This window comes from Pseudomonas sp. AN-B15 (genome assembly GCF_019056475.1).
Classification (GTDB): Bacteria; Pseudomonadota; Gammaproteobacteria; order Pseudomonadales; family Pseudomonadaceae; genus Aquipseudomonas; species Aquipseudomonas parakoreensis.
This window is the reverse complement of sequence record NZ_CP049737.1, coordinates 743813-974498: the sequence shown is the minus strand read 5'-3', so window position 1 is coordinate 974498 and position 230686 is coordinate 743813. Positions and strand designations below refer to the sequence as shown.

Genomic DNA, 230686 nt, shown 5'->3' with positions numbered 1-230686 from the left:
GCTTGGACGATTGCATGTAGATGTACTCCCACTGATTATTTTTATGCGCGGGTGAATCTTTCTTTGGTCTGGCTTTTGTGGGAGCTGGCTTGCCAGCGATGGCATCACCGCGGTACGACGAACTATCGCATCGTCCGCATCGCTGGCAAGCCAGCTCCCACAGGTATTGCGTGTATCAGGAGCCGATGTAGCTGGTCTTCACGACCGTGTAGAACTCTTGCGCATAGCGGCCTTGCTCACGTGAGCCATAGGATGAACCCTTACGGCCCCCGAACGGAACGTGGTAATCGACACCGGCGGTCGGCAGGTTGACCATCACCATCCCGGCCTGCGAATGGCGCTTGAAGTGGTTGGCGTACTTCAGCGACGTGGTGGCGATACCGGCGGACAAACCGAACTCGGTGTCGTTGGCCATCGCCAGCGCCGCCTCGTAATCGGCCACGCGAACGATGTTGGCCACCGGGCCAAAGATTTCTTCACGGCTGATGCGCATCGACGCTTCGCTGTCGGCAAACAGCGTTGGCGCGAGGAAGTAGCCTTCGGTGTCGCAGGTCACCAGACCACCGCCGCTGACCAGACGTGCACCTTCGGACTGGCCGATGTCGATGTACTTCATGTCCTGTTCCAGCTGCGCCTGGGAAACCACCGGACCGATGTCGGTGCCGGATTTCAGCGCGTGGCCGACCTTGATCGACTGCATGCGCTCGGCCATGGCTTCGACGAACTTGTCATGAATCCCGGCAGTGACGATCAAACGACTCGACGCCGTGCAACGCTGGCCGGTGGAGTAGAACGCGCTCTGCACCGAGAGCTCGACCGCTTGCTTGAGGTCGGCATCGTCGAGAATGATCTGCGGGTTCTTGCCGCCCATTTCCAGCTGAACCTTGGCCTGGCGCGACACGCAGTTGACCGCGATCTGCCGACCGACGCCGACCGAACCGGTGAAACTGATGCCGTCGACTTTCGGGCTGTTGACCAGCGCGTCGCCGACCACCCGACCGCTGCCCATCACCAGGTTGAACACACCGGCCGGGAAGCCTGCGCGGGAGATGATTTCCGCCAGCGCCCAGGCACAACCTGGCACCAGATCGGCAGGTTTGAGCACCACGCAGTTGCCGTAGGCCAGCGCCGGAGCAATCTTCCATGCCGGGATCGCAATCGGGAAGTTCCACGGGGTGATCAGACCGACCACGCCGAGAGCTTCCCGGGTGACTTCGACATTGACGCCCGGGCGCACCGACGGCACATAGTCGCCGGACAGACGCAGGCATTCACCGGCGAAAAACTTGAAGATGTTGCCGGCGCGGGTCACTTCGCCGATGGCTTCGGGCAGGGTCTTGCCCTCTTCGCGAGCCAGCAGGGTGCCGAGTTCTTCGCGACGGGCGAGGATCTCCGTGCCGACTTTATCCAGCGCATCGTGACGGGCCTGAATGCCCGAAACCGACCAGGTCGGGAACGCGGCGCGGGCCGCATCGATGGCGGCGTGAACCTGCGTCAGGTCAGCCTTGGCGTAGTCGCCGATGATGTCGCTCAGTTCGGACGGGTTGATGTTCGCCGAGTAGTCGGCACCGGCGACCCATTCACCGTTGATGTAGTTGTCGTAGCGTTTTGCAGTTGTCACAGGGCAGCCCTCAAATCTCAAAGCCTTTACGCAAAAAGCCGCTGATTACTCAGCGGCCGCGTTTTTGTCGGGTGTTACTGCGCACCTTGCTTGTCGATCAGCGCAGCCAGCATTTCGTACTCTTCGCCGGTCAGGTCGGTCAGCGGTGCCCGCACCGGGCCTGCGTCATAGCCGGCGATTTTCGCGCCTGCCTTGACGATGCTCACGGCGTAGCCAGCCTTGCGGTTGCGGATGTCGAGGTACGGCAGGAAGAAGTCGTCGATGATCTTGCCGACGGTGGCGTGATCGTCGCGGGCAATCGCGTGGTAGAAGTCCATCGCGGTTTTCGGGATGAAGTTGAACACCGCCGACGAGTAAACCGGCACGCCCAGTGCCTTGTAGGCAGCGGCGTAGACTTCCGCGGTCGGCAGGCCGCCGAGGTAGCTGAAGCGATCACCGAGGCGGCGACGGATCGACACCATCAACTCGATATCGCCCAGACCGTCCTTGTAGCCGATCAGGTTCGGGCAGCGCTCGGCCAGACGTTCCAGCAGTGGCGCGGTCAGGCGGCAGACGTTGCGGTTGTAGACCACCACCCCGATGTTCACCGATTTGCACACGGCTTCAACGTGGGCGGCGACGCCGTCCTGACTGGCTTCGGTCAGATAGTGCGGCAGCAGCAACAGGCCTTTGGCGCCCAGGCGCTCGGCTTCCTGGGCGTACTCGATGGCCTGACGGGTCGAACCGCCGACACCGGCCAGAATCGGTACGCTGCTGGCGCAGGTGTCGACGGCAGTCTTGATGATTTCCGAGTATTCGCTGGCGGCCAAGGAGAAGAACTCACCGGTGCCGCCAGCGGCGAACAAGGCTGAAGCGCCATACGGAGCCAGCCATTCCAGACGCTTGATGTAGCCGGCGCGGTTGAAATCGCCCTGCGCGTTGAAATCGGTTACCGGGAACGACAGCAGGCCGGCAGAGAGGATGGACTTCAGTTCTTGTGGATTCATTATTCGAACACCCTGGGTAGCAACGTTTTTTGTGAGTTTTATGATTCAGCCAACGCTGAAGTTGTAGGTCATCGTACAACTTAAAAGACAACCGTCAACTGCATTTCATCGTTGCCCCGCACTTTTTGTCGGACAAGATTCCTTCTTGACGTAGGAAAAATCTGGTCTAGGCTCGACTCAACTGTATATACATACAGTTAAAAATAAATTCACCGACGACATATCAAGGAGCCAGAAATGTCCGGACTGCATGCAAAGCCACAGGAACGACCCAACCCGGTCGTCGCTCGACTCGATGATCTTTTCACTGTAAAAGGCATCCACTTCAACGCCGACAATCCGCATCTGCTGCTGCACATCGCCGACGCCCACAGCGATGTCGCACCGGCCACCGCCCTCCCCGGCAACGCCTTGAACATTCGACCGCCACTGCGCTTCGAAGGCGCTGAACACACAGCCATCGGTGACAATACCTTGCTGCGCTTCAGCGAAAATGCCGAACCGATCCGCGCGCAAAACAAGCCCTTGCACTTGCCCAATGGCCTTGCGCTGACCTACGGCCAGGTGGTGGCGCTGGCTGGAGATTTCTACGGTGTGGTCGATCGACCGATCAACGAAGGCGCGACCCCGGCTGATCGCCTGAACCGCTTCCATGCTGCATTTGATTCTCTCGCCGTGCTGCCGGCCTCCCGGGCCGAGGCCACGCAGATTCTCGCGGTCATGCAAAAGGAGATCGACGCGGTCAAACAGGCGATCAAGGACGGCAAAGCACCGCACGAAGCCTACGACGCGCTCGGAGATACGTTGTCCGAAGAGTGGAACAAGCTCACCGGCGGCGGCAGTTTCGTCTCCGCACTGTTTCCGCTTGGGCGCTATCTGAAACTGGCGGCGAACAACACCGACCACTTCGGCGAATGGGCCAGACTGGCCTACATCGCCGGGCACACGGGCGCCTTGCAAACCGCAGTCGCAGCCCGCACCAATCAGGATGAGCAGCAACTGGAACGGGCTTACGCGATGAACGCGTTTGCCGACCACTTCCTCACCGACCTGTTCTCCGCCGGCCACCTGCGAGTGCCACGCAAAGAGATGGCGGCGGTGGTCACGCCGAGCGATCTCGGTTCGCTGGTCACCCGTTTCATGCACGACGAGGACAGCAAATTCGGCCTCAAGGTACGCAACGCTCATGGCGAGCAATGGCGCGCTTACGGCGACAAACGCTACTTCGACGCCAGCGACGCGGACAACCGCACCCAGGTCAATCTGGCGGTGCAGGCCTCGGCGGATGAAATCTTCGCCGCCTACCTCAGCGGCAACGTGCCCGCCCCTTCAACGTTTGCCGCGCTGCAACGCCTGCCGGATCTGACGGCGGTGCTGAATCTTTCGAATAACTTCGCGCCACTGTTCCGCGTCGAAGGCGGCAAGGTGCTGCGGCGCAAAGATGTGAACAACCTCAACGACACCGCCACCATCGATGACTGGTGGGGCTGGAGCACATACTTGCTGCTCAAGGACTACCACCCGACGGGCAACGTCAATCAGGGAGAATGAGCAATGACGATCACATTGAAACTGGAACTGGCGTCGGGGCAGTCGCTGCAGGGCGCACCGCTGGAGCTGCTGGCGGACGGCAAGCCGATTGCGCGAGGGATTGTGGATGAGGACGGTTTGGTGGCGTTTACTGCCAGGCCGCGCAAAGCAAAACTGGCGGTGAGGGTGGATCGCTCGATATTGCCGCGCTGAATTCACCGGCCTCATCGCTGGCAAACCAGCTCCCACAGTGACGGATGTCGTACGCGAAAGCCGCTTCAACACTTCAACTTGGGGGAGCTGGCTTGCCAGCGATGGCGGTATGTCAGGCGCACATAAACCGCCAGACACTCAGCCGCGCTGCGCCTGCGCCTCTTCATGGGCCTGGCGCAGCCTTTCACGGCTGTTGGTCAAATGCAGGCGCATCGCCGCCCGCGCCGCATCGGCATCCTGGCGGGCAATCGCCTCGTAGATTTCCTCGTGCTCACGGCTCAGGCGGTTCATGTAGTGCTGCTGATCATCGTGGGCCAGGCGCGCCGAATTCAACCGCGTACGCGGAATGATGCTGGTGCCCAGGTGGGTCATGATGTCGGTGAAGTAGCGGTTGCCGGTGGACAGAGCGATTTCCAGGTGGAAGGCGAAGTCCGACGCTACCGCATCGCTGGCGTGGGCCACGCTGTCGTTCAGTGCATCGAGGGCGGCGCGCATGGTCGCCAGTTGTTCGGGACTGCGACGTTGCGCGGCGAGGCCGGCAGATTCGACTTCCAGGCTGATGCGCAATTCGAGAATCGCCAGCACATCACGCAGGGTGACCACCGTGGCCGGATCGATACGGAAACCGCTCGGGCTTGGCGTGTCGAGCACAAAAGTGCCAATGCCGTGGCGGGTTTCAACTTGACCGGCCGCCTGCAAACGGGAAATGGCCTCGCGCACCACGGTGCGGCTGACGCCATGGGCTTCCATGATCGCCGACTCGGTGGGCAGTTTGTCACCGCGCTTGAGCAGGCCATCGCGGATCTGCTCGCTCAGCACCGTCACCAGTTCCTGGGCCAGGCTGCGGCGCTTGCGCGGGAGGCGAGGGGTGTCGATCGGGTTTTCCATGGTCAACGTCTGGTCTCGAAAATTCGGCTTGGTGAGCATCATAGCGCACGCGGGTTGTACGATCACTGTCGAGTCGAAACACCGCCCCTGTAGGGGCTGCCGCAGGCTGCGATCTCTTGATCTTGAAAACAACATCAAAAGATCGCAGCCTGCGGCAGCTCCTACAGGGGTGTGGTGTTCAAGCGGTCACGGCCTGTTCCACCAGATGCCCGCTGTCGATCCGCACATGCCGTGGGTGGAAGCGCTTGAGGCTGCTGCGGTGACCGACGCTGACGATGCTCAGGCCCGGCAGCTGATCAATCAGTGCCTGATACAGCGTCGCTTCATCCTCTTCATCCATCGCCGACGTCGCTTCGTCCATGTACAGCCATTGCGGTGCGTAAAGCATGGCGCGGGCGAAGGCCAGGCGTTGCTGCTCACCCGGCGACAGCATGCGCTGCCAGTGATTGGCTTCGTCCAGACGTGCGACCAGATGCGGCAGACGGCAAGTTTCCAGCACCTGCGCGTAACGCTCTGGCGCGTAGGTGTCGCCCGGTTGTGGATAACTCAAGGCTTCGCGCAGGGTACCGATCGGCAGATACGGCTTCTGCGGCAAAAACAGATAACGCGCCGCCGGCAGGCGAATATTGCCGTGGCCCGCGGGCCACAAGTGCCCCATCGCCCGCAGCAACGTCGACTTGCCGCTGCCGGATCGGCCGCTGAGCATCACCCGCTCGCCCGGCTCCACCGTCATGTCGGCATTGGTCAGCAGGTGACGACCATCGGCCAGGTCCAGGCCGAGGTTGTGCACGTGCAATTGGCTGCCTTGGTTTTGCACGTCGATGGCCGGGGTGCGGTCTTCGTTATCGGTCATGGCCTGACGGAAACTCAGCAGACGATCACAAGTAGCACGCCACGCGGCGAGTTCCGAATACGCACTGATGAACCAACTGAAGTTCTCCTGCACATTGCCGAATGCCGAGTTGATCTGCATCAGCTCGCCCAGTTCGATCTTGCCCGAGAGGTAGCGCGGCGCAGCCACGATAAAAGGGAAAATGATCGCGATCTGGCCATAACCGGAGGTGAAGAACGTCAGGCGCTTGGACACGCGCATGATGTCCCAAAAGTTGTGCCAGACCAGGCCAAAACGGCTGCTCAAGCGGCGATTCTCGTTCGGTTCGCCGTTGTACAAGGCAATGCTTTCGGCGTTCTCACGCACGCGAACCATGGAGAACCGCAGGTCGGCTTCGAAGCGTTGTTGTTGGTTGTTCAGGCCAATCAGGCGCTTGCCGATCAGGTGCGTCAGCCAGCTGCCGACCGCTGCGTAAATCAGTGCACACCAGAACATGTAACCGGGAATCTCGATGCCGAACACCTCGATGCTGCCCGATACGCCCCACAAAATGATCGAGAACGACACCAGGCTGACCACCGTGCGCACCAGCCCCAGCCCGAGGCTCAGCGTGTTGGCGGTGAAGGTATTGAGGTCTTCGGAAATCCGTTGGTCCGGGTTATCGGTGTAACCGCCCTGCTCCAGCTGATAGTAGTTTTTGTTGCTCAGCCAGCGCTTGAAGTGGTTCTCGGTGAGCCACGCCCGCCAGCGGATGGTCAGCATCTGCGTCAGGTACAGGCGATACACCGCCCCGAGAATCGCCACCGTGGCGATGCCGCAGAAATACAGGATCAGTTGCCAGAACGCGGCCTCATCCTTCTTCTGCAGGGCGTTGTAGAAATCCTTGTACCAACTGTTGATCCACACCGAGATCGCCACGCTGAACAGCGACAGCGCAATCACGGCAATCAGCAACGTCCAGGCCTTGCCCTTCTCTTCGCTGCGCCAGTAAGGCGTGGTCATCGCCCACACTTTGCGAAAAAACTGCCCGCGCACAGCATCGTTGACCGCGGAATATTCAGCGTTCTGATTCATGAAAAAGGCTCGATAAAGAAAAGAACAGACACGCACCGATCATAGTTGATCGGTGCGTGCGATCGCGAGGGCTGGCGATGGCCGTTCAGCGCAGGTTCAGCGACGCACCGGGCGCTTCTGCAGTTTGCGCTGCAGGGTGCGGCGGTGCATGCCCAGGGCGCGGGCAGTGGCGGAGATGTTGCCTTCGTGTTCGGTCAGCACACGCTGGATGTGCTCCCATTGCAGACGGTCCACCGACATCGGGTTTTCCGGTACCAGGCTGTCGAGGTCGGCGTGTTCGGAGAGCAACGCAGCCAGCACGTCGTCGGCGTCAGCCGGTTTGCACAGGTAGTTGCAGGCGCCGCGCTTGATCGCTTCGACCGCTGTGGCAATGCTCGAATAACCGGTGAGGATCACCACGCGCATTTCCGGGTCCAGTTCCAGCAGCTTGGGCAGCAGCACAAGGCCGGAATCGCCGTCCATTTTCAGGTCCAGCGCGGCGTAGTCCGGCAGGTCGGCCTGGGCGATGGTCAGGCCTTCTTCGGCAGAGCCTGCGGTACTCACGCGAAAGCCGCGGCGGGCCATGGCACGGGCCATCACTCGGGTGAAGGTCGCGTCGTCGTCGACCAGCAGCAGATGCGGCAGTTCTTCGCCTTCGACTTGGATTTCGTCACTCATGTTGGTCTCCTCGGGCGCCGTGGGGCAGGCGCAGCTCGGTGAGCGTGCCGCCTTCCTCATGACTATAGAGTTTCACTGAGCCGCCGGCGCGTGTCACGCTGGCCTTGCTCAAAAACAGGCCCAGGCCGAAACCTTTGCCCTTGGTGGTAAAAAACGGTTTGCCGATCTGCTCGGCAATGGCCAGCGGCACACCGGCACCGTGGTCACGAATGCTGATGGTCACGGTTTCCGCGTCCCAGTCCAGCGTCACCTGAAGATTTTCCGGGCAGGCGTCGGCGGCATTGTTCAGCAGATTGAGCAGCGCCTGGGTCAGATCCGGCGGCGGTGCCATGCGCGGGACTGTGCCCTGGCCGAGACGCTGAAAGCGATAACTGGCTTCCGGACGCATCAGGTGCCAACGGTTCAGCGCTTCGTCGAGCCATTGGGTGACGTCCTGCATCTCCACGGCCATACGGCGGTTGGCCTCGGCGGCGCGCACCAGTTGTTGCAACGTTTCTTTGCACAGCTTGACCTGATCCTGCAGCACCTTCAGGTCGTCCTGCAACATCGCGTCGGGGTGGTCCTGCTGCATTTCCTTGAGCAACACGCTCATGGTCGCCAGCGGTGTGCCGAGTTCATGCGCGGCGCCAGCCGCCTGGGTGGCGACGGCGAGCAATTGCTGATCGCGCAGGCCTTCTTCGCGACGAATCGCGCGCAATTCCTCCTGACGACGCAGCTCTTCAGCCATGCGCGCAGCGAAAAACGTGATCACCGCAGCCGCCAGCGCGAAGCTCAGCCACATGCCGTAGATCTGCAGGTTCTCGCGGGCCACCGGCAGAGTTTCCAACGGGTAGAAACGCGTGAGCATCACGGTGTACAGCGCCAGCGCGATGCCGGACAGAATCACCGAATAACGCCACGGCAGCGTCACCGCCGCGATGGTCAGTGGCACCAGATAGTAGGAAACGAACGGGTTGGTCGAACCGCCGGAGAAATACAGCAGCGCACTGTGGATCACCAGATCGCAGGCCAGTTGCAGCGCATATTCGAGTTCAGTCACCGGCCACGAGGTGCGCAGACGCACGGCAGTGAACACACAGAGCAGTATCGAGCAGCCGAGGGTCATCGCCAGTTGCACCCACGGCAACGGCAGCAGTTGCAGCCAGTAGGCCAGGCCAACGGAACCGGCCTGCGCGGCGAGCACCAGGGTGCGGATGAACGTCAGCCGCCAGAGGTTCTGGCGAGTGGCGGAAGTCAGTTGTACGGGGGCGAGCATGAGCTCTCCTGATGAGCGCTCCAGGCGGATCGCACGGAGTATAACCAAGCCGCGGCTTTGAGAGGCGAAAGTGCGGCAAATGACCACATGGCGCTGGCGGTAAATTGGGCTACAGCGCATGGTTGTCCGAGATCAGTGTGGTGAGGGGATTTATCCCCGATGGGTGGCGAAGCCGCCCCAAACCCTGCAATCCGCTTTTCACGGGCAGACCGCATCCGCAGAATTGCGACTGCTTCGCAGCCGATCGGGGCGGTGCGACGTTTCGCTAAATCCCCTCGCTACAAAAACACTTCCAGGCCAATCCGGCGCATCTGTATAGAAGTTGTAACTGGGCGAACCGCAGCGCAGAAGCTAGAGTCTGATGGTTTCACGCAGGGACGAACCAACACCTGCGCATTATTCAAGGAGCCTTCATGCACACATTTCGCCGCAGCGCCGCCCTTCTCGCCCTGACCGTCGGCAGCATCGCCAGCCTTCCGGCGCTGGCCGCCGATGAGCTGCACTACAACCAGATCTCCCTGCGCGCCGAAGTCAGCCAGGAAGTCGCCCGCGACCTGATGATCGTGACGCTCTACACCGAAGCGCAAAACACCGACCCGGCCAAACTCGCCGCCGACGTCAGCACCACCATGAACAAGGCGCTGGCCCAGGCCAAGCAAGTCAAAGACATCACCCTGCGCCAGGGCAGCCGCAACAGCTACCCGATCTACGACACCAAGGGCCAGAAAATCACCGGCTGGCGTGAACGCGCCGAACTGCGCCTGGAAAGCGCCGACTTCGCCGCCCTGTCCAAACTCACTGGCGAACTGCTGACCGACCTGAAAATGGGCGGCATGGACTTCGCCATCGCCGAGCCGACCCGCAAGGCCAGCGAAGACCAACTGCTCAAGGAAGCCGTCAACGCCTTCAAGGCCCGCGCGCAACTGGCCACCGATGCACTGGGCGGCAAAGGCTACAAAATCGTCAACCTGAACCTCAACAGCAACGGCTACCCACAACCGTACATGCGCGCCCCGATGATGATGAAAGCCGCCGGCATGGCGGATTCGGCACCGGTCACACCGGAAGTCGAAGCCGGCACCAGCCAGGTCAGCCTGACTGCCGATGGCTCGATTGAAGTGCTGATGCAGTGAATTGATGTGGGCTGAATGAAAAACCGGCGATCAGAGAATGATCGCCGGTTTTTTTGTGCCTGGGAGTTGTGTTGTTTGATCTGACGCCTTCGCGAGCAAGCTCGCTCCCACATTTGAAATGCGCACTCCTGTGGGAGCGAGCCTGCTCGCGAAGAACGATAACGCGGTCTCAAGCCGGCGGATCAACCCGATCCAGCGCCCGATTCACCGCCAGCTCAGCGAGCATGATGATCTGCTGGATCGCCAGCGCCGTATTGCGCTGCGGGCGACTGAGCTGATCGGCGAAATCACTGGCCATGGTGTTGGCCGAGGCCAGGGACTCACAGGCGTGGGCCAACAGACTTTCCGTGTCGATGCCCGGATGGACGAGGAACATCGAGCTGGGTGGACGCGGTTTTGTGGCTTCGGGGCTTAAGTAGAAATCGAGGGCGCGTTTGATCGCTTCGCGGTTTTTTGCGAGGTCTTCGGCTTGGAGGGCTTCGGTGAGTGGGGTTGTGGGTTCGAGTGGTGGATCTGGGACTGGTTTGGACATTGATAGCGTTCCTGATCAATAGCCATTCACTCGCCGTTCTCACGCGGCGGAGTGGTGGCAGCAATGTGCGGGGTGAGAAACCGGTAGGAACAAGCCCGGCCGGACCGAAGCCCGCCCGCACACAGCCGCCATAGAACATTGCAGCAGCAGAAATGCCGGCGGCAATTATGGTGGTACTGATTGTGGATTAACAGTTCCTGCGGGTTCTCACACCCGATCGCTGAGTTTTCAGCGACAGCTCAAGGCTAGAGAGCTGACGTCCGAGGGACAACCTGAAAACCTTGTGGGAAGGTTCTGGTTATCCCACACACCTTTAAACACAACCCCACTCCCTGTAGGAGCTGCCGAAGGCTCGGGCCGCGTTCGGACGATCTTTTGACTTTGACTCTCACAATTAAAAGCAAGATCAAAAGATCGCAGCCTTCGGCAGCTCCTACAGGGGGATCGGATTTATTCAGTTAGAGACCGGTCGGCTGTCAGGCCGACATCGCTGGCAAGCCAGCTCCCACAGTGGTGGAATTCAACCAATAGGCCGAGTGCCAGCTCGCCGAAAGCTTTTGATCTTGATCCACGGGCGACGTCGGAAGGCTGAGCGCAGGGATTGATCCGGGCGTGGGAGCGCAGCGACCGTTTGGCGAAGCCAAACACAGCGAGAGGAGGTGCAGCGAAGCAAACCGTAGACGCTGCGCCCGGATCGATCCCGGAGCGAAGGAACCCCGAGCCCCAGCGAGCGGGCCGAACGCAGGAGCAAGCGTTTTTGGTTACTTTTGGGGCGTTTGCCAAAAGTGACCCGCCGTAAGGGCGGAACCCCAAGCCGCCGTTACCGCAGCAACGGATATGTACCCACGGCCCAGATATACCGAGATAGACACCTCAACAAGAAAAACGATATTTCCGAACACACCCAAATCCCCGCTACCCTGAAAAAACAACCACCTCCAAATCCCGGGGACTCCATGGAAAGATTCACCCTCAAGCCACTACTGATCACCCTCGCACTAACCGCCATAGCCCCCATCGCCAACGCCACCACCACCCTGGTCTATTGCTCCGAAGCCAGCCCCGCCGGCTTCGACCCCAGCCAATACACCAGCGGCACCGACTTCGACGCCTCCGCCGAAACCGTCTTCAACCGCCTCACCCAATTCCAGCGCGGCGGCACCGACATCGAACCCGGCCTGGCGACAAAATGGGACGTTTCCAACGACGGCCTGCAATACACCTTCCACCTGCGCCAAGGCGTGAAATTCCACACCACGGAATATTTCACCCCGACGCGCGACTTCAACGCCGACGACGTGCTGTTCACCTTCCAGCGCCTGCTCGACCCGGACAACGCCTTCCGCAAAGCCTACCCCGCCGAGTCTCCGTACTTCACCGACATGGGCCTGAACACCACGATCAAATCAGTGGAAAAACTCGACGACAACACCGTGCGCTTCAACCTGAACAACGTCGACGCCGCGTTCGTGCAAAACCTCGCCATGAGCTTCGCCTCGGTGCAATCGGCCGAATACGCCGCCCAACTGTTAAAGGAGGGCAAAGCCGCCGACCTCAATCAGAAACCGGTGGGCACCGGCCCGTTCGTGTTCAAGCGTTACCAGAAAGACGCGCAGATCCGCTACGCCGCGAACAAGGACTACTGGAAACCCGAGGACGTGAAAATCGACAACCTGGTGTTCTCGATCACCCCGGACGCTGCCGTCCGCCTGCAGAAACTCAAGACCGGCGAATGCCAGGTCAGCGGCTACCCGCGCCCGGCCGACATCGAAGTGATGGAACAAGACCCGAACCTGCGCGTATTGAAGCAGGCCGGTTTCAACCTCGGCTTCCTCGCCTACAACACCACGCATCCGCCACTCGTTCAGCTCAAGGTCCGTCAGGCGCTGGACATGGCCATCGACAAACCGGCGATCATCAAAGCCGTCTACCAGAGTGCCGGGCAACTGGCGCAGAATGCCTTGCCACCGGCGCAATGGTCGTATGACCCGAACATCAAGGACGCGCCGTACGACCCGGTGAAAGCCAAGGCGCTACTCAAGGAAGCCGGGGTTGCACCGGGTACCACCATCAATCTCTGGGCGATGACCGTGCAGCGCGCTTCCAACCCGAATGCGCGGATGTCAGCGCAGATGATCCAGCAGGATTGGGACAAGATCGGGATCAAGGCCAACATCGTCAGCTACGAATGGGGCGAGTACATCAAGCGCGCGAAAAATGGCGAACACGACGCGATGATCTACGGTTGGACAGGAGACAACGGCGACCCGGACAACTGGCTCGGCGTGCTCTACAGCTGCGCGGCAGTCAAGGGCAGCAACTACGCCAAGTGGTGCGACCCGGCCTACGACAAATTGATTCAGCAGGCCAAGGTGTCCACGGATAAAGCGCAACGGGTAAAACTGTATCAACAGGCGCAACTGATCCTTAAACAGCAGGTGCCGATCACGCCCATTGCCAACTCCACGGTATTCCAGCCGCTGCGCAAGGAAGTGAGCGACTTCAAGATCAGTCCGTTTGGCCTTACACCCTTCTACGGCGTGGGTATAAATAAGTAACACCAGGCCCCAAGGCGGCGCGCACAACGTGACCAACGCACCGTTTTGGGGCCTCGTTTGCACCGTAAAAAACGGCCGCAAACGGTCAAATGCGTCAACTCTTATACAAATGCGACATTAAGGTACGTTCGTGCCACGCTTTGAGGCCGGCAGTCGCTCTGGATCTTGCATTGGGTATGGCCCCTGCATAAGTATCCGCAGGCACGACTCACGAGGTCGTACCTCAATATTAAAAAATGACAACAAATCATGAGGCCAACATGCTTAAACACGCGGTCATTCCGTTTTTAGTCGGCGCAGGCTTGTTAGCCTCCGCACCTTTCGCATCCGCTGCGACTAACCTGGTGTTCTGCTCCGAAGGGAGCCCGGCCGGTTTTGATCCAGGCCAGTACACCACCGGAACCGACTTCGACGCCTCAGCCGAAACCATGTTCAACCGTCTGAGCCAGTTCGAGCGTGGCGGCACCGCCGTTATCCCGGGCCTGGCCACCAGCTGGGACATTTCCCCGGACGGCCTGAATTACACCTTCCACCTGCGTGAAGGCGTCAAGTTCCACACCACCCCGTATTTCAAGCCGACTCGTGAGTTCAACGCCGACGACGTGCTGTTCACCTTCAATCGCATGATTAACAAGGATGACCCGTTCCGTAAGGCCTACCCGACCGAATTCCCGTACTTCACCGACATGGGGATGGACACCAACATCACCAAGATCGATAAAGTCGACGACCACACCGTCAAGTTCACGCTGAAAGAAGTCGACGCCGCGTTCATCCAGAACATGGCCATGAGCTTCGCCTCGATCCAGTCCGCCGAGTACGCTGCCCAACTGCTCAAGGAAGGCAAGGCTGCCGACATCAACCAGAAGCCGATCGGCACTGGCCCGTTCGTGTTCAAGAGCTACCAGAAAGACTCGAACATCCGTTACACCGGCAACAAGGACTACTGGAAACCCGAGGACGTGAAGATCGACAACCTGATCTTCGCTATCACCACCGACCCGTCGGTGCGCATCCAGAAGCTGAAAAAGAACGAATGCCAGGTCACCCTGTTCCCGCGTCCGGCGGATCTCGCGGCGCTCAAGGCCGACAAGACCCTGAAGATGCCAGACCAGGCCGGTTTCAACCTGGGCTACATCGCCTACAACGTGATGGACAAGGTCAAGGGCAGCAACGAGCCTAACCCGCTGGCCGACCTGCGCGTGCGCCAGGCGCTGGACATGGCGGTGAACAAGCCGCAGATCATTGATTCGGTTTACCAGGGCGCCGGTCAGCTGGCCGTCAACGCCATGCCGCCGACCCAGTGGTCCTACGACACCACCATCAAGGACGCCAAATACGATCCTGAGAAAGCCAAACAGCTGCTCAAGGAAGCCGGCGTCAAGGAAGGGACCGAAATCGTTCTGTGGGCGATGCCGGTACAGCGTCCGTACAACCCGAACGCCAAGCTGATGGCTGAAATGCTCCAGTCCGACTGGAAGAAGATCGGCCTGAACGTGAAGATCACCAGCTACGAATGGGGCGAGTACATCAAGCGCTCCAAAGGTGGAGAGAACCAGGCCATGCTCATTGGCTGGAGCGGTGACAATGGTGATCCCGACAACTGGCTGAACGTGCTGTTCGGCTGCGACTCGCTCAACGGCAACAACTTCTCCAAGTGGTGCGACAAGAAGTACGACGGTCTCGTCAAAGATGCCAAGCGCACCACCGATCAGGCCAAGCGCACCGAACTGTACAAACAGGCGCAACACGTCCTCAAAGATGCTGTTCCCTACACACCTATCGCTCACTCGACGGTGTTCCAACCCATGCGCGCCAACGTGCAGGACTTCAAGATCAGCCCATTCGGCTTGAATTCCTTCTACGGCGTCAGCGTCAGCAATTAAGCCATCGCAGCGGCGACGTTCATGACGTCGCCGCTGCTTTAGCTGCCGGAAGTCAGGAATTTGCCTACAGCCAATTCCGTTGCGGATGACTGCAACGGCAGGGGATGTGTCGACTTTTCCTACGAGCATTCAGGCAATTACGCATTTACTGCCAGACCCACGGCCCCTACCGTCGGGTTCTGACCAGTTTCTGCGTGGGCCATCGGCTTGCTGTACGTACTGGATTGAGCTCAGTGCCACCTCAACTTCCCTGGACGGGATCGCGGTGCATTGAACAACACGACAAAAAGAGGGAGCGTCATGCGCCATACCTTGGTTTTTTCCGCATTGCTGGGCGCCGGCCTGTTGGCCGCCACGTCCGCCAGTTTTGCCGCCAGCAAGAGCCTGGTGTTCTGCTCCGAAGGCAGCCCGGCGGGTTTTGATACCGCGCAATACACGACGGCGACCGATAACGACGCCGCCGAGCCGCTGTACAACCGTCTGGTCGAGTTCGAAAAAGGCGCGACCAACGTCGTACCGGGACTGGCGACCCAGTGGGATATTTCCGAGGATGGTCTCAAGTACACCTTTCACCTGCGTGAAGGTGTGAAATTTCATACAACGCCGTACTTCAAACCGACGCGCGATTTCAACGCCGACGACGTGCTGTTCACGTTTAACCGCATGCTCGATCCCGCGCAGCCATTCCGTAAGGCTTATCCGACCGAATTCCCGTATTTCAACGGGATGAGCCTGAACAAGAACATCGCCAAGGTCGAAAAGACCGGGCCGCTGACCGTGGAGTTCACGCTCAACAGCGTCGACGCCGCGTTCATCCAGAACATCGCCATGAGCTTCGCCGCGATCCTGTCTGCCGAGTACGCCGACAAGTTGCTGGCCGAAGGCAAGCCGAGCGACATCAACCAGAAGCCGATCGGGACCGGGCCGTTCGTGTTCAAGAGCTATCAGAAGGACTCGAACATCCGTTACACCGGCAACGAACATTACTGGGACCCGAGCCGGGTCAAGCTGAAGAATCTGATCTTCGCGATCAACACCGACGCTTCGGTGCGCGTGCAGAAGCTCAAGGCCGGCGAATGCCAGATCACCCTGCACCCGCGCCCTGCCGACGTTGAAGCGCTGAAGGCTGACCCGAAACTGCAGCTGATTTCCAAGCCCGGCTTCAACCTCGGTTACATTGCCTACAACGTCCGTCACAAGCCCTTCGACCAGCTCGAAGTGCGTCAGGCGCTGGACATGGCGGTGAATAAACAAGGGATTCTCAACGCTGTTTATCAAGGCGCCGGACAACTGGCGGTCAACGGCATGCCGCCGACCCAGTGGTCCTACGACGACAGCATCAAGGATGCCGCCTACAACCCGGAAAAAGCCAAAGAGCTGCTCAAGGCCGCCGGCGTCAAGGAAGGCACCGAGATCACGCTGTGGGCGATGCCGGTCCAGCGTCCGTACAACCCGAACGCCAAACTGATGGCCGAAATGCTCCAGGCTGACTGGGCGAAGATCGGTCTGAAAGTGAAGATTGTCAGCTACGAATGGGGCGAGTACATCAAGCGCACCAAGAATGGCGAGCACGACATCAGCCTGATTGGCTGGACCGGCGACAACGGGGATCCGGACAACTGGCTGGGCACCCTGTACAGCTGCGACGCCATTGGTGGCAACAACTACTCCATGTGGTGCGATCCGGCTTACGACAAGCTGATCAAAGAGGCCAAGGTCGTCACCGACCGCGACCGGCGCACCACGCTCTACAAACAGGCGCAGCAGTTGCTCAAGCAGCAAGTGCCGATCACGCCTGTCGCCCACTCGACGGTCAACCAGCCGTTAAGCGCCCGGGTTGAAGGCTTCAAGGTCAGCCCCTTCGGTCGCAATGTGTTCTCGGGCGTCAGTATCGATTAACCCAACCGATTAGCCGCAATGCTGAGGGGGCTGTCTATCCCCCTCACGCAAGCGCTTTGCCGAAATTCGCCAATCAGGCCTTTTGCAAACGTTTGCGATGTGTGAATGAGTTCTAAACCAATAACCGGCCCACCCAAAAAAGCCGGCATAAAAAGAAAGTAAAGGAGCTTCACCCATGAAACTGAGCAATACCGCGATATTGGCCTTGGCCATCAGCAGCATCACCGCCACGGCTTACGCGGAAACCCAAAGCCAGGCGTTCACTCCGGTGACCGTTAACGAGAAGAGCGCCCAGGCTGAAGCCACCGGCTTCCTCGAAGGTCAGTCGATCAGCGGCTCGACCCGCAACTGGTACGCCAACGAACAACTGAAGCGCGGCGGCAAGTTCACCTATCGCAAGGATGGCGTGGCCACCCCGACCGATCGCCGTATCAACTGGGTGCAAGGCACCATCGTCAAGTACAACTCGGGCTTCACCGAAGGCACCGTCGGTTTCAGCACCGAAGTGGCGGCGTACAACGCCATCGCGCTGGAGCGTGACCGCGAGAACCTGGCGTCCAACAACGGTGGCGCACCGGGCACCCGTCCAGGCGCAGGTAACAACCGTACCCTGACCCGTGAAGGCGGCGAAGCCCAGGGCCAGTGGAGCAAAGTCGGCCTGGCCAACGTCAAGGCGCGTATCTCCAACACCACCCTGACCGCCGGCCGCATGAACTTCAGCAGCCCGCAGGTTGATGTGATCGGCAACCGTCCGCTGCCATCGAGCTTCGAAGGTATCGCGATCCACAGCGAAGAGCTGAACAATCTGTCCTTCGACTTGGCCTCGTTCGACCGCGTTTCGCCGCGTACCGAAGAAAGCCTGAGCAAGTTTCGCTCCGAATACGGCGCGATTGATGCCGAGGCCGACCACGTTCACACCGGCGGCATCTCGTACCAGCCGTTCGCCAGCCTGACCACCAGCCTCTGGGGCACCCAGGCCGAAGACCTGTGGAACCAGTACTACTTCGGCGCCACCCACGTGCTGGGTGACAGCTCGGTTCTGGCTCTGACCACCGGTCTGAACTACTACAAGACCGTGGACGAAGGTAAGAAAAAACTGGGTGAAATCGACAACGATACCTACTCCCTGTCGTTCGGCCTGACTCACCAGGCGCATACCCTGACCTTCTCTTACCAGGAAGTGAACGGTAACGAGTACTTCGACTACCTGCACGAAACCAACGGCATCTACCTGGCCAACTCCCTGCTGTCGGACTTCAACGGCCCGAACGAGAAATCCTTCCAGGTTGCCTATGGTCTGAACATGGCCGAATACGGCGTGCCAGGCCTGAAGTTCAACATCTACCAGGCCCGCGGCTGGGGCATCGACGGCACTCACTACAAGGGTGGCGGCTACGACGGCGTGCAGTCGATGGACGGCGAGCACCACTATGAATACGGCATCGGTGCTGCTTATGCCGTACAGAGCGGTCCTCTGAAAGCCACCACCGTTCGTGCGACCTATACCGCTCACCGCGCCAGCGAAAACCAGGCTGACGGCAGCATCAACGAGTTCCGTCTCGTGACCACGATTCCATTCAACATCCTGTAAAAACCGCCGACCGACGGCTGACTCATGACGAGTCGGCCGTTCGGTTTTTTGTCTTCAACCGATTGCAGAGGGTTATCGATGAAAATGCTTCCCCTACGTGCGGCCGTCACGGCTGTGTTGTTGAGCGCCGCCATCGGCGTCTCGGCCAAACCCTTGGTGGTCTGCACCGAAGCCAGCCCGGAAGGCTTCGATATGGTCCAGTACACAACTGCAGTCACTGCCGATGCGGTGGCCGAAACGATCTTCAACCGTCTGGCGGACTTCAAGCCCGGCACCACCGAAGTGATTCCGGCACTGGCCGAATCCTGGGACATCAGTGAAGACGGCCTGACTTACACGTTCCACCTGCGCAAAGGCGTCAAGTTTCACACCACCGAATACTTCAAGCCGACCCGCGACATGAACGCCGACGACGTGGTCTGGAGCTTCCAGCGTCAGCTGGACCCGAATCACCCGTGGCACAAACTGTCGAGCGTGGGCTTCCCGTACTTTGAAAGCATGGGCTTCAAGGAACTGCTCAAAAGCGTCGAAAAAGTCGACGACAACACGGTCAAGTTCACCCTGACCCGCCGCGAAGCGCCGTTCCTGGCCGACATCGCCATGGCGTTTTCCTCGATTTACCCGGCCGAATACGCCGACCAGTTGCTCAAGTCCGGCAAGACCGCCGACCTCAACAACAAGCCTGTGGGCACCGGCCCGTTCATCTTCCAGCGTTACGCCAAGGATGCGCAGGTGCGTTTCAAGGCCAACCCGGACTACTTCCGTGGCAAGCCACCGGCTGATGCGTTGATCCTGGCAATCGCCACCGACAACAACGTGCGCCTGCAGAAGCTCAAGGCCAACGAGTGCCAGATCGCGCTGTATCCGAAGCCGGATGACATTCCGAGCATCAAGAAAGACAGCAACCTGAAGGTCGATGAGCTGGACGCGATGACCGTCTCGTACATCGCCATGAACACTCAGCACAAATACATGAGCGACGTGCGTGTCCGCAAAGCGATCGACATCGCTTTCGACAAGGAAGCCTACGTCAACGCCCTGTTCGGCAAAGGCAACGCGACCGTAGCGGTCAACCCCTACCCGCCGACCCTGCTGGGCTACAACCACGACCTGAAGAACCCGCCACGTGACCTCGACAAGGCCCGCGCCTTGCTCAAGGAAGCCGGGGTCCCGGAAGGCACCGTGTTTACTCTGTTTACCCGTAACGGCGGCGGCCCGACCAACCCCAATCCGATGCTCGGCGCACAGATGATGCAGGCCGACCTGGCGAAAGTCGGGATCAAGGTCGACATCCGTGTGATGGAATGGGGCGAGATGCTCAAGCGCGCCAAGGCCGGCGAACACGATATGGTGTCGGCCGGATGGGCGGGCGACAACGGCGACCCGGATAACTTCCTGACGCCTATGCTCAGTTGCGAAGCGGCCAAGAACGGCGAAAACTACGCGCGCTGGTGCAACGAGAAATTCCAGGCACTGCTCGACGAAGCACGGGCTAAAGTAGATCCGGCCGAACGCGCAAAGCTCTACGAACAGGCCCAGGTGCTGTTTAATCAGGACCAACCGTGGATCAGCATGGCCCACACCCGTATGTTTACCGCAATGCGCAATAACGTAGAGGGTTACCACATCAGCCCTCTGACCACGAATAACTTCGCCACCACCCAGGTGAAGTAGATAAGAAACTCCCGGCCTCCCTGACCCCAGGGGCGCCGGGCACGCCTAACCGGCTGATGAGGTACCACACAAGATGTTTAGTTTTATTGCCCGCCGACTGGGGTTGTTGATCCCCACGTTTTTCGGCATCACCCTGCTGACTTTCGCGTTGATTCGCATGATTCCCGGCGACCCCGTGGAAGTGATGATGGGCGAACGTCGGGTCGACCCCGAAATGCACGCTCAGGCAATGGAACGCCTTGGTCTGAACAAACCGCTGTATGCCCAGTATCTGGACTACATCGGCAAACTGGCCCACGGCGATCTCGGCGAATCCCTGCGTACGCGTGAGAGCGTATGGACCGAGTTCACCTCCCTCTTCCCGGCGACCCTGGAACTGTCCATGGCCGCCCTGCTGTTCGCCGGCATTCTCGGTCTTCTGGCCGGGGTGATCGCGGCCCTCAAGCGAGGCTCCCTGTTCGACCATGGGGTGATGGGCATCTCCCTGGCGGGGTATTCGATGCCGATCTTCTGGTGGGGCCTGATCCTGATCATGTTCTTCTCCGTGAGCCTGGGCTGGACCCCGGTATCCGGGCGGATCGACCTGCTCTACGACATCGAGCCGCGCACCGGCTTCATGCTGATCGACACGCTGCTGGCCGATGACACGGGCGCGTTCTTCGATGCCCTGCATCACCTGATCCTGCCGGCCATCGTGCTCGGCACCATTCCACTGGCGGTGATCGCGCGGATGACCCGTTCGTCGATGCTGGAAGTGCTGCGTGAAGACTACATCCGCACCGCCAAGGCCAAAGGCCTGTCGCCGTCGCGCGTGGTGTTCGTGCACGGCCTGCGTAACGCGCTGATCCCGGTCCTGACCGTGGTCGGCCTGCAAGTCGGTACCCTGCTGGCCGGCGCGGTCCTGACCGAAACCATCTTCTCCTGGCCCGGCATCGGTAAATGGCTGATCGAAGCCATCGGCGCCCGGGACTACCCGGTTGTGCAAAACGGCATCCTGTTAATCGCCTGCCTGGTGATTCTGGTCAACTTCGTAGTGGACATCCTCTACGGCTTTGCCAACCCACGCATCCGTCATCAGCGCTGAGGTCCATACCATGAGCACTCCAACATCCTCAGTAGCCACTTCCGCGCCAAGCGCGGATCAAAGCCTGCTGTATCCGTCACCGTACAAAGAATTCTGGCAAGCCTTCGCGAAGAACAAGGGCGCGGTTGCCGGCCTACTGTTCATGCTGCTGGTGATTTTCTGCGCGATCTTCGCGCCGTGGGTCGCCCCGCATAACCCGAGCGAGCAATACCGGGACTTCCTGCTGACGCCACCGGCGTGGCTCGAAGGCGGGCAAATGCAGTTCCTGCTCGGCACCGATGAACTGGGCCGCGACCTGCTGTCGCGGCTGATCCAGGGTTCGCGCCTGTCGCTGCTGATCGGTCTGTCGTCGGTGGTGATGTCGTTGATCCCGGGGATCCTGCTGGGTCTGTTCGCCGGTTTCTTCCCGAAGATGATCGGCCCGACCATCATGCGTCTGATGGACATCATGCTGGCCCTGCCGTCCCTGCTGCTGGCGGTGGCGATTGTCGCCATCCTCGGCCCTGGCCTGATCAACACCGTGATCGCCATCGCCGTGGTTTCGCTGCCGTCCTACGTGCGTCTGACCCGTGCCGCCGTGATGGGCGAACTGAACCGCGACTACGTCACCGCCGCGCGTCTGGCCGGTGCCGGTCTGCCGCGCCTGATGTTCATCACCGTGCTGCCCAACTGCATGGCACCGCTGATCGTACAGGCCACCCTGAGTTTCTCTTCGGCGATTCTCGACGCGGCGGCGCTGGGCTTCCTCGGCCTTGGCGTACAACCGCCAACCCCTGAGTGGGGCACCATGCTGGCCTCGGCCCGCGACTACATCGAACGTGCCTGGTGGGTGGTGAGTCTGCCTGGTTTGACCATTTTGCTCAGCGTGCTGGCAATCAACCTGATGGGCGACGGCCTGCGCGACGCGCTGGACCCGAAACTCAAGAACGCCGCCTGAGGAGATTCCCATGTCACTGCTAGAAATCAAGAATCTCAACGTCCGCTTCGGCGACAAGAACGCGACGCCCGTGGTCGATGGCCTCGACCTGAAAGTCGACAAGGGCGAAGTCCTGGCCATCGTTGGCGAGTCGGGATCGGGTAAATCCGTGACCATGATGGCGCTGATGGGGCTGATCGAGCATCCCGGCATCGTCACTGCCGACTCGCTCAGCTTCGACGGCAAAGACATGCTCAAGCTGAGCAATCGTCAGCGTCGGCAAATCGTCGGCAAAGACCTGTCGATGGTGTTCCAGGATCCGATGACCGCGCTCAACCCGAGCTACACCGTCGGTTTCCAGATCGAAGAAGTGCTGCGCCTGCACCTGAAAATGTCCGGCAAGCAAGCGCGCAAACGCGCCATCGAACTGCTGGAGAAAGTGGAAATTCCGGGCGCCGCCAGCCGCATGGACGCCTACCCGCACCAACTGTCCGGCGGCATGAGCCAGCGTGTGGCAATTGCCATGGCGATTGCCGGCGAGCCGAAACTGCTGATCGCCGACGAACCGACCACGGCGCTGGACGTGACGATTCAGGCGCAGATCATGGATCTGCTGCTGGCGTTGCAGAAAGAACAGAACATGGGCCTGGTGCTGATCACTCACGACCTCGCGGTCGTGGCCGAAACCGCCCAGCGCGTCTGTGTGATGTACGCAGGCCAAGCGGTAGAAGTCGGTCAGGTGCCGCAACTGTTCGACATCCCGGCACACCCTTACAGCGAAGCGCTGCTCAAGGCGATTCCCGAGCACAGTCTGGGCGCCGAGCGCCTGTCGACCCTGCCGGGCATCGTTCCAGGCCGCTACGACCGTCCGCAGGGTTGCCTGCTGTCGCCGCGCTGCCCGTACGTGCAGGACAGCTGCCGCGTGCAACGTCCAGCCCTTGATCCGAAAGCCAACAGCCTCGCCCGTTGCTTCTACCCGCTGAACCAGGAGGTGGCGTAATGGCCGTCGTACTTACCGCCCGCGACCTGACCCGTCACTACGAAGTCTCCCGTGGCCTGTTCAAGGGCCACGCGACCGTGCGCGCCCTCAACGGCGTGTCGTTCGAGCTCGAAGCCGGCAAGACCCTCGCTGTCGTAGGCGAATCGGGTTGCGGCAAATCCACCCTCGCCCGCGCCCTGACCCTGATTGAAGAGCCGTCTTCCGGTTCGCTGAAAATTGCCGGGCAAGAAGTCGCCGGCGCCGACAAGGCCCAGCGCAAGCAACTGCGCAAAGACGTGCAGATGGTGTTTCAGAGCCCGTACGCGTCGTTGAACCCGCGGCAGAAAATCGGTGACCAATTGGCCGAGCCACTGCTGATCAACACCAACCTGAGTGCTACCGAGCGTCGCGAGAAAGTCCAGGCGATGATGAAGCAGGTCGGCTTGCGTCCCGAGCACTACCAGCGCTATCCGCACATGTTCTCTGGCGGTCAGCGTCAGCGTATTGCCTTGGCGCGGGCGATGATGCTGCAACCGAAAGTGCTGGTGGCGGACGAACCGACCTCGGCGCTCGACGTATCGATTCAGGCGCAGGTGCTGAACCTGTTCATGGACCTGCAGCAGGAGTTCAACACCGCCTACGTGTTCATCTCGCACAACCTGGCGGTGGTGCGGCATGTCGCCGACTCGGTGCTGGTGATGTACCTCGGCCGTCCGGTGGAAATGGGCCCGAAAGAGGACATCTACACCCGACCTCTGCACCCTTACACCCAGGCCTTGTTGTCGGCGACACCCACGATCCATCCGGATCCGGACAAGCCGAAAATCAAGATTGTCGGCGAACTGCCCAACCCGCTGAACCCGCCACCGGGCTGTGCGTTCCACAAACGTTGCCCGTACGCGACCGAGCGTTGCAGCACTGAAGAGCCGGCCCTGCGCCAGCTCGACAACCGGCAGGTGGCTTGCCATTACGCCGAACAGTTCCTCGATGGCGCGGCGTAAGCAAAACCGGAGACCGCCACTCAACCTGTAGGAGCTGTCGAGTGAAACGAGGCTGCGATCTGTTGATTTTCAGAATCAAGATCAAAAGATCGCAGCGTGCGGCAGCTCCTGCAGGAATCGTGTTTATCCGGAAATAATGTGTTAACCCAAACCTCTTCTCCCCCGATTGCGCATCAGTCGGGGAAGAAGGGGTTTTCTTTTACCGGCGCTTTACGACTGGCTGTCGCCTTCGTCATCGTCAGTGTCCGGCTCGTCAGTGGTCGAGTCGTCATCATCCTTGCTGCCGCCCTGATCCTGATCGCCCGGTTCGGATTCAGACTTGGCCAGCATGACCACACCGGCTTGCCCGTGGGCTGCGTTAAACCCCTGTGATGGTGTGGCAGAACTTGCCCACGCCGCCGTAGTGCCAAGCGTCAACATCACCAAAACCTTAAGCAACAGCACTATGCGTTGAAAAATGCTCATAGCCATTTCCATCCTTTCGTGGTTGAAGCCTGGGGTGCCGATCCGGCGCTGAATGAAATCTAGTTCCGATCAGTCCGGTTCACCAGATAGGACGCTGACCAACCCCGGGAAATGCCCTGGTACGAGAGATCACTTGTGAATAACCGCTATAACCGAATCAGCTAAGCGAGGCCGTGCGTTCGCTGGTGGCCAGCGCTTTGGCCTGGGTCGACGAGCGCGTCGCCAGGCAAATCAGCGGCAAGGTCAACAACGCCAGTGTCGCGCTCGCAAGCCATACACTGTGGCCGCCGAAGTGCCCATACAGCTGACCACTCAACACCGGCGACAACAATGCACTGGCGCTCCAGCTCATGAAAAACAGACCGAAATACTGGCCGCTTTTGCCGCCCTGCGCGTGCCGCATGACCAGCACATTCAGCGGCGGCATGAAAAAAGCTTCACCCAAGGTCCAGATCACCGTCGACAGACACACGTAAAACAAGCCGGAGCCAAACGGCAACATCCCCAACCCGACCGCCAACAACACACAACCCGCGAGCAATTGCCGACGCAAGCCCCAGCGCTCGCCCCAGTGCGTGAGCGGGATCTGCAGCGCCACCACCAGCATCGCGTTAAGCCCGAACTGCCAGCCGATGGCCTCGGTGCTCATGTGGTAGTAATCGCGCAGATAGTTGCCCAGCGTGCTGTAAACCGTGTCGAAGGCCATCCCCAGCAACACGGCCGCACCGAGCAGCCAGAGGAATGCCGCGTCGCGCAACGGTGTACCAGTGCCAGCTTCGGTCACCTCATCGGGCTTGAGTACCACGCGGCGCCAGGTGGTGCGCACAAACCACAGCAACGCGAGCAGCGTCATCGCCGCACTGACAAAAAACACCCAACGGAAATCCGTCTGCGCCAACACCCCGCCGGCCACCCCGGCAGCCGCCATACCAAGGTTTCGCGCCACCCGGCTCAAGGCTTGAGCACGGGAGCGCTGCGCAGGCTCGCAATACTCCATGATCAGCCGCTGATGCAGCGTTCTAATCGCCCCGTCGACGGCACCACTGAGCAACAGCAACACGGCCAGCAACGCCACCTGCGTCACCAGCCCCAACAGGATCAACACCCACATGGAAACAAAGAACAACGCGGCGGTCAGCCGCGCCGTCCGCACATGATCACTGAGCAACCCACCGAGCATCGAACCAATCAACAACCCGGCTCCGTAAGCCGACAACAGCCAGCCCACCGTCTCGATCGCCAGCCCCAGCTCCTGGCGCAGATACAGCGCCATGAACAACTTGACCATGCTGCTCAAGCGATTGATGAACAGCAGCGCCGCAAGCACCCAGGCCATCAGGCTGAAATAGCCGTTGGGGCGCAGCAGATGGACGAGGTTGCGCGTCATTCCATTGACCTCTCAAAGCGACTGGCGTTGACCTGAAACACTAACGCCCAGCACACCGGTTGTCGCGCTCAAGAACATCGATATCTGAAAATACAGAGTCGCCCTACAACCCTGTGGGAGCTGTCGTAGGCAGCGATCTTTTGACTTCGCGCTTCAAGTCCAAAAGATCGCAGCCCTCGGTCGCTCAGTTCGATTAGAAAATGGTCGGCTCGCAGGCCGCCATCGCTGGCAATCCAGCTCCCACAATGGATTGGGGTATTCATTTGGAGAACGGTTGGCTGGCAGGGCGCCTTCGCGAGCAGGCTCGCTCCCACAGGGAAATTGAGTGACTTCAGCGGGAGATTGGTCGGCTGACAGGCCGCCATCGCTGGCAAGCCAGCTCCCACAACGGATTGGGGTATTCATTTGGAGAACGGTTGGCTGGCAGGGCGCCTTCGCGAGCAGGCTCGCTCCCACAGGGAAATTGAGTGACTTCAGTGGGAGATTGGTCGGCTGACAGGCCGCCATCGCTGGCAATCCAGCTCCCACAATGGATTGGGGTATTCATTTGGAGAACGGTTGGCTGGCAGGGCGCCTTCGCGAGCAGGCTCGCTCCCACAGGGAAATTGAGTGACTTCAGTGGGAGATTGGTCGGCCGACAGGCCGCCATCGCTGGCTAGCCAGCTCCCACAATGGACTGGGGTATTCATTTGGAGAACGGTTGGCTGGCAGGGCGCCTTCGCGAGCAGGCTCGCTCCCACAGGGAAATTGAGTGACTTCAGCGGGAGATTGGTCGGCTGACAGGCCGCCATCGCTGGCAAGCCAGCTCCCACACAAGAGCAAGAGCAGAACGCGCACCGCTCTTGCTCCTCACCACTCAACACGATGAGCGTTAGCTCGAGTACCGCTCTCGCTCCTCACCACTCAACACGATGAGCGTTAGCTCGAGTACCGCTTTTGATCTTGATCCACGGGCGACATCGGAAGGCTGAGTGGAGGGATTGATCCGGGGGTGGGAGCGCAGCGACCGTTTGGCGCAGCCAAACACAGCGAGAGGAGGTGCAGCGAAGCAAACCGTAGGCGCTGCGCCCGGATCAATCCCGCAACGAAGGGACCCCGAGCCCCAGCGAGCGGGCCGAACGCAGGAGCAAGCCTTTTTTTGCTTACTTTTTTGAGGCGTTTGTCAAAAAAGTGAGTCGCCGTCAGGGCGAAACCCTAAGCCGCCATCACCGAAAAAACGGATATACACCCAAAACCACCCGAAGCCTGGCCGGCCCAAAGGCCGCCAAGACAAAGCCCCAAAAAAAACCCCCAAGGCCTACACCTCAGGGGCTTTCGAACAACCCAGCTCAGCGCTTAATGATGCTCACGCGTCGCACGGAATTTCACATCCGGCCAACGCTCCTCCATCAACGCCAGGTTAACCCGCGTCGGCGCCAGGTAGGTCAGGTGCCCACCGCCATCCAGCGCGAGGTTCTCCACCGCCTTGTTGGAAAACTCCTCAAGCTTCTTCTTGTCGCTGCATTCAATCCAACGCGCCGAGTAAACAGTGATCGGCTCATACGAGCACTCAACCTTGTATTCCTCCTTCAAACGGCTGGCGACCACATCGAACTGCAGCACACCGACGGCGCCAAGAATGATGTCGTTACTGCGCTCCGGGAAGAACACCTGGGTCGCGCCCTCTTCGGCCAACTGCTGCAGACCCTGACGCAATTGCTTGGACTTCAGCGGATCACGCAGACGCACGCGGCGGAACAGCTCCGGGGCGAAGTGCGGGATACCAGTGAACCCGAGGACTTCGCCTTCGCTGAAGGTGTCGCCGATCTGGATCGTGCCGTGGTTGTGCAGACCGATGATGTCGCCGGCATACGCCTCTTCCAGCTGTTCACGCTCGGAAGAGAAGAACGTCAAGGCGTCGCCGATGCGCACGTCCTTGCCGGTACGCACGTGGCGCATCTTCATGCCTTTCTCGTACTTGCCGGAGCAGATACGCATGAAAGCGATACGGTCGCGGTGTTTCGGGTCCATGTTCGCCTGGATCTTGAAGATGAAGCCCGAGAACTTCTCTTCCACCGGCTCGACGGTGCGCTCGTTGGCGACACGGGCCAGCGGACGCGGCGCCCAGTCCACAACGGCGTCAAGTACGTGGTCGACCCCGAAGTTGCCCAGTGCGGTACCGAAGAACACCGGAGTCAGTTGACCGTCGAGGAACTCCTGCTGGTTGAACTCGTGGCAGGCGCCCTGCACCAGTTCCAGCTGTTCGAGGAAGCGCTCGTACTCGTCGCCCAAGTGCGCACGCGCCTCGTCGGAGTCGAGTTTCTCGATGATCTTGGTTTCAGTGCGTTCGTGACCGTGACCGGCGGTGTAGACAATGATGTAGTCGTCGGCCAGGTGGTACACGCCCTTGAAGTCGCGGTAGCAACCGATCGGCCAGGTGATCGGCGCTGCCTTGATCTTGAGGACGGCTTCGATTTCGTCGAGCAGTTCGATCGGGTCGCGGATGTCACGGTCGAGTTTGTTGATGAAGCTGACGATCGGCGTGTCACGCAGACGGCAGACGTCCATCAGGGCGATGGTCCGTGGCTCGACACCTTTACCGCCGTCGAGCACCATCAGCGCCGAGTCGACTGCGGTCAGGGTGCGGTAGGTGTCTTCGGAGAAGTCTTCGTGGCCCGGGGTGTCGAGCAGGTTGATCATGTGTTCGCGATACGGGAACTGCATGACCGACGTGGTAATGGAAATACCCCGTTGCTTCTCCATCTCCATCCAGTCGGATGTCGCATGGCGGTCGGATTTACGGGATTTCACCGTACCGGCCACTGCAATCGCCTTGCCCATCAACAGGAGCTTTTCGGTGATCGTGGTTTTACCGGCATCGGGGTGGGAAATAATGGCGAAAGTGCGGCGTTTCGCGACTTCGGCGGCCTGGTTGGTCATGGGAAATCGCCTGGCGGTGATTCAAAAAAGGGCGGCGAGTATAGCTTAAAAAGTAACCGCCGAACCACCGTCCCTCGGTCACGCAAAACCCTGCAGGAGCTGCCGCAGGCTGCGATCTTTTGATCTTGCTCTCAAGAACAAAATCAAAAGATCGCAGCCTGCGGCAGCTCCTACGGGTGGCCAAACAGTGTCTGACGTGGGAACCTTTTAAAGCACGGAGACGTCCATCCCCTGTTACGGCATTTCGTCAGGGGCTGAAAAATCAGCAAGTTAGCCTGACGAGGCTGCGCTCATGGCTCGCTTTCAGATCGCTTTGCCGGTCCTGAAAAACGGCTACTTTTCGCGAACGCTGACTTCGGCAGCCAGGAATGGCCTTGCCACACGGAGCTGCGCTCGCCGACTACAAAAAAAGGAGTCCGCCTGTGGCTATCCGCTATGGCAAAGGGCTGATGGGAGGTGCGGTGGTGATCGCGCTCCTGGCCCTGCTGGTCCACTGGATCGGCATCAACACGATCGAACACTACCGCGACGATTTGTTGTTTTACCTGCAAGCTCATCTGATTCTCGTCCTCGCTTCAATGCTGGCCGCCCTGGTCGTGGGCATCCCCGCCGGTATCTTTCTCAGCCGCCCGAGCATGGTCGGCCGCGCTGAACGCTTCATGCAAATCTTCAATATCGGCAACACCGTGCCTCCGCTGGCCGTACTGGCGATTGCCCTGGGGATTCTCGGCATCGGCAGTGGTCCGGCGATCTTCGCTTTGTTCCTCGCTTCTCTGTTGCCAATTGTGCGCAACACCTACGAAGGCCTGAAAAACGTTCAGGGGTCGCTCAAAGAAGCCGCCGTCGGCATCGGCATGACCCCGCGCCAGGTGCTGTGGAAAGTCGAATTGCCTAACGCCGTGCCGATCATCATCGGTGGCGTGCGCGTGGCGCTGGCGATCAACGTCGGCACCGCACCGCTGGCCTTCCTGATCGGCGCCAACAGCCTCGGCAGCCTGATCTTCCCCGGCATCGCCCTGAACAATCAGCCGCAACTGCTGCTCGGCGCTGCGTGTACCGCGCTGCTGGCCCTGCTGCTCGATGGCGTCGTCACCCTCGCCAGCCGTCTCTGGCTGGAACGCGGTCTGCGCCCGTCTTAAGGCTTTTGCGAAGGAATAGTTATGAAACGATTTTGCTTGATCTTGAGCTGCTTCCTGCTGTTTGCAGGACTGGCCCAAGCCGCCGACAAACCGGTTATCCGCCTCGGCGCCCGGGTGTTCACCGAGCAGACCCTGCTCGCGGAAATCACCGCGCAATACCTGCGCAGCAAAGGCTACGACGCGCAGATCACCGGCGGCCTGGGCAGCAACCTCGCCCGCAGCGCCCATGAAAGCGGTCAGCTGGACATGCTCTGGGAATACACCGGCGTGTCGCTGGTGGCCTACAACCATGTCACCGAGAAACTCGACAGCGAACAGTCCTACGCCCGGGTCAAAGAACTCGATGCGAAAAAAGGCCTGGTCTGGCTGACCCCGTCGAAATTCAGCAACACCTACGCCCTCGCCCTGCCGAAAAAAGTCGCCGAGGAGTATCCGCAGATCAACACCATCAGCGATCTGAACAAGGTGCTGCGCGATGAAGCCCGGACCAATCACCTGGTGGCGCTGGACACCGAGTTCGCCAACCGCTCCGACGGTCTGGACGGCATGGTCAAGCTCTACGACATGAACCTGACCCGCAAGAACATCCGGCAGATGGACGCGGGGCTGGTCTACACCGCGCTGCGCAATGGCCAGGTGTTTGCCGGTCTGGTCTACACCACCGACGGCCGCCTGAATGCGTTCGGCCTGAAACTGCTGGAAGACGACAAGCACTACTTCCCCGACTACACCGCCGCGCCCGTGGTGCGCCAGGCCTACCTCGACGCGCACCCGCAACTGGCCGAGCAACTCAAACCGCTGGCGCAACTGTTCGACGACGAAACCATGCGCCAGCTCAACGCGCGGGTCGACGTCGATCACGAAAGCCCATCGAAAGTGGCCGCCGATTTCCTGCGCCAGCATCCACTCAACTAAGGAGGAAAAGTCATGGAATTTCTGAACGCCTTTTCCCACCTCGACTGGCAGCAGGTGATGCACCTGACCTGGCAGCACATCACCCTGGTCGGCATCGCGGTGACATTGGCGATTCTCATCGGCGTGCCGCTGGGCATTCTGATGACGCGCTTCCCGACACTCGCAGGTCCCTTGCAAGCCAGCGCCACAGTGTTGCTGACCGTGCCGTCGATTGCGCTGTTCGGCCTGCTGCTGCCGTTCTATTCCAAATTCGGCCAGGGCCTGGGGCCGATGCCGGCGATCACTGCGGTGTTCCTCTATTCGCTGCTGCCGATCATGCGCAACACCTACCTCGCCCTGACCGGCGTCGAACCGGGCATTCGTGAAGCCGCGCGCGGCATCGGCATGACCTTCGGCCAGCGCCTGCGCATGGTCGAGCTGCCGATTGCGGTGCCGGTGATTCTCGCCGGCGTGCGCACTGCGGTGGTGATGAACATCGGCGTGATGACCATCGCCGCGACCATCGGCGCCGGAGGCCTCGGTGTGCTGATCCTCGCCTCCATCAGCCGCAGCGACATGTCGATGCTGATCGTCGGCGCGCTGCTGGTCAGTCTTCTGGCGATCTTCGCCGACCTTCTCCTGCAGTGGCTGCAACGTACGCTGACTCCAAAAGGACTCCTCAAATGATCGAACTTCAAAACCTCAGCAAGACCTTCCAGAGCAACGGCAAAGATGTCAAAGCCGTGGACTCGGTGAGCCTGACCGTCAATGAAGGCGAGATCTGTGTGTTCCTCGGGCCATCGGGTTGCGGCAAAAGCACCACGCTGAAAATGATCAACCGTCTGATCAAACCGACTTCGGGCAAGATCCTGATCAACGGCGAAGACACCACCGACCTCGACGAAGTGACCTTGCGCCGCAACATCGGCTACGTGATCCAGCAGATCGGTCTGTTCCCGAACATGACCATCGAAGAGAACATCGTCGTGGTGCCGAAACTGCTCGGCTGGGACAAACAGAAATGCCACGACCGCGCCCGCGAACTGATGAGCATGATCAAGCTGGAACCCAAGCAGTATCTGCATCGCTACCCGCGTGAACTGTCCGGTGGTCAGCAACAGCGCATCGGTGTGATCCGTGCGCTGGCGGCCGATGCGCCACTGTTGCTGATGGACGAGCCGTTCGGCGCGGTCGACCCGATCAACCGCGAGATGATCCAGAACGAGTTTTTCGAGATGCAACGCGCGCTGAACAAGACCGTGATCATGGTCAGCCACGACATCGACGAAGCGATCAAACTCGGTGACAAGATCGCGATCTTCCGCGCCGGCAAGCTGCTGCAGATCGATCACCCGGACACCCTGCTCGCGCACCCGGCAGACGACTTCGTCAGCAACTTCGTCGGCCAGGACAGCACCCTCAAGCGTCTGCTGCTGGTGAAGGCGGAAGACGCGGCGGACAACGCCCCGTCGGTCAGTCCGGAAACCCCGGTGGCCGATGCGCTGGAGTTGATGGACGAGCATGACCGCCGCTACGTGGTGGTCACCTGTGCCGAGAACAAGGCGCTGGGTTATGTGCGACGCCGCGACCTGCATCGCCAGACCGGCACCTGCGCGCAATTCCTCCGTGAGTTCAACGCCACTGCAGCGTACGACGAGCACCTGCGCATCCTGTTGTCGCGCATGTACGAGTTCAATCGTTCGTGGCTGCCGGTGATGGATGCCGAACGAGTGTTCCTTGGCGAAGTGACGCAGGAGTCGATTGCGGCTTACCTGAGCTCGGGACGTTCGCGGGGCATGAAGACCAATATCGTTTCGCCGGCTGAGGCCGTGGTCGCCTGATCAATTAAAAGGTCGAACATCTACCCTGTGGCGAGGGAGCTTGCTCCCGCTGGGTCGCGAAGCGGCCCTGCTTTTAAAAAAGCGGGGACTGCTTCGCAGTCCAGCGGGAGCAAGCTCCCTCGCCACAGTTTTTTTGTGTATTCAAAGACTGGAAAAGAATATCAACACCGAGGTGAGCTCTGGCACTGCTAAAGCACCCGCCACATTTACCAAAATCCCCCTCACACCCACCTCTCGCCGCCAACGTCGCCGATGTTGCGCCTAACGTACTTGCCCTTGAGTTAGCTGACAAAAGCGCCGAACGTGCAGGTATTTTTAACACATGAAAATTGGTGGGGAACATCTGTCCGTCATCTCGGTCGGCTACAAAGAGTGATATCCGCGACGTACGTCAGAAGCGTGCAAAAACGCGACATTTTTAGTTGATCTCAGGCCCCTCACGCCCTAAAGTTCGCGCCGAACGTCCATGCTGGAAACGATCCATCCGGCTCAAGTACTGACGACGAGACAGCAAGGCCAAGGGCAGTTACGCCCGTGGCCTTTTTGCTTTCGGCGACATGCCTTGGGAAGTAGGCGAACCAAAGTGGGGATACGGAGGACGTTCATTTACACCCATGTTTTTACCCGTTTGCCCATAGGAGCACTCCAGCATGTCGATCCAGGTCGAAGACTATTTCGCGCGCGAAACCTTTCAGAAAATGAAGGCGTTCGCCGACAAACAGGAAACCCCTTTCGTGGTGATCGACACCGCGATGATCGCCCAGGCCTACGATGACCTGCGCGCCGGTTTCGAATTCGCCAAGGTCTACTACGCGGTCAAGGCCAACCCGGCTGTCGAGATCATCGACCTGCTCAAAGAGAAAGGCTCGAGCTTTGATATCGCCTCCATCTATGAGCTGGACAAAGTCCTGAGCCGTGGCGTCAGCCCGGATCAGATCAGCTACGGCAACACTATCAAGAAGTCCAAGGACATCCGCTACTTCTTCGAGAAGGGCGTGCGCCTGTACGCCACCGACTCCGAAGCCGACCTGCGCAACATCGCCAAAGCCGCGCCGGGTTCGAAAGTCTATGTGCGCATCCTCACCGAAGGCTCGACCACCGCTGACTGGCCGCTGTCGCGCAAGTTCGGCTGCCAGACCGACATGGCCATGGACCTGCTGATCCTCGCCCGCGACCTCGGTCTGGTGCCTTACGGCATCTCGTTCCACGTCGGTTCGCAGCAGCGCGACATCAGCGTCTGGGACGCAGCGATCGCCAAGGTCAAAGTGATCTTCGAGCGCCTGAAGGAAGAGGACGGTATCCACCTGAAGCTGATCAACATGGGCGGTGGCTTCCCGGCCAACTACATCACCCGCACCAACAGCCTGGAAACCTACGCCGAAGAGATCATCCGTTTCCTGAAAGAAGACTTCGGTGATGACCTGCCGGAAATCATTCTGGAACCGGGCCGTTCGCTGATCGCCAACGCCGGCATTCTGGTCAGCGAAGTGGTACTGGTCGCACGTAAATCGCGCACCGCCGTCGAGCGTTGGGTCTATACCGATGTGGGCAAGTTCTCCGGGCTGATCGAAACCATGGACGAAGCCATCAAGTTCCCGATCTGGACCGAGAAGAAAGGCGAGATGGAAGAAGTGGTGATCGCCGGTCCAACGTGCGACAGCGCCGACATCATGTACGAGAACTACAAGTACGGCCTGCCACTGAACCTGGCGATCGGTGATCGTCTGTACTGGCTGTCGACCGGTGCCTACACCACCAGTTACAGCGCCGTCGAATTCAATGGCTTCCCGCCGCTGAAATCGTTCTACGTGTAACCCACGTCGATTGAAAAAAGGCCCATGTTTTCATGGGCCTTTTTTTATTGGCGCAGCCATGACTCGATACGGGTCAACTGCGCATGGATCTTTTTGCCAATAGCCGACAATTCAGCCTCCCTGTCTTCACGAACGTCGTCAGCGTCTGCAGGGTCGTCAACCTCCTCCTTTAGCAATCGCAAATTTCTCTGTGAGCGCTCCTATTGATAATCTGCCATTCAACTTAGTTCACGAAAACAAATACCCACAAGCCGTTAAATATTAAAAAACACACACATCCCGAACAACCAAAACTCATCCACCACTTATGCAAGAGATTTCAAAAAACGACAAATAATAAACAACAAGAAGTCACACTCAATGCCTATACTCACAAGCAAAAGCAATATTAACCTTGAGACTCTTACAACCACTCAAGGAATTAAAAAGTGCAACCCAGTCCAAATCCGCTCATCACCAAGGACGACATTCGAAAAATAAAGAACTATATCTCTGCCGCGAAAGCATTGCCACGCAATGTCGAAGATGTAGAACGCCAATTAAAAACCAAACACACCGGCATTACCGGCCTGGAACTTACTGACATTGTTCAGCTTAATCATACGATCATCAACAATGCCAATTCGTGGATCGATATCGAGTATTCGATGAAGCGTGTGGCCGGAAGTCTCTCGACCTTTTCGGAGGACCTGGAAAGTTTTGGTCAGGAAATTATCGACGCCATCGTGACGATGCCGGGCTACATAAATTACCTGGGCACCATCGACTCGCTGAGCGAAGAAGAAATAACCAGGCTCCCGCCACTGGAGATCGGCACGGCAGAAAAGAATCGATTTGGCTCCATTCAGGAATCTCTCGCATTCATTGCAAGATCGATCGGCGAGAAGCAGCTCAGCAGTCTGGATGTCAGCGAACGTTTGAAGTATTTCAGGACCGACCTTAACGACAACGTTGCCGTGAGTATTGGCGAAAAACTACGTTTGGCCGGCGATGCGCAACTCAACCGACAACTGACCGAATTGAACGTTTCGATTGATCGGGCGAACAAACTCATACAGGAAAAAACCCGCGAGACGGCGCCGGATTTTTTTGATCACATTCTTGGTTTTTTCACCGCATACCAAGGCGGCCCCCTCGGCTCGAGCGTTTATTACAAAACGCTCGAACTTCAGCAGAGTACCCATTTACGCCCATTGATCGCCCAGCGAGATCAACTCGCGGAGCAGATCAAACAAACCAACATCCTGGCCGGCACGCTTCTGGAATTCCAATCGGGTCTGGACAGCATGTCGCTGTATGTCGAAGGAGCCATCCAAAGTACCTCGCAACTGGAGACGCTATGGATATCCATTACTGACTACATCAACGCTTCGCAAAATAAAGTCATGGGCATGCACGAGTTTCTGACCCTCAGAAGTTTTGTCTCCAGTTTCAAGATTGTTATTAAAAACTGGAAAACCGTTCAAGCCAACGCGAATCAACTCATCCACGCATTCGACTGACGCCATCCAATCATTCAGGAAATATTCATCATGACCAACCTTATTTACGCCCAGCCTGACCTCGGCCGTATTCAAGAAAGCCGCGAGGCAATTCGTTATCAAGCGCTCGTTGGCTCTGCCAACCTGTATATCAAAGCCTTGAGCGATGAGTTGATCGCTTTGAATGCCGCCGTCAGCGACCTTGATCTTACGGCCGCGAATATCTTCACTTCGGCAATTACAGCGCTGGAGACCGACGACCTGAACGAAAACCTGCAGGCACTGGCCAGCCTCAACGCCAGTGAACCGAGTGCTCAGGTTGAAAAAGCACGCCAGCAGTATTCGCACATCGTCACGCAACTGATCAAGCTATGCGCTGAACACATGACCAGGTTGCAAGCTTCACTGCACAACGGTGTGTTCGGCGTGCAGAGCATCGCCATCAGCAACAATCGTTTCCGACTTGAAGAATTGGCTGCGGCCAAAATCAGTCTGACCCAAGAGTACGACGCCGAGAAAATCCCGCTGGCCGAATTGAAAGACGATGAAACCGTTCTGAATCTGGCCATTGCCGAGTTCGAAAAGCTGACATTCATTGATCGAATCAAGCCATTGCTTGAACAACTGAAGGCGATCATCGGCAACAAACCGACAACCCCTGAGGCGGCGGCGCTGGAGGCCGGACTGATTATCGCCAACAAGTTTCTCGACGAAGCCAACGAGCTGATCAAATACAAGGATCTGATCAAGGCGCGTCAGATCATCCAGACGCGCCTTGCACAACGCGAGGAGCGCGTGGCGTCGCTGGCCAGGCAACTGCGCGACAACGACGACAAGACCCGCCAGTTGAAAGATACCCAGAAGGTTGTGCCACACCAGCAAACCTATGTCAGTGAGGCCGGCAAACTGACGGCTGCGTTTTCCGCGTTTCTCGGTGCGGTCACGGCTGTGCCGAATGAAGACGTTCTGCGGCGTGGCGAACGATTGCTGGAACACAGCCAGTCCCTGCGCAATTACCTGATCCCGCTGCAGGGACGCTGGTTACGCGGGTGATCGAAAGCGCCTGCCCTCGATTACTGATGGAGAGCAGGCGCCTCGGCGTCAAGGGCCGCCAGACGCTGACGGTACTCGGCGCCCATGGCGCGTATCTGCGGATGCGCGGATGCCAGCAGCGATTCGCCGCTGACGCGCAGGAACTTCACATTGCCGAGCCATAAAGCCTTGCGCAGCCATTGCAGCGCCTCTTCGATTCGCCCCGCTTGCGCCAGGATCGCGGCGTGACTGAACTGCCCGCGAAAATCCCCACCCTCGGCGGAGCGTCGATACCAGTCGTGTGCTGCTGGCAGATCCATCGGGCCTGCCCGCCCTTCCTCCAGATACCGTCCCAGCAGGTTCATTGACTTCGCATGACCCGCTTCAGCGGCGCGCTGATACAACGCCAATGCCTGACGCTGATCGACCATGACACCGCGCCCGGTCGCCAGCAGATTGGCGAGGTTGTACATCGCCCAATCCAGCCCCGCGTCAGCGGCGATTCGATAATGCTGCGCAGCAATCGCGGCATTCGCGACGCATCCCCAGCCATGCTCATGACAACGGCCCAGCATGTTGCGCGCCATCCAGTGCCCTTGCCTGGCGGCGATGGCGAACCAGCGCAGTGCCAACGTTTGATCCTGAGCAATGCCACGGCCATCGAGCAGGATCTGCCCGAGCAACGCCTGCGCTTCAACAATGCCCTGGCCGGCGGCGAGCAGAATCGCCTGCGCCGCACGCGCCGGACTTTCTTCGAGCATGGCGCTGAGCTGCGCAACGTCGAGCACTTCCTCGCGCCGCAGTTGAAAACTCATACGTCAACCCAGCGCCGCAGCAGGTTGTGATAGGTGCCGGTCAGGCGAATCAGCGACGGGTGATCAGGCATGTCCTGAGTGAGCTGCTGGATCGCCCCGTCCATCTCGAACAGCAAGGCGCGCTGGCTGTCTTCGCGCACCAGACTCTGCGTCCAGAAGAACGACGCATAACGCGCGCCACGGCTGACGGCGTTGACCTTGTGCAGGCTGGTGCCGGGGTACAGCACCATGTCGCCGGCGGGCAGTTTCACCCGTTGCGTGCCAAAGGTGTCCTGAATCTCCAGTTCGCCGCCGTCGTAATCCTCGGGCTCACTGAAAAACAGCGTGGCCGACAGATCGGTGCGCACCCGCTCGATGCTGCCTTTGGGCTGACGCACGGCGTTGTCGATGTGAAAGTCGAAACTGCCGCCCGCCGTGTAGCAGTTGAGTAACGGCGGGAATACTTTGTGCGGCAGCGCAGCGGACATGAACTGCGGATTTTTCCACAGCCGCTCGAGCATCGCGGCACCGATTTCCTTGGCCAGCGGATGGCCTTCCGGCAGTTGCAGATTGTGCTTGGCCTTGGCCGACTGATAGCCGGCGGTGATTTTGCCATCGGCCCAATCCGCCTGCTCCAGCGCCTCGCGGATGCGCTGCACTTCTTCTTTGCCGAACAGGCCGGGGATGTGCAACAGCATGGCGATCGTACCTGATGGTAAAGGGGTGCCAATGGTATTGATTCTTATTGGCTGTGTAAAACCCGCGTGACGGATGAACCGGTAAAAACCGTAAGGTTAAATTGTAAAGAATGTAAATTCGTCGCGAATAACAATGTTTCGCAATTGATACGAATACCTGTTTACCCTATATTCCGCGACCTCAAATCCTTGGGGAGGGGAATAAAAATGTCACGTCAACACGCACAATTGCCGGTCAGTTCACCACGCCTGCTCGCTTCGGCCATTGGTGTCGCCATCACCGCCGGTTCCGCTGGCCACATGGTCTTCGCCGCAGAAAAGACCGACAGCAAAGCCTCCGGCAATGCCATCGCCCTGGACGCTACCGCCATCACCGGCGAAGCGCAGGACTCGACGTCCTACCAGGTCGAAAAAGCCTCCTCGCCCAAGTACACCGCGCCGCTGGTCGATACCCCGCGCTCGGTCACCGTCATCCCGCAACAAGTGCTCAAAGACACCGGCGCCCTGAACATGCAGGACGCGCTGCGCACCGTGCCGGGCATCACCTTCGGTGCCGGTGAAGGCGGCAACCCGCAGGGTGACCGTCCGTTCATCCGCGGCTTCGACGCTCAAGGCGACACCTACCTCGACGGCGTGCGCGACACCGGTTCGCAGAGCCGCGAAATCTTCGCTGTGGAGAACATTGAAGTCAGCAAAGGCCCGAACTCGGCCATCGGCGGTCGTGGCGCAGCCGGCGGCAGCATCAACCTGGTGAGCAAAAAAGCACACCTGGGCAACTCGTTCGACGGTGGTTTCACCTGGGGTTCCGACCAGACCCAGCGATACACCCTGGATGGCAACTACCAGTTCAGCGACACCGCTGCCGGCCGCCTGAACCTGATGAGCCACGAGAGCAATGTCGCCGGTCGCGACAAGGTCGACTACGATCGCTGGGGCATCGCGCCGTCCCTGGCGTTTGGCCTGGGCACCGACACCCGCGTCAACCTTGACTACTACCATCTGGAAAGCAACGACACCCCGGACTCGGGCATTCCCTACACCATTCCGGCCGGCGGTTCGGCGGCACGTACCAAGTCCAACCCGGACAAGCCGTACGCCGGTGGCGATCACAGCAACTTCTACGGTCTGGATCGGGACTTCCGCAAGGGCCGCACCGACACCGCGACTTTCGCCATCGAGCATGACCTGAGCGACTCGCTGACCATCAAGAACACCCTGCGGCACGGCACCAGCATGCAGGATTACATCCTGACTCAGCCGGACGACAGCAAGGGCAACGTCAACAATGGCAGCGTCTGGCGCCGTGCCAACACGCGGGTCAGCAACACCGAGACCACCACCAATCAGACTGATCTGTTCGGCAATTTCTATGTCGCCGGTTTCAAGAACAGCTTCTCCACCGGTGTCGAATACACCCGCGAGGAAGGCCAGAAATCCTCGTACAACGTCAACACTGACACCACGCCGCGCACCAGCGCCGCGACCACCAATTGCACCCCGTCGATGATTGGCGCATCGAGCGGCTACAACTGCACCTCGCTGTCGAATCCGAACCCTAACGATCCGTGGAACGGCGCGATCTCGCGCAACTACGCCGGCACCGACACCAAGGCCAACACCTATGCGCTGTATGCGTTCGACACCCTGGAGTTGTCCGAGCAGTGGCTGGTGAACATGGGCCTGCGTTACGACCACTTCGATACCGACTACAAGACCTACAACAAAGCAGGCACCACCACTTCCAAGGGTGATGACACCAGCGAGTTCGTCACCGGTCAGTTCGGCGTGGTCTACAAACCGGCACCAAACGGCAGCATCTACGCCTCCTACGCAACCTCCGCGACGCCACCGGGCAACACCCTCGGCGAAGGCCAGGAAGGCAACCCGCTGGGCGGCACTCCGGACCGCAATGGCAACCTGCTCAAGAGCGACATGGAGCCGGAAACCACCAAGAACTACGAAATCGGTACAAAGTGGGATCTGCTGAACGATCGCCTGTCGCTGACCGCTGACCTCTTCCGCACCGAGAAAGAAAACGCTCGCGTACAAGTCGACACCACCTCGTACGAAAACGCCGGCAAGACCCGCGTGCAAGGTATCGAGCTGTCGGCCAGCGGCAAGATCACCGACAAGTGGCAAGTGTTCGCTGGCTACGCCTACATGGACAGCGAACAGGTGGACGGTGGCGACCTGCCGACCAACAAGGCCAACAACGGTAACGAGTTGCCGAACACGCCGAAAAACAGCGCCAGCCTATGGACCACTTACCAGGTCACGCCGAAGCTGACCCTCGGTGGCGGCGCGTTCTACGTCGACGACGTCTACGGCAGCGTGGCCAACACCACGATGGTCGATTCCTATGTCCGCTACGACGCGATGGCCGCCTACAAGCTGAGCAAGAATGTCGACCTGCAACTCAACGTGCAGAACCTGACCAACGAGGTCTACTACGACAAAGCCTTCTCGACGCACTTCGCCAACCAGGCGGCGGGCCGTACTGCATTGTTGAGCACCAACTTCCACTTCTGACCGATGTGGAAACCTGTGGGAGCGAGCCTGCTCGCGAAAGCGGTGGGTCAGTCAAGTAGAGGCTGACTGACACGACGTCTTCGCGAGCAGGCTCGCTCCCACAAGGTATGCGCCGCAAGGCTTGGCCCCGTTCATCGACTGAACGGGGCCTTTGTGCGTAATCAAAGAAGCTCTCGACAACCCACGGCATAATGCGCGCCGTGATGACAATTTTCGAACGGACAAGGCGAGCGACGTGTTGAAGAAAACCCTGTTCCAGTTGCACTGGTTTTTCGGCATCACTGCCGGGCTGGTGCTGGCCCTGATGGGCATTACCGGTGCCGCCTACTCGTTCCAGGACGAAATCCTGCGGGCGCTGAACCCGTCGGTGTTGCAGGTGGAAAAACAGGTCGCTGGCGTCCTGCCCCCGGTCGAGCTGGTGGAACACATCGAAGCAAGCGCCGGCAAGAAAGTCGCGATGCTCTGGGTCGAAACCGACAGCGGCAACGCCGCACGTGTCTACTTCACCCCGCCCAAAGGCGAACGTCGCGGCGAGATGCGCTACTTCGATCCGTACACCGGCGAGTTCATGGGCGACGCTGTGGGCCAGGACTTTTTCGGTCTGATGCTGCAACTGCACCGCTTCCTCGCCATGGGCGATACCGGGCGCAACATCACCGGCGCCTGCACCTTGATCCTGGTGTTCTTCTGCCTCTCCGGGCTGTACCTGCGCTGGCCGCGCCAGTGGAACAGCTGGCGCGTGTGGCTGACCCTCGACTGGCAGAAAAAGGGCCGCAGCTTCAACTGGGATTTGCACTCGGTGGCCGGCACCTGGTGCCTGCTGGTGTATCTGCTGCTGGCGTTGACCGGGTTGTCCTGGTCGTACGAGTGGTACAACAAAGGCCTGACCAGACTGCTTTCCGATGCGCCGCAAAACGAACGCATGCGCGGCGGTCGTGGCCCGGCGCCGGAAGGCCCGGCACCGACGGCCGACTACGCGGCGATGTGGAGCAGCATCTATAGCGCTGCCGGCCCGGGCCTGTCGGCGTATAACATCCGCATGCCGCCAGTGGCCGGGCAACCGGCGACCGTGTTCTACCTGCTCGACAGCTCGCCGCATGATCGCGCGCTGAACCAGATCACCCTCGACCCGGCCACCGGCGTGGTCAAACGTGTCGACCGCTACGCCGACAAGAGCTTCAAAGCGCAGCTGTTGACCAGCATTTACGCGCTGCACGTCGGCAGCTATTTCGGTCTGGCCGGACGGATCATCGTCACCCTCGCGGCGGTGTGCATGCCGCTGTTTTTCATCACCGGATGGCTGCTGTATCTGGACCGCCGGCGCAAGAAAAAACAGATTCAGGACGCACGCAAAGGTCTTCAGACTCCGGCCGGCGATGCACCGGCATGGTTGGTGGGTTTTGCCACTCAGAGTGGTTTTGCCGAACAACTGGCCTGGCAGACCGCCGGGCAATTACAGGCCGCCGGGTTGCCGGTGAAGGTGCAGCCGCTGGCGGACGTCAGCGCCGAGGATCTGCGCGAATCGAGCAATGCGTTGTTCGTGGTCAGCACGTTCGGCGACGGCGAAGCACCGGACAGCGCGCGCGGTTTCGAACGCAAAGTGCTGCGTACCGCTGCCAGCTTCGACGGCCTGAACTATGCGGTGCTGGGCCTCGGCGATCGCCAGTACCCACAATTCTGCGGCTTCGCCCGACGCCTGCATCAGTGGCTTGACGATCACGGCGGCAAGACCCTGTTCGCTCCGGTGGAAGTCGACAGCGGCGACCCGTACGCCCTGCGTCACTGGCAGACGCAGCTCGGCCTGATCACCGGGCAAGCGCCGGTCGACACCTGGCAAGCGCCGAGCTACGACAACTGGACGCTGGTCAGCCGCGAACTGATGAACCCCGACAGCAGCGGCGCGCCGGTTTACCTGTTGGGCCTGAAGGCGCCGAGTACCAGCAGCTGGCTGGCCGGGGATCTGGTAGAGGTGCTGCCACGCAATTGCGCGTGGGCGGTCGAACATTTCCTCGACGGCCTCGGCATTCGCGGCGAAACCCGCGTGACGATCAACGGCCTGGAAGAGCCGCTGGAAGTCGCCCTCGCCTCGCGCCAACTGCCCGAGCATCGCGCGCATCTGGTCGGCCTGCATGCGCAAGCGCTGGTGGAGGCAATGGTGCCGCTGGCGATGCGCGAGTACTCGATTGCCTCGATTGCCGCTGACGGTGTGCTGGAGTTGATCGTGCGCCAGGAGCAGCACAGCGATGGCAGCCTGGGCATCGGTTCCGGTTGGCTGACCGAGCATGCTCCGGTCGGCGGCAGCATCAGCCTGCGTGTACGTCGCAACAGTGGCTTCCACCTGCCAAACGAACCGGTGCCGATGATTCTGCTGGGCAACGGCACCGGCCTCGCCGGGCTGCGCAGCCTGCTCAAGGCACGCATCGCCGACGGTCAGCAGCGTCACTGGCTGCTGTTCGGCGAGCGCAATCGCGAGCATGATTTCCTCTGCCGCGCGGAGCTGGAAGAGTGGTTGATCAATGGCGATCTGGCGCGACTCGATCTGGCGTTTTCACGGGATCAGGCGCAGAAGATTTACGTCCAGGATCGCCTGCGCGAATCCGCTGAAGAGCTGAAGAAGTGGCTGGCCGATGGTGCGGTGATCTATATCTGCGGCAGCCTTCAGGGCATGGCCGCTGGCGTCGATCAGGCACTCAACGACATCCTCGGCAGCGCCGAAGTCGAACGCCTGATCGAACAGGGTCGCTACCGCCGCGACGTGTACTGACACTACTCATACCCCATGTGGGAGCGAGCTTGCTCGCGAAGGCGTCGTGCCAGTCGGCCTAATTGTCAACTGATCCACCGCTTTCGCGAGCAAGCTCGCTCCCACAAGGAAATTGCAGTGCCTGTGAAATCAGACAGGCTGCAACTTCTGCTCGAAAACCGCCACCCCATTCAAATCCCGCAACACCACACTCATCTCCCCGCTCTGCGCTTCGATATTCACCTCGCCAAAAAACTGAAACCCGGCAAACGGTGAAGCGTTCTGCGTCGGTGGTGCTTTCTGGAACACCACCTCCGGGCCGAAGGTCTTGTCCAGCGGATTGGGCCCGAAACTGCCGGCATTCAGCGGCCCGGCGACAAACTCCCAGAACGGTTCGAAATCCTGAAACGCCGCGCGATCCGGGTGGTAATGATGCGCCGCGCAGTAATGCACGTCCGCGGTCAGAAACACGAAATTGCGCACGTGCTGCGCCCGCAGAAAACCGAGCAGTTCGGCGACTTCCAGTTCACGCCCTTGCGCCGGGCCGGGATCACCGTTGGCCACCGCTTCCCAGCGTGCGACGCCCGGGCTGACCTCGCCGTCGGGCACGCCGAGGCCGATCGGCATGTCGGCGGCGATCACCTTCCACTGCGCCTTGGAGTGCTTCAAGCCGCGCTTGAGCCAGTCCAGTTGTTCACGTCCCAAAAACGGTTTGGCCGCGCCAAGGTTGTCGTCGTTGGCCCCGCGATAGCTGCGCATGTCGAGCACGAACACGTCGAGCATCGGCCCGTAGCTGAGCTTGCGATAAATCCGCCCGCCGCCATCGGCCGCCTGCAAACGCATCGGCGAATATTCCAGCCAGGCCTTGCGCGCACGGCCGACCAGGGTGTGGATATCTTTCTCTTGATAACGCTCGTCGAGCTGCTTGCCCGGCGACCAGTTGTTGACCACTTCGTGGTCGTCCCACTGCCAGATCTGCGGTACTTCGGCATTGAAGCGGCGGATGTTTTCATCCATCAGGTTGTAGCGGTAATTGCCGCGATAGTCGTCGAGGGTCTGCGCCACTTTGCTCTTGGCTTCGGTGGTGAGGTTGCGCCAAATCCGCCCGCCTTCGGTGGTTACTTGCGCCGGCACCGGGCCGTCGGCGTAGATGGTGTCGCCGCTGTGGATAAAGAAGTCCGGCAGGCGCAGGCGCATGGATTCGTAGATGCGCATGCCGCCGATGTCCGGGTTGATGCCGAAGCCCTGGCCGACGGTGTCGCCACTCCAGACGAAACGGATATTGCGCCGCGCCTTCGGAGCGCTGCGCAAATGGCCGAGCCACGGTTCGCTGGCGACGCCGGATTGCGCGTCCTTGAAATACACCCGATAGAAAATCGCCTGATCGGCGGGCAGCCCGGTCAGCTCAACCCGGGCGGTGAAATCGGTGCGCGCGTCAGCCAGGGGCGAGACGACACGGCGCGGGTGGCGAAACTGGCTGCGGGTGTCCCACTCGACCACCATCCGCGCCGGACGGTCGCTGCGGCTCCAGATCATCGCGCGGTCGCCTTGCAGATCGCCGGACTGCACGCCGTCGGTGAGTTGCGGCCGATCCTTGACCGACGCGATCACTGCCGGCGCCAGCCCCGGCATCAGCAGCCCGGCACCGACAACCTGCATGACCCGTCGGCGACCAACGTTGAAATCGCTCATGCGTGTTCTCCCTGAAAAAAGGAAAACTTAAGCACGGGATCATGAATCCGGCATGACACAAACAAAGATCGCAGCCTGCGGCAGCTCCTACAGAGAACCTCGATCCCCTGTAGGAGCTGCCGAAGGCTGCGATCTTTTGCCCTTAAGCTTTTACCGGTTCCAGCGCCAACTCAACGGCTTCCGGACGCTTGACCGTCGCATAGACAACAGCCGTCAACAAACTCCCCGCAACAATCGCCAGCAGATACAACAACGCATGATTGATCGCATTGGGGATCGCCAGCACAAACAAGCCACCATGCGGCGCCATCAGTTTGCAGCCGAAGTACATCGACAACGCGCCGGTCAATGCACCGCCGGCGATGCTCGCCGGAATCACCCGCAGCGGGTCTTTGGCGGCAAACGGAATTGCCCCTTCAGAGATAAAGCACAGCCCCAGCACCAGCGCCGCTTTACCGGCCTCGCGCTCGGTCTGGGCGAACTTGCGGCGGGCGATGAAGGTAGCGATGCCCAGCCCGATGGGCGGCACCATACCGGCAGCCATGGTCGCGGCCATCGGCGCATAACTCTGCGAAGCCAGCAGCCCCACCGAGAAGGCATACGCGGCTTTGTTGATCGGTCCGCCGAGGTCGACGCACATCATGCCGCCGAGCAACACCCCGAGCAGGATCGCGTTGGTGGTGCCCATGCTGTCGAGAAAATGCGTCAGCGCCGCGAGCATCCCGGCGACCGGTTTACCCACCACGTAGATCATCACCAGACCGGTGAACAGGCTGGCGAACAACGGGATGATCAGAATCGGTTTCAGCGCTTCCAGACTCTGCGGCAACGCCACATAACGACTGATGGCCTTGGCCGCATAACCAGCGATGAAACCGGCGACGATCCCGCCGATAAACCCGGCGCCCAACGTGCTGGCGAGCAAGCCACCAATCATCCCCGGTGCCAGGCCCGGACGGTCGGCGATCGAGTAGGCGATGTAACCGGCGAGCAGCGGCACCATCAGCTTGAACGCGGTCTCGCCGCCGATCTGCATCAGTGCCGCCGCCAGCGTGCCTTCTTCCTTGAACGCGGTGATGCCGAAGACGAACGACAGCGCGATCATCAGACCACCGGCCACCACCATCGGCAGCATGAACGAGACACCGGTCAGCAGGTGTTTGTAAACGCCGGTTTTCTCTTGTTTGGTTGGCGCCTTGCCGTCGCTCGCAGCGCTTTCAACCTGAGCGTCGGCGAGGGCTTTTTTCAGTGTGGCTTCGGATTGCTTCAAGGCAATGCCGGTGCCGCAGCGGTAGATTTTCTTGCCGGCAAAACGCTCGGTGGCGACTTCGATGTCCGCCGCCAGCAACACCACATCAGCCTCGGCAATCGCCGTCGCGCTGAGCGGGGTTTTCGCGCCGACCGAACCCTGGGTTTCGACGTGCAGTTCATAGCCCAGACGCTTGGCCGTCTGCTGCAACGCCTCGGCCGCCATGAAAGTGTGGGCAACACCGGTCGGGCAGGCGGTGATGGCGACGATGCGCGGCGCACGCGGCGCAGCGGTAAGCGGGGCGGCTTCGCTGGCGACATAAACTTCAGCCTCTTGCGCACCGCGACGCAGCACCGCTTCGACATCTTGCAGCGCTTGCGCCGGGGCGATGCGGAACACGCGCTTGCCGACAAAACGCGTCATGTCGATGTCACCGGTGGCGACCAGCAACACCCACTCCGCCGCCTCAATGGTGGCGGCCGACAACTCACGTTCCGGATGCGCCGCATCGACCACTTCAACGCTGGTGCTCCAGCCCTGACGCTGGGCCGCCGCGTCGAGCAGACGGGCGCACAGCACACTGGTGACCATGCCGTTCGGGCAGGCCGTGACAATGGCTAATTTCATGACAAACCCTCTTATTGTTCTGTCAGGGGACGCACGCGCACGCCCTGTTCGAGCCGCGCCAGTTGCGCCGCATCGTTGATGCCGAAACCGATCTGGGTCACCGCCATCGCGGCAATCGCCGTGGCCGTACGCAGGGTCTGCTCGGGCGTCTCGGCACTGAGCAGACCGTGGAGCATGCCGGCCAGCAGCGAATCGCCGGCCCCTACCGTGCTGGCGACCGTAACCTTCGGCGGCGTGGCATGCAGCGCCGAGCCGACACTGAACCAGTTCACACCGTCGGCACCGTGGGAGATCACCACGTGCTCGATGCCTTTGGCATGCAGGCACACCGCTGCCTGGCCTTCGGCGGTGTGCGAGACCACATCGCAATCGAGCGCATCGGCGAGTTCTTCGGTGTTCGGCTTGATCAGCCACGGGCGCGCTTCAATGGCCGCGCGCAAGGCTTCGCCGCTGCTGTCGAGGGCGACTTTCAGGCCGAGGCCGTTCAGGCGTTCGATCAACTCGCGCAACCACTGCGCGCTGACGCCACGCGGCAGACTGCCGGCGACCACCACCGCGTCATGCCCCGGAGCAATCTGCAGCAGACGCTCAAGCAACGCTTGCTGCGCCGCGGCGTCGACCACCGGTCCCGGACCGTTGATGTCGGTGATGCGCCCATCGTGCTCGGCGACCTTGATGTTGCTGCGCGTCTCCCCCGGCACGCGGATGAAGGCGTCGACAAAACCGCGCTTGGCAAACAGGGTTTCGAAGGCCTGTAGATTGTCTTCGCCGAGAAAGCCGCTGACCGTCAGTTGATGCCCGAGGTCTGCGAGTACCTGGGCGACGTTCACGCCCTTGCCGGCGGCATGGGTGTGCATCTCGTCGCTGCGGTTGACCTGACCGGCCTCCAGGCGTGGCAACTCGACCGTGAGGTCCAGCGCCGGGTTGAGGGTCAGGGTGAGAATCTTGGCCATTACAGGGCCTCCACTAATGCACGCACTTCGTTCGCGCTGCCCACGGTGAGGGCGTGTTGAGCAAGGGTTTGCGCCTGGGGCAAGCTGAGTTCGCGGATGCGCGCCTTGACCTCGGCGATGCTGCGCCCGGACACGCTCAGCTCATCGACGCCGAGGCCGACCAGCACCGGCACCGCCAGCGGATCCGCCGCCAGCTCGCCGCAGACACCGACCCATTTGCCATGGGCATGCGCGGCGCGCACGGTGATGTCGATCAGTTGCAGCACCGCCGGGTGCAGGCCGTCAGCCTGGGCCGAAAGCGTCGGATGACCACGGTCGATGGCCAGGGTGTATTGCGTGAGGTCGTTGGTGCCGACGCTGAAAAAGTCGACTTCCTTGGCCAGCACCGGCGCCAGCAACGCAGCGGACGGCACCTCGATCATGATCCCCAGTTGCAAGTCCGCGACCGGGATTTCCAGGCGCAGGCGTTCGGTCATGTCGCGGGCCTGACGCCACTCTTCAACGCTGCCGACCATCGGGAACATGATCCGCAACGGCCGGTTGTCCGCCGAACGCAGCAAGGCGCGCAACTGCGCTTCCATGACCTGCGGACGCTGCAAGGTCAGGCGAATGCCGCGCACGCCGAGGAAGGGGTTTTCTTCCTTGGCGATCGGCCAATACGGCAGCGGTTTGTCGCCACCGACATCAAGGGTGCGCACCACCAGCGGCCGACCGGCGAGGCCATCGAGAACGCGGCGATATTCAGCCTCTTGAGTGGCTTCGTCCGGCGCCTGCGGGTGGGCCATGAAAATCAGTTCGGTGCGCAGCAGCCCGATGCCTTCCGCGCCCTGCTCGACCGCAGCAGTGACGCCGGCGCTTTCACCGATGTTGGCGAACACTTCCACGGCGTGACCGTCAGTGGTGTGCGCCGGCTGATGCCGTTGTTCGGCGGCAGCCTTGAGACGCTGCTCGCGGGTGTCGCGTTCCTCGGCGGCACGTTGCAGGGTCGCGGCATCGGCATCGACGTGCAGGCGACCGCGCTGGCCGTCGAGCAGCAGCGGCGTGCCGGGTTCCAGCAATAACACTGCTGCGCCCGCACCGACCAGCGCCGGAATCCCCAATGCACGGGCGACGATTGCACTGTGCGCCGTGGCGCCACCACGCGCGGTGAGAATCCCAGCCACGCGGGACGGATCGAGTCGCGCCACGTCCGACGGGCCGACCTCATCCATCACCAGAATGTACGGCTGCTCCGGCTCGTTCGGCGTTTGTACACCGCAAAGTTGCGCCAGCACCCGGCGACCGATGTCCCGCAGGTCCGCCGCCCGCTCGGCGAGCAACGCGTCCTGCAGCGATTCCTGTTGCCTGGCTGCCGCTTCGATCACCGCCATCCACGCCGCTTCGGCGCTTTCGCCTTGCTTGAGGCGAGTGTCGACTTCGTCGGTCAGTTCCGGGTCGTCGAGCATTTCCTGGTGAGTGATGAAAATCTCGCGGATGGCCTTGGCCTTGCTGCGTTCGATCAGGCCCTGAATGTCACGGCGCACGTCGCTCAGAGCTTGCTTGAGGCGTTCGCGCTCGATCGCGGCGGACTCGCCGCGCAACGGGTAATCAATGGCTTGCGGCACCTGAATGTGCGCAGGTCCAATGGCGATGCCCGGTGCCGCCGGGATCGCCTGCAATTGCGCGCCGGACGCCGGGGCAATCAGCACCTCGGCAATATCGGTGATGACTTCGCGTTGCTGACTCACGGCCGGCAGCGGTTCGACTTCTTCACCGAGGCCTTCTTCGATAGCGGCCAGCAGCGCCGGCAAGGCATCGGCGGCGATGCTCGGTTCGGCGATCAACTCCAGCACCTGACCACGCCGCGCACCGAGGCTCAGCAGTTTGCTCAGGCTTTTCACCGACACCGCGCTGTCCGCGCTGTCGACGATGCGCACACGGATTTCACCGTCAAAACTCTTCGCCAGTTGCGCAAGGATCTTCGCCGGACGTGCATGCAGACCGTGAGCGTTGGCCAGCGCAATTCGCGCGCTCGGCCAATCGGCGGGCAGTTCGCCGCCGAGCACTTCGAGAACTTTGCGGCTGCTGGTGGCACGGCCCAGCTCATGGCCGCGACCTTCAATCAACAACGCGCACAGACGTTCGAGCAGCGCCTGATGCGCCTCACCCAGACTGGCCAGACAGAACAGACCGCTGAGCGGCTGGCCGAGGTAACGCATCGGTTTGTCCGGAGTGACGAACGCCAGGCCCGGACGCTTCACGGTTTGCTCGCTGTGCAGCCACCACAGGCCATCGCCCAGCGGCAGCGCTTCGACTTGCTGCAACACACCGGCAAACCCGTTGCTCACACAATCGGCCTGCCGCAGCAGACGCGCGCCACGCCAGACCAGTTCTTCGAAATCGTCAGCCGACACGCCGAGGCCGATCATCTGCGCATCCAGCGCCAATTCCTGCGGCGCACCTTGCAGCAGTTTCAGCAGCGCTTCCGGCGAGCTCGCGCGACGCAGGGCCTGGCCCAGATCGGTCTCGCCGAGGGCGCGGGTCAGCAGTTGCAGCAGACGCAGGTGTTCGTCGGATTTGGCAGCGATGCCGATCGCCAGATAAACGATCTGGCCATCGCCCCAATCCACGCCCTCGGGAAACTGCATCAGCCGCACGCCAGTGGCGAACACCTGATCGCGGGTCTCGGGCGTACCGTGGGGGATGGCGATACCCTGGCCGAGAAAGGTCGAGCCCTGGGCTTCCCGGGCCTGCAAGCCGGCGAGGTAGCCATCGGCGACCAGGCCATCGGCCACCAGATGATTGGCGAGTAGTTGCAGGGCGGCGGGTTTATCCACAGCCGATTGGCCCATGGATATCTGCTCTATAGTGAGCTCGAGCATGCGATCTCCTTTTTGGCACATGGATGCGCCAGGATATTGTTTTGAATGGTCACAGCTTAGGCGCTGGTCAGCCTGCTTTTCAGCGGCCGTTTTGGCGGTTTCACGGCAGAACCGGCCAAAGGCGTCTAAAACGTAGAAAATACGCTTGCTGAAACGTTTAATCTAGATTGATCGGCACGTTACTCGATAATGTCTCATCCTTGAAGTCCAACTTGTCGGATGCGCTGCGACAATAGTCGTCTGCCTGAATCGGGTAGGATTGGCGAAAATGTCGCGGCAAGCTCGAAAAAACAAGGAAATACCGGGTTGAAACTCAGTGATATCGCGCGGTTGGCCGGAGTGTCCGTGACCACCGCCAGCTACGTCATCAACGGCAAGGCCGAACAGCAACGCATCAGCAACGCCACGGTCGAGCGGGTGCGTGCGGTCGTCGAACAGCACGGCTTCACCCCCAATCCACAAGCGGCCGGGTTGCGCAGTCGGCACACGCGCACGTTGGGCTTTATTCTGCCGGATCTGGAAAACCCCAGTTATGCGCGGATCGCCAAGCTGCTGGAGCAAGGCGCACGGGCGCGGGGTTATCAGTTGCTGATCGCCAGCTCCGACGACGCGCCGGACAGCGAGCGCCAGTTGCTGCAACTGTTCAAGGCGCGCCGCTGCGATGCGCTGATTGTCGCCAGTTGCCTACCGACCGGTGACGACAGCTATCGCCAGTTGCTGGCCAAGGGCCTGCCGATCATCGCCATCGACCGGGTCATGGAACCCGAGCACTTCTGCTCGGTGATCAGTGACGACCGCGAAGCCAGCCTGCACCTGACTCAGAGCCTGCTCGCCCCGCAGCCAAAGCAGATCGTGCTGCTCGGCGCGCGTCCTGAGTTGAGCATCAGTCAGGAACGTGCGGCCGGCTTCAAGCAGGCACTGCTCGACTTCAAAGGCGAAGTGCTGATCGAGCACGCCGAGTCCTTCAGCCGCGAATGCGGCAAGCAACTGATGGAAGAACTCCTGCAACGGCTGGGGCATTTGCCGGATGCACTGGTGACCACCTCCTACGTGCTGCTGCAGGGCGTGTTCGATGCGCTGCATGACTTCCCGCTCAAATCCCGTCCGCTGCGCCTGGGCACCTTCGGTGACACGCAGTTGCTCGACTTCCTGCCATTGCCGGTCAACGCCATGGCCCAGCAACACCAGTTGATCGCCGACAAGGCGCTGGAGCTGGCGTTGGCTGCGGTTGAGCAAGCCGAATACAAGCCTGGCGTGCAGGCCATCGCGCGGACCTTCAAGCAGCGTATTCACCGGGACTGAGCCGTGGAGCTGATCGACAGCCACACCCACCTCGACTTCCCCGACTTCGACGCCGATCGCGCGGCGTTGCTCGCCGAAAGCCGCGCTCTCGGCGTGCGGCGGATGGTGGTGCTGGGGGTTCATCAGGGCAATTGGCAAAGGCTGTGGGATCTGGTGCAGAGCGATGCCGACTTGTATGCAGCGTTCGGTCTGCATCCGGTGTACCTCGATCAGCATCGACCCGAAGACCTGCGCGCACTCGGCGACTGGCTGACGCGGCTGCGCGGCCACCGGCAACTGTGTGCGGTGGGCGAGATCGGTCTGGATTATTTCATCGAAACCCTCGACCGCGAACGCCAGCAAGCGCTGTTCGACGCGCAACTGCAACTGGCGGCAGACTTCGATTTGCCGGCGCTGATCCACGTCCGCCGCAGCCACGCAGCCGTAATCGCCACGCTCAAGCGCTTCAAGCTCAAACGCGCCGGGATCATCCACGCCTTCGCCGGCAGCCGTGAAGAGGCACGCGAATACATCAAACTCGGGTTCAAACTGGGTCTGGGCGGCGCGCCGACCTGGCCGCAGGCGTTGCGCATGCATCGGGTGCTGGCGGAGTTGCCACTGGATTCGATCGTGCTCGAGACCGACTCGCCAGACATGGCCCCGGCGATGTTTCCCGGCGTACGCAATACACCGGCACACTTGCCGGCGATCTGTGCGGCGCTCGCCGAGTTGATGAACATCAGCCCGGAACAACTGGCCGCTGCCAGCACTGCCAACAGCTGCGAAGTATTCGGTTGGTAACACGCCTTCTGCAGGAGCTGCGGCACTGCGATCTTTTGCTCCTCGCCCTTAAAACAAGATCAAAAGATCGCAGCCTCGTTTCACTCGGCAGCTCCTACAGTCGGTTTGCATGCGCTCTGGCTGCGTCGAGGATCAGGGTCATGTGCTGACGGTGGTGAAAAAAACGCAGTAGCGCGAAGTACGCGAAAAGCACGATCAGTGACGCATTCAACTGTTCAGTTACGCTGAGCAGGCCGATCCACTCCATGACCAGCGCCACCAGCAATGCGGTGCACACGGTTACCGAGGCGCTGAAGCGCAGCAATCCCAGCGAATCGAGGGACTTGAAGCGTTTGATCTGTTTCGGGCAACGCAACTCCAGAGTTTTCTGGCAGTGCGCGCAAGTGAACGGTTCGTTGATTGCGATGGCGTTGAGTTGCCATGGCTTGAGTAGCTGCGTGGTCTGGCAATGAGCACAACGGCCCTGGACTCCCAGGGTTGCAACGGACATGAGCGGCCTCCTCGACGCAATCAGCGGAACACGGATACTGGCTCATTAATGACGAAAAGCCAGCCGTCGGAAGAAAACAGGAATTGGCTTACACGCGTAAGTATCAATGCATTACAAAATGTTCTGACATCTGCCCTGCTCCCCCTGTTGGAATGAGCATGTAGTGAGGGGATTAATCCCCGATGGACTGCGCAGCAGTCCCTGATCACTTGCAGGCATGGGGGGGACGCTGCGCGTCCCATCGGGGATGAATCCCCTCCCTACAGGTTTCTCGGCAGTATTCAGACGCGGAACGCGCTGATCAGCTGTTTGAGTTCCACTACCTGCGCCGACAATGCCCGGCTGGCGTCCTCGGTCTGATGCGCACCTTGGGCCGTGCGTTCACCGGCGCGGTTGATCTCGACGATGTTCTGGTCGATGTCATGCGCGACGGCGGTCTGCTGCTCCACGGCAGCGGCGATCTGCTGGTTCTGATCGACGATCATGCCTACCGCCCCCAGGATATTTTCCAACGCCTGCTGGACCTTTTCCGACTGCCCGACCGTGCCGTTGGCCATCTGATGGCTGACGCCCATGGCTTTCACCGCCGCACCGACGCCGCCATGCAGTTTGGCGATCATCTGCTCGATTTCTTCGGTCGATTGCTGAGTGCGTTTGGCCAACGTACGCACTTCATCTGCCACCACGGCAAAGCCACGGCCCTGCTCGCCGGCACGGGCCGCTTCGATGGCCGCGTTGAGCGCCAGCAGATTGGTCTGCTCGGCAATGCTCTTGATCACTTCCAGCACGCGGCTGATCGACTGGCTGTCGCTGGCCAACTGATTGATCACCAGCACCGATTGGTCGATTTCGCTGGCCAACGCGGCAATGCTGCCCTGCTGCGACTCCACCAGTGTGCGGCCGCTGACGGTTTCATCGTTGACGCTGTGCGCACTGCTCACCGCTGCCGCTGCGCTGCGTGCAACTTCCAGCGAGGTCGCCGACATCTGATTCATCGCGGTCGCCACTTGCTCGATCTGCGTGCGCTGCCCGGCCACCGCCTGATTGCTTTGCGCGGAGACGTTTTCCACCTGCCCGGCCTGGCGCTCGACCTCGGCCACGGTTTGGCCGACCCGTTCGATCAGGTCGTGGATCTTCCTTACGGTGCCGTTGAACACCTCGCCCAGCTCGCCGAGTTCATCGCGGCTGCTGGCCTTGAAATTGACCGTCATGTCACCGGCCGCGACCTTGTCCATCATCGCGCCCAAACGCTTGAGCGTAGTGCGGGTCGAGGCGTAGAAACCCGCGTAGAGATAGAAAATCAGCACGAACACCACCGACAACGCCACCGCCTGCAACACCATGTGCGTGCGGTTTTGCGCCAGGCGCTGTTGCAGTTGGGTATCGAGAAATTTCAGGGTCGCGTCATTGAGCTGGTAGGTCTGCGCCATCAGCCCGGTGACTTGGTCGTAAAACGCCTGCCACGGAGTATCGAGGGTCTCGGCCACCACGACTTTCGCTTCAAACAGTTCACTGGCCTGTTTGAGCGAGTTCTTGCTGCTGTCGGACGGCGCGCTGAGGCTGGCGCGCGCGGCTTTGCTGGAATCGAGGGCATCCTGCAATTTCAGTGCGTATTCGGCCTGGAGCTTTTCGATCTGCGCCAGCAACTCGTCGAAACGGGTACTCGACGAGCTGTTGAGAAAGCCCTGCCCCAACGAATACGAGCCGATGGCCCGGCCTTCGCCGAGGGTTTGGGTGACGCCCGGGGTAATGTTGGTGAGCAATTCGCTGAGCTGGCGGATGTCGCTCTGATTGTCGCGGCTCAGTCCGGCCTGACTGGCGATGATCTGGCTGAATATCTGCGCATTACCAAGCAATTTGCCGATCATCGCGCTTTTGCTTTGCAGGGAGCTTTCCGCCTGTTGCGCCTTGAACGCGCTGATCATTTCGTCGCGTTTGCCGTCGAACAGTTTGACCTGCTCGGGATCGTCGGTCATCGCCTGCAGACCTTGCAAGCGCGCCAGCACGTCTTGCTCCAGACTGCTGATCTGCGCCTCGAGGTTGTCGGCCTTGCCGGACTGCCCGAGGACAACGTTGATCTGCACCAGATTATTCAGCGTTTCCAGATCCCGGCGCAGGCTCAGGCTGCTGCCCAGCAGATCGAGGCTCTGCAATTCGACACGGGTGCCCTGGAATTCGCGGTAGGAATCGCGCACCAGATAGAAATTGGTCACCAGCATCGGCACCAGGAACAGCACGCTGATCAGGCTGAACTTCATGCCGAAGCTCAGACGGTTCATCAGCGAGACGGCGGGATAGAGCAAGCTCTTCACTGGAAGTCTCCCTTGGTTTTTCTTGTTTTTATTGGCAGGCGCAGGGCGACAGCAGATAGCCACTATCGGGCGCTGTCTCTGTATAGCTCAAATCGGCGGGAGGTTTTGTAACTTAAGGTTAACGACTACGCTGCGCCGGTCACTGACCTGTGGCGAGGGGATTTATCCCCGATGGGCTGCGCAGCAGCCCATTAAGATATTGGGGCCGCTGCGCGCCCCATCGGGGATAAATCCCCTCACCACAATGAATTTCACGGGCGAGTATCAGTGAATCAAGACTGTCCACAAGGCAAACCCGGCATACCACAGCACTGCCGCGCGCAGCAGCAGTTCCCACAGGCAATCGAGGGTGTTGATGCCTTCAGGGCCGACCATCGGCGGCGGGATCTCGCCTGCTGCCAGACCGACCTTGTTGATCAGATGCGCGGCGCTGATGTTCCAGTTCAACAGCTCGTGCAACATCACCCGGCTGACCGCGACGAAGTTGCCAACCAGTGCAAGGCTGGCAGCCAGCAGGCGCACCGGCAACCAGTCAAAGGCGTGACGTAACTGGGCGGCACGTTCGGCGAGCGCCGGGTTCTGGCTGTTTTCTTCCGCCAATGCCAGCAAGCGATAAGCTAGCGCCGCGACCGGACCGAGCACGAAGTACCAGAAAATCACCGCGAAGAAGCTCTGATAGGCCTCCCATAACAGATGCCCCTGGACCCTATCCAGCAACTGCTCGCCGCTGTCGGCGCAGATGTCCAGATCACGTTTGGCCACATGCGCGGCCGCTTGCAGGTCTTCGCGACGCCAGGCGTCACGAAACGGCCCGAGGCCACCGAGCAGATCACCGCGTCCCAGCGCATAAATCACCACCAGCAAATGCACCGGTAGCGCCAGCAGGCCATAAGCGACAGGTTCCAGCACCAGCAGCAACAAGCCGAGCAGCGCCACCGGCAGCAACACCAGAATGATCAGCACCAGCCACGGCCGATTCGATAATCGTGGGCTGCTTTCGAGTTTGTGCAGCTCGCGGATCCATCCGCCATCGCGTTGAACCCGATGGCGCAAGGCCGAGAACTTCTCGATCCAGACCGCCAGCAGTAACACCAGAAAACTCATTGTCCTTCCTCTTGTGCCAGGGCTGCGCGGTAACGCGCCCAGTCGAATGCCGGGCCAGGATCGGTCTTGCGCCCGGGTGCGATGTCGCTGTGCCCGCAAATACGGGCGCCGGTGATGGCCGGAAATGCGGTTTGCAGCTGACGCGTCAGCGTGATCAGCGCCTGATACTGCGCATCGGTAAAGGGCAGATCATCGGTGCCTTCGAGCTCGATGCCCACGGAAAAATCGTTACAGGTTTCCCGGCCTTCGAACTTCGACACGCCCGCATGCCACGCCCGCTCCAGACAGGAGACAAACTGGGTGACGCTGCCGTCACGTTCGATCAGAAAATGCGCCGAGACGCGCAAGTCGGCAATCCCAGCAAAATAGGGATGCTCGGTGACATCCAGACGATTCTGGAAAAATTCCTGCACCTTGCCGGTGGCGAACTGCGCCGGCGGCAGGCTGATGTTGTGGATCACCAACAGGGAGATTTCGCCCGCGGGGCGTTCATTGAAGTTGGGTGATGGGCAGACCTGCACCCCGTGACACCACCCGCTAGCGGGATCCAACTGCATACCGATTCCTTCAACGCCGACTGTGTTGGCGCCCAGTATGCCGTGATCAGCCCCCGGCGCGCGATCACTTGCCGCGATTGAGTCGCCGCAGATTGCCAAGCACCGACTCCAGCGCCCGATCGAACAGTAAAGTGTCATCCAGTGCCCGTACCGCGCCCCGGCGGAATTCAAGGGCCAGGTCGATGCGGCTGCGCTCCAGCACTTTCATCCCGGTACGATCAACAAACACGTATTTGCCGGTGGCTTCGATGATCGCCGCGAGCTTGCAGCGCAGGCTATGCTCGTCGTCTTCCTGGAAGGCGACCCAACTGCCCAGACGCAGTTGCTCCACCTGACGCAGGCCGGGGTCGTCATGCGCCAGGCCGCTGGCATTCAGGCCGATCGCGCCCTCATCGGCGCTGCGCAGGGTAATGTGCTGCGACACTTCAACCAGCGCCGGCGCATCGGTTGACGGCTCGGTTGAGGGCTCAAGCACCCGCACATGCAGCGCTTCCAGCTCGCTGAAAAATTCGCTGGTGGCGAACGGATCGAACGCCGAACTGCTCAGGCCATCACGCAATGATTTGAGCAAACCGGGCACCAGCGCCAGCAATCGCAGACCGGCGTTCGCCTCGTCATGACGCTGCACGCTCCAGATCAATTGTTCCATGGTCTGGACGTCGGCCTGCCATTCAGCCGACTGGTCGCCATGCTTGAGGCACGTCAGCAGCAGTACTTTGCTCCACGCATCACGCACGAACATTACCACCGAAGGCGGCAGGACTTTCCCCAGCAGCGCCAGATTCAACACCTGCTCGACCCGCTGCCGGGCCAACTCGGTTTTCGCTCGCCCCTCCTCGGCGTCGCGCAAACGCTGCTCAAGCAATTCGCTGCGCCGCCGCTCATCGCTGGTGAAGGCGAGGAAGTCTGCGAGCAATTCGGAGAAGATCGCCGGGTCGTCAACGAACTCGGTGAGCAGGCGCTGCACCACTTGTTCGATGCGCAGATACAGGCTGTCACGCGCCTCGCCGCTGCAATCGCCCCAGCCCATGGCGGCATCGGCGATTTCGTTGAGCAGGCGTCGCGCCGGGTGGCTGCCGCGGCTGAAGAAGCTTTTGTCGAGCACCGCCACTTTGAGCATCGGAATCTGCAAACGGGCGATCAACGCCTTGAGCGAATCCGGCAGGTTAGGGTCTTCGAGAATGCAGTCGAAGACCATGGCGATCAGGTTGATCACGTCTTCATCCGCACCGTCGACGATGCGCGATTTGCCGCTCCTGACGCTGACCCGCGTCAGCAACTGTTCGAGCTGGTTGCGCAGGTCGAAGTCATCCTGCGCCGCCAGCGCCGGTACGTATTGCTGAAGATGCGAGAGCAGGCGCAGCAGATCGCGGGTACTGATCGGTTGCGTCGCGACGCTCGGCTCCAGGGTCGGCGCGACGCTGCCGCGCACGTGCAGGAGCAACTCCTGCAACGCGGCGAAAACTTCCTGTACGCCTTCGTCGGCGGGAGCCGGCTCGTCGCTTTCTTCGCTGCTGATGCTCGCTGCCGCACGCTCGACCGCGCGACGCGCAGGTGCCGGTTTCAACTCGGGCAGCACGCCAGTGGCGACCAGCAATTGATTGGCTTCGGCGTACAACGGCTCGGTGTCGGCCAGCACGTAGCGTTCGAACAGTTTGAGCAAGATCAGCTTGACCTTGATCTCCACCCCCAGGTTGCGCCCGGCTTGCAGAAAAAACTCGCAGAGCATCGTCGGCCCGAGCGGGTTGTGCTGGTTGTCGAAATTCTTGCCCAGCAACACGTTGAGCCGCGCAGTCAGTTGATCGAGGGCAAAGCCGTCACGCTTGAGCACCCGACCGACCATGGTCTCGACCGCTACATTGCGCTCCATGTCGTCGGTCCGCGGTGCCGACTCTTCGAACATCAACGAATCGGGCAACGTGTGCTGAACGGGGTCGTACTGGATGAGGGCGACGAAGGCTTCGAAAAATTGTTCGAGAAACCCGCGCTCGATGTTTTTGCGTTTGAGGCGCAGGTCGCGCATGGCTTCGAAAAAGATGTTCTGTTCGACATCGTTGCGCGCCCGGTCGGCCATTTCGAACAGGGTGTCGTCGGCGTTATCGAACAACTCCTGCAAACCGTGGCGCAGTTGCTGGGCCGCCTTGTCGCGGACCTGAAGCAGAATCACAGGCAGGCGGGCGAGCGGCGAGTGATTCGCCTGATCGGTAGCGGCCTTGTGCAAAGGCACTACATTCCCGTCGTTGTGCATCCAAGCCTCCTGAAACGGTGATTCCACTGGGCAGATACCGCGCGATTCCCTGTGGGAGCGGGCTTGCTCTCACATCAGCGTCAAAGCCATGACGTCAAATGCAAGGCGGATTATCTTGCAAAACTTGTCGCGGGCGCTATAGCCATCAGGGTTTCCCCTATGCCTGCAACACCTTCCAGTGACCACGAGAAGCATTGCTTTGCTCACAGAAAATCGACCAGTTGCCGTCTGCCACGCGCGTTCTCGTCTTGGGTTGGCTCTCGCCATGCCCCTATAATCGGCGCACTTAGTTTGTGGAGCCCGTTATGCCGAATCTACGTCTCGCCGATCTGACCGCCGAAATCGAAGCCAACGTGCGCCGTGCGTTGCTCGAAGACGTCGGCAGCGGCGACATCACCGCGCAACTGATCCCGGCCGAACGTCTGGCCAAAGCCACCATCATTACTCGCGATGAGGCCGTCATCTGCGGCACGGCGTGGGTCGACACGGTGTTTCGCCAGCTCGATCCGCGGGTCGCGGTGCATTGGCAGGTGCGGGATGGCGAACGGGTCAAACCCAATCAGCCGTTGTTTCACCTGGAGGGCCCGGCGCGTTCACTGCTGACGGGCGAGCGCAGCGCGCTGAACTTCCTGCAACTGCTGTCCGGCGTGGCGACGCGTGCGCAGTACCTGGCGGACTTCGTGGCCCAGACCCAGGTCAAGCTGCTGGATACCCGCAAGACCCTGCCGGGCCTGCGTCTGGCGCAGAAATACGCAGTGACCTGCGGCGGCTGCCACAACCACCGCATCGGCCTCTACGACGCGTTTCTGATCAAGGAAAACCACATCGCCGCCAGCGGCGGCATCGCGCAGGCCATCGCCGCCGCGCACAAGATCGCGCCGGGCAAACCGGTGGAAGTCGAAGTGGAAAGCCTGGAAGAGCTGAAAGAAGCGCTGGCAGCCGGCGCCGACATCATCATGCTCGACGAGTTGAGCCTGGACGACATGCGCGAAGCCGTGCGCCTGAACGGCGGCAAGGCCAAACTGGAAGCCAGTGGCGGCATCAACGAAAGCACGCTGCTGCCGATCGCCGAGACCGGGGTCGATTACATCTCGATCGGTGCGATGACCAAGGATGTGAAGGCAGTGGACCTGTCGATGCGTCTGAGCCTCTGAGGCCCTTACGCCATAAAAAACGCCAGCCCGGTTAAGGCTGGCGTTTTTGCTTCAGACCACCAGATTGTTCATCTCGCAGTACTCTTCCCAATCGACGCCCAACACTTCGGCCGCCTCCTTGTGCAGTTCCAGACGCTTGGCCTCAAACTCTTCAGGGGTGCTGGTGTACTTGAGCGTCAACTCCCACGGCTGCAAGCCCTGGGCCTCGGCTTCGTCCTCGAACGCCCACTGGATCTGGTCCTTCTGCTCATCAGGACTCAGGTCCTTGATCTCTTCCAGCAGTTGGGGCGCATCGAGCTTGTATTTCTCCAGCGCTTGTTCGTGACGTTGCTCTTGAGTTAATTCGGTCATGGCGTTCTCGCTGATCGTAAGAATGGAGGATGGATCTGGATCATCAAGGATCTCTCTGACGCGGACTGTCCGGCCTTCGGAACCATTCGGGATCATCTGAAAACTGCTGGGCGATGCTCATGCAGGCATCGAATATAGGACGTTTGCATGACGAATTACACGGCTCTTTACATCTCTCGAACAAAAACTTGACCTGCGGAACATAAATCCGGATTTTGAATCATAGCGATGTGCCACTTCGGCACTCACTCTTGCTGTTCACAAGGAAAACCAGTGATGCGCAGCTTTTCGAAGAATTGTTCCGTTGTGTCTGCCAGTGCCTTGCTCGCCGCCATGCTGTTGCCGGCCAGCGCCATGGCGCTTGAATTGAGCAACAGCAGCTCATCCTATGGCGACAAGGTTTCGCTGATTCACAATGACTACGGCAAGGATGTTGTCATCAAAAGCGATATCAGCATTGATGAACTGCAAAAGATCCGCGATACCGTCCGCGATCAGTCACGCCAGATTGAAGAACTCAAACGCAGCAGCGGTTCGAGTTCGAACTCCAGCAGCAAGGAAATCGATGACCTGAAGAGCAAGGTCAAGGATCAGGACCGGCAACTGGATACCCTCGGACGTCAGGTCGAAGACCTCAAGCGCAACAGCGGCTCGAGCTCGAATTCCGCCAGCAACGAGATTTCCAGTCTGAAGCAGAAAATCAATGATCAGGATCGCGCCATGGATCAGCTCAAACGTACCGTCGAGGATCTGAGCCGCAAAGTGAAATAAGGGAGGTGGTGCCCGAGACAGGAATCGAACCTGCGACCTTCGCGTTACGAGTGCGCTGCTCTACCGGCTGAGCTACACGGGCGGTGGGCTAAACCTAGCACCGGTTTTCATAAAAGCAAAGATCGCAGCCTGCGGCAGCTCCTACACGATAGTTAACACACCTGTTGTGTAGGAGCTGCCGCAGGCTGCGATCTTTTGATCTTTAAGCGCGACAAAAAAAAATCCCCGCCGTTTTCACGGCGGGGCATTTTCATTGCGCTGAAGCTGGGGGCTGATTAAACGCCCGAAGCCTTGGCCGCTGCCACGTCTTTGATGGACAGCTTGATACGGCCGCGGTTGTCCACGTCCAGTACCAGCACTTCCACTTCCTGGCCTTCTTTCAGGATGTCGGTGACTTTCTCTACGCGAGCGTCGCTCAGCATCGAGATGTGCACCAGACCGTCCTTGCCCGGCAGGATGTTGACGAATGCGCCGAAGTCGACGATGCGCTCAACCTTGCCGACGTAGATCTTGCCGATCTCGGCTTCTGCAGTGATGCTCAGAACGCGCTGACGAGCAGCTTCTGCGGCATCCTTGGTTTCGCCGAAGATCTTGATCGAACCGTCGTCTTCGATGTCGATCGAAGCCTTGGTTTCTTCGCAGATCGCACGGATGGTCGCGCCACCTTTACCGATAACGTCACGGATCTTGTCGGTATCGATCTTCATCGCGATCATGGTCGGCGCGTTGGCCGACAGTTCGGTACGCGACTGGCCGATGATCTGGTTCATCTGGCCGAGGATGTTCAGGCGCGCTTCCAGGGCCTGGCCCAGAGCGATTTCCATGATCTCTTCGGTGATGCCCTTGATCTTGATGTCCATCTGCAGCGCAGTAACGCCTTTGGCGGTACCGGCTACTTTGAAGTCCATGTCGCCCAGGTGGTCTTCGTCACCCAGGATGTCGGTCAGAACAGCGAACTTCTCGCCTTCCTTGACCAGACCCATGGCGATACCGGCAACCGGCGCCTTCATTGGCACACCAGCGTCCATCAGGGCCAGGGAAGCGCCGCAAACGGAAGCCATCGAGCTCGAACCGTTGGATTCGGTGATTTCCGACACGACACGGATGGTGTACGGGAACACGTCAGCGGCCGGCAGCATGGCCGAAACCGAACGACGGGCCAGACGGCCGTGACCGATTTCACGACGACCGGCGCCACCCATGCGACCACACTCGCCCACCGAGAACGGAGGGAAGTTGTAGTGCAGCATGAACGGGTCTTTTTTCTCGCCTTCCAGGGTGTCCAGCAGCTGTGCGTCACGGGCAGTACCCAGTGTCGCGACTACCAGAGCCTGGGTTTCACCACGGGTGAACAGCGCCGAACCGTGAGTCTTCGGCAGCACGCCGACTTCGATGTTCAGCGGACGTACGGTGCGGGTGTCGCGGCCGTCGATACGTGGCTTGCCGTTAACGATGTTTTCGCGAACGGTGCGGTATTCGATCTCGCCGAAAGCGGCTTTGACGTCGGCAGCCGAAGGCTGGCCTTCTTCACCGGACAGCTTGGCCACAACCTGGTCTTTCAGCTCGCCCAGACGTGCGTAGCGGTCAGCCTTGACGGTGATGGTGTAAGCCTGGGAGATCGCTTCGCCGAACTCGGCACGGATCGCGCCCAGCAGTTCGGTGGCCTCTGGAGCCGGAGCCCAGGTCCAGGTTGGCTTGGCGGCTTCAGCGGCCAGTTCCTTGACGGCGTTGATCACCACCTGGAACTCGTCGTGAGCAAACAGTACTGCGCCCAGCATCTGGTCTTCGGTCAGCTCTTTGGCTTCCGATTCAACCATCAGTACGGCGTCGGAAGTACCGGCAACGACCATGTCCAGGCTCGAAGCAGCTTGCTGCTCGTAGGTCGGGTTCAGCAGGTAGCCGGTGCTTTCGTGGAAAGCGACGCGAGCGGCGCCGATCGGGCCGTCAAACGGAATGCCCGAGATGGCCAGGGCAGCCGAGGTACCGATCATCGCAGCGATGTCCGGATCGGTCTTCTTGCTGGTGGAAACGACGGTGCAGACAACCTGCACTTCGTTCATGAAGCCTTCCGGGAACAGCGGACGGATCGGACGGTCGATCAGTCGGGAAGTCAGGGTTTCTTTCTCGGAAGGACGGCCTTCACGCTTGAAGAAACCGCCAGGGATCTTACCGGCAGCGTAAGTCTTTTCCTGGTAGTGAACGGACAGAGGGAAGAAGCCCTTGCCTGGATCGGCTTGCTTGGCACCGACTACGGTCACCAATACGCTGACGTCGTCGTCAACGGTGACCAATACTGCGCCGGAGGCCTGACGGGCGATACGGCCGGTCTCGAGGGTAACGGTCGACTGACCGAACTGGAATTTTTTGATTACCGGGTTCACGGTGTCCTACCTTCTTTGTGGCTCTTGGGGGAACTGGTTTCTTGCGAAATTCTTGGGCAATGTCGGGAATCGGCCCGCTGACTGTCCGGATAAAACGGTAGTGCAGATAAAACTTGAGGCTGGGAGCCTGCCAGCCACCAGCGGAAAACCGCTGATGCCTGACAGACAACCAACCTCATAGCGCAATCGCTGATTAGCGACGCAGACCCAGGCGGCCGATCAGAGCGCTGTAACGGCTCAGATCCTTGCCTTTCAGGTAGTCCAGCAGCTTGCGACGCTGGTTTACCATGCGGATCAGACCACGACGGGAGTGGTGGTCTTTACCGTTGGCCTTGAAGTGACCTTGCAGTTTGTTGATGTTGGCGGTCAGCAGTGCAACTTGCACTTCTGGCGAACCAGTATCACCAACAGCTTGCTGGTAGTCGGCAACGATTTGAGCTTTTTCTTGAACGTCGAGAGCCATGAGGCAATCCTTTTATCAGGAAACTGTTTCAAAAACAGTTTCAACAGGCCAGGGACAAATCCCTGTATCTATAAATGAGTAGTGACCGTGCCTGTTGACAGCCACACTCGCCGGCCTGCTGTTACACAGACCGGTTTCCGGTCATTCTGACCGAATCAGTCGACGCGGCGCGATGCGCCCGTCTTCGCTCACTTCACCGATACCGATGAAGCGACCATTGTGATCCTGTACCCGTACCATGCCGAACTTCGGAGCATCCGGGGCACGTACCGGCTGGCCGTTGAGCCAGTAGAACGCACTCGCTTCGGAGAAGTGCAGCAGCGGCCAATCCTGCAGGCCGCTGTCCGATGGCATCAGGAAGCGGTCGACCGCTTCGTTGCCGCCTTCGGCATGTACCGCTTCCAGCTCTTCGAGGGTCACGGTCTGCGCCAGGGTGAAAGGTCCGGCCTGGGTACGACGCAGTTCCGCGACGTACGCACCACAACCGAGCTGCTCACCGATATCCTCCACCAGGGTGCGAATATAGGTGCCCTTGCTGCAATCCACCGCAAGACGCGCAGTATCGCCTTCGAAGGCCAGCAATTCCAAGCGCGCAATAGTAACAGAACGCGGTTCGCGCTCCACTACTTCGCCTGCACGAGCCAGCTTGTACAACGGCTGACCATCACGCTTGAGTGCCGAGTACATCGGCGGTATCTGACTGATTTGCCCGCGAAATTTCGGCAGAACCGCTTCGACATCGGCGCGACCAACGGTCACCGGGCGCTCCTGCAAAACCTCACCCTCGGCGTCCGCCGTGGTGGTGGTCTTGCCCAGTTGCGCGAGGGTTTCATAACCCTTGTCGGAATCGAGCAGGTATTGCGAGAACTTGGTTGCTTCGCCAAAGCACAGCGGCAATACACCGGTGGCCAACGGGTCGAGGCTGCCGGTGTGACCGGCCTTCTCGGCGTTGAGCAACCAGCGAACCTTCTGCAACGCGGCGTTGGAGGTGAACCCCAGCGGCTTGTCGAGCAGGATGATACCGCTGACGTTACGACGGATACGTTTGACCTGAGCCACCGAATTACTCCTTGGTGTCTTCAGGTGCAGCGGCCACGTGCTGATTGTCCTCAGCCACGGCGCGCTCGATCAGGGCCGACAGGTGCGCGCCACGCACGACGCTTTCGTCATAGTGGAAATGCAATTGCGGCACGCTGCGCAGCTTCATTTCACGGGCCAGTTGCATGCGCAGGAAGCCTGCGGCAGCGTTGAGCACCTTGATGCTTTGCGCGATGTCTTCGGCGTTGTCCTGCCCCATCACGGTGATGAAGATCTTCGCGTGACCGACGTCACGGCTGACTTCCACTGCGGTAATGGTGACCAGGCCGACGCGCGGGTCTTTGACTTCACGACGGATCAGCTGGGCCAGCTCACGCTGCATCTGATCGCCGATACGTTGGGTACGGCTGTATTCTTTTGCCATGATTTTGTTACCTGTTACTGCCCTACGGTGAAACCCGCAAGGTCTGAAAGCGGCAAACGCCCGGCCTGACAAAAGCCAGACCGGGCGTTGCGTTTAGAGTCCTGACGCCGTGGCGCGCATCTGCATGCGGCGGCTCGGCGTGGCCCTTGAAGTGCGCGAGTCAGAGGCTGCGAGCAACCTGAACCTTCTCGAAGACTTCGATCTTGTCACCGACTTTGACGTCGTTGTAGCTCTTCACGCCGATACCGCATTCCATGCCGGCACGTACTTCGGAAGCGTCATCCTTGAAGCGGCGCAGGGATTCCAGCTCGCCTTCGAAGATAACGATGTCTTCACGCAGTACACGGATCGGACGGTTACGGTGCACAACACCCTCGATCACCATGCAACCGGCGATCGCGCCAAACTTCGGCGAACGGAACACGTCGCGCACTTCGGCCACACCCAGGATGTTCTCGCGAACATCGCTGCCGAGCATGCCGGTCAGGGCTTTCTTGACGTCTTCGATGATGTCGTAGATCACGTTGTAGTAACGCATGTCCAGACCTTCCTGCTCGACGATCTTCCGTGCGCCAGCATCGGCACGCACGTTGAAGCCGAACAGTACAGCGTTGGAAGCCAGTGCCAGGTTGGCGTCGGACTCGGTGATACCACCGACACCGCCACCGACCACGCGCACTTGCACTTCGTCGTTGCCCAGGCCGTTCAGAGCACCCTGCAAAGCTTCCAGCGAACCACGGACGTCGGATTTGAGGACGATGTTGAGCGTCTTCTTCTCTTCCTGGCCCATGTTTTCGAAGATGTTTTCCAGCTTGCCGGCGTGAGCGCGAGCCAGTTTGACTTCGCGGAACTTGCCTTGACGGAACAGAGCCACTTCACGGGCTTTCTTCTCGTCGGCAACCACGCTCATCTCGTCGCCAGCGTCCGGTGTACCGTCAAGACCCAGGATCTCGACCGGAATGGCCGGACCGGCTTCCTTGATCGGCTTGCCGTTCTCGTCGAGCATGGCGCGCACGCGGCCATAGTTCGAACCGACCAGCACCATGTCGCCTTGACGCAGCGTACCGTCCTGAACCAGCACGGTGGCCACCGGGCCACGGCCCTTGTCCAGACGCGATTCAACGACAACACCACGGCCAGGAGCCGATGGAGTGGCGGTCAGCTCGAGCACTTCGGCCTGCAGCAGAACGGCTTCGAGCAGTTCGTCAACGCCGGTACCCATTTTCGCCGAAACCGGTACGAATGGCGTGTCGCCGCCCCAGTCTTCGGAAGTCACGCCGTGAACCGACAGTTCGCTACGGATGCGATCGAGGTCGGCACCCGGCTTGTCGATCTTGTTCACCGCGACCACCAGAGGAACGCCAGCCGCCTGAGCATGCTGAACAGCCTCGATGGTTTGCGGCATCACGCCGTCGTCCGCCGCAACCACCAGGATCACGATGTCGGTCGCCTTGGCACCACGGGCACGCATGGCGGTAAACGCAGCGTGACCAGGGGTGTCGAGGAACGTCACCATGCCACGGTCGGTTTCAACGTGGTAAGCGCCGATGTGCTGGGTAATGCCGCCGGCTTCGCCTGCAGCTACCTTGGCACGACGGATGTAGTCGAGCAGGGACGTCTTACCGTGGTCAACGTGGCCCATTACGGTCACGACTGGCGCACGGGAAACTGCCTCGCCTTCAAACTTCAGGGACTCGGCCAGGGAATCTTCCAGGGCGGTATCGCTGACCAGGGTCACTTTGTGGCCCAGCTCTTCAGCTACCAGTTGAGCAGTTTCCTGATCGAGTACCTGGTTGATGGTCGCTGGAGTGCCCAGTTTGAACATGAACTTGATGATTTCAGCAGCCTTGACCGACATCTGCTGGGCAAGATCGCCAACAGTGATGGTCTCGCCGATCTTCACTTCACGCACGACAGGACCGGTAGGGTTCTGGAAACCGTGAGCGTTGCGCTTCTTCAGCTTGGCCTTGCCGCGACCACCACGACGGAAGCCGTCGCTTTCTTCGTCGGTTGTGCGTGGCGCCACACGTGGAGCCGGCGCTTTTTCTTTGACCGATGCGCGATGCGGAGCGTTTTTGCGCTCGCCGTCGCCGCCGCCACGACGATTGTTATCGTCGGCACGTGGTTTGTCCGGACGGCGCTGTTCGTCACGCTTGCGAGTGTCGGCAGCTGGCGCAGCAGCGACAACCGGTGCGGCTTCGCGCACAGGTTCAGCGACTGGCGCAGGTGCTGCAACAGCTTCGGCAGGAGCGCTCGGCGCAGCAGCAGGCTGGCGACGCGCTTCTTCTTCAGCGCGCTGCTTGGCTTCTTCTTCAGCCTTCTGACGGGCAGCATTTTCTACTGCGCGACGCTCTTCCAGTTCACGCTGGCGCTCGGCTTCGATTTCTTCCGGGCTACGCTGTACGAAAACCTTCTTCTTGCGAACTTCTACGCTGATGCTCTTGCTACCAGCCACACGCAGGGTGCTGGTGGTTTTACGCTGCAGCGTGATTTTGCGTGGTTCTTCCACTTTCGCCTTGTGGCTGCTTTTCAAGTGAGTCAGCAGGGATTGCTTCTCACTGTCAGTCACATGTTCTTCGGCGGCGGTGTGCGGCAGACCTGCCTCACGCATCTGCTGCAACAGGCGCTCTACCGGTGTTTTGACCTCATCGGCCAGTTGTTTCACCGTGACTTGCGTCATGCACTTCTCTCCTCAGGCCGCGCCTAATTACTCGAACCAGTGGGCTCGGGCGGCCATGATCAACTTGCCGGCACGATCATCGTCAATGCCGTCGATGTCGAGCAGGTCGTCAATAGACTGCTCGGCCAGGTCTTCGCGGGTAATTACGCCGCGCACCGCCAGTTCCATCGCCAAATCCTTGTCCATACCCTCAAGCGAGAGCAGGTCTTCGGCCGGATGGGCGTCTGCCAGCTTTTCCTCAGTAGCGATGGCTTTGGTCAACAAACGATCCTTGGCACGAGCGCGAAGCTCGTTGACGATGTCTTCGTCAAAGCCGTCGATGTTGAGCATTTCTTCCAACGGTACGTAGGCAATCTCTTCCAGGCTGGTGAAGCCTTCATCTACCAGCACCTGAGCCAGCTCTTCGTCGACTTCCAGCTCGTCGATGAAGTTGCGCAGGATGTCGCCGGTTTCTGCTTGTTGCTTAGCCTGGATGTCCGATTCGGTCATCACGTTCAGGGTCCAGCCTGTCAACTGGCTCGCCAGACGCACGTTCTGACCACCACGACCGATGGCCTGAGCCAGATTGTCTGCGCCAACGGCGATGTCCATGGCATGGGCATCTTCGTCAACGATAATGGCCGCCACTTCTGCCGGCGACATGGCATTGATCACGAACTGCGCCGGGTTATCGTCCCACAGGACGATATCGACACGCTCGCCACCCAACTCGCCCGACACGGCCTGGACGCGCGAACCGCGCATACCGATGCACGCGCCCTGCGGGTCGATGCGTTTGTCCTTGGAACGGACAGCGATCTTGGCACGCGAACCCGGATCACGGGACGCCGCCATGACCTCGATCAGGCCTTCAGCAATTTCCGGCACTTCGATGCGGAACAACTCGATCAGCATTTCCGGCGCGGTACGCGACAGGATCAACTGCGGGCCGCGGTTCTCGGTGCGGATTTCCTTGAGCAGTGCACGCAGGCGCACACCGACACGGAAGGTTTCGCGAGAAATGATGTCTTCACGGGCCAGCAACGCTTCGGCGTTGTTGCCCAGATCGACGATCACGTTGTCGCGGGTGACTTTCTTCACGGTGCCGGAGATGATTTCTCCCAGGCGCTCGCGATAGGCGTCGACCACTTGAGCGCGCTCGGCTTCACGGACTTTCTGCACGATGACCTGTTTGGCGGTCTGTGCAGCAATGCGGCCGAACTCGATGGATTCGATCTTTTCTTCGACGACGTCGCCGACCTTGGCGCCCGGATGCGTTTCGGCAACCTTGCTTGGCCAGGTTTCGATCGCAGGATCGTCGAGATCATTCTCTTCGACGACCGTCCAGCGACGGAAAGTCTCGTAGGAACCGGTGTGGCGGTTAATTTCCACACGCAGGTCAACTTCGTCTTCAAAACGCTTTTTGGTAGCAGTGGCCAGAGCCAGCTCCAGCGCTTCAAAAATCACGCTTGCCGGTACACCCTTTTCATTGGATACCGACTCAACAACCAGCAGTACTTCTTTGCTCATCGTACGCCTCGCCTTTCGCAAGCCATTGGATCCGCGGGATCCGCGTCTCAGTCAAAACTGGGAATAATGTTGGCCTTGTCGATCATATCGATCGGCAACAGGAACTCATGGTCTTCTACCTGCACCACGACATCCTGTTCTTCTACACCGCGCAGAAGGCCCTGAAAGTTGCGTCGACCTTCAAAAGGCGAGCGCAGCTTGATCTTCACTTGTTCACCGGCAAATTTTGCAAACTGCTCAAGAGTGAACAGTGGGCGTTCCATGCCAGGCGAGGAAACTTCGAGGGTGTACTCAACGGAGATCGGATCTTCAACATCCAGGACACCGCTGATCTGACGGCTGACAATGGCGCAATCGTCCACCAGCACGCCACCCTCTTTATCGATATAAACACGCAACATCGAGTGACGACCCTGAGCCGAAAACTCGATACCCCAGCATTCATAGCCTAGGGCCACGACCACCGGGGCCAACAAGGCCTGCAACTCTTCTAGCTTGCTCGACACCTGAACCCCCTCGTGCATGTAAATGCATGCGCTGCAAAATAAAAAAATGGGCGAAACGCCCATCCTTGAAACGCCGTCGAACAGCGGCGCAGAAAGTGTCCAGCTAACAAAAAGCCCCTGAAAAGGGGCTCCTTAAACTGGTTGCGGGGGCCGGATTTGAACCGACGACCTTCGGGTTATGAGCCCGACGAGCTACCAGACTGCTCCACCCCGCGACAAAGCTGGGGCGGAAGTATACGACCGATCCCTTATAGGGTCAATGTAACCTTCCACCTGCAAGAAAGCCCGCAACAGCGGGCTCTCCTGACTAATTGGTACCGAGAAGGGGACTCGAACCCCTACACCCTATGGGCACAACCACCTCAAGGTTGCGTGTCTACCAATTCCACCACCTCGGCAAAACTACGTTTGAAACCCTTCTTACTTCTGCTCTTGAGCTGGAGGTACGTCAGTCGCTGGAGTAGCCGACTTTTGCTCTTGAAGCACCGGGACATCATCAGAAGCCGGTTGTTGTTGCTTTGGTACTTCCAACACTGCTGGATCTGGCAAACCTGCTTGAGTCAGCTGATGAGCCTTCTCTTTAGCAAAGTAACCTAACCCCAAGCTGGTTATGAAGAAACCGGCGGCAAGTATAGCAGTAAACTTACTAAGAAAGGTAGAGGAACCTTGGCTTCCGAACACAGTATTTGAAGCACCTGCTCCGAAAGACGCGCCAGCGTCCGCACCTTTACCCTGCTGCAGCAAAACCAGAGCAACTACGCCCAATGCACCCAGCAGATGAAAAACGACTACGACTGTTTCCAGCATTTTTTCAGTTTCCCGCGGCGCGACAAATCGCACCGAACTCATCTGCATTCAGGGAAGCTCCACCAATGAGCCCCCCATCGATATCCGGCATGCCGAACAGTTCGACCGCATTGGCCGCCTTCACGCTGCCGCCGTATAGAAGCCGCACACCTCGCGCGACTTCAGAATTCTCTGCCGCCAACTGCTCGCGAATGGCTTTATGCACATCCTGAGCCTGTTGCGGCGTTGCAGTCAGTCCGGTACCAATGGCCCAGACAGGCTCGTAAGCAATGACCGCCTTGGCAAAGGCACCAACACCCAGCTCCTCGATGATGCTGCCCAGCTGACGCCCGACAACCTCAAGAGTTTTTCCGGCTTCGCGCTGCTCGAGGGTCTCCCCTACACACAACACCGGAATCAAGCCACATGCCTGTGCCGCTGCGAACTTGCGATTCAGCATCCCGTCTCGCTCGCCCATTATCTGGCGGCGTTCGGAGTGCCCGACAAGCACCAGGGAACAACCTGCATCCACCAACTGACTCGGCGCAATTTCACCGGTCAATGCACCTTGCATGGATTCCACCGCAGAATTCTGCGCACCGACCGAAATCGATTTGCCTTTCAAGCCATCAATCACTTGATTGATATGCAAGCAAGGCGGGAATACCGCGACATCAACACCGCTTGGCAAGGCCAGATGACGAAGGCCGTTGATCAGCTCAGCGACGCTGGCGCGGGTACCGTGCATCTTCCAGTTACCAGCTACCATAGGGCGACGCATGCTGTACCTCGTCGGTCAAAGTGGGCGCAGATGTTACCCAACACAATCATGGCTGGCAAGCCGAATCAGGCAGAAACTTCAGTTACCAGTTTTGCCAGTTCTTCGGCGTAGCTGCGAACCTGAGTTTCATCCTCGCCTTCGACCATCACACGCACCAATGGCTCTGTGCCGGACTTGCGTAGAAGCACGCGACCACGACCCGCCATTGCCTGGGTTACACGCGCACTGGCCTCCTTGACCGCCGGGTGCTCGAGCGGACTTTCGCCACCACCGAAACGCACATTGATCAGTACCTGAGGGCACTTGCGCAACGCCTGACGCGTTTGGGCAAGGCCTTCATTGCGGGTTTTCAGTGCCATCAGCACCTGCAACGCAGCAATGATTGCATCACCGGTGGTGGTGTGATTGAAGCAGACGATATGCCCAGAGTTCTCACCACCTACCAGCCAGTTGCGCTCCAGTAGTTCGGCGATCACATAACGGTCACCGACATTGGCACGAATGAATGGAATCGAGAGTTCTGCCAGAGCGAGCTCCAGACCGAGGTTACTCATCAGCGTGCCGACTACGCCGCCCTGCAATTTGCCACGCCCGTGCAGATCACGCGCGATGATGAACAGCAACTCGTCACCATCAACGATGGCGCCAGTGTGATCCACCATCAGCACCCGATCACCGTCACCGTCAAAGGCGATGCCCAGATCAGCGTGCTCGGCGAGAACAGCGGCTTGCAGCTGACCCATATGAGTCGAACCGCAATTATCGTTAATGTTCAGACCATTGGGCTGAGCCGACAGCACCACCACTTCGGCGCCCAACTCACGAAAGACACTCGGAGCTACCTTGTAGGTCGCTCCGTGTGCGCAGTCGATCACGATTTTCAAACCGGAAAAGCTGGTACCGGTAGGCACGCTGCTTTTACAGAATTCGATGTAGCGACCCGAAGCGTCGTTGATACGCGACACCTTGCCAATTTTGCTCGACTCAACCACGGTCATCGGGGTATCGAGCAATTCTTCGATCATCAGCTCCAACTCGTCAGGCAGCTTGGTGCCTTTACCCGAGAAGAACTTGATGCCGTTATCGTCATGCGGGTTATGTGAAGCACTGATCACGATCCCGGCTTCGGCTTGAAACGTGCGCGACAGATAGGCAATGGCGGGCGTCGGCATCGGACCGAGCAGCATCACATCGGCGCCCGCCGACGTCAGACCTGCCTCAAGCGCCGATTCGAACATGTAGCCGGAGATTCGCGTGTCCTTGCCAACCAGCACCTTGCACGCGCCCATCTTGCGAAAGGCCATACCGGCCGCCCAGCCGAGCTTGAGCATGAAATCCGGAGTTATCGGATATTCACCGACACGACCACGAATACCGTCAGTTCCAAAGTATTTCTTGCTCATAAGTGCTCCATCATTCTTATTCGGCTGATTCCACGGCCGCGAGCATACGCACCACGTCTACCGTTTCCGCCACATCATGGACGCGCAATATACGCGCTCCTTTAATCGATGCCAGTGCCGCCAGTGCGAGACCGCCGTGCAAACGCTCACCCACGGGTCGGCTCAAAGCCTGGCCAATCATGCTTTTGCGTGAGACACCGACCAATAGCGGACGCCCCAGCGCATGCAGGGCTTCCATATGCTTGAACAAGCTTAGATTGTGCTGCAGGGTTTTCGCGAAACCGAAACCGGGATCAAGAATAATCCGCTCTGCCGGAATACCTGCCGCCGCACATTGAGCCATGCGCTCTGCCAGAAACTCACCGACTTCCCGGGTAACGTCCTGATAGCGCGGGTTGTCCTGCATGTCACCCGGCTCGCCGAGCATATGCATCAGACAGACCGGCAACCCGGTCGCGGCTGCGGCATCCAGCGCACCATCGCGGCGCAACGAGCGCACATCATTGATCAACCCGGCACCCAGGCGCGCTGTTTCACGCATCACCGCAGGTGTCGAAGTATCGACCGAGATGACCACATCCAGCTCGCGATTGATCAGCTCCACGATCGGAGCTACGCGTTCCAATTCCTCGAGCGGTGAAACCGCGCGCGCGCCAGGCCGGGTCGACTCACCGCCGACATCGATCAGCGTCGCCCCAGCAGCCACCATGGCTGCGGCGTGACGCAAGGCCACGTCGAGCTGGTTGTACCGGCCACCATCGGAGAAGGAATCGGGAGTGACATTGAGAATGCCCATGACATGCGTCCGGGCCAAATCAAGAACCCGGTTGCCGCAAGGCAACCGGGTCAGGGACTGTGCAGAAGTCATTTCAAACCTTAAACGTCAGCAGCCGGACCGCCAATCGGTGTTTCCGGACGCTCATCCTGAATCACCGGAGGCGGAGGCGTACCCGTGCCACTTGTCCAGTCACGCGGCTCACGTGGCGTACGACCCGCCATGATGTCGTCGATCTGCTCGGCGTCAATGGTTTCGTACTTCATCAGCGCATCAGCCATGGCATCCAGCTTGTCACGGTTGTCCGTGAGGATCTGCTTGGCCGTGCCGTAACACTGGTCGATGATGCTGCGCACTTCGGAGTCGATAAGTTTGGCTGTCTCACCGGAGAAGCTGGCATTCTGACCACCACCACCGCGACCGAGGAACACTTCGCCCTCTTCTTCGGCGTACATCAGCGGACCGAGTTTTTCCGACAGGCCCCACTTGGTCACCATGTTCCGCGCAATCTGACTGGCACGCATGATGTCGTTGGAAGCGCCGGTGGTCACACCATCGAAACCAAGGGTCATCTCTTCGGCGATACGGCCACCGTACAGCGAGCAGATCTGGCTGATCAGCGCACGCTTGGACAGACTGTAACGATCCTCTTCAGGCAGGAACATGGTCACGCCCAGCGCACGGCCACGCGGAATGATCGAAACCTTGTAGACCGGATCATGCTCAGGCACAACGCGCCCAACGATCGCATGGCCCGCTTCGTGATAAGCAGTGTTCTGTTTCTCTTTCTCGGACATGACCATGGATTTGCGCTCGGCGCCCATCATGATCTTGTCTTTGGCCAATTCGAACTCTTTCATTTCAACGATGCGCTTTCCGCTACGTGCCGCGAACAGCGACGCTTCGTTGACCAGGTTGGCCAGATCGGCACCGGAAAAGCCTGGGGTACCACGGGCGATAACGGCTGGAGCCACGTCATCACCCATTGGCACTTTCCGCATGTGAACCTTGAGAATCTGCTCGCGACCGCGGATATCCGGCAAACCTACAACGACCTGACGGTCGAAACGGCCCGGACGCAGCAGCGCAGGGTCAAGTACGTCAGGACGGTTGGTGGCAGCGATCACAATGATGCCGTCATTCATTTCGAAGCCGTCCATCTCTACCAGCAACTGGTTGAGGGTCTGCTCACGCTCGTCGTGACCGCCGCCCATGCCGGCGCCACGGTGGCGACCGACGGCGTCGATTTCGTCAATGAAGATGATGCACGGCGCGTGCTTCTTGGCCTGCTCGAACATGTCGCGAACGCGGCTTGCACCAACACCCACAAACATTTCAACAAAGTCGGAACCGGAGATGGTGAAGAACGGCACTTTCGCTTCGCCAGCAATCGCCTTGGCCAGCAAGGTTTTACCGGTACCCGGAGGGCCGACCATCAATACGCCGCGAGGAATACGACCGCCGAGGCGCTGGAACTTGCCCGGATCACGCAGGAACTCAACCAGCTCACCAACTTCTTCCTTGGCTTCGTCGCAACCAGCAACGTCAGCCAGCGTGGTCTTCACCTGGTCTTCGGAGAGCAGGCGTGCCTTGCTCTTGCCAAAGCTCATCGGTCCGCCCTTGCCGCCGGCACCGCCCTGCATCTGGCGCATGAAGAACATGAACACCGCGATGATCACCAGGATCGGGAAGCTGGCCACCAGAAGTTGAGTCCAGATGCTTTGCTGCTCAGGCTGCTTGCCTTCAACCACAACGTGATTGTCGACCAGGTCGCCGATCAGGCCGTTGTCCTGGATCGCCGGACGAATGGTCTTGAAGCTGTCGCCATCGTTGCGCTTGCCGGTAATCACATAGCCGTCAACGGCTACGCGCTCGACCCTGCCATCCTTGACCTGCTGGATGAAGTCGGAATAGTTGAGGGTCTGCGGCTCGTTAGGACTGGAGAAGTTGTTCATCACCGTCACGAGGACTGCCGCGATGATCAACCACAGGATCAGATTCTTTGCCATATCGTTCAATTAACTACCCTCTGAAGCAAGCTCCGCTACTGGCGCGCGCTTCGCATGATATTCACCGGCCTAACTTACTACATTACCTACAACTCTTGCAGGCGCCGTCTGTAACCCTTTGTGAAACACTTTCTACACAATATTCGCTTATGCACGCGGGGCAAAATACGAAAAACCTATCACCCCAGCAAAAAACCTCGTTTTACTCATTACCCCCACGGTAACCCCAAGCCAGCATGTATTGCTCGCGGGAGCTGCCACGGGAAGAATCCGGCTTGATCATCTGGATCTTGTCGAACTTCTTCCGAGCATCCTTCAGGTAGACATCAAAACCTTCGCCCTGAAAAATCTTGATCACGAAATTACCACCCGGCTTGAGTATCCGCTCCGCCAGATCAAGCGCCAGCTCGCAAAGGAACATGGCTTTTGGCATGTCCACTTCAGGCGTACCACTCATATTGGGGGCCATATCGGAAATCACAAGGTCCACCTGTGAATTACCCACGGCTTCAAGGATTCGCGCGAGCACTTCGTCCTCGGTGAAATCACCCTGAATAAAGGTCACGTCAGGGATACTGTCCATCTCCAGGATGTCCGAAGCGATCAGTCGCCCCTGACCACCGATCAGCCGGCTGGTGACCTGCGACCAGCCGCCGGGCGCCGCACCCAGGTCGACAACGCTCATGCCGGAACGGATCAGCTTGTATTTCTCCTGGATCTCCAGAAGCTTGTAACTCGCACGCGAGCGGTAGCCATCCTTCTGCGCCTGCTTCACATAAGGATCGTTGACATGTCGTTTCAGCCAACCAAGGCTTGTCTTGGAACGCGCCATTGGGCACCTCGATAATAAGGGTCGTGATTAATTGGGCGGATCCACGAACCCTCGGGTAAAATGGCCGCCATTTTACAGAATCCAGACGAAAGGGTCAGATTATGCCGCTCACTCCAGAGCAGAAGAAACAGTACAAATCCATTGGCCACCACCTGAAACCGGTTTTGACGGTGGCGGACAACGGTCTGACTGAAGGTGTATTAGCCGAACTTGAACGCGCCTTGGCGGATCACGAGCTGATCAAGATCAAGCTCAACATCCTCGACCGCGAGTCGCGCCTGGCGCACATTGCAGAGCTGTGCAAGGTCGGCAAGGCTGATCTGGTACAGGTCATCGGCAAGATGGCGCTGGTTTATCGCAAGAACTTCAGCGTCAACAAGCAGCTGTCGAACGTTCATCGCTTCAAGTGATGGCAAGGGTCAAGGGTGTGCTTCGCGCACCCTGCCACTCCATCCCGGTAGCGGCTGCAACACCAGCACCAGCCCAGAGAAGCCCAACAGCAGAAAACTGAATGCCTGCCAGCGCTGCGCTTGCGGCCAGCCGACATGCACGGCGACAAACATCGCACACGCATACAGTGCCATCAACAACACCTGCCCGCGAAAATCCCGCCACAGACTGGCAAGGCCCTCGGCCCGTACCAGCACCAAAGCCTGAAAAATCACGCAGGCCGCGGCAAAAATCACCAGCGACACTTCGAACGCATCGGCAATCTCATCGATCAGCAACGGTGCCAGACCAATCTTGCCCAGCACCGGTCGCAAACCGAGATGAACCAGCCAGAAGCCGCCGACCCACAACGTCTGGGTCAGCTGCCAAAGAATGGCGCCCGCACGTAGCGGGCGCTTGCCTTCAGATGTGACGGACTTCGACAATCTCGTACTCGATAACACCACTCGGCGTTTTCACGGCAACCACGTCACCCTCTTCCTTGCCGATCAAGGCACGGGCCAAGGGCGAGCCGACCGAAATCTTGCCGAGTTTGAAGTCAGCCTCATCCTCACCCACGATGTGGTAAGCGACGCTTTCATCCGTCTCGACGTTGGCGATTTCGACAGTGGTACCGAAGATCACTTTGCCGGTGTGCGGAATGGTCGTGACATCAATGATGACCTGATTCTGGATCCGGCCTTCGATATCACGGATCCGCGCCTCGACCATGCCCTGCTGTTCGCGGGCGGCATGGTATTCGGCGTTTTCCTTCAGATCACCCAGCTCGCGAGCCGTACCGATGTCCTGGCTGAGCTTCGGACGAACGACCTTGGTCAGGTGAGCGTGTTCTTCTTCCAGGGCTTTTGCGCCCTGGACGGTCATTGGGTACTTGATCATGCCTTCAATCCTGCGTGTAGATCCTGCAAGCGGCGTACGGTCTTCTCGGGACCGAACTTCAGCGCTTCACAGATAGCCTCGCCCGCAGCAATGGTGGTGGTGCAGTAGATCTTGTGCTGCAGGGCATTACGACGAATGGAGTAGGAATCAGCGATCGACTGACGGCCTTCGGTGGTGTTGATGATCAGGGTGACTTCGTCATTCTTGATCATGTCGACCACGTGCGGACGACCCTCGGTCACCTTGTTCACGCGGCGCACTTTCAGGCCTGCGGCTTCGATCAGCTTGGCAGTACCGGCAGTGGCGACCACTTCGAAGCCCAAGTTGATCAGATCACGGGCCACGCCTGCAACCAGCGGCTTGTCATCGTCACGCACGCTGATGAACGCGGTACCGCCGGTCGGCAGCACTTCGCTCGCGCCCATCTGGGCCTTGGCGAAGGCTTCACCGAAGGTGTCGCCGACGCCCATCACTTCACCGGTGGACTTCATCTCCGGGCCGAGGATCGGGTCAACGCCAGGGAATTTGGCGAACGGGAACACCGCCTCTTTCACGCTGTAGAAGTTCGGGATGATTTCCTTGGTGAAGCCGATTTCCTTCAGGGTCTTACCGGCCATGACGCGTGCAGCGATCATTGCCAGGGAAACACCGATGCACTTGGACACGAACGGTACGGTACGCGAAGCGCGCGGGTTGACTTCGATGACGTAGATGTCTTCGCCCTGCAGGGCCAGTTGCACGTTCATCAGGCCGACAACGCCCAGTTCCAGGGCCATTTTCTTGACCTGTTCGCGCATCTCGTCCTGGATGTGCGCCGGCAGCGAGTACGGCGGCAGCGAGCACGCGGAGTCACCGGAGTGAACGCCTGCCTGTTCGATGTGCTGCATGATCGCGCCGATTACCACGTCTTTGCCGTCGCAAACCGCATCCACGTCCATCTCGATGGCGCAGTTGAGGAAGTGGTCGAGCAGCACCGGGCTGTCGTTGGACACTTGCACCGCATCACGCAAATAGCGCTTGAGTTCGTCTTCCTTGTAAACGATTTCCATCGCGCGGCCGCCCAGCACGTAGGACGGGCGCACCACCAGCGGATAACCGATTTTCGCGGCAGCGCGAACAGCTTCGTCTTCACTGCGCACGGTGGCGTTTGGCGGCTGACGCAGGTTCAGACGCTCAACCATTTGCTGGAAGCGCTCACGGTCTTCGGCACGGTCGATGGCATCAGGGCTGGTACCGATGATCGGCACGCCAGCGGCTTCGAGGGCGCGCGCCAGTTTCAGCGGCGTCTGACCGCCGTACTGGACGATCACGCCTTTCGGCTTCTCGACGCGGCAGATTTCCAGTACGTCTTCCAGGGTTACCGGCTCGAAGTACAGACGGTCGGACGTGTCGTAGTCGGTGGAAACGGTTTCCGGGTTGCAGTTGACCATGATGGTTTCGTAGCCGTCTTCGCGCAGGGCGAGAGCGGCGTGTACGCAGCAGTAGTCGAACTCGATGCCCTGGCCGATACGGTTCGGACCGCCACCCAGAATCATGATCTTGTCGCGACCGGACGGCGCGGCTTCGCACTCTTCCTCGTACGTCGAGTAGAGGTACGCGGTGTCGGTGGCGAACTCGGCGGCACAGGTGTCAACGCGCTTGTAGACCGGGAACACTTCCAGTTTTTGACGGTGCGTACGCAGGTTCTTCTCGGTCACACCCAGCAGTTTGGCCAGACGCTGATCGGAGAAGCCTTTGCGCTTGAGCTTGAACATCAGGTCGCGGTCGATAGCGGACAGACCGAGGGTCTTGACCTTCTCTTCTTCCTTGATCAGATCTTCGATCTGCACCAGGAACCACGGGTCGATCATGTTCATGCCGAAAATGTCTTCGACGGTCATGCCGGCGCGGAAGGCGTCCGCTACGTACCAGATACGCTCGGCGCCCGGCACGGTCAGCTCGCGCTTGAGGATGCTCATGCTTTCCGGGTTGCTCAGGTCGAGCTTCTCGTCCAGCCCGCAAACGCCCACTTCCAGACCGCGCAGGGCTTTCTGCAGGGATTCCTGGAAGGTGCGGCCGATGGCCATGACTTCACCGACCGACTTCATTTGCGTGGTCAGGCGCGCGTCAGCCTTGGCGAATTTCTCGAAGGCGAAACGTGGCAGCTTGGTCACAACGTAGTCGATCGACGGTTCGAAGGACGCCGGGGTCTTGCCGCCGGTGATGTCGTTGGACAGTTCGTCGAGGGTGTAGCCCACAGCCAGTTTGGCCGCGACTTTGGCAATCGGGAAACCGGTGGCTTTCGAAGCCAGTGCCGAGGAACGCGATACGCGCGGGTTCATCTCGATCACGACCATGCGGCCAGTGTCCGGGCAGATACCGAATTGCACGTTGGAGCCGCCGGTCTCGACGCCGATCTCGCGCAGTACCGCCAGCGAGGCGTTACGCAGGATCTGGTATTCCTTGTCGGTCAGGGTCTGTGCCGGAGCAACGGTGATCGAGTCACCGGTATGCACGCCCATCGGGTCGAAGTTCTCGATCGAGCAGACGATGATGCAGTTGTCCTTTTTGTCGCGGACAACTTCCATTTCATATTCTTTCCAGCCGATCAGCGATTCGTCGATCAGCAGCTCTTTGGTCGGCGACAGGTCCAGACCGCGGGCGCAGATTTCTTCGAACTCTTCACGGTTGTAGGCAATACCGCCGCCAGTGCCACCCATGGTGAAGGACGGACGGATGATGCACGGGAAACCCAGACGCTCGAGAACGGCGTTGGCTTCTTCCATGCTGTGGGCGATACCGGAACGCGGGCATTCCAGGCCGATGGATTTCATGGCCTTGTCGAAACGCGAACGGTCTTCAGCCTTGTCGATGGTGTCGGCGTTGGCACCGATCATTTCCACGCCGAACTTTTCCAGAACGCCTTCGCGCTCCAGATCCAGGGCGCAGTTCAGTGCAGTCTGGCCACCCATGGTTGGCAGCACCGCGTCCGGGCGTTCTTTTTCGATGATCTTGGCCACGGTCTGCCACTTGATCGGCTCGATGTACGTGGCGTCAGCCATGTCCGGGTCGGTCATGATGGTGGCCGGGTTGGAGTTCACCAGGATGACGCGGTAACCCTCTTCGCGCAGGGCTTTGCAGGCCTGGGCGCCGGAGTAGTCGAATTCGCAGGCCTGGCCGATAACGATCGGGCCAGCGCCGAGAATCAGGATGCTTTTAATGTCTGTACGTTTTGGCATGGGTTTGTCACTCAAATCCGCAGGTCAGTCGGCAAGCCGTCTTGATCGATTTCTGAAGCCCTGAGGGGCGCCACCGGTGTCGGGGCCGCCCTCGAGGGCTTCTCGCTACAGTCTCAAGGCGAACGCTTAGCGTCGCTTGGCCATCTCGTTGATGAAGCGGTCGAACAGGGGCGCCACATCGTTCGGGCCCGGGCTCGCTTCAGGGTGGCCCTGGAAGCTGAACGCGCTCTTGTCGGTGCGCTCGATGCCTTGCAGGGTGCCATCGAACAGCGATTTGTGGATCGCACGCACGTTGGCCGGCAGGGTCGCTTCGTCAACCGCGAAACCGTGGTTCTGGCTGGTGATCATCACGACGCCAGTGTCCAGATCCTGTACCGGGTGGTTGGCACCGTGGTGGCCATGGCCCATTTTCAGGGTCTTGGCGCCGGAGGCCAGAGCCAGCAGCTGGTGACCAAGGCAGATACCGAAGACCGGAATCTCGGTTTCCAGCACTTCCTTGATCGCCTTGATCGCGTAGTCGCAAGGCTCCGGATCACCAGGACCGTTGGACAGGAACACACCGTCCGGCTTGAGCGCCAGCACGTCGGCTGCCGGGGTTTGCGCCGGCACCACGGTCACGCGGCAGCCGCGCTCGACCAGCATGCGCAGGATGTTCAGCTTGACGCCGTAGTCGTAGGCAACCACGTGGTATGGCAGCTCGGACGCTTCGAGGGTCGCGTGGCTGTCGGTCTTCAGATCCCAGACAGTGGAGCGCCATTCGTACTTTTCCTTGGTGCTGACGACTTTCGCCAGATCCATGCCCTTCAGGCCCGGGAAGCCTTGCGCGGCGGCAATTGCAGCCTCTTCGGAGATGTTGTCGCCGGCCATGATGCAGCCGTTCTGGGCGCCTTTTTCACGCAGGATGCGGGTCAGGCGGCGGGTGTCGATACCGGCGATTGCCACAACGTTGTTGGCTTTCAGGTAGTCGGACAGGGACATCGTGTTACGCCAGTTGCTCGCTACCAGCGGCAGGTCACGGATGACCAGGCCAGCGGACCATACGCGGTCGGACTCGGCATCTTCCGGCGTGGTGCCGGTGTTGCCGATGTGCGGGTAAGTCAGGGTAACGATCTGTTGGGCGTAGGAAGGATCGGTAAGGATTTCCTGATAGCCGGTCATTGCGGTGTTGAACACCACCTCACCAACGGTTTGACCGTCGGCTCCAATGGCTTCGCCGCGAAAAATGCTGCCATCAGCAAGGGCGAGTATGGCTGGCTTAGTCAAGAAGACCTCCCGTAAATAACGCATGAAAGGGCAATCGCAGGTTGTAAAAAAGCGGAGTGACGTATGGACACGTCACTCCGCTTCTTCACTGAATTATTCTGCGCGCTTTTAGTGGACACACTAAAGCTGTAGCTTACAGAAAAAGGCTTTTTTGGTCCACCGCTAAAGAGCCTAAAAGGCCGGAGAATGCGACAGGGCGTCGCGCGATGCAGAAAAACCAGCGCAAACCGGGCGTTTGCGCTGGGTAAAACATTCAATCAATGCAGGTCGAGCACGTCCTGCATGTCATACAGACCCGGCTCGCGGCCATCCAGCCACAACGCCGCACGCACCGCGCCCTTGGCAAAAGTCATGCGACTGGAAGCCTTGTGCGTGATCTCCAGGCGCTCGCCTTCGCAGGCAAACAGCACCGTGTGATCACCGACCACATCACCACCGCGAACGGTGGCGAAACCAATGGTTTCCCGCTCGCGCGCACCGGTGTGACCTTCACGACCATAGACCGCGACTTTCTGCAGATCACGATCCAGCGCATCGGCAATCACTTCACCCATGCGCAGCGCCGTGCCCGAAGGCGCGTCAATCTTGTGCCGGTGATGCGCCTCGATGATCTCGATGTCGGCATCGTCGCCCAGCACCCGGGCAGTCATTTCGAGCAGCTTCAGCGACAGGTTGACCCCGACACTGAAGTTGGCCGCAAACACGATCGGAATATCCTTGCCCGCCTCGGCCAGCAGTTGCTTCTGCGCAGCGTCGAGCCCGGTGGTGCCGATGACCATGGCCTTGCCAGCCTTGCGACAGAACGCGAGGTTTTTCAACATCACTTCCGGCAGGGTGAAGTCGATCAGCACATCGAACTCTTCAGCCACCGATTCGAGGTTGCCGGACAACGGCACACCGATACGACCCAGCGAAGCCAGCTCACCGGCGTCCACTCCGATCAGCGTACTGCCGGGACGAACGATCGCCGCAGTCAGGCCGGTCAATGGCGCGCGCTGTTGCACGGCTTCGACCAGAATCTTGCCCATGCGCCCGGCGGCGCCCATCACAGCTATACGTCGCATGCCGACTCCTTACAGATCGCCGAAGAAGCGCTTCACACCATCGAACCAACCAGTGGTTTTCGGCGAGTGGCTGTTATCGTCCGCCAGCGAGCTGCGGAATTCTTCGAGCAGTTCGCGCTGACGACGATTCAGATTGACCGGGGTCTCGACCGCTACGCGGCACATCAAGTCGCCCGCACCACCGCCACGCACCGGCGCCACGCCTTTGCCGCGTACACGGAACTGCTTGCCGGTCTGGGTGCCTTCGGGGATTTTCAATTTGACGCGACCGTCGAGGGTCGGGATTTCCAGCTCGCCGCCGAGCGCCGCATCAACAAAGCTGATCGGCACTTCGCAGAACAGGTGCTTGCCATCGCGCTGGAAGATGTCGTGCTCGCGCACGTTGATCACCACGTACAGGTCGCCGGTCGGGCCGCCCTGGGTGCCCGCCTCGCCCTCGCCGGACAGACGAATGCGGTCGCCGGTATCAACACCAGCCGGCACTTTGACCGACAGGGTCTTGTATTCTTCGACGCGACCGTCGCCGTGGCAGGAATCGCACGGATCGGAAATGATCTTGCCCTGGCCATGGCAGCGCGGGCAGGTCTGCTGCACCGAGAAGAAGCCCTGCTGCATGCGCACCTGACCGATGCCGCCGCAGGTCGGGCAGGTCGATGGCGACGAGCCTTTCTTCGCGCCGGAACCGTCGCACGGCTTGCAGTTGACCAGTGTCGGAACGCGGATATTCACGGTGGTACCGCGTACCGCTTCTTCCAGATTCAGCTCCAGGGTGTAGCGCAAATCGCTGCCGCGCTGGGCGCCGCCACGGGAACCGCCGCGACCGCCACCGAAGAAGTCACTGAAGACATCGCCAAAGATGTCAGAGAAATTCTGCCCGCCGAAACCGGCACCACCGCCACCCATGCTTGGGTCGACGCCAGCATGACCGTACTGGTCGTAGGCCGCGCGCTTGCTCGAATCGGACAATACTTCGTAGGCTTCGTTGGCCTCTTTGAACAGTTCTTCCGACGCTTTGTCATCGGGATTACGGTCCGGGTGGTGCTTCATCGCCAGGCGACGATAGGCCTTTTTCAGGTCTGCATCGCTTGAACCACGCTCGACACCCAATACTTCGTAATAGTCACGCTTTGCCATAAGTCTTTGCACTCTTGAGGACGTTCGGCAAACCCCTCCTGAGGATGGCCAAACTCGTTGAGCCCCAATACAGGCCCGGACCCAACTCACGTCAATTCAACGATCCTGGTCTTTGTTTCTTGTGGTACTTGCGGCACGAAAAGCAGGAGCATTCCCGGCCATACCAACAGCATGCAAGGCTTGTCGCATGCTGTAAAAATTCACGTATTCCAGATACGCCAACGCGGGAGCAAGCTCCCGCGCGGCGACATCCTACCAGTCACCGCCGCAAGGCAGTCAACCGGCCGACCAACAACTTACTTGTGGTCTTTGACTTCTTCGAACTCGGCATCGACAACATCGTCAGCCTTTTCAGCTTTCTCGTCGTGCGGCGCCGCGCCTTCAGCAGGCTGAGCCTGTTCGGCGTACATCTTCTGGGCAACCGGAGCCGAGACTTTCGACAGCTCTTCGATCTTCGCTTCGATGGCAGCCTTGTCGTCGCCTTTCACAGCGGCTTCCAGTGCAACCACGGCAGCTTCGATCGCGGTCTTCTCTTCAGCGCTGACCTTGTCGCCCGCTTCGGTGACCATTTTGCGAGTCGAATGAACCAGTGCATCACCCTTGTTACGGGATTCAGCCAGCTCCGCGAACTTGCGGTCTTCCTCGGCGTTCAGCTCGGCGTCGCGAACCATCTTCTGAATTTCTTCATCCGACAGACCGGAGTTGGCCTTGATGGTGATCTTCTGCTCTTTACCGGTCGCCTTGTCTTTCGCGCCAACGTGCAGGATGCCGTTTGCGTCGATGTCGAAGGTCACTTCGATCTGCGGCACGCCACGTGGAGCAGGTGGAATGTCGGCCAGGTCGAACTTGCCCAGCGACTTGTTCTGCGCAGCTTGCTTACGCTCACCTTGCAGGACGTGAATGGTCACGGCGCCCTGGTTGTCGTCGGCAGTCGAGAACACTTGCGATTTCTTGGTAGGAATCGTGGTGTTTTTCTCGATCAGCGCGGTCATCACGCCACCCATGGTTTCGATACCCAGGGTCAGCGGGCTGACGTCGAGCAGCAGAACGTCTTTCACGTCACCGGCCAGAACGGCGCCCTGGATCGCAGCACCCATGGCAACTGCTTCGTCCGGGTTCACGTCTTTACGTGCTTCTTTACCGAAGAAATCGGTCACCAGCTTCTGTACCAGCGGCATACGGGTCTGACCGCCGACCAGAATCACGTCGTTGATCGCGCCAACGTCGATACCGGCGTCTTTCATGGCGATGCGGCAAGGTTCGATGGTGCGCTGAACCAGGTCTTCAACCAGTGCTTCGAGCTTGGCACGCGAAATCTTCACGTTCAGGTGCTTAGGACCGGTGGCGTCTGCAGTGATGTACGGCAGGTTGACGTCGGTCGACTGCGCGGACGACAGCTCGATCTTGGCTTTCTCAGCGGCTTCTTTCAGGCGCTGCATGGCCAGCGGGTCACCTTTGAGGTTCATGCCGCTTTCTTTCTTGAATTCGTCAACGAGGTAGTCGATCAGACGAATGTCAAAGTCTTCACCGCCGAGGAAGGTGTCACCGTTGGTGGCCAACACTTCGAACTGGTGCTCGCCGTCAACCTCAGCGATCTCAATCACCGACACGTCGAAAGTACCGCCACCCAGGTCGTAAACGATCACGGTGTGATCGCCCTTGGCCTTGTCCATACCGTAAGCCAGAGCCGCTGCGGTTGGTTCGTTGATGATACGTTTAACGTCCAGACCGGCGATGCGGCCGGCGTCTTTGGTCGCCTGACGCTGGCTGTCGTTGAAGTAGGCCGGAACGGTGATCACCGCTTCAGTCACAGGCTCGCCGAGGTAATCTTCGGCAGTCTTCTTCATCTTCTTCAGGATTTCAGCCGAGATTTGTGGCGGCGCCATTTTCTGGCCGTTCACTTCAACCCAGGCGTCGCCGTTGTCAGCCTTGGCGATTTTGTACGGGACCATCTTGATGTCTTTCTGTACGACTTCTTCGTCGAACTTGCGACCGATCAGACGCTTCACCGCGTACAGGGTGTTGTGCGGGTTGGTCACTGCCTGACGCTTGGCCGACTGACCAACGAGGATTTCACCATCGTTGGCGTAAGCGATGATCGACGGCGTGGTGCGCGCGCCTTCGGCGTTTTCGATAACTTTGGCTACGCCGTTTTCCAGCACGGAGACGCAGGAGTTGGTAGTCCCCAGGTCGATACCGATAATTTTGCCCATGTTCACTCTCCCGAAACTTTGGATTTTGTTGCCGCAGCAGTGGTGGCTAACTGCGGTAATACTTAAACGCTTGACTTCTAAATGGGGGCCTTGCGGCTAATTTCAAGCCTTCTCGTCAATCGAAGGCGAAATTGGCGCCGGCGCCTTGCTGACCACAACCATGGCCGGACGCAACAGGCGACCGTTGAGCTGGTAGCCCTTCTGGAACACCTTCAGAACGCTGTTCGGTTCAACGTCGGCGCTCTCCTGCATGGCCATCGCCTGATGGTGAACGGCGTTGAACGGTTCGCCATGCGGATCGATCGCTTCAAGCTGATAACGCTTGAGGGTGTCGTGGAACATTTTCAGGGTCAGCTCGATGCCTTCGCGCATCGGACGGATACTTTCGTCGTCCGGGCTCGACAATTCGAGACCGCGCTCCAGGCTGTCAACGATCGGCAGCAAGTCACCGGCGAATTTTTCCAGCGCAAACTTGTGCGCCTTCTCGACATCCTGCTCGGCACGGCGGCGGACGTTCTGCAGATCGGCAGCTACGCGCAGAGACTGATCCTGCGCGGCGGCCAACTGCTCTTCGAGCACTTGTACACGGGTCGCCAGGTCGTCACCCGAAGTTTCGGGCGCCTGATTGGCTTCTGGATTTTGCGTATCTACTGTCTGTTCGTCAGCCATAGAATTCTCCTTTCAATTACGTCCGCGAGCTGTACTCGCGCTTCTGCCCCGATATATGGGGCCGCAAAATCAGGCTTCAAGGGCCTGCAATGATTAACCCTACAAAAAAGTGCTGCATTGTCATTCCTGCTCGGACTAAGCATTTGATCGGATCAAGCAAATCGAGCTAAGCGAGGGCATTGTCAGGCCGAAACAAAACACTGTATAAATAACCAGACCTAAAGCCTGGGAGCGGCCTTTATGCTGGTGCACCTGTCCGTACACAACTACGCCATCGTTGAACATCTCGATCTCGAACTTGATCGCGGGATGAGCGTGATCACAGGGGAAACCGGCGCCGGCAAGTCAATCATGCTCGACGCCCTGGGCCTGACCCTTGGCGACCGCGCCGACAGCGGCGTGGTTCGCCCGGGCGCCGACAAGGCCGACATTCTGGCCACCTTCGACCTGGTCGACATTCCCGAAGCCCATGCCTGGCTGGCCGAGCGCGACCTCGAAAACGACGGCCCCTGCATCCTGCGCCGGGTGATCACCGCCGAAGGCCGTTCGCGCGGCTATATCAATGGCACACCCTGCCCGCTCGGTGATCTCAAGGCTCTCGGCGAACTGCTGATCGATATCCACAGCCAGCACGAACACCAGTCCCTGCTGAAAACCGACACTCACCGGCGCCTGCTCGACGAATACGCCGGCGCTACCGATCTGGCCCGCCAGGTGCAACTCGCCGCGCAGCGCTGGCGCCAGACCCGCCAGGAACTGGAGCGCCTCTCCAACTCGGGTGACGAGCAACGCGCGCGTCACCAATTGCTCAGCTACCAGCTCGAAGAGCTGGAGAACCTCGGCCTCGGCGAAAATGAACTCGAACAGCTGGAGCAGGAACACAAGAATCTGACCAACGCCGAAACCCTGCTTGGCATTTGCCGACAAGTGGTCGAGCAGTGCAGCGAAAGCGATTCCGGCAATGTGCTGAATGCGCTGACCGCCAGCCTCAACCGCCTGTCGAGCGTGAACAACTCGGTTGGCGCACTGGGCGAAGCCAGCAGCCTGCTGACCAGCGCGCAGATCCAGGTTGAAGAAGCCGTCGGCGAGCTCAATCGCTTCCTCGACAACTTCGATGCCGATCCGGCGCGCCTGCAGTATCTGGAAGAACGCCTCGACGCGATTTACACCCTGGCGCGCAAGCACCGGATCCAGCCAAACGAAGTCGCCGAGATGCAGCAGAAATTGCTCGATGAAATCGAGACATTGAATGCCAACGACGAATCCATCGAACGCCTGGGTGATGAACTGGCCTCTTATGCCCGCCATTATCAAGAGAAGGCCCGGGAACTGAGCGACTTGCGCCATCAGGCCGCCAGCAGCCTCGCCAGCGCCGTGGAGCAAGAGATCCAGCGTTTGGGCATGCCGGGCGGACGCTTCACCATCGAGCTGCGCGCCAATACCAGCGACGAACTACAGCCTAACGGCCTGGAACAAGTCGAACTGCTGGTCAGCGCCAACCCCGGCCAGCCGCTCAAGGCGCTGGCCAAAGTAGCCTCCGGTGGCGAGCTGTCGCGAATCAGCCTGGCGATTCAAGTGATCACTGCGCAGACCTCACGAGTGCCAACCCTGGTATTCGACGAAGTGGACGTGGGTATCGGCGGGCCGACAGCGGAAATCGTCGGTCAGTTGTTGCGGCGTCTTGGCGATCGCGGCCAAGTGCTGACCGTGACGCATTTGCCGCAAGTGGCGGCGCAGGGTCATCAGCATTTATTTGTGCACAAGGTTCGCGGTGAACAGGCTACCCACACCGCCGTGTCCAAACTGAGCAAGAACGACCGCATAGAGGAAGTAGCGCGGATGCTGGGCGGCATCGACTTGACCAAAGAGTCCTTGGCTCACGCGAAAAAAATGGTGGTCACGGCAAAAGTTTAAGAACGGCAGAAAGCACGAAGGCGACCCTTGAGTCGCCTTCGTTCGTTTCGCGAACCTGAAATTCGCGCGACATGCTTACTTTTTCTTGCGTACGTACAGCACCAGATTGTGATCTACCAGATCAACACCGTGCTCCTCGGCAATTGCCTTCTGGAGCTTTTCGATTTCCGGACTGACGAATTCGACGACTTCACCGGTTTCCACGTTGACCATATGGTCGTGGTGGCCACCGTCGGCCAATTCGAATACCGCGTGGCCACCGTCGAAGTTGTGACGGACCACGAGGCCAGCAGCTTCGAACTGGGTCAGAACACGGTAAACCGTGGCCAGACCGACGTCCTCGCCCGCTTCCATCAACGCCTTGTAGACGTCTTCGGCACTCATGTGACGCTGCTCGGTAGAGTCGAGCATTTGCAGGATCTTGACCCGTGGCAGGGTCACTTTGAGGCCGGCTTTGCGTAGTTCGCTATTTTCAACCATGGTCAGCTTTCTCGCGATGCTGCTTCGCAGCTTCTCTTAATGCGGGTATGATCGGCGTTTACGTTGTCCCAGCCAAGATAGTGGAAGTCGCCCACCGATGCAAAACACCAAGCTCTTGCTAACCAGTTTCACCTTTGTGGGACTGCTCGCACTCGCCGGTTGTTCATTCCCCGGGGTTTACAAAATCGACATCCAGCAGGGCAATGTCGTCACGCAGGACATGATAGACCAGTTACGCCCGGGAATGACCCGTCGGCAAGTACGGTTTATCATGGGTAACCCTCTGCTGACCGACACGTTCCATGCCGATCGCTGGGATTATCTGTACAGCCTGCAACCTGGTGGCGGTGAACGCCAGCAGGAGCGCGTGAGTGTTAATTTCAATTCCAACGACCAGCTTGTCAGCCTGTCCGGTGACTTCATGCCGGGCGTAAGCCGTGACGAGGCCATTCTCGGTAAGGACAGTGGCACCAGCGTGACCGCCCCTGCTGAAAACGCCGAGAAGCCGAAGCCGGAACAACCCGCCAAACCAGGCTCCTTGCTGGATTCGATCCAGAAGGACGTGGACGGTGTTGAAACCGTTCCGGTTCCGACGCCTGAGCCGCTGGACACCTCCCCGCAGTAATGCGCGAGGCAATAAAAAACCCGGAATTTCCGGGTTTTTTATTGCCTGCGATCTGGCCAGGCTACTGATTTCGCGCTTTGGCCTCGGCAGCCTTGGCCGCCCGCAGGCGTCGAACCTCTTTCGGATCCGCCAACAACGGACGGTAGATCTCGATGCGCTCCCCCGCCTGAATCAAGCGAGCCCGTGGATCAGCCACCACCTTGCCGAAGATCCCCAGCGGACAATCACTCAGATCCAGTTCCGGGAATTCATCGCCAATACCTGACTTGAGCACCGCCTCTCGCACTGTCGTCCCTTCCGGGACGCTCAAAGTGCGCAGAAGCTGACGATCCACGGCGGCATACACCACTTCAATCTCGATCACCGGATCAACCATGCATCTGCTTGGCACGCTGGCAGAACGCATCCACCAACGTATTCGCCGCCTGATTGAACAGCGGGCCAAGCGTCGCGCGCACCAGCGGGCCGGCGTAGTCAAAAGACAGGTCAAGACTGATCTTGCAGGCCTTCTCGTTCAATGCCTTGAAGACCCAGACACCATGCAGCTGGTTGAACGGGCCTTCTTCCAGGTTCATCTCGATCGATTGCCCCGGCACCAGTGTATTGCGCGTGACGAAGTGCTGACTGAGACCGCCCTTGGCCACGCCAACGCTGGCGCGCATTTGCTCGGGCGAGCTTTCCAGCACTTCGGCGGACGAGCACCATGGCAAGAATTCCGGGTAACGCGCGACGTCGTTGACCAGGTCGTAGAGGAATTGCGCCGGGTATGGCAGCAACGCCGAACGTTGAATATGTGTCGTCATGTAAGCGTTACTTCCAGAGCTGAGCGGCAAACACTACAAGAATGCCGATAGGCGCCACGTAGCGCATCAAGAACAAGGACAGGGCAAACAGCGCCGGGTTACGAATCGACAACTCCTCCCGCACCGCATCACGCCCCATCACCCAACCGGCAAACAGCACGAAGCACAGGCCACCGAGCGGCAACATGATCCGCGAGGTGAAGAAATCGATCACGCCGAAGAAGTCCAGACCGCCCGCCGCACCCCATTGGTAGAGATGGAACAGCCCGCCTTCGTTCACGAAAAATTTGGCTTCCTTCCAGATATTGAAAGAGAAAACCGTACCCAGACCGACGAACCAGCAGATGAACGCCAGCCAGAAAGTCACCCAGCCACGGCTGATTTTCGTGCGTTCAACCAGATAGGCCACCATCGGTTCAAGCAAGGAAATCGCCGAGCTCCAGGCGGCAATCGCCACCAGGACAAAGAACACCACGCCCATCAACTGGCCGAAAACCACGTTACCGAAGGCAAATGGCAGACTGACAAACATCAGGCCTGGGCCTTCGCTAGGGTTCAAACCGCCAGCAAACACAATCGGAAACAATGCCAGACCAGCCACCAGCGATACAAAGGTATCCAGCAGCGCCACACCGACCACGGTGCCAGAGAGCGAGGCTTCCTTGGTCATGTAAGCGCCGTAAATCATGATCGAACCCACACCCACGCTCAGGGAAAAGAACGCGTGGCCCATGGCGGGCAGCAAGCCGTCGAGGACTTTTTCCGGATGGAAGTCGAACATGAAATGCACGCCTTCCATGAAATGCCCGGTAGTCATGCTGTAACCCAGCAATACCAACACCATGACGAACAGCAGCGGCATCATGATCCGCAGGCTGCGCTCCAGCCCGGCAACCACGCCTTTGGCGATCACCACGGCCGACAACAGCATGAAAACTGTGTGCCAAAGTGTCAGACGCCAGGGATCGGAGATCACATTGCCGAAATAAGCGCCGACCTGCTCCGCCGTAGCACCCTGGAAGTCGCCGCGCCCCATGTCGATGATGTAATCCAGCGACCAGCCGCCGACCACACTATAGAAAGACAAGATCAGCAGCGCCGTGATCATCCCGGCAAACGCGCCCCACGACCACTTGCCCGAATGCCCGGCCTCCCGCGCCAACACCTTCAAAGCGTTCGCCGGACTCTGCCGCGCGCGCCGGCCGATCAGGGTTTCAGCCAGCATGACCGGGATCCCGATCAATGCGATGCAGGCGAGAAACATCAGCACGAAGGCGCCGCCGCCGTAGACCCCGACCATGTAGGGGAATTTCCAGATGCTGCCCAGTCCCACGGCCGAACCGGTCGCGGCGAATATGAAAACCCAGCGGCTAGCCCAACTGCCGTGGACAGAAACCTTGTCTGTCGACATTGAATATCACGCCCAAGCGTTAGAAAAAGAGGCCGCATTGTCCGGGATTCACTCAACCTGCTCAAGCACGCAGCATCACCGTAGCCGAGGATCATTTATCTCCATATAATGCCGCCCCTATGGCTAAACAGAAGAAACACCCAACAGGGACCATCGCGCAGAACAAAAAGGCGCGACACGATTACTTCATCGAACATCGTTTCGAGGCTGGTCTGGTCCTGGCCGGCTGGGAAGTAAAAAGTCTGCGGGCAAGCAAGCTGCAACTGGTCGACAGTTACGTGCTGCTCAAGGACGGCGAAGCCTGGCTTCTCGGCAGTCACATCACGCCGTTGATGACCGCCAGCACCCACGTCATCGCCGATCCGACCCGCACCCGCAAACTGCTGCTCAATAAGCGCGAGCTGGAAAAACTCGCCGCTGCCGTGCAACAGAAAGGCTACGCCTGCGTGTGCCTGTCCTTCTACTGGAGCAAGCACATGGTCAAGTGCGAGATTGCTCTGGGCAAGGGCAAGAAGGAATACGACAAGCGTGACACCGAGCGCGAACGCGACGCCGGTCGAGAGCTGCAGCGCGCCGTGCGCAACAAGGGCAAGGAAGAATAATTTCTTCTGCCTGAAAGATCGCAGCCTTCGGCAGCTCCTACAGGGAAAGACACATTCCTGTGTAGGAGCTGCCGAAGGCTGCGATCTTTTTGCTTCTAAAAGCTACATTCCCTTGCGCCGCTCCGCCCGAGCCATGCGCTGAACTTCCTGCCGCACCTCTTCCAGCACTTCCTGCACATACAGAATGTGCCGACTGGAAACCTCCCGCGCCTGCTCCGCACGCCCTTCGATAATCGCCAGATACAGCTCCCGGTGCTGAGAGATCAGCATGTCGCGGGTTTCCGTGCGCTGTTTGTACATGCCGCCGATGTTGGTCACCACGTTGCGCTTGAGCAAATCGAAAAGCCCGCGAATGGTGTGCAGCAGCACCGCGTTGTGACTGGCTTCGGCAATCGCCAAATGAAACTTCGCGTCCGCCGCGCCCTCTTCCACCCGGCTCACTTCGTCATGCCGCGTGTAGCAATCCTGCAGCTCGTTGAACGCTGCGGTCAGGCGCTCACGATCCACATCCGTGGCGCGCAATGCTGCGTAATAGGCACACGATGCCTCCAGAGTGTGCCGAAACTCCAGCAAATCGCGCTGTGCTTCGGGGTTGCTCTCCAGCAGCAATAGCAGGGGGTCGCTGAAGGTCGATCCGAGGGTTTCCACCACGTAATTGCCGCCGCCCTGGCGACTGACCAGCAAGCCCTTGGCCGCCAGTTTCTGAATCGCTTCGCGCAACGACGGACGCGATACACCGAACTGCTCGGCCAAGGTGCGCTCAGCCGGAAGCCGCTCGCCGGACTTCAGCGTGCCCTCAAGGATCATCCCCTCGAGGCGCTCGACAATATCGTCAGACAAACGGCGCTGACGAATCTGATCAAACCCCATAACTCATTTCTCCACGATCCCGACCGCTCGCCGGGCTCTCTATTCTGGCCTATCGGCGCCCCGCCGACACCTGTCAGAGCACATTTGCCCGACCGGATCAGATGCCTTCTGCACCGCTTATTCGACAAAAGTTTCAGGGCGACAAATTGACACACCGATATCAAGGCTTTTACCCTAGCCAACAGCGATTGTAAATTGGTATTACCAATTAACCAAAAACGCTGACAGTGCCTGACCAACAACAATTAGGGGCCACCCCATATGCAAACCTGGCAACAGCTCTATACCCCGCTCGGCAGTCTCGGTGTCTCCGCACTCGCGGCCGTCATCCCCATCGTTTTCTTCTTTCTGGCTCTGGCGGTGTTCCGCCTCAAGGGTCATGTGGCCGGCAGCATCACGCTCGCCCTGTCGATTGCCGTGGCGATTTTCGCCTTTCACATGCCGGTCGACATGGCTTTCGCCGCTGCCGGATACGGCTTTGCCTATGGTCTGTGGCCGATTGCCTGGATCATCGTCGCGGCGGTGTTCCTCTACAAACTGACGGTCAAGAGTGGTCAGTTCGAGGTCATTCGTAGTTCGGTACTGTCGATCACCGACGACCAGCGTTTGCAGGTGCTGCTGATCGGTTTCTGCTTCGGTGCGTTTCTGGAAGGTGCCGCCGGCTTCGGCGCGCCAGTGGCCATTACCGCCGCGCTGCTGGTCGGCCTCGGGTTCAATCCGCTGTACGCCGCCGGCCTGTGCCTGATTGCCAACACCGCGCCGGTGGCCTTCGGCGCCCTTGGGATTCCGATCATCGTGGCCGGCCAGGTCACTGGCATCGACGCGTTCAAGATCGGCGCCATGACCGGCCGCCAGCTACCACTGCTGTCGCTTTTCGTGCCGTTCTGGCTGGTGTTCATGATGGACGGCCTGCGTGGCGTGCGTGAAACCTGGCCGGCAGCACTGGTTGCAGGCCTGAGCTTCGCCGTGACCCAGTACTTCACTTCGAACTTCATCGGCCCGGAGCTGCCGGACATCACCTCGGCCTTGGCCAGCCTGATTTCCCTGACCCTGTTCCTCAAAGTCTGGCAGCCAAAACGCGCCGCCGGCCAGCACATCGCCGGCGCCGTGTCGGCCTCGGTGGTAACCGCCAGCGCCGGCGGTTTCAGCCAGAAGCGCAGCACCGTGGCGTCGCCTTACAGCCTCTGGGAAATTTTCATCGCCTGGTCGCCATTCCTGGTCCTCACCGTGCTGGTAACCATCTGGACCCTAAAGCCGTTCAAGGCCATGTTTGCCGCCGGCGGTTCGATGTACGCCTGGGTGTTCAACTTTGCCATCCCGCACCTGGATCAGCTGGTGATCAAGACCGCGCCGATCGTGGCCACACCGACTGCGATTCCGGCGGTGTTCAAACTCGACCCGATTTCCGCGACCGGTACCGCGATTTTCTTCTCGGCGCTGATCTCGATGCTGGTATTGAAGATCAACTTCAAAACTGGTCTGACCACTTTGAAAGAGACCTTCTACGAACTGCGCTGGCCGATTCTGTCGATCGGCATGGTGCTGGCCTTCGCCTTCGTCACCAACTACTCGGGGATGTCTTCGACCATGGCGCTGGTCCTGGCCGCGACCGGCGCAGCCTTCCCGTTCTTCTCGCCGTTCCTCGGCTGGCTGGGCGTGTTCCTCACCGGTTCCGATACTTCGTCCAACGCGCTGTTCAGTTCGCTGCAGGCGACCACCGCACACCAGATCGGCGTCAACGACACCTTGCTGGTAGCGGCCAATACTAGCGGCGGCGTGACCGGCAAGATGATCTCGCCACAATCGATCGCCGTGGCCTGCGCCGCGACCGGGCTGGTGGGCAAGGAATCGGATCTGTTCCGCTTCACCCTCAAGCACAGCCTATTCTTTGCCACGATTGTCGGCCTGATTACGCTGGCCCAGGCCTACTGGTTCACCGGCATGCTGGTGCACTGATCCTATAAACAAAACGGAAATAACCGACGCCGGTTCGTGATTCCGGCGTTAGCAACTCACCACCCGGTCTGTAAGGCTGCTGAAAGCAAGGCGCTTTATATTCAGCAGCCGCCACAGACGGATAACCGGGCCCACCCGGAGACACGCCTGATGAGCGAGCTTTTTTACAACGCTGTGCCCAACGCCACGCGCGTCGCACCGCCACTGCCTGAACCTCGGCAATACCCCAGCGAGAAACCGTCGCGGGTCTACCTGTTCGGCACGTGCGTGGTCGACCTGTTCTACCCCGAAGCAGGGATGGACGCGATCCATTTGCTGGAGCGCGAAGGCATCCGCGTCGAGTATCCGCAAGGGCAGAGCTGCTGCGGGCAACCGGCCTACACCTCGGGTTACACCGAGCAGGCGCGGACGGTCGCGCGCGCTCAGCTGGCGTTGTTTGCCGGGGATTATCCGGTGGTGGTGCCGTCGGGTTCCTGCGCAGGCATGCTGCGCGAGCATTACGCGGACTTGTTCAAGGACGAGCCGCAAACGTTGAAACAGGTACAGGCCCTCGCGGCCCGCACCTATGAACTGGCCGAGTTCCTGCTGTTCGTCTGCAAGGTGCAGCTCAAGGACAGCGGCGAACCGGTCAAAGTGGCGCTGCACACCTCGTGTTCGGCACGCCGCGAGATGAACACCCACCTGCACGGCCGCGAGCTGTTGGCGCAGTTGAGCAACGTGGAACGGGTCAACCACGATCACGAAAGTGAATGCTGTGGCTTCGGTGGGACATTCAGCGTCCGTATGCCAGACATTTCCGGCGCAATGGTGGCTGACAAGACCAAAGCGTTGAAGGATTCCGGCGCACACAAAGTGTTGAGCGCCGACTGTGGCTGTTTGATGAACATCAACGGCGCATTGGAGAAACAAAAAGAAGCGCTGCGCGGGCAACATCTCGCCAGCTTTCTGTGGCAACGAACCGGAGGTGCGCAATGAGCACCTCGACGATTATTCCTACGGTTGCCGTAGAAGAAGACTTCCGCACCCGGGCGCACAACGCCTTGGGTGATCAGCAGTTACGGAACAACTTCCGTACTGCCATGGATTCACTGATGACCAAGCGGGCCGCGGCGTTCAGCGATGCCCACGAAAGAGAACACTTGCGCGCCCTGGGCAACTCGATCAGGGCGCGTGCGCTCTCCAAGTTGCCCGACCTGCTCGAGCGACTGGAACAGAACCTGACCCGCAACGGTGTGACAGTGCACTGGGCGGAAACGGTGGACGAGGCCAATGGCATCGTCCTTTCGATCATCCGCGCTCACGAGGCGCGGCAAGTGATCAAGGGCAAATCGATGGTCAGCGAAGAGATGGAGATGAACCATTTCCTCGAGGCTCAAGGTGTTGAATGCCTGGAGTCCGACATGGGGGAATACATCGTCCAGCTCGACCACGAGAAGCCTTCACACATCATTATGCCGGCGATCCACAAGAATGCCGGTCAGGTCGCGTCCTTGTTCCACGACAAACTTGGCGTGGAGTACACCAAGGACGTTGACCAACTCATTCAGATCGGTCGCAGAGTCCTGCGGCAGAAATTCTTCGAAGCGGACATCGGCGTTTCCGGCGTCAACTTCGCCGTAGCCGAAACCGGCACTCTGCTGCTGGTGGAAAACGAAGGCAACGGGCGCATGACCACCACCGTGCCGCCGGTGCACATCGCCGTCACCGGCATCGAAAAGGTCGTGGAAAACCTGCGCGACGTGGTGCCGCTGTTGTCGCTGCTGACCCGCTCGGCGCTGGGCATTCCGATCACCACTTACGTCAACATGATCTCCGGCCCGCGCAAGGAACATGAACTCGATGGCCCGCAGGAAGTGCATCTGGTGCTGCTCGACAACGGTCGCAGCCAGGCCTTTGCCGACAGCGAACTGCGCCAGACCCTGAACTGCATCCGCTGCGGCGCCTGCATGAATCATTGCCCGGTCTACACCCGCGTCGGTGGTCACACCTATGGCGAGGTGTACCCGGGACCGATCGGCAAAATCATCACCCCGCACATGGTCGGTCTGGCGAAAGTCCCGGATCACCCGAGCGCTTCGTCGTTGTGCGGTGCCTGCGGTGAAGTGTGCCCGGTGAAAATTCCGATCCCTGCCCTACTGCGGCGTCTGCGCGAAGAAAACGTCAAAGCCCCGGACAGTCCGCATCAAGTGATGCGCGGCCAAGGCAGCAAATATTCGCGCAAGGAACGTTTCATCTGGAACGCCTGGGCGAAACTCAACAGCTCGCCGACGCTGTACCGGTTGTTTGGTTTCTTCGCCACACGACTGCGTGCGTTAACGCCGAACAATGTCGGCCCGTGGACGCAAAACCACAGCGCACCGAAACCCGCCGCCCGCTCACTGCACGACATGGCCCGCGAGCATCTGGCCAAACAGGGAGACCGCTGATGAGCGCCAAGCAAAATATCCTCGCCAAGCTGCGGAAAAGTCTGACAGGCACCACACCGATTGCCGACGATTTCGACGTCGATCTGGTGACCCAGCCTTACACCTACAGCGCCGAGCAACGCATTCCGCAACTGCGCAAACTGATGGAGGCGGTGCACACTGAAATCCATCTGACTACCGACGCAGACTGGCCGACGCTGCTCGCGCAATTGCTGCGTGACCGTCAACTGCCAAGCCTGCTGATCGCACCGACGACGCCTCACGGGCAGCGCATCTCACAACACTGGGCGAACAATCCTGATCTGCCGACGCTGAAGTACTACAACCGGCCGATGGAGGAGTGGAAAGCCGAACTGTTCAACGACACTCCGGCCAGCCTGACCGGCACCCTCGGCGCCATCGCCGCGACCGGCAGCCTGATTCACTGGCCCACTCGTGAAGAGCCGCGATTGATGAGCCTGGTGCCGCCGGTGCATTTCGCCCTGCTCAAGGCCAGCGAAATCCGCGACAACTTCTATCAGGTGCAACAGGAATTCGAGTGGGCCCAAGGCATGCCGACCAATGCGCTGCTGGTGTCCGGACCCTCGAAAACCGCCGACATCGAACAAGTGTTGGCCTACGGCGCTCACGGCCCGAAAGACCTGGTGGTACTGATCCAGGAGGACCAATGACGCTTCCGGTGAATTTCCTGCGTGATGCGCAGCAACTGATTCCAGCGGAGCGCCGCTTCGACGATCCGCTGTCGACCTTGGCCTTCGGCACCGACGCCAGTTTTTATCGGCTGATTCCCAAACTGGTGATCCGCGTCGAATCCGAAGACGAAGTGGTGGCGCTGCTGAAACTGGCCCAGCGCGATCAAGTCCCGGTGACCTTCCGCGCCGCCGGCACCAGTTTGTCCGGGCAAGCGATCAGCGATTCGGTGCTGATTGTGCTGGGGGATAACTGGAACGCTCGCGAGATTCGCGATCAGGGCCTGCAAATCCGCCTGCAGCCGGGCGTGATCGGCGCACAGGCCAACGCGTGGCTGGCACCGTTCGGGCGCAAGATCGGCCCCGACCCGGCATCGATCAACGCCTGTAAAATCGGCGGCATCGTCGCCAACAACGCCAGCGGCATGTGCTGCGGCACCGCGCAAAACACCTACCACACACTTGCCGGGATCCGCCTGGTACTGGCCGACGGCAGCCGTCTCGACACTGAAGACGCAGCCAGTGTCGCCGCGTTTCGCGAAAGCCACGGCGAACTGCTGGAGCGCCTGGCGACGTTGGGCCGCGAGACCCGCGCCAATGCCGAACTGGCGGCGAGAATCCGCCACAAATACCGTCTGAAAAATACCACCGGCCTGTCACTCAACGCCCTGGTGGATTTCGACGAGCCTGTGGATATCTTGAGCCACCTGCTGGTCGGCTCCGAAGGCACCCTCGGCTTCATCAGTGCGGTGACTTACGACACGGTGATCGACCACCCAAACAAGGCCTCGGCACTGATCGTGTTCCCGGATGTGGAAACCTGCTGCAACGCGGTCACGGTGCTGAAAAACCAACCGGTATCAGCGGTGGAACTGCTGGACCGACGCAGCCTGCGCTCGGTGCAGGACAAACCGGGCATGCCGGATTTCGTACAACACCTGTCGAACAATGCCTGCGCGCTGCTGATCGAATCCCGCGCCGCCTCTTCCACGTTGCTGCAGGAACAACTGGCGCAGATCATGGCTTCGCTGACCCGTTTCCCGGTGGAAAAACAGGTCGACTTCACTGAAGACCCGGCCGAGAACGCCAAACTCTGGGCCATCCGCAAGGACACCTTCCCCGCCGTCGGTGCCGTGCGTAAAACCGGCACCACGGTGATCATCGAAGACGTGACCTTCCCGGTCGAGCAACTGGCGATCGGCGTCAACCGCCTGATCGAGCTGTTCGACAAACATGCCTACGACGAAGCAATCCTTTTCGGACACGCGCTGGAGGGCAATCTGCACTTCGTCTTCACCCAAGGCTTCAACAGTCCGGAAGAAGTCGCACGCTATCAAGCGTTCATGGACGACGTCGCGCAACTGGTGGCGGTGGAATTCGGCGGTTCGTTGAAGGCTGAACACGGCACCGGACGGAATATGGCGCCGTTCGTTGAGCTGGAATGGGGCAGCGATGCGTATCAGTTGATGTGGCAGCTCAAACGCCTGCTCGACCCCAACGGCATCCTCAACCCGGACGTGGTGCTCAGCGAAGATCCGCAGATCCACCTCAAGCATCTCAAGCCGCTGCCAGCGGCGGACGAGATTGTCGATAAATGCATCGAATGCGGCTTCTGCGAACCGGTCTGCCCATCGAAGGGCCTGACCCTCAGCCCGCGCCAGCGCATCGTCATCTGGCGTGACATTCAGGCGAAAAAACGCGCCGGCGTTGACACCACCGAGCTGGAAAAGGCCTACGAGTATCAAGGCATCGAGACCTGCGCCGCGACCGGATTGTGCGCTCAGCGTTGCCCTGTGGGCATCAATACCGGCGAACTGGTGAAAAAGCTTCGCGGCCGACACGCGACGCATCAGAAAACCGCTGACTGGATCGAAGGAAATTTCGCCAAGACCCTGCAAGGTGCACGTTTCACTTTGCACGTGGCCAATGGCGCACGGATGCTGCTGGGCGCACCGCGTCTGGCGAAGCTATCGGCAACCCTGACGCGTTTGTCCAAAGGCCAGGTGCCGCTGTGGACCAACGCGATGCCGCAACCGGAAAAAGTCATTCGCTTCAACCCGAGTGTGTCGGATGAGCGCCCGCGGGTGGTGTATCTGGCGGCGTGCGTATCGCGGGTGATGGGCCCGGCGGCGGGTGACAAGGAGCAGATGTCGCTGTACGACAAAACCCGCGGCTTGCTGGAAAAAGCCGGTTACCAAGTGGTGATCCCGGACAATCAAGACAACCTCTGCTGCGGTCAGCCATTTGCCTCCAAAGGCTACGCCGAGCAAGCCGAACATAAGCGTCAGGAACTGATCAGCGCCCTCCTTCATGCCAGTCGTGGCGGGCTCGATCCGATCTATTGCGACACCAGCCCGTGCACCTTGCGCTTGGTGCAGGACGTGGGAAATGTTCGCCTGGATCTGTACGACCCGGTGCGCTTCATTCGTACGCACCTTCTCGATCGACTGGAGTTCACCCCGCAAGAGGCACCGATTGCGGTTCATGTGACCTGCAGCACCCAGCATCTGGGCGAGAGCCAGGCGTTGATCGATCTGGCGCGCAAATGCAGCAAAAACGTGGTGATTCCGGAAGGCATTCATTGCTGCGGGTTTGCCGGTGACAAGGGCTTCACCACGCCGGAGCTGAACAGCCACTCGCTACGCACACTCAAGGACGCGGTGCAACATTGCAACGAGGGGATTTCCACCAGCCGCACCTGTGAGATCGGCCTGACGCAGCACGGCGGCATCGACTATCACGGACTGGTCTATCTGGTGGATCGGGTCACTCGAGCGAAGGCCTGCTAAAAGAAAGTTAGAACCCTTGAGCGAGGCGGTAGTCCACAGAACAAGCCCCGAACACGCGGGGCTTTTCCTCCTTTCGCTGGCCTGCTCTGACGGTCAGTGAGAGTCTGGATTCCTCAGTGCAAGGAGATACTCATGAAGCATTCTGTACTGTTTGGTCTGTTCGTTACTGCCTCGATGATGGCTTCTACTTCGTTCGCCGATGGCAAACCTGCCGACTTGTGCGAGGCGAATCTGCAAAAGATCGAAAGCGCCAAGACGCAATATCAGACGTCGCCGGATCTGAATTCGCGCGTCTCGGCAAGCGTCAGCAAAGCCCAGGCCCTCAAGGCTCAGGGCAGGATCGACGACTGCCTGGCGGAAACCCAGCAAACCCTTCTAGTAATCCAGAACTCGACGGGTGATACCAAGAAATAAACCTTGGGACGACGAGCCTTCAGGTGGCGTGATGCAGCGCGATTCGGGTTGATGGGCCACGATGTAAAAAAAACCGAATTCCTGCGTGCGGCCGCGGTCGATTGTACAGGCCCACTACCAAACACGGCCTGTTACGACCTCGGCATCGCCGCCAGACCGTCCGGCAGCACCGAGACCAACCGTTCAAGGAGATACCCATGAAGCATTCTGCAATTGCTGGATTGTTCATCGCTGGTGCCCTGCTGACGTCGCCGGTGTTTGCGGCAGACAAAGACCTTTGTGCCGGGAATCTTCAAACCATCAAAGACTTCGTTACCAGTCAGCCGTCAATTCCCGAAACGTCCATGAACAACGTCAAGGAAGCGCAGAAAAAAGCTGAAGACGCGCAGGCGGCCGGCAATGACAAGGATTGCGTTGAGGTCACCTCTTCCTTGATAACCAAAATGCAAATCCGCAATCCAACTCGCAATTGATATGCCACGAGGCCAACCTTCGGGTTGGCCTCGCCGGCCGTTTGGCGTACACTGCGCAGGCTTGTTGCCTCACCTGATGTACGAGGCAATGAGTTCGGGGCCGATTAGGATTCGACGCCGGTGACGAAACTTTAGGTGCATGCCGACTTGGTAACAGAAGTCGTAAATCCACTGTTGCAACTTCTTATAGTTGCCAATGACGACCAATACGGTGCTGCTCTCGCTGCTTAATTGCAGCTGACATGCACTCCTGGTGCCTTCGGGCCCAGCAATCATCAGGGGATGTCTGTAAACCCGAAATGATTGTCATATAGAACAGAATCGCCGTGCAGTACGTTGTGGACGAAGCGGCTAAAACTTACACAACTCGCCCAAAGCACCCTGCCCGTCGGGTCGCTGAGGGTTAACTTAATAGACACGGCTACGCATGTAGTACCGACAGCGGAGCACTGGCGGACGGGGGTTCAAATCCCCCCGGCTCCACCAACTCTCGACGACAAAGCCCGCCTTGTGCGGGCTTTGTCGCATTTGCACATCAGCCAAACCGGGCACACAAACCCACAGCCTGCAAGCGATCGAGCTCGATAACCCTGGCAATGCTCTGCCTACTCATAAAAAAGGACGACACGATGTCGTCCTTTTTCGTACCCGCATTCATCAAAATCAATGAACCGCGCTGAGCAGATCCGGGCGGCTGGATTTGAGCATAGCCTCATTGACCTTGCCTTGAATCGAGCAGGTAAACATCCCCTTGCTGCCAGTCGTCAGCTCTTGCGGAGCAGGCTCGATCAGGAACACGCGCTCGGCACTGTCGACAACCAGCTTGCCCGCCGTTGCGGATGGGTCTTCCGGCTGCCAGTTGGATTTGCCGTGGGACCAGATTTCCGCGCGTGCGTAGAGTCCCTGCGACATGTCCATACGCGGCCCGCCCGCTTTTTCCAACTGGGTGTGGAGTTCATTCGGCGTCTGTTTGGCGTAGAACCCCCAACTGATGATGCGAGTGCCCATCAGGTCTGTATCTTCGGCGTAGAAGCCGGTCAACGACATGCCGTCAATTTCGACCGGCTTGGCGAACATCCAGCGCTGCCCCATATCGCTCTTGGTGCCGCCGGACAATTTGATCTGGCCATTTTCGACAGTGCTCGGCACCAGATCCTTGAACAAAGGTGATTGCACGACGGCCAAGGAGTGATCGTCACAAGCGGCAAACGACGCCACCGGCGAAGGTGCAGCGGCAACGCTGAAAGCAGAAAAAAGGGCCGCAATGGGCAACAACAGGAAAATTGGTTTCATGTAATGACTCGAATGAAAGACTGAAGAAATCGAAAGAGACGATATCACAATGACATCAATCGACAGGCTTCACAGTTTCAATCAATGCCCATGCCGATGATGCACATCCGGAAAATGCGCATGACTGTGCCGCATCGGCGTGTGCACATGCGGATGACTATGCGGCTCCACCCCATCCCACTCAAACCCATGCGTATGTTGATGATGCTCATCGTGTGTATGCCGATGATCATGCTCAAGCCGTTCGTGCTGATGTTCATGAACATGGTTTTCCATCAGATGAATCCATACGCCCACGGCCATTAACGCTGCTGCGAGCAGGAACATCAGCGATATCGATTCGCCCAGCAGCAGAATCGAGATGCCTGCGCCGAGGAACGGTGCGGTGGAAAAGTAGGCGCCGGTGCGTGCGCTGCCGAGGCCGCGCAGGGCGAGGACGAACATGACCAGGCTGACGCCGTAGCCGAGAAAGCCGACCAGCATGATCGGCACCAGCGAGGTGGCGGCGGGCAGTTGGCTGCCGATGAACAGGGCCAGTGTGCAGTTGACCAGACCGGCCACGAGGCCTTTGCTGCCGGCGATGAACAGTGCGTCCGAGGCCGAGACTTTACGGGTCAGGTTGTTGTCGATGGCCCAGCAACAGCAGGCGAAAGCCACGGCCAGCGGCCCGGTCCAGTCTTGCGCCGAGACGGCCTCTTGTGGCCAGGACAGCACGATGCCACCGGCGACGATGGCGAGCATGCCGATCACGATTCGTCGGTCGGCATTTTCCTTGAACACCACCCACGCCAGCAGCGCCGTGAGCACGGATTCGAGGTTGAGCATCAGTGACGCGCTCGCGCCGGACGTTCGGGTCAAACCGAACATCAGCGCCACTGGCGCCAACACGCCGCCGAAGCCGATGGCGCCGAGCAGCCATGGCCATTCACCAGTGCCGAGCCCGGAAGGTTTCCAGCCACGATCGCGGGCAAAACGCAGAACGGTCAAACCCAGACCACTGCCGAGATAGAGCAACCCGGCGAGCAGAATCGGCGAAATCTGTACCCCCAACAGTTTGGCGAGGGGGGTACTGGCGCCAAACAGCACCGCTGCAATCAATGCATAGAGAACGCTCACATTCATGCCGGGATCACTCGCTGGGGCCGATGGAATACCAGCCAGCATCATGGCAAAACTCAGGTGAGAATTATGTGAACAACTGATTCGTGTCAGGGAACACGGCCTCTGGCACGTGCTCAAATCCAGCAACATTTAATCCGCGCAATCACTGGGCGATCGCTCGATGCAGCTTCTATGCTGCGAACATCGAGATGCAATGGAGTTGAAGATGAAGACTTGGATCGCCGCCGCGCTGACAGCGCTGATTTGCCTGTCCGCCCATGCGGCCGACGCCCCCACTGTGCGCGTCGAACCGATCGCGTTCACAACAAGTGCCGACAGCGTCCAGCGCAAACAGTCGATCACGGGTGACCAGACGACGGAGTACCGGTTCAACGCCAAGGCCGGCCAGATGCTGACCGTCGACTTCAAGCCCTCCAACACCTCCGCTTACTTCAACATCGCTGCCAAGGGGGCCGATTACGCGCTGTTCAATGGCTCGATCATGGGCAATCACTTCCTCGGCACATTGCCCAGCGATGGCGAGTACACGGTTCAGGTCTACCTCATGCGCAACGCCGCACGACGTAATGAAGTGGCCAACTACGAGCTGGCGCTGAGGCTGGTCAATGGCGATGCCATCAGCCGTCAGCCTCCATTCGATCAGACGCTGGAATTGCAGGGCATTGCCTTTCACGTCAGCACTGAACAGGTCGATGGCAAACCCACTTTGCACATCGCTCCCAAGGGGCTGGAGATCGACAATACGGTCATCATTCAGGCCCTTAGCGGTGAGGTGGTACGCGCCGAAGTCGCCGATCTCAACAACGACGGCTCCCCTGAACTCTATGTGTTCACCCGCTCGCCCGGACGCGGCATGCCGGGCGAACTGATCGCCTATTCGGCCAACAACAAGAAATCCCTGAGCGAAATCTACTTGCCTCCGGTCAGCGACAACCCGAAAACCGCCGAGGGTTATCAGGGCGAGGACTCGTTTGCCGTGGTGGAAAACAGGCTGGTGCAACGCTTCCCGGTGTATGACAGCGCCGACGCGGGTGCGGGGCGTACGGGGAAGATGCGTCAGGTTCAGTACAGGTTGGTGGCGGGTGAAGCCGGGTGGATTTTACGCGAGGACAAGGTCACGGAATTCTGAAATGACCGGGTTCGTTACGGCCGGCGGATAAACCCCTGAACCACTTCTACACTCACACCGCCCCCACTGCCACGACGAGCCCCCATGACCACCCTCCAAGACCGCATGAAGCAAGGCAAGGACGCCCGCAAAAAATGCTCGCGCAGCGCCCACGCCACCACCGGAAAAATGAGCCGCGATCCGATTCCGCTGATCAAAGCGTCGAGTCAGGGCCGCGTCGCTTCGCTGGTGGAGTTGCGTTACGGACGAATGCTGGTGTCGCCCTTCACGTTCTTCCGTGGCAACGCGCTGCTGCAGGCGCATGATCTGTCGAGCACCGAGAACATGGGGCTGGTCGGGCCGATCTGCGGGGATGCGCATTTGATGAACTTCGGCGGGTTTGCCACGCCGGAGCGCAATCTGTTGTTTAGCGTCAATGATTTCGACGAGGCGCATCCCGGGCCCTGGGAATGGGACGTGAAGCGGCTGGCGGCGAGTTTTGTGGTGGCGGCGCGGGATTTGCGCCATGGCGAGTCGGTTGAGGAAGAGGTCTGTCGGCAGATGGTCGGTGCCTATCAGGCGACGATGCTGGAGTGCGCCGAACAGAGTGCGCTGGAAACCTGGTACGAATCGATCAAGTACGAAGACTTGCTCGATCAGGCACGCAAGAGTGCGCTGGAGCATGTGCAGCGTGCCGTCGATAAAGCCGAACGGCGCACCCATGCCGAGTTGCTGCCGAAAATCAGTGAGCGCGACGCCAACGGGCGACTGGTCATTCGTGACGACCTGCCGGAAATTTTCCACCTGCACAAGAACACCACGCTGCTCGACGCCGACGATGACTGGTTGCGGCTGGCAGACTGGCGGCCGTTGTTCGATACATTCATGCGTGACTATCGCACCACGCTGCAGGCTGACCGGCGAGAATTGCTCTCGCGGTTTCACGTACAGGATCTGGCGTTCAAAGTGGTGGGTGTCGGCAGTGTGGGCACCCGATGTCTGGTGGCGCTGCTGACCGACGATCAGGAATTTCCGTTGTTTCTGCAGTTCAAGGAGGCGCGGCGCTCGGTGCTAGCCGACTATGTGAAGGCCAAGTCCCGCACGCGCCATGAAGGCCAACGGGTGGTCGAAGGGCAGCGCTTGATGCAGTCGGCCAGCGATCTGTTTCTCGGCTGGACCACCGGCCCTAACGGTCGGCATTTTTATGTGCGGCAATTGCGCGATATGAAAATCTCCGCCGAGCTGGAAAACTTCGACGCCGAAACCTTCGCCGCCTATGCCCGGGTCTGCGGTCGCGCACTGGCCCGCGCCCACGCCAAGGCCTCGGGCAATGCGGCGGTCATCAGCGGCTATATCGGCAAGGGCGATGCCTTGGCCGACGCCCTGTTCAAATACGCCCGCAGTTACACCGCGCAGAACGAGCGCGACTTCGAACGTTTTCAGCAGGCCTGCCGCAAGGGCCGGCTGCGGGCACGTTCGGAAGCCGATTTCGCCGCGGATCACTTGCCTTGACGCGCTGCAGAGCGCTCGCTGTCGAGATGAATTTTTCTTCACTGCCCCCGTTCGATCAACACGGTACAGTCCGCTCGCTCATTCAAGAAACTACGGTTCGCCCGCGCTCTCCCGCGGGCTTTTTTTTGCCTGGCATTTGCTGCGGAAACGATCCGTGCGGTTTGTTTTTTCCCGCCCCGTGATCAATCCTGTCCCTCGACCCTGCCAACCGGAGCGCCCGATGCCGCTGCTGACCTTGCCCTGCCAACGCCTGACGCTCGCCATCCTCGCCCCGGAACAGGCCGAACTGGAAAGTGCGTTCTATGCACGTAACCAGCGCCACCTCGCACCTTGGTCGCCGATCCGCACCACCGAATACTTTTCCAGCGAACAGATTCGCCGACGCCTTGAAGTTCAGGCCAGTGCCTACGAGGCCGGGCTGGCGATGCATTTCGCCCTGCTGACGCCGGACGGCCAGCAAATGATCGGCGCATGCAATTTCAGCGGGATCATTCGCGGGGCGTTTCAGGCCTGTTATCTGGGTTATCACATCGACCACGCGCATCAGGGGCAGGGCCTGATGCAGGAAGGCCTGGAGGCCGGCATCGGCTACATGTTCGACACGCAGAACCTGCACCGGATCATGGCCAACTACATACCCGGCAACGAGCGCAGTGCGCGCTTGCTGGAGCGTCTGGGTTTCGAGCGCGAGGGCTACGCCAAGGCCTACCTGAACATCGCCGGGCGCTGGCAGGACCATGTGCTGACGGCGCTGGTCAATCCGACGTTCGAGGCGCCGGAAAAGCGCTGGTCACGACAACTGGCGTGAGTTTCACAATTTGTTAAGCATTGCCGACGTATGCTCAAGGCTCCTGCCCCTTCCGGTTGCCTGAAATCCATGCCGCGTGCCGCCACTTCGCTGTTTCTACTCGCCGCCCTGCTGTTTTTTTTCGCTTTGGGTAACCACCAGCTGCAAGGCTCCACCGAGGCCCGGGTCGCCGGGATCGCCATGGAGATGCACCTGGACGATGACTGGGTGACGCCGCGCCTGTTCGGCGAACCGTTTCTGGAAAAACCACCGCTGAGCCTGTGGCTGGACGCCGGCGCCATGCGCGTGTTTGGCGTTTCGCCGTGGGCGGTGCGGCTGGCGTCGGCGGTAGCCGGTTTGTTCAGCGTGATGCTGCTGTACGGCATGCTGCGCCGCTTCGGACGGCCGAAAGCGCTCGCCTGGACGGCGGGGATATTGCTGGCGACCATGGCCAGTTACTGGAGCAACGTGCGTGGGGTCGGCGAGGATGCGCTGCTGGCGCTCGGCGTGACCACCGCGTTGCTGGCGTTCTTTCAGGCGCAACGCGCACCGAACGCGGCTAACTCGCTGCTGTTTATCGTCGGCATCGCCATCGCCACGCTGAGCAAGGGCGTGCTGGGACTGGCGATGCCGGGGGTGGTGATTTTCGCTTATCTGCTGGCCGATAACCTGATCGACAAACGCCTGAAGCTCGGCGCGTGGTTGCGTCCCGGTTTGCTCACCGTCGTGGGCCTGATTCCATTGCTGATCTGGCTCGCGGTGCTCTATCAGCGCGGTGGTTCGCACGCTGTCGCTGAAGTGCTGCTGACCAACAGCGTCGGTCGCTTCAGCGGCTCGTTCGTCGAGGCCGGGCATTACGAGCCGTTCTATTACTACCTGGCCAAACTGCCGGAAGCGTTCCTGCCGTGGAACATTCTGGTGTATCTGGGCCTGTGGCATTTCCGCAAGGAGCTGAAGGCCAACCGTTACCTGTTGTTTTTCAGCCTGTGGATCGTCGCGCAGTTCATCATGCTGACCCTCGCTTCCAGCAAACGCACGGTGTACCTGATGTCGATGACCCCGGCGGCGGCGGTGATTGCCGCCGAGTATGCGCGCATACTCTTCGAGCGCTTGCAGGCCCGCGAAACCGCCGACCGTTTCATCGGAAAAGTCGCCCGTCATCGTCAGGCAATTGCCGCAGGACTGCTCACAGTGGTGATCGCCAGCTACCTCGGCGCCGCGCAGTGGGCACTGCCCAACGCCGACAAGGAGCTGTCGTTCCTGCCGTTGACCGAACACATTCAGAGCTTGCAGGCCAACGGTCAGCAGGTCGCGCTGTTCCAAGCCAACGAGCGGGTCGGCGGCGCCAGCGTGTTCTACACCCAACGTGTGCTCAAGGGACTGGACACCGACGCGCAACTGCATGACTTCCTCAGTGCCTCGCCCTCGAACGTCGCGGTGATCTCGGCGGACAGCGAACCCGTCGCACCACTCAAAGTGCTGAAGACCATGATGGTCGGGCGCCAGGCGTACTACTTCGTCGGCTACTGACGCCCTTCGCGCCAGCCAATAAAAAACCCGCCGTCACTGGCGGGTTTTGTTTGGGCCGACGCTTTGCCCTCCTCAGTTCATCGAGTGCTCACTGAATGCCAGTCGGAGGCTTCGATGAAGCCAAGCACGCGCGGGGCCGCTTTGTTCGCAGCGGAAACAAACAGCGAGGAGCCATAGCCCGGGTCCGAAACCGGCGAATTCAGATCCTTTTCCAGCTCCGCCATGCACTCGCTGTGGGTCACCAGAATCAGATTGCGTCCCGGGAGCTTGTGCGCCAGCGCTTCCTGCAGGATGTGGCCCTTGCAGCTGATCAGCCAGTCTTCGCCGGTGGCCGCGCGATTGAACATGTAACCGGCGGTCTGCACCGTGCGCAGCATCGGGCTGTTGTAGATATCGGCATTATTCAGGCCCAAATGCTCGAACTGTGCGCCGACACCGACCGCGACACTGCGCGAGCGGTCGGTGATGCCGTCGTCACCACTCAGGCACGGCGCCGGCGAGTGATCGCAGCGCTCGACGTGACGCACCAGCACAATCATCTCGCCCTTGGCCCACCCGGCCGCCAGCGCGCGGGCGCCGGACACATTGCCGTGGGCCAGGTCAGGCACCGCCGCCGGGGCGAGCAGCCACAGGGTCAGCGGAATCACCAATAACAAGGCGCCGAGCATGACCCAGGTATTGCGATAGCGGGCCAATCCGCTCAGGGAAATCGAGCGTTTGACGCCGAACAGACTCAGTCTCAATTCCACATCGGGCCGCCTCGTCGGCATCCATCACAGTCAATACGATGCGGCGAGGGTAGAGAAGCGGGCGTAAGTGGCGAGTGAAACGCATGTGAAAAAAGTCTTGAAACGCCCTTGTTACAAATTCCGTCGGACAAAATCCTTTCAGCTCTCGTGTTTGCGGCCGATACAGACCTGCTAACCCCCTTGCTGGCTCAAAAAAACAACAATCTTCCAGCCTGACCGACGATCAAGTAGCTCTACGTTCCTGGAGGAATTGTGATGAATAGCTGGTTCGGCAACATCAGCGTGAACATGAAATTGGGTCTGGGCTTCGGCCTGGTCCTGGCCCTGACCTGCGTCCTCGCCCTGACCGGCTGGACCAGCCTCGGCGGTCTGATCGACCGCAGCAACTGGATGAGCGACATCACCCAGCTCAATGCCGGCCTGACCAAGCTGCGCGTGGTGCGCCTGCAATACATGCTGACCAACGGCGACGAAACCGCCGCGCAGAATGTGCAAACCACCCTCGAAAGCTTTGCCGCGCAACAACAGGCGCTGATCAACAAGTTCAAGAGCCCGGAAAACGTCAAACTGCTGAAAGAGCAGGCCGCGACCATCGCCGAATACCAGACTTCGCTGAACAAGATGCGCAACGCCTACCGCACCGGCAACAGCGCCCGCGACGTGATGGGCAGCAACGCCGACACCGCTTACAACCTGATCGAAGCGATCAGCAAGCGCGTGCAGCAAATGGACATGAGCGAGCAGCGCTTCGAGCAGTTCCAGGCCATCACCCAGGCCAAGGAAGCGTTCATCCTCGCGCGCTATGAAGTGCGCGGCTACACCGCCACCACCAACGCCGAAACCGAGCAGAAAGCCGTCGGCCAACTGGACGTGGCAATTGCCAGCCTCAAGCAACTGAACGTGCATTTCGCCGCGACCCAGCAAGACGCTCTGCGTCAGCTGGAAACCGCCCTGAGCAACTACCGCAGCGCGTTGCAGGCCTACAAGAACGCCAACAGCGAAGCGGTGCAGGCGCGTAAGGAGATGACCGATCAAGGTGCGGCCATCGTCACCACCAGCGAGCAGCTGTACCAGATCCAGCTCGACCGTCGCGACATCGAAAGCGCCCAGGCCCGTACGCTCCAGCTGATCAGCACCCTGCTGGCGCTGCTGGTCGGCGTGATTGCTGCGGTGATCATCACCCGTCAGATCACCCGTCCGCTGCAAGACACCCTGGCCGTGGTCGAGCGCATTGCCAGCGGCGACCTGACCCAGAACGTCACCGTCACCCGCCGCGACGAACTCGGCGTGCTGCAACAAGGCATCGCGCGTATGGGCGTAACCCTGCGCGACCTGATCAGCGGTATCCGCGACGGCGTCACCCAGATCGCCAGCGCCGCCGAAGAACTTTCGGCCGTGACCGAGCAGACCAGCGCCGGCGTGAACAGCCAGAAGGTCGAGACCGATCAGGTGGCCACCGCCATGCACGAGATGACCGCCACCGTGCAGGAAGTCGCGCGCAACGCCGAAGAAGCCTCGCAAGCCGCTGCCGCCGCTGACGGTGAAGCCCGTGAAGGCGACAAGGTGGTGAATGAAGCCATCGCCCAGATCGAGCGCCTGGCCAGCGAAGTGGTGCGTTCCACTGAAGCCATGAGCGTGCTGCAACAGGAAAGCGACAAGATCGGCAGCGTCATGGACGTGATCAAGGCCGTGGCCGAGCAGACCAACCTGCTCGCGCTCAACGCAGCCATTGAAGCCGCGCGAGCCGGTGAAGCCGGTCGTGGGTTTGCCGTGGTCGCCGACGAAGTCCGCGGCCTGGCACAACGCACGCAGAAATCCACCGAAGAAATCGAAGGTCTGGTCGCCGGTCTGCAGAACGGCACCCAGCAAGTGGCTGCCGTGATGAACAACAGCCGCGCCCTGACCGACAGCAGCGTGGCCCTGACCCGCAAGGCTGGCGACTCCCTGGAAAACATCACCCGCACGGTGTCGAACATCCAGTCGATGAACCAGCAGATCGCCGCCGCGGCCGAACAGCAAAGCGCCGTGGCCGAAGAAATCAGCCGCAGCATCATCAACGTGCGCGACGTGTCGGAACAGACCGCCGCGGCCAGCGATGAAACCGCAGCGTCCAGCGTTGAACTGGCACGCCTGGGCGGTCAGTTGCAGCAGATGGTCAGCCACTTCCGCGTCTGATCTTCAGTCAGCGCCAAAGGGTAAATCCAATCGCGGGCAAGCCCGCTCCCACAGGAAACGAGTCGAACACGGAATATGTGAGCGACCGAAAAACCTGTGGGAGCGGGCTTGCCCGCGATTGCGTCAGTCCAGTCAGCCCATACTCACTGCTCCAACGCTCACACCTCCCACGGATTCATCACTTCCACTCCCGAGAACCGAAAGTCCTTCACGTTACGGGTGGCGATTGCCGCGCCATGAGCCCGGCAAATTGCGGCTATCTGCGCATCAGCCATCGACACCGCCCGCCCCTTTGCTTCGCAATCTGCGACGAGTGCCGCGTACTCGACAGCGGCATGCGCATCGAACGGCAAAATGCGTCCGGCGAAATCCTCTTCGAACATTGCCATCGCATGGGCTTGAAGATTCTGTTTGCGCTTGCCTGAGGGAAGTCGGGCGATGCCGTGGAGTATCTCAGCCACAGTTATCGCACTGATGGCCAGATCCATGGCGGGCTGCGCATCAACCCAGGCCAGCACTCTGGCTTCAGGTTCGATACGCATGAACTCTGAAAGCACGTTGGTATCGAGCACTATCATTCAGAAAAATCCACCCCGGTGGCTTTCTCTGAGCGCTCTGGCAGATCAAGTTCTGCTCCGCCGAGAGCACTGAATCTGTTGCGTATCCGGCTTCCAAGTCCGCCGGCACGATCCACCGTTGCCAAGGCTCGACCGAGAATCAGGCGCGCCTCTTCTTCCATGGAGTGTCCGTTGTGTGCAGCGGTGATACGCAACTGTTCCTTGAGCTTCTCGTCAAGGTTTCGAATGGTGATGCTGGCCATGACGCCTCCTGCAATCAATGAAATCATTGATTGCAGGCTAGCACATCCGTTCTGGCTCACACCGGGCAATCTTCCGAACGGCCATTCTCATTGCAGCAGATGGTCAGCCATATCCGCGTCTGACCTTCAGTCAGCGCCAAGGCGTAAATCCAATCGCGGGCAAGCCCGCTCCCACAGGAAACGAGTCGAAAACAAAATATGTGAACGACCCAAAAACCTGTGGGAGCTGGCTTGCCCGCGATGGCGTCCGACCAGTCAACCCAATGCCCCAGACAACCCGTCTTGTGTAGGAGCTGCCGCAGGCTGCGATCTGTTGATCTTGGTTTTTTACAATCAAAGTCAAAAGATTGCAGCCTGCGGCAGCTCCTACAGGGATTGCGTTCGATCTGCAGTCCGGTACCCCTTAGCGCGTCCCGCGTTGGCGCAACGCCGACGGCATGAAATACGCGTCTTCCGGCACTGGTTGCGAGAAGTCGACGGTGGAGACTTCTTCGTTGTCGAGGTTCTGCACGTAGTAACGGCGGGCCTGCAGGTCATGGAACACGTCCAGTGCGCTCCAGGTGGTTGGCAGGTCGTAGAAGTTTTTCAGGTAGGCCATCGACACCCGCCACAACTCCCCTCGCCCATCGTATTGATCGACCAGCGCCGCGCCCCAGCTGTCCTCGTCGAGGAACAGCACGCGTTTGGAATAGACATGTCGGGCACCCGGTTTCAGATTGCCCTCGACCACCCACACACGGTGCAGCTCGTAGCGGGTGAATTGCGGATTGAGGTGGCCCGGGGTCAGCAGTTGCGCGTACTTCACGTCGGGGCTGCCGACCTTGTAGTTGTTGTAGGGGATGTAGATCTCCTGCTTGCCCTTGAGTTTCCAGTCGTAACGGTCCGGCGCGCCGTTGAACAGGTCAGTGTCGTCGGCAGTGCGCAGGCCATCGGATGAGGCGATCGGCGTGTCATACGCCAGGTTCGGCGCGCGGCGCACCCGGCGTTGCCCGGCGTCGTAGACCCAGGCCTGACGCGGATCCTTGAGCTGATCGAGCATCTCGTGCACCAGCGCCGCGCCACCGGCCAACCGCGCCGGGCTTTTCACAAAAGCGAGGTAGTAGAACAGGATGTTTTTCAGGTCGGCGTACTGCCCGCCCGGACGATAAAAATTGAACAGCGCTTCTTGCTGTGAGGTGACCAGGGCAAAGCTGCCGTTGCGCTGCACCGGGGCTTCGGACGCACGACGCACCACGTAGATCCCGCGATAACGGGTGATGTGGTTCCACAGCACTTCGATACCGTCCTTGGGCACCGGGAACGGCACGCCGCCGTAGGCATCGGCGAATCCGCTGCCGCCCTCCAGCAGCTTGGCCGACGTCGCGTTCTTCAAGGTGTTGTCATACAGCCACTGCGGCGCCGAACCGGAACGGCGCGATGGATAGACCGGCATCTGGAACGTGTCGGGATAGCTGTTGAACAACGCAATCTGACCGGGACTGAGGTGGGCCTTGTACTGGTCCAGATTGGCCTTGGTGATGGTGAACAGCGGCTTGTCCGCCGCATACGGATCCGGATGATGTTGGCCCGGTTTGTACCCGGCCGGCGCCTGGGTGATGCCGCCGGTCCAGGCCGGAATGCTGCCGGCATCGTTGCCGGCACGCTCGGCGCCCATGGGCGTGAGGGTGGTTTTCAGTTGTTCGGCTTGTTGTGGGGTGATGGCGGCGAAGGTGCTGCCGACGCTCAGGCCCAGAACCAGCGCCAGCGTTGTCTTCGTCAATCTTGAAATATGAAACATGTTCTTCTCCAGAATGCGTGCCCTGTGGGAGCTGGCTTGCCAGCGATAGCGGTGGGTCAGCCACCATTGATGTCGAATGTGCTGCCGTCATCGCGGGCAAGCCCGCTCCCACAGGGGGATGAGTTGTCCCGGGATCTGCGTCTGAAACTCACAAGAAATACTTGAGGTTGAACCCGACGTTGTCGCGGTCGCGAATCCCGTTGTTCTGTCCGCCGCCCCAGAAGTTGGTGTATTGCACCTCGGCTTCGAGCTTGTTCTGGTAGTTGGCCTTGATCCCCAATGTGTAAGCCTTGCGCCCGTCGATGGTGTTGCCGGCCTGATAGCTGTTGCCCTTGAAGTCGTCCTTGTAGACGACGTAAGGCGACACGTTGACCCCGGCGTACACATCGTTCCAGGTGCCGTTGAACATCACCGTGTAGCTGTAGGAGTTGCGATTGACCTGATCATCTCGATCACCGCCGGACACATAAGAGGTGTTGCCGGTACCGGCGTAATAGCGCCTGCTGCCGTCGTAGGCGGTGTATTGCAGGCTGCTGCCGCGCAAGTGTTCGGAGGCCAGTTCGAAGATGCCGAACATCGAGTCGAACGACAGCGTCGGGCCGAAGTTGTAGATGCTGCCCAGCGAGGTGTTGAACGCTTCCACGCGCTCGGCGTTGTTGATCTCGCTGTCGAGGGTGACCATCTGCCCGCCGACGTTGACCGGCTTGCCGGTCACCGCCACCGCGGCACCGTTGGCCAGGTCGCCGATCAAGTCGTTAGTCGCAGCAATGCCGATCGGCAGGTTCGGTCGATAGGCGATCTCGCCGAACACCGAAGCCTGGCCCAAAGTGGTGTTGAAGCTGAAACCGTACATGCGGATGTCTTCGGCATAACGCCGATGCGCCTGAATGTTGCCCATCACATCGGCCGTCGCCAGACCGTTGGCCAGCGCCCCGGCCTGACTGCCGACGACGGTGGAGAGCATGTTGGTCAGGGCATTCATGTCGATACCCTTGTAGCCACCCAAATCTGCGGCGATGGTCGGCTCCTTGGCGTGGTAGTTGACCAGATACAGGCCGAACTCGGTGCTGTTGAGCGCCTCGGCGATGTAGCGGAAGGCGACGCCGAACTGGCCGTCGTTGCGTGCGTTGTAGTCCTTGCCGATCGACGCCACTTTCAGCGTATTGCCGTAGGCCGGTGTCACGCCGTTGGCGTACAGGCCGGTGCTTTTCAGCGCCGGGCCGAGCAACGGGTTGTTGCCCAATGCGCTGTACAGCCCGATAACGTTGCCGAACCCCGGCACCGGGGTATCAAGCGCGGTGCCGCTGAAGTTGTTGTAACCGGTGTTGCCGCCATCGGCGAACAGGTCGGTCTGCGAATAGAACGTGCCCACCGGGTCGATGCGGGTTTCCTTCCAGTTGGTCTGGTAGAAGCTCTCCAGGGTCAACGAATCGGTCAGGCCGATATTGAAGCTCACGGCCTCCACCGGCATCAGCACCTCCTTGACCTCGGCGCCGGGCAAGCGGTACTTGGCGGCGTCCACCGGGTTGGTGGTGTTGACGCCGCCGCGATAGAAAATCCCCTCGCCCCAGTTGAACACCTGACGCCCGACCCGCGCGGTCACCGGCATCTGCGCCACGTCCCAGTTGCCGTAGACATAGGCGTCAAGCATCTCGATCCGGCTGCCGGCGATGTCGCGGGTCTGGCTGGTGAAGCGGTCGTCCTGCGGATAGCTCTGGCTCGGCTGCGCCGGATTGTTGTTGCGGTAGTAATCGTTGCGCTTGTCCATCAACTGGGTGTCGTAGAACGCCGTGCCGCGCAGGAACATCCCGTAGTTCTGGTAGTTGGCCTCCAGCTCCGAAGTGATCTTGTACACCTCGGAAACCAGCCCGGTATCGAAGTTGCGATTGCCGTCGTTGGTGTTGACGTCGTCGTTGTTCTTGTCGCGGCCCTGCACCCGCCACAAACGGCCATAGGACAGGGTCGTGTCGATCGAGCCGGTGACCTGATTGTCCAGCACGCTGAACTCGGCAGCCTGCAGCGCATCCACCGCACAGAGTTGCAGCAGCCCCGCCAGGCCGACACCGGGCAGTGCCACGCCGGTGAAGCGCAATCGAGTGTTGATCATGGGTTCCTCCTTGTTCTTATTGTTTTTTGCGTGGCCGCGATGGCTACGGTGCCAGCCCCGCACGGACATAAATCCGGCTGTGCGCGCCGAAATGGCCGAGCAGTTTGAACAGCTGCTGATTGAGTGCCGGATGCTCGAAGGTCTCGCGCTGTAGTTGATTGCCGCTACTGAAATCGCTGGTCACCGGCGCCGTATCCAGCCATTGGCCGATGGCTTCATCGAACGCCGCCGAGTCCTCGACCGACTCGGCGCTGACCACTTCGCGCAAGTAGTCCACCGAGTACGGCGGATACTGTTGGTCCTGAGCGACATCGGCGTAGGCCGCGAGCATCGGATGCGCCTGACCGGCGCGCAGCACGCGGCGCAGCCAGGTCGATTGATACTTCTCGACTTCCATATGGCGCGTGGCGACCCGTTCGATCGAGGATTTTTTATCGTCGGCAAAACCGGCCAGGGCCTTGCCTTCCAGCAACAACAGACTCGGCAGTTCGACCCCGGGTAACGGCTTGGCGTGATACGGCTGGGTCAGGTCCTGCACGTGGTGCACGCCCCAACCGAGGAACCGGTAACCCCAGTAAGAATGACCAGTGGCGAACGCCAGACGCGCCAGCCCCAGGTACTGATAGGCGCGCCAGTCCGGCCAACTGCGCTGAAGAAAGCCGGCAGCGGCATACACCACCGCGCTTTCATGGAAGAAACCCATGTGGAACGGCGCCTGCGAGCTGTACTGGAAACGATCATCACCAAACGGCTGCGGGCCGAAGCCGTACCGCGCGCCGACCTCGCCGGGGTTGTCGCTGAACAGGTTGATGTCGTGACCGTAATCCGGCTCGTCGGCGGCGCTTGCCAGCACCGCCAGCGGCGCAACGTTCTCGCCATCCGCCACACGAATGAAGCGCTGACGATTCCACGGTGACAGCGTCTGCTCGACCATCACCTGATCGGCCGACAAGTGTTCACGCTCGGGCAGGTCTTGACCCGGCAACGGCTGAATGACCATCGCCAGATGAATGCGCGGATTGAGCCGCAGCGCGGTGAGAAAATCGTGGCGCAGATGGTCGCTCGGTACGGCGGGCAGCTTCAGATTATCGGGGCGCGGCGGGTACTGGGTGAAGTGTTCACGGGCGAAGCTTTCCTGTTGCTCCAGCAGCGCGACCACTGCCGGATATTGCTCGGCGAGAAAATGCTCCAGCGGCTCGACGGCAACCGGCGGCGCATCGCGCAGCGCCGGCAGTTGCTGCAACGCCAGATAGCTGCCCACCGTGTGGTTCGACCAGCCCCACGCCGTCGGGGCCGTGGCACAAAGCAGCAACAGGAGAAAGGTCAGCTTCATTGCTTTTAATTCTTGTTGGAGGTGCTGTGGGGGTTGAGCCTAACAACCGCCCCCGGCGCTGACACTGTCCGATCTCACCAGAAAAAGTCTCCGATAGCGCCATTTCAGGCTCACCGTCCATCCGTGTAGGAGCTGCCGAAGGCTGCGATCTTTTGACTTTGATTCTTTAAAAACAAGATCAAAAGATCGCAGCCTTCGGCAGCTCCTACAGGGGATTTCCAGTGTCTGGTTACGCGGGGTAACCGGTGATTTTGCGGATGCTCTGATACAGCGGTTTGAGCTGGCGATACATGCGCAGGTACACCTCTTTGTACAACCGTTCGTAAACCTGCTGCGCCTCGGGCTGCGGGGTGAATACCGTCCCGACGCGGGTCATTGCCGCTATCGCCGCCGGGTAATCCGCATACAACCCCAACCCCACCGCACAACAGATCGCCGCGCCCAGCCCCGACGCTTCATACACATGCGGACGCTCCGCCGGCAGACCAAAAATATTCGCCGTCAGCTGCATCGCCGCATCACTCTGTGAACCGCCACCGGCCACCCGCAGACGCTTGATAGACACCTTCGAACGCCTCTCGACGTTCTCCAGGCCCTGGCGCAACGCATACGCCAGCCCTTCCAGAATCGCCCGGTAAATGTGCGCGCGGGTGTGCACGTCGCCGAAGCCGATCATCGCGCCCTTGGCCTCGACGCCCGGCTCACGAATCCCCGGCGACCAGTACGGTTGCAGCATCAGCCCCATCGATCCCGGCGGCACCGCGTTGACCAGCGCATCAAACAGTTGCTCGGGTTCGATGCCCTGTTCTTGCGCCTGCTGCATTTCGCGCAGACCGAACTCGTTCTTGAACCAGCTGACCATCCAGTAACCGCGATAAATCATCACCTCGCAGTTGTACTGATCGGGCACCGCCGAGGGGTACGGCGGAATCAGCGGGACGATTTCCAGATAGCGCGAGCGGGTGCTGGTGATGGTCGCGGTGGTGCCGTAGGACAGGCACACCGTGCTCGCATCGACCACGCCTGAACCGACCACTTCGCAGGCCTTGTCAGCGCCGGCAGCAATCAGCGGCAAACCTTCGGGAATGCCGGTATGGCGAGCGGCTTCGGCGGTGATATAGCCGAGGGTTTCGCCAGGTTTGTGCAAGGTCGGCAATTGCTCCGGACGCACCGCGAGCGCCTGCCATTTCCAGTCGCTGGGTGCGGCCCATTTCAGGCGCTTGAAGTCGAACGGCAGATAGCCGACGCAGCAACCCACCGAGTCGACAAAGCGCCCACACAGGCGATGGGTGAGAAAGCCCGAGAGCAGCAAAAACTTGTCGGTCGCCGCCCAGATTTCCGGTTGATGCCGGGCGATCCAATTGGCCTCGGCCTGCGCGCGAAAGTAATCCACGGTGGCCTGTGCGCCGACCAGTTTGAACAGCCAGCCCCACGGTCCCTTGATCCCGCCCTCAACGTCGCTCTGGCGCTGATCGAGCCACAGAATCGCCGGGCGCAGCGGTTTGCCCTCGGCATCGACATTGATCACTGTGCCGCGCTGGGTAGTCAGCGACACCCCGGCAATCTGCGAGCGATCAATCCCGGTTTGCGCCCACAGCTGCTGGCAAGCCTCGCCGAGTTTCGCCCAGTAATATTGCGGGTCCTGCTCGGCCCAGCCCGGTTGCGTCGAGTAGTACGCCTGCAATTCGACCTTGCCTTTACCGAGCAGATTACCCTGCAAATCGAAGAGCAATGCGCGCACGCTCTGGGTGCCGTTGTCGATCGCCAGCAGGTAGCGCTTGTTCGAGTGGTTATGCATGGCGCTCTCTTCAAGGGGCCTCAAGGCGTGGCATCCGGCAGGCCGTGGTGACGTTGCCACAACGCCCGGTAACGCTGCAGTTCTTGCTGCCAGCGTGCATCGTCCCAGCCCAGTCTTGGCTGGCAGAGTTGGCGGATGGCAGCGAAATGTTCTTCGCCACCGCGCGCCAGCAACAAGCCCAGCCGGGTACGACGCAACAACAGATCATCGAGGTGCAGCACCATTTCCGCCTCACAGGCAAAGGCCAATTCGGCCCACAAGGTGTCAGTGTTGCCGACCGTTTCGTGGCCCAACCCGGCGATCAGTTGCGCCAGTCGCGGCAGATCACGGCCGTGCCTGCCGGCCAGGCGTCGCCACTGCTGCGGGCTGAGTCCGGGAATGGTCAGTGACGGTACGGCTGCGAATACCGGCGCGCCGTCATCTTCGAAATTGCGGCCAAGCATGTCGGCACAGGCCTTGAGTACTTCGATGGCTTGCGGGCGAAACGTTGTCAGTTTGCCACCGGCCAACGTGACACAACCCGGCTCCTGCCACAGCACATGTTCACGGGTTTCATTCGACGGCTTGCCTTGCTGTGCAGCCGCCGCGCTGCCCACCACCGGACGCACGCCGGACCAGGTCGACAGCACATCGCTCGCCGTCACTTCGGCACCTGGAAATTGTTGCGTGCAAGCCGCCAGCAGGTAGTCGAGTTCTTCAGCGCTGATGCTCGCGCTCTGATCCAGATTCTCGCGATGATCGAGGTCGGTGGTGCCAACCACCGTCGCCCCTTCCCAGGGAAACACGAACACTGGCCGATGGTCGCGCGCATGCAGAAACGTGAAGGCCTGCGCCACCGGCAAACGCCAGCCCGGCAGCAGCAGATGGCTGCCGCGCAATGGCCGCAACTGTCGTGGTGCCTCGGGCAAACGCAGGCGCTCAGCCCACGCTCCGGTCGCCACCGCCAACACGCCGCAACGCAATTGCAGCGATCCACCCGCTTCGCAATCTTCGACCTGAACCCCGCACACCCGCCCGTCTTCGCGCAGCAAATGTTCGACGCGCACCCCGTTGAGCACCACTGCGCCATCGGCCCGCGCTTCGCTCAACACGCGCATCACCAGCCGCGCATCATCGGTCAGCGCATCGACAAAACAGGTGCCACCGAGCAGCCGGGTTTCCTTCACCCCAGGCGCGAGAAAACGCAGTTGCTGCGCGTCATGAAAACGATGGCTGCGCCGTCCCGCCAACGCGTCGTAAACCGACAACAATCCACCGAGCACACGCGGCCCGGGAAAGCCGCCGCGATAGTGCGGCATCAGGAAACTCATCGGCTCCACCAGCCCCGGCGCTTCGTCGAGCAGACGCTGACGCTCGCGCACCGAATCGCGGGTCAGGCGCCACTGGCCCTTGGCGATATAACGCAATCCGCCGTGAACCATTTTCGACGACCGGCTGGAGGTGCCCCAGGCGAAATCCCGTTGTTCCAGCAGCAGACAACGCCAGCCACGCCGTGCCGCTTCGCGCAGAATGCCGGCACCGCTGATGCCGCCGCCGATGACGATCAGGTCCCAGCTTGCGTCGGCCAATGTCGGCAAGGTTTGCTGGCGCCACGCGGCGTTCCAGTCCGGGTGCATGATCGTCACTCCTGCATCAGCGTGCCGGGGTTGAGGCGCCCGGCCGGATCGAAGTGCCTGCTCAGCGCCTGCAAGGTATCCATCGCCAGCGCGCCTTTTTCGCGCGGCAGGTACGGCGCGTGATCCTTGCCAACCCCATGCTGGTGGCTGATGGTGCCGTGGTTGTCGACGATGGTCTGGCTGGCCGCGTGCTTGAGTGCCTGCCAGCGCGCCAGCGTTGCCGGATAATCCGCCGCCGGGCGAAACACGTAAGTGGTGTAGATGCTCGAACCTTCGCCGTAGACATGGGAGAGATGGGTGAACACATGCACCCGTTCGCCCTCTGCCGCCAAGGCGTCGCGCAGGCTGTTTTCGATCAGGTTGAGCAGATGGTCGACGTTGCTCCAGTCGGTGGCGGTTTCCAGGGTGTCGACCACGTAACCGGCGTTCCACAGGTTCTCGCGCAGGTAGGGGAAACGGAAGCGGTTCTGCGCCCATTTCTTGCCGAGCAAGGTGCCGGTGAACACGCCGCCGTAGGATTTCAGATGCTGGCGCGCCTGGCTCAGCGACAGCGCGTTTTGCCGACGATTGCCGGTCACGCCGAAGGTCAGCAGGCACTTGCCTTCACCGGCGCCGCGCAGGTTCAGGTACTTTTCCAGCCAGGCGATCTGCTGCGGATGCCCGGCCAGCGCCAGTTGGGTTTCGGTCTCCACCGCGTTCGACAGGCGCAGCATCGACAACGGCACTCGTGCCTGGGCCAATTGGCGGATCGCTTGCAGCGCCTCGCTCCAACTGGGCAGGAACACCCCGTAAAAACGCTCATCGGCGGGCAGCGGACTGACCCGCACTTTGACCTCGGAAATGATCCCGAAACGGCCCTCGCAACCGAGCACCACTTCGCGCAGATCAGGCCCCGCCGCCGAGGCTGGGAACGTCGGAATGTCCAAGGGCCCGGCGAAAGTTTCCAGGGTGCCGCCAGCGAACAACTGCTCGATACGCCCGTAGCGCAACGACTGCTGACCACTGGAGCGACTGGCCACCCAACCGCCCAGTGTCGACAACTCCCACGACTGCGGAAAATGCCCCAGCGTGTAACCGCGAGCGCGCAACTGACTTTCCACCTGCGGGCCACTGGCGCCGGGGCCGAACGTCGCCAATTGGCTGGCCTCGTCGAGGTCGATCAGGCGATTCATCCGCGCCAGCGACACCGTCACCACCGGCCGCGTCGAATCCGGAGGATTGATGTGCCCGGCCACCGAGGTGCCACCGCCGTAGGGAATCAGGCACAAGTCCTGTTCGTGGGCGAGCGCCAGCAATTGGCGGATCTGCCCGGCGGTTTCGGGAAACGCCACCGCGTCCGGATAATTGCCCAGCGCCCCTTCGCGCAGCGCCAGCCAGTCCGGCAAACTCTGGCCCCGAGCGTGCAGCAGACGATCATGGGCATCAACGCTGTACAAGGCGTGCGCCGCCAACCGTGAGACCGGCACCCGCGCCAATGCTGCCTCCAGCGTGGCATCGAGCAGCGCGCGCCCGGCCCCCAACCGTTCATGGAGAAAACTCGCTCCCTGGGCCGGCAGTTCGACCACCGTGGTTGCCTCTCCCCAGCCGTTCCAGCGTCGCATGCGTGTGTCCTTCTTATGCAGTCTGATCAGTGATGTGGCAGGCCTCCATACTAGTCAGCGGCCAAAAAGTGTCACGGTCGCATCCGGCCAGTTCGAGTAGCCAATTGAGTCAAACGTCGCGCAAGTGCCAGCCATTTACTTTAGTCGGGGTTTCAAATTACCTTTCAGGCATTCATTCGCTCACGCAGGCCTTGATCAAGGGATTCGGATCATGCAATCGCTCGGCTTCACCTCGGTTCCGCCGCTGCTCAAATACGTGCGCCATGCCGAGCAACTGGGCATGGCCATCGAGCCGGCGTTGGCCGCTGCCGGTTTGCAGGCGCAGCAACTGAGCGACAACAGCCTGCGCCTGCCGGGCGAAACCCATGAGCGCCTGCTCGATTATTTCTGCGAGCACTCGGGCGATCCGCTGTTTGGTCTCAACGCGGCAAACTTCGTCCTGCCCAACTCCTGGAGCGTGCTCGGTTACATCACCATGAACTGCGCGACTCTGGGCGATGCGATGAGCCGGATCATGCCGTTCGAAAAACTGGTGGGCGACATGGGCGTCAGCCGCGCCGAAGTGCAGGACGGTCACGTGCACCTGATCTGGACGTGCCGCTACGAACGCCCGCGCATCCGCCGGCATTTGGTAGAAAACGTCCTCGGCTCGTGGCTGCAATACGCGCGCTGGATCGCCGACACGCAGATGTCGCCCGCCGCCGTGTGGCTGGAACATCCGTGCCCGCCAGACGCCAGCCTGGCGCAGTACGAAGCGTTTTTCGATTGCCCGGTGCTGTTCGAGCAGGCGTATTCGGCGCTGATCGTGCCGCTGGCGTATCTGCAATTACCGCTGCGCCAGGCCGATGCACAATTGCTGCGTACGCTGGAAGAACACGCGATGGGCTTGATGGCGACGCTGGAGGATGCGTCGCTGGAACAGCGGGTCAAAAGCATCCTGCGCCAGTTGCTCAAGGAAGGCTTGCCGCGCAAGGAACAGGTGGCCGAGCAACTCACGGTGTCGGTGCGCACGTTGCAGCGCCAGTTGCATCAGGCGGGGACGTCGTATCAGCAGATTCTGGATGACTTGCGTCAGGAACTGGCCGAGCATTATTTGCTCAACAGCACGCTGCCGATTCAGGACATTGCGCAGTATCTGGGGTTTACCGAGCCGCGCTCTTTTCACCGAACCTTCAAGAGCCGGCGCGGGATGCCGCCGGGGGAGTTTCGGCAGATGCATCGGGGGTGATTGTTCTGGCCTCATCGCTGGCAAGCCAGCTCCCACAGGTTTCTTGGTGAAGCATAAATTTTGTGTACGACGCGATCACTGTGGGAGCTGGCTTGCCAGCGATGGCGTCAGTGGCCACCTGAATGGTTTGGCAGCGCTTTTTTTGTATGGCTCGACTCAGACACTGATCGCGTTGGTGAACACCAGTCGATTGCCAAACGGATCGGCAATGGTCATGTCCTGACTGCCCCACGGCATCGCCTGAATCTGTGGGTGCGAGAACTTGTAATCCTTGGCCTGCAACTGCTGCTGAAACGCCTCCAGCTCGTCGGTCTCGATGCGCAACGCCGAGCCCGGCGTCGCGTCGCCATGATGCTCGGACAGGTGCAGCACGCATTCGCCACGGGACACCTGCAGATACAACGGGAAATTCGCTTCGAAACGGTGCTGCCAGTCGATCGTGAAGCCGAGGAAGTCGACGTAAAATTCCAACGCCTTGGCTTCATCGAAGATCCGCAGGATCGGGGTGGTTTTGCCGAAGCTCATGAGGTGCTCCCTGACTGGTTGGCCCAAGCGTTTAGCTGAGCTGAATGTCAGCAATTCGGCTTGGCTTCGACATTCTTTAATCTCAGAGTGCCACTATGAGACGCAGATCAAAAGATCGCAGCCTTCGGCAGCTCCTACATTGGAATGCGATCTCCTGTAGGAGCTGCCGCAGGCTGCGATCTTTTGGCGCCATCACCATCAATGAAATCCTTCGCGCAGATCACCTTCGCGTGCCAGAAACCGCCCTTCCCGGCGACCATTCGCCTGCCCGTCGCGATAGCTCAAAACGCCATTGACCCACACCCCCTCAATCCCCTGCGCCGCCCGTTGCGGATCAGTGAAATCCGCCACATCACGCACCGTCTCAGGATCGAACAACACCAGATCCGCCCAATAGCCCTCACGAATCTCGCCGCGCCCTTTCAAGCCAAACCGCGCCGCCGACAGACCGGTCATCTTGTGCACGGCGGTGTGCAGCGGAAACAGCCCGACATCACGACTGAAATGTCCGAGTACTCGTGGGAAAGCGCCCCACAGGCGCGGATGCGGGAACGGGTCTTCCGGCAGTCCGTCAGAGCCGACCATCGACAGTGGATGCGCGAGGATTTTTCGTACATCCGCCTCGTCCATGCCGTAGTACACCGCGCCCGCCGGTTGCAGGCGTTTGGCGGCGTCGAGCAGTGGCACGTTCCATTCGGCGGCGATGTCGATCAGGTCGCGACCGCTGACTTCGGGGTGCGGCGTCGACCAGGTGATGGTGATGCGATGGGCATCGGTGACTTGCTTCAGATCCAGCGTCGAAGAACTCGCCGCGTAGGGATAGCAATCGCAGCCCACATGCTGGGTTTTCGCCGCGTTTTCCAGCGCCGCGAGCAGCTGCGGACTGCGCCCCCAGTTACCCACACCAGCGCATTTGAGGTGGGAAATGATCACCGGGGACTGCGAGTGACGGCCGATGCTGAACGCTTCGTCCATCGCCTCCAGCACCGGCTCGAATTCACTGCGCAGGTGGGTGGTGTACACCGCGCCGAACGCGGTCAGTTCTTCGGTCAGTTGCTTCACTTCATCGGTGGAAGCGTTGAAGGCGCTGGCATAGGCCAGGCCTGTGGATAAACCGAGCGCGCCAGCCTCAAGGCTTTCACGCAATTGCTCGCGCATGGCGGCGATTTCGTCAGGCGTGGCGCAACGGAACAGATCGTCAAGGTGATTGCTGCGCAGCGCGGTGTGACCGACCAGTGCAGCGACGTTCAGCGTGGTGTTCGCCGCTTCGACAGCGGCGCGGTAATCGCTGAAACGTGGATAAACGAATGCGGCGGCTGTGCCGAGCAGGTTCATCGGATCCGGCGGATTGCCTTTCAAACTCACCGGCGAGGCGCTGATCCCACAGTTGCCGACAATCACCGTGGTCACGCCCTGACTGAGCTTTGGCAGCATCTCGGGCTGACGGATGACCACCGTGTCGTCGTGGGTGTGCACGTCGATGAAGCCTGGGGCGAGCACGCGGCCGGCGGCGTCGATGTCTTCCGTGGCGCGGGCATCGTGCAAGTCGCCGATGCGCTCGATACGCCCGTTGAGAATCGCCACATCGGCGCGGTAGCCGGGCGTGTTGCTGCCATCGATGACGGTGGCGTTGCGGATCAGCGTGTCGTACTGCATGTCAGTCTCCCAGCGGCAGGTGATCGTCGCCGCCACGGTATTCGTCGAGGGCGAGTTTGATCCGCCGCAGACGCTCTTGATTGTCTTCAGGATTGGCCAGCGCCAGCTCGGTCGCAAGCACATCGATGGCCAGCAACATGCCGTAGCGCGCCGCCGTCGGTTTGTAGATGAACGAGGTTTCTGCGCCTTGCAGCGGCAGGACGATGTCGGCCAATTCGGCCAGCGGCGAGTCGGCGCGGGTGATGGCCAGAATGCGTGCGCCGTAGTTGCGCGCCAGTTCGACAGTTTCCAAAAGCTCCGGGGTGATGCCGGTCAGCGAGCAGACGATCAGCACGTGCTCGGCATTGAGGCTGGCGGCGGTGACGCGCATCATCACCGCGTCGTGGCACACTGCAATCGGGTAGCCGAGGCGCACCAGGCGTACCTGCAATTCATCGCTGCACAGGGTCGAGCAACCGCCCATGCCGAACGCATGAATCATCCGCGCCTGGCCGAGCATTTTCACCGCGTCGGCGAAGCGTGATTCGTCGAATCCAGCCAGATGCTGGCGCAGCGTGGTTTCGATATCGCCGACAATCTGCCCGTAGAACGCCGACTGTTCAGGGGTACCCGCCGGGTCGAGAAAACGGCTGCCAACGCCGCTGGCCTGGGCCAGTTGCAAGCGCAGATCGCGCAGGTCGCGGCAGCCCACCGTGCGGGCAAAACGCGACAACGTGGCGGTACTGACTTCGGCCCGTTGTGCGAGATCTTCGAGGCTGGCGCTCGCGGCAAAACCGACGTCGTCCAGCATCAGCCGGGCGATGCGGCCTTCGCCGGCGCTGAAGGAGTCCTGACGAGCGCGGATCTGATAAAGGATGTCCATGGCGGCGGGCTCCGGTTACAGCAGGTAAGAAAGGCCGACGGTCAAAGCGAAAGCGACCAGCGAGATCAGGGTCTCAAGCACGGTCCAGGTCTTGAACGTCTGCGCGACCGTCATGTTGAAGTATTCCTTGATCAACCAGAAGCCGCCGTCGTTGACGTGGGAAAAAATCACCGAGCCGGCGCCGGTCGCCAGCACCAGCAATTCCGGGTGTGGATAACCCAGACCAATGGCCACCGGCGCGACCACGCCGGATGCGGTGGTCATCGCCACGGTGGCCGAGCCGGTGGCCACCCGCATCAACGCCGCGAACAGCCAGCCCATGATCAGCGGCGACAGGTGAAATTCGTGGGCCAGCCCGACAATTTGATCGGTGACCCCGGCGTCCACCAGAATCCGGTTCAGACCACCGCCGGCGCCGACCAGCAAGGTGATACTGGCGGTCGGTGCCAGGCACTCGTTGGTGAATTTGAGGATTGATTCACGGTTGAAACCCTGAGCGATGCCCAACGTCCAGAAACTCAGCAAGGTCGCCAGCAACAGTGCGATCACTGAGTTGCCGATGAACAACAGGAACTGGTTGAAACCGCTGCCCGGCGTGGAGATCAGGTTGGCCCAGCCACCGATCAGCATCAGCACCACCGGCAATAGAATGGTCGCCATGGTGATGCCGAAACCCGGCAGTTTGTCGCGCGGTTCGCGGTCGAGAAATTGTTTTTCCAGCGGGTTATCCGCCGGCAGTTGAATGCGCGGCACGATGAATTTGGCGTACAGCGGACCGGCGATGATTGCGGTGGGAATACCGATGGCAATCGCATACAGCAAGGTCTGCCCGACCGAGGCCTGATAAGCCTGCACCGCGAGCATCGCCGCCGGGTGCGGCGGCACCAGCGCATGCACCACCGACAGGCCGGCAACCATCGGCAGGCCGACCATCAGAATCGATACGCCCACCCGCCGCGCCACGGTGAAGGCGATGGGTACCAGCAACACAAAACCGACCTCGAAGAACAGCGGCAGGCCGACCAGAAACGCGATGCAAACCATCGCCCAGTGCGCGTTTTTTTCGCCGAATTTCTCGATCAAGGTGCGGGCCATCTGCTCCGCACCGCCGGACTCGGCCATCATCTTGCCGAGCATCGTCCCCAGCGCCACCACCAGCGCAATATGCCCCAGCGTCTTGCCCACCCCGGCCTCATACGCCCCCACCACGCCCGACGGCGGCATGCCCGCCACCAGCGCCAGGCCGATGGAAATCAGCGTGATGACAATGAACGGATTGAGCCGGTAACGAGCGATCAGCACGATCAAGGCGATGATGGCGACGGCGGCATACATCAGCAGCCAATAGCCGAAGGAAGGTGTCATGCGGTACTCCTCGAAAGGGTCACGTTCGAATGGGTTGTGAAACTCATAAATCATTTCGAGATCGAGTTTTCAAACGCCATGAAAGTAATTTTCGTAGAGAGGTAAGGCGTGTCGCTGATGGGTATGTCTTGTCGCGATTAATGAAAATCGCGGGGCGGGATTTACATGGTTCCCAGGCAAACACAAAAACTTGTGGGAGCTGGCTTGCCAGCGATGGCGGCTGCACATTCAACACATTTGCTGACGGGTGCACCGCTATCGCTGGCAAGCCAGCTCCCACAGGTTCGGTGGTGTCGGGATGGCTGGAGTAAGACTCACACCATCTCGTTACGAATCCAGTCCACCACCGACGTACGTTTTGGCGCCCAGCCCAGCTGTTCGCGGGCGTGTTTGCCGCATACGCGGCTGTTGGAGCCGAGGCCGTAGTTGGCCATTTCGTAGCCCCATTCGGCTTCGGCGTCTTGCAGTGGCCAGTCTTGTGGCTGGCCGAGGTTCAGGGCCTGAGCCATGGCGGTGGTCATGTCGATGAACAAGGCTTCGCCACTTTCGACGAAGTAGAAAGTGCCCGGTACGTTTTTGGTCAGTGCCAGCAGGTACAGGGCGACGACGTCTTCGATGTGCACGTTGGACCAAATGTTCTGGCCAGTACCAACATGCCGCACCACACCGCTTTTACGTGCTTGTTTGAGCAAACGCGGCAACTGCACGCTGTCGCGATTGACGCCCAGGCTGTGGCCGTAGATCAGCGTGTTGCAGATCACTGCCGAATTCACGCCGTCCTGTGCGGCGGCGAGGATCAGCTTGTCGATCGCCACGCGCGCCGCCTTGTCGACGGTGGGTTCCGGCAGGTTGTCTTCGTAGTAGATGACGTCGCTGGATTTGCCGCCCGAGGCATCGCCGACGATGCTCGAACCGCTGGTGTGCAGGAACACTTTGTTCGAACCGCGCAGGGCATCGAGCAACGCTTCGACTGCGCCGCGATGGTCACTGCTGGCGGCATTGATCACCGCATCGGCGGCGCGGGCCTGATCGGCCAATAATGCACTGTCTTCAAGAGTGCCGATCACCGGGGTGATGCCCAGTGCCTTGAGCTCATCCGCCTGTTCGGCGCTGCGCACCAGGCCGGTGACATTATGCCCGGCCTGGACCAGACCGGTGGCGATGGAGCCGCCGATAAAACCGGCGGCGCCGGTGACGAATACGTTCATGGAGAGACTCCCTGCGTGAATAAGTGATGCAGCGAGTATCGTCCGGTCACCCCGATGGAAAAACCCGCCCTCGACCAAATCACTGTTGCGCAGGGGTCACGAATCAGCCTTTGAAATCAGCACTGGCGTACGCCGCGAGTTTGCTCTGGATGAAGTCGAGGAAGCACTGGATGCGCAGCGCCAGTTGCGAGTTCCGGTAGTACACCGCGTTGATCGGCTGGCGATAACCGCTGTTGAACTCCGCCAGCAACACCTTGAGGCGCCCGGCGCGAATGTCGTCGATGGTCATGAAGTGCGACAGGCAGGCAATGCCCTGGCCTTCCAGCGCCAGCTGGCGCACCGTTTCGCCGCTGGAAGCACTGATCGCCGGAGTGATCGGCCAACGGTCACCGTGCACGTAACGCAGCGGCCACTGATTGAGACCTTCGTTGTGGGTGAAACCGAGCAGGGCGTGGTCACTCAAGTCGGCGACCTGCTGCGGCGCGCCGTGCTGCTCCAGATACGCCGGACTGGCGACGATCAGCAGCGGACTGCAACCGAGCGAGCGCGCATGCAACGTGGAGTCGGCCAGGGTGCCGATGCGGATGGCGACATCGGTGCTTTGTTCCAGCAGGTCAATGATCAGGTCATTGCTGTTGAGTTCGAGCTGAATGTCCGGGTACAGGCCACGGAATTCGTCGATGTAGGGCACGATGGCGTGCAGCATGAACGGCGACGCAGCGTTGATCCGCAGACGCCCGGACGGGGTTTGCTGGCGTGAGGACAGACGCTCTTCGAGCGCATCCATCTGATCGAGAATCAGCTTGGCCTGCTCGAAGAAATACTTGCCCTCCTCGGTCAGGTCCATGCGCCGCGTGGTGCGGTTGATCAGCGTGGTGTCGAGCTTGGCTTCGAGCCGCGACAACGTGCGGCTGACCGCCGACGGCGTCTGCCCGACCTGTTCGGCGGCGGCGGAAATCGAACCGCACTCGATCACGCAGACGAAAATCTGCAACTCATCGGATCTGGCTTTCACGGGTTTCCCTTATTGATCGACTGCACAAATCCATTGTGGAGAGAGAACACCCCTGTGGCGAGGGGATTTATCCCCGATGGACTGCGCAGCAGGCCCCCGCTTTTTGAGATCAAGATCGGGGGCCGCTGCGCGACCCATCGGGGATAAATCCCCTCACCACAGTTAAAACCCTCACCGAATGAATCACCTCACGCCTTGAGAGCAAACACCTCTCTCAGATGCTGCTCATACCGCACCACATCATTCTCGATGTTCGGCCGCTTCATCACATCGACACAGAGAAACGTCGGCAATCCGGTCATGCCCAAGAACTCATTGGCCTTGTGGAACGGGAAATACACCGCGTCGACACCTTTGGCTTCGAAGAAATCGCTCGGGTCGTCGAAAGCTTGCTGCGGTGCATTCCAGGTCAGCGACAGCATGTATTGCTTGCCTTGAATCAGGCCGCCGCTGCCGTACTTCTGCGACGCATCGGAACGAGTCCGGCCATCGCTGGCATAAAGGCTGCCATGACCTTCGGTGAAGACTTCGTCGAGGTACTTTTTCACCGTCCACGGCGCGCCCATCCACCAGCCCGGCATCTGATAAATGATCACGTCGGCCCAGAGGAATTTGGCCACTTCTTCAGCGACGTCGTAACCCTCATCGATGAACGTGGTTTTGACATCCAGGCCACCACGATCCAGCACGCTCAGTGCAGTTTCGTGCAGGGTCGCGTTGTAACGACCGTCGGAATGGGCGAATTTCTTGCCGCCATTGAGCAACAACACTTTTTTCATCAGAACGCCTCGCGCAGCCATTGGGCTGGGGAAAGATGGGAAAACGAATGGCGGCAGGTTAACCATCCATCTCGCGCGGAATAAGCCGCGTCGGCGCAAAATACATTTGATCAAAAAGCACGAATGGAACGCAGATTGTTGCAATAGCATTGGCTGCCATCTGCATTTGAGGAGTTGTTCTGATGAGTGAACGCCACGGTTTCATCCTGCACGCCAAGACCCGCCCGGAGAAAGCCGAGGCCTTCGAAGCGCTGTTTCGCGCCTATGTCGAACCGAGCCGCGCCGAGCCGGGCTGCATCGAGTACCACATGCTGCGCGACCAGGAAGACCCGACGCTGTTCATCTTTTACGAGATCTGGGAAAGCCAGGCGCACCTCGACGTGCACTCGAATCTGCCGCACATGCGCGAGTTTTTCGACAACCGCATGACGTACCTGGAGCGCGATTTCGATATCCGGCGGATCGACATGCTCAGCGCCTCGTCGGCTAGCCGCTGATCAGCAAATGGGCGCCGAGTGCGCCCAGTCCGATAAAGAACACGCGCCTGAACAGCACGGCACTGATGCGCTGCCGCAGCCATTGGCCGAACCCCATGCCCAGCATCGCTGGAATCAGCACCAGCAGCGACGCACTTAATTCGCCACTGCCCAGTGCATCGCGCCAGAACAGGCCGCCGGCCAGCGCCAGGGTCGAAACGGTGAACGACAGGCCCAGCGCCTGCACCAGTTCATCACGCTGCAAACCCAGCGCCTGCAGGTACGGCACCGCCGGTATCACGAACACGCCGGTGGCCGAAGTGATGACTCCGGTGATCAGCCCGCACAGCGGGCCGAGCCACGGCTCATGCCGGGGATTGACCTGCAGGGTCGGCAGCAGCAACCCGCTCAACGCATACAGCAACAACGCCGCGCCCAAGCCGCGCACCACCCAATGCCCGCCCGCCATGCCGATCGACAACGTGCCGACGGCAGTCCCGAGGAAGATCATCAGCAGCAGCGGCCACAAGCGTTTGATCAGTCCTTTCAGATGCCCGCCAAAGGCCAGTTGCCAAACGTTGGTCAGCGTCGCCGGAATGATCAGCAACGCGGCTGCCTGTGATGGGGCCATAGCCAGACCCAGCAGCCCCATCGCGACAGTGGGCAAGCCGAGACCGATTACCCCTTTGACCAGACCGGCCATGATGAAGGTGGCGATGACCAGCAAGGATAGGCCCAGGCCGAGGTTTTGATAGAAGTCTGCGAGTGCGTTCATGGCGCTACTGTGCGCCTTGGCGGGTGTGCTGAAAATCTGCCATATACTGAGGCTGCCTCTGCCAATACAAGAGGCTGAAGACTTGATTGAGACTTCTGGCCTCATCGCTGGCAAGCCAGCTCCCACAGGTTTCAGTGTGGATTACAGATTTTGTGCACAACACACATCCTGTGGGAGCTGGCTTGCCAGCGATAGGGCCCGCCCAGAAACCACGAAGACCAGAGGCTGCCCCCATGCACTTCGACCTCACCGACCTGCGCCTCTACCTGCACATCCTCGACAGCGGCAACATCACCGCCGGCGCCGCCCGCAGTCATCTGTCGCTGGCCGCCGCCAGTGCGCGCATCCGGGCCATGGAGGCTTCACTCGGCACCGAGTTTCTGCAGCGCGGGCGCCGTGGCGTGAGCCCGACGCCGGCCGGCAAGGCGCTGGCGCAACATGCGCGCGTCCTCCTGCAACAGTCCGAACGCATGCAGCAGGATCTGGCCGATTACGCCCAAGGCGTCAAAGGCCAGGTACGGTTGCTGTGCAACACCACCGCGATCACTGAATACCTGCCGGAAGTACTGGCGGACTTTTTGTGCGAGCATCCCAACCTCGACATCGACCTGCAGGAATTGCCCAGCGCGCGCATCACTCATGCCTTGCGCCAAGGCGCGGCGGACCTCGGGATTGTGTCCGACGCCGTAGACACCAGCGACCTGCAGACCCTGCCATTTCGTGCCGATCCGCTGGTGCTGATCCTCCCCTCCGACCACCCATTGTCTGACGCTGCGCCAGTCCGTTTCAGCGACGCCCTGCAGCATGACTTTGTCGGACTGCGCGCCGACAGCGCGCTGGCGGTGTATCTGGAAGAACAAGCGCTGCACAGCGGCTCGCGGATGCAGATCCGTATCCGCGCCGACGGATTCGACGGGGTAATACGCATGGTCGCCCGAGGTGTCGGGCTGGCAATTGTGCCGCTGGCCGCTGTCGAGCGAACCGCATTGCGTTCATTCAAATGGGTTGCGCTCAATGAGGCGTGGGCACGCCGCACGCTCATGTTGTGCGCCCGAGACTTCGCTACGTTGCCGAATTACGCCCGCGCGTTGTTACACGCGCTCACTGATCCGCGCGTTTCTGAGCAGTTCGATGTCGAGCACAGACAACTGAACGACGAGCAGGCGCTATAGGGTTCGACTTCAAATCCCTCTGCCCGGAGTTCCCATGACCGCGACCGCCCCCATCACCGTTCTGCGCGACACCCACCCGCTGCCGGTACTCGATGCCTGCAAATGGGAAAAACTCGAAGGTGACCCGCACACCGTCAACCTCAACGCCTACACCAGCGAAGACGGCAGCAAGATCATGGGCACCTGGATCTGCACCCCGGGCAAGTGGCGGGTCGACTACGTGAAGTGGGAGTACTGCCACTTTCAGGAAGGCTATTGCATCATCACCCCGGACGGCATGGCGCCGATTCACCTGCGTGCCGGCGACATCTTCGTGGTTGAACCGGGGATGAAAGGCACTTGGGAAGTGGTCGAGACCGTACGCAAATATTTCGTTTTCGCCTGATGCAAAAAAGCCGGGAAACCACCCGACGTGATTTCCCGGCAACACCTACTGCATTCTGGCTGACGCCATGGTTGTGGCGTCTGTGAGATTTGTGGCGAGGGGATTTATCCCCGATGGGCGCAAAGCGCCCCCCCCCCGCATTGTGTCAGTTGAAACGCAGGCTCAGTGGTTGCGACTGCTACACAGTCGATCGGGGATAAATCCCCTCACCACAAAGTCTGCGTTGCCACAAAAAGTATTGATGTCCAAGTTACTGCGGCTTGCGATAACTGTTGATAATCGCCGAGAAGTCCTTGCCGCCCTCCCCGCGCTGGCTCATCGCTTGATACAACTGCTGCGCCACCGCGCCGAGCACCACCGGTTGGTGCGCCTGACGCGCCGCTTCGGTCGCCAGCCCCAGATCCTTGAGCATCAGCTCGGCACCGAAGCCACCGGTGTAACCGCGCGAGGCCGGCGCCGTTTCGACGATGCCCGGCCACGGGTTGTACATTTCCGAACTCCAGCAACGCCCGGTGGAGCTGTTGATGATCCCGGCCAGCACCGAGGTGTCGATCCCCAGTGCATCGCCCAGTGCCATCGCTTCGCTGACACCGACCATCGAAATCGCCAGCAGCAAGTTGTTGCAGATCTTGGCGATTTGCCCGGTGCCGACTTCACCGCAATGCACGATGTTGCGGCCCATCTGCGCCAGCACCGGCTGCAGGGTGGCAAACAGTTCCGGAGTGGCGCCGACCATGAAGGTCAGCGTGCCTGCGGTCGCGCCGCCAGTGCCGCCAGAGACCGGTGCATCGGCCATGGCCACGCCCTGTTTGGCGGCAGCGGCGGCCACATCGCGGGCGGTCTGTGGATCGATGGTGCTGCAATCCACCGCTGGCACCCCTTTGCCGATACCGGCCAGCACTCCGTCCTCACCGAGCCAGACGCTACGCACATGCACCGCCGCCGGCAGCATGGTGATCACCAGCTCGGCGTCTTGCGCCGCTTCACGGGCCGAGGCGCGGATGGTGCCGCCCAGTTGCTCCAGTTCCGCCAGCACAGTCTTGTTCAGGTCCACCAGGTTCAGCGAATGGCCGGCCTTGATCAGATTGCGCGCCATCGGCGCGCCCATGTTGCCCAGACCGATAAATGCGATTTTCATGGCCAGTCCTCAGCGCAGGTTGATGGTGGTGTTCACGCCGTCGTAGACGCTGTCGTCATCGAACCAGCGCGCCGTGACCGTTTTGGTCTGGGTGTAGAACTGCACCACTTGCTTGCCATACGGGCCGAGGTCGCCGAGTTTCGAGCCACGGGAACCGGTGAAGCTGAAGAACGGCACCGGCACCGGAATCGGGATGTTGATGCCGACCTGGCCGATGTCGATTTCACTCTGGAATTTACGCGCCGCCGCACCGCTCTGGGTGAACAGGCCCGTGCCGTTGCCGAATGGGTTGGCGTTGACCAGCGCAATGGCCTGATCAAGGGTGTCGACTTCCAGCACCACCAGCACCGGGCCGAAGATTTCCTGGGTGTAGATCTGCATGTCGGTGGTCACGCCCGAGAACAGGGTCGGACCGACGAAGTTGCCTTGCTCGTAGCCCGGCACCTTGATGTCGCGACCATCAAGTTCCAGCTTGGCGCCTTCCTTGATGCCGCTTTCGATCAGATCGAGAATTCGCGCCTTGGCTTTCTTCGAGATCACCGGGCCGACATCGGTGCCCGGCTCGCTGCCGGCGTTGACCTTGAGTTTCTGCGCCAGCGCTTTCAGGTCCGGCAGCCATTGTTTCGCCGCACCGACCAGCACCACCACCGAGGTGGCCATGCAACGCTGACCGGCCGCACCGAAACCGGCGCCGACCAGCGCATTCAGCGCCTGCTCGCGATTGGCGTCCGGCAGCACCACGGCGTGGTTCTTCGCGCCCATCATCGATTGCACGCGTTTGCCGTGCTTGCCGGCCAAGTCGTAGACGTGAGTGCCGACTGCGGTCGAACCAACGAACGATACGGCTTTGATGTCCTTGTGGGTGCACAGGCCATCAACCACATCCTTGCCACCGTGCACCACGTTGAGCACGCCCGCCGGAACGCCGGCCTCGATCGCCAGTTCCACCAGGAGCATGGTCGACAGCGGATCCTGCTCCGAAGGTTTCAAGACGAAGGTGTTGCCGCAGGCGATGGCCATCGGGAACATCCACAGCGGAATCATCGCCGGGAAGTTGAACGGGGTGATGCCGGCGCACACGCCGATCGGCTGGCGCAGGGTGTAGGTATCGACGCCGCCCGCCACGTTTTCGGCGAACTCGCCCATTTGCAGAGTGCCGATGGAACAGGCGTGTTCGACCACTTCCAGGCCACGGAAAATATCGCCCTCGGCGTCGGCAATGGTCTTGCCCTGCTCGGCGCTCAGCACTACGGCAATGCGCTTGGAGTGCTCGCGGATCAGCGCCTGCAGCTTGAGCATGATGCGCATCCGCGCGCCGATCGGGGTCAGTTTCCAGGTCTGGAAGGCGCGGTGTGCGGCACGGATGGCGGCATCGACTTCAGCAGCGGTGGCGAACGGTACTTTGGCCAGCACTTGCTGGGTCGCCGGGTTGACGATGTCGTGCCACTCGGTGGTCTGCGATTCGACCCACTCGCCGTCGATCAGCAGCTTGACCTTCTGGACCGTGGTTTCGTTAGGCGTAAGCGATGCGTTCATGCTGGTCTCCGAAACTTGTTTTTATCGTAGGAGCCAAGGCGAAAGGGTTCGCCTTGAGATGAGGCGTGTGTCACGAATTGGTTGTCGGACTGTTTTTGGAGTATAGATGTGCAAACTTCTAATAAGAACGCACATATAAGCCCGTCCATCATGCAAAAAAACATCACCTCCCTGGGGTCGCTGAACTGGGACGACCTGAAGTTTTTCCTCGAAGTCGCCCGCACCCGCAAAGCCAGCACCGCAGCCAAACGCCTCGCCGTCGACTACACCACAGTGTCGCGGCGCATCAGTTCGCTGGAAGCGGCATTGGGTACGCTGCTGTTCGAAAAATCGCGCACCAGCGGGTTTGTGCTGACTACCGAAGGCCAGCGTCTGCTGGGCTACGCCGAGTCGATTGAAAGCACATTGCACATGGCCTGCGAGCAGGTCTCCGGCTCCGGTGTGGCACTGTCGGGCCATGTGCGCATGGGCTGCACCGAAGGTTTCGGCAGCTTTTTCATCACGCCGCAGCTGAGCCATTTCGTCGACGCCTACCCGGCAATCTCGGTGGACATCCTGCCGCTGCCGCACTTCATCAGCCTGTCCAAACGCGAAGCCGATATCGTTATCGCGCTGGAGCGCCCGGAGCATGGCCCGTACGTGTGCTGCAAACTCTGCGACTACCGCTTGCAGCTGTACGCGACCCAGGACTACCTCGACCAGCACCCACCGATTTGCCGCCCGGCCGATTTGGGCAAGCATCAATTCATCAGTTATGTGGATGACCTGGCGTTCAGCTCGGAGTTGCTGTACCTGGCGAACGTGCTGCCTGGCGCCAGCGCGAACCTGCGCAGCACCAGCGTGATCGCGCAGTTCGTCGCAGCGCAACAAGGGCGCTCACTGGCCATTCTGCCGTGCTTCCTCGCGGCGCAGGATCCGCGCCTGCTGCCGGTGCTGCCCGAAGAAATCGACATCACCCGGCAGTTCTGGATGTACTGCCGGGAAGATCTGAGGAAGTTAAAGCGGATCACCCTTCTGTGGGACTACATCCGTGAGGTGACCGAGCGCAATCAGGGTTTGCTAATGGGGCAGACCCGCGAGATGCAGTTCGCCGATTAATCGGCGCTGACCACAATCGACACCCGACGATTCTCGGTGCGTCCGGCCGCAGTACTGTTGGACGCCACCGGCTCGCTGCTGCCCAGTCCGCGCAATTGAATGTTCTCTTCCTTCATGCCGACGGTGGTCAGCACTTTGGCCACACTCTTGGCCCGGCGCAGCGACAATTGCTGGTTATAGGTCTCTTTGCCCGAGGCGTCGGTATGACCATCGACCCGTACGCGTTCAATACCGACCCCCACCAGGGCCTTGCCGATGCGTTCGACGATTTCGGTGCTTTGGGCGTTCAGGCTTTCGATATCGCTGCCAAACAGCACTTTGCCTGACAGGCCAAACTCCCAGCCTTCGTCGGTTGCCTCGAAGCCTTGTTGTTTGAGGACGGCGATCTGCGCCGGGGTCAGGCCTTTTTGTGGTGCGGTCTGGCAGCCGGTCAGCGCCAGTACGGCGATCATCAGCAAGGCGGAAAACAATCGAGCGGGAAGAATGAACACGGGAATCAGCTCCTGGTTTGCAGATTGACAACCGGGCTCTCCGACCCGGCAGTGAATTGAGCACCACGCGACAGGCGTTTGGCCTGGTACATCGCCGCGTCGGCGGCGTTGAGCAAGGCACCTGGCGTGGCACCATGATCAGGGAAAACCGCAATGCCGATACTGAGCGACGTCACCACACTGGTATCGCCCGGCAGCGCGATGGGCATGTCCATGCTGTCGAGAATCTTGTCGGCAATGCGCTCGGCGTCTTCGACCTTGTGCAGCGGCGCAAGCAGCACGGCAAACTCATCGCCGCCAAGCCGCGCCACCAGATCCTCTTCACGCAGCTGCGCGCGGATCCGATTGGCGACCGCCACCAGCACGGCATCGCCGGCAGCATGACCGAAGTTGTCGTTGATACCTTTGAAACGGTCACTGTCGAGAAACAGCACCGCTACCCGCTCGTTGAGTTTGCCGGCATTACGCAGGGCACGAATCAATCGGCCCTCGAAAAACGCCCGGTTCGGCAAGCCGGTGAGGCTGTCGTGGCTGGCCTGGTGGGCGAGGGTTTCGTTCTCGCTCTGCAGGTGGGTTTGCCAGGATTCGAGTTCGTCGAGCAACGCATTGAAGTCGTTGCCCAGATTATCCAGTTCGGCAATCTGTGCCGGCGGTACCCGCCGATCCAGCGCGCGCTCGCTGCGCGCGGCGTGGGCCACCGCGGCGAGGCTACGCAGTGGTCCGGTAATACCGCGTAATTGTCGACGCGCGAGATAGAGCGCGACCCAGGCACTGATGGCGGTACACAGGATGATCCCTGCCAGACCGCTCAGCAAAAAGCGCATGAGACTGCCGCCATGACCGACCAGCAGAATGTGACCGATTTCGCGCTCCTGATGCACAATCGGCAGCCTGACCGGCTTTTCCAGAACGGTACGCGTGATCTGCATTTCCAGTTCGGTAAACAGGCCGTTCTCGGGCCGCTGCCAACGCGCCAGCACCTGACCTTGCGCATCGAACACCTGCACGTCCGCCACCTCTTCGGTGGACGCAATCAAGGCCAGCGCTTCAGTCGCGGCCGCCTTGTCGTTGAACACTACCGCCGCTTCCACGGTGTAGCTGATCGAGCGCGCAATGAGCTGCAAGTTGTGATCGGCGTACACCCGCAGCGCGAGAACGCCCAGCAGGGTCAGCGATACGCTGGCCATCGTCACGGCTACCAGCGCCACAATCAAATGGCCACGGCCAATGACCGATCCCAGCGTCGGGCGGCTTCCAGAACGGAACAGTTTCATGGCGCCGCCGGTTTGCGACGCGACAATTGCAGTACGCTCGGGTGGATGCGTACACCGCTGCGCGCGACAGAGTCGAGGTTGACCTCGAAGGACACCTGTTCATCGCCGACGCGCAGGCAGAACAGGCTGCCGACCGTACACTGATCGCCTCCTTCGCTGATGCTCAACACCGGGTGACCGATCAATGAAGCAAACAGCCGACTGCGCTCATCCGCCGTGAGTTTGCCGATGTACACCGCATCGCATTCGCTGACGATCGCCGGGTTGTCGGCCAGCAGTCGGCGTACGACGACCGGCCGACCAGTGGCCTGCGTGGTGCCTTTGACCAGATCGTCGGTGTATTCGGTAGGGCCGACGATGCACAGGCGCAATTGCGCAGGTTCAACCGGCCAGCGTGCATAGCTGAGAATGCCGAGCACGACCTGCGTCACCGCTTGGGCGCGTTGCTCGGCCATGCCCGCTGGCGTTTGTGGCTGCGCGATGGCAGCGCCCGCCAGCAAACAGAGCAGACCGACAAGCAATGCGTGCTTGCAGCGAACCACGCGCTCTGTCGCCCAGACAGCCACCTTCATGCAGGGATTCTCTTGGATCGTACCGAAATGATGCCGCAACGATAGCACAGCGAAGTAACACCAGCGAGACAGCGTCGTCTGACCAGTCGGTCAGTAATCGGTACCAGACTTCAGATTATTTCATTCCCGAGCCACTGCGCCTTCCTCCAGTTCCAGCATCAATCCGCTCAGGCGCTTGACCTTGCGCTGCACGGCCTCTTCGAACACTCCAGGCCGGGGTTCGATCAAGGTGAACCAATGCTTGGCCCGTGTAATCCCGGTGTAGATCAATTCTTTGGTCAGCACCGGATTCAAGGCGTCAGGCAGGATCAACGCGGTGTGGGCGAACTCCGAGCCTTGAGATTTGTGCACGGTCATGGCGTACACCGTTTCAACGTCGTTGAGCCGACTCGGCAGCACGAACCGCACCCCGCCCTGCCCGTCGTTTCGCGGAAAGGCCACGCGCAGTAACGGTCTGCCAGCTTCGGGTCCTTCGCGCTCGGGCAACTTGAGGGCGATGCCGATATCGCCGTTCATCAGTCCCAGACCGTAATCGTTGCGGGTCATCAGCACCGGCCGGCCTTCGTACCATTGTTGGTCATGCTCGATCAGGCGTGCCTTGAGCAGGGTTTCGGTGATCCGCAGATTCAACCCTTCAACGCCCCAAGGTCCCTTGCGCACGGCACATAACAACTGGAAGGTGTCAAACGCCTGCAGCACCGCCCGCGCCCAGTTGGTCCAGTCTGGATGTTCCAGCGGTCTGCCTGCTGGCGGGCGTTGTTCGCGCAGGATGTTCAGATAGTGGCGATAACCCTGTGGACCGTCGCCATGACCGTCGAGCAACAGGCGCTCCAGCTTGTGATCGTGTTCTCCCTTGAGCGGCAGTGAAAACACATCGTCGTAGTGACCGGCCGCCAGCAACTGGCGCGCCTCATCCGGCAACTGCTGATTGACCCGCCGCGCCAGTTGACCAATGCCGCTACCTTCACCGAAACGCCGGGAATGACGCAGCATCACCAGTTGTTGGGCCAGCGGATGAGAGCCATCGAGGTCTACGTGCAGGTCACTGCCGTGCAATGACTCTCCGCTGACCGACTCCAGCCACTGCCGGGTGTGCGGGTTATACCAGCCTGCCTCGGCATCACGGCAAAGATCGCCAAGTACCGCTCCGGCCTCCACCGAAGCGAGTTGATCCTTGTCGCCGAGCAACACCAGACGCGCATGCGTCGGCAATGCATCGAGCAGGTTCGCCATCATTTCCAGGTCGATCATGGAAGCTTCATCGACCACCAGCACATCCAGCGGCAAGCGGTTGCCAGCATGGTGACGGAAGTGTCGGGTGCCGGGACGGCTGCCCAGCAAACGATGGACTGTCGTGACGTCGCAAGGGATCTTCTCGCGCACGTCTTCGGTGACCGTCAGCGATTGCACTTGCTGGCTGATGGATTCGGTCAACCGCGCAGCGGCCTTGCCGGTGGGCGCCGCCAGACGAATACGCAACGGTTGACCGGCCTCGACCGCCGGCGCCTGGAGCAGCGCGAGCAAACGCACCACGGTCGTGGTTTTACCGGTCCCCGGGCCGCCGGTGATGATGCTGAACGCACCGCGAGTGGCAAGGGCACAGGCGAGTTTCTGCCAGTCGATCACGGCCCCCGGTGTTGCAGGGCCGAACAACTCATCGAGGCGCTGAGGCAAGTCATCCGGCGGCGTTTCAGGCTGAGCCAGACGTGTCCGTAACGCTGCATCGATACGCCGCTCGTAAGCCCAGTAGCGCCGCAGATACAGGCGCTTGCCGGACAGCACCAACGGCCGCTGCTGCGCCGGGTCGCGGGTGTCCGCTGTCAATGCAACCAGCGCACTGCTCGCCAGCGCCTTGCACCAATGGGCGCCATCCAGCGTTTCAAGCAACTGCGACGGCAGCAGCCATACATCACTCTGTACATCGCCTTCGGGAGGCAGGGAGAGGGCGAAATCCGGGGCCTTGAGGGTTTCGAACACATCAAGGCAAACATGCCCGTGACCCAGTTGATGGCTGGTCAGTGCGGCTGCGAGCAACACCAGAGGATCGGACTCAGGCGCAAGTTCGTGCAGGAAACCGACAAAGGCTTTGTCCAGCGAGCGAAGCCAGCCTCGTTCGACCCAGCGCTCAAGCAAGATCAGCAGATCCGAAGCTCTGGTCAGTGGCGTCAGGCTCGACGGGTTGTCGATAGCCGATGACAGATCGGCGAAGGTACGCTTCATAACAGGACTCCCTGTTCCCATGCGGGTTCGGCCTTGGCTTCCGGCTTACCCTGGAACAGGCGATCCAGGCGTTCGATCAAGTCCCGTGGCGGCCGCGCAAAGTACACGCCACTACTGTCTGCCCGGGTTCCCCGCAGGAATACATACAACGCACCACCGACATGCCGGTCGTAATCGTAGTCGGGCAGACGCGCCTTCAATTGCCGATGCAAGGCCAGCAGATACAGCACGTACTGCAGGTCGTAACGGTTGTCCAGGATCGAACGCTCCATGGCTTGCTCGGTATAGGCCGTATCGTCGACACCCAACCAGTTGGATTTGTAGTCGGCGACGTAGTAACGGCCCGCGTGCTCGAAGGTCAGGTCGATAAAGCCCTTGAACATGCCGTTGAGCTGTACTGGCTCGGCGGCTACTCGCGCCACACCGTTGTGGGTGTACTGGCGTACCCAATCATCGAGTTTGAGGACATCAACCTTGTGACTGGCAAACCAGAACTCCATTTCAACCCGGTACTGCTTCAGTTGCTCGAGCACGACCGGAGGCTGTCCGCCACCTGCTGGCAGCGGGGACTTGAGCAAGTGCTGCAGCCAGTCACTCAAGGTGACAATCCAACCCTGCCAGCCGCGCAGATTGCAGCGCCGGCCAATTGCGTCCTTGATTGACTCACCGGAAACGGCAAAACCTTCATCGCCAGCCCACTCCAGCAAACCATGGAGGAAGGTTCCCGGGTTCGGGCCGCGAGGAAAACGATGAATATCGGCGCCACCAACCACGAGCTCTCGCGGCGCATCCGGGTCAAGGCGCTCATCGTCAAACAGCTTTTGCGCTTGCGGACTGTCCGGCGCCTCATCGCTGCCGACACTCAACACGTCACTGATGCGCAACGCACTGTAGGAGGCAATCCACCAGTTTTCGCTGGCCTTGCGCTTTGGCACCAATGTGGCGCTGAGGATCGCTTCATTGCGCTCGGGCTGGTAGATCTCCTGCGTCGCTTGAGGCAACTCACTCAGACTGATAGCCGCGCAGTTCTGTTGCAGATCCTGCAGCCAACGACTCAGACCGGTTGACTCATCCAGCCTTGCGCCGCCACCCAGCAGATAGCCAAGCGCCGAAAGATGAAGCACTGAACTGCTGTTATTACCGCGCTTGAGGTCCGTGACACCCAGCCAGCATGCATGTTGCGCGCGAGTCAGCGCGACGTAGAGCAGACGCAGGTCCTCGGCCAGACGCTCGTCATCCGCCAGGGCGACCAATTCGGCGGTAGGCTTCAGTGTCACCTGGGCTTTGCCGGAGGCATCGTGGTAATGCAGCGGCAGGCGACTGCCATCCACCGGTTTTGCCGAACAGATGAAAGGCAGGAACACCAACGGATACTCAAGTCCCTTCGACTTGTGGATGGTCACCACCTTGACCAGTTGCTCGTCGCTCTCCAGACGTAATATCTGTTCTTCACCGGCCTGACCGGACAGTGCCAGCAACTCGGCCAGATGACGAATCAGCGCTTGCTCGCCATCGAGTTCCGCCGCGGCCTGCTGCATCAGTTCCGACAGGTGCAGAAGGTTGGTCAGCACTCGCTCGCCGTCACTGCGAGCGATCAGGGTCTGCGGTAAATCGAAGTCGTGCAGCAAGCGTCGCAACATCGGCAGCACACCTTGCTTGCGCCACAGTTCGCGATAACCCCGAAACTGCATGACTCGGGCTTCCCAGATCAACTCATCTTGATTCAAGCGCTCAAGTTCAGCCAGCGGCAGATTGAGGGTGATGCAGGCCAGCGCGGCCTTCAGTGAGCGCTCGACATCCGGCTCGGCGCAGGCCTTGAGCCAAGACAGCAGGTCGTGCGCTTCCTGGGCGGCGAACACCGAGTCCTTGTCCGACAGATAAACGCTGCGCACGCCACGGGCCGCGAGTTCTGTGCGTACGGCTTGGGCCTCTTTGCCGTCACGTACCAGAATCGCGATATCGGAGGGCCGCAAACCGCGGAAGGCTTCTGCGTCCCGGACAAATCCCGCCGCGCCGGCTTGCCCGCCGTTGAGCAATGCGGTGATTTCGCTGGCACAGGCCGCCGCCAACTGCTGGCGATAGACCGCCCCTGACAGCGGCTGGTCCGTCGACAGGTGCCAGACATTCAGTGCCGCGACATCCTCGCCGGCGACCTGCAGCCGCTCTTTGCGTCCTTGCGAATCAACGGGCTGGAACGGCACCGGGTTTTCCCCGGTTTTTTCCCGGAATAAAAACGCGCCGCGTCCCTGCTCACGGGACTCGGCGCGTTCGAATACATGATTGACCGCATTGACCATGCCATGGCTGGAACGGAAGTTGGTGCCCAGCGTATGCAGGCGGCCAGTGGTGGCCTGACGCGCACGCAGGTAGGTATAGATATCGGCGCCACGGAACGCGTAGATCGCCTGCTTGGGGTCGCCGATCAGGAACAGGCCGGTGTCCGGACTGTTATCTTCGATGCGATAGATGCTTTCGAAGATCCGGTATTGCACCGGATCGGTGTCCTGAAACTCATCGATCAATGCCACCGGAAACTGCTCGCGGATCACCGCCGCCAGGCGCTCCCCGCTGTCGGATTGCAACGCCGCATCGAGCCGCAACAGCATGTCATCAAAACCCATTTCCGCGCGACGACGCTTCTCTTCTTCAAAACGCGCGCCCACCCATCTCGCCGCGTGCTGCAAGACAGCGGCATCCGGGGTGGGCAGCGCGTCGAGGCTCGACTTGAGCCCCGGCATCGCGTCGAGCCCCGGATGACTCGGCGCCTGCCCCTTCCAGGCTTCAGCCATCCCGTCAGGGGTCAGTCGGGTAAAACCAGTGCCGATGTCCAGTTGCTCCATGGACTCGTCTTGCGCCCAGGCCTTGAGTTTCTCGAACCAGGGCTCGAAGTAACGCGCCTGCATCTTGCGTCCATCAACGGCTTTGCTCGCGACGCCCTCGTGACAGATCACCAGCAGCTCATCCGCCCACTGACGCCATGGCATTTTCAGCTCGAGCAACGCGGCACGTCGTTCCCGCAGACACTCGTCGATCAGCTCTGCGGGAGCCTTTCCGTCGCCACTTTCATGCTCACTGCCAAACAGACCGCGCACCCTTGGCAACAATGCGGCCGGCCCGCCCCAGTGGGTACGAACCCAGTTCAGCGCATCGCCCTGCATCGGATAACAAAACAGTCGCCAGTAATCGCGCAGCACTTCGCCGAGCAGGTCGCTGTGATCGGTCTCCAGGGATTGCGTAAACAGGCTGCCGCTGTCGAATGCATGTTCGCGCAACATGCGCTGGCACCAACTGTGGATGGTGGAGACGGCCGCTTCGTCCATCCATTGCGCGGCGATGTCCAGACGATTGGCGCATCCGGGCCACTGCGCCGGGTCAAATTGCTCACGCAATTCGGCAATCAGGGCATCCGGCGCAGGGGTTTCTTCACGGAAAAACCGCGCGGCCTCGGCCAGCCGCGTACGGATTCGTTCACGCAGTTCCTTGGTAGCGGCATCAGTGAACGTCACCACAAGAATCTGCGGGGGCAGCAGCTCACGGCCGAAGCCGCTCGCTTCGCCGCCGTGCCCAAGGATCAGCCGCAGATAAAGCGCCGAGATAGTAAAGGTCTTGCCGGTGCCGGCACTGGCCTCGATAAGTTGACTGCCGTGCAGCGGGAAGGCCAGTGCCAAAGGTGTCCTGGTACTCATGCGCGCGCCCCTTCGCTGCTCAGTGAACGCCAAGGCGCTTCATACAGAGGGCGATACAACGCGTCGCACCAACCGGAGAATGTTTCGTCCGCCAGCAATGCATCAAAGTCTGCAAATTGGCGGAGCAACGCGGGGTTCTCTCGGCGCTCGCCTTCACTGGTCTGGCCGTCACCTTCGTAGGCCTTGCGGGCAGCCGCTTCGGCTTTGAGCGGATCAGTCTGCGCAAGCCAGGCGAAGGCTGTCTTGACCGCGATCGGCAGCGGCTGGCGCATGCCGGCCTGCCAGGCGAGCAGAAGATCGCCAAGGAAACGAGTGGCACGATCCTTCTCCATCGGCTCGAGCAACAGCGTATCGTCACTCGCCACCAACGCCGTGCTCAGCATGAGTCCGCTGGCGCAGGCCACCAGGTGGTTGACCCAGGGCTTGATCAAGCGATGCCATTTCCGACTTTTGATCGAACCGATGCTGTTGGGAATGGCAGTGACGGACAGCACGCCACCGTCAGCACGCTGATGCAAACCCGCGAGCCAGCCTTCAATACGCACACCCTGCAACTCGAGATTGACCGGGAGTGCGCTGATCAACGGTGTCGGCCATAACGCCAGAAGTTGTTGGTAACGCTGCAGCAGGTCCGGTAACGGCTCGATCAACTCTCGTTGCAGGCATTCGCCGAAACCGGCCATAGGCAGCAACCCGCTGTTTTGCAAACGACGCGCCTGATCTTCGAGCGCATGATCAACATTATCGGGCTGCCGGAGCGCGGCTTCGAGCAGGCTCTCGCTGAGTGTGTAACGTTGCAATGCGTCCAGCACGAACGGTTCTTCGTCAGCCAGGGGCGCCTCGGCGGCCTCAAAGTACACTTTGAGTCGCTGCGTGAAAAAGTGCCGGACCGGATTGCGCAGGAAATCCTGCAGTAGGGCCAGACTCAGCGGCTCCTCCTGAACATAAGGCGCGAGTAGCTCCGCTTCGTGTTGTGGCTCATGCACCTGGTGCAAAACCTGCCATTCACGGGCATAACTGAATAGTTGGTCGCCTTCATGGAAATAGCGCGAGCTGAACGGTTGCAGGGGATGCTCCTCGGTCATGGCGTGCAACAATTCCTGGTGCTCATCGAGCGACTGCCAGCCACTGGCAAGGTGAACGCGCAACTGGCCGATCAGCACGGAAGCAGGCCGTTCACTATTGTCTCGAATACTGCGTCCGACCCAACTGATGTACAGCTGATTTCGCGCAGACAGCAGCGCCTCGAGCAACAGATAGCGATCATCCTCACGTCGGGAACGGTCCCCGGGCCGGTAATCGCTGCCCATGAGGTCAAAATCAAGTGGAGGTTGCGCCCGGGGATAATCGCCATCGTTCATCCCCAGCAAACAGACGAGCTTGAACGGGATCGCCCGCATGGGCATCAGTGTGCAAAAATTTACTGCGCCGGCCAGAAAGCGCTGGGACAGACGCCCCTGATCCAGACCCGCGAGCCAGGCCTCCCGAACTACTGTCAGCGGCAACTCATCTACCAACCCCACCGATTCGCAGGTCTGCAGCCAGGTCTCGCGCAGCTCCTCAAGCTGCGTGAGCAGATAATCGTCGTGCTCGTTACTGGCCTTGAAGAATAGTTGCATCAGAATCTGCAGCCGCAGGCCCCACGCCTTGGGCTGAGCAGCCTCATTGAGCTCGTGATGGGCCAGCTCCAATGCATCAAGCAGGGCAACCAGCGGCCCGATCAACGCAGCATCCAGACCGCCGATTTCATCGTAAGGCTCGATACCTGCGCAGGCGTTGGAGCTGCCTACGGCGTATCCAAGCAACATCCGTCGCAGGCCGAAATGCCAGCTGTTTTGCTCAAGCTCATCTGGCAAGCCCAGTCCGGCACGTTGTTCAGCGTTCATTCCCCAGCGCACCCCTGCGCCTTCGATCCAGCGATGCAGCGTAGGTAAGTCGCGTTCCTGAACGCCAAAGCGGGCGCGCAATGCAGGAACGTCGAGCAGGTCGAGGATCTCGCTTACCGGGAAACGACTGTCCGGCAGTTTGAGCAGGTGCTCGACGGCAATCAGCAACGGATCGCGACCGCGCTGGCCCTGATCGGCCAAGGTAAATGGAATAAAGCGAGGATCATGCCGATCCAGTTGCCCGAACACCGCCCGAATATGGGGCGCATAGCTATCGATATCCGGCACCATCACGATTACATCGCGCGGGCGTAGATGGGGATTGGCACTGAAGCGGGCGAGTAACTGGTCGTGAAGGATTTCCACCTCACGCTGAGCACTGTGGGCTATATGAAAGCGGATCGACTCATCCTGCGTCAGGTCGACGGCAGGCCAGTGCTCACGCGTTTCATTGAGCGGCCGCAATTCGAGGATGTCGTCCTGAAGTTGATTGAGCAGAGTCTGTGGCTGCGTCTCGCTGAACAGGTCGATGCGCCCGTCACGGAATGCCGCACGATAGCTATTGGGGTCATCGTAGCTGTCCAGCAAGTTGATGTAGTCGCGCCCCTGTTTGCCCCAGGCTGCGAGCAACGGATGCGCGTGTTGGTGCAGCGCTTCCGGATCGAGCACGACCGGCATGCCGGTCTTGCGGCTTTGCCGCTTGTATTGATGGCGCAGCAGATCCTTGTCGGCAACGATATCGGCCCAGTGGTGTCGGCAAGGGTTGTGCACACACAGCAGCACCTGACTGAAACGCGCAAGTCCGGCCAACGCTTCGAGCACCTGGGCCGGCAACGAAGATATGCCAAACACGATCACCCGCGAGGGTAGTCCTGCAGGTGCGTTTTCAAGGGCATTTATGCGCTCGATAAAGCGCTGATGAACACCTGCCCGGCTCTGCGCCATGCCCTGCTCACCGACATCTTCCAGCAGAGCACGCCACAATTCAGCCTGCCAGCAACTGACCGGGGGCAGTGGCTTCACTTCACCTCGAACATTGCGCAACTGGTGCCGGCCTTCGGCCCAGTCCTCGAGCCAATCAGCCCGATACACTTGGTACTGGTCAAACAGATCTGCCAGGCGCTCTGACAGCTGGTAGCGCTTGCGTAAGTCCGTGTCGTGCGTGAGGAACCGTTGTAGCGGCTCAAAATGGGGGCGATCAATAACCTGCGGCAGCAAGCGCATCAGTCGCCAGGTCAATGGGGCTTTGTCGAGCAGGGACTTGGCGGGAATTTCGTCTCGGCCCAACACCATACGGTAAAGCTGCCACATGAAACTGCCAGGCAATTGCACATCTATGGCCGCAGCTATTCCGCATCCCCCGAGGTCGTCGTCCTCAGGGTCTTCCGCCAAAGCCAGTTTGAGCCATTGGGCGATACCGTTGCTCTGCACCAGAGCGATTTCGTTCTCCAAGGGTGCCAATGGATAGCGCCGCATGACACTAACCACCAGGCTGCGCAGTTCGTCCAGGCTATTGCTCTGGACCACCATGAATGCAGCATTGAGGGACTGGGCGTCCGGCATAAAAACTTCCTTGGAAAAGTACAAAGCCAGGGCAGAACCTTAGCATTGTCGGCAGGCTGTGACAGCCGGAAGGGCATACCGCGCGCTGTAGGAACTTTCCTGCGGGCAAAACAAAACCCCAACTGCTTTCGCAATTGGGGTTTTGGAATTTAATCTTGACGATGACCTACTCTCACATGGGGAAACCCCACACTACCATCGGCGATGCATCGTTTCACTTCTGAGTTCGGGATGGGATCAGGTGGTTCCAACGCTCTATGGTCGTCAAGAAATTCGGGTACTGACTCGTGACCAACTGGCCTCGCTTCAGCAAATCGGGTATGTGATACAGGTGTTTTGTGAGCAGCGCGAACTTTCGGTTCATTGCGTCTTCACACACCCAATCTGGTCTCTTTCGAGCATTCAGATTGCTTGGGTGTTATATGGTCAAGCCTCACGGGCAATTAGTATTGGTTAGCTCAACGCCTCACAGCGCTTACACACCCAACCTATCAACGTCGTAGTCTTCGACGGCCCTTCAGGGAACTCAAGGTTCCAGTGAGATCTCATCTTGAGGCAAGTTTCCCGCTTAGATGCTTTCAGCGGTTATCTTTCCCGAACATAGCTACCCGGCAATGCCACTGGCGTGACAACCGGAACACCAGAGGTTCGTCCACTCCGGTCCTCTCGTACTAGGAGCAGCCCCTCTCAAATCTCAAACGTCCACGGCAGATAGGGACCGAACTGTCTCACGACGTTCTAAACCCAGCTCGCGTACCACTTTAAATGGCGAACAGCCATACCCTTGGGACCGGCTTCAGCCCCAGGATGTGATGAGCCGACATCGAGGTGCCAAACACCGCCGTCGATATGAACTCTTGGGCGGTATCAGCCTGTTATCCCCGGAGTACCTTTTATCCGTTGAGCGATGGCCCTTCCATACAGAACCACCGGATCACTAAGACCTACTTTCGTACCTGCTCGACGTGTCTGTCTCGCAGTCAAGCGCGCTTTTGCCTTTATACTCTACGACCGATTTCCGACCGGTCTGAGCGCACCTTCGTACTCCTCCGTTACTCTTTAGGAGGAGACCGCCCCAGTCAAACTACCCACCATACACTGTCCTCGATCCGGATAACGGACCTGAGTTAGAACCTCAAAGTTGCCAGGGTGGTATTTCAAGGATGGCTCCACGCGAACTGGCGTCCACGCTTCAAAGCCTCCCACCTATCCTACACAAGCAAATTCAAAGTCCAGTGCAAAGCTATAGTAAAGGTTCACGGGGTCTTTCCGTCTAGCCGCGGATACACTGCATCTTCACAGCGATTTCAATTTCACTGAGTCTCGGGTGGAGACAGCGCCGCCATCGTTACGCCATTCGTGCAGGTCGGAACTTACCCGACAAGGAATTTCGCTACCTTAGGACCGTTATAGTTACGGCCGCCGTTTACCGGGGCTTCGATCAAGAGCTTCGCGTTAGCTAACCCCATCAATTAACCTTCCGGCACCGGGCAGGCGTCACACCCTATACGTCCACTTTCGTGTTTGCAGAGTGCTGTGTTTTTAATAAACAGTCGCAGCGGCCTGGTATCTTCGACCGGCATGAGCTTACGGAGCAAGTCCTTCACCCTCACCGGCGCACCTTCTCCCGAAGTTACGGTGCCATTTTGCCTAGTTCCTTCACCCGAGTTCTCTCAAGCGCCTTGGTATTCTCTACCCAACCACCTGTGTCGGTTTGGGGTACGGTTCCTGGTTATCTGAAGCTTAGAAGCTTTTCTTGGAAGCATGGCATCAACCACTTCGTCACCTGAAAGGTAACTCGTCATCAGCTCTCGGCCTTAAGATCCCGGATTTACCTAAGATCTCAGCCTACCACCTTAAACTTGGACAACCAACGCCAAGCTGGCCTAGCCTTCTCCGTCCCTCCATCGCAATAACCAGAAGTACAGGAATATTAACCTGTTTTCCATCGACTACGCTTTTCAGCCTCGCCTTAGGGACCGACTAACCCTGCGTCGATTAACGTTGCGCAGGAAACCTTGGTCTTTCGGCGTGGGTGTTTTTCACACCCATTGTCGTTACTCATGTCAGCATTCGCACTTCTGATACCTCCAGCAAGCTTCTCAACTCACCTTCACAGGCTTACAGAACGCTCCTCTACCGCATCACTTGCGTGATACCCGTAGCTTCGGTGTATGGTTTGAGCCCCGTTACATCTTCCGCGCAGGCCGACTCGACTAGTGAGCTATTACGCTTTCTTTAAAGGGTGGCTGCTTCTAAGCCAACCTCCTAGCTGTCTAAGCCTTCCCACATCGTTTCCCACTTAACCATAACTTTGGGACCTTAGCTGACGGTCTGGGTTGTTTCCCTTTTCACGACGGACGTTAGCACCCGCCGTGTGTCTCCCATGCTCGGCACTTGTAGGTATTCGGAGTTTGCATCGGTTTGGTAAGTCGGGATGACCCCCTAGCCGAAACAGTGCTCTACCCCCTACAGTGATACATGAGGCGCTACCTAAATAGCTTTCGAGGAGAACCAGCTATCTCCGAGCTTGATTAGCCTTTCACTCCGATCCACAGGTCATCCGCTAACTTTTCAACGGTAGTCGGTTCGGTCCTCCAGTCAGTGTTACCTAACCTTCAACCTGCCCATGGATAGATCGCCCGGTTTCGGGTCTATTCCCAGCGACTAGACGCCCTATTAAGACTCGCTTTCGCTACGCCTCCCCTATTCGGTTAAGCTCGCCACTGAAAATAAGTCGCTGACCCATTATACAAAAGGTACGCAGTCACAGAACAAAGTCTGCTCCCACTGCTTGTACGCATACGGTTTCAGGATCTATTTCACTCCCCTCTCCGGGGTTCTTTTCGCCTTTCCCTCACGGTACTAGTTCACTATCGGTCAGTCAGTAGTATTTAGCCTTGGAGGATGGTCCCCCCATATTCAGACAAAGTTTCTCGTGCTCCGTCCTACTCGATTTCATGACTAAGAGACTTTCGCGTACAGGGCTATCACCCACTATGGCCGCACTTTCCAGAGCGTTCCGCTAATCTCAAAGCCACTTAAGGGCTAGTCCCCGTTCGCTCGCCACTACTAAGGGAATCTCGGTTGATTTCTTTTCCTCAGGGTACTTAGATGTTTCAGTTCCCCTGGTTCGCCTCTTGCACCTATGTATTCAGTACAAGATAACCATCTTGTGATGGCTGGGTTCCCCCATTCAGACATCTCCGGATCAAAGTCTGTTTGCCGACTCCCCGAAGCTTTTCGCAGGCTACCACGTCTTTCATCGCCTCTGACTGCCAAGGCATCCACCGTATGCGCTTCTTCACTTGACCATATAACCCCAAGCAATCTGGTTATACTGTGAAGACGACATTCGCCGAAAATTCGCAAAACTCTTAAGAGTCACTCACAAATTTTACCTTAGCCTGATCCGTTACCAGTGAAAGTAACGTTCAGTCTATCTTTCTATCACATACCCAAATTTTTAAAGAACGATCTAATCAAAGACTAGAAATCAATATTCACGCCGGAATATTCATTTCTAAGCTCTAACAAGTAGAAGCAGTTAATGGTGGAGCCAAGCGGGATCGAACCGCTGACCTCCTGCGTGCAAGGCAGGCGCTCTCCCAGCTGAGCTATGGCCCCATACAAAATTGGTGGGTCTGGGCAGATTCGAACTGCCGACCTCACCCTTATCAGGGGTGCGCTCTAACCAACTGAGCTACAGACCCAATTTCGAGCGCGTAACTGATTAGCTCAGAGCTATCAGCTTGGAGCTTAAAGCTGCTTCTATCGTCTTCTTCAATGAATCAAGCAATTCGTGTGGGAACTTATGGAGCAGCTGATGTCGTCGATTAAGGAGGTGATCCAGCCGCAGGTTCCCCTACGGCTACCTTGTTACGACTTCACCCCAGTCATGAATCACACCGTGGTAACCGTCCTCCCGAAGGTTAGACTAGCTACTTCTGGTGCAACCCACTCCCATGGTGTGACGGGCGGTGTGTACAAGGCCCGGGAACGTATTCACCGCGACATTCTGATTCGCGATTACTAGCGATTCCGACTTCACGCAGTCGAGTTGCAGACTGCGATCCGGACTACGATCGGTTTTGTGGGATTAGCTCCACCTCGCGGCTTGGCAACCCTCTGTACCGACCATTGTAGCACGTGTGTAGCCCAGGCCGTAAGGGCCATGATGACTTGACGTCATCCCCACCTTCCTCCGGTTTGTCACCGGCAGTCTCCTTAGAGTGCCCACCATAACGTGCTGGTAACTAAGGACAAGGGTTGCGCTCGTTACGGGACTTAACCCAACATCTCACGACACGAGCTGACGACAGCCATGCAGCACCTGTCTCAATGTTCCCGAAGGCACCAATCCATCTCTGGAAAGTTCATTGGATGTCAAGGCCTGGTAAGGTTCTTCGCGTTGCTTCGAATTAAACCACATGCTCCACCGCTTGTGCGGGCCCCCGTCAATTCATTTGAGTTTTAACCTTGCGGCCGTACTCCCCAGGCGGTCAACTTAATGCGTTAGCTGCGCCACTAAGAGCTCAAGGCTCCCAACGGCTAGTTGACATCGTTTACGGCGTGGACTACCAGGGTATCTAATCCTGTTTGCTCCCCACGCTTTCGCACCTCAGTGTCAGTATCAGTCCAGGTGGTCGCCTTCGCCACTGGTGTTCCTTCCTATATCTACGCATTTCACCGCTACACAGGAAATTCCACCACCCTCTACCATACTCTAGCTTGCCAGTTTTGGATGCAGTTCCCAGGTTGAGCCCGGGGATTTCACATCCAACTTAACAAACCACCTACGCGCGCTTTACGCCCAGTAATTCCGATTAACGCTTGCACCCTCTGTATTACCGCGGCTGCTGGCACAGAGTTAGCCGGTGCTTATTCTGTCGGTAACGTCAAAATTGCAGAGTATTAATCTACAACCCTTCCTCCCAACTTAAAGTGCTTTACAATCCGAAGACCTTCTTCACACACGCGGCATGGCTGGATCAGGCTTTCGCCCATTGTCCAATATTCCCCACTGCTGCCTCCCGTAGGAGTCTGGACCGTGTCTCAGTTCCAGTGTGACTGATCATCCTCTCAGACCAGTTACGGATCGTCGCCTTGGTGAGCCATTACCTCACCAACTAGCTAATCCGACCTAGGCTCATCTGATAGCGCAAGGCCCGAAGGTCCCCTGCTTTCTCCCGTAGGACGTATGCGGTATTAGCGTTCCTTTCGAAACGTTGTCCCCCACTACCAGGCAGATTCCTAGGCATTACTCACCCGTCCGCCGCTGAATCCAGGAGCAAGCTCCTCTCATCCGCTCGACTTGCATGTGTTAGGCCTGCCGCCAGCGTTCAATCTGAGCCATGATCAAACTCTTCAGTTCAAACATCTTTGGGTTTTTAAGAAACCCTAAACTTGGCTCAGCAATCGTTGGTTACATCTTTGATTTCTCGCGGAGTAACTTGTGATGCTGATAATCTTGTTGACTACCAGTCTGACTCCACAAGCACCCACACGAATTGCTTGATTCAGTTGTTAAAGAGCGGTTGGTTAAGATCTTTCGTCTCAACCGAGGCGCGCATTCTACAGCAGCCTCATTTGCTGTCAAGTGATTATTTTCAGAAGTTTTCGAAGAATTCTTCAACAACTTCAACCACTTGCGCTTCCGATCTCTCGTTAGCGGGAGGCGAATTCTACAGCGTTACACGCTGCTGTCAACACCTCTTTTTCACCGCTTTCGACCGAGAAGACCGAACCGTCAAAAGAGCCAAACATCACCGCTCCTTCAACTCCTTCCAGGCTTCGATGAACTGAAGCGATCTGCCGTCGAAAACTGCGTAACTCGTTGAATCTCAAGGAGTTTTCCGTTTCGACTGCGCCGGAAGTGGGGCGAATTATAGACCTCCAGAATCTGCCGTCAACCGCTTTTTTCATATTTCTGTCATATCGGTCAAAAACACCCGAAAACACGAAGGCCGACCTCAAGGGTCGGCCTTCGTCATTCCCTTCTACTTACAAGCTAGGGAAAGCGAATTGCGAAGCTTCATGGCTCGCACGCTGCGGCCAGCGCTGAGTGATGGCCTTGCGACGGGTATAGAAGCGCACACCGTCCGGGCCATAAGCATGAAGGTCGCCGAACAGCGAACGCTTCCAGCCACCGAAGCTGTGGTAAGCCACCGGTACCGGCAGTGGTACGTTGACGCCGACCATGCCGACTTCAATCTCGTCACAGAACAGACGCGCCGCTTCACCGTCACGGGTGAAGATGCAGGTGCCATTACCGTATTCGTGATCGTTGATCAGCTTCATCGCCTCTTCCAGGCTGTTCACGCGAACCACGCACAACACGGGTCCGAAGATCTCTTCCTTATAGATGCGCATTTCAGGGGTGACGTTGTCGAACAGGCAGCCGCCGAGGAAGAAGCCCTCTTCGTTACCTGGAATGCTCAAGCCGCGACCGTCGACCACCAGGGTCGCGCCCGCTGCTACGCCGTCATCGACATAGCCGCTGACCTTGTCCCGCGCCTGACCGGTCACCAGTGGCCCCATGTCCAGCCCACACGAAGTGCCGGCACCGATTTTCAGCGCCTTGATCTGTGGAACCAGTTTTGCCACCAGCGCATCCGCCACCTGATCGCCGACACACACCGCGACCGAAATCGCCATGCAGCGCTCACCGCACGAACCGTAAGCCGCGCCCATCAATGCGCTGACTGCGTTGTCCAGATCCGCGTCCGGCATCAATACCGCGTGGTTCTTCGCCCCGCCCAGCGCCTGAACACGCTTGCCGCGCTTGGTACCTTCGGCGTAGATGTATTCGGCAATCGGCGTCGAGCCGACAAAGCTCAGCGCTTTGACTTCCGGTGCTTCGATCAGCGCGTCCACCGCAGTCTTGTCGCCATGCACCACACTCAGCACGCCTTTCGGCAAACCGGCTTCCAGCAGCAGTTGGGCGATCAGCAGCGTCGAGCTCGGGTCACGCTCGGAGGGTTTGAGGATGAAGCAGTTGCCGCAGACGATCGCCAGCGGGTACATCCACAGCGGCACCATCGCCGGAAAGTTGAACGGCGTGATACCGGCAACCACACCCAGCGGCTGGAAGTCCGACCAGGCGTCAATGTTCGGGCCGACGTTGCGGCTGTACTCGCCCTTGAGGATTTCCGGGGCGGCGCAGGCGAACTCGACGTTCTCGATACCGCGCTTGAGTTCACCGGCGGCGTCCTCGAGGGTCTTGCCGTGTTCTTCGCTGATCAATTGCGAGATGCGCGCTTCGTTCTGCTCCAGCAGTTGCTTGAAGCGGAACATCACCTGGGCACGTTTGGCCGGCGGGGTGTTGCGCCATGCCGGGAACGCAGCCTTGGCGGCGTCGATCGCGTGTTGAATGGTTTCGCGGGTGGCCAATGGCAGCTTGTGGATCGCCTGACCGGTGGACGGGTTGAACACATCAACCGCGCGACCGTTCTCGGTCACCAGTTCGCCATTGATCAAATGCGGGATAACGCTCATCGAAAACTCCTGAATTCTTGTGTACAGACGCCCGAATGGGGCGCCTGTTATTCGCAGGTATATATAGAGGGAAAATCAGTCGAGCTTGTTCAGCACTTCGCCAACCGCGTCGAACAGACGATCAAGGTCTTGCGGCTTGCTGTTGAAGGTTGGGCCGAACTGCAGGGTGTCGCCGCCGAAGCGTACGTAGAACCCGGCTTTCCACAGGGCCATACCGGCTTCGAACGGACGCACGATGGCGTCGCCGTCACGAGCCGCGATCTGGATCGCACCGGCCAGGCCGTAGTTACGGATATCGATGACGTTCTTCGAACCTTTCAGGCCGTGCAGGGCATTTTCGAAATGTGGCGCGACTTCGGCCACGCTCTGCACGAGGTTTTCCTTTTGCAGCAGGTCGAGTGCCGCCAGGCCAGCGGCGCATGCCACCGGGTGCGCCGAGTAGGTGTAGCCGTGGGGGAATTCCACGGCGTATTCCGGAGTCGGCTGATTCATGAAGGTCTGGTAGATCTCGGAGCTGGCAATCACTGCGCCCATCGGAATCGCGCCGTTGGTGACTTGCTTGGCGATGCACATCAGGTCCGGGGTCACGCCAAAGCTCTCGGCACCGAACATCGAACCGGTACGGCCGAAACCGGTGATCACTTCGTCGAACACCAGCAGGATGTTGTGCTGATCGCAGATCTCGCGCAGACGCTTCAGGTAACCCTGCGGTGGAACCAGTACGCCAGCGGAACCGGCCATTGGCTCAACGAAGACCGCCGCGATGTTCGAAGCGTCGTGCAGTTCGATCAACTTCAGCAGCTCATCGGCCAGAGCGATACCGCCCTGCTCCGGCATGCCACGGGAAAATGCGTTGCTGGCCAGCAGCGTGTGCGGCAGGTGATCTACATCCATCATCGCCTGACCGAACAGTTTGCGGTTGCCGTTGACGCCGCCGAGGCTGGTGCCGGCGATGTTCACGCCGTGATAACCGCGGGCACGGCCGATCATTTTGGTCTTGGTCGACTGACCTTTCAGACGCCAGTAGGCACGGACCATTTTCACCGCGGTGTCGGCACACTCGGAGCCGGAGTCGGTGAAGAACACGTGGTTCAGGTTGCCCGGGGTCAGATCAGTGATTTTTTCCGCCAGTTGGAATGACAGCGGATGGCCGTACTGGAAGCCCGGCGAGTAATCGAGGGTGCCCAGTTGCTTGGCGACCGCTTCCTGGATTTCCTTGCGGGTATGCCCGGCGCCGCAGGTCCACAGACCGGACAGCGAATCGTAGATCTTGCGGCCCTTGTCATCGAACAGCCAGCTGCCTTCGGCACCCACGATCAGACGCGGATCGCGCTGGAAGTTGCGGTTGGCGGTGTACGGCATCCAGTGCGCGTCCAGCTTCAGTTGGCTGGCCAGTGGCGACGGCGCGTTTTCAGGCATGTTCATCGGGCAAAACCTCGCAGGGCATAAGCATCAGGGAGATAAAAAAGCGTTGTTGCAGCTAAGTTGCCACGCGGATAAAGTCGATGAAATCCAACTTTTCTAACCTTCAGTTAGAAACCTGCTAAACAATGAGAACAACAGCATGAGCAGTCGTCGCCCCGATCCGCTGGCCCAGGTCAGTGATTTTGATATTCGCCTGCTGCGGATTTTCCGCAGCGTAGTGGAGTGCGGCGGCTTCTCGGCAGCGGAAACCGTGCTCGGCATCGGGCGCTCGGCGATCAGCCAGCAAATGAGCGATCTGGAACAGCGTCTCGGCCTGCGTCTGTGCCAACGTGGCCGCGCCGGATTCTCGTTGACCGAAGAGGGCCGCGAGGTTTATCAATCGGCGCTGCAACTATTAAGTGCGCTGGAAAGTTTCCGCACCGAGGTCAATGGATTGCACCAGCACCTGCGCGGCGAACTGATCATCGGCCTGACCGACAACCTCGTCACCCTGCCCCACATGCGCATCACCCATGCCCTCGCTCAATTGAAGGAGCGCGGGCCGGACGTGCAGATCCAGATCCGCATGATCGCCCCCAACGAAGTCGAACAAGGCGTGCTCGACGGCCGCCTGCATGTCGGCGTGGTGCCGCAGGCCAGTGCGCTGTCGGGGCTGGAGTATCAACCGTTGTACAGCGAGCGCTCGCTGCTTTACTGCGCGGTGGGTCATCCGCTGTTTTATGTCGATGACAAGCAACTGGATGACGAACGCCTGAACAGTCAGGACGCGATTGCGCCAACGTTCCGTTTGCCGGCGGAGATTCAGGCGCATTACCAGGCGCTCAATTGCACCGCCAGCGCTTCCGACCGTGAGGGCATGGCGTTTCTGATTCTGACCGGGCGTTATATCGGTTATCTGCCGGATCACTACGCCAGTCTGTGGGTGCAGCAAGGGCGCTTGCGGGCGCTGAAATCGACGACGCGTTTTTATGATTTGAGTCTCGCATCGGTCACGCGCAAGGGGCGGCGCCCTCATTTGGTGCTGGAGAGCTTTCTGGAGAGCCTGGCGGCGACGCGTTGAAAATGTAAATCCAGAATCTACCGCTCCGGCCTGGAACAGCAAGATCAAAGGATCGCAGCCTTCGGCAGCTCCTACATTGGAAGGTGTACACGCAGAAAGCTGAGCAAGTGGACAGGTTTTTGCAGTGAAGGGTGAACTCGATCCCTGAACAAGAAGCCAAATCCATGCAGCCAGATACCGAATCGTCCAGCGACCTGATCTACGGCCTCGATGACCGCCCAAAACCACCGGCAGCTATCCTCGCCGCCCTGCAACACGTGCTCGCCAGTTTCGTCGGCATCATCACCCCGCCGCTGGTGATCGGCTCGGCTCTCGGCTTGACCGCGCACTTGCCGTATCTCATCAGTATGGCGTTGATGGTTTCCGGGGTCGGCACCTTTATTCAAGCGCGGCGGCCGTTCGGCATCGGCGCCGGGATGATCTGTTTGCAGGGCACCAGTTTCGCCTTCCTCGGCGCAGTGCTGTCGGCCGGTTTTCTGGTCAAGCAGCGCGGTGGTAGTCCGGAGGACATTCTGGCGATGATTTTCGGCGTGTGCTTTTTCGGCGCCGTGGTGCAGATCGTCCTCAGCCGTTTCATCGGTCAGTTGCGCCGGGTTGTCACGCCGCTGGTGACCGGGATCGTCATTACTCTGATCGGCATCAGCCTGATCAAGGTCGGCATCACCGATCTGGGCGGTGGTTTCAATGCTCCGGACTTCGGTGCACCGGGCAATCTCGCGCTGGGGGTGTTCGTGTTGCTGACGATCATCCTGCTCAACCGCTCGAACACGCCGTGGGTGCGGCTGTCGGCAATCATTATCGGACTGCTGCTCGGCAGTCTGGCCGCGTGGTTCAGCGGGAAACTGGTCTCGCAGGCATTGCCTGACTCGCCGCTGGTCAGCCTTCCTACGCCATTCAAGTTCGGATTCAGCTTCGACTGGACGGCGTTCCTGCCGGTCGCGCTGATTTATCTGATCAGCACCATCGAAACCGTCGGTGACCTCACGGCCAATTGCATGCTCGCCCGTCAGCCGATCAGCGGCCCTTCTTATATAAGCCGTTTGCGCGGCGGCGTACTCGGCGACGGCGTGAGCTGCATGATCGCCGCCACCTTCAGCGCCTTCCCCAACACTACGTTCGCGCAGAACAACGGCGTGATTCAGTTGACCGGCGTGGCCAGCCGCTATGTCGGGCTGTACATCGGCGCGATTCTGTTTTGTCTCGGCCTGTTCCCCATGATCGGCGCGGTGCTGCAGCAGATCCCGAAACCGGTGCTCGGTGGCGCCACCCTGGTGATGTTCGGCAGCGTCGCCGCAGCCGGGGTGCGGATTCTCGCGCAATCGCCGCTGGACCGCCGCAGCATGCTGATCATCGCCACCTCGCTCGGCGTCGGCCTGGGCATTGCCGCGCAACCAAACCTGCTGCACCTGTTGCCGAAACTGGTGCAGAACCTGTTCGACTCGGCAATTACCAGCGGTGGCCTGACCGCGATCATCCTCTGCCTGTTGCTGCCGGAGGCGAAAACCTCGACCGTCGAATCCGGCGCATCGTTGAACAAGATCGAACAGGCGTAACGGTTTTATTGCATCAGGACTTGTCGGATGCCTGTGGGTGCGTTATCAACGCAACTGGTTGCACCCACAGACAAACCGGAAGTGCCTATGACCTTTGAAGTCCCAGCCCATGGCGGCAAACCCGCCAGCCGCATTCGTCAGAAGAACGAAGAGACCATCCTCAAAGCCGCCGAAGACGAGTTCGCCCGTCACGGGTACAAAGGCACCAGCATGAACACCATTGCGCAGAATGCCGGGCTGCCCAAGGCAAACCTGCATTACTACTTCACCAACAAGCTTGGGTTGTACGTGGCGGTGCTGAGCAACATCATCGAGCTGTGGGACAGCACCTTCAATACCCTGACCGCCGATGACGATCCAGCCGAAGCGCTGACCCGCTATATTCGCGCCAAGATGGAATTCTCCCGCCGTCAGCCGCAGGCCTCGCGCATCTTTGCGATGGAAGTGATCAGCGGCGGCGAGTGCCTGACCGAGTATTTCAACCAGGATTACCGCGCCTGGTTTCAGGGGCGCGCGGCCGTATTTCAGGCGTGGATCGATGCGGGCAAAATGGACCCGGTGGATCCGGTGCACCTGATTTTCCTGCTGTGGGGCAGCACCCAGCATTACGCCGACTTCGCCACGCAGATCTGTCGCGTCAGCGGTCGCAGCAAGTTGACCAAGCAGGACATGGAAGACGCCGGCAACAACCTGATCCGCATCATTCTCAAAGGCTGCGGCCTCACCCCGACTGTTTAAGACGTTTATGCCTTTCACCCTCAGCGGTTTTTGCGAGGACCGCGAAGAGATTCGCAAGAGCCGCTTCATCACCTTCGCCGCGCCGATCGCCAGCCCCGCTGACGCGCAGGCGTTCTTCGAACAACACAGCGACCTGAATGCCTCGCATAACTGCTGGGCGTGGAAACTCGGTGCGCAATACCGCAGCAACGACGATGGCGAACCCGGCGGCACTGCCGGACGGCCGATTCTGGCAGCCATTGAGGCGCAGGATTGCGATCAGGTCGCAGTGCTGGTGATCCGCTGGTATGGCGGCATTCAACTGGGCACTGGCGGTTTGGCCCGGGCCTATGGCGGCGGCGCGAACAAGTGCCTGCAAGCGGCGGCGAAAGTCGAGTTGATCAGCCGTGTGCCGCTCAGTTGTGCCTGCGGCTTTGCCGAGCTGGCGCTGATGAAGCTGCGGGTGGCGGACCTGGGTGGTTTGGTCGTGGAAGAAAACTTCACTGCCAATGGTGTTGAGTTGCAGTTGGCGGTGGGTGAGGCGCAGATCGAGTTGCTGCAAACGCAGTTGGCGGATTTGAGTCGTGGGCGGATTGTGCTGCAACGTTAGATGAGCAAAAGATCGCAGCCTTCGGCAGCTCCTACACAGGATTTAGCGCTTCCCTGTAGCAGCTGCCGAAGGCTGCGATCTTTTAGGGCAGCCCACAATCTGCTTATTCCACGGAGTTGCCCACATCCGCTGTGCACCCGACTGTGGATAACCTGAGTACATTCCGCTGTAACCCTTCTGTCACGTGGCTTTGCGCGATTTGCTCATTTTTCGTCCACTGCACCTGAAAAAAGACTAATCCCGCGTAAAAACAAATAGTTAGCGCTGTTTATCACCAATGGAAGATAGCACCGCTGCGCTTATGCCAAGGATTCCCAATTGCACACAAATACTGTGGAGCAACCTGTGGATAACCCGTTCATGGCTGGCGCAGTCGCAGGGTCTGCATAGGCCCCACGCATTTGCTCGTTTTTTGATCAGTTGCCTACGGGCAAAACTGGAGCCTGATCAACGGCTTTGCTCTCAAATGGTGCCGTACCTCCCGAACATTTGCCCTTCGACGCTCTACAGCAACCGTTGCCGTACGAGGGCCGCCAAGGTTCCTGACTCAATGGCCAGGAAATTGCTTTATCCACAGGCACAACTCCAAGCCAGTCGAGCCTGTCATGCCAAGCCCAGATTCAACGCCGCGCCTGCAACTGCGCCAGATCAGCAAACGCTACCCCGGTTGTCTGGCCAATGACGCCATCGACCTGAGCATCGCGCCCGGAGAAATCCACGCCCTGCTCGGTGAGAACGGCGCGGGCAAAAGCACGCTGATGAAGATCATCTACGGCGTGACCCAGGCCGATGCCGGCGAAATGCTCTGGCAAGGTCAGCGGGTGAATATTCGCAATCCGGCGCAGGCCCGGCAGTTGGGGATCGGCATGGTGTTCCAGCATTTCTCGCTGTTCGAAACCCTCAGCGTCGCGCAGAACATTGCCTTGGCAATGGGCGCCACGGCCGGCACGCCGAAACAACTGGAGCCGACAATTGCCGACGTATCGCGCCGCTACGGCATGGCGCTGGAGCCGGAGCGACTTGTCCACAGCCTGTCTATCGGCGAGCGGCAACGGGTGGAGATCATTCGTTGCCTGATGCAGGACATTCGCTTGCTGATTCTCGACGAGCCGACGTCGGTGCTGACACCGCAAGAGGCCGACGAATTGTTCATCACCCTGCGCCGTCTCGCCGCCGAGGGCTGCAGCATCCTGTTTATCAGTCACAAACTCGCGGAAGTGCGCGCGCTGTGTCATAGCGCCACGGTTTTGCGTGGCGGGCGGGTCGCCGGGCATTGCGTGCCGGCCGAATGCTCGGATCAGCAGTTGGCGCAGATGATGGTCGGCGAAGCGGCGGCACTGATCGGCGAATATCCGAAGGTCAGCGGTGGCGCGGCGTACTTGCAGGTCAACGGCTTGAGCTGGCACAACCCCGATCCGTTCGGCTGCTCGTTGAGCGACATCAGCCTGCAAGTACGCAGCGGCGAAATCGTCGGTATCGCCGGGGTCGCGGGCAATGGCCAGGATGAATTGCTGGCGCTGCTCAGCGGCGAGCAAACCCTGCCCCGCGACAGCGCGACATCGATTTGTTTTGCCGGGCAAGCGGTCGCCACTTTGCGCCCGGATGCGCGGCGCCAACTCGGACTGGCGTTCGTCCCGGCAGAACGCCTGGGCCATGGCGCGGTGCCGGAATTGAGCCTGGCCGACAACGCCTTGCTCACGGCTTTTCAACAAGGGCTGGTCAGCAACGGTTTGATCAAGCGCGGCAAAGTCGAAACCCTCGCCCAACAGATCATTCAGCGCTTCGGGGTGAAAACGCCCGATAGCCAGAGCGCCGCGCGCAGTCTCTCCGGCGGCAATCTGCAGAAATTCATTCTTGGCCGGGAAATCCTCCAGCAACCGAAACTGCTGATCGCCGCGCACCCGACCTGGGGCGTGGACGTGGGCGCCGCCGCGACCATTCACCGCGCGCTGATTGCCCTGCGCGATGCCGGCGCGGCGATTCTGGTGATTTCCGAAGACCTCGACGAACTGTTCCAGATCAGCGACCGCCTCGGCGCCCTGTGCGCGGGGCGTCTGTCACCGCTGCGAAACACCACCGACAGCCTGCTGAGTGACGTCGGCGGCTGGATGGCCGGGCAATTCAACGACGCGCCTTCATCGGCCACGCTTTGACGGAGTTTCCCCCTATGTTGCTTTCCCTCGAACCCCGTGGCCAGCAATCGCGCCTGATGCTGTGGTGCTCGCCGTTGCTGGCGGCGCTGCTGACATTGGGTTGCGGCTCGCTGCTGTTCATTGCCCTCGGCCATGACCCGCTGCAAACCCTGCACACGCTGTTGATCGCGCCGATCAGCGACCTGTATGGCGTCTCCGAACTGTTGGTCAAGGCGCTGCCGATCCTGCTTTGCGCACTCGGTCTGGCCGTGGCGTATCAAGCACGGATCTGGAACATCGGCGCTGAAGGTCAGTTGCTGTTCGGCGCGCTCGCCGGCAGTGCGTTGGCGGTGAACATCATCGATATGCAAAGCCAATGGGCACTGGTGCTGATCCTGCTCACCGGCACTTTCGCCGGTGCCGCCTGGGCCGGCCTGACGGCGTGGTTGCGCACGCGTTTCAACGCCAACGAAATCCTCACCAGCATCATGCTCAACTACATCGCACTGAACCTGTTGCTGTTCTGCGTGCACGGGCCGCTGAAGGATCCGGCCGGCTACAACTTTCCCGAGTCGGCGATGTTCGGCGACGCCAGTCGCCTGCCGCTTCTGATGGAGGATGGTCGGGTGCATGCCGGGGTGTATTTCGCTTTGCTTGCGCTGGTCGCGGTGTGGGTGTTGTTGCAGAAAAGCTTCGTCGGTTTTCAGATCAAAGTGCTCGGTCTGGATAAACGTGCGGCGGGGTTTGTCGGCTTTCGCGAGAAACGCCTGATCTGGCTCGCGCTGTTGATCAGCGGCGGTTTGGCCGGGCTGGCCGGGGTCTGCGAAGTGACCGGGCCGATTGGGCAATTGGTGCCGCAAGTCTCGCCGGGTTACGGCTATGCAGCGATTACCGTGGCGTTTCTCGGGCGGTTGAACCCGATCGGGATTCTGTTCTCCAGCCTGCTGATGGCGCTGCTGTACATCGGCGGCGAAAGCGCGCAAATGACCCTCAACCTGCCGCAAGCGATCAGCCAGTTGTTCCAGGGAATGATGCTGTTTTTCCTGCTGGCCTGCGACGTGCTGATTCTCTATCGGCCACGCCTGAAACTGCGCTGGGCACGGCGCACCTCGACCACCGCCGTAACCGCCGGAGCGCTGTGATGGATATCGATCTGCTGAGCAATATTTTCTACGCCATGGTGCGCTGCGGCACGCCACTGTTGTTGGTGGCGCTGGGTGAGCTGATCTGCGAAAAGAGCGGCGTGCTCAACCTCGGCCAGGAAGGGATGATGCTGTTTGGCGCGGTGATCGGTTTTATCGTCGCCCTCAACAGCGGCAACCTGTGGCTCGGCGTGTTGTTGGCGATGCTTGCGGGGATGCTGCTGTCGTCGCTGTTTGCCTTGGTGGCGCTGGTGTTCAATGCCAATCAGGTGGCGACCGGGCTGGCGCTGACGATCTTCGGCGTGGGCCTGTCGACCTTCGTTGGCGCAGCATGGGTCGGCAAGCCACTGGCTGGATTCGAACCGTTGGCGATTCCGTACTTGAGTGAGATTCCGCTGATCGGCCGCATGCTGTTTGCCCAGGATCTGCTGGTGTATCTGTCGTTCGCGCTGTTTGCGCTGGTGGCGTGGGTGATCATCAAAAGCCGTGTCGGCTTGATCATTCAGGCAGTCGGCGAGAACCCGGACGCGGCCAGTGCGATGGGCCTGCCGGTACTGACCGTGCGCACTCTGGCGGTGCTGTTTGGCGGGGCGATGGCCGGTCTGGCCGGAGCCTATCTGTCCCTGGCTTACACGCCGATGTGGGCCGAGAACATGACCGCCGGACGCGGCTGGATTGCCCTGGCGCTGGTGGTGTTTGCCAGTTGGCGCGTGTGGCGGCTGTTGCTCGGGGCTTACCTGTTCGGACTCGCCAGCATCCTGCACCTGGTGGCGCAGGGCTTGGGGCTGGCGATTCCGTCGAGTCTGCTGGCGATGCTGCCGTATGTGGCGACGATTGTGGTGTTGGTGCTGTTGTCGCGCGATGCGGTGCGGACTCGGTTGTATGCGCCGGTGTCGTTGGGGCAACCGTGGCAGGCCGGGCATTAGGGTGGTGATGTCACTGGCCTCATCGCTGGCATGCCAGCTCCCACATTGGCGGTGTTGTCTAGATGATGTGCGAGCACCGCTGAGCGGCCTGCGAATTTGAGAAGCAAGCATGCTAAAGCCTGGAGTATGCTCCGGGGTCAACAGCTCTTTTGAGAGCCGGTTCGATGTGCTGCGACGAGCGTTGCAACAACGACTCGGTCAGGCGTGTCCATTGAATCCGTGAACCGTAACTTTCAAGGAATTCCGTCATGTCCCAGGCAAAACACGCACTGATCATCGGCGCCTCCCGCGGCTTGGGCCTCGGGCTGGTGAAAACCCTGCTGGCCGACGGCTGGCAAGTGACCGCCACCGTGCGCAATCCGCAAAAGGCCGAGGCGCTGCAAGCGCTGGGCAAGGTGCGGATCGAGAAACTCGACATGGACGATCAGCAAGCAGTGATCGCCCTGAGCCAACAGCTCAAGGGCGAGACTTTCGACCTGCTGTTCGTCAACGCCGGGGTCAAAGGCCCGGAAGTGCAAACCCCGGGCGGCGCGCCCCTGGCTGAAGTCGGCCAGTTGTTCTTCACCAACGCCGTGGCGCCGATCAACCTCGCGCAACGCTTCGTCGGGCAAATCCGCGATGGCAGCGGCGTGCTGGCGTTCATGAGTTCCGGTCTGGGCAGCGTGACCGTACCGGACGCGCCGGAGCTGGCGCTGTACAAGGCCAGCAAGGCTGCGCTGAACTCCATGACCAACAGTTTTGTCACCCAGTTGGGCGAGCAGAAACTCACCGTGCTGTCGCTGCATCCGGGCTGGGTAAAGACGGACATGGGCGGTGAAGGTGCTGACCTGGATGTCGAGACCAGCACCCGTGGGCTGATTGATCAGGTGAATGCGTATACCGGCAAGGGTGGGCATTACTTCATCAACTACAAGGGCGAAACCATTCCCTGGTAAGCACTGAAAACCACCTGTAGGGGCTGCCGCAGGCTGCGATCTTTTGATTGTAAAAAACAAGATCAAAAGATCGCAGCCTGCGGCAGCTCCTACAGAGGGTGATGTGTTGGCTTGTCGGGTTGGGCTTGCCCGCTGTCGCGATTTGTTTGAAACTGCGCAGCTCGTCCATCGCGGCGACCCTGGATCAGCAGACAGGGCAACACTGAGCTGGCAACCCTGAACCCCACTTTCAGAGGAGCCGGCCACAATGCCTGCGACCCGTACCTGGTTAAAAAATCCCCTCGCCATATTCACAGCCAACGCGCTCGATGCCCGTGGCGGTCTGGTGCTGCAAGACGGCGTGATCGTCGAAGTGCTGGCAGCCGGTCAGCAACCGTCCGCGCCGTGCACTGAAGTGTTCGATGCCCGCGAGCATGTGATCCTGCCGGGCCTGATCAACACCCATCACCACTTCTATCAAACCCTGACTCGCGCCTGGGCGCCGGTGGTCAATCAGCCATTGTTCCCGTGGTTGAAAACCCTGTATCCGGTGTGGGCGCGGCTGACCCCGGAAAAACTCGCCCTCGCGACGAAAGTGGCTTTGGCTGAATTGCTGCTGTCGGGTTGCACCACCGCCGCCGACCACCATTACCTGTTCCCGGACGGTCTGGAAAACGCCATCGACGTGCAAGTCGACACCGTGCGTGAACTGGGCATGCGCGCCATGCTCACGCGCGGTTCGATGAGCCTCGGCGAGAAGGACGGCGGCCTGCCACCGCAGCAGACCGTGCAGGAAGGTCAGGTGATTCTCGACGACAGTCAGCGCCTGATTCACGAGTACCACGAGCGCGGCGACGGTGCGCAAATCCAGATCGCTCTGGCGCCTTGCTCGCCGTTTTCGGTGACCCCGGAAATCATGTCGGCCAGCGCCGAACTGGCGGACAAACTCGATGTGCGCCTGCACACCCATCTGGCCGAAACCCTCGACGAAGAGGATTTCTGCCTGCAGCGTTTCGGCCTGCGCACCGTGGATTATCTGGACAGCGTCGGCTGGCTCGGCCCGCGCACCTGGCTGGCCCACGGCATCCACTTCAACCCGGACGAAATCGCTCGCCTCGGTCAGGCCGGCACCGGTATCTGCCATTGCCCGAGTTCGAACATGCGCCTGGCTTCCGGCATCTGCCCGAGCATCGATCTGACCGATGCCGGCGCGCTGTTCGGTCTGGGTGTGGACGGTTCGGCCTCCAACGATGCGTCGAACATGATCCTCGAAGCGCGGCAGGCGTTGTACATCCAGCGTCTGCGTTACGGCGCCGAGAAGATCACCCCGGAACGCGTGCTCGGCTGGGCAACCAAAGGCTCGGCGAGCCTGTTGGGGCGTACCGACATTGGTGAACTGGCGGTGGGCAAGCAGGCGGACCTGGCGTTGTTCAAGCTCGATGAGCTGCGTTTCTCGGGGAGCCATGATCCGATTTCGGCGCTGTTGCTGTGCGGTGCCGATCGTGCCGATCGGGTGATGATTGGTGGCCAGTGGCGGGTGATTGATGGCCAGGTTGAAGGACTGGATCTGAAAGGCCTGATCGCCGATCACAGCCAGGCGGCTCGGCAGTTGATCGCCGGGACCTGATCCAATAAAGAACCCTGTAGGAGCTGTGGTGGGCTTAGAGACCCAACAGCGACAGCATGATAAACGTCGCAAACAGCACAAAGTGGGTCATGCCCTCGATGGCATTGGTTTCGCCATCATTCAGGTTGATCGCACTGACGATCAGCGTGATGAAGATCATCACCGTCTGCACCGGGGTCATCGCCATTTGAAACGGCTGGCCGGTGTACAGCGCCATCGCCTCCATCACCGGCACGGTCAAAATCACCGTCGACAGTGACGCGCCCATCGCAATGTTCACCACCGACTGCATGCGATTGGCCAACGCGGCACGCAACGCCGTCAGAATTTCCGGCGCTGCGGAAATCGCCGCCACCAGAATCGCCGTGATCACCGGCGGTGCGCCCGTGCCTTCCAGGCCCAGATCGAGGGTCTTGGACATCACTTCGGCCAGTGCGCCGATCACCACCACGCCGAACACCAGAATGCCGACCGACCACGCCAGGCTCAGCGGTTTCGGTTCATTTTCCACCGGTTCTTTCTTGCGGCGTTTATCCGGGTAGCTGTAGCTGAAAAAGTAACTGTGCGGGCCGACCTGCATGCGCAGGAACAACGCGTAAAGCACCACCATCGCACCGATGGTGAACGCTGAATAAACCTTCCAGTTGGCCGCCGGAATGAACTCCGGCACCACCATCGACACGCCCATGGCGGTGAGGATCATCACGCTGTAGCTGCGTGCCGAATCATCGTTGTACGACTGCTCGCCGTGCTTGAGTCCCCCCATCAGCGCGGCGAGGCCAAGGATGCCGTTGATGTCGAGCATCACCGCCGAATAGATCGTGTCACGCACCAGCGTGGCAGACGCTTCGTTGCTCATCATGATCGCCAGGATCACCACCTCTACCAGCACTGCAGCGAGGGTCAGGATCATCGTGCCGTAGGGGTCGCCGACTTTTTCGGCGAGCAGTTCGGCATGATGGGCAACGCGCATCGAGGCAGCGACGATGAACGCGATCAATACCAGGCCAGAAATCAACGCGACAATCTGGCCGCTATGGAGCATCCAGTGTTCCAGCGGATAGGCGATGCACGCGGCAATCACCGCCAGCAGCAGAAAGCTTTCTTGCTTGAGGATCGTGAGCATGACGGGCCTTTTTGCCGAGAGGTTCGAATGAGCTACTGACTGCGGCGCGGCGCTAACGTTTCGTTACACCTTAGCGCACCAGCCGATAGCGTGAATCCGCTGACTTGCACTGCGTTGGTTCCGGCGCAGAAAAGATCGCAGCCTGCGGCAGCTCCTACAGGTTTCCCATTCCCCTGTAGGAGCTGCCGCAGGCTGCGATCTTTTGCTTTGTTGTCCTTTTGGTCAGCAATTTGCATTGCCCCTGACCACACACAACAAAATGGAGTTCGAATTCATGCAAATACGTCCGCTGCACAAACTGCTGTGCGCCGCCATCGGTCTGGGGATCAGCCTGAGCGCCAGCGCTGCCGATCCGCTGAAGGTCGGTTTCGTCTACATCGGCCCGATCGGCGACCACGGCTGGACGTATCAGCATGAACAGGGGCGCAAGGCGCTGGCGGAGAAATTCGGCGCGCAGATCACCACCAATTACGTTGAGAATGTGGCCGAGGGCGCCGACGCCGAGCGGGTGATCCGCAACATGGCCAAGGACAACTACGACCTGATCTTCACCACCTCGTTCGGCTACATGAACCCGACGCTGAAAGTCGCCAGGCAATTTCCCAAAGTGACCTTCGAACACGCCACCGGCTACAAGCAGGACAAGAACCTCGGCACCTATCTGGCGCGCACCTACGAGGGGCGTTATGTCGGCGGTTTCCTCGCGGCGAAAATGACCAAGACCAAGAAAATCGGCTACGTCGCCTCGTTCCCGATTCCGGAAGTGATCCGCGACATCAACGCGATCCAGTTGGCGCTGAACAAGTACAACCCCGGCACTGAAATCAAAGTGGTGTGGGTCAACTCGTGGTTTGACCCGGGCAAGGAAGCCGATGCCGCCAACGCGCTGATCGATCAGGGCGTGGACGTGGTGTTCCAGCACACCGACAGCCCGGCGCCGATCCAGGCCGCTGAACGGCGTGGCGTGTACGCCGTGGGTTACGCCTCGGACATGGCGCACTTCGGCCCGAAAGCGGTGCTGACTTCGATCGTCAATGACTGGGCGCCGCATTACATTCAAGCGACCCAAAGTGTGATCGACCACAGCTGGAAATCCCAGGATTACTGGGGCGGGCTGAAAGAAGGCACGGTTGAACTGCCGATCAGCGAGCTGGTGCCGGCACCAGTGAAAGCCGAGGCCGAACAGATCATCGCTGACATCAAGAGCGGTGCGCTGCAACCGTTCACCGGGCCGATCAAGGATCAGGCCGGCGTGGAGAAAATCCCTGCCGGGGTGAGCGCAACCAATGCCGAACTGGCGTCGATGAACTACTACGTTGAAGGCATGAAGGCCGAGATGCCGAAGTAATCTCTTCAAACTTGCATCGTCCCCGTGGGAGCTGGCTTGCCAGCGATGGGGTCCTCACATTCAACATCATTGTTGCCTGTCAGACCGCTATCGCTGGCAAGCCAGCTCCCACATTTGATCTTCAGCGTTCTCAAGGATTGTGTATGGATCAGCTTCCGGTCATCGACATCAGCCCGCTCTATTCCACCGACCAAAACGCCTGGCCCGCCGTCGCCGCGCAGATCGACCAGGCCTGCCGCGAATGGGGCTTTTTCTACATCAAGGGCCACCCGATTTCCGCGCAGCGCATCGACTCGCTGCTCGACCACGCCAAGCGTTTTTTTGCGCAACCGGCAGAAGAAAAACTGCGGATCGACATCACCCGGACCCGCCACCATCGCGGCTACGGCGCCATCGCCACCGAACAGCTCGACCCGGACAAACCCAGCGACCTCAAGGAAACCTTCGACATGGGCCTGCACCTGCCGGCGGATCATCCCGACGTGCTCGCGGAAAAACCGCTGCGCGGGCCGAATCGCCATCCGGCGCAAGCGGGCTGGGAAGCGCTGATGGAGCAGCACTACCTCGACATGCAGGCCCTCGCGCAAACCCTGCTGCGGGCGATGACGATTGCGCTGGGGATCGAACGCGACTTCTTCGACTCGCGCTTCGTTGAACCGGTCAGCGTGCTGCGGATGATCCACTACCCACCGCGCCACACCGCCAGCAGCGCCGAACAGCAAGGCGCCGGAGCGCACACCGATTACGGCTGCATCACCCTGCTCTACCAGGACAGCGCCGGCGGCCTGCAAGTGAAGAACATCAACGGTGAATGGATCGACGCGCCACCGATTGACGGCACCTTCGTGGTCAACCTCGGCGACATGATGGCGCGCTGGAGCAACGACCGTTATCGCTCGACGCCGCACCGGGTCATCAGTCCGCTGGGAGTGGATCGCTATTCGATGCCGTTCTTCGCCGAGCCGCACCCGGACACCCATATCGAATGCCTGCCCGGTTGCCAGGACGCACAGCATCCGGCGAAATATCCGACCACCACCTGCGCCGAATTCCTGCTGTCGCGCTTCGCCGATACCTACGCCTATCGGCGCGAGCCGCAAGCAGTGTGATGGATCGCTTGGTCAGGTTTTGCCAATTGTTTCGGCGCGCATCTGTAGAATGGCCGCCATCTGCACCTGATGAGAAAAGAATATGTACGATTGGCTCAACGCCCTGCCCAAGGCTGAACTGCACCTGCATCTGGAAGGCTCGCTGGAGCCCGAGCTGCTGTTCGCCCTGGCCGAACGCAACAAGATCGCCCTGCCGTGGAGCGATGTCGAAACCCTGCGCAAGGCTTACGCCTTCAACAACCTGCAGGAATTCCTCGACCTGTATTACCAGGGCGCCGACGTGCTGCGCACCTCGCAGGACTTCTACGACCTGACCTGGGCCTACCTGCTGCGCTGCAAAGCGCAGAACGTGATTCACACCGAACCGTTCTTCGACCCGCAGACCCACACCGACCGCGGCATCCCGTTTGAAGTCGTGCTCAACGGCATCGCAGCGGCACTCAAGGATGGCGAGCAGCAACTGGGCATCACCAGCGGTTTGATCCTGAGCTTCCTGCGCCACCTGAGCGAAGACGAAGCACAGAAAACGCTGGATCAGGCGCTGCCGTTCCGTGATGCGTTTGTCGCCGTCGGCCTCGACAGCTCGGAGATGGGTCACCCGCCAAGCAAGTTCCAGCGTGTGTTCGACCGCGCCCGCCACGAAGGCTTCCTGACCGTCGCCCACGCCGGTGAAGAAGGCCCGCCCGAGTACATCTGGGAAGCCATCGACCTGCTGAAAATCCAGCGTATCGACCATGGCGTACGCGCCATCGAAGACGAGCGCCTGATGCAGCGGATCATCGACGAGCAGATCCCGCTGACCGTGTGCCCGCTGTCGAACACCAAACTCTGCGTGTTCGATCACATGTCGAAGCACAACATCCTCGACATGCTCGAGCGTGGAGTGAAGGTCACCGTCAACTCGGATGACCCGGCGTACTTCGGCGGTTACGTCACCGAGAACTTCCACGCGCTGCACGAACACCTGGGCATGACTCAGGATCAGGCCAAGCGCCTGGCGCAGAACAGCCTGGATGCGCGCCTGGTAAAACCGTAAGCAACACCGCATAACCGATGTGGGAGCGAGCCTGCTCGCGAAGGCTTCTTGTCAGTCACAGTTTGAGTTGTCTGACACTCGGCTTTCGCGAGCAGGCTCGCTCCCACATTTACACCGGTGTCGACTCTGTAAGCTCTTCCAGCGTCTTGCCCCGCGTCTCCATCCCGAACAGCCACACCACCCCCGCCGCAATCGCAAAGCACAGCGCCCCCAGCGCAAACACCCCGCCCTGCCCGGTAATCGGGAACACCAATCCGGTCACCAGCGGTCCGAGCAACGAGCCGACACGGCCAATCGCCGAGGCAAAGCCCGAACCTGTGGCGCGCGCCGAAGTCGGGTACAACTCCGGCGTGTAGGTGTAGAGCACCGCCCACATGCCGAACAGGAAAAACTGCATCAACAATCCCGAGCCGATCAGCAGCGCGACATTGCCACCAAACACCGCACTCTGGCCGTAGATGAACGCCATCACCCCGCCGCCCAGCAGAGTGACGATGCACACCGGTTTACGCCCCCAGCGTTCCACCAGCCACGCCGCCATCAGAAACCCGGGAATCCCGCCCAGTGAAATCAGCACGGTGTAATACACCGACTGGGTCACGGCGAAACCCGACTGCTGCAACAAGGCACTGAGCCACGACGTCAGTCCGTAAAAACCGAGTAGGGCGAAAAACCACAGGCTCCAGATCATCGTCGTGCGCTGGCGGTATTGCGGCGACCAGATCTGCTGCAGGGCCGAGAAGAAGTTGCCCGGGGGCGTCACTGTCCTTGGCAGGCGCACCGGCTCAGGTAATGTCGCAACGCCAAGAGACGTGCGCACCCGTGCCTCGATGGCGCCGAGGACCTTGTCCGCCGCTGCGGGACGTCCGGCCTGCTCCAGCCAGCGCGGTGATTCGGGAATGAAAAAACGGATCGCCAGCACAAACACCGCCGGTACCGCCAACACCAGGAAGATATCGCGCCAGCCAATCAACGGCAGCAGGAAGTAAGACAGTACGCCGGCAGCGACAAAACCCAATGGCCAGAAACCGTCCATCAATGCGATGTAGCGACCGCGCCGTTGCGCCGGGATCAGCTCCGAGAGCATCGACTGCGCAATGGGAAACTCCATGCCCATGCCGATCCCCAGCAGGATGCGGAACAGCGTCAGGCTCTCGACCGTTTGCGCGGTCGAACACAGATAACTGGCCACGCCCCACAGCACGATGCTCCACTGAAACACCGGTTTGCGCCCGAAGCGGTCGGCGAGCATGCCCGACAGCGATGCCCCCAGCACCATCCCGAAAAAACTCGAACTGGCGAGCAGGCCGGCTTGTGCACTGCTCAGGCCAAACTCGCTTTTGATCGAGCCGAGCAGGAACGTCATCATGGCCAGGTCCATGGAATCGAAAAAGAACGCCAAGGCGATGATGATGAAAATGACCCGGTGATAACCGCTGAGCGGCAGACGTTCCAGGCGTTCTGCCGCGCTGAAGTTTCGCGTATCCATACCTCATCCCCCATCCACGAAGTGTGCGGACCGAGTGTGCGCGATAACGCCTCAACGCTTTTTCTGGATACGACCTGTTCGCAGTCACAGACGACGCAAGCCCCGAAGTATTGACCGGCGAATGCTCTATTACGCCAGTTCCAGCTCGACTTCCTTGGCGAAACAGTGGATTTCCCGCTGTCCGGCCGGCGTGACTTGCAATGCGCGAGAATCCTTGGGCAGCACCAGCCAGCCGGACTGCATGAACAATTGCAGCAACGCGGCGCCCAGTGAACCGCCCAGATGCGGACGGCGTTCGCTCCAGTCCGGACAGGCACACGCCACCTGGGCCTTGCGATGAGCCAGGGCCTGAATGAACACCCCGCGATTTGCCAGCTGCGTCGAGCCTTTGAGCGTCACCACGACCCGCTGCTCGATCTGTTCGATCCAACCGGCATCGAGCAAACGCTGGTACAGATCGGCGGCCAGCGTGCCGCCCAAATGATCGTCGCAAAAGCGCGCACGCAGCAGCGAGGACGGCGCGGTTCGTGGATTGTTGATCGGCGTCGAGCGTTTGAATACGTGAGGAACGTCCCGCGGCGCACTGGCGATCGTGGCACTGGCCAGAGCTTCAATGGCGGCTGCGATTTCCGGAGCCGCCAGGCGGAAGAAGCGCTTGCGTCCACGGACCTCGACTTTCAACAGGCCACCCGCGGACAAACGCCCCAGATGCGCACTGGCCGACGACGGCGACAGCCCTGCCAGCAGCGCCAGCTCCTCGGTCTGGCGGGCCGAGCCATCCATCAACGCCCACATCATCGCGCTGCGCTTGGGGTCGGCCAGCAGCGTGGCGATCTGGCTGATGCAAGGTGCATGTTCCATGTATTCACTCCCTGTTGAATCGTATCGTCTACTGCTCGAAGACATCTTGACCAGTAATGTGTCGTCGGCCAAGACGGGTAAAACGCCATGAGCCGGTGCAAGCCAGGTCAGCACTGCCACACCCGTCGATGGTGTGTTCACAGCGTTTGTATGGCGCAGGCACGGTCCTGGAAAAATCGCCTGATTCTGCCCTGGCCGGTTGTCGGTGCAGGTTTGAGGCGGTCGCTAGTATAAGCGGGATGCACGCTGCTTCCTGCGCCGTGCCTGACACGAATGGTGATAGTTCCTGAGTGAAATTTCGCTAATTGCCTGCGACTAATGATCAACTTTCGGGAAATGGGGAAATTGACTACTCAATTCGACGCATCGGCTGGCGAGCATTTCCCTTAAAAGGTTTACCGGCTTACTCAATTGCGCGCGATGGGCGCACAACAGATTCAGCGGAGCACGCTCGCAGAGAAGCTCCGGCAGCAACACTTTGAGGCGTCCGGCAAGGACATCGGTGCCGACATCGAGCCACGATTTATAGGCAATACCCGCCCCCGCCACCGCCCACAACCGTACGACGTCGGCGTCATCACTGAAGCGATCGCCACTGACCGTCAGGCCGACTTCGCGCTTGCCGTCATGAAAACTCCAATGGTCATGCACGCGGCTGCCGAGCATGTACAGCAGGCAATTGTGCTGCGCCAATTGTTCGAGCTGACGCGGCTCGCCGTGGCGCGCCAGGTAGGCCGGCGAGGCGCAGAGCACGCGGCGATTGTCCGGGGCGATGGGCAGGGCCACCAGACTCGAATCTTCCGGTTCGCCGTAGCGCAGGGCGATGTCCACTGGCTGGCGGAACAGGTCGGCGATACGGTCACCGAGCAACAGCCGCACGGTCAGCTTCGGGTGCTCGCGCTGAAACTCGTCGAGCCACGGCAACAGCAGGTTACGCCCGAAATCCGAAGGCGCCGATAACTGCAGGATGCCGCTGACCTGATCCTGCGCGCTGGAGAGAAAGCGCCGGCCCTCGTCCAGCGAACCGAGCGCGGCCCGGGCATATTCGAGAAAGCCTTCGCCCTCGGCGGTCAGGCGCAGGCTGCGGGTCGAACGCGCCAGCAAGCGCACGCCCAGTTGCTGTTCGATACGCTTGAGCGCGGCGCTGGCCACCGCGGCAGACATGTCCATCACCCGCGCGGCTGCCGACAGACTGCCCAGGTCTGCAGCGCGAACGAACAACTGTAAATCGTCGAAACGCAGCATTCTCAGCCTCGATTATCAAAATAAAATTGAAAGAGACTGCTCTTTTAGCCGGTTTTATCGCGCCGAGAAATAGCCAATGATTGGCCCAAGCCCATTTATCCCGCGACTGGAGCCAAACATGTCCCAAGCATTCACCGCCATCGCCACCCTGATCGCTAAACCCGGTCAGCAGGACACCCTCGAAAACGCTCTGTGCGCACTGGTTGCGCCGAGCCGCGCCGAGGAAGGCTGCGGCCAGTACGACCTGCACCGCGACCTCGCCGACCCGCTGACTTTCTATGTGATCGAACACTGGGCCAGCGAAGAAATCCTCCAGGCGCACAACGCCAGCGCGCACTTCCGGAATTTCCAGGCCACAGCCGGCGACTGTATCGAACACTTCCAATTGAAACGCCTGGGCAGCATCGCCTGAGCCCTTCTTCTATTACCGCTACGGAGCAAGTCATGAAAGCCATCGCCTATTACGCTTCCCTGCCGATCAGCGACGAAAAATCCCTGCAAGACATCGAACTGCCGGAGCCGGTCGCCGGCCCGCGCGACCTGTTGGTGGAAGTCAAAGCCATCTCGGTCAACCCGGTCGACACCAAGGTGCGGCAGAACGTGGCGCCGGAAAACGGCGCGGCAAAAGTGCTGGGCTGGGACGTCGCCGGCGTGGTCAAAGCCGTCGGCAGTGAAGTGACGCTGTTCAAGGCCGGTGACAAGGTGTTCTACGCCGGCTCCATCGCCCGTGCCGGTGGCAACAGCGAACTGCACGTGGTGGATGAGCGGATTGTCGGCCACATGCCCAAGTCCCTGGGTTTCGCCGAAGCCGCTGCCCTGCCGCTGACCGCGATCACCGCGTGGGAATTGCTGTTCGAACGCCTGCAGATCCGTGAGGGCAAGACCGATGAAGGTCAAAGCCTGCTGATCGTCGGCGCCGCTGGCGGCGTCGGTTCGATCCTCACCCAACTGGCCCGCCAGTTGACCGGCCTGAAGGTGATCGGCACCGCGTCCCGTGCACAGACTCGCGACTGGGTGACTGAGCTGGGCGCCGATCTGGTGATCGACCACAGCCAGCCGTTGAGCGAAGAGCTTAAGCGCGCCGGCATCGACCACGTGACCCACGTCGCCAGCCTGACCCAGACCGATCTGCACCTCGATCAACTGGTCGAGGCCTTGGCGCCGCAAGGCAAACTGGCACTGATCGACGATCCCAAGTCACTGGATGTGAGCAAGCTCAAGCGCAAGAGCCTGTCGCTGCACTGGGAATTCATGTACACCCGCTCGCTGTTCGAAACCCCGGACATGATCGAGCAGCACAAACTGCTCAACCGCGTGGCCGAGCTGATTGATGCGGGGACCTTGAAGACTACGGTGGGTGAGCATTTCGGCACGATCAATGCGGCGAACCTGCGACGCGCGCACGAGTTACTGGAAAGCGGCAAAGCCAAGGGCAAAATTGTTTTAGAAAGTTTCTGAAAACCCGAACGTCGTCATCAGCGCCAGTCCTTTTAAGGGCCGGCGCTGTTTTTTGCCGTCAGTCAGATGCTTGATCGTTGTCACAAATGCGATCGTATTCAGGTCTACACTCGAACCCTCTGCGATGCATCTTTTACACAAGGGAGGTCAGCAATGAAGATCCTGATAAAAGAAGTGGCAAAGTCTCAATGGCAGGTTCGTCTGGACCAGCACGCCGTGACCTTTCGCAGTGAAGCCGAAGCCCTCGCCTTCACCCGTACCCTCGAAGCGCGCCTGCACGCGCCCCATCAGATTCCCCAGCCCGGACAACAACGCGCCGTCGGCTGACGTTCAGGCTTCGGCCTGTGCTTGCGCCAGTGCCCGGGCATTCTGCAAACGCCGGGTGTACATCGCAATGCTCACCACCAGCAGTCCGCACAGGCTGATGACCATGGCCATCGGCATGGCGCTGCCGTCGTGCAGGACACCCACCAGCGAGGCCGCGCCGGAGGCCACGCTGAATTGCAGGCAGCCCATCAGCGCCGAGGCACTCCCGGCGCGCGCACCCTGGCCGTTCATCGCACATGCCGCAGCATTGGGCAGGATGCAGCCGAGGCTGGCAATGCACACGAACAACGGAATCAACAGCGGCCACAATGCTTCGGTGTGCATCGCGCTGACCGCGAGCAGCGAAACGCCGGCCAACAGGTATACCCACACCGCTCGCGCCAGCAGGAAGGACGGACCGCGCTTGGCCAACAGCCGCGCGTTGACCTGAGCCACCAGAATGAAACCCGCTGCATTGGTACCGAACAGCCAGCCGAAGTGCTCGGCGGGTACGCCGTACAGTTTGATGAAGACAAATGGTGAGCCGGCGATGTAGGAAAACATTCCGGCGACCGCGATACCGCCAGTCAGTGCGTGGCCGAGAAACACCCGGTCGCCGAACAACCGGCCGTATTGACGCAACGCACCGGACAGCGGCTGGCGCGGCACGGAGGCCGGCAGGCTTTCCGGCAACCCCAGCGCCACAGCGAGGCCGGCCAGTGCACTAAAGCCGGTCAGCACGAGGAAGATCGACTGCCAGCCCGTGGTGTTGACCAGCAGACCGCCGAGCAGTGGTGCAAGGATCGGCGCCAAACCCATCACCAGCATCAACTGCGAGAAGACTTTCGCCGAACCGACGGCATCGCATTTGTCGCTGACCACCGCCCGGGAAATCACCATCCCCGCGCAGCCGCCCAAGGCCTGGACGAAGCGGGCCCCGATCAGCCATTGCAGATTGGGTGCATAGGCGCAGGCCAATGAGGCCAGCGTGAACAGGCCGACACCGACCAGCAGCGGCAGGCGCCGACCAAACCGGTCGGCCACCGGGCCATACAACAACTGCCCGATCGACAGACCGGCGAAATACGCTGCCAGTGTCAGCTGGACGTGCTTTTCATCGGTGCCAAAGGCCAGTGCCATTGACGGGAACGCCGGCAGATAGAAGTCGATCGCCAGCGGACCGAAGGCGCTCAAGGCACCGAGAATCAGAATGGTACGGAAGTTCATCAGGCATCCAGGTTGGATTGGAGTCGGCAGCCCGACAGTCTAGCCGCGCAAAGACACCTTGCACATTCCGATAGCTCGCTAACTATTAAAAAGTCAGACGAACTGCACTGTGGAGTTTTCTGCAAAGATCAAAAGATCGCAGCCTTCGGCAGCTCCTACAAAAGCAACACTAATACACTGTAGGAACTGCCGAAGGCTGCGATCTTTTGGCTTTTGATCATCCGGCGAGTTTTACCGGGTAGCCCTCTTCGCTGATGACCTCAATCACCTGCTCGGGGCTGAGCGAACTCTCGACGCCGACTTCTTTGGCTGCCAGATCGACCCGCACGCTGGCTGCCGGATCTTTCGCCTGCACGGCGTTGGTGATGGCTTTGACACAGTGGCCGCAGGACATGCCTTGAACGCTGAACACTTGCATGGAGGGACTCCTTTGAGTGAGGTTGCCGGCAGTGTCGAGCTTGCCACCATGGCAAGGTCAAGTTCTGCGTAAAACTGCCGGGCTGGCAATCGGCGCTGCGCTCAGCCAAGCTGCGTGCATCAATGACTCAAATTCAGGAGATTCAGCCATGCGCTGGTCAGCTTTCAGCCTGTTTGGCTTGCTCAGCCTCTTTGCCGCCCTGCCTCAGGCCAATGCGACCGGTGAGGACTATGCGGTTCTGATCATCTCGCGCGAGCGCCTGGAAGTGCCGACTTCCTGTGAGATTGGCGTATATCTCAATGACGAACTGGCGGCGCGCCTGCTTCAGGAGCAGACCACTTCGTTCAATCTGCCGCACGGCACGATTTCCATTCGTCTGAAACAATTGCCTGGCCAGATGCCGGGGTGCCAGGCAGGCATGCTCGCGCCACCCGCGCAGCAGATCTCGCTCAAGGCCGGCGATGTGCTCAAGTACCGGATCGCGGCCAACGCCAAAGGCTTGTACCTGCGACCTGCCGCCCTCGAATATTGAGTCAACGAAAAAGATCGCAGCCTTCGGCAGCTCCTGCATTGGAATGCAATCCACCTGTAGGATCTGCCGAAGGCTGCGATCTTTTGCTTTTCAGATTGGCGCTTGACCTTGCCCGCATGGCAAGGTTGATCCTTGTAGACATCTTCTACAGGGAGTAAGACCGATGTCCGATTCCATCACTTTCGATCTGCCGATTGCCGGCATGACCTGCGCCAGTTGCGCCGGGCGTGTCGAGCGGGCATTGCGCAACGTCAGCGGCGCCAGTGGCGTCAGCGTCAATCTCGCCACCGAACAGGCCCGCGTCCAGGCACCCGGTGACAGCTTGCCGGCGTTGATGGAGGCGGTTGAACGCGCCGGTTACAGCGTCCCCCAACAAACCGTGGAGCTGAGCATCGACGGCATGACCTGCGCCTCGTGCGTCGGTCGCGTCGAGCGCGCCCTGAACAAAGTCCCCGGGGTGAGGAGCGTCAGCGTCAACCTCGCCAACGAACGCGCCCACCTCGAATTGCTCGGTCAGATCGATCCTCAATTGCTGCTCGACGCCGTGAGCAAGGCCGGTTACTCGGCCAGCGTCTGGCAAGCCGAACATCCCGCAGCGGATAACCAGCAACAGCGCCTGCAACATGAACGCTGGGCGCTGATCTGCGCCATCGCTCTGGCCTTGCCGCTGGTGCTGCCGATGCTGCTGCAACCGTTCGGCATTCACTGGATGCTTCCCGCCTGGGTGCAATTTGCCCTTGCCACGCCGGTGCAATTCATTTTCGGCGCGCGATTTTATGTGGCCGCGTGGAAAGCCGTGCGTGCCGGCGCTGGCAACATGGATTTGCTGGTCGCCCTCGGCACCAGCGCCGGATATGGCCTGAGCCTGTACGAATGGGCCACCGCCGCCGGGCGCATGCCGCATCTGTATTTCGAAGCGTCAGCGGTGGTGATTGCGCTGGTGCTGCTTGGCAAATATCTGGAAAGCCGCGCCAAGCGCCAGACTGCCAGCGCCATCCGCGCCCTTGAAGCCTTGCGCCCGGAACGGGCGATTCAAGTCATCGATGGTCGCGAGCAAGACGTGGCGATCAGCGCCCTGCGCCTCAACGATCTTGTTCTGGTCAAACCCGGCGAACGCTTCCCGGTGGACGGTGAAGTGCTGGAAGGCCAGAGCCACGCTGACGAAGCGCTGATCAGCGGCGAGAGCCTGCCAGTGCCAAAACAGCCGGGCGACCAGGTCACCGGCGGTGCGATCAACGGCGAAGGCCGCTTGCTGGTGCGCACCACCGCCCTCGGCGCGGAAAGCGTGCTGGCGCGGATCATTCGGCTGGTGGAAGACGCCCAGGCAGCGAAAGCGCCGATCCAGAAACTGGTGGATAAAGTCAGCCAGGTGTTCGTGCCCACTGTGTTACTGATTGCCCTCGTCACGTTGATTGGCTGGTGGCTGTACGGCGTGCCTATGGAAACCGCGTTGATCAACGCTGTCGCCGTGCTGGTGATCGCTTGTCCGTGTGCCCTCGGCCTCGCCACGCCGACGGCGATCATGGCCGGCACCGGTGTGGCCGCGCGTCACGGCATTCTGATCAAGGACGCCGAAGCACTGGAGCGAGCCCATGAGGTCGACAACGTGGTCTTCGACAAGACCGGCACGCTGACGTCCGGTACGCCGCGCATCGCCCATTTCAGTGCGCTGGATGGCGATGAAAATACCCTGCTGACGCTGGCCGGTGCCCTGCAGCGCGGCAGCGAGCATCCACTGGCCAAAGCCGTGCTGGACGCGGCCGCCGAGCGCGGGCTGAGCGTGCCCGATGTCAGCGACAGCCAGTCCCTGACCGGCCGCGGCATTGCCGGCCATCTTGACGGTCGGCGCCTGGCGCTGGGCAACCGGCGTATGCTGGAGGAAAGCGGCCTCAACGCGGGTGATCTCGCCGACGCCGCCCAGGCCTGGGAAGCGGAAGGCCGGACCCTGTCGTGGCTGATCGAGCAAAGCCCGGAACCACAAGTGCTCGGTTTGTTCGCCTTCGGCGACACGCTCAAGCCCGGCGCACTGCAAGCGGTGCAACAACTGGCCGCCCGGGGTATCCACAGCCATCTGCTGACCGGCGACAACCGCGGCAGCGCGAAAGTCGTCGCCGAGGCTTTGGGCATCGAGAACGTGCACGCCGAAGTGCTGCCCGCCGACAAAGCCGCCACCGTCGCCGAACTGAAAAAAACCGGGGTGGTGGCGATGGTCGGTGATGGCATCAACGACGCCCCGGCACTGGCCGCAGCGGACATCGGTATCGCCATGGGCGGCGGCACCGACGTGGCCATGCACGCGGCCGGCATCACCTTGATGCGCGGTGATCCACGGCTGGTGCCCGCCGCGCTGGAGATCAGCCGCAAGACCTACGCGAAGATCCGCCAGAATCTGTTCTGGGCCTTCGTTTACAACCTGATCGGCATTCCGCTGGCGGCGTTCGGTTTTCTCAACCCGGTGCTGGCCGGCGCGGCAATGGCACTGTCGAGCGTCAGCGTGGTGAGCAATGCGCTACTGTTGAAAACCTGGAAACCGAAGGATCTGGAGGAGCACCGATGAACATCGGCCAAGCGGCCCGGCACAGTGGCCTGAGCGCGAAGATGATCCGCTATTACGAGTCGATCGGCCTGCTCAAGGCCGCCCATCGTACCGACAGCGGCTACCGGGTCTACAGCGATGAAGACCTGCACACACTGGCGTTCATCAAGCGCTCGCGGGACCTGGGATTTTCTCTGGAAGAAGTCGGCAAGCTGCTGACCTTGTGGCAGGATCGCCAGCGCGCCAGCGCCGATGTGAAGGCCCTGGCGCGGCAGCACATCGACGAGCTGAACCAGAAGATCCGCGAACTCGGCGAGTTGCGTGACACCCTGCAGGACCTGGTCGAGCACTGTCATGGCGACCATCGCCCCGACTGCCCGATCCTCAAGGAACTGGCGTCGGGCTGCTGCGCGCAACCCGCCCGCGCCTGAGCGCCAACAGTTTAACGGTCAACAACGTACCGAGCGGGATGCCGTGGAACAGCAGCACCACGGCACCCGGCGTCCACCAGCCGTAGAACGGCGCGGCGATCAACATGCCGACACCGAACCCGGTCATTTGCAGCAAGGTCAGGAAGCTGAAGACCGGCAGGCGCAAATGCTCCGGTTCGCGTTGCAGGCGCGACGTCAAGCCGACCTCGGAAATGCCGTCACCCAACCCCGCCGGCAGGGAAATCAGCAGCAGACCGAGAAGGCTGTGCTGCTGGAACATCAGGATAAAACCGCAGGACATCAACGCCACGCCGAAGAAATACCGTCGCTCCAGATCACGGTTATCAGAACCTTTGAGGCCACTGGCAATCCGCGCACCCAGCAGTTTGCCGCTGGCCCACACCGCCAGCATCAGGCCGAGCGTGGTGCTGGCCGAGTCGGGTGTCAGCAGTTTGGAGATGATCGGGAAGCCGACGTTGTGCGCGGCACTGCCCAAGGTGTCAGCCATGGTCACGGCGAGCATCGCCGCAATCACCGGAGCACTGCGCAGGCCTTGTTTCAGGGCTGACCACTCGCCGCGTTCGTTGGTCGATTGTTCGCTGACGTCTGCAGCGGCGAAGCGCAACGGCGCAATCAACAACGCCGCCAGCAAGTAGGTCAGTGCGTTGAGCGCGAATACCGTTTCAAAACCGAACGCCGCCACCAGCAAACCGGACACCAGGCTGCCACCAACCATTGCCGCCGATGAAGCCGAGGTGAGCCAGGCATTGGTTTTCAGTAGCTGCGCGGCTTCGATCAGCCTCGGCAATTGACTGTTGAGGCCGATAGCGAACATCGAGTTGCCAAAACCCAGGCCGAAAGCGATCACCGGCAACAGCAACGCCTGCTGGCTCACCGGCAGGATCAACAGCAGGCCCAGCAACACCGCGCGCAGCAGATCGAAGGCAATCAACGGCATCCGGCCGCTCCAGCGCCGGTAGAACCTTGTGCCAATCAGGCTGGCGAAAATCCCCCCGCCGACCCGGCTGGCGAGAAACACCCCGACGCTCATGGCGCTGTTGCTCAGCAGGTAAACGTACGTCGCCAGCGCGACCATGTTGAGGAAAGCGCCGAAGTCGGAGATCAGCCGGGCGCTGATGATGAGGCGGGCGTTCACATTCAATCCTTGAGTGTGCGAGGGCTGACAAGATTCCCACATAAAGTCCATAGACACCACCGGCCCCTGTGGGAGCTGGCTTGCCAGCGAAGAGGCCGGTACATCCGATAAAATTTTTCAGCTGAACCTCCACTATCGCTGGCAAGCCAGCTCCCACAGTGAGGTGTGGTGAAGGAACATGCGGGCACAAAAAACCCGGCCGAAGCCGGGTTTCTGTTCAAGCGCTTACTGCATCCACGGTGGCGGCGGTGGTTCGTCGGACTTGCCTTTGGGCGCATCGTCGGCAGCACGGATCGCCTGCTTGCGCTCTTCATCCAGACGCGCCGCCTCGATCTCGCGCAACACTCCGCCAACGTCGGCCAGGTCTTCAGGGTCGTCGAACTCGCCGGTCAGCACACTGTTCGGGTGCAAGGTGCCGGCTTCGTACAGCGCCCACATTTCTTTTGCATAACGGGTTTTCTTCAGCTCCGGGGCAAAGCGCCCGAAGTATGAAGCCATGTTGCCCACATCCCGCTCCAGCATGCTGAACGCGTGGTTGTTACCGGCGGCATCCACCGCCTGCGGCAGGTCGATGATCACAGGACCTGTCGGGGTCAGCAGCACGTTGAACTCCGAAAGGTCACCGTGCACCAGACCGGTACACAACATCAGCACGATCTGCGAGATCAGGAACGCGTGATATTCGCGGGCCTGATCCGGCTCCAGCACCACGTCGTTCAGACGCGGCGCGGCATCACCGTATTCGTCGGCCACCAGTTCCATCAGCAGCACGCCATCGAGAAAATCATACGGCTTGGGCACTCGCACGCCGGCACCGGCCAAGCGGAACAGCGCCGCGACTTCGGCATTCTGCCAGGCGTCTTCGGTCTCCTTGCGACCGAATTTCGAACCCTTGGCCATCGCCCGCGCCTGCCGGCTGTTACGCACCTTGCGCCCTTCCTGATACTCGGCTGCCTGGCGGAAACTGCGTTTGTTCGCCTCCTTGTAGACCTTCGCGCAACGTAACTGGTTACCGCAGCGCACCACATAAACAGCTGCTTCTTTACCACTCATGAGTGGGCGCAGCACTTCGTCGACCAGACCGTCTTCGATCAGGGGTTCAATGCGTTTTGGAGTCTTCATCAGCTTTTATTGTGGGTCCTTTATTACCAAACACGCGAATGTCACTCGTTATACGGCAATCCTCGCGCTACGGGGAGGGGTTGCCGACCTGTGAACCCTGTGGATGCACACACTGTGCCGAAATAATCGACCGACCGTTGCCGATCATAGCCGAGCCCACCGGGCTTGTAGTGATCGGTCGTCAAGGGCATTTGCGACAGAATCTGACATCGCATGCATTTCCCCCGGGGAATTGCGCTCAGCGTTCGATGATTGCGGTGACACCCTGGCCGCCGGCAGCGCAAATCGAGATCAGCCCCCTGCCCTTGCCCGCCGCATCCAGCAGTTTCGCCAGATTGGCGACAATCCGCCCGCCCGTCGCGGCAAACGGATGCCCCGCCGCCAGCGAGCTGCCTTTGACATTCAAGCGGCTGCGATCGATTGAACCGAGCGGCGCATCCAGTCCAAGACGGGTCTTGCAGTATTCGGGGTCTTCCCAGGCCTTGAGCGTGCACAGCACCTGCGCGGCGAATGCTTCGTGAATCTCGTAGTAGTCGAAGTCCTGCAAGGTCAGGCCATTTCGCGCCAGCAGACGCGGCACCGCATACACCGGTGCCATCAACAGCCCTTCGGCGCCGTTGACGAAATCCACAGCCGCCGCTTCGCCGTCACGCAGATAGGCAAGGATCGGCAAACCACGCTCTTTCGCCCATTCTTCACTGCCCAGCAGCACCACCGAGGCACCGTCGGTGAGCGGCGTGGAGTTGCCCGCCGTCAGCGTCCCCTTCGCGCTTTTTTCGAAGGCCGGTTTGAGCGTGGCGAGTTTTTCCAGGGTCAGGTCCGGGCGCAGGTTGTTGTCGCGGGTCAGACCGAGAAACGGCGTCATCAGATCGTTGTGCCAGCCTTCGCTGTAGGAGGCGGCGAGTTTGTGATGGCTTTCGAGGGCCAATTGATCCTGCTCTTCACGAGGAATGTTCCAGGTCTGCGCCATCAGTTCGCAGTGCTGGCCCATCGACAGACCGGTACGTGGCTCGCCGTTACGCGGAAATTCCGGAATCAAGTGACGTGGGCGCAGTTGCAGAAAGGTTTTCAGCTTGTCGCCGGTGGTCTTGGCGCGGTTAGCCTGCAGGAGGATTTTGCGCAAGCCTTCGCTGACGCTGATCGGCGCGTCCGAGGTGGTGTCAACGCCGCCAGCGATGCCGCAATCGATCTGGCCGAGGGCGATTTTGTTCGCCACCAGCAGCGCCGCCTCCAGCCCGGTGCCGCAGGCTTGCTGGATGTCATAGGCCGGGGTGGCCGGTGACAGCCGCGAGCCGAGCACACATTCGCGAGTCAGATTCATATCCCGTGACAATTTAAGCACCGCACCGGCCACCACTTCACCGATGCGCTGGCCGTGCAGGTTGTAGCGTTCGATCAGACCTTCGAGGGCGGCGGTGAGCATCACCTGATTGCTGGCGGTGGCGTACGGCCCGTTGGAGCGGGCGAAAGGAATACGGTTACCACCGATGATGGCGACGCGGCGCAGCTGACTCATGAAAAGCTCCTTGTTGATCCGAATTCAGGGAAATCCCTGTGGGAGCTGGCTTGCCAGCGATAGGGCCGGCACATCCAGCATTTCCAGTGGCTGACACTGCGCCATCGCTGGCAAGCCAGCTCCCACAGGGACGGTGGTCTACTCTGCTGTTCTAGCGTAGGCCTTATTGCGTGGATCGAACGATTGATTGCCGTTGGTAGTCCACACTTTGAACCCCAACTTTTGGAGAGCGTTCCATGTCTGACCGCTATATCGACTTCGCCAACTCATCCATCGGCCATCGTCTGGTCGGGGCGTTGGGCCTGCCGTCGCCGGTGCGGCTGGAACGCTGGCAGGCCGGGCGCCTGCGGCCGGTAGACGGTGCGCTGCTGATCGGCGGCGGGCCGCTGGCCGAGCGGGTCATTGCATTCGCCAACCGCCTGACCGATGCGATCTACAGCTACGGCACAGAACCGTCGCTGGCCACCGCGTGGATTCCCGGACACGGGCCGAAACTCAAGGCCGTGGTGTTCGATGCCAGCGACCTGCAGCACACCGACCAACTCAAACAGCTGCGCGAATTCTTCCAGCCGCTGATGAAAAACCTCGACCACAGTGCGCACCTGGTGATTCTCGGCCGCGCTCCGGAAACCCTGCGCGATCCCTTTGCCTCCAGCGCACAACGGGCACTTGAAGGTTTCTCACGCTCGCTGGCCAAGGAGTTGCGCAGCGGCGGTACGCTGCAACTGATCTATGTCGGTGAGGGCGCCGAAGAGCAACTGGAAGGCCCGCTGCGGTTTTTCCTCTCGCCGAAAAGTGCCTTCGTCTCCGGGCAGGTGATTCGCCTGACCGCGTGCGCCACGCACGTCACCGACTGGACCCGGCCATTGGCCGGACGCAAAGCGTTGGTCACCGGGGCGGCTCGCGGGATCGGCGCATCCATCGCCGAAACCCTGGCCCGCGATGGCGCCGAGGTGATTCTGCTCGACGTGCCGCCGGCCAGGACTGATCTGGAAGCCCTCGCCGCGCGGCTCGGTGGCCGGGCGATCACCCTCGATATCTGCGCTGAAGACGCCACTGCGCAATTGATCGAACAACTGCCGGACGGCCTCGACATTCTGGTGCACAACGCCGGGATCACTCGCGACAAGACCCTGGCCAACATGACCCCGGAATTCTGGGATGCGGTGCTGGCGGTCAACCTCAATGCGCCGCAAGTGCTGACCAAGGCCCTGCTCGACAGCGGCACCTTGCACGACAATGCGCGGGTAATTCTGCTGGCCTCGATCAGCGGCATCGCCGGCAATCGCGGACAGACCAACTACGCCGCGAGCAAGGCCGGGCTGATCGGCCTGGCCCAGGCCTGGGCGCCGACACTGCTTGAACGCGGCATCAGCATCAACGCCGTGGCGCCAGGTTTCATCGAAACCCAGATGACCGCACACATTCCATTCGGCCTGCGTGAGGCCGGGCGACGCATGAGTTCACTGGGCCAGGGCGGTTTGCCGCAAGACGTCGCCGAAGCCGTTGCGTGGCTGGCCCAACCGGGCACTGGCGCGTTCACCGGCCAGGCGCTGCGGGTCTGTGGACAAAGTGTTCTGGGGGCGTAGACATGAGCATTGAATGGCACACCCTCGACCGCGAACCGAGCCTGCCCGGCCTGTATGCGCGGGCCGCGACACGGCGCAAGATCACCGGCACCCGACTGCCCGATAGCGGCTTGCGCTGCTGGTTCGATGTCGATGGCCAGAAGCTGGCGGCCTATCGCAAGGTCTGCGGCTTTGCCGATGACGGCCTGCTGCCGCCGACTTATCCACACATCCTCGCATTCGCCCTGCAAATGCAATTGCTCACGCAGAAGGATTTTCCGTTCCCGCTGCTGGGGTTGATTCATCTGAGCAACCGCATCCGTGTATGGCGGCCGATGGGCGGAATCAGTCGCGCACAAGTCAGCGTCCGCGTGCACAACCTGCAGCCGCATCCCAAAGGGGCAACCTTCGATGTGTTGACCACCCTCGATGATCAGCTTGGGCCGCTGTGGGAAGCCGAAAGCCAGATGCTTTGTCGCGGGGTGAAACTCGACGGCGAACCGGTCGAACAACAGTGGGAACCTGCGCAGCCTCTGACCCAAGTGGCGCAGTGGAAAGCGCCGGCCGATATCGGTCGGCAGTACGCCAAGGTCTCGGGCGACTACAACCCGATTCACCTGAGCGCCGCCAGTGCCAGGCTGTTCGGTTTTCCCACGGCGATTGCTCACGGCTTGTGGAACAAGGCACGAACCCTTGCGGCACTGGCCGATCACTTGCCAAAAGCCAACCTGGAAATCGTCGTGCACTTTCGCAAACCGGTGCGTTTGCCCAGTGAGGTTTCGTTGCTGGCGAGTGCGGCAGGGTCGAGTGGCGAATTACGACTGATCGGTGCTGGCGATCTGGAGCATATGGTTGGTCAGTGGCAACCGGTTGCCTGATTCCACTCCGGGCAAGCCTGTAAATTGTGTATATATCACTTAAGTTTTCCCGCCCTTCACGCGGTGCCCTGGAAAACTCCCAGCCTTGATTTTCAAGGCTTTTTTTTGCGCGTTTATATCCTGGGTATTAGTCCTTAGGCACTGCGTGGCGCCTTATATATAAAGGCGTTAATACCAACTTGAGAATGGCGGCAAGCCGCGACGCGATCGAGATTGACACCACGGACGAGGCATCACCGGCGACAGACGGGTGAGCCATCGAAAACGACGAATGTTGTTACAGGTGCAAGGAATCTCAATCATGAAAACCCAAGTGTGGTGCAAATCGGCAACAGCTCTGGCATTGATCCTCTCCCTTGGCCTCGCGGGCTGCAGCAGCGGCGGTGGCGGCCATCACAGCAGTTCCGGCAGCTCTTCGTCTGACAGCGCGACATCGGGCACTGGCGGCACCGGCGGCTCCGGCAGCACTGGCGGCACCGATACCGCTGGCACAGGCGGTACTGGCGGCACTGGCGGTACCGGCACGACCAACCCGACAGATCCGACCAACCCAACCAATCCGACCGACCCTACGGACCCAACCAACCCGACCAACCCGACCACCACCCCGTTGGTGACCACCACCCTGGTGCAGGATGTCGGCAATACCGTCGCAGGCGTCGGCGACGGCGTCGGCCAGGTCGGCGATTCGCTCAGCACGGTTCCCGTGGTCGGTGGCGTCGTGCAAAGCGCGGCCAACACCGCTGGCAATGTGGTCAGCACTTTGGGTGACGGCGTGGCCAACGGTATCGGCAAACTGGGTACGGTCGATAATGGCCTGGGCGTCACCGCAGCCTCGGTCGGCGGCGTGGTTTCAGATGTCGGTACCGGCGTCTCGGACCTGAGCGGCAAACTGGCGACCGCTACCGGCAGCGTTCCAGTCGTCGGTGGCGTGGTGACCAAAGTGGCACCGGTGCTTGATGGCGTCGGCGAGAAAGTCACCATGCTCGGCGACACATTGAGCCTGGCCACCACCACAGGCCCGCTCGGTTCAGTGACCAAGAGCGTCGGTAACGGTCTGGTGCCGGTGATTGCGATGGTGGAAAGCACCACCGACAAAGTAGGTGATGCGACCGGCCTCGGCGCTCCGCTCAACGGTGTCCTCGGCCAGGTCGGTGGCGCAGTCAAAGGCCTGGGCGGTCAAGTTACCGGTGCCGGCAGCGGTAATGCCCTGACCAACACCGTTGGCGGCGCCCTGACCAACGTTGGCACCACGGTCGGCAAAGCCGGCGGTCTGGTCGACAATGGCACCGCTTCCGGTGGTGGCTTGGGCGGCGGCCTCGGTGGCGGTCTGGGCGGTACCGGCCTGCTGCAAACCGTAGGCGGCGCCGTGGTCAATGTGGGTGCCGGTCTGAACGCCGGCAGCACCAACGGCGTGGTCAGCGCCGGCGGCGTCACGGCTGGCGGACTGGGCAACACCATCGCTTCGCTCAACACCGTACTCGGCGGCTCGGGCACGCCGATCACCGCCACCACCTCGCCACTGGCGACCGTCGGCGCTACCGTCGGCGCAGGGCTGAACCCAGTCACCAGTGCGGTCACCAGCGTCACTCAACAAGTCGGCGCCGCCACAGGTCTGGGCGCGCCGGTCGCCGGTCTCACCGGTCAGGTCGGCGGCGCAGTCAGCACAGTTGGCGCCACCCTCGCGTCCACCAACAACCCGGTCACGACCGCCGTCGGTGGTGTGGTCAGCAACGTCGGCGCTACCGTTGGTGCAGTCGGCGGCCTGCTCAACGGTGGCACCAGCACCGGCGGCACCGCAACCGGTGGCCTGGGCGGTGTACTCGGTGGCCTGACCGGCACGCTTGGAGGCAACAAACGCTAAATTGCACCTGGCCGATTCGACGGCCTCACCTACAGCGCCTACGCTTGGTTGAGGGCGGAAGATTCCCACGAGTCTTCCGCTTTTTTCTTAGGAAAAATTCAGCCCAACGCTGTGATCTGACCATGGAGTGTCCTATGCGCGTAATGGCATCCCTGCTGTTCCTCAGTCTCAGTTCCGCCGCCCTCGCCGACACCCTGCCCAGTTTTCTCAACAGCAACGAAACCACCCGTAACCTGCCCGTGCCGAACCTGCCGGCCGATGCCTATCGCCCGGCCACTACTCCGGTGCAAGTACCGGAACCCGGCGCGGCCAGTGCCCAGCCGCTGATGATGGAAACCAGAATCTCCCTGAAGACGGTCCAGATTGAAGGCGGGACGATCTATCCGCTCAGCGAACTGGCCGAGATCTATAAACCCCTGATCGGTCACCCGACCAGCCTCGCCGACCTGATCGAAGCCACCCGCACCATTACCCGCCGCTACCAACAGGACGGTTATCTGCTGTCCTACGCGTTCTTGCCCCAACAAAAATTCGACGATGGAGTCGCGCGGGTGGTGTTGGTGGAAGGCTACGTCAGGGACATCCAGATGCAGGGCGACGTCGGCCGGGTCAAAGGTCTGCTCGACAAGCTGGCAGCGAAAATCCAGGCTGAACGGCCGCTGACCCGCAAGACCTTCGAGCGCTATACCACGTTGATGACCCGCATTCCCGGCGTGACGGTGCAGGCCCAAGTGCCGCCGCCCGGCACCACCGACGGCGCAACAACACTGGTGGCCCAGGCCAGCCGCAAACCGTTCACCAGCACCCTGAGCACCACCGAAGACAACCGCAATGGCACCCAGGCGTTGCTCGGGGTCAGCAGCAACTCGCAGACCGCCATGGGCGAGCAATTGACCCTCAGCGGGCTGTTTCCGCCGGGGGATGATCACGAGCATTACTACCGACTGGACTACAACCAGTTCCTCAACAGCGAAGGCACGCAACTGAGCCTGTTTGCCTCACGCTACCGGGCCGATCCGGGCACCAATGTGCTCACCAGCGATGGCTTCGAACTCAAACCGCACAAGGAAGACGACCGTTACTCCATCGGCGTCAGCCACCCGTTCATTGCGGCCTCCAACGAGCTGCTCAACGCCGGTGCACGGCTGTATGCAGTGGATGACAAAAACCGCTACAACGTGGTCGGCTATCCGCTCAGCATCGAAGAGCGCACCAACGTGCGTGCCCTCGCGTTCGAGAGCGACTGGCGCAAGACCGATGCCCGCCAACTGCGGATTGTCAGTGGTGGCTTGTATCAGGGGCTGGACAGCATGGGCGCACATTCCAACAACCCGGCACTGGACCTGAACTTCCTGCGCCTGCGCCTCTCCGGCGTGCAGAGCGACAAGTTCTTCGACAACTGGCAAGGCGTGTTGTCGGCCGCGTTGTACTGGAGCGATGACACCCTGCCCGACAGCGAACGCGCCGTGTTTGGCGGACAGAACTTCGGCCGTGGCTACCCGGACGATCAGGCGTCGGGCGACAAGGGCTGGGGTGCGGCCTACGAGGTCAACTACAGCTTCAACCGCGACGGCAACTGGGTGCGCATCCTGCAGCCGTACGTGGTGCTGGACCGTTCGAAAACCTGGTTCAACAAGCTCGCGGTACAGAGCAACGACCTGTCATCGGCGGCAGTGGGGCTGCGCTTTGGCGATGCCAAGTACTACAACATTGCATTGGAGGCCGCCAAGCCAATGTCTGATGAGGCGCTGGATACGTTCAATCGGCGGGCGCGTTACAGCATCAGTTTCAGTTATCAGTTGTAGACCTTCAGTCATTGCGTCATCGCTGCTTTAGCGGCGATGACGCAATGGATTGAGCCTCGCCAGCAACCTAGTTCTTGGTCTCGATCTTGCCGCCCGCGTCCGGGTCGTAGAAGTCCGGAATCTCATACTTGTACTTCTTCAGCCAGCGCTGCATCGCCTGTTCCCGCTCGGCCGCCGTGGCGGTTTGCGGTTTCGTCGAGGCCGCCTGGTTACGGCTTTGCAGTACCAGCCAGCCTTCGGTTTCCTGTTGCTGCGCCGAGGCCGGGCCGGCGTCGATCGCCTGGGCTGCCAGCGGCAGGCTGAGCAGTATCAGGCAGCTTAGGCGGTGCACGGTGTTCATGGTGATCTCCCGGAATGTCACTTGAGCGTCGACGGTTGTGGGTCAGCCACCACCGCCACTTGATTACCGGCCGCGGTCGGGGCCCTGGCCGGCACCTTGAGTTTTTCCGCACGGGCCCGGGCTTCGGAGAATTGTTCCGGCGTCAGGTGCGCGCGGCTGACGATTTCGGCGGCTTGCTGCCAGTTGTTCTGGTAGAGCAGCAAGGTCACCAGATTCAGCGGAGCCAGTTGATCGTTCTGCTTGAGTTCAATAGCGGTAAGGAATTCGAAGCGCGCGTCTTCAAGACGCAACTGGTTGAGGTAGACCACGCCCAGGTCGTTGCGGATCTTGTCATTGGTTGGCGCCAGACGCACCGCGCGCTGCAGGTGCGCCTGGGCCTGACCGTTATCGCCACGGGCGGCATAAATCTGCCCCAGACCATGTTCGGCGTCCGCCGTCAGGCACGTGCCGAGCAGGCCGCGATACAGCGGCTCAGCCTCGTTGCGCCCGAGCAAGCGGTAAACCCTGGCCTTGCGCAAGCGCACCTCGACCAGGTTGTCGGGCAGGCTTTGCAGGTTGGCCAGACTGGCGTGCAGCTTGCCGTCGTTGGCCAGATCATCCGCCAGGTTCAGGGCCAGTTCCTGTTCGGAGTCGAGCTTGCTGCAACTGCTCGGCGCCAGCATTGCCGACCACGGTGCCTGGCCGTCAGTGGCACAGCCACCGAGCATCAACAGACTTGCCACGACAATCAGTGCTTTCATCAACGCTCTCCATGAGCCCACGTCAGTTTGCAAACGCCCGGGTAATCGCGGTGAACCCCGGGCCGGCCAGTACGATCAGCAAGGCAGGAAACAGAAACAGCATCATCACCACCGACATCTTCGCCGACATCTTCGAGATGTATTCCTGCAGTCGGGTCAGGCGCCGGTCGTCGAGCAATTGTTTGAGCGCCAGCAACGATTTCATCGCCCCGCCGCCCTGCTGAATCAGCTGTTGCAGGATCACGCAGGTGTCGGTGAACTCATCGACGGCGAGCATCACCGAGGCCTTGTTCAGCTCCTGCCCCAATTCCAGTCCCGAGTCGACCCGGGCCAGAATCAGGCGCAGTTCGCGGGTCAGTTCCGGCAGCAGTTTCTGCCCTTCACTGCTGAGCACGCGCAGGGCCTGTTCGACCGCCATGCCCGACTCGAACAGGATGCGCAGCAACGGGATGAACGTGGAGATTTCCACGGCGATGGTTTTCTGCCGACGCCCGGCGGCGTAAGCCAGCAAGCGCTTGGGCACCAGGTAACCGGCACCGGTGGCGAGCATCGGCACGATCCAGCGGTTGGCGGCGTGGGGGAAAAACACTTCCTGCAGAAAGATCGCCAGCCCCAAAACCAGCAGCGGCGTGCCGATCTGGCACGCGGCGTACAGCGAACGCTCACTGGCGCGGCGCCAGCCGAGGCGGCTGAGCAGGGTCTGGGTTTCACTGTCGATGCTCACCGAACGCTGGCCGAACTTGCTGTTGCCCAGCGCTCGCAGCCAGTTGCCGAAACGGCTCTCACGCACCAGATGCCCCTGCAACCGCTGGTTGACCTGGCGCACCCGACGCCGCTCCGTCAGCAGGTGATTGACCACCAGCAACAGGGCGCCGAGCAGCAGCATCAGAGCGGCGAGATAGACCATGTCAAACACTCCGCAACATGCGCCACAGCGCCAGGCAGCCGGTCACTTGCAACACCACGGCGATGATCAACATGATCCGCCCACCGCCGTCGTGCCACATGCCAAGCATGTAGCCGGGGTTGGTCAGCATGAAGTAGCCCACCAGGATCACCGGCAGCGAACCCAGCACCCAGGCCGTCATACGCGTTTCGCCGGTGAGCGCGCGCAGTTGCCGGGCACCTTGGTCACGCTCGCGGATCAGCTTGATCAGGTTCTCCAGCAACTCGCTGGCATTGCCGCCATAGCGATGATTGACCTTCAGGCCGAGGGCGAACATGCGCAATTCGTCCTGTTCATAAAGCTCGGCAAAGTCACTGACCGCATCCGGCAGATTGACGCCCAGTTGCACGTTGCGTTGCACCCGGCCCATGGCTTCTTTCAGCGGATCGTCACTCGACTCGATGCCGCCCATGACCGCGTCACTCAGGGTGCGGCCGGACTTGAGACTGCGCACGGTGTAGTCGAGCAACTGCGGTAACTGCTCGATCATGCGTTTGATCCGCCGGTGGTACCGCCAGGACATGTACACACGCAGAATCAGCGGCGGTGCCAACAGCATCGTCAGCAGACCGATCCAGCTCGCCAGCAGATACCCGAGGGCAATGGCCATGCCCCACAAGGTCAGCCACAGGCCGAAACGTTCGTTGGGACGGCCCAGCCCCGCACGCAGGAACATGCGTTCGAACCCGACCCACGCCGGTTTCTGGGCAACGAGTTGTGGCTGGCCTGCCGCAAGGCGATTGAGCACCCGTTCGTTGCCGCTCTTGTGGATACCGTGCACGAACAGCCAGATCGACAGCCCGAGCAGAATCAGACAAAGCAGGATGAGAATGGCCGGTCCGATCATGATGTGCGTCCCCTGCTCTCAGCTCAGGTTCATCTCGTGGCGCAACTTGTCGCCCGCCGGATTGACCGCTTCGCGCAGGAAGCCGAAACCGGTACGCCGATCAAGGCGAAACAAGGTGTTGGTGACGTAGACGTCTTCGCGGATGCCGACCACTTCCACCACCTCACTGACACAACGGCGGCCGTCCGGCATGCGGGTCAGCTGGATGATCACGTCGAGGGCGGCGCAGATCATCTGGCGCAGGGTGCGCTCGGCGATCGAGCGTCCGGTCAGCCCCACCAGCGTCTCCAGACGCAGCAGCGCATCCTGCGCATTGTTGGCATGCACGGTGCTCATCGAGCCGTCGTGGCCGGTGTTCATCGCGGTCAGTACATCGACCACTTCGACCCCACGAATCTCGCCGAGGATGATCCGGTCGGGACGCATGCGCAGGGCGTTGCGAATCAGGTCGCTGGCCTTGACTTCACCGTGACCCTCGGCATTTGGCGGGCGGGTTTCCAGGCGCACGACATGCGGGTGGCCAAGCTGCAATTCGGCCACGTCTTCGATGGTCACCAGACGTTCGTGGGGGTTGATCAATTGGCTGAGGATGTTCAGCAGCGTGGTCTTGCCGGTGCCGGTACCGCCGCTGATGAGCACGTTGCAGCGCTTGCCCACCGCCTCTTGAAGAAACTCGAAAATCGCCAGATCGATGGTCTGCATCGCCATCAGGTCACTGCTCTTGAGCATGTCCTTGCGAAACTTGCGAATCGACAGGCACGGGCCATCGAGAGCGATCGGCGGGATGATCGCGTTGACCCGACTGCCATCCGGCAGGCGGGCATCGACCATCGGCGAAGACTCGTCGAGGCGTCGCCCGAGTGGCGCGAGAATCCGCTGCATGACCCGCTCGACGTGATGCGCATCGATAAAGCGCAGGTCACTTTGATGCAGCACACCGTCGCGCTCGATGAACACCCGGTGCGGGCCGTTGACCAGAATCTCGGTCACCGACGGATCGCGCAGCAGCACTTCCAGCGGGCCGAAACCAGTGAGTTCGTCGACGATTTCTTCGGCCAGGCGCTCCATCTCATAACGGGAAATCGCCAGGTGCAGACGGGCGATGTATTCGGCGACCTTGTCGGTGACAAATTGCGCCAGCAACTGGCGCGAGCCTTCCAGCAGGTTCTTCCCCGACTCTTCGATGGCGTCAATGATGTAGCGATGCAGGACCAGCTTCAGGCCTTCGTGATCGGTGTTGCCGGTCGCGCCGTGCTGCACCGCGCCGAACAGTTTTTCCGCGCTCATGAGGTGCCTCGCAAGCGGTCGAACCAGGTGACCTTGGGTTTGGCCAGGCCTTCGGAGCGCTTGGCCAGACGTTCGCCAAGGGTCCGCAGGCTCTGTGTGATTTTTTCCCGCGGGGCCAGTTCGAACAAGCTGACGCCCTGGTTCTTGGCGTTCAAGCGCACTTCGGCGTTGGCTGCCAACACCGCGATCACCTCCAGGTTGAAGGTCTTGCCAAGGGTTTCGGCGTCCGGGGCGACGCTGCTCAAGTAACCGTCCACCAGCAAGCGTGCGTGGTCGAGTTTCATGCCTTTCTCGCGCCACTGGTTGAGCACGGCAAGGTTGCGACGGCAGTTGAGCACGTTCTGATCGGTGTACCAGATCAGCTTGTCGCAATGGCTGACAAACGTGCGCAAGGCTTCACTGTCGGACTGCCCGGTGAGGTTCACGACGATGTGCTGGAAGTGTTGACGCAAGGCGCTGAGCAACATGTACAGCTCGGCGGCACTGGTGCTGTCCAGCGGCTCGTCGCTGCTGGCATACGCCAGAATCCGCAGCCCCGCTTCAGCGCTGGTGAAGGCACTGTCGATCAGTGTCGCGTCGAGCCTGCGCAAGTGACGCAAGGCATCGCCGAAGTGGAACGAACTCTCGAGCCCGAGCAGCGCCAGGCTGTCGCCCCGGGGCAGGCCCAGATCCAGCAGCAAGGTTTGCTGACCGCTCTTTTGCACCACCAGCGCCATGTGATTGGCCAGCAGCGCTCCGTCGGAATTGCTCTGGGTGCCAAACAACACGGTGAGGCCACCCAGTTGGGTGTTGGTGGTCACCGGTGGCAGGCGTTTGTTCAGGCGCCGCACCAGCCCGGCGACCTCACTGGCCCGCGAACCGTACGCGACGAAATCCCGGGCGCCGGCACGCATCGCATTGAGCACCAGCTGGTTGTCCATGCCATCACCCAGAGCAACGATGGCGAGCATGGGTTTGGCTTCCAGCGCACCTTCGATCAACGCACTCTGCGCCACCACGTGATCACGGTCGAGGCCGACGAACACCAGGCTGGCGAAGGTGACATCGACCAGCGCCAGCAACTCGTCCAGGCTCCCGGCCCCGGCGCTGACCACCTGGCCCAGGGGCGCGAGAGCGCCTTGCAGCCACTCCAGATCGGTGCTGTTACGGGTGATCGCAAGAAAGGTCTGGCTCAGGTTCTGGTTCATTGGGACAACCCACTGCGCTTGTCGAAGTTGCCGTTTTCGAGGAAGAACATGCGGTAGAAATTCGGGTCGTAGTTGCGCAATTTTTCGCCCGGCAGCGACGGCAGCTGCGCATCGGCCGCCAATGGCTGCACCAGGTGCGGGGTGACGATCATCAGCAGTTCGCGCTCCTCGCGCTTGATCTGCGAATCACGGAAAAACGCGCCGAGCACCGGGATATCACCCAACCCCGGAAACTTGTTCACTTGCGAGGTGTTGCTGGTGCTGATCAAGCCACTGATGACGAAACTTTCGCCGTCGGCCAGCGATACGCTGGTATCGGTACGGCGTACGGTCAGGGCCGGCACCGGGGTGCCGGCGATATTGATGGCGTTGGCGTAATCCAGTTCGCTGACTTCCGGCGCGACCTTCAGCGCCACGCGATTGCGGTCGATCACGGTCGGCGTCAGGGTCAGGCGGATGCCAAACTCCTTGTACTCGATGGTCACCGTATCGCTGCCGGAACTGGGCACCGGAATCGGGATTTCGCCACCGGCCAGAAAGCTTGCGCTCTGCCCGCTCAGCGCGACCAGACTCGGCCGCGCGAGGGTGTAGGCAAAACCGCTGCCTTCCAGCGCATTGATGATCGCCATGGTCTTGCCGCCGATCCAGGAAAAATTGAACTGGCCGTTATTCACCGGCAACTTCGGTGTCGGCACACCACCGACATCGGGCAGCGTGCCGGGCGAGCCAAACAGAAAATTGCCGCGTACGCCGATCAAAGAGGCCGTGGCTTCCTTGAGTTTGGTGCGGCTGACTTCGACGAAGCGAATGTCGGTCTGCACTTGCGAAGGCAGCGTCGGGTCATCGGAAGGCAGTCTGCTGGTGCTGGTCAACGCCGCCGTGGCGCTGCCTTGCACGAACACCATGCTCTGACGCGGCTCACTGGAGCACGCGGTCCAGACCATCAGGCTGGTGGCGCCGGGGGCCACGCCAGTGAGCAAAAAAGAAGCGCTGCCGGTGTCATGCACATCAGCGATCTTCGGATCACCGATGGCCACCCGGGTGATTGCCACGGGCGACTGGATGTCCTGCTGGAACCCTTCGCCGATCTCGATCACCGGCGGCATGCGACCGAGCGCCGAGCAATTGCCGGTGGCCGCGATGGCCGCGTTCATCGTCAGTCCCATCAGTATCAAGGCCGGGACTACCGGTTTTAATAACGGCCTGAATCGACTCTGCATGCACGTGGATCCTTGCTCAGTCATGGGGCTTGTTGGGAAACCTGATTACCGCGGATCACTTCCATCGGCTTGCGTTCATGACCACCTGAGGACGGCGCTTTCGGCGCGGCGCCCAAGGCCAGTTGCGTGAACTGGAAGAGTTGGCTGTTGGCGTTATCCAGGTGCGCCGGCGCCTGCTGTTCACCGGCCCAGTATTTCGCCAGCCGCTGCTCTTCGCTGCTGCGCACGGCCAGACGCAAAGTGCCGACCTGGGTGGCGAGCATCATCCGGCTGAGCAATTGTTCGGGTACGGCCAGGACCACGGTGCGCGCAGCGATCCGGCGTTGATCCTGTTTGAGTTTGTCGTCGGCGCTGAGGGCCGGATTGGCGGGCTGGCCGTCGTTGGTCAGGCCGTATTGTTCACCCACGCCAAGCACGCGCATGGCCGGTACGACGATTTGCGCTGACTGCTGCAGATTGCTCGCATCCTGGCGCAGGTAAAGCAGCACATCGACATAATCGCCGGGAAGCAGTTGCCCGGCAGCGCCGATCACTTCATCCACGGCCACCGTCAGAGCGCGCTCGTCGCTGTGGATCATCCGCGCCAGTGAGCCACCCGCCTCGAAGCTTTCATCGTTGAGCCAGGTGCCGGCGCTCAAATGCCGCCACGGGGTACGGCCCACTGCCTGATCAACACTGGCAAGGCTGCCGGCCGGCGCATTGCGCAATTTTTCCACGGTCACATCGGCAGCGGTCAGCGGAGTGAACGGCGGAACATCGTGCAACAACACGACCACGGGCTGACGGGTCTGATCTTCGGCGGCGGCGACGGTTTTTTCCACCACGACGGGCGCAGCGGCAGGCACCTGGGCAACCGGAGCCGGTTGCCGACTGAGTACCAGGCCCCAGTAACCGACGATGATTGCGCCCAACAGCAGCACGGCTGCAAGGCCCATGGTGACGCGACTGTTCATGACGGCTCTCCCTTTCCTGCTGCACCGACAGCCTGTACTTCCTGCCGAGAGAATTTTTCGCGATCAGGCAGCTATGAACATGCAACGATTTCGCTATTTCCAAGCTAGCTGATACGAGCCAAAACGCCATTAGTGACAGGAAAATAACTCACTAAAGTATGAGTCATGGCCAATTAACTGTAGGGATTGGCTCAATTAACAATCCGGTTAATCCTTTGTGATTAATCCGTTCTTACAGTTGTTGACCGGGGGTTTGTTGACAATGCTCTGATAGCACGGTGAAAGCATGCCGCTGTAGCGTTGGATCGGCGCCAGAGGCGCGAAGGAGTGGACGTATGTTTCGGATGATCATCGACTATCTACTGGCCAGGGCCAGGCTGCTGTGCAGAAGTGAAGAAGGTGCGTCGGCCATCGAATACGCGATCGTGGTGGCAATGGTGGCGGTGGTGGTCGTGGTGTTTGTGACGCCCATCGGTGACAAGGTGCTGGCCATTTTCAACGTGGTGCTGACCAAGCTCGGTGGCACGGCACAGGTCAGAACGACGCCTTGATCAACATCCCTCCCGTCGTCCAGTGTCCGGGCCCATGCTGACCAGCAGCAGCGCTCAGACACTGGCAAATCTTCGGATTTCACAAGTCCGATCACCCGCCGTTACGAAGGAGAATGTCAATGATCCTCGAATATCTGATATTGCGCCTGAGGTCGTTTCTGGCAAGTACAGAGGCTGCATCCGCCATCGAGTATGCAATCGTGGTGGCGATGGTAGCGGTCGTTGTGGTGGTGTTCATCACACCACTGGGCGCGAAAATCTTTGCGATTTTCAATAGCGTCCTGGTATCCCTCGGCGGCACCGCGCAGACCGCTCCGGTGCAAACCCCCTGATGTGAGTCGCGTCCAGCGAATGTCGCGCTACACTCGATTGCACTTTCAGCTTTTCAGGGACTGCCCATGACTGCTTCCTCACTCCCCCGCCAACAGTTGCTTCTGGTTGACGACGAAGAGGACGCGTTGCTTGAGCTGGCCGAGCTACTGGAGGGCGAGGGCTTTGTCTGCCACACCGCCACGTCGGTGAAACTCGCCCTGCATCACCTCACCCGCCATCCGGATATTGCCTTGGTCATCACCGATCTGCGTATGCCGGAGGAGTCCGGCATGTCGCTGATCAAGCGCCTGCGCGAGCACACGTCGCGCCAGCATCTGCCGGTGATCGTGACCTCCGGACATGCCGATATGGAGGACGTCAGCGACATGCTGCGCCTGCAGGTTCTGGACCTGTTTCGCAAGCCGATCTACCACGTGCGGCTGCTGGAAACGTTGGACAATCTGTTCCCTAAACCGAAGACGCAGGTCGGGTAATTCTCTTGAAGTGTTTTTGGAAGAATTGACTGCCTGCCCGTGGAAGGCAGGCAATCGCGATCAGTGTGCGGTTACACGCTGACGGGCGGCCGAAGCACTGGGCGACAGCGCCAATGCCAACTGTGTGCGGTTGTGCATGTGGGTCAGGCGCAATACCTGGGAAACGTACAGTTTCACAGTGTTTTCAGTGATGCCCAACTCGCAGGCAATCTGATAGTTGGTCTGCCCTTTGCCCACCAGCCGCGCCACATCCAGTTGCCGTGGCGACAACTGATTGAAGATCGCCGGAATCTCCTGCTCGGCTTCGGCGCTGTCGCCACCGAGCATGTCTTTGACCACCGCCGCCGGGTTGCGCCGGACCTTGTCCAGGTCCTGGTAGAGATCGTCGATGGATTCCGAGAGAAACTGCAGCTTCTGGTTAAGGTGGCCCAACTGCACATTCTTGTGCCGCTCTTGCAGGGCCGCTTCCTGACGCTTCACGCCTTCGAGCAGTTCATCCAGCTCGATCGGCTTCTGATAGTAATCGGCGATCCCCGCGCGCAGGGCCTTGATCACGTCCTGTTTATCGGCGCGGCCGGTGAGCATGATCGCTTCGAACACCCGGTGTTTGCCGCAGATTCGTTGCAGTTCCTGCACCAGCTGAATGCCGTCCATGTCCGGCATGTGCAGATCGCTCAGCACCAGGCCGATTTCCGCGTCTTCGCTGAAACGCTCGATCGCCTGCGCACTGGATTCACACGGCACACAGCGGTACCCGCTGCTTTCGAGAAACTCGCACAACTCTTCGACGATCAACGGCTGATCATCGACCACGAGCACTTTTACCGCCGACGTAAGCTTGTTCACGAACCACTCCATTGCTCGGGCCAAAGCTGACTTTTTCTGCACTTTGGCAATGTAACGACTTCATTTGAAAGTAGACGCACTTTCCGACTATGTACATAGAACTAGTGGCACCTGGCGACTAATGGATCCAATGAATCGAAGCCAGTACGCCCAGCAGCACGAACGGTGCAAATGGCAGCTTCTTTGACACTCCAGGCTCCATATATCGAAGATGTTCTCTAAGTCGTTGACTCATATGAAGCCAGACTCTTGGCGCAACAAGCAGCCAGAGCAGACTGGCGACGCCGGCGCCGATAAACGCACAAAGAATGAATAAACCGTTCGTCGCAAGGCCCATGGCTGTCATTAGTTTCACATCGCCGGCCCCCATGCGCCCCATGAAGTACCCCGGCAGGGTCAACACCAGAGCGATCACGCCCGCCCACAGTCCCTGCTGCGCTTCGGCACCGAGCCAGGTCGTGCCATTCACCAGCAGATAGATCAGCGCCAGTGCTCCCGCGCCGAATGTCAGTGCATTGGCGATACGCCGGTGTCGGGCATCCTGGACGGCGCACACGGCCAGCCAGATCAGGAGAACGAAACTCTGCATCCGGTTAAATCCCGTCCGATTTTGCTGATTGATTCTATGCTGATACTACGCAGTGAACGTCAGGGTAGACGCAGTCATGAAAACCGGCTTCGCAAAATCACAGGCAGGCGCAGTGGCGATCGAATTCGCCCTGGTATTCGTGATTTTTTTTGCCGTGTTCTACGCGCTGGTCAGTTACAGCCTGCCGTTTGTATTGATGCAGACCTTCAATGAGGCGACATCCGAAGCGGTGCGCCGCAGCGTCGCAGTCGACCCCAACACGCCCGGTTATGCCTCCGTGGTGGTGAGCACTGCCAACACCGCGTTGACCCAGCAGTTGCAGTGGGTGCCACCCGCGCTGAACCTGGTGGTCGGCGTCGACACCTCAGCGGTGTATGACGCCACTCAAGGTACGCTGACGGTCAGAGTCGATTACCCCACCAGCAAGCTCAATCAGGTCATTCCGTTTCTGGTGCTACCGGGCGTGGGTGCCGTGCCGAGCCTGCCCGCCACCCTCTCCGCCGCGTCGAGCCTGAAATTTTGACCTCCGGCGACCATCTGTTCGGACGCCTGCTCAAACGTGCGCCCGCGCCCGCCAGTGAACTGCCCGACCACCTCGGCTCACCGCCGCAGGGTTTGCACCTGCACCTGGATCACGACGGCGGCGTACTGCAGATGGCCGGGCCGTTACGTCATCTGTTGGCGCAACAGCCGCCCCACGATTCGCCGCTGCCGTTGGCGGCCTATTTACTCGCCCACAGTACGCTACCGATCGAAGGCCGGCCGCAGGACTGGCAAGGGCAAATGCTCGACCTGGATTTCCCCGGACTCAGTGACCAGACCCTGCATTTGCGCGGCTGGGTGCAGCCTTCGGCGGCGGGCTGGGTATTGCAACTGATGGACATCGGCGACCTGCTGCTGGAGCGCCAGCAATCGCGCCACCGCGAATCCTGTCAGGCCCTTGCCGGGCAGATCAGCGACCACCTGCGCACCTGCAGCCTGATGCGCCTGCCGGTGGTGCTCAGCGAGCAGTTGCAGGCCATCGCCCAGCGCTGGCGAATCCCGTGCCTGGCCATCGCCCTGCTCGACGAACAGGCACAGGGCTGGCAGATTTTTCAACACTATCGCGCCCACGATGCCCCCATGCTGTGGCAGGACAGCCAGCGTCTGGGCACGCCGCTCGACAGCCTCAACGGCAGCGCACCGCAGCGTCTCGGCGCGCATCACGGTTTGTTCGAACACTCGCGCGTTGCAGCGATCTTCGGCAACGCCGATGGTTTCGCCGTGCCCTACAGCGATGATCGCGGGGTGGCGGCATGGCTGCTCTGTGGTTTCTATACCGTGGACGTTGTCGCGCCACACCTGAGCGACCGCGACTGGATGTCACTGACCGGCGCGCTCGCCGGCCCGCTGCTCAGCCGTCTGCGGGATCAGCAACATCATCACTACACCGAGCGCCTCGAGTCGCTGCAAACCCTGCTGGGTACCGGCTGGTGGGAAATGCTCGGGGACTACGTGTTGCTGGCGCCGTCGCTGCTCGCTGCGCTGCCGGCGGACAGCGCGCGAATCTCGCTGCAAGACTGGCTGGGGCTGATTCATCCGGCCGACCGCGAAGAACTGCGCAGCCGTGTGCACGCCCTGCAACTGCACGGCGAGGCCCTGAGCCTGAGCGTTCGTCTGCACCGCAGCGAATCAGGACAAACACCGCTGTGGTATCGCGTGCAAGGTCAGGTCGCCGGCAGTGGTGAACAGCGGCGCCTGGTGGGGTTCATGCTCGACATCAGCGACAACCGGAACCAGCAGCAGCGAGCCGAAGCTGCGCACGCGCGACTGGACAACCTGATCGCCAGTTCGCCAGCGGTGATTTATGTGCAGCGCTACGTCGAGGGCGCGCTACGTCCCGATTTCTTCAGCGCCAGCTTGCAGCCGCTGCTGGGCTGGACGCCGGACGAGGGCATTGGCACTGACTGGGTGCAATTGATTCATCCTGAAGACCGCGATCTGTATTTGGCCCGTACCCGCCAACTGCTGCGCGAAGGCTCGGTGCGCGCGCGCTTTCGTTTACGCGACGCGCGCGGCGAATACCACTGGCTGCTCGATGAAGCCAAGCTGCTGCGCAATGACCTGGGCCTGCCGGTCGAAGCCGTCGGCCTGTGGCTGGACGTGACCGAAGCGACCCTCGCCGCCGAACAGGTCAAACAGAGCGAAGAGCGCTACCGGATTCTGGTGGAAGACTCGCCGGCGATGATTTGCCGTTATCGTCCGGATCTGACCCTGACCTTCGGCAACCGGCCGCTGGCGACTTATCTGGAATGCTCGCCGGAGCAATTGCCGGGGGTCGATCTGGGCAGCTGGATGTCCGACGAACAACGCGCGGCCTTCGTGCAACGCCTGGCGCTGCTGACTCCGGAGCTGCCGGTGAGCACCGCCGAAATCAGCCTGCAACTGCCCGGACGCGAACATGCCTGGTGGGTATGGTCCGATCGCGGGGTGTTCGATGAACACGGGCGCCTGCTCGAAGTGCAGGCCGTGGGCCGCGACAACACCGAGGTACGCCGCTCGCAACAGCAACTCACACAAAGCGCGAAAATGGCCACCCTCGGCGAAATGGCCACCGGCCTGGCCCACGAAATCAACCAGCCGCTGAACGTGATGCGCATGGCCATCGTCAACGTGCTCAAGCGTCTGGGCAACGGCGATGTGCAGATCGACTACCTGACCGACAAACTCAATCGCATCGACGCCCAGGTGCAGCGCGCGGCGAAAGTGGTCGATCACATGCGCGTGTTCGGTCGCCGCTCGGAGGTCGAGCAGCAACTGTTCAATCCGGCGTCGGCCATCGAAGGGACGCTGTCGTTGCTCGCCGAAGGCATGCGCGGCAAAGGTGTCGACCTGCGGATCAGCGAAACCGGTTTTAGCGTGCAGGTGCGCGGTTATGTCGATCAGCTGGAACAGGTGCTGATCAACCTGATGGTCAATGCCCGCGATGCGCTGCTCGGCAAACGCGAGAAGGAGGCGTCATTCAAACCCTGGATTTCGATTTACGCCGAGCGCGATGAAAGCAAGGTGCGGCTGTGGGTTGAGGACAACGGTGGCGGCATCGACCCACGTTTGCTGGAGCGGATTTTCGAACCGTTCTTCACCACCAAACCGGTGGGCGTCGGCACCGGTCTGGGGCTGTCGGTGAGCTACGGCATCATTGAAAACATGGGCGGCCATTTGAGCGTGCGCAACTCGCTGGAGGGCGCACGTTTCTGCATCGAGTTGCCGATAGCGCCGGACGTCTAGATCACCAGATAAGCCTTGCCGGTCTGACCGCAGGTCATGTTGGCGCCGACGTCGACGTCCATCAGGTTGATGCCCAGGCTTTTCAGCAGGTTGTTGAGCAAGGGGTCGAGCAACGGACTGACGAGGTTGGTAATCAGTGGCTGCAAAATCGCCGTGACATCACTGATCAGGCTGGCCACGCCAGTGACGATGGCGCCCAGTGGATTGCTGCCCTGCGGTTTGTAAACGATCAGATTGATCCCCGCCAACGTGTTCGCCAGGCTGTTGACGATATTGCTCGACGGCGCCGCAGAGATCACGCTTGGCGGCAGTTTGAGGTTGGCCGGCGTGGCGAACGGCGTGCTGCTGGAATACAGCAGATCCTGAGCGTTTTGCGCGACACTGGTGTTGACCATGATCGCAATACCGCCCGCCCCGTACTGCACGTGGGTGCTCTCGTCGCAACTGCCAATGCCGAGGATCTTGTGGCAGGTTACGGTGCCAAGATCGACCAGTGGCAACGGTGTGACCGTCGGTTCGGCGAGTGAGGAAAAGGCATTGGTCGGGTCGATCTTGCCGACCTTGAGATCCGCGATCGAGGTGAGGGTATGGGCGGTCAGACTTTTCGTGCCCGCAGTGCCCGGGCCTGCCGGGCAGCTGTAATCGGTGACGTAGCTGACCGCCCCACCGGCATCCAGGGCGATGTCGATTTGCGGCGATGGCAACAGCAGCGGATCAAGCTGTTCGCAACCGGCACCCAGCAGACAACCGACCGAGTTGAGGGTCGCCACCAGATTCAGACTCAACAGCGCATTGAGAGTCGGGGTCAATGTTCCGACCAGCCCCAATACGGCATTGGTCAACCCGGTCACCCCGGTCAGCACCGGCAGATTCACCGAGAGCAGCGTGCGAATCTGCGCCGTGCGCACGTAAATCCGGTCCGGCCCCAACGGATTGGCCTTGGCCCGCGCCGGATCGCCAATGGCCGAGAACTGCGGCGGCTCGATCACCTTGACCCGCACCGTGACATTGGCCAGCCCCAGCACGCTGATCGGCAAGGTCGCAGCCACCGCGCTCTTGCTGTTGGCCAGTTGCACCACGCCCTGAATCAATTGCAGCAGTTGCAGGTTGGCATCCAGCCCGGCCGCTGTCGTGCCGGTCTGCAACTGCAGGATGTCGCCGAGCTTGACCGGCGCCGCATTGATCGCCGCAACCTGCAATTGCCCCAGCGCAGTGATCACCGTGGCGGTCGCGCCGTTGAGCTGCACCACCGTCGCGGCCGCCTGAATCAGTTGGGTGACCGTGGCCTGGGTGTTGAGCAGTTGCGTGTAGTTACCGGCAGCGACGTTGAGGTTGATTGCCAGTTGGTTGAGGTAGCTGAGCAGGTTGATGTCGGTATTGAGCAGGCCATCCCAGCCCAGTGCCGTGAGGTTGACGTTGCCGCCGAGCAGCCCGGAGAACAGCGGATTGAGGATGTTCGATTGTGCGGTGTTGATGCTCGCAAGGTTGCTGCGGATGTTCAGTTGCGCGACCGTCGGCGTCGGCTGGGCGGCGACAGCCGAAGCATTCAGCGTGGTGTTCAGACTGACCGCCGAGCCCGTGAACAGCGCTTGTACCCCACCGGCAAAACTGGTGGTCACCGTGCGACTGGCAGCGACTTTCACCGCCGTCGACTGCGTCGCATCGGCAGTGAACGCGCGCAGTCCGGTGGCGGCGGTCTGCACGCTGCCGCAAGTCGTCACCAGCGTGTTGTTGCCATCGACGGTGTAGCCATTGCGCACGGCGCTTTGCCCGGCGTAAGTCGCGGCGCTGAGGCCTGACTGGCAGTTGCCGCCGCGACTGACCGCCTCCAGCGCCGCACTGTCGACCACCCGCTGCAACTTGCGCTGCTCCATGTACAGCCGACCGGTGTCGACCACCAACAGCATCAACACCAGCGCCAGACTGAGGGTCGCAGCCGCCATCAACCCGATCGCCCCGCGTTGCCGGGCCGGGCCGTTGAACTGCGTACGAGGCGACATGGCGCACTCCTTTGCCGGCGCGTTGCCGAGCGCTACCTCCGATGGTGGGTTTGAGTGTAGACGGCGCTAGTGGCAACGCGCCATTTGGTGCTGCACAAAACCCTGCAGACCTCGCCTGCTCGCGAATGCGCTGTGTCATTCAACATGGAGGTGGCTGACACGCCGTCTTCGCGAGCAAGCTCGCTCCCACAGGGGATTTGTGACGGGGCAAAAAAACGGGAGCCTCTTGGGCTCCCGTTTTTTTACGGCGCACTAGTGCGGTGGATAGTTGGCCAATATCCGGCTGACGGTTTCGCGCACCGCGTTGCTGCGATCCTGCGGATTCGGCGTGCTGCTGAGCATTTGCTCGTCGCTGCCGCGCCACACCAGTTTGCCGTCCTTGCCGTCGAGCAGGTCGATCTGGATCGTTGCCACCTTGTAGGTGATGTTGCGGGTTTCGTTGTACATCGGCGCGCCCCAGTAACCGTTCCACGGGCCGCCCCAACCGCCGCCGTAGTTGGTGGTCACTTGCTGCTGGCGATCTTCGACGATCAGGTAGGTCTGCACACTCAGGTCACCCTTGGCCCCCGCTGCGGCGGGACGCAAACCGCGCTGGTCGAGCTGATCACTGACGGCCTGGCGGATGCGTTGCTCGGTCAGGTCGCTTTTGATCCGTGGATCATCCGGGCGATATTGCAGCGCGGGTTCTTTCCAGCTCCAACTGCGATAGGCGGCGAAGTCGCGGCTGGCGTCAAAGTCGTGATTGACCTGGTTGGCAGCGCAGGCACTGAGCAGCGCGGCCATGGCCAGTAAAGCGAGACGACGGAACATGGTTGTTCTCCGGTTGAAGGCCTGAACCTGCGAAGCGTTCTCACCTGAAGTCTAGCTCGGCGGATAGGCCGACAGGGCTTTTTCCAGAGCCTCGCGAATGGCATCGGTGCGCACCAGTTGGCTGCCCTGGTTGGCGGTTTCGGCGCTGGCGCTCCACACCGGTTGCCCGGTGCCGGCGTCGAACAGATTGACCTGCACCACCACGACCTGCTCCTGATAGGTGCGAACAATCGGCACAGTGTTATACATGCCGTAACCGTGTCCGTAGCGATCATAGCCACCGTATCCGCCGTAGTAGCCGTAGTCGTCCTGCACCTGACGCAAGCGGGTTTCCAGACGCAGGTTGGCGCCGACCAACAGGTCGGCCGGTCGGTTGTCGTGCAACGGCCGCAATCCGCGCTGATCCAGCGCATTGCTCACCGCTTCGGCCACTTGCGCCGAGTCGGCCCACGCCGTGCCCGGCGGCAACTGGCCGTTGAGCCAGGCCCAACTGCGATAGCGCCCGTAATCGCGTGGCGGTGCCGGATAAGCACTGCGATCAAAGGTGTTGGCCGCTTGCGGCGGTGCCGGCGGCAACGGCCGTGACTGCGCGACGTACGGGTTGCTGCCCTGGCAGGCGGCCAGCCCCAGGCAGATCAGCAATAAACCGGATTGAGCTTTCATGCGATGCTCCGATCAGATCGGCCGGCAGATCCAGTGCAAGTAACGCCCAAGCCCGGCGAAGCTTGGGTGGCGACGGTGAGCGAGCTCCATCTCCAGCAAATCCACGAGTTCGGCGCGGGCCTGGAATTCCACGGGCATGTAGTCGTGAAAAACCCGGATCCCGCTCTGGGTTTCGACCTGCCACAACCCTTCGAGTTGCGTTGCCAGCTCCCGCGGATCAAGCGGCTGCTGCGGGGTCAGGCTTTGCTTTTCACCGGCCATGGTGTTTTTGCGCATTTTCTTGAAATGGCCTTTGAGCAGGTTGCGATAAATCAGCGCATCCCGGTTGTAGAACGCCAGCGACAGCCAGCCGCCGGGGCTGGTCAGCTGATGCAGCACTGGCAGGATCGCATGGGGTTCGGCCAGCCATTCGAGTACGGCGTGGCAGATCACCAGATCGTAGGGTTCGGTGAGCTGACCGAGCAGCTCCTGCCACGGCGCCTGGATGAACGTCGCGCTCTGCCCGGCTTCGGCGAAGCGTTGACGAGCCCCTTCGAGCATCGGTTCGGCCGGTTCGGTGAAGGTCACTTGATGGCCACGCTCGGCCAGCCACAGCGACATGTGGCCCAGGCCGCCACCAATGTCCAGCACGCGCAACGGCCGGTCCGGCAACGCTTCGGCCAGGTCGGCCTGCAACACCGCCAGGCGAATCGCGCCTTTGGCGCCACCGTAGATTTTTTCGGCGAAACGGGTCGCCAACTGATCGAAATGCCGGTCGCTCATCAGCTGAACCGCCGTTCGCTGTCAGCCAGCTTGCTGCGCACCACTTCATTCATGTCCAGCCCCAACTCGCTGCACAGCAGCAACAGATACAGGACGATGTCACCGACTTCCTGCCCGGCATGCGCCAGTTTGTCCGCCGGCAACTGGCGCGACTGGTCTTCGGTCAGCCACTGGAAAATCTCCACCAGCTCGGACATTTCCACGCTGGCGGCCATGGCGAGGTTTTTCGGACTGTGAAATTGCCGCCAGTCATTACGGTCGCGGATGGCGTGCAGGCGTTCGGTCAGTTCAACAAGGTTCATCGGGCTCTCCTGAAGGCGTATAGCTTCGGGGGGATACGCGTTGAAGGCAAGGCCCACGTAGGAGCTGCCGCAGGCTGCGATCTTTTGATCTTGCCCCTGAAAATCAACAGCCAAAGATCGCAGCCTGCGGCAGCTCCTACAGATTTTCCGTTCGGCGCGGCATTGGGCCATACTCCTGTCAGGGAACTCGGCCACCCGCGTTGTGGCCCAAGGCTCAGCTCTTTCATCAGGATGCACACATGCAGGTAGAAAGCTTTTTCGAATGGCTCGGCCAGGCACTCGGTTCAATCATCCGCTTCATCGTCGATGGCCTCAGCGGCCTGTTCAACATACTGAGCAACGCTGGCGGCAATTTTGTCGATGGCCTGGCGAAGACGCTGGGCATGGACACCTCGATCATCAGCATCCTCGCGCTGATTGTCGGCCTGATGCTGCTGTGGTCGGCGATTCGCGCGTTCATGAATGCGTCGATCATTGCCGGGATCATCTGGCTGCTGTTGGGGTTGTGGTTGTTGAGCTGGATCATCCATTAGCCCTTGTGGGAGCGAGCCTGCTCGCGAAGGCGTCAGATCAGTCAAAACTGTTCTGAATGACACACCGTTTTCGCGAGCAGGCTCGCTCCCACATTGGTTTGCATCGCAGGCCGCATGAATCGCTACAATCCCCGCTCCCCCAAGGAGCCCGCATGTCCAACCTGATTGCCGACTGGCGCGACCGCCCGACTCACCGCAAGGTCTGGGCGCTCGCCGCGCCGATGATTCTTTCGAATATTTCCGTACCGCTGGTGGCGCTGGTCGACAGCACCGTCATCGGCCACCTGCCCCACGCCCATCAGTTGGGCGCAGTGGCGGTCGGCGCCAGCCTCTACACCTTCCTCGCCTGGACCATGGGCTTTCTGCGCATGGGCACCACCGGGTTTGCCGCCCAGGCCGCCGGGCGCAGCGATGGCGCGGCGTTGCGGCAGATTCTGTTGCAGGGTTTACTGCTGGCGCTGGGACTGGCAATCGTGCTCGGCACGCTCGGCGTGCCGTTGAGCGGCGTGGCCCTGCACGTCATGCAGCCGTCGGCGGAACTTGATCAACTGACCCGCGAGTTCTTCCACACCCGGTTATTCGGGCTGCCCGCAGCGCTGGCCAGTTACGCCCTGGTCGGCTGGTTCCTCGGCACTCAGAACGCCCGGGCGCCGCTGGCGATTCTGCTGAGCACCAACCTGATCAACATCGCTCTGAACCTGTGGTTCGTGATTGGCCTGGAATGGGGCGTGGTCGGCTCGGCCCGGGCCTCGGTGATCGCCGAGTGGAGCGGTGCCCTGCTTGGCCTGTGGCTGACCCGTGGCGCCTTGCGCGCCTATCCCGGGCACATCGCCTGGGCGGCCTTGAAGTTGTGGCAGAACTGGCGCCCGTTGCTGGCGGTCAACCGCGACATTTTCATCCGCAGCCTGGCGCTGCAATCGGTGTTCTTCCTGATCACCGTGCAAGGCGCGCGTTTGGGCGATGCCACGGTGGCGGCCAATGCCCTGCTGCTCAACGGCCTGCTGCTGACCGCCCATGCGCTGGACGGTCTGGCGCATGCGGTCGAAGCCTTGTGCGGGCACGCGATCGGCGCCCGCGATCGCCTCGCCCTGCGCCGCTCATTGGTGGTGGCCGGCGGCTGGTCGTTGTTGGCCAGCCTCGGATTTGCCGCGTTGTTTCTGCTGGCCGGGCATTTGTTCATCGAAATGCAGACCGACATCCAGAGCGTGCGCGACACCGCGTTCATTTATCTGCCGTATCTGGCGGTGTTGCCGCTGATTGCGGTCTGGAGTTATTTGCTCGACGGCCTGTTCATCGGCGCCACCCGCGCCCGGGAGATGCGCAATGGCATGCTGCTGACCGTCGCTCTGCTGCTGCCGTTTGCCTGGGCGCTGCAAGGGTTGGGCAATCACGGGCTGTGGATAACGTTCCTGCTGTTCATGATCTTGCGCAGCCTGACGCTCGGCGTATTGGCCCTGTGGCTGCGCCGCGACGACGGCTGGTTCAGCGGCGCCGCTCACTGAGCCGGCGTGTGTTTGACGAACGCGACGACCTGCTCAAGCACCGGCGCCAGGTGCCGAAGCGGCCGCGACAGGCTCGCCACCAGCGTTACATGACTGGGGCGCGAGTAGTACAGATCCTGCACCGGCACACCGGCCTCGCGCAGTTTGCGCGCCAGGCCTGCGGTGTTGCGCGTCGGATTGACCAGATTATCTTTGGTCGCAGCGATCAGCAGCGCCGGAGGCTCGCCCTGCCGGACATGGTTGATCGGCTGCGATTGCGGCGGTGAGTCAGGCCAGAAGAATACCGGGCGCACATCGGCATTCTTGATCGGCAGAAAATCGTACGGCCCGGCCAGGCCGATCCAGCCGCTGAGGTCTTTCGACGACATGCCCACCGCACCGAGCAGCGCAGGGGCGAGCGCCAGCATCGCCGCATTGTAGGCCCCGGAACTGTGGCCCATCAGGAACAGGCGTTGCGGGTTGCCGGAGAACCCGCGGATATGCGCCCGGGTCCAGGCCACCGCCCGCGCCGAGTCTTCAAGAAACAACGGATAGCGCACTTGCGGGTACAGCCGATAATCCGCCAGCACCGCGACGATCCCCCGCGACGCCAGCGCCTCGCCAACAAAGGCGTAATCGCCACGATCACCGCTGTTCCAGCTGCCACCGTAAAAAAACACCACCACCGGTGCGCCCTCCAGTGGCTGGCGTGGCACGTAGACGTCGAGCTTCTGCCGTGGATCTTCGCCGTAGGCAATGCCCGCCGTTCGCTGGAACGTGTCATCGGGTGTCAGCGCATTGAGCACCTTGACCGGCGAACACCCCGACAGCACCAGCAGCAGGCACCCGCCGAGGATTGAACCAAACCGTTGCCACAGCGGGTTTGTCATGGGTGCCACACCTCAAGATTGATCGTTCTGCCAGTGCCGCCGCACATGGTCGAGCCGTGCCTGCTGGCTCAGCCCGTCCGGCACGTCCGGCAGTTGCGCCCGGGGATGCTGCAAGCGTAGCCATAACCAGCCATCCAGCACCGCGCGGTCGCTGAAACCCAGGCTCAGGCCCTCCTGCACATGGGAGGCCATCCGCGCATAGTCGGTTCCCATGGATTGGCACCAGCGCCAGATGTGTTGTTCCAGCAGACAGTTTTGCAAGCGTTCGCGCTGGCGCCGGGTCAGGCTTTCGTCGACGCTCAGCGGCTCGACCACCCATTGCGGATTGCGCAGTTGCTGCCAGCCTTCACTGCCAATGGCGAGGTCAGCCCAGGTACCACCGAACCAGCGCAGCAGTTGGATCGGCCCGAGCCAGCGGCTCAGGTCGGCGGCATCACAGGCATCGAAGAAGTAACTGGCTGTCTGCCGGTTGTAGTAACCGAGCAAGGCGCGATGGTTGAGCCCGAACGAGACGGTCAGCATCCGTCGCAAATGACTCAGAAGAATCTGCCACGAGGCATCGCTCGCGATCAGCAGACCACGCCAGGTCTGCGGATCACGGTGACACAGCGCCGCCAGTGCCGGGCACTCGTGCAGGTCGACCAGCAGCGGCCCGAGCTCGCTTACCGCCTGAAATTCGGTGCCCTCGAACAGCCGCGTGCAATGGACGGCGGCGAACCCCTGACGCAACGTCGTCAGCGCCTGCTGCGCATCGGCGCCATCGAGCAGCAGCCACTGTGTCTGCGGGGTGAATGGCGCGCCGCTCAAGTGGCGCCGCCCTGTCCCAGCGACGCGACCAGCCGGCAACTGCAGATTGTCGCCGTGCAGTGGTTATAACTGCCACCGCCGGGCACCAGACACAACAGCAACAGCGGTTCGGCGGACATCAACCACCGCGCCAGACCGGCACTCGGCAGAACGTCCGGCAGCACCGGAGGCTCTTGGCAGTCTTCGATCAGGGCCGGTTCCTGCAACACACCACTGATCACCGGCTGATCCGGATCGCCCTCAAGAAAACTCACCACCACCTCGACGCCCTCGTCCAACGCTGCCGGCGCCGTCTCGCTCAACGCCGCAGAAAGGGGCAGCCAGCAGTGGCTGGCAGCAGCGCCTTCCCCCTGATAGAGCCAGTCAAACTGCACCGCTACCGACCGCCATTCGTCAGGTTGGGGCTCAGCGACGGTCACCACCCAGGCCCGTTGCAGACTGTGCATGCGCGGTGGTGTAGCAGGGCTCGTCGGCGGGGCAAGAGGCGCCTGGGCCGAGGCAAGAATCCGGTTGCTGTATGGCGGTTCGCTGGCCGGATCAGCACGATGCTCGATCCGGTTCAGCAGCCAGCGGCGGTTGCACTCGGCAAACGGATGTGCGCTCAGTGCCAGCCACCGCGCGCTGCGCAAGGTTGGCAGATCACTGTGGCCGTGGGCTTTGCCGGGCCGAGCCAAACGCTCCTGGATATCGCTGGCATCCACTTGCATCTGCCAGCGCCGGACGCTCGGCGAGTTCGCGTCATTGTCCACAGATGCCCCGCCAGCCAGCGGAAACCTTGCGGGATCATCAACGAAGACCAGGCAGTGCCCGTCAGGCCGATGCTCGAAGTAGTAGTGAATTCGCGCCTGCGCACACAGCCGCTGCACGAACTGCAGGTCCGACTCGCGGTATTGGGTGCAAAACGTGCGTACCGGGTATTCGCCGTGCAAATCAAAACGCCGTTGCGCGCCAGCGATACCGTGCTCCTTGAGGACCTGTGCGAGGATCTGCGGCACACACTGGCTGCTGAAAATGCGCTGACTGAAACGCAGCGCCAGACAACTCAACTTCGGTCCCAGCGTCACTCGGCACAACCGCACCCCCGCCTCGTGCTCATGCTGCACGACGCTCTGCAATTGCCCGCTCAGGCCATTGTGCCTGGGGCCGAAATGCAGGAACGCCGAGCGGTACAGCAGACCGGCAAGGTCCAGTTGCGAGTCATCGATCAACAGGTCAATGTCAAACGCAAAAGGTTCGCTGATGCCCTCACTGCCGGTAAAGGCCAGCACCTCGAAGGGGTCGGGCAGCCCCGTTACATCGAGACGAAACGACGGCTCGTTGACTGATTCGAACATGGGCGGATCTCTACAGGAGGGGCGGCCGGGGATTCTCGCCGAGAGACATGGCCGAGTAGAGAGCTGAAGTACAACTTAGGAAATGACCTACGCGAAAAGCAGACGGGATCACTTCACCGGCTGTGGCAGGCAGTTATTTCGCGGGAAATTTGGGAGATGTCCCACCGGGTCATCTGAATTTTCCACCGCTTTCGAGGAAATTTCAGACAACCCGGTGCAACAGCATCTGTCTCAGGAAGACAGGTAGGAGGAGCGGGTCAGCCCCAGACGCAAGGCATCGAGGAACTGCGTGCGTTCGCTGGCACTGATGCGGGCACTGGCGCACTTGTCACGGTAGTGGGTCATCAGTTCTTCCGGCGACAAGTGCACGTAGCGCAGCATGTCTTCGATGGTGTCGTGGGTTTCGATACCGGCGTGGTACACGCTGCCATCGGCGTTCTGATAGATGTTCACCGAGTCGGTGTCACCGAACAGGTTGTGCATGTCGCCGAGAATTTCCTGATAGGCGCCGACCAGGAACACCCCCAGCAGATAGTCTTCACCTTCGTTCAGACCATGCACGGGCAGGCTGGTCTCGATGCTCTGCTCGTCGACGTACTGGTTGATCTTGCCGTCGGAGTCGCACGTCAGGTCTTGCAGCACGGCACGACGCAGCGGCTCTTCGTCCAGACGATGCAGCGGGATGATCGGCAGCACCTGATCAATCGCCCAGGTGTCCGGCAGGCTCTGGAACACCGAGAAGTTGCAGATGTACTTGTCGGCCAGCTTGTCGTTGAGTTCGTCGAGCACCTGACGGTGCGAACGCTGACGGGCTTTCAACGAGTTATGCAGGCGACGGCACACCGCGAAGTAGCACTGCTCGGCCAGGGCCTTTTCCGCCAGGGTCAGTTTGCCGTCGGCGTACTGCGAAGCCACGTCGCTCATGTAGTGCGTAGCGCGCCAGTAGGTCTCGGTGACCATTTCGATATCGGTCGGGCCGAGCAGGTCAACCAGCCACTGCACGGTTTCCGGCAGGGCTTCCTTGTTTTCGATCTGTGGCACGTCGTCGTTGTGCTTCTCGACGTCAGTCACTTGCACCACCAGCATCGCGTGGTGTGCGGTCAGCGAACGGCCGCTTTCGGAGAAGATGTGCGGATGCGGCAGGCTCTGCGCGTCGCAGAATTCCTTGAGCATGCCGACCACGACACCGGCGTAATCGTCCATGTCGTAGTTGATCGAACTGGCATTGCGCGAGTGGGTACCGTCATAGTCGACACCCAGACCGCCGCCGACGTCGATGTGATCGACCGGCAGGCCAAGGTTGCGCAGCTCGCCGTAGTAACGGATGGCTTCCTTGAAACCGTGCTGGTAGTCAGCCAGGTTGGCAATCTGCGAACCCATGTGGAAGTGCAGCAGGCGAATGCCCTGATCCAGGCCCGCGGCGCGGAAACGCTCGACCACCGACAGCAGTTGCGCCGCCGACAGACCGAACTTGGATTTCTCGCCACCGGTGTCCGCCCACTTCGACGACGCCAGCGACGACAGGCGCACGCGCAGGCCGACCTGTGGCTTGACCTTGAGCGAGGCCGCTTCTTCGATCACCAGGCCGACTTCGGATTCTTTCTCGATGACGATGAACACGTTGTGGCCGAGCTTCTGGCCCATCAGCGCCAGACGGATGAACTCGCGGTCCTTGTAACCGTTGCAGACGATGGTGCCGCCCTTCGGCGCCAGTGCCAGCACCGCCAGCAGCTCAGGCTTGGAGCCGGCTTCCAGACCGATGGAAACGTTCTGGGTGGCGATGATGTTCTCGATCACCGCTTCCTGCTGGTTGACCTTGATCGGGTACAGCGCGGTGTACTTGCTCTGGTATTCCAGGCGCTCGATGTTCGAGTCGAAAGCACCGGTCAGCTGACGGACGCGGTCTTGCAGGATGTCGGGGAAACGTACCAGCAACGGCAGGGACAAGCCGCTCTTGCGCAGTTGGTCGACTTGTTCGAACAGGTCGATAGGCGAACTGCTCGGGCCGTTCGGACGAACTTCGACGCGACCGGCGTCATTGATCGCGAAATACCCGGCCCCCCAATGGCGAATCCCGTAAACACTGCGGCTGTCCGCAACTGTCCATTGGCTGCCATCGTCTTTGCGTGTGCGTCGTACGGACATCGAAGTCCCCTATAAAGAAGTCATAGTGCGTCGCCTGATCGCAGGCCGGCGCAGTCTAAAGAATGAAAATGACGGTTCGTCAGCGCGGCGGTAGACCGCGCTGACCGCGTGTAGTTTAGAAACCGGTCATGAACAGGCTCTGTGAAAACCATGGAGACGACGCCGGATCTGAACTGCTTCAGTGCCGGATCAAGCCGCAGATGGATTTCACAGAGGCTGCTAGCCGCCGGACTTCTTCGCTTTGAAACCGTGTTTGATCAGCTCTGCCAAGAGTAGCTCGACATGATCGCCCTGGATTTCGATGACCCCGTCCTTCAACGCCCCACCGGTGCCGCAACGTTTCTTCAACGTTGTCGCCAGTTCCTTCAGGGCGTCTTCAGCCAGCGGCACGCCGGTGATGGTGGTCACCGTTTTGCCGCCACGGCCCTTGCTCTCGCGACGCACGCGGGCAATGCCGTCCCCGGCCGGGATCACGGTTTGTTTGCAGATACAGGCGTCCACCGGTTTGCTGCATTCCGGGCAATGACGACCTGCGTCGGTGGAAAATACCAGGCCGCCCAGGGCGGCGAAGGATGCGGCTTTTTTGGCCACCGGCAATCCTCTTGGGAGGACAAAGACTGATCGCGACCTTGGGCAAGGTCATCGACCGCGAAGCCCCACTCAGGCAGGGGCAGCGCTACTGCACCGAAACAATTGAACCGCTCGACTTCGACCTGCAGGAGCTGTCGAGTGCAACGAGGCTGCGATCTTTTGATCCTGGTCTTCGAAAATCAAAAGATCGCAGCCTTCGGCAGCTCCTACAGGCCTGTCATCGTTCAGGCCCACATCAAACCATTCGGTGCAGCTTGAAAAGGTCGCGCAGTGTAACGGCAAAAAGCGCAATTGCTAAGAGCCAATCGGCGCCAATTTATGTGTTCTTTGCGACGTCGCTTTGCTGCGCCTTCAGATAGCGCTTCAACGCGGCCAGAGAGTCCGGGCAGTAAGGCTTTTGCTCGATTTCCAGCAGCACCTGTTCGACCGGAATGAAGCGTGCTTCCAGCACTTCTTCCGGCTGCAGTTTCAGCGGGCCGTCCCACACCGCGGAAAACGCCGAGCACCACAGGCGATTGCCGGTGTCCTCGAAGAAGAAATGATCGTGGGCAGTCAGTTCCACCCCACTCACCCCCAACTCCTCTTCCAGCTCGCGGGCCGCCGATTCGGCGTAGGTCTCATCGGCCTGGACCATGCCGCCGGCCGCCACGTCCCAGTAACCGGGATAGATCGCCTTGCTCAAGGTGCGCCGATGCACGCAGAGCTCACCGGCACTGTTGAACAGCATGATGTAAGTGCCGCGACCGATCAGCCCACGCTCACGCAGATCGGCCCGCACCAGGGCGCCGAGCAGGTTGTCCTGCTCGTCGACCCAGGCGATCTGTTCAGCATCGGAGGCGGCGCGATGGGCCGCCTCTTTGGCGCTCTCGTCCATGACTCAGCCCTGATTGAGCAGTTGACGCAGATCGATCACGGCGGCGTTGGCCCGGGAGATGTAGTTGGCCATGACCAGCGAGTGGTTGGCCAACACGCCGAAGCCGCTGCCGTTGAGAATCATCGGGCTCCAGACCGGCTCCTGCGAGGCTTCCAGCTCACGAATGATCTGGCGCACGCTGACCGTGGCGTTCTTCTTCGCCAGCACATCGGCGAAATCGACTTCGATGGCGCGCAGCAGGTGCGACAGCGCCCAGGCCTGACCGCGTGCTTCATAGAACACGTTGTCGATCTGCATCCACGGAGTCTCGACCACTTCTTCGTCAACCTGCGGCACTTCGCCCACCGCCGGCACTTCGGTTTTCAGTGCGGTGTTGAGCTTGACCCGGCCGACACTGGCCGACAGGCGTTGCGACAGCGAACCCAGGCGAGTGCCGACATCGCCCAGCCAGTTGTTCAGGTTGTCGGCGCGGGCGTAGAACAAGGCGTTTTTCTGCGTTGGATCAGACAGACGCGCCTGATAACGGCTCAGGGAGTTGATGCCTTCCTGATACTCCGATTCGCTCGACGGCAGGATCCAGCTCTTGTTGTCGAAGTTGAAACGCGGTTCGGCCTTGGCCAGATCGGCGTCTTCAGCCGACTGCGACTGCGAACGGGCGAAGTCTTTGCGCAGCGCCCGGGTCAGGTCACGCACTTGCACCAGCACGCCGTATTCCCAGCTCGGCGTGTTGTCCATCCACAGGCCTGGCGGGAAGCGGTCGTTGGAAATGTAGCCACCCGGCTTGTTCAGCAGCGTGCCGGCAACAGTCTTGAGGGTTTCGACCGTGGTGTAGCCGACCACCATTTGCTTGCCTTCTTTCTCGGCAGCCGCCTGGGCATTTTGTGCCACCGGGAACAGCGCGGGCTCCTGGCTCCAGTACCAGCCCAGGCCAATGGTCACCAGCAGATAAATGCCGATCAGCGTGGCCAGCGCGCGGCTGAACAGCAGCCCGCCCACGTAGCTGCGGGTGGCCGACTTCGGTTCAGCGGCACGTTCAGGCGCGCTGCCCGCGCGGTTCTTCCAGTCCAGCATGGCGATATCCTTTCAATCACTTGGGTTCAACGGTTCGACCACAACCATACAACAACGTGCCAAGGCCGGGCACCCGCCATCGAAGAGAAGCAGAAAATCCACGGAGAGCGCGACTTCAAGCTGCGAACTTTCTAAGGGTTTCCCTGATGCATCGTCCACGCTAAAAGTCGGCACGCCGTCGTCAAGGATCAATCCCAACCTGCACCATAGCGGTGTTGCCAAAGATTTTTTCGCTGACCAAGCCGCCCGACGCGCCCGGTTTCAGGGGACTTCATCGACGAACGGGTCGAATCCAGCACCAACTGGTCAGAAACTGAATTGTGCAGCACCGCAGATTATTGACGCACGACACTCATATAAGGGAAAAGAGGTGCTAGCATAGAGCCACCAGTCGATCTCAGCATGCGCCCTAACTAGTAGTCAGGATATGACCGAGCCAGAAGACCCCAGCCGTGAGCGCCTCAAGCACCACTTTGCCCAGCGGGTAATTCATCAGGCACGTCAGATTCTTGAGATATGGCAGCGCCTGCAACGCAGTGAGTGGTCCACTGCCGACCTCGCCGAACTGAGCGAAGCGAACTTGCGCCTGCTGCGTTTTGCCGAGCGCTTCGAGCAGCCCGAGCACACGCAACTGGCTCATCACATCAGCCAGTCGCTGGAAGCGGTGGACGCCAATCGCGGGCGTCTGAGCAGCGGCCTGATCACCGACCTCAATCGCTTGATGCAGCGCCTGTCCCGCACCGGTCTGCGCCATGGCGATCAACTCGACCAGACCTTCCTGCCGCCGCTGCGCAAACCAATCTACGTGATGCTGCAAGATCACGACCGCGCCGAACGCCTGGCCAAGCAGCTGGAATTCTTCGGGCTGACCGCACAGGCGCTGGACAGCGTCGCCGCATTTCGCTCCTCGATGGTCGAGCGCTTGCCGGCCGCAATCGTCATGGACGTGGACTTCAGCGGCGCCGGTGTCGGCCTGCAACTGGCCGCCGAAGCGCAGGTCGGCCTGGAAGAACCGCTGCCGCTGCTGTTCTTCAGCCTGCACGAAACCGACACCCCGACCCGCCTCGCCGCCGTGCGCGCTGGCGGCCAGGAATTCCTCACCGGCACCCTTGAAGCGTCGAGCCTGCTGGAGAAGATCGAAGTCCTGACCTGCGTCGCCCAGTACGAACCTTATAAAGTGCTGATCATCGACGACTCCCGCGCCCAGGCCCTGCACACCGAACGCCTGCTCAACAGCGCCGGAATCGTCACGCGTACCCTGATCGAACCGATCCAGGCGATGGCCGAACTGGCGGACTTCCAGCCGGACCTGATCATCCTCGACATGTACATGCCGGCCTGCACCGGCACCGAACTGGCCAAGGTCATTCGCCATAACGACCGTTACGTCAGCGTGCCGATCATCTACTTGTCCGCCGAGGACGATCTGGACAAGCAGCTCGACGCGATGAGCGAGGGCGGCGACGACTTCCTGACCAAGCCGATCAAGCCGCGACATCTGATCACCACCGTGCGCAACCGCGCCGCCCGTGCGCGCAACCTCAAGGCGCGGATGGTCCGCGACAGCCTCACCGGCCTGTACAACCACACGCACATCCTGCAATTGCTCGAAGACTGCTCGTTCCGCGCCCGGCGCGAGAACAAGCCGCTGAGCTTTGCCATGCTCGACATCGACCACTTCAAACGGGTCAACGACAGCCACGGCCACCCGATGGGCGACCGAGTGATCAAGAGCCTGGCGCTGTTCCTCAAGCAACGCTTGCGCAAGACCGACTTCATCGGTCGTTACGGCGGCGAAGAGTTCGCCATTGTCATGCCCGACACTGATATAGAAGCCGCGCACAAAGTGCTCGACGAGATCCGCCAGCGCTTTGCCGAAATCCACTATCCGGCGCAGCCGCAGGATTTGTGGTGCACCTTCAGCGCCGGCGTGGTGGAAATGCACGAAGACTCCGACAGCCTGATGATGGCCAGCCAGGCTGACGAAGCGCTGTACCGCGCCAAGGGTGCCGGACGCAATCGGGTGCAGACCGCGCGCGACTCAAAGCAAAGTGCCACCTTTTCATCGGAATCCACCGATTCGGTCATAACCTTGTAACAGAACCGCAATAAATTCAGGCGCTTACCATTTCTGCCGTTGGTAGCCGTCATGCGCCTGAAGTTGCTCACCAATCTCAACACCCTGCTGCTGGTCGCCGTCTGCGTGGCCCTCGGCGCGACGCTGTGGTGGTCGCAAAAAGCCCTGGAGCGTCCGTATCTGTTGATGGAGCGCTACCTGGGCCTGTCGCAGCAATTTCAGAATGACGTGGCGCGCAATGTCGAGGACTACCTCGCCAGCGGCGACGCCCTGCGCCTGAGCAGTGCCAGCCAGGCCATCGACGGCTTGCAGAGGGAACTCGGTGAACTGCCACCGGCGCTAACCGAGACCCTGCGCCCGAGCCTGTCGAGCCTGGAAGCATTCAGCAAAACCGACCTGCTCGCCGCCGGCAAACTGGCCGGTGATCCGCAGGCACTGCTGCTGCAAGCCGAACGCGAACTGAGCGCCAGCCTCGATCAACTCAGCACCTACGCCAATGGCAACGCGACGTACCTGACGCCGCTGCTCGTCGCTGCGCAGCATCTAGGCAAGCTGTCGCTGGCCCGCGACAAACTGGTCAGCAGCGGCCGCAGTGAACTGGCGGCCGATGTCGAGCGTGAAGTCGACAATATCCGCACCCAGGCTCAGGCCATCGATGCCCTGCCCCTGCTCGGCGTGGTCGCCAAGAATGAATCCGGCAGTGATGACTTCGCCGCAATGATGGGCATCGAAAGCACCGAAAAAGCCGCTGCCGAAGACGCCGGCATCGGCCTCAAGCGTGAACTTAACAGCCTGCTCGGCCGCTACCCGGCGGAGCTGGCACGCACCCGCGAGCAGATCCAGAAACGCACCGAACTGAGTACCGCGACCCACCTGAAAATCGCCGCCGTGCAACAGGCGATCGCTGGACTCGAACCGGTGGTGCGCGCCCAGCACGGACAGATTCAGGGCGAAGTACGCCTGATGCAGGGCGTGATGATCGGCCTGATTCTGCTGATCGCGCTGCTGATCGACACCTTGCAGCGGCGCCTGGCGCGCACCCTGACCAACCTTGCTCCGGCGCTGTCGACCTGGGCCGAAGGCGATTTCAGTCGCGACATTCATTTGGGCAAAACCAACCGCGAACTGCATGACATTGAGGCTTCGCTCAACCGCTTGCGCGCGTATCTGGTAGATCTGGTCGGGACGATTCGCGGTAACGCCGAACAGGTCGCCGACAGCAGCCGTACCCTGGCCGAACTGAGCAACAACCTGCACTCCGGTGCCGAGCATCAGGCCGGCGACACTGCGCTGATCCGCGATTCACTGGGTGAGCTGGAAGCGACGATTCAGCAGGTCGCCGGCGATGCACGGCAGGCTGCCGATGCCAGCCGCCATGCCGGGCTGGCCGTGGAGCACGGGCAAACCGTGATCGGCCAAAGCCTCACAGGCCTGCACGCGCTGGTCGGCGAGGTGCAGGGCAATGCACAGATGATCGAGCACCTGGCCGAAGAGTCGGCGACCATTGGTGGCGTGCTGACGGTGATCCGTTCGATCGCCGACCAGACCAACCTGCTGGCCCTGAACGCGGCAATCGAAGCGGCGCGGGCCGGGGAAATGGGCCGTGGCTTTGCAGTGGTGGCCGAGGAAGTGCGCTCACTGGCACAACGCACGGCCGGCGCGACAGCGGAAATCCAGACGCTGATCGCCGGCCTGCAAGCCGCCGCCCGACAATCGGTCGAAGGCATGCGCGCGCAGGTCGAACACGCCGAAGCCACAGCCAATCAGGCACAAGCGGCGGACGGCGCGCTGGATAAAATCGTCGGCGCGATCCAGACCATTTCCGACACAGCGATCCGCATCGCCGAGATCACCGCGCAGCAGAGCGGCGCGGTCAGCGAAATCCGTGATCACAGCGAGCGGATCCATCAATTGGGCGGCGATAACCTGCTGCGCATCGGCGAGGGTCGCGAACAGGGGGAGAACTTGCTGGTACTGGGTGGGCAACTGCATACCGCCGTGCAGGCCTTCCGCGTCTGACACCAACCTCTGTAGGAGCTGCCGAAGGCTGCGATTCTTTGATCTTGCTTCTAAAAATAAAAAGATCGCAGCCTTCGACAGCACCTACAGGACGAGATGAATGACCAGATCAAATCACTCAGTCACAAATTTCGCGTAAACATCGGTCATCGTGCTGGCTATTGCAGAGAACTGGACAGTCACAAAGCCTTTGCGGCATAGTCGCCGGGTTCTGACGACTGCTCATTCATAACAAGGAACATGCAGATGGCAACGCTACTGGTGCTGCACGGCCCCAACCTGAACCTGCTCGGCACCCGCGAACCCGGCACTTACGGTTCAACGACCCTGGCGCAGATCAATCAGGATCTGGAGCGCCGCGCCCGTGAAGCCGGCCATCATCTGCTGTATCTGCAAAGCAACGCCGAGTACGAATTGATCGATCGCATCCACGCCGCTCGCGGTGAAGGTGTGGATTTCATTCTGATCAATCCAGCAGCTTTTACGCACACAAGTGTCGCATTACGTGACGCGCTGCTGGGAGTGAGCATCCCATTCATCGAAGTGCATTTGTCCAACGTGCACAAGCGCGAACCTTTCCGCCATCACTCTTACTTCTCCGATGTAGCGGTGGGAGTGATCTGCGGCCTTGGCGCCAGCGGTTACCGACTGGCCCTGGAGGCCGCACTAGAGCAGCTTGAAACACAGGCAACGACTTGAACCACAAGCGTTAAACGCCCCTGACCGACCCTTGGGAGTTGATGATTCATGGATATCCGTAAAGTTAAGAAACTGATCGAATTGCTGGAAGAGTCCGGCATCGACGAGCTCGAGATCAAGGAAGGCGAAGAGTCCGTACGCATCAGCCGTCACAGCAAGACCCCGGCTCAGCAATACTACGCTCCGGCGCCGATGCAGGCTCCGGCCGCTGCACCTGCCGCCGCTGCTGCTCCAGTGGCTGCTGCCGCTCCGGCTGCCGCTGCTGCTCCTGCACTGAACGGCACCGTGGCCCGCTCGCCAATGGTAGGCACCTTCTACCGCAAATCTTCGCCAACCTCGCCAGCCTTCGTTGAAGTCGGCCAGACCGTGAAGAAAGGCGACACCCTGTGCATCGTCGAAGCCATGAAGATGATGAACCACATCGAAGCTGAAACCAGCGGTGTGATCGAATCCATCCTCGTCGAAGACGGCCAGCCGGTTGAGTACGACCAACCGCTGTTCACCATCGTTTGAACTGCGGAGAGCCTTTGATGACTGCGAAGTTGGAAAAAGTTCTGATCGCTAACCGCGGTGAGATCGCCCTGCGGATTCTGCGTGCCTGCAAAGAGATGGGCATCAAGACCGTCGCCGTTTACTCCAAGGCCGACAAAGAGCTGATGCACCTGGGTCTGGCAGACGAATCCGTCTGCATCGGCCCGGCTTCTGCCGCTCAGTCCTACCTGCACATCCCGGCCATCATCGCTGCCGCTGAA

At 60.4% G+C, this 230686-nt stretch carries 189 protein-coding genes, 5 tRNA genes, 3 rRNA genes and 1 other RNA gene (2 of these 198 cut by a window edge); 81 read left to right on the top strand and 117 right to left on the bottom strand.

Going from position 1 to position 230686, the window contains the following annotated elements; translation table 11 throughout:
- The 3 genes from GTQ41_RS04205 to kdgD all read right to left on the bottom strand — a co-directional run.
- Window positions 1-16: the beginning of an MFS transporter gene (locus GTQ41_RS04205; protein WP_047291266.1), read on the bottom strand. The gene continues 1349 nt to the left of window position 1, outside the view; only the first 16 of its 1365 coding nucleotides appear in the window; its start codon is at window positions 14-16; the stop codon falls past the left edge of the window.
- Window positions 17-175: 159 nt separating this feature from the next.
- Window positions 176-1621 (bottom strand): aldehyde dehydrogenase family protein, encoded by a 1446-nt coding sequence (locus GTQ41_RS04200; RefSeq protein ID WP_047291264.1) that lies wholly within the window; start codon window positions 1619-1621, stop codon window positions 176-178.
- A 74-nt stretch (window positions 1622-1695) separates the two neighbouring features.
- Window positions 1696-2607, bottom strand: coding sequence for a 5-dehydro-4-deoxyglucarate dehydratase (gene kdgD, locus GTQ41_RS04195; protein WP_047291262.1), 912 nt, complete (start codon window positions 2605-2607; stop codon window positions 1696-1698).
- Window positions 2608-2844: 237 nt separating this feature from the next.
- Between kdgD and GTQ41_RS04190 the strand changes: the two genes are divergently transcribed.
- Complete coding sequence (locus tag GTQ41_RS04190) at window positions 2845-4158, top strand: hypothetical protein (RefSeq protein ID WP_047291260.1); 1314 nt, start codon at window positions 2845-2847, stop codon at window positions 4156-4158.
- A gap of 3 nt (window positions 4159-4161) precedes the next feature.
- Complete coding sequence (locus tag GTQ41_RS04185; protein WP_047291257.1) at window positions 4162-4350, top strand: hypothetical protein; 189 nt, start codon at window positions 4162-4164, stop codon at window positions 4348-4350.
- 138 nt (window positions 4351-4488) lie between these two features.
- On the opposite strand, the gene GTQ41_RS04180 is transcribed toward GTQ41_RS04185, so the two are convergent.
- The 4 genes from GTQ41_RS04180 to GTQ41_RS04165 all read right to left on the bottom strand — a co-directional run bounded on the left by GTQ41_RS04180 (window position 4489) and on the right by GTQ41_RS04165 (window position 9056).
- Entirely contained in the window at window positions 4489-5238 is a 750-nt protein-coding gene (locus GTQ41_RS04180) for a FadR/GntR family transcriptional regulator (protein ID WP_182402785.1), read from the bottom strand.
- Between the two features lie 178 nt (window positions 5239-5416).
- Entirely contained in the window at window positions 5417-7144 is a 1728-nt protein-coding gene (locus GTQ41_RS04175; RefSeq protein WP_047291255.1) for an ABC transporter ATP-binding protein/permease, read from the bottom strand.
- Window positions 7145-7240: 96 nt separating this feature from the next.
- Window positions 7241-7801, bottom strand: a complete 561-nt coding sequence (locus tag GTQ41_RS04170; protein ID WP_003221630.1) for a response regulator transcription factor — start codon at window positions 7799-7801, stop codon at window positions 7241-7243.
- Window positions 7794-9056 (bottom strand): ATP-binding protein, encoded by a 1263-nt coding sequence (locus tag GTQ41_RS04165; RefSeq protein ID WP_027610820.1) that lies wholly within the window; start codon window positions 9054-9056, stop codon window positions 7794-7796. The genes GTQ41_RS04170 and GTQ41_RS04165 overlap by 8 nt, the downstream gene beginning before the upstream one ends.
- Before the next feature lie 413 nt (window positions 9057-9469).
- Here GTQ41_RS04165 and GTQ41_RS04160 point away from each other — a divergent pair, with 413 nt between their 5' ends.
- Window positions 9470-10189, top strand: a complete 720-nt coding sequence (locus tag GTQ41_RS04160; RefSeq protein ID WP_047291253.1) for an SIMPL domain-containing protein — start codon at window positions 9470-9472, stop codon at window positions 10187-10189.
- Between the two features lie 169 nt (window positions 10190-10358).
- On the opposite strand, the gene GTQ41_RS04155 is transcribed toward GTQ41_RS04160, so the two are convergent.
- Window positions 10359-10721, bottom strand: coding sequence for a DUF6124 family protein (locus tag GTQ41_RS04155; RefSeq protein WP_047291251.1), 363 nt, complete (start codon window positions 10719-10721; stop codon window positions 10359-10361).
- Between the two features lie 956 nt (window positions 10722-11677).
- Between GTQ41_RS04155 and GTQ41_RS04150 the strand changes: the two genes are divergently transcribed.
- The 9 genes from GTQ41_RS04150 to GTQ41_RS04110 all read left to right on the top strand — a co-directional run bounded on the left by GTQ41_RS04150 (window position 11678) and on the right by GTQ41_RS04110 (window position 24309).
- Window positions 11678-13279 carry an ABC transporter substrate-binding protein gene (locus GTQ41_RS04150; protein WP_047291249.1) on the top strand — a complete coding sequence of 534 codons (1602 nt, stop codon included), beginning with the start codon at window positions 11678-11680 and terminating at the stop codon, window positions 13277-13279.
- Window positions 13280-13539: 260 nt separating this feature from the next.
- On the top strand, window positions 13540-15165 hold the full coding sequence (locus tag GTQ41_RS04145; protein WP_041072781.1) for an ABC transporter substrate-binding protein: 1626 nt from the start codon (window positions 13540-13542) through the stop codon (window positions 15163-15165).
- Between the two features lie 300 nt (window positions 15166-15465).
- On the top strand, window positions 15466-17064 hold the full coding sequence (locus GTQ41_RS04140; protein WP_217325421.1) for an ABC transporter substrate-binding protein: 1599 nt from the start codon (window positions 15466-15468) through the stop codon (window positions 17062-17064).
- 175 nt (window positions 17065-17239) lie between these two features.
- On the top strand, window positions 17240-18655 hold the full coding sequence (locus GTQ41_RS04135) for an OprD family porin (RefSeq protein WP_047291246.1): 1416 nt from the start codon (window positions 17240-17242) through the stop codon (window positions 18653-18655).
- A 78-nt stretch (window positions 18656-18733) separates the two neighbouring features.
- Window positions 18734-20329 (top strand): ABC transporter substrate-binding protein, encoded by a 1596-nt coding sequence (locus tag GTQ41_RS04130; protein ID WP_047291244.1) that lies wholly within the window; start codon window positions 18734-18736, stop codon window positions 20327-20329.
- A gap of 73 nt (window positions 20330-20402) precedes the next feature.
- A complete protein-coding gene (locus GTQ41_RS04125) occupies window positions 20403-21413 on the top strand; it encodes an ABC transporter permease subunit (protein WP_047291242.1) in 1011 nt (336 codons plus the stop codon).
- 10 nt (window positions 21414-21423) lie between these two features.
- The gene (locus GTQ41_RS04120) at window positions 21424-22350 is read left to right on the top strand and encodes an ABC transporter permease subunit (protein ID WP_041072771.1); all 927 of its coding nucleotides are present in this window, start codon (window positions 21424-21426) and stop codon (window positions 22348-22350) included.
- Between the two features lie 10 nt (window positions 22351-22360).
- Entirely contained in the window at window positions 22361-23329 is a 969-nt protein-coding gene (locus GTQ41_RS04115; RefSeq protein ID WP_041072769.1) for an ABC transporter ATP-binding protein, read from the top strand.
- Window positions 23329-24309 carry a peptide ABC transporter ATP-binding protein gene (locus GTQ41_RS04110; RefSeq protein ID WP_047291239.1) on the top strand — a complete coding sequence of 327 codons (981 nt, stop codon included), beginning with the start codon at window positions 23329-23331 and terminating at the stop codon, window positions 24307-24309. Before GTQ41_RS04115 ends, GTQ41_RS04110 begins: the two co-directional genes overlap by 1 nt.
- Before the next feature lie 210 nt (window positions 24310-24519).
- On the opposite strand, the gene GTQ41_RS04105 is transcribed toward GTQ41_RS04110, so the two are convergent.
- The 3 genes from GTQ41_RS04105 to GTQ41_RS04095 all read right to left on the bottom strand — a co-directional run bounded on the left by GTQ41_RS04105 (window position 24520) and on the right by GTQ41_RS04095 (window position 29080).
- Window positions 24520-24774, bottom strand: coding sequence for a hypothetical protein (locus GTQ41_RS04105; RefSeq protein WP_047291237.1), 255 nt, complete (start codon window positions 24772-24774; stop codon window positions 24520-24522).
- 157 nt (window positions 24775-24931) lie between these two features.
- Window positions 24932-26161, bottom strand: coding sequence for an MFS transporter (locus GTQ41_RS04100; protein ID WP_047291236.1), 1230 nt, complete (start codon window positions 26159-26161; stop codon window positions 24932-24934).
- Between the two features lie 1335 nt (window positions 26162-27496).
- Window positions 27497-29080 (bottom strand): peptide chain release factor 3, encoded by a 1584-nt coding sequence (locus GTQ41_RS04095; protein ID WP_007965665.1) that lies wholly within the window; start codon window positions 29078-29080, stop codon window positions 27497-27499.
- A 449-nt stretch (window positions 29081-29529) separates the two neighbouring features.
- Between GTQ41_RS04095 and GTQ41_RS04090 the strand changes: the two genes are divergently transcribed.
- The 7 genes from GTQ41_RS04090 (at window position 29530) to GTQ41_RS04060 (ending at window position 37302) form a co-directional block, all read left to right on the top strand.
- Window positions 29530-30219: an ABC transporter permease gene (locus GTQ41_RS04090; protein ID WP_177327907.1), complete on the top strand. Its 690-nt coding sequence runs from the start codon at window positions 29530-29532 to the stop codon at window positions 30217-30219.
- 21 nt (window positions 30220-30240) lie between these two features.
- Complete coding sequence (locus GTQ41_RS04085) at window positions 30241-31134, top strand: glycine betaine ABC transporter substrate-binding protein (RefSeq protein WP_047291225.1); 894 nt, start codon at window positions 30241-30243, stop codon at window positions 31132-31134.
- Window positions 31135-31146: 12 nt separating this feature from the next.
- Entirely contained in the window at window positions 31147-31800 is a 654-nt protein-coding gene (locus tag GTQ41_RS04080; protein WP_041066877.1) for an ABC transporter permease, read from the top strand.
- Window positions 31797-32954 (top strand): betaine/proline/choline family ABC transporter ATP-binding protein, encoded by a 1158-nt coding sequence (locus GTQ41_RS04075; RefSeq protein WP_047291222.1) that lies wholly within the window; start codon window positions 31797-31799, stop codon window positions 32952-32954. Before GTQ41_RS04080 ends, GTQ41_RS04075 begins: the two co-directional genes overlap by 4 nt.
- 650 nt (window positions 32955-33604) lie before the next feature.
- A complete protein-coding gene (locus tag GTQ41_RS04070; RefSeq protein ID WP_047291221.1) occupies window positions 33605-34768 on the top strand; it encodes a type III PLP-dependent enzyme in 1164 nt (387 codons plus the stop codon).
- A gap of 428 nt (window positions 34769-35196) precedes the next feature.
- Window positions 35197-36270, top strand: coding sequence for an alpha-xenorhabdolysin family binary toxin subunit A (locus GTQ41_RS04065; RefSeq protein WP_047291219.1), 1074 nt, complete (start codon window positions 35197-35199; stop codon window positions 36268-36270).
- Between the two features lie 30 nt (window positions 36271-36300).
- On the top strand, window positions 36301-37302 hold the full coding sequence (locus GTQ41_RS04060; RefSeq protein WP_047291217.1) for an alpha-xenorhabdolysin family binary toxin subunit B: 1002 nt from the start codon (window positions 36301-36303) through the stop codon (window positions 37300-37302).
- A 20-nt stretch (window positions 37303-37322) separates the two neighbouring features.
- On the opposite strand, the gene GTQ41_RS04055 is transcribed toward GTQ41_RS04060, so the two are convergent.
- A complete protein-coding gene (locus tag GTQ41_RS04055) occupies window positions 37323-38096 on the bottom strand; it encodes a tetratricopeptide repeat protein (RefSeq protein WP_047291214.1) in 774 nt (257 codons plus the stop codon).
- Window positions 38093-38773: a Fe2+-dependent dioxygenase gene (locus GTQ41_RS04050; RefSeq protein ID WP_047291212.1), complete on the bottom strand. Its 681-nt coding sequence runs from the start codon at window positions 38771-38773 to the stop codon at window positions 38093-38095. Before GTQ41_RS04050 ends, GTQ41_RS04055 begins: the two co-directional genes overlap by 4 nt.
- A gap of 207 nt (window positions 38774-38980) precedes the next feature.
- Between GTQ41_RS04050 and GTQ41_RS04045 the strand changes: the two genes are divergently transcribed.
- On the top strand, window positions 38981-41302 hold the full coding sequence (locus GTQ41_RS04045) for a TonB-dependent siderophore receptor (protein WP_047291209.1): 2322 nt from the start codon (window positions 38981-38983) through the stop codon (window positions 41300-41302).
- A 235-nt stretch (window positions 41303-41537) separates the two neighbouring features.
- Entirely contained in the window at window positions 41538-44066 is a 2529-nt protein-coding gene (locus GTQ41_RS04040; protein ID WP_047291207.1) for a sulfite reductase flavoprotein subunit alpha, read from the top strand.
- A gap of 129 nt (window positions 44067-44195) precedes the next feature.
- Here the strand turns inward: GTQ41_RS04040 and GTQ41_RS04035 are convergent, their stop codons facing one another.
- From GTQ41_RS04035 to ptsP, 4 genes are all read right to left on the bottom strand, one after another.
- On the bottom strand, window positions 44196-45737 hold the full coding sequence (locus tag GTQ41_RS04035) for an alkaline phosphatase (protein WP_047291205.1): 1542 nt from the start codon (window positions 45735-45737) through the stop codon (window positions 44196-44198).
- A 142-nt stretch (window positions 45738-45879) separates the two neighbouring features.
- Complete coding sequence (locus tag GTQ41_RS04030; RefSeq protein WP_047291203.1) at window positions 45880-47613, bottom strand: PTS fructose-like transporter subunit IIB; 1734 nt, start codon at window positions 47611-47613, stop codon at window positions 45880-45882.
- 11 nt (window positions 47614-47624) lie between these two features.
- The gene (gene pfkB / locus GTQ41_RS04025; RefSeq protein ID WP_047291201.1) at window positions 47625-48566 is read right to left on the bottom strand and encodes a 1-phosphofructokinase; all 942 of its coding nucleotides are present in this window, start codon (window positions 48564-48566) and stop codon (window positions 47625-47627) included.
- Window positions 48566-51427, bottom strand: coding sequence for a phosphoenolpyruvate--protein phosphotransferase (ptsP, locus tag GTQ41_RS04020; RefSeq protein ID WP_047291199.1), 2862 nt, complete (start codon window positions 51425-51427; stop codon window positions 48566-48568). The genes pfkB and ptsP overlap by 1 nt, the downstream gene beginning before the upstream one ends.
- A gap of 306 nt (window positions 51428-51733) precedes the next feature.
- On the opposite strand from ptsP, the gene cra reads away from it, so the two are divergent.
- Both cra and GTQ41_RS04010 read left to right on the top strand, forming a co-directional pair.
- Window positions 51734-52729 carry a catabolite repressor/activator gene (gene cra / locus GTQ41_RS04015; protein WP_047291197.1) on the top strand — a complete coding sequence of 332 codons (996 nt, stop codon included), beginning with the start codon at window positions 51734-51736 and terminating at the stop codon, window positions 52727-52729.
- A 3-nt stretch (window positions 52730-52732) separates the two neighbouring features.
- Window positions 52733-53509 (top strand): TatD family hydrolase, encoded by a 777-nt coding sequence (locus tag GTQ41_RS04010; RefSeq protein WP_047291194.1) that lies wholly within the window; start codon window positions 52733-52735, stop codon window positions 53507-53509.
- A gap of 94 nt (window positions 53510-53603) precedes the next feature.
- Here the strand turns inward: GTQ41_RS04010 and GTQ41_RS04005 are convergent, their stop codons facing one another.
- From GTQ41_RS04005 to GTQ41_RS03985, 5 genes are all read right to left on the bottom strand, one after another.
- Window positions 53604-53999 carry a hypothetical protein gene (locus GTQ41_RS04005; protein WP_047291192.1) on the bottom strand — a complete coding sequence of 132 codons (396 nt, stop codon included), beginning with the start codon at window positions 53997-53999 and terminating at the stop codon, window positions 53604-53606.
- Window positions 54000-54280: 281 nt separating this feature from the next.
- A complete protein-coding gene (locus GTQ41_RS04000) occupies window positions 54281-56311 on the bottom strand; it encodes a methyl-accepting chemotaxis protein (RefSeq protein WP_217325420.1) in 2031 nt (676 codons plus the stop codon).
- A gap of 264 nt (window positions 56312-56575) precedes the next feature.
- A complete protein-coding gene (gene ampE, locus GTQ41_RS03995; protein ID WP_047291189.1) occupies window positions 56576-57415 on the bottom strand; it encodes a regulatory signaling modulator protein AmpE in 840 nt (279 codons plus the stop codon).
- Complete coding sequence (gene ampD, locus GTQ41_RS03990) at window positions 57412-57972, bottom strand: 1,6-anhydro-N-acetylmuramyl-L-alanine amidase AmpD (protein ID WP_047291187.1); 561 nt, start codon at window positions 57970-57972, stop codon at window positions 57412-57414. The genes ampE and ampD overlap by 4 nt, the downstream gene beginning before the upstream one ends.
- Before the next feature lie 64 nt (window positions 57973-58036).
- On the bottom strand, window positions 58037-60220 hold the full coding sequence (locus GTQ41_RS03985) for a DUF1631 domain-containing protein (protein ID WP_047291185.1): 2184 nt from the start codon (window positions 60218-60220) through the stop codon (window positions 58037-58039).
- A gap of 305 nt (window positions 60221-60525) precedes the next feature.
- Here GTQ41_RS03985 and nadC point away from each other — a divergent pair, with 305 nt between their 5' ends.
- Complete coding sequence (gene nadC / locus GTQ41_RS03980; RefSeq protein ID WP_003221558.1) at window positions 60526-61374, top strand: carboxylating nicotinate-nucleotide diphosphorylase; 849 nt, start codon at window positions 60526-60528, stop codon at window positions 61372-61374.
- 51 nt (window positions 61375-61425) lie between these two features.
- On the opposite strand, the gene GTQ41_RS03975 is transcribed toward nadC, so the two are convergent.
- Window positions 61426-61725 (bottom strand): DUF6388 family protein, encoded by a 300-nt coding sequence (locus tag GTQ41_RS03975; RefSeq protein WP_041066817.1) that lies wholly within the window; start codon window positions 61723-61725, stop codon window positions 61426-61428.
- 276 nt (window positions 61726-62001) lie between these two features.
- On the opposite strand from GTQ41_RS03975, the gene GTQ41_RS03970 reads away from it, so the two are divergent.
- Window positions 62002-62496 carry a hypothetical protein gene (locus GTQ41_RS03970; protein WP_047291183.1) on the top strand — a complete coding sequence of 165 codons (495 nt, stop codon included), beginning with the start codon at window positions 62002-62004 and terminating at the stop codon, window positions 62494-62496.
- Window positions 62497-62502: 6 nt separating this feature from the next.
- On the opposite strand, the gene GTQ41_RS03965 is transcribed toward GTQ41_RS03970, so the two are convergent.
- The 16 genes from GTQ41_RS03965 to rlmE all read right to left on the bottom strand — a co-directional run bounded on the left by GTQ41_RS03965 (window position 62503) and on the right by rlmE (window position 78083).
- Window positions 62503-62578: transfer RNA gene (locus tag GTQ41_RS03965), tRNA-Thr, on the bottom strand.
- 193 nt (window positions 62579-62771) lie between these two features.
- Window positions 62772-64877, bottom strand: a complete 2106-nt coding sequence (gene pnp / locus GTQ41_RS03960) for a polyribonucleotide nucleotidyltransferase (protein ID WP_007961443.1) — start codon at window positions 64875-64877, stop codon at window positions 62772-62774.
- Window positions 64878-65070: 193 nt separating this feature from the next.
- Window positions 65071-65340 (bottom strand): 30S ribosomal protein S15, encoded by a 270-nt coding sequence (rpsO, locus tag GTQ41_RS03955; protein WP_003221553.1) that lies wholly within the window; start codon window positions 65338-65340, stop codon window positions 65071-65073.
- A 141-nt stretch (window positions 65341-65481) separates the two neighbouring features.
- Entirely contained in the window at window positions 65482-66399 is a 918-nt protein-coding gene (gene truB, locus GTQ41_RS03950) for a tRNA pseudouridine(55) synthase TruB (RefSeq protein ID WP_024011571.1), read from the bottom strand.
- A gap of 4 nt (window positions 66400-66403) precedes the next feature.
- Window positions 66404-66802 carry a 30S ribosome-binding factor RbfA gene (gene rbfA / locus GTQ41_RS03945; protein WP_007961438.1) on the bottom strand — a complete coding sequence of 133 codons (399 nt, stop codon included), beginning with the start codon at window positions 66800-66802 and terminating at the stop codon, window positions 66404-66406.
- A gap of 160 nt (window positions 66803-66962) precedes the next feature.
- Entirely contained in the window at window positions 66963-69482 is a 2520-nt protein-coding gene (gene infB / locus GTQ41_RS03940) for a translation initiation factor IF-2 (RefSeq protein WP_047291178.1), read from the bottom strand.
- A 27-nt stretch (window positions 69483-69509) separates the two neighbouring features.
- Window positions 69510-70991: a transcription termination factor NusA gene (gene nusA, locus GTQ41_RS03935; protein ID WP_003221546.1), complete on the bottom strand. Its 1482-nt coding sequence runs from the start codon at window positions 70989-70991 to the stop codon at window positions 69510-69512.
- A gap of 47 nt (window positions 70992-71038) precedes the next feature.
- Window positions 71039-71497: a ribosome maturation factor RimP gene (rimP, locus tag GTQ41_RS03930; RefSeq protein ID WP_007973115.1), complete on the bottom strand. Its 459-nt coding sequence runs from the start codon at window positions 71495-71497 to the stop codon at window positions 71039-71041.
- Between the two features lie 138 nt (window positions 71498-71635).
- Window positions 71636-71712, bottom strand: a tRNA-Met gene (locus GTQ41_RS03925).
- A gap of 97 nt (window positions 71713-71809) precedes the next feature.
- Window positions 71810-71895: transfer RNA gene (locus GTQ41_RS03920), tRNA-Leu, on the bottom strand.
- A gap of 22 nt (window positions 71896-71917) precedes the next feature.
- Window positions 71918-72304, bottom strand: a complete 387-nt coding sequence (gene secG, locus GTQ41_RS03915) for a preprotein translocase subunit SecG (protein WP_027610782.1) — start codon at window positions 72302-72304, stop codon at window positions 71918-71920.
- A gap of 4 nt (window positions 72305-72308) precedes the next feature.
- Window positions 72309-73064 carry a triose-phosphate isomerase gene (tpiA, locus tag GTQ41_RS03910; RefSeq protein WP_008088336.1) on the bottom strand — a complete coding sequence of 252 codons (756 nt, stop codon included), beginning with the start codon at window positions 73062-73064 and terminating at the stop codon, window positions 72309-72311.
- Window positions 73065-73129: 65 nt separating this feature from the next.
- Window positions 73130-74467 carry a phosphoglucosamine mutase gene (gene glmM, locus GTQ41_RS03905; protein WP_047291173.1) on the bottom strand — a complete coding sequence of 446 codons (1338 nt, stop codon included), beginning with the start codon at window positions 74465-74467 and terminating at the stop codon, window positions 73130-73132.
- 16 nt (window positions 74468-74483) lie between these two features.
- A complete protein-coding gene (gene folP / locus GTQ41_RS03900) occupies window positions 74484-75335 on the bottom strand; it encodes a dihydropteroate synthase (RefSeq protein ID WP_047291170.1) in 852 nt (283 codons plus the stop codon).
- Window positions 75336-75343: 8 nt separating this feature from the next.
- Window positions 75344-77251, bottom strand: a complete 1908-nt coding sequence (ftsH, locus tag GTQ41_RS03895) for an ATP-dependent zinc metalloprotease FtsH (protein WP_047291168.1) — start codon at window positions 77249-77251, stop codon at window positions 75344-75346.
- A 202-nt stretch (window positions 77252-77453) separates the two neighbouring features.
- Window positions 77454-78083 carry a 23S rRNA (uridine(2552)-2'-O)-methyltransferase RlmE gene (gene rlmE / locus GTQ41_RS03890; protein ID WP_003221536.1) on the bottom strand — a complete coding sequence of 210 codons (630 nt, stop codon included), beginning with the start codon at window positions 78081-78083 and terminating at the stop codon, window positions 77454-77456.
- Window positions 78084-78184: 101 nt separating this feature from the next.
- Between rlmE and GTQ41_RS03885 the strand changes: the two genes are divergently transcribed.
- The gene (locus GTQ41_RS03885) at window positions 78185-78493 is read left to right on the top strand and encodes a YhbY family RNA-binding protein (protein WP_003221534.1); all 309 of its coding nucleotides are present in this window, start codon (window positions 78185-78187) and stop codon (window positions 78491-78493) included.
- 9 nt (window positions 78494-78502) lie between these two features.
- Here the strand turns inward: GTQ41_RS03885 and GTQ41_RS03880 are convergent, their stop codons facing one another.
- From GTQ41_RS03880 to grpE, 8 genes are all read right to left on the bottom strand, one after another.
- Window positions 78503-78907 carry a hypothetical protein gene (locus GTQ41_RS03880; RefSeq protein ID WP_047291232.1) on the bottom strand — a complete coding sequence of 135 codons (405 nt, stop codon included), beginning with the start codon at window positions 78905-78907 and terminating at the stop codon, window positions 78503-78505.
- 28 nt (window positions 78908-78935) lie between these two features.
- Window positions 78936-79412, bottom strand: a complete 477-nt coding sequence (greA, locus tag GTQ41_RS03875; RefSeq protein WP_041066788.1) for a transcription elongation factor GreA — start codon at window positions 79410-79412, stop codon at window positions 78936-78938.
- A complete protein-coding gene (carB, locus tag GTQ41_RS03870; RefSeq protein WP_047291165.1) occupies window positions 79409-82630 on the bottom strand; it encodes a carbamoyl-phosphate synthase large subunit in 3222 nt (1073 codons plus the stop codon). The genes greA and carB overlap by 4 nt, the downstream gene beginning before the upstream one ends.
- A 126-nt stretch (window positions 82631-82756) precedes the next feature.
- Window positions 82757-83893 carry a glutamine-hydrolyzing carbamoyl-phosphate synthase small subunit gene (gene carA / locus GTQ41_RS03865; protein ID WP_047291163.1) on the bottom strand — a complete coding sequence of 379 codons (1137 nt, stop codon included), beginning with the start codon at window positions 83891-83893 and terminating at the stop codon, window positions 82757-82759.
- Window positions 83894-84150: 257 nt separating this feature from the next.
- A complete protein-coding gene (gene dapB, locus GTQ41_RS03860; protein ID WP_003221523.1) occupies window positions 84151-84957 on the bottom strand; it encodes a 4-hydroxy-tetrahydrodipicolinate reductase in 807 nt (268 codons plus the stop codon).
- A gap of 9 nt (window positions 84958-84966) precedes the next feature.
- Window positions 84967-86091 carry a molecular chaperone DnaJ gene (dnaJ, locus tag GTQ41_RS03855; protein ID WP_003221522.1) on the bottom strand — a complete coding sequence of 375 codons (1125 nt, stop codon included), beginning with the start codon at window positions 86089-86091 and terminating at the stop codon, window positions 84967-84969.
- 296 nt (window positions 86092-86387) lie between these two features.
- Entirely contained in the window at window positions 86388-88304 is a 1917-nt protein-coding gene (gene dnaK / locus GTQ41_RS03850) for a molecular chaperone DnaK (protein WP_003221521.1), read from the bottom strand.
- Between the two features lie 102 nt (window positions 88305-88406).
- A complete protein-coding gene (grpE, locus tag GTQ41_RS03845) occupies window positions 88407-88973 on the bottom strand; it encodes a nucleotide exchange factor GrpE (protein WP_007961425.1) in 567 nt (188 codons plus the stop codon).
- Window positions 88974-89213: 240 nt separating this feature from the next.
- Here grpE and recN point away from each other — a divergent pair, with 240 nt between their 5' ends.
- On the top strand, window positions 89214-90887 hold the full coding sequence (gene recN, locus GTQ41_RS03840) for a DNA repair protein RecN (RefSeq protein WP_047291160.1): 1674 nt from the start codon (window positions 89214-89216) through the stop codon (window positions 90885-90887).
- Between the two features lie 75 nt (window positions 90888-90962).
- Here the strand turns inward: recN and fur are convergent, their stop codons facing one another.
- Window positions 90963-91367 carry a ferric iron uptake transcriptional regulator gene (gene fur, locus GTQ41_RS03835; RefSeq protein ID WP_003221515.1) on the bottom strand — a complete coding sequence of 135 codons (405 nt, stop codon included), beginning with the start codon at window positions 91365-91367 and terminating at the stop codon, window positions 90963-90965.
- A 97-nt stretch (window positions 91368-91464) separates the two neighbouring features.
- Here fur and GTQ41_RS03830 point away from each other — a divergent pair, with 97 nt between their 5' ends.
- Window positions 91465-91992, top strand: coding sequence for an outer membrane protein assembly factor BamE (locus tag GTQ41_RS03830; RefSeq protein WP_027610774.1), 528 nt, complete (start codon window positions 91465-91467; stop codon window positions 91990-91992).
- Window positions 91993-92053: 61 nt separating this feature from the next.
- Here GTQ41_RS03830 and GTQ41_RS03825 read toward each other — a convergent pair whose 3' ends face one another.
- From GTQ41_RS03825 to GTQ41_RS03815, 3 genes are read right to left on the bottom strand one after another with little or no spacing between them, the layout of a single operon-like run.
- A complete protein-coding gene (locus GTQ41_RS03825; RefSeq protein WP_047291158.1) occupies window positions 92054-92368 on the bottom strand; it encodes an RnfH family protein in 315 nt (104 codons plus the stop codon).
- On the bottom strand, window positions 92361-92795 hold the full coding sequence (locus GTQ41_RS03820; RefSeq protein ID WP_047291156.1) for a type II toxin-antitoxin system RatA family toxin: 435 nt from the start codon (window positions 92793-92795) through the stop codon (window positions 92361-92363). Before GTQ41_RS03820 ends, GTQ41_RS03825 begins: the two co-directional genes overlap by 8 nt.
- A 7-nt stretch (window positions 92796-92802) precedes the next feature.
- Complete coding sequence (locus GTQ41_RS03815; protein WP_047291154.1) at window positions 92803-94206, bottom strand: sodium-dependent transporter; 1404 nt, start codon at window positions 94204-94206, stop codon at window positions 92803-92805.
- 119 nt (window positions 94207-94325) lie between these two features.
- Here GTQ41_RS03815 and smpB point away from each other — a divergent pair, with 119 nt between their 5' ends.
- Complete coding sequence (smpB, locus tag GTQ41_RS03810; protein ID WP_003221505.1) at window positions 94326-94808, top strand: SsrA-binding protein SmpB; 483 nt, start codon at window positions 94326-94328, stop codon at window positions 94806-94808.
- A 102-nt stretch (window positions 94809-94910) separates the two neighbouring features.
- On the opposite strand, the gene GTQ41_RS03805 is transcribed toward smpB, so the two are convergent.
- On the bottom strand, window positions 94911-95678 hold the full coding sequence (locus GTQ41_RS03805) for an FCD domain-containing protein (RefSeq protein ID WP_041066759.1): 768 nt from the start codon (window positions 95676-95678) through the stop codon (window positions 94911-94913).
- Between the two features lie 261 nt (window positions 95679-95939).
- Here GTQ41_RS03805 and GTQ41_RS03800 point away from each other — a divergent pair, with 261 nt between their 5' ends.
- From GTQ41_RS03800 to ssrA, 8 genes are all read left to right on the top strand, one after another.
- Window positions 95940-97634 (top strand): lactate permease LctP family transporter, encoded by a 1695-nt coding sequence (locus GTQ41_RS03800; RefSeq protein ID WP_047291149.1) that lies wholly within the window; start codon window positions 95940-95942, stop codon window positions 97632-97634.
- 150 nt (window positions 97635-97784) lie between these two features.
- The gene (locus GTQ41_RS03795; RefSeq protein ID WP_047291147.1) at window positions 97785-98609 is read left to right on the top strand and encodes a (Fe-S)-binding protein; all 825 of its coding nucleotides are present in this window, start codon (window positions 97785-97787) and stop codon (window positions 98607-98609) included.
- Window positions 98606-100060, top strand: coding sequence for a LutB/LldF family L-lactate oxidation iron-sulfur protein (locus GTQ41_RS03790; RefSeq protein ID WP_047291145.1), 1455 nt, complete (start codon window positions 98606-98608; stop codon window positions 100058-100060). The genes GTQ41_RS03795 and GTQ41_RS03790 overlap by 4 nt, the downstream gene beginning before the upstream one ends.
- Window positions 100060-100731, top strand: a complete 672-nt coding sequence (locus GTQ41_RS03785; RefSeq protein WP_047291143.1) for a lactate utilization protein — start codon at window positions 100060-100062, stop codon at window positions 100729-100731. The genes GTQ41_RS03790 and GTQ41_RS03785 overlap by 1 nt, the downstream gene beginning before the upstream one ends.
- Window positions 100728-103538 (top strand): FAD-binding and (Fe-S)-binding domain-containing protein, encoded by a 2811-nt coding sequence (locus tag GTQ41_RS03780; protein WP_047291141.1) that lies wholly within the window; start codon window positions 100728-100730, stop codon window positions 103536-103538. The genes GTQ41_RS03785 and GTQ41_RS03780 overlap by 4 nt, the downstream gene beginning before the upstream one ends.
- Before the next feature lie 132 nt (window positions 103539-103670).
- Window positions 103671-103952, top strand: coding sequence for a hypothetical protein (locus tag GTQ41_RS03775; protein WP_027610766.1), 282 nt, complete (start codon window positions 103671-103673; stop codon window positions 103950-103952).
- Window positions 103953-104149: 197 nt separating this feature from the next.
- Window positions 104150-104425, top strand: coding sequence for a hypothetical protein (locus GTQ41_RS03770; protein WP_027610765.1), 276 nt, complete (start codon window positions 104150-104152; stop codon window positions 104423-104425).
- Window positions 104426-104521: 96 nt separating this feature from the next.
- Window positions 104522-104911: a transfer-messenger RNA gene (ssrA, locus tag GTQ41_RS03765) on the top strand.
- 177 nt (window positions 104912-105088) lie between these two features.
- Here ssrA and GTQ41_RS03760 read toward each other — a convergent pair.
- On the bottom strand, window positions 105089-105718 hold the full coding sequence (locus tag GTQ41_RS03760; RefSeq protein WP_047291136.1) for a hypothetical protein: 630 nt from the start codon (window positions 105716-105718) through the stop codon (window positions 105089-105091).
- 81 nt (window positions 105719-105799) lie between these two features.
- The gene (locus tag GTQ41_RS03755) at window positions 105800-106840 is read right to left on the bottom strand and encodes a DMT family transporter (RefSeq protein WP_047291230.1); all 1041 of its coding nucleotides are present in this window, start codon (window positions 106838-106840) and stop codon (window positions 105800-105802) included.
- A gap of 205 nt (window positions 106841-107045) precedes the next feature.
- On the opposite strand from GTQ41_RS03755, the gene GTQ41_RS03750 reads away from it, so the two are divergent.
- The 4 genes from GTQ41_RS03750 to GTQ41_RS03735 all read left to right on the top strand — a co-directional run bounded on the left by GTQ41_RS03750 (window position 107046) and on the right by GTQ41_RS03735 (window position 111777).
- Window positions 107046-107969, top strand: coding sequence for a PliI family lysozyme inhibitor of I-type lysozyme (locus tag GTQ41_RS03750; protein WP_047291135.1), 924 nt, complete (start codon window positions 107046-107048; stop codon window positions 107967-107969).
- A gap of 84 nt (window positions 107970-108053) precedes the next feature.
- A complete protein-coding gene (locus GTQ41_RS03745) occupies window positions 108054-109460 on the top strand; it encodes a DUF2252 domain-containing protein (protein ID WP_047291134.1) in 1407 nt (468 codons plus the stop codon).
- Window positions 109461-109680: 220 nt separating this feature from the next.
- Window positions 109681-110268 (top strand): ribosomal protein S5-alanine N-acetyltransferase, encoded by a 588-nt coding sequence (gene rimJ, locus GTQ41_RS03740; RefSeq protein WP_047291133.1) that lies wholly within the window; start codon window positions 109681-109683, stop codon window positions 110266-110268.
- A gap of 30 nt (window positions 110269-110298) precedes the next feature.
- Entirely contained in the window at window positions 110299-111777 is a 1479-nt protein-coding gene (locus GTQ41_RS03735) for a glycosyltransferase family 39 protein (RefSeq protein WP_080963234.1), read from the top strand.
- Between the two features lie 77 nt (window positions 111778-111854).
- Here the strand turns inward: GTQ41_RS03735 and GTQ41_RS03730 are convergent, their stop codons facing one another.
- Window positions 111855-112526, bottom strand: coding sequence for a histidine phosphatase family protein (locus GTQ41_RS03730; RefSeq protein ID WP_047291131.1), 672 nt, complete (start codon window positions 112524-112526; stop codon window positions 111855-111857).
- A 255-nt stretch (window positions 112527-112781) separates the two neighbouring features.
- On the opposite strand from GTQ41_RS03730, the gene GTQ41_RS03725 reads away from it, so the two are divergent.
- The gene (locus tag GTQ41_RS03725; protein ID WP_047291130.1) at window positions 112782-114701 is read left to right on the top strand and encodes a methyl-accepting chemotaxis protein; all 1920 of its coding nucleotides are present in this window, start codon (window positions 112782-112784) and stop codon (window positions 114699-114701) included.
- 158 nt (window positions 114702-114859) lie between these two features.
- Here the strand turns inward: GTQ41_RS03725 and GTQ41_RS03720 are convergent, their stop codons facing one another.
- The 8 genes from GTQ41_RS03720 to GTQ41_RS03685 all read right to left on the bottom strand — a co-directional run bounded on the left by GTQ41_RS03720 (window position 114860) and on the right by GTQ41_RS03685 (window position 125753).
- Window positions 114860-115279 (bottom strand): type II toxin-antitoxin system VapC family toxin, encoded by a 420-nt coding sequence (locus GTQ41_RS03720; RefSeq protein WP_047291129.1) that lies wholly within the window; start codon window positions 115277-115279, stop codon window positions 114860-114862.
- Window positions 115276-115521 carry a plasmid stabilization protein gene (locus GTQ41_RS03715; protein ID WP_027614126.1) on the bottom strand — a complete coding sequence of 82 codons (246 nt, stop codon included), beginning with the start codon at window positions 115519-115521 and terminating at the stop codon, window positions 115276-115278. The genes GTQ41_RS03720 and GTQ41_RS03715 overlap by 4 nt, the downstream gene beginning before the upstream one ends.
- Window positions 115522-115924: 403 nt before the next feature.
- A complete protein-coding gene (locus tag GTQ41_RS03710; protein ID WP_047291128.1) occupies window positions 115925-117298 on the bottom strand; it encodes a DUF1329 domain-containing protein in 1374 nt (457 codons plus the stop codon).
- 148 nt (window positions 117299-117446) lie between these two features.
- Window positions 117447-119405, bottom strand: coding sequence for a DUF1302 domain-containing protein (locus GTQ41_RS03705; protein ID WP_047291127.1), 1959 nt, complete (start codon window positions 119403-119405; stop codon window positions 117447-117449).
- A gap of 43 nt (window positions 119406-119448) precedes the next feature.
- On the bottom strand, window positions 119449-120738 hold the full coding sequence (locus GTQ41_RS03700; RefSeq protein WP_047291126.1) for a phospholipase: 1290 nt from the start codon (window positions 120736-120738) through the stop codon (window positions 119449-119451).
- A 229-nt stretch (window positions 120739-120967) separates the two neighbouring features.
- On the bottom strand, window positions 120968-122536 hold the full coding sequence (locus GTQ41_RS03695; RefSeq protein WP_047291125.1) for an FGGY-family carbohydrate kinase: 1569 nt from the start codon (window positions 122534-122536) through the stop codon (window positions 120968-120970).
- A 20-nt stretch (window positions 122537-122556) separates the two neighbouring features.
- Complete coding sequence (locus GTQ41_RS03690) at window positions 122557-124152, bottom strand: glycerol-3-phosphate dehydrogenase/oxidase (protein ID WP_047291124.1); 1596 nt, start codon at window positions 124150-124152, stop codon at window positions 122557-122559.
- A gap of 5 nt (window positions 124153-124157) precedes the next feature.
- A complete protein-coding gene (locus tag GTQ41_RS03685) occupies window positions 124158-125753 on the bottom strand; it encodes an FAD-binding oxidoreductase (RefSeq protein ID WP_047291123.1) in 1596 nt (531 codons plus the stop codon).
- A gap of 211 nt (window positions 125754-125964) precedes the next feature.
- Here GTQ41_RS03685 and GTQ41_RS03680 point away from each other — a divergent pair, with 211 nt between their 5' ends.
- Window positions 125965-126981: an AraC family transcriptional regulator gene (locus GTQ41_RS03680; RefSeq protein ID WP_047291122.1), complete on the top strand. Its 1017-nt coding sequence runs from the start codon at window positions 125965-125967 to the stop codon at window positions 126979-126981.
- Window positions 126982-127137: 156 nt separating this feature from the next.
- Here GTQ41_RS03680 and GTQ41_RS03675 read toward each other — a convergent pair whose 3' ends face one another.
- From GTQ41_RS03675 to GTQ41_RS03645, 7 genes are all read right to left on the bottom strand, one after another.
- A complete protein-coding gene (locus tag GTQ41_RS03675) occupies window positions 127138-127506 on the bottom strand; it encodes a glyoxalase superfamily protein (protein WP_047291121.1) in 369 nt (122 codons plus the stop codon).
- 198 nt (window positions 127507-127704) lie between these two features.
- On the bottom strand, window positions 127705-129162 hold the full coding sequence (locus GTQ41_RS03670; RefSeq protein ID WP_047291120.1) for an amidohydrolase family protein: 1458 nt from the start codon (window positions 129160-129162) through the stop codon (window positions 127705-127707).
- A 1-nt stretch (window position 129163) separates the two neighbouring features.
- Window positions 129164-130024: a MurR/RpiR family transcriptional regulator gene (locus GTQ41_RS03665; protein WP_047291119.1), complete on the bottom strand. Its 861-nt coding sequence runs from the start codon at window positions 130022-130024 to the stop codon at window positions 129164-129166.
- Between the two features lie 15 nt (window positions 130025-130039).
- Window positions 130040-131389 (bottom strand): GntP family permease, encoded by a 1350-nt coding sequence (locus tag GTQ41_RS03660; RefSeq protein ID WP_047291229.1) that lies wholly within the window; start codon window positions 131387-131389, stop codon window positions 130040-130042.
- 314 nt (window positions 131390-131703) lie between these two features.
- Window positions 131704-132597: an NAD-dependent epimerase/dehydratase family protein gene (locus tag GTQ41_RS03655; protein WP_047291118.1), complete on the bottom strand. Its 894-nt coding sequence runs from the start codon at window positions 132595-132597 to the stop codon at window positions 131704-131706.
- A gap of 103 nt (window positions 132598-132700) precedes the next feature.
- Window positions 132701-133612, bottom strand: coding sequence for a LysR family transcriptional regulator (locus GTQ41_RS03650; protein ID WP_047291117.1), 912 nt, complete (start codon window positions 133610-133612; stop codon window positions 132701-132703).
- Window positions 133613-133800: 188 nt separating this feature from the next.
- On the bottom strand, window positions 133801-134391 hold the full coding sequence (locus GTQ41_RS03645; RefSeq protein ID WP_047291116.1) for an NAD(P)H-dependent oxidoreductase: 591 nt from the start codon (window positions 134389-134391) through the stop codon (window positions 133801-133803).
- Window positions 134392-134573: 182 nt separating this feature from the next.
- Between GTQ41_RS03645 and GTQ41_RS03640 the strand changes: the two genes are divergently transcribed.
- On the top strand, window positions 134574-134888 hold the full coding sequence (locus tag GTQ41_RS03640) for a putative quinol monooxygenase (protein ID WP_047291115.1): 315 nt from the start codon (window positions 134574-134576) through the stop codon (window positions 134886-134888).
- On the opposite strand, the gene GTQ41_RS03635 is transcribed toward GTQ41_RS03640, so the two are convergent.
- On the bottom strand, window positions 134878-135642 hold the full coding sequence (locus GTQ41_RS03635; RefSeq protein ID WP_047291114.1) for a sulfite exporter TauE/SafE family protein: 765 nt from the start codon (window positions 135640-135642) through the stop codon (window positions 134878-134880). The genes GTQ41_RS03640 and GTQ41_RS03635 overlap by 11 nt on opposite strands.
- Window positions 135643-135875: 233 nt before the next feature.
- On the opposite strand from GTQ41_RS03635, the gene GTQ41_RS03630 reads away from it, so the two are divergent.
- Together GTQ41_RS03630 and GTQ41_RS03625 are read left to right on the top strand one after the other, a co-directional pair.
- On the top strand, window positions 135876-136814 hold the full coding sequence (locus tag GTQ41_RS03630) for a LysR substrate-binding domain-containing protein (RefSeq protein WP_047291113.1): 939 nt from the start codon (window positions 135876-135878) through the stop codon (window positions 136812-136814).
- Between the two features lie 34 nt (window positions 136815-136848).
- Window positions 136849-137199, top strand: coding sequence for a cupin domain-containing protein (locus tag GTQ41_RS03625; protein ID WP_003221437.1), 351 nt, complete (start codon window positions 136849-136851; stop codon window positions 137197-137199).
- 250 nt (window positions 137200-137449) lie between these two features.
- On the opposite strand, the gene mmsB is transcribed toward GTQ41_RS03625, so the two are convergent.
- Complete coding sequence (gene mmsB / locus GTQ41_RS03620; protein ID WP_041066652.1) at window positions 137450-138337, bottom strand: 3-hydroxyisobutyrate dehydrogenase; 888 nt, start codon at window positions 138335-138337, stop codon at window positions 137450-137452.
- 9 nt (window positions 138338-138346) lie between these two features.
- Window positions 138347-139873 (bottom strand): CoA-acylating methylmalonate-semialdehyde dehydrogenase, encoded by a 1527-nt coding sequence (locus tag GTQ41_RS03615; RefSeq protein WP_217325419.1) that lies wholly within the window; start codon window positions 139871-139873, stop codon window positions 138347-138349.
- Window positions 139874-140023: 150 nt separating this feature from the next.
- On the opposite strand from GTQ41_RS03615, the gene GTQ41_RS03610 reads away from it, so the two are divergent.
- On the top strand, window positions 140024-140971 hold the full coding sequence (locus tag GTQ41_RS03610) for a LysR family transcriptional regulator (protein ID WP_047291110.1): 948 nt from the start codon (window positions 140024-140026) through the stop codon (window positions 140969-140971).
- Here GTQ41_RS03610 and GTQ41_RS03605 read toward each other — a convergent pair.
- The 13 genes from GTQ41_RS03605 to GTQ41_RS03545 form a co-directional block, all read right to left on the bottom strand.
- Window positions 140968-141423 carry an OmpA family protein gene (locus GTQ41_RS03605; protein ID WP_174377346.1) on the bottom strand — a complete coding sequence of 152 codons (456 nt, stop codon included), beginning with the start codon at window positions 141421-141423 and terminating at the stop codon, window positions 140968-140970. The two genes, GTQ41_RS03610 and GTQ41_RS03605, sit on opposite strands and share 4 nt — an antisense overlap.
- Window positions 141424-141467: 44 nt before the next feature.
- Window positions 141468-142736 (bottom strand): diguanylate cyclase, encoded by a 1269-nt coding sequence (locus tag GTQ41_RS03600; protein ID WP_047291108.1) that lies wholly within the window; start codon window positions 142734-142736, stop codon window positions 141468-141470.
- Window positions 142733-143308, bottom strand: coding sequence for a YfiR family protein (locus GTQ41_RS03595; RefSeq protein ID WP_047291107.1), 576 nt, complete (start codon window positions 143306-143308; stop codon window positions 142733-142735). Before GTQ41_RS03595 ends, GTQ41_RS03600 begins: the two co-directional genes overlap by 4 nt.
- A 120-nt stretch (window positions 143309-143428) precedes the next feature.
- A complete protein-coding gene (gene recD / locus GTQ41_RS03590) occupies window positions 143429-145528 on the bottom strand; it encodes an exodeoxyribonuclease V subunit alpha (protein WP_047291106.1) in 2100 nt (699 codons plus the stop codon).
- Entirely contained in the window at window positions 145525-149214 is a 3690-nt protein-coding gene (recB, locus tag GTQ41_RS03585) for an exodeoxyribonuclease V subunit beta (RefSeq protein ID WP_047291105.1), read from the bottom strand. The genes recD and recB overlap by 4 nt, the downstream gene beginning before the upstream one ends.
- Window positions 149211-152663: an exodeoxyribonuclease V subunit gamma gene (recC, locus tag GTQ41_RS03580; RefSeq protein WP_047291104.1), complete on the bottom strand. Its 3453-nt coding sequence runs from the start codon at window positions 152661-152663 to the stop codon at window positions 149211-149213. Before recC ends, recB begins: the two co-directional genes overlap by 4 nt.
- A 153-nt stretch (window positions 152664-152816) precedes the next feature.
- A 5S ribosomal RNA gene (gene rrf / locus GTQ41_RS03575) occupies window positions 152817-152932 on the bottom strand.
- 153 nt (window positions 152933-153085) lie between these two features.
- Window positions 153086-155977 (bottom strand): 23S ribosomal RNA (locus GTQ41_RS03570).
- Window positions 155978-156214: 237 nt separating this feature from the next.
- Window positions 156215-156290, bottom strand: a tRNA-Ala gene (locus GTQ41_RS03565).
- Between the two features lie 9 nt (window positions 156291-156299).
- Window positions 156300-156376 (bottom strand) — tRNA-Ile (locus tag GTQ41_RS03560).
- 124 nt (window positions 156377-156500) lie between these two features.
- Window positions 156501-158037 (bottom strand): 16S ribosomal RNA (locus GTQ41_RS03555).
- The 16S, 23S and 5S rRNA genes sit together here with 2 tRNA genes alongside, the layout of an rRNA operon.
- Before the next feature lie 629 nt (window positions 158038-158666).
- The gene (locus GTQ41_RS03550) at window positions 158667-160160 is read right to left on the bottom strand and encodes a CoA-acylating methylmalonate-semialdehyde dehydrogenase (protein WP_041067919.1); all 1494 of its coding nucleotides are present in this window, start codon (window positions 160158-160160) and stop codon (window positions 158667-158669) included.
- A 75-nt stretch (window positions 160161-160235) separates the two neighbouring features.
- Complete coding sequence (locus tag GTQ41_RS03545; RefSeq protein WP_041067922.1) at window positions 160236-161585, bottom strand: aspartate aminotransferase family protein; 1350 nt, start codon at window positions 161583-161585, stop codon at window positions 160236-160238.
- A 139-nt stretch (window positions 161586-161724) separates the two neighbouring features.
- Here GTQ41_RS03545 and GTQ41_RS03540 point away from each other — a divergent pair, with 139 nt between their 5' ends.
- The 9 genes from GTQ41_RS03540 (at window position 161725) to GTQ41_RS03500 (ending at window position 172266) form a co-directional block, all read left to right on the top strand.
- Window positions 161725-162645: a LysR family transcriptional regulator gene (locus GTQ41_RS03540; protein WP_007968115.1), complete on the top strand. Its 921-nt coding sequence runs from the start codon at window positions 161725-161727 to the stop codon at window positions 162643-162645.
- Between the two features lie 164 nt (window positions 162646-162809).
- The gene (locus tag GTQ41_RS03535; RefSeq protein WP_047291100.1) at window positions 162810-164198 is read left to right on the top strand and encodes a uracil-xanthine permease family protein; all 1389 of its coding nucleotides are present in this window, start codon (window positions 162810-162812) and stop codon (window positions 164196-164198) included.
- Between the two features lie 87 nt (window positions 164199-164285).
- On the top strand, window positions 164286-164936 hold the full coding sequence (locus tag GTQ41_RS03530; RefSeq protein WP_047291099.1) for a TetR/AcrR family transcriptional regulator: 651 nt from the start codon (window positions 164286-164288) through the stop codon (window positions 164934-164936).
- Window positions 164937-164943: 7 nt separating this feature from the next.
- The gene (locus tag GTQ41_RS03525; RefSeq protein WP_047291098.1) at window positions 164944-165525 is read left to right on the top strand and encodes a YigZ family protein; all 582 of its coding nucleotides are present in this window, start codon (window positions 164944-164946) and stop codon (window positions 165523-165525) included.
- Between the two features lie 605 nt (window positions 165526-166130).
- Window positions 166131-167678, top strand: a complete 1548-nt coding sequence (locus GTQ41_RS03520; RefSeq protein WP_047291097.1) for an ABC transporter ATP-binding protein — start codon at window positions 166131-166133, stop codon at window positions 167676-167678.
- Between the two features lie 14 nt (window positions 167679-167692).
- Window positions 167693-168799, top strand: a complete 1107-nt coding sequence (locus GTQ41_RS03515) for an ABC transporter permease (RefSeq protein WP_047291096.1) — start codon at window positions 167693-167695, stop codon at window positions 168797-168799.
- On the top strand, window positions 168799-169725 hold the full coding sequence (locus tag GTQ41_RS03510; protein WP_003221385.1) for an ABC transporter permease: 927 nt from the start codon (window positions 168799-168801) through the stop codon (window positions 169723-169725). Before GTQ41_RS03515 ends, GTQ41_RS03510 begins: the two co-directional genes overlap by 1 nt.
- Before the next feature lie 248 nt (window positions 169726-169973).
- A complete protein-coding gene (locus tag GTQ41_RS03505; RefSeq protein WP_047291095.1) occupies window positions 169974-170660 on the top strand; it encodes an SDR family oxidoreductase in 687 nt (228 codons plus the stop codon).
- A 247-nt stretch (window positions 170661-170907) separates the two neighbouring features.
- The gene (locus GTQ41_RS03500) at window positions 170908-172266 is read left to right on the top strand and encodes an 8-oxoguanine deaminase (RefSeq protein WP_047291094.1); all 1359 of its coding nucleotides are present in this window, start codon (window positions 170908-170910) and stop codon (window positions 172264-172266) included.
- Between the two features lie 34 nt (window positions 172267-172300).
- Here the strand turns inward: GTQ41_RS03500 and GTQ41_RS03495 are convergent, their stop codons facing one another.
- Window positions 172301-173392, bottom strand: coding sequence for a calcium:proton antiporter (locus GTQ41_RS03495; protein ID WP_047291093.1), 1092 nt, complete (start codon window positions 173390-173392; stop codon window positions 172301-172303).
- A 274-nt stretch (window positions 173393-173666) separates the two neighbouring features.
- Between GTQ41_RS03495 and GTQ41_RS03490 the strand changes: the two genes are divergently transcribed.
- From GTQ41_RS03490 to GTQ41_RS03480, 3 genes are all read left to right on the top strand, one after another.
- Window positions 173667-174740 (top strand): BMP family ABC transporter substrate-binding protein, encoded by a 1074-nt coding sequence (locus tag GTQ41_RS03490; protein WP_047291092.1) that lies wholly within the window; start codon window positions 173667-173669, stop codon window positions 174738-174740.
- A 143-nt stretch (window positions 174741-174883) separates the two neighbouring features.
- Window positions 174884-175849 (top strand): 2-oxoglutarate and iron-dependent oxygenase domain-containing protein, encoded by a 966-nt coding sequence (locus GTQ41_RS03485; RefSeq protein WP_047291091.1) that lies wholly within the window; start codon window positions 174884-174886, stop codon window positions 175847-175849.
- 82 nt (window positions 175850-175931) lie between these two features.
- Entirely contained in the window at window positions 175932-176885 is a 954-nt protein-coding gene (locus GTQ41_RS03480) for an adenosine deaminase (RefSeq protein WP_047291090.1), read from the top strand.
- A gap of 109 nt (window positions 176886-176994) precedes the next feature.
- On the opposite strand, the gene GTQ41_RS03475 is transcribed toward GTQ41_RS03480, so the two are convergent.
- The 3 genes from GTQ41_RS03475 to GTQ41_RS03465 form a co-directional block, all read right to left on the bottom strand.
- The gene (locus tag GTQ41_RS03475; protein ID WP_047291089.1) at window positions 176995-178374 is read right to left on the bottom strand and encodes an MFS transporter; all 1380 of its coding nucleotides are present in this window, start codon (window positions 178372-178374) and stop codon (window positions 176995-176997) included.
- Window positions 178375-178503: 129 nt separating this feature from the next.
- Complete coding sequence (locus GTQ41_RS03470) at window positions 178504-179235, bottom strand: helix-turn-helix transcriptional regulator (RefSeq protein ID WP_041067961.1); 732 nt, start codon at window positions 179233-179235, stop codon at window positions 178504-178506.
- A gap of 315 nt (window positions 179236-179550) precedes the next feature.
- The gene (locus GTQ41_RS03465; protein ID WP_095667623.1) at window positions 179551-180480 is read right to left on the bottom strand and encodes a LysR family transcriptional regulator; all 930 of its coding nucleotides are present in this window, start codon (window positions 180478-180480) and stop codon (window positions 179551-179553) included.
- A gap of 118 nt (window positions 180481-180598) precedes the next feature.
- Between GTQ41_RS03465 and GTQ41_RS03460 the strand changes: the two genes are divergently transcribed.
- The 3 genes from GTQ41_RS03460 (at window position 180599) to GTQ41_RS03450 (ending at window position 182265) form a co-directional block, all read left to right on the top strand.
- Entirely contained in the window at window positions 180599-180892 is a 294-nt protein-coding gene (locus tag GTQ41_RS03460) for a putative quinol monooxygenase (RefSeq protein WP_047291087.1), read from the top strand.
- Window positions 180893-180924: 32 nt separating this feature from the next.
- Window positions 180925-181938 (top strand): zinc-binding alcohol dehydrogenase family protein, encoded by a 1014-nt coding sequence (locus tag GTQ41_RS03455; RefSeq protein ID WP_047291086.1) that lies wholly within the window; start codon window positions 180925-180927, stop codon window positions 181936-181938.
- A gap of 153 nt (window positions 181939-182091) precedes the next feature.
- The gene (locus GTQ41_RS03450; RefSeq protein ID WP_169842458.1) at window positions 182092-182265 is read left to right on the top strand and encodes a hypothetical protein; all 174 of its coding nucleotides are present in this window, start codon (window positions 182092-182094) and stop codon (window positions 182263-182265) included.
- 3 nt (window positions 182266-182268) lie between these two features.
- On the opposite strand, the gene GTQ41_RS03445 is transcribed toward GTQ41_RS03450, so the two are convergent.
- A complete protein-coding gene (locus tag GTQ41_RS03445; protein ID WP_047291085.1) occupies window positions 182269-183471 on the bottom strand; it encodes a multidrug effflux MFS transporter in 1203 nt (400 codons plus the stop codon).
- Between the two features lie 217 nt (window positions 183472-183688).
- Complete coding sequence (locus GTQ41_RS03440) at window positions 183689-183889, bottom strand: heavy-metal-associated domain-containing protein (protein ID WP_047291084.1); 201 nt, start codon at window positions 183887-183889, stop codon at window positions 183689-183691.
- Window positions 183890-184037: 148 nt separating this feature from the next.
- Between GTQ41_RS03440 and GTQ41_RS03435 the strand changes: the two genes are divergently transcribed.
- From GTQ41_RS03435 to cueR, 3 genes are all read left to right on the top strand, one after another.
- On the top strand, window positions 184038-184421 hold the full coding sequence (locus tag GTQ41_RS03435; RefSeq protein ID WP_047291083.1) for a hypothetical protein: 384 nt from the start codon (window positions 184038-184040) through the stop codon (window positions 184419-184421).
- Between the two features lie 163 nt (window positions 184422-184584).
- Window positions 184585-186978 carry a heavy metal translocating P-type ATPase gene (locus GTQ41_RS03430; protein ID WP_047291082.1) on the top strand — a complete coding sequence of 798 codons (2394 nt, stop codon included), beginning with the start codon at window positions 184585-184587 and terminating at the stop codon, window positions 186976-186978.
- Window positions 186975-187388: a Cu(I)-responsive transcriptional regulator gene (gene cueR / locus GTQ41_RS03425; RefSeq protein WP_047291081.1), complete on the top strand. Its 414-nt coding sequence runs from the start codon at window positions 186975-186977 to the stop codon at window positions 187386-187388. The genes GTQ41_RS03430 and cueR overlap by 4 nt, the downstream gene beginning before the upstream one ends.
- Here cueR and GTQ41_RS03420 read toward each other — a convergent pair.
- The 3 genes from GTQ41_RS03420 to GTQ41_RS03410 all read right to left on the bottom strand — a co-directional run bounded on the left by GTQ41_RS03420 (window position 187342) and on the right by GTQ41_RS03410 (window position 191182).
- Window positions 187342-188586, bottom strand: coding sequence for an MFS transporter (locus GTQ41_RS03420; protein WP_217325525.1), 1245 nt, complete (start codon window positions 188584-188586; stop codon window positions 187342-187344). The genes cueR and GTQ41_RS03420 overlap by 47 nt on opposite strands.
- A 183-nt stretch (window positions 188587-188769) precedes the next feature.
- Window positions 188770-189666: a PA4780 family RIO1-like protein kinase gene (locus tag GTQ41_RS03415; protein ID WP_041067990.1), complete on the bottom strand. Its 897-nt coding sequence runs from the start codon at window positions 189664-189666 to the stop codon at window positions 188770-188772.
- A gap of 238 nt (window positions 189667-189904) precedes the next feature.
- Complete coding sequence (locus GTQ41_RS03410) at window positions 189905-191182, bottom strand: acetyl-CoA C-acetyltransferase (protein WP_047291079.1); 1278 nt, start codon at window positions 191180-191182, stop codon at window positions 189905-189907.
- A gap of 236 nt (window positions 191183-191418) precedes the next feature.
- Here GTQ41_RS03410 and GTQ41_RS03405 point away from each other — a divergent pair, with 236 nt between their 5' ends.
- From GTQ41_RS03405 to GTQ41_RS03390, 4 genes are all read left to right on the top strand, one after another.
- Complete coding sequence (locus GTQ41_RS03405) at window positions 191419-192771, top strand: 3-oxoacyl-ACP reductase (protein ID WP_047291078.1); 1353 nt, start codon at window positions 191419-191421, stop codon at window positions 192769-192771.
- 2 nt (window positions 192772-192773) lie between these two features.
- Window positions 192774-193628, top strand: coding sequence for a MaoC family dehydratase (locus GTQ41_RS03400; RefSeq protein WP_047291077.1), 855 nt, complete (start codon window positions 192774-192776; stop codon window positions 193626-193628).
- A gap of 301 nt (window positions 193629-193929) precedes the next feature.
- Window positions 193930-195492, top strand: a complete 1563-nt coding sequence (locus GTQ41_RS03395) for a collagen-like triple helix repeat-containing protein (protein ID WP_047291076.1) — start codon at window positions 193930-193932, stop codon at window positions 195490-195492.
- A 134-nt stretch (window positions 195493-195626) separates the two neighbouring features.
- Window positions 195627-197297: a ShlB/FhaC/HecB family hemolysin secretion/activation protein gene (locus tag GTQ41_RS03390; RefSeq protein WP_047291075.1), complete on the top strand. Its 1671-nt coding sequence runs from the start codon at window positions 195627-195629 to the stop codon at window positions 197295-197297.
- 67 nt (window positions 197298-197364) lie between these two features.
- On the opposite strand, the gene GTQ41_RS03385 is transcribed toward GTQ41_RS03390, so the two are convergent.
- The 8 genes from GTQ41_RS03385 to cpaB are packed head-to-tail and all read right to left on the bottom strand — an operon-like array spanning window position 197365 to window position 204817.
- The gene (locus GTQ41_RS03385; RefSeq protein ID WP_041068008.1) at window positions 197365-197637 is read right to left on the bottom strand and encodes a DUF3613 domain-containing protein; all 273 of its coding nucleotides are present in this window, start codon (window positions 197635-197637) and stop codon (window positions 197365-197367) included.
- A gap of 17 nt (window positions 197638-197654) precedes the next feature.
- Entirely contained in the window at window positions 197655-198377 is a 723-nt protein-coding gene (locus GTQ41_RS03380; protein WP_047291074.1) for a tetratricopeptide repeat protein, read from the bottom strand.
- Between the two features lie 22 nt (window positions 198378-198399).
- A complete protein-coding gene (locus tag GTQ41_RS03375) occupies window positions 198400-199284 on the bottom strand; it encodes a type II secretion system F family protein (protein ID WP_047291073.1) in 885 nt (294 codons plus the stop codon).
- A gap of 1 nt (window position 199285) precedes the next feature.
- Entirely contained in the window at window positions 199286-200170 is an 885-nt protein-coding gene (locus GTQ41_RS03370; RefSeq protein ID WP_047291072.1) for a type II secretion system F family protein, read from the bottom strand.
- A gap of 18 nt (window positions 200171-200188) precedes the next feature.
- Complete coding sequence (locus GTQ41_RS03365; RefSeq protein WP_041068020.1) at window positions 200189-201457, bottom strand: CpaF family protein; 1269 nt, start codon at window positions 201455-201457, stop codon at window positions 200189-200191.
- On the bottom strand, window positions 201454-202644 hold the full coding sequence (locus GTQ41_RS03360; protein ID WP_047291071.1) for a pilus assembly protein: 1191 nt from the start codon (window positions 202642-202644) through the stop codon (window positions 201454-201456). The genes GTQ41_RS03365 and GTQ41_RS03360 overlap by 4 nt, the downstream gene beginning before the upstream one ends.
- Entirely contained in the window at window positions 202641-203864 is a 1224-nt protein-coding gene (locus tag GTQ41_RS03355; protein ID WP_047291070.1) for a type II and III secretion system protein family protein, read from the bottom strand. The genes GTQ41_RS03360 and GTQ41_RS03355 overlap by 4 nt, the downstream gene beginning before the upstream one ends.
- A 20-nt stretch (window positions 203865-203884) precedes the next feature.
- Entirely contained in the window at window positions 203885-204817 is a 933-nt protein-coding gene (gene cpaB / locus GTQ41_RS03350) for a Flp pilus assembly protein CpaB (protein WP_047291069.1), read from the bottom strand.
- A gap of 344 nt (window positions 204818-205161) precedes the next feature.
- Between cpaB and GTQ41_RS03345 the strand changes: the two genes are divergently transcribed.
- From GTQ41_RS03345 to GTQ41_RS03335, 3 genes are all read left to right on the top strand, one after another.
- Entirely contained in the window at window positions 205162-205368 is a 207-nt protein-coding gene (locus tag GTQ41_RS03345; RefSeq protein ID WP_047291103.1) for a Flp family type IVb pilin, read from the top strand.
- A gap of 119 nt (window positions 205369-205487) precedes the next feature.
- Window positions 205488-205700 carry a Flp family type IVb pilin gene (locus tag GTQ41_RS03340; RefSeq protein ID WP_041068032.1) on the top strand — a complete coding sequence of 71 codons (213 nt, stop codon included), beginning with the start codon at window positions 205488-205490 and terminating at the stop codon, window positions 205698-205700.
- A 66-nt stretch (window positions 205701-205766) separates the two neighbouring features.
- Window positions 205767-206174: a response regulator gene (locus tag GTQ41_RS03335; protein WP_047291068.1), complete on the top strand. Its 408-nt coding sequence runs from the start codon at window positions 205767-205769 to the stop codon at window positions 206172-206174.
- A gap of 60 nt (window positions 206175-206234) precedes the next feature.
- Here GTQ41_RS03335 and GTQ41_RS03330 read toward each other — a convergent pair whose 3' ends face one another.
- Window positions 206235-207020, bottom strand: coding sequence for a response regulator transcription factor (locus GTQ41_RS03330; protein WP_041068038.1), 786 nt, complete (start codon window positions 207018-207020; stop codon window positions 206235-206237).
- Window positions 207021-207138: 118 nt separating this feature from the next.
- Entirely contained in the window at window positions 207139-207609 is a 471-nt protein-coding gene (locus GTQ41_RS03325; RefSeq protein ID WP_047291067.1) for a prepilin peptidase, read from the bottom strand.
- A gap of 76 nt (window positions 207610-207685) precedes the next feature.
- Here GTQ41_RS03325 and GTQ41_RS03320 point away from each other — a divergent pair, with 76 nt between their 5' ends.
- Window positions 207686-208132 carry a TadE/TadG family type IV pilus assembly protein gene (locus GTQ41_RS03320; protein ID WP_047291066.1) on the top strand — a complete coding sequence of 149 codons (447 nt, stop codon included), beginning with the start codon at window positions 207686-207688 and terminating at the stop codon, window positions 208130-208132.
- Window positions 208129-210876 (top strand): PAS domain-containing protein, encoded by a 2748-nt coding sequence (locus GTQ41_RS03315; RefSeq protein WP_047291065.1) that lies wholly within the window; start codon window positions 208129-208131, stop codon window positions 210874-210876. The genes GTQ41_RS03320 and GTQ41_RS03315 overlap by 4 nt, the downstream gene beginning before the upstream one ends.
- Here GTQ41_RS03315 and GTQ41_RS03310 read toward each other — a convergent pair.
- The 5 genes from GTQ41_RS03310 to GTQ41_RS03290 all read right to left on the bottom strand — a co-directional run bounded on the left by GTQ41_RS03310 (window position 210873) and on the right by GTQ41_RS03290 (window position 215413).
- Complete coding sequence (locus tag GTQ41_RS03310) at window positions 210873-212876, bottom strand: pilus assembly protein TadG-related protein (protein ID WP_047291064.1); 2004 nt, start codon at window positions 212874-212876, stop codon at window positions 210873-210875. The genes GTQ41_RS03315 and GTQ41_RS03310 overlap by 4 nt on opposite strands.
- Window positions 212877-213128: 252 nt before the next feature.
- Entirely contained in the window at window positions 213129-213686 is a 558-nt protein-coding gene (locus GTQ41_RS03305; protein WP_047291063.1) for a DUF4136 domain-containing protein, read from the bottom strand.
- A 51-nt stretch (window positions 213687-213737) separates the two neighbouring features.
- Complete coding sequence (locus GTQ41_RS03300) at window positions 213738-214349, bottom strand: DUF4136 domain-containing protein (RefSeq protein ID WP_217325418.1); 612 nt, start codon at window positions 214347-214349, stop codon at window positions 213738-213740.
- 12 nt (window positions 214350-214361) lie between these two features.
- The gene (locus GTQ41_RS03295; protein WP_041068058.1) at window positions 214362-215111 is read right to left on the bottom strand and encodes a methyltransferase; all 750 of its coding nucleotides are present in this window, start codon (window positions 215109-215111) and stop codon (window positions 214362-214364) included.
- Window positions 215111-215413, bottom strand: a complete 303-nt coding sequence (locus GTQ41_RS03290) for a MazG-like family protein (RefSeq protein ID WP_007951009.1) — start codon at window positions 215411-215413, stop codon at window positions 215111-215113. The genes GTQ41_RS03295 and GTQ41_RS03290 overlap by 1 nt, the downstream gene beginning before the upstream one ends.
- A 239-nt stretch (window positions 215414-215652) precedes the next feature.
- Here GTQ41_RS03290 and GTQ41_RS03285 point away from each other — a divergent pair, with 239 nt between their 5' ends.
- Together GTQ41_RS03285 and GTQ41_RS03280 are read left to right on the top strand one after the other, a co-directional pair.
- On the top strand, window positions 215653-215946 hold the full coding sequence (locus tag GTQ41_RS03285; protein WP_007963021.1) for a hypothetical protein: 294 nt from the start codon (window positions 215653-215655) through the stop codon (window positions 215944-215946).
- A 152-nt stretch (window positions 215947-216098) separates the two neighbouring features.
- The gene (locus GTQ41_RS03280; RefSeq protein WP_047291061.1) at window positions 216099-217448 is read left to right on the top strand and encodes an MATE family efflux transporter; all 1350 of its coding nucleotides are present in this window, start codon (window positions 216099-216101) and stop codon (window positions 217446-217448) included.
- On the opposite strand, the gene GTQ41_RS03275 is transcribed toward GTQ41_RS03280, so the two are convergent.
- From GTQ41_RS03275 to GTQ41_RS03245, 7 genes are all read right to left on the bottom strand, one after another.
- Window positions 217442-218317, bottom strand: a complete 876-nt coding sequence (locus GTQ41_RS03275) for an alpha/beta hydrolase (RefSeq protein WP_047291060.1) — start codon at window positions 218315-218317, stop codon at window positions 217442-217444. The genes GTQ41_RS03280 and GTQ41_RS03275 overlap by 7 nt on opposite strands.
- A gap of 12 nt (window positions 218318-218329) precedes the next feature.
- Window positions 218330-219124, bottom strand: coding sequence for a DUF4123 domain-containing protein (locus GTQ41_RS03270; RefSeq protein WP_047291059.1), 795 nt, complete (start codon window positions 219122-219124; stop codon window positions 218330-218332).
- Window positions 219121-220458: a contractile injection system protein, VgrG/Pvc8 family gene (locus GTQ41_RS03265; RefSeq protein ID WP_047291058.1), complete on the bottom strand. Its 1338-nt coding sequence runs from the start codon at window positions 220456-220458 to the stop codon at window positions 219121-219123. The genes GTQ41_RS03270 and GTQ41_RS03265 overlap by 4 nt, the downstream gene beginning before the upstream one ends.
- A gap of 231 nt (window positions 220459-220689) precedes the next feature.
- Entirely contained in the window at window positions 220690-222603 is a 1914-nt protein-coding gene (gene speA / locus GTQ41_RS03260) for an arginine decarboxylase (RefSeq protein WP_007963030.1), read from the bottom strand.
- Window positions 222604-222822: 219 nt separating this feature from the next.
- The gene (locus GTQ41_RS03255) at window positions 222823-223194 is read right to left on the bottom strand and encodes a translation initiation factor Sui1 (RefSeq protein ID WP_041068080.1); all 372 of its coding nucleotides are present in this window, start codon (window positions 223192-223194) and stop codon (window positions 222823-222825) included.
- A gap of 316 nt (window positions 223195-223510) precedes the next feature.
- Complete coding sequence (locus GTQ41_RS03250) at window positions 223511-224068, bottom strand: NUDIX hydrolase (protein WP_047291057.1); 558 nt, start codon at window positions 224066-224068, stop codon at window positions 223511-223513.
- Between the two features lie 3 nt (window positions 224069-224071).
- Window positions 224072-225139 (bottom strand): DUF2333 family protein, encoded by a 1068-nt coding sequence (locus tag GTQ41_RS03245; protein WP_007963034.1) that lies wholly within the window; start codon window positions 225137-225139, stop codon window positions 224072-224074.
- 427 nt (window positions 225140-225566) lie between these two features.
- On the opposite strand from GTQ41_RS03245, the gene gcbA reads away from it, so the two are divergent.
- The 5 genes from gcbA to accC form a co-directional block, all read left to right on the top strand.
- Window positions 225567-227237, top strand: a complete 1671-nt coding sequence (gcbA, locus tag GTQ41_RS03240) for a diguanylate cyclase GcbA (RefSeq protein WP_041068095.1) — start codon at window positions 225567-225569, stop codon at window positions 227235-227237.
- Window positions 227238-227288: 51 nt separating this feature from the next.
- Complete coding sequence (locus tag GTQ41_RS03235) at window positions 227289-229235, top strand: methyl-accepting chemotaxis protein (RefSeq protein ID WP_217325417.1); 1947 nt, start codon at window positions 227289-227291, stop codon at window positions 229233-229235.
- Window positions 229236-229481: 246 nt separating this feature from the next.
- Entirely contained in the window at window positions 229482-229934 is a 453-nt protein-coding gene (gene aroQ, locus GTQ41_RS03230; protein ID WP_007914604.1) for a type II 3-dehydroquinate dehydratase, read from the top strand.
- Window positions 229935-229982: 48 nt separating this feature from the next.
- Window positions 229983-230447 (top strand): acetyl-CoA carboxylase biotin carboxyl carrier protein, encoded by a 465-nt coding sequence (accB, locus tag GTQ41_RS03225; RefSeq protein WP_024164417.1) that lies wholly within the window; start codon window positions 229983-229985, stop codon window positions 230445-230447.
- Between the two features lie 17 nt (window positions 230448-230464).
- Window positions 230465-230686: the beginning of an acetyl-CoA carboxylase biotin carboxylase subunit gene (accC, locus tag GTQ41_RS03220; RefSeq protein ID WP_041068145.1), read on the top strand. 1137 nt of this gene lie beyond the right edge of the window; only the first 222 of its 1359 coding nucleotides appear in the window; the start codon lies at window positions 230465-230467; its stop codon lies beyond the right edge, outside the window.

Bases quoted from the DNA above. Each gene is read 5' to 3' on its own strand.
- GTQ41_RS04110 (WP_047291239.1), top strand. From the start codon at position 23,329: ATGGCCGTCGTACTTACCGCCCGCGACCTGACCCGTCACTACGAAGTC.
- GTQ41_RS03830 (WP_027610774.1), top strand. From the start codon at position 91,465: ATGCAAAACACCAAGCTCTTGCTAACCAGTTTCACCTTTGTGGGACTG.
- GTQ41_RS03775 (WP_027610766.1), top strand. From the start codon at position 103,671: ATGAAGCATTCTGTACTGTTTGGTCTGTTCGTTACTGCCTCGATGATG.
- GTQ41_RS04005 (WP_047291192.1), bottom strand. From the start codon at position 53,999: ATGTCCGTTGCAACCCTGGGAGTCCAGGGCCGTTGTGCTCATTGCCAG.
- tpiA (WP_008088336.1), bottom strand. From the start codon at position 73,064: ATGCGTCGCCCTATGGTAGCTGGTAACTGGAAGATGCACGGTACCCGC.
- GTQ41_RS03410 (WP_047291079.1), bottom strand. From the start codon at position 191,182: ATGAGTCAGCTGCGCCGCGTCGCCATCATCGGTGGTAACCGTATTCCT.
- GTQ41_RS04075 (WP_047291222.1), top strand. From the start codon at position 31,797: ATGATCGAACTTCAAAACCTCAGCAAGACCTTCCAGAGCAACGGCAAA.
- GTQ41_RS03530 (WP_047291099.1), top strand. From the start codon at position 164,286: ATGACCTTTGAAGTCCCAGCCCATGGCGGCAAACCCGCCAGCCGCATT.
- GTQ41_RS03475 (WP_047291089.1), bottom strand. From the start codon at position 178,374: ATGGATACGCGAAACTTCAGCGCGGCAGAACGCCTGGAACGTCTGCCG.
- gcbA (WP_041068095.1), top strand. From the start codon at position 225,567: ATGACCGAGCCAGAAGACCCCAGCCGTGAGCGCCTCAAGCACCACTTT.
- GTQ41_RS03760 (WP_047291136.1), bottom strand. From the start codon at position 105,718: ATGAAACCAATTTTCCTGTTGTTGCCCATTGCGGCCCTTTTTTCTGCT.
- GTQ41_RS03495 (WP_047291093.1), bottom strand. From the start codon at position 173,392: ATGCTCACGATCCTCAAGCAAGAAAGCTTTCTGCTGCTGGCGGTGATT.
- GTQ41_RS03975 (WP_041066817.1), bottom strand. From the start codon at position 61,725: ATGACCGAATTAACTCAAGAGCAACGTCACGAACAAGCGCTGGAGAAA.
- infB (WP_047291178.1), bottom strand. From the start codon at position 69,482: ATGACGCAAGTCACGGTGAAACAACTGGCCGATGAGGTCAAAACACCG.
- recN (WP_047291160.1), top strand. From the start codon at position 89,214: ATGCTGGTGCACCTGTCCGTACACAACTACGCCATCGTTGAACATCTC.
- GTQ41_RS03750 (WP_047291135.1), top strand. From the start codon at position 107,046: ATGAAGACTTGGATCGCCGCCGCGCTGACAGCGCTGATTTGCCTGTCC.
- GTQ41_RS03345 (WP_047291103.1), top strand. From the start codon at position 205,162: ATGATCATCGACTATCTACTGGCCAGGGCCAGGCTGCTGTGCAGAAGT.
- GTQ41_RS03340 (WP_041068032.1), top strand. From the start codon at position 205,488: ATGATCCTCGAATATCTGATATTGCGCCTGAGGTCGTTTCTGGCAAGT.
- GTQ41_RS04045 (WP_047291209.1), top strand. From the start codon at position 38,981: ATGTCACGTCAACACGCACAATTGCCGGTCAGTTCACCACGCCTGCTC.
- GTQ41_RS03235 (WP_217325417.1), top strand. From the start codon at position 227,289: ATGCGCCTGAAGTTGCTCACCAATCTCAACACCCTGCTGCTGGTCGCC.
- rlmE (WP_003221536.1), bottom strand. From the start codon at position 78,083: ATGGCGCGTTCCAAGACAAGCCTTGGTTGGCTGAAACGACATGTCAAC.
- GTQ41_RS04150 (WP_047291249.1), top strand. From the start codon at position 11,678: ATGGAAAGATTCACCCTCAAGCCACTACTGATCACCCTCGCACTAACC.
- GTQ41_RS03390 (WP_047291075.1), top strand. From the start codon at position 195,627: ATGCGCGTAATGGCATCCCTGCTGTTCCTCAGTCTCAGTTCCGCCGCC.
- pfkB (WP_047291201.1), bottom strand. From the start codon at position 48,566: ATGGCCAAGATTCTCACCCTGACCCTCAACCCGGCGCTGGACCTCACG.
- GTQ41_RS04080 (WP_041066877.1), top strand. From the start codon at position 31,147: ATGGAATTTCTGAACGCCTTTTCCCACCTCGACTGGCAGCAGGTGATG.
- dnaK (WP_003221521.1), bottom strand. From the start codon at position 88,304: ATGGGCAAAATTATCGGTATCGACCTGGGGACTACCAACTCCTGCGTC.
- nadC (WP_003221558.1), top strand. From the start codon at position 60,526: ATGCCGAATCTACGTCTCGCCGATCTGACCGCCGAAATCGAAGCCAAC.
- ptsP (WP_047291199.1), bottom strand. From the start codon at position 51,427: ATGCTCGAGCTCACTATAGAGCAGATATCCATGGGCCAATCGGCTGTG.
- GTQ41_RS03395 (WP_047291076.1), top strand. From the start codon at position 193,930: ATGAAAACCCAAGTGTGGTGCAAATCGGCAACAGCTCTGGCATTGATC.
- GTQ41_RS03815 (WP_047291154.1), bottom strand. From the start codon at position 94,206: ATGTCGACAGACAAGGTTTCTGTCCACGGCAGTTGGGCTAGCCGCTGG.
- GTQ41_RS03465 (WP_095667623.1), bottom strand. From the start codon at position 180,480: ATGCTGCGTTTCGACGATTTACAGTTGTTCGTTCGCGCTGCAGACCTG.
- GTQ41_RS03685 (WP_047291123.1), bottom strand. From the start codon at position 125,753: ATGCGACGCTGGAACGGCTGGGGAGAGGCAACCACGGTGGTCGAACTG.
- GTQ41_RS03665 (WP_047291119.1), bottom strand. From the start codon at position 130,024: ATGGACATCCTTTATCAGATCCGCGCTCGTCAGGACTCCTTCAGCGCC.
- GTQ41_RS03710 (WP_047291128.1), bottom strand. From the start codon at position 117,298: ATGTTTCATATTTCAAGATTGACGAAGACAACGCTGGCGCTGGTTCTG.
- GTQ41_RS03550 (WP_041067919.1), bottom strand. From the start codon at position 160,160: ATGAGCGTTATCCCGCATTTGATCAATGGCGAACTGGTGACCGAGAAC.
- GTQ41_RS03645 (WP_047291116.1), bottom strand. From the start codon at position 134,391: ATGAAAAAAGTGTTGTTGCTCAATGGCGGCAAGAAATTCGCCCATTCC.
- GTQ41_RS03380 (WP_047291074.1), bottom strand. From the start codon at position 198,377: ATGAAAGCACTGATTGTCGTGGCAAGTCTGTTGATGCTCGGTGGCTGT.
- GTQ41_RS03355 (WP_047291070.1), bottom strand. From the start codon at position 203,864: ATGCAGAGTCGATTCAGGCCGTTATTAAAACCGGTAGTCCCGGCCTTG.
- recB (WP_047291105.1), bottom strand. From the start codon at position 149,214: ATGAGTACCAGGACACCTTTGGCACTGGCCTTCCCGCTGCACGGCAGT.
- GTQ41_RS03490 (WP_047291092.1), top strand. From the start codon at position 173,667: ATGCAAATACGTCCGCTGCACAAACTGCTGTGCGCCGCCATCGGTCTG.
- GTQ41_RS03375 (WP_047291073.1), bottom strand. From the start codon at position 199,284: ATGGTCTATCTCGCCGCTCTGATGCTGCTGCTCGGCGCCCTGTTGCTG.
- GTQ41_RS04155 (WP_047291251.1), bottom strand. From the start codon at position 10,721: ATGTCCAAACCAGTCCCAGATCCACCACTCGAACCCACAACCCCACTC.
- cueR (WP_047291081.1), top strand. From the start codon at position 186,975: ATGAACATCGGCCAAGCGGCCCGGCACAGTGGCCTGAGCGCGAAGATG.
- GTQ41_RS03705 (WP_047291127.1), bottom strand. From the start codon at position 119,405: ATGATCAACACTCGATTGCGCTTCACCGGCGTGGCACTGCCCGGTGTC.
- GTQ41_RS03690 (WP_047291124.1), bottom strand. From the start codon at position 124,152: ATGCACCCGGACTGGAACGCCGCGTGGCGCCAGCAAACCTTGCCGACA.
- GTQ41_RS03970 (WP_047291183.1), top strand. From the start codon at position 62,002: ATGCGCAGCTTTTCGAAGAATTGTTCCGTTGTGTCTGCCAGTGCCTTG.
- GTQ41_RS04030 (WP_047291203.1), bottom strand. From the start codon at position 47,613: ATGAAATTAGCCATTGTCACGGCCTGCCCGAACGGCATGGTCACCAGT.
- GTQ41_RS04180 (WP_182402785.1), bottom strand. From the start codon at position 5,238: ATGGAAAACCCGATCGACACCCCTCGCCTCCCGCGCAAGCGCCGCAGC.
- GTQ41_RS03755 (WP_047291230.1), bottom strand. From the start codon at position 106,840: ATGAATGTGAGCGTTCTCTATGCATTGATTGCAGCGGTGCTGTTTGGC.
- GTQ41_RS04060 (WP_047291217.1), top strand. From the start codon at position 36,301: ATGACCAACCTTATTTACGCCCAGCCTGACCTCGGCCGTATTCAAGAA.
- GTQ41_RS04095 (WP_007965665.1), bottom strand. From the start codon at position 29,080: ATGACCAACCAGGCCGCCGAAGTCGCGAAACGCCGCACTTTCGCCATT.
- GTQ41_RS03385 (WP_041068008.1), bottom strand. From the start codon at position 197,637: ATGAACACCGTGCACCGCCTAAGCTGCCTGATACTGCTCAGCCTGCCG.
- GTQ41_RS03715 (WP_027614126.1), bottom strand. From the start codon at position 115,521: ATGGCCAGCATCACCATTCGAAACCTTGACGAGAAGCTCAAGGAACAG.
- aroQ (WP_007914604.1), top strand. From the start codon at position 229,482: ATGGCAACGCTACTGGTGCTGCACGGCCCCAACCTGAACCTGCTCGGC.
- GTQ41_RS03820 (WP_047291156.1), bottom strand. From the start codon at position 92,795: ATGACGACACATATTCAACGTTCGGCGTTGCTGCCATACCCGGCGCAA.
- GTQ41_RS03610 (WP_047291110.1), top strand. From the start codon at position 140,024: ATGCAAAAAAACATCACCTCCCTGGGGTCGCTGAACTGGGACGACCTG.
- GTQ41_RS03430 (WP_047291082.1), top strand. From the start codon at position 184,585: ATGTCCGATTCCATCACTTTCGATCTGCCGATTGCCGGCATGACCTGC.
- GTQ41_RS03365 (WP_041068020.1), bottom strand. From the start codon at position 201,457: ATGAGCGCGGAAAAACTGTTCGGCGCGGTGCAGCACGGCGCGACCGGC.
- GTQ41_RS03720 (WP_047291129.1), bottom strand. From the start codon at position 115,279: ATGATAGTGCTCGATACCAACGTGCTTTCAGAGTTCATGCGTATCGAA.
- GTQ41_RS04160 (WP_047291253.1), top strand. From the start codon at position 9,470: ATGCACACATTTCGCCGCAGCGCCGCCCTTCTCGCCCTGACCGTCGGC.
- GTQ41_RS03825 (WP_047291158.1), bottom strand. From the start codon at position 92,368: ATGGTTGATCCGGTGATCGAGATTGAAGTGGTGTATGCCGCCGTGGAT.
- rimJ (WP_047291133.1), top strand. From the start codon at position 109,681: ATGCCGCTGCTGACCTTGCCCTGCCAACGCCTGACGCTCGCCATCCTC.
- GTQ41_RS03985 (WP_047291185.1), bottom strand. From the start codon at position 60,220: ATGCACAACGACGGGAATGTAGTGCCTTTGCACAAGGCCGCTACCGAT.
- GTQ41_RS03630 (WP_047291113.1), top strand. From the start codon at position 135,876: ATGCACTTCGACCTCACCGACCTGCGCCTCTACCTGCACATCCTCGAC.
- GTQ41_RS03245 (WP_007963034.1), bottom strand. From the start codon at position 225,139: ATGCTGGACTGGAAGAACCGCGCGGGCAGCGCGCCTGAACGTGCCGCT.
- GTQ41_RS03515 (WP_047291096.1), top strand. From the start codon at position 167,693: ATGTTGCTTTCCCTCGAACCCCGTGGCCAGCAATCGCGCCTGATGCTG.
- GTQ41_RS03500 (WP_047291094.1), top strand. From the start codon at position 170,908: ATGCCTGCGACCCGTACCTGGTTAAAAAATCCCCTCGCCATATTCACA.
- ampE (WP_047291189.1), bottom strand. From the start codon at position 57,415: ATGAGTTTTCTGGTGTTACTGCTGGCGGTCTGGATCGAGAAGTTCTCG.
- GTQ41_RS03405 (WP_047291078.1), top strand. From the start codon at position 191,419: ATGTCTGACCGCTATATCGACTTCGCCAACTCATCCATCGGCCATCGT.
- GTQ41_RS04170 (WP_003221630.1), bottom strand. From the start codon at position 7,801: ATGAGTGACGAAATCCAAGTCGAAGGCGAAGAACTGCCGCATCTGCTG.
- GTQ41_RS04090 (WP_177327907.1), top strand. From the start codon at position 29,530: ATGGGAGGTGCGGTGGTGATCGCGCTCCTGGCCCTGCTGGTCCACTGG.
- GTQ41_RS03435 (WP_047291083.1), top strand. From the start codon at position 184,038: ATGCGCTGGTCAGCTTTCAGCCTGTTTGGCTTGCTCAGCCTCTTTGCC.
- GTQ41_RS03525 (WP_047291098.1), top strand. From the start codon at position 164,944: ATGCCTTTCACCCTCAGCGGTTTTTGCGAGGACCGCGAAGAGATTCGC.
- GTQ41_RS03745 (WP_047291134.1), top strand. From the start codon at position 108,054: ATGACCACCCTCCAAGACCGCATGAAGCAAGGCAAGGACGCCCGCAAA.
- GTQ41_RS03675 (WP_047291121.1), bottom strand. From the start codon at position 127,506: ATGAGCTTCGGCAAAACCACCCCGATCCTGCGGATCTTCGATGAAGCC.
- GTQ41_RS04105 (WP_047291237.1), bottom strand. From the start codon at position 24,774: ATGAGCATTTTTCAACGCATAGTGCTGTTGCTTAAGGTTTTGGTGATG.
- GTQ41_RS04175 (WP_047291255.1), bottom strand. From the start codon at position 7,144: ATGAATCAGAACGCTGAATATTCCGCGGTCAACGATGCTGTGCGCGGG.
- rpsO (WP_003221553.1), bottom strand. From the start codon at position 65,340: ATGGCTCTCGACGTTCAAGAAAAAGCTCAAATCGTTGCCGACTACCAG.
- GTQ41_RS03670 (WP_047291120.1), bottom strand. From the start codon at position 129,162: ATGCAGTACGACACGCTGATCCGCAACGCCACCGTCATCGATGGCAGC.
- mmsB (WP_041066652.1), bottom strand. From the start codon at position 138,337: ATGAAAATCGCATTTATCGGTCTGGGCAACATGGGCGCGCCGATGGCG.
- GTQ41_RS04190 (WP_047291260.1), top strand. From the start codon at position 2,845: ATGTCCGGACTGCATGCAAAGCCACAGGAACGACCCAACCCGGTCGTC.
- smpB (WP_003221505.1), top strand. From the start codon at position 94,326: ATGGCTAAACAGAAGAAACACCCAACAGGGACCATCGCGCAGAACAAA.
- GTQ41_RS03680 (WP_047291122.1), top strand. From the start codon at position 125,965: ATGCAATCGCTCGGCTTCACCTCGGTTCCGCCGCTGCTCAAATACGTG.
- GTQ41_RS03660 (WP_047291229.1), bottom strand. From the start codon at position 131,389: ATGACACCTTCCTTCGGCTATTGGCTGCTGATGTATGCCGCCGTCGCC.
- GTQ41_RS03420 (WP_217325525.1), bottom strand. From the start codon at position 188,586: ATGTGGGAATCTTGTCAGCCCTCGCACACTCAAGGATTGAATGTGAAC.
- GTQ41_RS03285 (WP_007963021.1), top strand. From the start codon at position 215,653: ATGCAGGTAGAAAGCTTTTTCGAATGGCTCGGCCAGGCACTCGGTTCA.
- GTQ41_RS03290 (WP_007951009.1), bottom strand. From the start codon at position 215,413: ATGAACCTTGTTGAACTGACCGAACGCCTGCACGCCATCCGCGACCGT.
- GTQ41_RS03265 (WP_047291058.1), bottom strand. From the start codon at position 220,458: ATGTTCGAATCAGTCAACGAGCCGTCGTTTCGTCTCGATGTAACGGGG.
- fur (WP_003221515.1), bottom strand. From the start codon at position 91,367: ATGGTTGAAAATAGCGAACTACGCAAAGCCGGCCTCAAAGTGACCCTG.
- dapB (WP_003221523.1), bottom strand. From the start codon at position 84,957: ATGCGACGTATAGCTGTGATGGGCGCCGCCGGGCGCATGGGCAAGATT.
- glmM (WP_047291173.1), bottom strand. From the start codon at position 74,467: ATGAGCAAGAAATACTTTGGAACTGACGGTATTCGTGGTCGTGTCGGT.
- GTQ41_RS03250 (WP_047291057.1), bottom strand. From the start codon at position 224,068: ATGGACGAGAGCGCCAAAGAGGCGGCCCATCGCGCCGCCTCCGATGCT.
- GTQ41_RS04085 (WP_047291225.1), top strand. From the start codon at position 30,241: ATGAAACGATTTTGCTTGATCTTGAGCTGCTTCCTGCTGTTTGCAGGA.
- GTQ41_RS03615 (WP_217325419.1), bottom strand. From the start codon at position 139,873: ATGAACGCATCGCTTACGCCTAACGAAACCACGGTCCAGAAGGTCAAG.
- GTQ41_RS03485 (WP_047291091.1), top strand. From the start codon at position 174,884: ATGGATCAGCTTCCGGTCATCGACATCAGCCCGCTCTATTCCACCGAC.
- GTQ41_RS03725 (WP_047291130.1), top strand. From the start codon at position 112,782: ATGAATAGCTGGTTCGGCAACATCAGCGTGAACATGAAATTGGGTCTG.
- ampD (WP_047291187.1), bottom strand. From the start codon at position 57,972: ATGCAGTTGGATCCCGCTAGCGGGTGGTGTCACGGGGTGCAGGTCTGC.
- GTQ41_RS03320 (WP_047291066.1), top strand. From the start codon at position 207,686: ATGAAAACCGGCTTCGCAAAATCACAGGCAGGCGCAGTGGCGATCGAA.
- GTQ41_RS03455 (WP_047291086.1), top strand. From the start codon at position 180,925: ATGAAAGCCATCGCCTATTACGCTTCCCTGCCGATCAGCGACGAAAAA.
- GTQ41_RS03335 (WP_047291068.1), top strand. From the start codon at position 205,767: ATGACTGCTTCCTCACTCCCCCGCCAACAGTTGCTTCTGGTTGACGAC.
- GTQ41_RS04125 (WP_047291242.1), top strand. From the start codon at position 20,403: ATGTTTAGTTTTATTGCCCGCCGACTGGGGTTGTTGATCCCCACGTTT.
- GTQ41_RS03505 (WP_047291095.1), top strand. From the start codon at position 169,974: ATGTCCCAGGCAAAACACGCACTGATCATCGGCGCCTCCCGCGGCTTG.
- GTQ41_RS04140 (WP_217325421.1), top strand. From the start codon at position 15,466: ATGCGCCATACCTTGGTTTTTTCCGCATTGCTGGGCGCCGGCCTGTTG.
- GTQ41_RS04165 (WP_027610820.1), bottom strand. From the start codon at position 9,056: ATGCTCGCCCCCGTACAACTGACTTCCGCCACTCGCCAGAACCTCTGG.
- GTQ41_RS03785 (WP_047291143.1), top strand. From the start codon at position 100,060: ATGAGCGCCAAGCAAAATATCCTCGCCAAGCTGCGGAAAAGTCTGACA.
- GTQ41_RS03540 (WP_007968115.1), top strand. From the start codon at position 161,725: ATGAGCAGTCGTCGCCCCGATCCGCTGGCCCAGGTCAGTGATTTTGAT.
- GTQ41_RS03770 (WP_027610765.1), top strand. From the start codon at position 104,150: ATGAAGCATTCTGCAATTGCTGGATTGTTCATCGCTGGTGCCCTGCTG.
- GTQ41_RS03470 (WP_041067961.1), bottom strand. From the start codon at position 179,235: ATGGAACATGCACCTTGCATCAGCCAGATCGCCACGCTGCTGGCCGAC.
- GTQ41_RS04135 (WP_047291246.1), top strand. From the start codon at position 17,240: ATGAAACTGAGCAATACCGCGATATTGGCCTTGGCCATCAGCAGCATC.
- GTQ41_RS03520 (WP_047291097.1), top strand. From the start codon at position 166,131: ATGCCAAGCCCAGATTCAACGCCGCGCCTGCAACTGCGCCAGATCAGC.
- GTQ41_RS04145 (WP_041072781.1), top strand. From the start codon at position 13,540: ATGCTTAAACACGCGGTCATTCCGTTTTTAGTCGGCGCAGGCTTGTTA.
- GTQ41_RS03635 (WP_047291114.1), bottom strand. From the start codon at position 135,642: ATGAACGCACTCGCAGACTTCTATCAAAACCTCGGCCTGGGCCTATCC.
- GTQ41_RS03655 (WP_047291118.1), bottom strand. From the start codon at position 132,597: ATGAACGTATTCGTCACCGGCGCCGCCGGTTTTATCGGCGGCTCCATC.
- nusA (WP_003221546.1), bottom strand. From the start codon at position 70,991: ATGAGCAAAGAAGTACTGCTGGTTGTTGAGTCGGTATCCAATGAAAAG.
- speA (WP_007963030.1), bottom strand. From the start codon at position 222,603: ATGTCCGTACGACGCACACGCAAAGACGATGGCAGCCAATGGACAGTT.
- recC (WP_047291104.1), bottom strand. From the start codon at position 152,663: ATGCCGGACGCCCAGTCCCTCAATGCTGCATTCATGGTGGTCCAGAGC.
- GTQ41_RS03625 (WP_003221437.1), top strand. From the start codon at position 136,849: ATGACCGCGACCGCCCCCATCACCGTTCTGCGCGACACCCACCCGCTG.
- folP (WP_047291170.1), bottom strand. From the start codon at position 75,335: ATGACTTCTGCACAGTCCCTGACCCGGTTGCCTTGCGGCAACCGGGTT.
- GTQ41_RS03545 (WP_041067922.1), bottom strand. From the start codon at position 161,585: ATGAACATGCCTGAAAACGCGCCGTCGCCACTGGCCAGCCAACTGAAG.
- secG (WP_027610782.1), bottom strand. From the start codon at position 72,304: ATGCTGGAAACAGTCGTAGTCGTTTTTCATCTGCTGGGTGCATTGGGC.
- GTQ41_RS04130 (WP_047291244.1), top strand. From the start codon at position 18,734: ATGAAAATGCTTCCCCTACGTGCGGCCGTCACGGCTGTGTTGTTGAGC.
- GTQ41_RS03510 (WP_003221385.1), top strand. From the start codon at position 168,799: ATGGATATCGATCTGCTGAGCAATATTTTCTACGCCATGGTGCGCTGC.
- GTQ41_RS03595 (WP_047291107.1), bottom strand. From the start codon at position 143,308: ATGAAGGTGGCTGTCTGGGCGACAGAGCGCGTGGTTCGCTGCAAGCAC.
- GTQ41_RS03450 (WP_169842458.1), top strand. From the start codon at position 182,092: ATGAAGATCCTGATAAAAGAAGTGGCAAAGTCTCAATGGCAGGTTCGT.
- ftsH (WP_047291168.1), bottom strand. From the start codon at position 77,251: ATGGCAAAGAATCTGATCCTGTGGTTGATCATCGCGGCAGTCCTCGTG.
- GTQ41_RS03275 (WP_047291060.1), bottom strand. From the start codon at position 218,317: ATGACAAACCCGCTGTGGCAACGGTTTGGTTCAATCCTCGGCGGGTGC.
- kdgD (WP_047291262.1), bottom strand. From the start codon at position 2,607: ATGAATCCACAAGAACTGAAGTCCATCCTCTCTGCCGGCCTGCTGTCG.
- GTQ41_RS04050 (WP_047291212.1), bottom strand. From the start codon at position 38,773: ATGCTGTTGCACATCCCCGGCCTGTTCGGCAAAGAAGAAGTGCAGCGC.
- greA (WP_041066788.1), bottom strand. From the start codon at position 79,412: ATGATCAAGTACCCAATGACCGTCCAGGGCGCAAAAGCCCTGGAAGAA.
- GTQ41_RS03305 (WP_047291063.1), bottom strand. From the start codon at position 213,686: ATGTTCCGTCGTCTCGCTTTACTGGCCATGGCCGCGCTGCTCAGTGCC.
- GTQ41_RS03400 (WP_047291077.1), top strand. From the start codon at position 192,774: ATGAGCATTGAATGGCACACCCTCGACCGCGAACCGAGCCTGCCCGGC.
- GTQ41_RS04100 (WP_047291236.1), bottom strand. From the start codon at position 26,161: ATGACGCGCAACCTCGTCCATCTGCTGCGCCCCAACGGCTATTTCAGC.
- GTQ41_RS03800 (WP_047291149.1), top strand. From the start codon at position 95,940: ATGCAAACCTGGCAACAGCTCTATACCCCGCTCGGCAGTCTCGGTGTC.
- cpaB (WP_047291069.1), bottom strand. From the start codon at position 204,817: ATGAACAGTCGCGTCACCATGGGCCTTGCAGCCGTGCTGCTGTTGGGC.
- dnaJ (WP_003221522.1), bottom strand. From the start codon at position 86,091: ATGGCAAAGCGTGACTATTACGAAGTATTGGGTGTCGAGCGTGGTTCA.
- GTQ41_RS04120 (WP_041072771.1), top strand. From the start codon at position 21,424: ATGAGCACTCCAACATCCTCAGTAGCCACTTCCGCGCCAAGCGCGGAT.
- GTQ41_RS03735 (WP_080963234.1), top strand. From the start codon at position 110,299: ATGCTCAAGGCTCCTGCCCCTTCCGGTTGCCTGAAATCCATGCCGCGT.
- recD (WP_047291106.1), bottom strand. From the start codon at position 145,528: ATGAAGCGTACCTTCGCCGATCTGTCATCGGCTATCGACAACCCGTCG.
- GTQ41_RS03535 (WP_047291100.1), top strand. From the start codon at position 162,810: ATGCAGCCAGATACCGAATCGTCCAGCGACCTGATCTACGGCCTCGAT.
- rbfA (WP_007961438.1), bottom strand. From the start codon at position 66,802: ATGGCAAAAGAATACAGCCGTACCCAACGTATCGGCGATCAGATGCAG.
- GTQ41_RS03415 (WP_041067990.1), bottom strand. From the start codon at position 189,666: ATGAAGACTCCAAAACGCATTGAACCCCTGATCGAAGACGGTCTGGTC.
- grpE (WP_007961425.1), bottom strand. From the start codon at position 88,973: ATGGCTGACGAACAGACAGTAGATACGCAAAATCCAGAAGCCAATCAG.
- GTQ41_RS03295 (WP_041068058.1), bottom strand. From the start codon at position 215,111: ATGAGCGACCGGCATTTCGATCAGTTGGCGACCCGTTTCGCCGAAAAA.
- GTQ41_RS04115 (WP_041072769.1), top strand. From the start codon at position 22,361: ATGTCACTGCTAGAAATCAAGAATCTCAACGTCCGCTTCGGCGACAAG.
- carB (WP_047291165.1), bottom strand. From the start codon at position 82,630: ATGCCAAAACGTACAGACATTAAAAGCATCCTGATTCTCGGCGCTGGC.
- GTQ41_RS04185 (WP_047291257.1), top strand. From the start codon at position 4,162: ATGACGATCACATTGAAACTGGAACTGGCGTCGGGGCAGTCGCTGCAG.
- GTQ41_RS03445 (WP_047291085.1), bottom strand. From the start codon at position 183,471: ATGAACTTCCGTACCATTCTGATTCTCGGTGCCTTGAGCGCCTTCGGT.
- GTQ41_RS03280 (WP_047291061.1), top strand. From the start codon at position 216,099: ATGTCCAACCTGATTGCCGACTGGCGCGACCGCCCGACTCACCGCAAG.
- GTQ41_RS03360 (WP_047291071.1), bottom strand. From the start codon at position 202,644: ATGAACCAGAACCTGAGCCAGACCTTTCTTGCGATCACCCGTAACAGC.
- GTQ41_RS03600 (WP_047291108.1), bottom strand. From the start codon at position 142,736: ATGAAACTGTTCCGTTCTGGAAGCCGCCCGACGCTGGGATCGGTCATT.
- GTQ41_RS03480 (WP_047291090.1), top strand. From the start codon at position 175,932: ATGTACGATTGGCTCAACGCCCTGCCCAAGGCTGAACTGCACCTGCAT.
- GTQ41_RS03440 (WP_047291084.1), bottom strand. From the start codon at position 183,889: ATGCAAGTGTTCAGCGTTCAAGGCATGTCCTGCGGCCACTGTGTCAAA.
- GTQ41_RS03805 (WP_041066759.1), bottom strand. From the start codon at position 95,678: ATGGGGTTTGATCAGATTCGTCAGCGCCGTTTGTCTGACGATATTGTC.
- GTQ41_RS03605 (WP_174377346.1), bottom strand. From the start codon at position 141,423: ATGATCGCCGTACTGGCGCTGACCGGCTGCCAGACCGCACCACAAAAA.
- GTQ41_RS03700 (WP_047291126.1), bottom strand. From the start codon at position 120,738: ATGAAGCTGACCTTTCTCCTGTTGCTGCTTTGTGCCACGGCCCCGACG.
- GTQ41_RS03300 (WP_217325418.1), bottom strand. From the start codon at position 214,349: ATGAAAGCTCAATCCGGTTTATTGCTGATCTGCCTGGGGCTGGCCGCC.
- accB (WP_024164417.1), top strand. From the start codon at position 229,983: ATGGATATCCGTAAAGTTAAGAAACTGATCGAATTGCTGGAAGAGTCC.
- GTQ41_RS04035 (WP_047291205.1), bottom strand. From the start codon at position 45,737: ATGAGCGATTTCAACGTTGGTCGCCGACGGGTCATGCAGGTTGTCGGT.
- GTQ41_RS03460 (WP_047291087.1), top strand. From the start codon at position 180,599: ATGTCCCAAGCATTCACCGCCATCGCCACCCTGATCGCTAAACCCGGT.
- GTQ41_RS04055 (WP_047291214.1), bottom strand. From the start codon at position 38,096: ATGAGTTTTCAACTGCGGCGCGAGGAAGTGCTCGACGTTGCGCAGCTC.
- GTQ41_RS03640 (WP_047291115.1), top strand. From the start codon at position 134,574: ATGAGTGAACGCCACGGTTTCATCCTGCACGCCAAGACCCGCCCGGAG.
- GTQ41_RS03695 (WP_047291125.1), bottom strand. From the start codon at position 122,536: ATGCATAACCACTCGAACAAGCGCTACCTGCTGGCGATCGACAACGGC.
- GTQ41_RS03310 (WP_047291064.1), bottom strand. From the start codon at position 212,876: ATGTCGCCTCGTACGCAGTTCAACGGCCCGGCCCGGCAACGCGGGGCG.
- GTQ41_RS03790 (WP_047291145.1), top strand. From the start codon at position 98,606: ATGAGCACCTCGACGATTATTCCTACGGTTGCCGTAGAAGAAGACTTC.
- GTQ41_RS03885 (WP_003221534.1), top strand. From the start codon at position 78,185: ATGCCGCTCACTCCAGAGCAGAAGAAACAGTACAAATCCATTGGCCAC.
- GTQ41_RS03370 (WP_047291072.1), bottom strand. From the start codon at position 200,170: ATGATCGGACCGGCCATTCTCATCCTGCTTTGTCTGATTCTGCTCGGG.
- GTQ41_RS04070 (WP_047291221.1), top strand. From the start codon at position 33,605: ATGTCGATCCAGGTCGAAGACTATTTCGCGCGCGAAACCTTTCAGAAA.
- GTQ41_RS03780 (WP_047291141.1), top strand. From the start codon at position 100,728: ATGACGCTTCCGGTGAATTTCCTGCGTGATGCGCAGCAACTGATTCCA.
- GTQ41_RS03795 (WP_047291147.1), top strand. From the start codon at position 97,785: ATGAGCGAGCTTTTTTACAACGCTGTGCCCAACGCCACGCGCGTCGCA.
- GTQ41_RS03325 (WP_047291067.1), bottom strand. From the start codon at position 207,609: ATGCAGAGTTTCGTTCTCCTGATCTGGCTGGCCGTGTGCGCCGTCCAG.